Below are 161,937 nucleotides of genomic sequence, written 5' to 3'. Positions count from 1 at the left end.
TACCCCAGCGCCACCAGCGCATACATGCTCCCCAACACCAGGCCGTTGATGAGCTGTTGTACGAATATGTCCATCGAGGGCTCCAGTTTTTCTCTGTGTGCTGCCGAACAGCCGGCCGGGCGGACAACAAGTTGCAAGAATCCCGCCATCCAGCGTGCAACAGCGAACCGGCGCTCGGGCCTGAAATGCAGGCCGATGCACCGGTTTGGCGCGCAATTGTAGGGAGCGGCATTCGGCCGACGAGCGGGGACTTCCCCCTCGCCAACTCGCTGAAAAGCGCGCTGGAAACCGCGCCGGCCGAAGCTCAGGCGCCGGTTTCCGTGGGAGGCTCGCCGGCCTCTGCCTGGCGCGCCTCTTCGTTGAGCCGGCGCAGCTCGGCCAGCTTGTCGCCAATGCGCAGTTCCAGCCCACGCGGCACCGGTTCGTAGAAGACCGGCGCGTCCAGCCCGTCGGGCCAGTACGACACGCCTGCAGCAAAGGCACCCGGCTCGTCGTGCGCATAGCGGTAGTCGCGGCCATGGCCCAGGCTTTTCATCAGCTGGGTGGGCGCGTTGCGCAGGTGAGGCGGCACCGGTCGCGTGCCGTCCTGCTTGACGAAGGCCTGCACGGCCTTCCACGCGGTGTAGACCGCGTTGGACTTGGGCGCCACTGCCAGGTAGACGACTGCCTGCGCCAGCGCCAGCTCGCCTTCGGGCGTGCCCAGGCGCTCGTAGGTTTCGGCGGCGTCCAGCGTGATGCGCAAGGCCCGCGGGTCGGCATTGCCAATGTCTTCGCTGGCCATGCGCACCATGCGGCGGATGGCGTATTTCGGGTCCACGCCGCCGTCCAGCATGCGCGCCAGCCAGTACATCGCGGCATCCGGGTCGGAGCCGCGCACGGACTTGTGCAGCGCGGAAATCGTGTCGTAGAACTGGTCGCCGCTTTTGTCGTAGCGGCGCAGCTGCTCGCCCAGCGAGCGTTCCAGGATTGACTCGTCCAGCTCTGGCACGGACCCCGCCTGCTGGACCAGGTTTTCGTAGGCGTTCAGCAAGCGGCGGGCGTCGCCGTCGGCATAGCCGATCAGGCGCTGGGCGGCGGCCGGGCTGAGCGGCGGCGCCTGCAGCTCGGCCTGGGCGCGTGCGATCAGCGCCTGCATGTCCTCGCCGTCCAGTGCCTTCAGCACATGCACCGTGGCGCGCGACAGCAGGGCCGAGTTGACCTCGAAGGACGGGTTCTCGGTGGTCGCGCCTATGAAGGTGAACAGCCCCGATTCGACGTGCGGCAGGAAGGCATCCTGCTGGCCCTTGTTGAAGCGGTGCACCTCGTCGACAAAGACAATGGTGCGCTGGCCGGCGCCACGAGCGGCCTCGGCCTGGACCACGGCTTCGCGGATGTCCTTCACGCCCGCCAGCACGGCCGACAGCACGGTGAAGCGCGCCCGCACCGCGCCGGCCACCAGCCGCGCCAGCGTGGTCTTGCCGACACCCGGCGGGCCCCACAGGATCATCGAATGCAGCCGGCCCTGCTCGAAGGCCACTCGCAGCGGCTTGCCCGGGCCCAGCAGGTGGCGCTGGCCGATGACTTCGTCCAGGTGGCGCGGGCGCAGGCGCTCGGCCAGCGGGGCGTCGCTGGCAACCGTCGGGGCGCCATCCATCCCTGCGGGTTCAGCGGGATCGGAATCAAACAAGTCTTGCCGGCTCACAGTGACGGCCCCTCTTTCGACGGGTACGTCGAACGATCCCCCAAGGGGATGTGGGCCGGCTTGGGAGCGGCCCGGCGCTCGGCCCACGCATCGGAACATGACGCTTGCAATCTCATGCCGGCATTGTCGACCGATGGCCCGGAATTAAGGCCTTGACGGGGCATTTTTCAAGCTTTGGCTGCGACGCATGGGCGCCAATACTGATGCCCATTCCGAAGCACTGATTCGCCCCATCCCGTCCATCCGCAGGAGCCACGTCCGCATGAGCAGCGCCAACACTTCCACTGAAAACCGCGTCCAGAACGCGATGGGCAGCAATACGCCGAGCGGCGTGACACGTGAATACCTGTCGTTCAAGCTGGGTGACGAGGAATACGGCATCGACATCCTGAAGGTGCAGGAAATCCGGGGCTACGAGCCGCCGACCCGCATTGCCAACGTGCCGCACTTCATCAAGGGCGTCGTGAACCTGCGTGGCGTGATCGTGCCCATCGTCGACATGCGGCTGCGCTTCGAGCTGCCGGACGTGCAGTACAACAGCTTCACCGTGGTGATCATCCTGAACATCGGCAACCGCACGGTGGGCATGGTGGTCGACTCGGTCAGCGACGTGCTGGAACTGCCTGCGGGCCAGATCAAGCCGGCCCCCGACTTCAATGGCGCGATCGACGCGACCTACATCACCGGCCTGGGCACGCTGAGGAACGGCGATGTCGAGCGCATGCTGATCCTGATGGACATCGAACAGATGATGACCGCGCCCGACATGGGCCTGATGGACAGCGTCATGCATTGACGCCACGGGCCCAAGGCAACGCCGGGCCGCCCCAAGTTGCCTTGTTCCCCTCGGGGGGCGGGTTGGGCGCAGCCCAGACCTTGGGGCGTACAAAAGACAAGAAGGCCACGGTGTCATGCCGTGGCCTTCTTGTCTTTCAAAACCGCGCGCGATGCCTCACTGCTCCGCGACGTCGGCGCCAGCCGGCACAGTGAAGCGGAAGGTCTCAGGCGGCAGCGAAGCCTCGATCTGCAAGTCATTGAACTGCAGCATCGAGCGTTGGCCGAAGCTGTCGGCAATCTCCAGCGCGGCCAGTTGCTTGCCCTTGAAGCCAATGCGCAGCGACTGGATCGCACCGTCCTTCTGGCGCGGCGTGGCCAGCACCCAGGCCAGGCCGTCGGCATCGGGCTGGTTCTTCAGCTCGAAGTCCTTGTCCATGGTCTGGCCGGCCAGCAGCGCGGCCGGCGTGCTGCCCAGCGCGTCGCCCAGCTTGCGCACCGTCACCTGGTTCAGGTCCGGGTCATGGAACCAGACCTTCTGGCCGTCGCTGACGATGGTCTGTGCATAGGGCTTCTCGTAGACGAAGCGGAAGCGGTTGGGCCGCGAGAACTCGAACTTGCCGCTGGAGTTCTTGGTCTTCTTGCCGTCGGGCGATTTGACGGTTTGCGTGAAGCTGGCGCGGCCGGCCTTGGCATCGCGCACAAAGGCGCGCAGGGCTTCGGTGGCGTCGGTCGCCTGCGCGTGGGCAGAGCCGGCCACGCCGGCAGCCGCGGCGGCCAGCAGGCTGGAGAGGAATTGGCGACGAGGCCAGGCGAGAGACGGTGGGTGGAGCTTCATTCTTCCCGCTTGGGCAACAGCAGTTCGCGGTTGCCATTGGTGGACATGGACGATACGAGCCCGGATTGCTCCATTTGTTCCAGCAATCGGGCTGCCCGGTTGTAGCCGATGCGCAAATGGCGCTGCACCAGCGAGATCGAGGCCTTGCGGTGCTGCAGCACGATGGCCACGGCCTGGTCGTACATCGGGTCGGACTCGGCGTCTCCCCCGCCGCCGCCCGCGCCGCCTTCACCGCCCTCGCCTTCCAGCACGCCGCCTTCGAGGATGCCCTCGATGTAGTTCGGCTCGCCCTGGGCCTTCAGCGCGTCCACCACACGGTGCACTTCCTCGTCGGACACGAATGCGCCGTGCACCCGCACCGGCAGTCCTGTGCCTGAGGCCATGTACAGCATGTCGCCCATGCCCAGCAGGGCTTCAGCGCCCTGTTGGTCGAGGATGGTGCGGCTGTCGATCTTGCTGGAGACCTGGAAGCTGATGCGCGTGGGGATGTTGGCCTTGATCAGGCCGGTGATGACGTCCACCGACGGCCGCTGCGTGGCCAAAATGAGGTGGATGCCGGCCGCGCGCGCCTTCTGCGCGAGGCGGGCGATCAGCTCTTCGATCTTCTTGCCGACCACCATCATCAGGTCGGCCAGCTCGTCGATCACGATGACGATGTGCGGCAGGCGCTCCAGCGGCTCGGGCTGTTCGGGCGTGAGGCTGAACGGGTTGGGCACCAGTTCGCCGCGCGCGCTCGCGTCGTCGATCTTCTTGTTGTAGCCAGCCAGGTTGCGCACGCCCATCTTGCTGAGCAGCTTGTAGCGGCGCTCCATCTCGCCGACACACCAGTTCAGCGCATTGCCAGCCTGCTTCATGTCGGTGACCACCGGGCACAGCAGGTGCGGAATGCCTTCGTAGATGCTCATTTCCAGCATCTTCGGGTCGATCATGATCAGGCGCACGTCACGCGCCTCGGCCTTGTAGAGCAGGCTGAGGATCATGCCGTTGATGCCGACCGACTTGCCTGAGCCAGTGGTACCGGCCACCAGGCAGTGCGGCATCTTGGCCAGGTCGGCCACCACCGGCAGGCCAATGATGTCCTTGCCCAGCGCCATCGTGAGCATGGAAGGCGCGTCGTTGTAGACCTGCGAGCCAAGGATCTCGGCCAAGCGAATGGTCTGGCGCTTGGCGTTGGGCAGTTCCAGCGCCATCAGGTTCTTGCCGGGAATCGTCTCGACCACGCGGATGGACACCAGCGACAGCGAGCGCGCCAGGTCCTTGGCCAGGCCGAGGATCTGCGAGCCCTTCACGCCAGTGGCCGGCTCGATCTCGTAGCGGGTGATGACGGGACCCGGCTGGGCCGCGACCACGCGAACCTCGACGCCGAAGTCAGCCAGCTTCTTCTCGATCATCCGGCTGGTCATTTCCAGCGACTCTGGCGTGACCGACTCGACACGCGCCGGCGGCTTGTCCAGCAGGTCGACCTGCGGCAGCTTGTTGTTGGCCAGCTCCTTGAACAGCGGCTTCTGGCGCTCGCGCTGCACACGCTCGGACTTGGGCACTTCCAGCACCGCCGGCTCGATCACGATGGGCATGTGCACCTGCTGCTCTTCGCGGTCTTCCTCCAGCTCGATCTCTCTTGCGCGCTGGGCCTGCTCGCCCAGGCGGATGTCTTCGGCCACCTCGCGCTGCTGGGTGCGGCGCTCGCGCAGGCCGTCCACCCAACCGCCCAGGCCATCGGCCACACGCACCCAGGAAAACTCCAGCGCCAAAGGCAGCGCAATGACCAGCAAGGCGATCCACAACACGCCCGAACCGACAAAGCCCAGCAGGTTCATGGACAAGGGGCCCAGCGTGAAGCCGAGGATGCCGCCCGCATGGCCGGGCAGCCGCAACTCCCACCCGTAGACGCGTGTCCATTCGAGCGCGGTGCTGGCCAAGAGCAGCAACAGAAGACCCAGCCAGCGCACGCCAGGATGCCGGCGCGGAGGCCATTCGCTGGGGTCACTGCGCAGCGAGTCAGCCAGCGCCGCGAGCCACGCACGCGCACCGGCTACCACCAGCCACCAGGCCGAGAAGCCGAACAGCAGCAGCAGCACGTCGGCCAGCCAGGCCCCGGGCGCGCCCAGCCAGTTCAGTGGCGGCAGGCCTTCGCCGGAGGTGGAGAAACCGGCATCCCGCGGGTTGCGGCTGGACAGCGCCAGCGTGAAGGCCAGCCAGCCCAGGCCCCACAGGCCCAGGCGCAAGCGGTTCAATGGCGAGGCCGGCGCGACGCCGACAGGTTCGGGCGCGGGCAAGTTGCCCAGGGTGGTGGCGCGGCGCATCAGGCCTCCCCCCAGCAAATCGACGAGCGGATCATCCGGCTACGGTACACCAAGCCACGGCCGGGCAGCCCGTCAGGCCGCCCGCCGTTTCATTCGGGTACGCGGTTCTTCAGCACCACCGAGCCGGACTCCAGCGTCTCGATCACGCCGCGCTCTTCCAGATCCTTCATGACCCGGCTGACCATCTCGCGCGATGCGCCGACGATCTTGGCCATGTCCTGGCGCGAGACCTTGCTGCGCACGATCTTCTCGCCGTCCACGTCTTCGGCCATGTCCAGCAGCGTGCGCGCGACGCGGCCATACACGTCCAGCAGCGCCAGCGACTCGATCTGCCGGTCCGCGCTGCGCAGCCGGGTGACCAGGCCGCGCATGATGGCGTAGGACAGGCTGGAGTTTTCCGGCAGGCAGCGGGCGAACTCGGGCCGGCCGAGGATCAGCATGTCGCACTGGATCTCGCAGCGCACGGTGGCCGAATGCGGCTGGTTGTCGATCAGGCTCATTTCGCCGACATAGTCGCCGGCCTCCAGCACCGCAAGAATGACTTCGCGGCCTCGTGTATCGGCCGTCAGCACGCGGGCCCGGCCATTGAGCAGGATGAACAAGGCATTGCTCTTCTTGCCTTGCTCGACCACCAGTTCGCCGCGGCGATAGCGCCGCTTGACCACCCCGTCTGCGACCGCGCGGGCCTGATCGTTGGTCAGCAACGAAAACAGCGGCACCCGGCGAATCAGGTCCAGGTTGGACAACATCGACATTCAATGACCCCCTCGAATGAACGCGTTTGGCAGCCCGCCGCCGGCGCACCGGCAGGGGGTTCTCTAAAATACGTCCTTACCATTCTTGCGCAATATGGCGCGTTGCGAACCCGTGACGCACCCCAGTGTTGCACGGCGGCGCATGCCGCCAGGGCAAACACCCGCTTGCGCAGCGCTTCAGAAGATCACTCATGAGCACCATCACCACTCACGCCCAGGTCCTGATTCTTGGCTCCGGCCCAGCCGGCTACTCGGCTGCGATCTACGCTGCGCGCGCCAACCTCAAGCCGCTGCTGGTCACCGGCATGGCCCAGGGCGGTCAGCTGATGACCACCACCGAGGTCGACAACTGGCCAGCCGACGTGATGGGCGTGCAGGGCCCCGAGCTGATGCAGCGCTTCCTCGAACACGCCGAGCGCTTCCAGACGCAGATCGTGTTCGACCACATCCACACCGTCGACTTCAGCGAACGGCCTTTCAAGCTCAAGGGCGACTCCGGCAACTACACCTGCGACTCGCTGGTGATCGCCACCGGCGCCTCGGCCAAGTACCTGGGCCTGGATTCGGAGAAGGCCTTCATGGGCCGCGGCGTGAGCGGCTGCGCCACTTGCGACGGTTTCTTCTACCGCAATGACGAAGTGGCCGTGGTCGGCGGCGGCAACACCGCGGTCGAGGAAGCGCTGTACCTGAGCAACATCGCCAGCACGGTGCACCTGGTGCACAGGCGCGACAAGTTCCGCGCCGAGGCCATCATGATCGACAAGCTGCACGAGAAGGTCGCGCAGGGCAAGATCAAGCTGCACCTGCACCAGACGCTGGAAGAGGTGCTGGGCGACCAGAGCGGCGTGACCGGCGTGCGGCTGAAGAAGGTGGACGGCAGCGCGACGCAGGACATTGCGCTCAAGGGCTGCTTCATCGCCATCGGCCACCACCCGAACACCGACATCTTCCGCGGCCAGCTGGAGATGAAGGACGGCTACATCGTCACCAAGAGCGGCCAGAACGGCTTTGCGACGATGACCAGCGTGCCGGGCGTGTTCGCAGCCGGCGACGTGCAGGATCACGTCTACCGCCAGGCCATCACCTCGGCCGGCACCGGCTGCATGGCCGCGCTGGACGCCCAGCGTTTCCTGGAGCAGCACGACCTCTGATGTGCACAGTGCGCAGGCAAGCCTGTGCACGCACTCGAAAACAGGCTATACTCGCGGGCTTTCCTGCGCCGTGAGGCGCTGCATGAGCGTGCTTCAGCTGATGGCTGGGCGGCGGGCATGCACGGGTTACCGCCACCCTTTTGGCGAGGTGAGGCCGCTGCCTCCAGCCTGCAGTTCAGACTGCTGCGGGCCAGAGGCGGTCGCTGTATGACAAGTATCGGAGTGTCCTCATGGCACGCGTCTGCGAAGTCACGGGCAAGAAGCCCATGGTCGGGAACAATGTTTCCCATGCCAACAACAAAACCAAGCGCCGGTTCCTGCCGAACCTGCAATACCGTCGTTTCTGGGTCGAGAGCGAGAACCGCTGGGTTCGCCTGCGCATCAGCAATGCTGGTCTGCGCCTCATCGACAAGAAGGGCATCGACACCGTGCTGGCCGATCTGCGTGCCCGCGGTCAAGCCTAAACACTGAAGGAGCGACACCATGGCATCCAAAGGCGGACGCGAGAAGATCAAGCTGGAATCCACTGCCGGCACTGGTCACTTCTACACCACGAACAAGAACAAGAAGACCACGCCCCAAAAGCTGGAATTCATGAAGTTCGACCCCAAGGCACGCAAGCACGTGCTGTACAAGGAAATCAAGCTGAAGTAATTCAGCCTGGCACCTTGCTCGAAAAACCCGCCGCCGGCGGGTTTTTTTGTTGCCCGGAACAACTTGCCTCGCCCTGCCTCCAGGGAAATGGGCCAGGCAAGCGCCCATGAAAAAGCCCGCACATGGCGGGCCTCGTGGTCGCGCAGCGCCCGAAGGCGCATAGCAGATGGGCATCAGGCGCGGGCGGCGCGCAGTTGCATCGAGAAGTCGCGCAGCGCCGCAATGCCGCTGCTCTCGGCGCGGCGACACCAGTCCTGCAGGTCCGCCACCAGTTGCTCGGCCGAGACATTGGTGCGGGTCCAGAGCTGGCGCAGTTCTTCGCGCATGGCCACCAGCTGCTGCAGCACCGGGGCACTGTGCAGCGCGCTGTCGACGTGAACACGCAGGTCGGTCGGGATCTTCTCGGCGTCGCGGTGCAGCCAGCGCTCCGCAATGCGCAGGTTGGTCCAGGCAGAGCCGTTGGCGCTGCCTTCGGCCTTCAGGCGGGCAACTTCGGTCGAGCAGGCGCGGCGCAGCTGCTTGGCGTAGTTGGCCATGACCTCGTAGCGGTTGGCGATGATGGCTTCCAGCGTGTGCGCATCCGCCGCCGGCTTGATCTCGCCCAGCTGCAGCTGCGGCGCAGTCTTGCGGACCTTGGCCAGGCCCAGCATTTCCATCGCCCGGATGTAGCCCCAGCCAATGTCGAACTCGAAAGGTTTGACCGAGAACTTGGCCGAGGTCGGGTAGGTGTGGTGGTTGTTGTGCAGCTCTTCGCCGCCAATCACGATGCCCCAGGGCGAAATGTTGGTCGACGCGTCCACCGCCTCGAAGTTGCGGTAGCCCCAGTAGTGGCCCACGCCATTGACCACGCCCGCGGCCCAGATCGGGATCCAGGCCATCTGCACCGCCCAGACCGTGGCACCCAGCGCGCCGAACAGAAGCACGTCGATGATCAGCATCAACGACACGCCCAAGGCGCTGTAGCGGGTGTAAAGGTTGCGCTCGATCCAGTCGTTCGGCGTGTTGTGGCCGAACTTCTCCATGGTTTCCTTGACCTTGGATTCGGCGCGGTAGAGCTCGGCACCGCGCTTCATCACCGTCTCGATGCCCTTGACCTGCGGGCTGTGCGGGTCTTCCTCGGTCTCACACTTGGCGTGGTGCTTGCGGTGGATGGCCACCCATTGCTTGGTGACCATGCCGGTCGTCATCCACAGCCAGAAGCGGAAGAAATGCGACGGGATGGCATGCAACTCCAGCGCCCGGTGCGCCTGCGCCCGATGCAGGAAGATCGTGACCGAGGCGATGGTGATGTGCGTGAGCACCAGCGTGACCAGCACCACTTGCCAGGCGCTGAGGTCCAGCAAGCCGTTGGCAGCCCAGTCGATCAGCGCGGAAAACACGGTTTGGAAGTCAGCCATCGAAGTCTTGTCGCCCAACGAAGAATCGCGAAGAGTCGCGTGGACGCCAGACCGCATCCTGAGGACGCTGCCCAGCGAGGGTTGTGAATTGTAGGGGTCGCCCCCCTGCCGATGAACGCAAAAACTGGGCCGGTAAACAGTCGCTTACCCCAAGATGGGGGCCTGTTGCCCGGGATCAAGCGCGCTGTGCAGAGCCCGGGCAGGCGCCCAGGTTCCCGCGGTCGATTCAGCTCTTGCGCTGCCAGGCGGCGGCAAAGAAGCCGTCGGTGGCGTGGCGTTGCGGCCAGAGGCGCAGCATGCCGTCGCGGTCCAGTTCCTCGCTGCGTTCGACCTGCGCAGAGGCCAGAGCCGCAGCGGCTGGCAAGGGCTCGAAGTCCGGGTGCGCGGCCGCAAAGGCCAGCGCAATGTCCTCGTTCTCGCGCTTGAGCAGGCTGCAGGTCGCATACACCAGCCGGCCACCCGGCTTGACCAGACGCGCCGCGCTGTCCAAGATGGCCGTTTGCTTGACCGTGAGTTCCTCGATCGCCTTGGGCGACTGGCGCCACTTCAGGTCCGGGTTGCGCCGCAAGGTGCCCAGGCCCGAGCAAGGGGCATCGACCAGCACGCGGTCGATCTTGCCGGTCAGGCGCTTGATGCGGTCGTCGCGTTCATGGGCGATCTGCGCCGGATAGACGTTGGACAGGCCGCTGCGCGCCAGCCGCGGTTTCAGGCCTTCCAGCCGGTAGCCGGACACATCGAACGCATACAGCCGGCCGGTGTTGCGCATCAGCGCGCCCAGCGCCAGCGTCTTGCCGCCAGCGCCAGCGCAAAAGTCCACCACCATCTCGCCGCGCTTGGGCGCCACCAGGGCGGCCAGCAGCTGGCTGCCCTCGTCCTGCACCTCCACGTCGCCGCGGATGAACAGCGGCAGCTTCTGCAGCGCCGGCTTGCCCTGGATGCGCAGGCCCCAGGGTGAATAAGGCGTGGCCACGGCCTCGATGCCGGCTTCCTTCAACTCGGCGATCACGTCCTCGCGCTTGGCCTTTTGCGTGTTCACGCGCAGGTCCAGCGGCGCCTGTCCGCTGATGGCGGCCACCAGGGGCCAGAAGTCTTCGCCGAGTTCTGCCTTCAGCGGGTTGGCCAGCCAGTCCGGCAGGTTGTGGCGCAGCTTCTCGGGCAATGTCGCCTGGTCGATCTCGCGCACCTCGGCCAGCCATTTCTGCTCGTGCGGGCCCATGCCACCGCGCAGCTGGCCGTCGGTGCCTTGCCACGCGAGGATGGCGAGGCGGCGCTCCAGCGCGCCGCTGCCACTCTGCGCCAGATGGACCCACAACAGGCGCTGACGCAGCACCGCGTAGGCGGTCTCGGCCAGCGCATGGCGCTCGCGCTGACCCAGCTCACGGTGGTGCTTGAAGAAGTTGGAAACGACCATGTCGGCCGGCTGGTCGAGTTTCAGTGCCTGGCGCAGCAATTCGGTGGCCAGATCCAGCAGGGCATTAGGATGCATCCATGGATTATCCCAGCAGGCACACCCGCCACCGCAATACAGCCTTGTTTGCTGCCAATTGCTGCTGCTTTGCCCTTGCCTGATGCAGACCCTGAGGCACCTGAAGCACCACCTGCAGTACCGGCCGCGGTTGGCGATGGCGGCCATGCTCGGGCTGGCCGTGGCGCTGCTGACGCCCGGCGACTGGCACGTGGTGACTCGCGCACTGGCCGGCTGGAACACCAGTGTCTGGTTCTACCTGAGCGCCATGACATGGCTGATGGCCAGAGCCGACCACGGCCACCTGCTGCGTTTCGCACGCGCCCAAGCGGACAGCGCGCTGGTGGTGCTCAGCGTGGTGATTGCCGCGACCTTGGCCAGCCTGGTGGCCATTGGGATGGAGCTGAGCTGGATCAAGCAGAACGGCATGGAGTTGGCCGCGCCACATGTGCTGCTGGCGGCGGGCACGGTGCTGGGCGCCTGGCTGCTGGTGCCCATGGAGTTCACGCTGAGCTACGCCGCCTGCTACCACGCCGAGAAGCCGCCCGCCGGGCTGCGGTTCCCGGAAACCGACGCCAGCTTCAGCCCCAACTACAGCGACCTGCTGTACTTCGCCTTCACCATCGCAGTGGCCGCGCAGACGGCCGACGTGACCATCACCACCCGCGCCATGCGGCGACTGGTGCTGCTGCAGTCTGTGCTGTCGTTTGCGTTCAATACCGCCGTGCTGGCGCTCACCGTCAACATCGCCGCCAGCCTGCTCTGACGCCGGCAGAGGTTCAGCTCAGCAACTGCGACGCGCCGTCGAGCTGCCGCACCACGCCATCCTGCACCTGCAGCTTGCCTTCGACGAACCAGCGCGCCGCCAGCGGGTAGAGCCGGTGCTCCTGCTGCAGCACCCGCTCGGACAGCGTCTGCTCGTCGTCACCCGGCAGCACCGGCACCACGGCCTGCGCCACGATGGGGCCGTGGTCCAGCTCGGGCGTCACGAAATGCACCGTGGCCCCCGCCAGCTTGCAGCCCTGGGCGATGGCCCTGCGGTGCGTGTGCAGGCCGGCAAACGCCGGCAGCAGCGACGGATGCACGTTCAGCATGCGGCCGGCATAGTGGCCGACAAAGCCGCCGCTGAGGATGCGCATGAAGCCGGCCAGCAGCAAGAGGTCCGGCTGGAAACCGTCGATGACGCGCGCCAGCTCGGCGTCGAAGGCTTCGCGACCGTCGAAGCCGCGGTGGTCGACCACCGCGGTGGCAATGCCGCGCTCGGCGGCCCAGGCGATGCCACCAGCGTCCGGCCGGTTGCTGACGACGGCGGCCACCTGCGCCGGCCAGCCTTCAACAGCACAGCGCTCGACAACGGCCTGCATGTTGCTGCCTCGCCCGGACAGCAGGATGACGATTCGCTTCATGAGGCGCAGGAGTGTAAGCGCCCGCCCCGCTCTGCCAGAATCGAAGGCTTCCCGTCGCGCCTGAAAGCCCCCCATGCGAGCCCGCGTTGTTTCCGGCATGCGCCCCACCGGCGCACTGCACCTCGGCCACTACCATGGCGCGCTGAAGAACTGGGTGCAACTGCAAGATGCAAACGACTGCTTTTTTCTGGTCGCCGACTGGCATGCCTTGACCACCTCCAGCCAGCATGAAGATGCGCTGGAGCGCCGGGTCTACGACATGGTGATCGACTGGCTGGCCGCCGGCATCGACCCGGACCGCGCCACGCTGTTCATCCAGAGCCGGCTGCCCGAGCATGCCGAGCTGTTCACGCTGCTGGCGATGCACACGCCCCTGTCCTGGCTGGAACGCACGCCTGCCTACAAGGACTGGCAGGCCCGCTGCGCCGAGCCCGGCAACCAGCGCGAACCGGCCAGCTACGGCTTCCTCGGCTACCCGCTGCTGCAGGCGGCCGACATCCTGCTCTACCGCGGCACGCTGGTGCCGGTGGGCGAGGACCAGGCGCCTCACGTCGAGATCACCCGCGAGGTGGCACGCCGCTTCAACCACCGCCACGGCCGCGAAGTGCTGCCCGAGCCGGCCACACTGCTGACCGACACGCCGCGCCTGCCCGGGCTGGACGGCGACAAGATGAGCAAAAGCTCGAACCACGGCGCGCACAACGCGATTGCGATGCGCGACACGCCAGCCCAGGTCACCGACAAGCTGCGCCGCATGCCGACCGACCCTCAGCGCGTGCGCCGCGATGACCCGGGCGAGCCGGCGCGCTGCCCCGTCTGGCCGCTGCACCAGGTCTACAGCGACGACAGCACGCGCCAGGCGCTGGCCCAGGGCTGCCGCAGCGCCGGCATCGGCTGCCTGGACTGCAAGCAACCGCTGATCGACGCCATCATCCGCGAGCAGCAGCCCTGGCACGAACGCGCCGAGGCCTGGCTGTCGCAGCCCAAGCAGCTGCAATGGGTGGTGGAGCTGGGCACCGAGCGCGCCCGCACCGTTGCTCGCCAGACCTTGAAAGACGTGCGCGAAGCCATGGGCTTGGCCTACCGGTGAACCCATTCCTCTGATGAACTTCCGCCTCTCCGCACCATGGCTGATGGTGCTGTCGTCCTTCCTGTTTGCCACCATGGGCGTCTGCGTGAAGCTGGCTTCGCAGCAATACAGCGCAGGCGAAATCGTCTTCTACCGCGGCTGCATTGGTGCGCTGTTCATCGCCGGCATCGCCCGCTGGCGCGGCGGCACGCTGCGCACCAGCGTGCCGATGATGCACACCTGGCGCAGCCTGGTCGGCGTCTCGGCGCTGGTGCTGTGGTTCTACGCCATCGGCAAGCTGCCGCTGGCCACCGCCATCACGCTGAACTACATGTCCTCGGTCTGGATGGCGCTGTTCCTGATCGGCGGCGCAGTGCTGCTGGGTGCGTCCAGGGTCGACGGCCGGCTGATCGCCACGGTGCTGGTCGGCTTCGCCGGCGTGGCGCTGGTGCTCAAGCCTTCGGTGGGCAGCGACCAGTTGATCGGCGCACTCTGCGGGCTGGTCTCCGGCATGCTGTCTGCCCTCGCCTACCTGCAGGTCACCGCGCTCGGCCGCGTCGGCGAGCCGGAATACCGGGTGGTGTTCTATTTCTCGCTCGGCGGCCTGCTGGCCGGCGGCTTGCTCGCCTTGAGCGACAGCGGCTTTCACGGCCACACGCTGACTGGCGCGCTGCTGCTGGTCGCCACCGGGCTGCTGGCCACCAGCGCGCAGATCCTGATGACACGCGCCTATGCCATCGGCCGGGTGCTGACCAATGCCAGCCTGCAGTACCTGGGCATCGCCTGGTCCTTCCTGTTTGGCGTGCTGGTGTTCCATGACCCCATCACCGGCTCGGCCCTGATGGGCATGGGCCTGATCATTGCCGCCGGCCTGGCCGCCACGCTGCTGCGCCACAAGGCCGCACCGGACGCACCCGAGCCAACCGACACCTGACCAAGGAGCACCGCACCATGAGCACCGCCGCCAAGCCCTGGGCCCCGCTGATCACCGCCGAGCAGCTGCAAGCGCTGCTGCAGCAAACGCCGCCACCGCTGCTGCTGGACTGCAGCTTCGACCTGGCGGACAGCGGTGCCGGCGAGCGCGCCTTCCTGGACCGGCACATTGCCGGCGCGCGCTACGCACACCTGGAGCACGAACTCAGCGCGCCCAAGAGTCCGGAAGGCTCGATCCGCGGCGGTCGCCATCCGCTGCCCACGCGCGAGGCCTTTGCAGAAGTCGCTGCGAGCTGGGGCCTGACGCCCGAGCGCGGTGTCGTCTGCTATGACCAGCAAGGCGGCCCGTATGCCGCGCGCGCCTGGTGGATGCTGCGCTGGCTCGGCCATGGCGCCGTAGCCGTGCTGGACGGCGGCCTGGCCGCGTGGCAGGCCGCAGGTGGCCCTGTCGAAAGTGGCGAAGCAGCGCCAGCCCAACCCGCGTCAAGCTACCCGCTGGGCGACACGACGATGCCGACCGTGCAGGCCGACACGCTGCTGCGCCAGCTCGGCCGGGTCACAGTGCTGGACGCGCGGGCCGGCGAACGCTTCCGCGGCGAGACCGAACCGCTGGACGCCGTGGCGGGCCACATCCCTGGTGCACTGAACCGCTTCTTCAAGGACAACCTGGGCTCGGATGGCCGCTTCCTGCCGGCGGCGGCGCTGCGCGCCACCTTCGAAGCCATGGGCCTGAAACCCGGGCAGGTGGTGAACCAGTGCGGCTCCGGCGTCACCGCCTGCCACAACCTGCTGGCGCTGGAACATGCCGGCATGAACGGCTCGGCCCTCTACCCTGGCTCGTGGAGCGAGTGGTCAGCCGACCCGGCCCGGCCTGTCGCCAGGAGTTGAAACAGGCGGCACTCCGTTTGCCCCTGTTGGGCTTGAGGCAGATCAAGCCCTTGCCACGAGGCAGGGCCACACTGTCGGCACCCGACCCACGGGTCGCCAGCTCGCCAGAAGGAGTGCAGCATGTACCAACATATCCTGGTCCCCACAGACGGTTCCGACATCACCGCCCAGGCCGTCCTGGCCGCCACCACGCTGGCCCGCACGCTGGGCGCCAAGCTGACCACCATCAGCGTCAAGGAGCCCTTCCCCTACAGCGCCATCAGCGAAATGCAGCCGGTGCCGCCGCAGGAGTTCTATGACGCGCAGGAGCGCATTGCTGCCGCCCGCGTCAAGGTCGTGACCGACGCCGCAGCCGCCGCTGGCGTGCCCTGCACCGCCTTCACCGTCGAAGCCGTGCACGCCTGGGAAGCCATCGTCGACCTGGCCAAGGACAAGGGCTGCGACCTGATCGTGATGGCCTCCCACGGCCGCCGCGGCGTCAGCGCGCTGCTGCTGGGCAGCGAGACGCAGAAGGTCTTGACGCACTGCAAGATCCCGGTGCTCGTCGTCAAATGAATTGCACCAAGGCCGCCGTTCGCGGGTAGCAGCGTCAGCCACGTGGCTTGTTGCGCCAACAGCGCAGCGGCGCCGGGCCGCCCCAAGCGGCTGCGCCAACCCGCCCGGCGGGTGGTCTTGCGTACTCGCGAGACCGGGTGCCCCATTCAATCGTGCATGAAGCTGATGGCGAATGAGACCAAGAGCAGGCCGGCGCCGATCCAGACAATCTGCGACACCAGGTCGCGCCAGGGCAGGCGCTTTTGCATCTGCGGCAGTAGGTCGGCCACGGCCACGTAGATGAAGCTGCTGGACGCGGCCACCATCAGGTACGGCATCACGCCGATCCACGCGCCCACCACGTAGTAGCCCAGCACGCCACCGACCACGGCCGCGAGGCCGGACAGCGCGTTGTAGAACAGCGCACGCTTGCGGCTCAGCCCGGCGTTGATCAGCACGATGGTGTCGCCGACTTCCTGCGGGATCTCGTGCAGGATGATGGCGATCGAGGTGGTCAGCCCCAGGTGCGGGTCGGCCAGGAAAGCGGCGGCAATGATCACGCCATCGCAGAAGTTGTGGATGCTGTCGCCCAGCAGCACGCTGAAGCCGCCGCGGCCGGCCCGTTCGGCATCGAAATGATGGTGGTGGTGGTGCCCGTCACCTTCGTGGTGATGATCGTGCCGGTACAGCTCGGCCTTCTCCAGCAGGAAGAAGAACAGCAACCCGCCCAGCAGCACCGCGAACAGCGTGTGCGGCTCGGCCTTGCCGCCCTCGAAGGCCTCCGGCATGACGTGCAGCAGCGCGGTGCCCAACAGCACACCGGCCGACAGGCTGACCAGGTGCTTGACCAGCTTGCTCAGCACGGCAAAGGTCAGCGAAGCAGCCACGACCACCGACAGCACGCCGCCGATTAGCGTGGACATCACAATGTAGAACAGCGTCATGGGTCAGACAAAAACAAAGCCGCGCCCGGGAGGGACGCGGCTGGAAGCCGGCAAGGATGCGAAGACTGCTGCGAAAGGACTCAGGCCACGCCGTGGCTGCGGAACCAGGCGCTGCAGCGCTGCCAGCCATCGTCGGCGGCAGACTTCAGGTAGCTGGCCCGGTAGTCCGCATTGAAGGCATGGCCGGCTTCGGGGTAGACCACGAACTCGGACTGTTTCGCCGCAGGGCTGCCACTGGCCAACGCCTTTTTCATCGTATCAACCGTGTCAAGCGTGATGCCGGTGTCCTTGCCGCCGTACAGGCCCAGCACCGGCGCCTTCAGCTCGCCCACCAGGTCCACCGGGTTCTTCGGCGACAGCGCATTCGGCTCGCCCACCAGTCGGCCATACCAGGCCACGCCCGCCTTCACCGCCGGGTTGTGCGCGGCGTACAGCCAGGTGATGCGGCCGCCCCAGCAAAAGCCGGTGATGCCCAGCTTGCTGGTGTCCATGCCCTGCGCCTTGGCCCAGGCGACGGTGGCGTCCAGGTCGCCCATGACCTGCGCGTCCGGCACCTTGGCGACGACCTCGCTGATCAGCTTGGCGATCTCGCCGTAGCTGCCCGGGTCACCCTGGCGCACGAACAGCTCGGGCGCAATCGCGCAGTAGCCCAGCTTCGCAAAGCGCCGCGCAACGTCGGCAATGTGCTCATGCACGCCGAAGATCTCGCTGATCACCAGGATCACCGGGGCGTTGGTCTTGCCCTGCGGCACCGCGCGGTAGGCCGGCATCTTGAAGTCGCCGACCGGGATCGTCACCTCACCGACCAGCAGGCCGTCGCTCGAGGTCTTGATCACCGTCTGCGCCATGATGGGCATGGCTGCGGCGGCAAAGCCTGTTCCCAACGCGGCGCGCACGAACTCGCGGCGCGAAGGCGGCGCGGCCGGCGGCAGCAAGGCCTGGGCATCGTCCGCCAATTGATTCACCATGGCATCCGGCGCGGTGTCCGGCAATGACGTGTGCTTCATGAGCGGCCTCCTCTCGCTGTGATCAGGATATGAGATTCTAAAAGCCAGGCCCATCTCCCGCGTCCCGCCCGGTCATCGTCCAGACGCAGTGCCTGCTTCACCAAGCCGCCAGCCACCACGGGGCACAATGCCGCCCCATGCCTCTCGCCGCGTCTTTTGCCCAACCGCCCGCCTCGGGCCCGCTCGCGTCCATCGACATGGGCTCCAACAGCTTCCGCCTGGAGATCGGGCAATTGCGCGATGGCCGTTACCGCCGGCTGCAATACCTGAAGGAAACCGTGCGCCTGGGCGCCGGCCTGGATGCGCAGGGCCTGCTGACCGAAGAAGCCAGCGAACGTGGCCTGGCCTGCCTGCGCCGCTTCGCCGGCACCCTCTCCGGCATGCGGCCAGGCCAGGTGCGCGCGGTCGCCACGCAAACCCTGCGCGAAGCCCGCAACCGCGACGCCTTCCTGCGCCGCGCCCAGGAAGCGCTGGGCTTTCCGATCGAAGTCATCTCGGGCCGCGAAGAAGCACGGCTGATCTATGCCGGCGTGGCCAAGCTGCAGCCTTCGCATGCCGAGCGGCTGGTGATCGACATTGGTGGCCGCTCGACCGAGATGATCCTCGGCTGCGGCCGCACACCCAGCCGCGCGGAGTCGTTCCAGGTGGGCAGCGTCAGCCTGTCGATGCGCTATTTCGCCGACGGCCGCTTCAGCGCCGAGGCCTTCCGTGCCGCGCAGATCGCGGCTGGTGCCGAGTTCGAAGAGGCACTGCAGCCGTTTGCCCGTTCGCTGTGGAAAGAGGCGCTGGGCTCTTCGGGCACCGCGGGCGCGGTTTCGGAAGTGCTGCGGGACTGCGGCGTGACCGATGGCCGCATCACGCCCGACGGCCTGCGCTGGCTGATGCAGCGCTGCATCGAAGCCGGCAGCGCCGACAAGCTGAACCTGCCAGGCATGAAGGCGGACCGCAAGCCGGTGATCGGCGGTGGGCTGGCCATCCTCTACACGCTGGCCATGCATTTCCAGATTGACGCGCTGCTGCCCGCCAAGGGCGCGCTGCGCCAGGGCGTGATCGTCGACCTGCACGACCGTTTGCTGGCGCACGAACGCGCCCCGGGCGGGGACGCCCACGCCGACAGCGTGCGCGTGCTGCAAAAGCGTTTTGAAGTCGACACCGCGCAGGCCGCCCGCGTCACCGACGTGGCCACCGAGCTGTACTCGCAACTGGCGGCGCAGCCCGACGAACAGGCCCTGACCGCCTTGCGCCGTGCGGCCCAACTGCACGAGCTGGGCCGCATGGTCTCGCACCATGACCACCACCGCCACAGCGCCTACCTGCTGGCGCATGTGGACGCGCCAGGCTGGTCGCAAAGCGAGCAACGCCAGCTGGCCGAGCTGGTGCTGGGCCAGCGCGGCGGGCTGAAGAAGGTGGACGAGCTGATCCGCCGCGGCGATGCAGTGCTGCAACTGCTGAGCCTGCGGCTGGCGGTGATCCTGTGCCACGCCCGCGGCGGCGACGAACCGACGCCGCAATCGCTGCAGTTGCAACGCAAGGCCGACAAGGTCACGCTGCAGACCGGTGCCGAGTGGGCCAACCTGCATCCGCGCACGCTGCACCTGCTGCGTGAAGAGGCGCAGGCCTGGTCAGACCCGACGCTGCCGATCAGCCTGGTGATCGGCGCGGCCAAGCGATAACGCAGCGCCAGGGCTGCAGCGCTTCAGCCGAGGGCGGCTGAAGCCAGCGGTGCCCAGTCGGCCGGCACAAAACCGACCGTGATGCGGCCATTCGGCCACTCGACCACCGGGCGCTTCACGACGCTGGGCTCGGCCAGCATCAGCGCCTGCGCGCTGGCCGCATCCACCACCGCGGCCTGCACTTCGGGCGCCAGCTTGCGCCAGGTCGTGCCCTGGCGGTTCACCAGCGGCTGCCAGCCAACAGCAGCCTGCCAGGCCGGCACACGTTCGGCCAGCACGCCCTGCTTCTTGAAGTCGTGGAACTCGACCGCCACGCCCTGCTCGGCCAGCCAGGCGCGGGCGCGCTTGACCGTGTCGCAGTTCGGAATGCCATAGAGCTTGGTCATCGGGTTCAACCCGCCAATGTGGCCAGCAGGCCGATCACGCCCAGGCCCAGCGCGGCGAGTGCGTCACCGGCAATGAGGCCGCCGCCGAACAGCGACGAAGAGCTCATGTCCTCCGGCAGCTCGGTTTCGCCCGGCTTGGGCTTTGGCTTGGGCAGCGAATTCAGGAAGCTGGAGATCACGCCGCCAATGGCGAACCAGGCGGAGGTGTTCAGGTTCACGAAGCCACCGAAGGACCACGCATAGGGGGAAGGCAGCACCACCGCGTCCAACACGAAGTCAGTGCAGAAGCCTGGCTTGCCGGAAGCAACGAAGCGCTGGTAGCCAGCGTTGCGCTTGATCAGCTTGCGCGCGAGTTCGACCGCAAAGCCGATGCCCACGCCAACCCAGATCGCCGTGCGCTGGTAAGGCTTGTCGTCCGTCAGGCTGCGCAGCACGCCGACGAACTTGTAGGTCATCGCCGCGCTCCATTCGGCCGGCTGCTCGCCGGCCTTCATCACCGTCTGGTCCAGCAGCAGCACCGGGTAGGCGGCCATGAACAGCTTGGCAAAACCCACCGCGACGACCGCGCCGACGAAGATGCCCGCGACCTGGTAGCGGAACTGCAGCGTGCGGCTGGTGCCCAGGCGCGCGCCGGTGGAACGGTCCTGCTGCATGTCGCCGGCCACGCTGACCGAGACCAGCAACACCGTGCCGGCCATCAGGCCGATGGCCGGGTCCTTCAAGCCGATGGCCGCCATCATCACGATGGAGACGACGAAGGCCGACGAGATCGGGTTCGAGTCGCTGATGCCTTGCGAGATGCCGTTGACCATCGCGAACAGGAACACCAGCAGCACCGCGAACACGAGGTAGAAGACCGGCTGGTTCAGCACATAGTGGCCGACACCCACGGTGGCCACGGCCCAGAAGCCAACCCACATGAACATGCGCTTGCTGTCCACGCGCTTCCAGGATTCGACGGTCGCCGTCGGCGCCGCGGTCCTGCCGGTCAGGCGCTGCCAGGCCTGCCAGAAGATCAGGCTCAGGTCGATGATGGCCGCGCCCATGATGGTGCCCAGCGCGATCAGGAACATGATCTTGCGGAACGGGTCGCCTTCGTGCAGCCAGCCGATGGAGACGAAGTACGGCACCAGCGCCCAGCCGATGCCACCGGCGATGATGGCCGGGATGCCGATGCGCGCACCGACCAGCATGCCCGCGCCCAGCGTGGAGGTGGACAGCTCGATGGTGCCCATGAAGGCCACCTTGGCCGCGGCCACGCCGCCAGCCAGGCCGAAGCCGATGCCGCTGCCCAGCTTGGCCACCGAGCGGCGCAGCAGCACCGGGTCGGTCAGCGCACGCAGGATGTTGGCCACCGCGAAACCCGAGGGGTACGGCAGCTGCAGCTTGTCGACCAGAATGGGCGTGTAGAGCATGCCCACGCCTGCGCCCAGCATGCCGATGCACAGCATGTAGAGCATCAACTGCCAGACCGGTGGCTGCGGCATGCCCATCCACACCATGGCCTGGATCAGCACGCCCATCGCGCTCATGCCGGCGACCGAGGCGGCCGCCGTCTGGATGAAGTTGGCACCGTGCTTGCCGTCGGAGCCGTAGCCCAACGTGACCACCGAGCCCAGCAGGCCGGCCAGCACCTGGCCGCCGACGAAAAAGCCGAGCGAGAAATTCATGTAGGAGGCTGTGACGCCACCCAGCGGGCCCAGCACCAGGATGCCCAGTGTCAGCAGCAGTGCGTGATAGCCCCAGCTGCCTTGGCGCGGCAGCCAGTTCCAGCGCTGGCCGGAGGGCACGTCGGCCGGCCCGGCCATGGGAACAGAAGTAGAAGTGGTCATGTCAAGCTAGAAAAGATGGCGGTTCGCATCGATGCCGGTCGACACCTGAAACCCGCAGGGATACGCGGGGCGGCAGCAACATGGCAAACAGCGGATTCTCCCCGGAAAGCACCTACCGGCACCACTGGGAGCAACGCCATGACCACGCCAGAACCGTGCCAGCGGCAAAGGCAAACGGCCAAGAAAAAAGCACCCAGGCTTTTGACCTGGGTGCTTGTTTTCAATCTTAATTTTGGTGGGCCCTGAGTGACTCGAACACTCGACCTACGGATTAAGAGTCCGCTGCTCTACCAACTGAGCTAAGAGCCCTGGGGGTCTGCGACGACAGAAGAAAAACTTGGTGGGCCCTGAGTGACTCGAACACTCGACCTACGGATTAAGAGTCCGCTGCTCTACCAACTGAGCTAAGAGCCCCAAGCAATGCCTGGCTCCCAACAAGTTGGAAAACCAGGCACCTTCTGAAATCATCTGGTGGGTTGTGCGGGATTCGAACCCACGACCAACGGATTAAAAGTCCGCTGCTCTACCGACTGAGCTAACAACCCCCGGCAGAGCCATCTATTATGGCATGCTTTTGACGGCTTGCAACGGTTTTGCACCATCAATCGCATTTTGCGCCGGCGCAGCCAGGCACAAGGCCACCAGCTCCGCCGCCGCCGCCATGCCCACGCTGGCCGTCACCATCACCGACGAGCCATACCCGGCACAGTTCAGGCTGCCATCCACCTCGCAGGCTTCGGCCGCCTCCGGCATCAGCACCGGTTCACGCGAAAACACGCAGCGCAGGCCGATGCGGCCCTGCCGAGGCGCGCCATGCTCGCGCCGCAGCCGGTTGCGCAGCGAGGCCAGCAGCGGGTCATGCGTGACGGCGGACAAGTCCTCCACTTCCAGCCGGTGCGGCTGCCGCTTGCCACCGGCCGCGCCGCTGCAGACCATGGGCACGCGTTGCGCCAGCGCCCAGGCCGCCAGCATCGCCTTGGCCTTGACCTGGTCGCAGGCGTCGATCAGCCCGTCGATGGGGCCTGGCAACAGCGCCGGCCAGTTGCCAGGCTCGGCAAATTCCTCGACCTGGCGCACCCGGCAACCGGGATGGATGTCGGCAATGCGCTCGGCCAGGGCCTGCACCTTGGCCTGGCCCACGGTGGCGCCCACTGCCTGCACCTGCCGGTTGATGTTGGACTCGGCCACCTGGTCCAGGTCGATCAGCACCAACTCGGCCACGCCGCAGCGCGCCAGCGCCTCGGCAGCCCAGGAACCAACGCCGCCCACGCCCACGATGGCCAGCCGCAGCCCGCGCAGCCGTTGGTAGCCCGCGTCGCCATACAGCCGCCGCAGGCCGCCGAAGCGCCGCTCCAGGTCGGCTTCCAGGGGATCGGTGAGCCCGTTCATCCCATGCGCTCCACGCGCCAGCTCTGGTAGTGCAAGGCAGCCCAGGCGCCAGCCACGATGGCGGCAGTCGCCAGCACGCTGCCAACCGACAAGGTGGACAGGCCACTCAGGCCCTGCCCCACGGTGCAGCCCAGCGCCAGGATGCCGCCAGTGCCCATCAGCAGCGCGCCGACGAGGTGGTTGGCCATGTCTTCCACGCCACCGAAGCTTTCCCAGCGGAAAGTGCGCGTCGCGAGCGCGACGGCGGCCGAGCCGACGACCACGCCGATGGGCATCACCACTGCCATCGTCAGCACCTTGCTGGCGTCGCTGTACATCGTCAGCCAGTCCACCACCGCAGCCATCGGGTTCACGAAGCTGAAGGACTCCATGCCACGCGTCGACGAAGCGAGGTAGGTCGGCTCCAGCGTATCGGGGTGTTCGGCAATGAAGCCAAGGTGGCCGGAGACCCACCACATCGCTGCGACCAGCAGGCCGATGCCGGCCCCTGCCAGCACCGCGGACGGCGCGCGCCCTTCGGGCTTCAGCAGCACCCACAGCCACAGCAGCGAACCGACGGCAAGGCCCAGCACCAGACCCAGCGCCTGCCGCGTGGCACCAAAGCTGGGGCCTAGCAGCGCCGGCAGGTCCTGGCCAACCGGCAGCGTGACGGCCAGCTTGTCCAGCGTGTTGACGCGCAGCACACCGGTGATGCCACGCAGCGCGGCGAGCGCGGCGAAGGCCATCACGAAAAACACGACCAGCGACTTCAGGTTGCCGCCGCCAATGCGCACCAGCGTCTTGTTGCCGCAACCCGAAGCCAGCACCATGCCGAAGCCGAACAGCGCGCCGCCGACCAGCGTGGACAGCCACAGCAGCCGCGGCGCGGTGTAGAGCGCTCGCGCAGGGTCGATCAAGCCGAAGCCGGCCAGCAGGCCAAAGCCCATCATCGCGGTGGCAATCGCCATCACCCACATGCGGGCGCGGGTCCAGTCGCCCATGTGGAACACATCGGCCACCGCGCCCATGGTGCAGAAATGGCTGCGCTGCGCCAGCGCACCAAAGGCCACCGACAGGATGAACGTGGCCCACAGCACCTGGTGGGTCAGGGCCGGGATGTCGATTTGCTGCATGGCCGCGATTTTAGGATCCGTGCCAAACCACAACCGAAACCCAGCGACCGCCGCGGATCCGGCTCTGCCGGTCCGCCAGCGGCGCCCCCTCGAGGGGGCGCGCGTCAGCGCGTAGGGGGTGGGCTATTTCAGGGAGACGAGACGCTCCTTGGCAGCCTGAGCTGCTTCGGATTTCGGGAATTGCTTGATCAGGTCTTCCAGCGTGCGCTTGGCGGACTTGTTGTCCTTCATCTCGGCCTGGCAGTTGGCCACGGCCAGCCAGCCTTCTGGCGCGCGCACATGCTCTGGCGCACCAGCCAGGAAGGCCTTGAAGGTGACGATCGCGTCCTTGTACTGGCGCAGGCCGTATTGCGCATTGCCCAGCCAGTAGCGCGCCGAGTCGGTGTAGCCGCTGGACGGGTAGCGCTTCATCAGGCTCTGCAGACCGACAGCCGCCTTGTCGAAGTCACCGTTGCGCAGGCTGGCCATCGCGTCGTCGTAAAGCTTCTTCTCTTCCGGATCGGCGCTGAAGTCCTTGCCGTCGACCGAGACCGGCTGCGGCTCGAACTTCCTCATGCGCTCGTCCACGCCGACCTGGATGTCCTTCTGCTTGCGCTGGACTTCGGACAGGTCGCGCAGCATCTGCTCTTCCTGGCCGCGCATGCGCGCCATCTCGGCGCGCAGCTGCTCGTTCTGGCTGTTCAGGTCCAGCAGGCCTCGCTGCAGTTGCTGGACCTGGTCGGCCAGCTCCTGCAGCCGGGTGCGGAGCATTGTTTCGGTCTGGGCCTGCTTGCTGCGCAGGTCCAGGATGGCCTTGCGGGCCTCGTCGTCGTCAAACACGCCCGCATGGGCCGGCACTGCCGACAGCCACAGGCCGGACAGCGCCAGGGCGGCAGGCAGGAATTTCAGCCAGCGGGTCATGGTTTCAGCGGTCCTTCAGCTCGGCGCGGCGGTTCTTGGCCCAGGCGGCTTCGTCGCTGCCCTGCACGGCCGGACGCTCCTCACCATAGCTGACCGATTCCATCTGCCCGTCGGCCACGCCCAGCAGCGCCAGCGACTTCTGCACCGCCTCGGCGCGCTTCTGGCCCAGCGCCAGGTTGTATTCACGGCCACCGCGCTCATCGGTATGGCCTTCGATGGTCAGCTTGCGTTGCTTGCTGGCATTCAGCATCTTGGCATTGCCTTCCAGCACCGAGCGGAACTCTTCCTTGACGACAAAGCTGTCGAAGTCGAAGTACACGACCTTGCCGACGGCCGAAGCGCCCAGGTCGTTCTTGTTCAGGTCCACCGTGTTGACGCCGCTCTGCGAAGTTTGCGCGGGCGGCTGGCTGTCGACCGCTTTCGGGGTGCGGGTCTCGACCGGCGTGTCGTCCAGCTTCACGCTGGAGGCGCAACCAGCGGCCAGCAGCGTGGTTGCCAGCATGGCGCCCAGGCCGGCGCGTTGAATGGGCGAAAAGGACAGGGACTGGGACATGGAAGACTCCTTGTTGTAAGTGATGCAGCTTGTGGTGCAGCGTTGGCTCGCGAAGACTGGGCTTTGTGCTCAGCGGCCGAAGGGGCCCCAGACCGGTTCGCGAATGTCTTGCCCGCTGGTGAGCAGGCGGGTCCTGATCTTGCCATCCAATGTGGAAGTCATCAGCACTTCCTGGCCACGCGTGCGGGTGGCGTAGATCAGGAAGCGGCCGTTGGGCGAGAAGCTCGGGCTTTCGTCATCGCTGGTGTCGCTGACGGTTGTCAGGTTGCCGCTGGCCAGGTCCATGGTCATGACCTTGAAGGTGCTGCCGCCCTGGCGCTGCACAAAGGCCAGCGTCTTGCCGTCAGGGCTGATGGCCGGGCTGATGTTGTAGCTGCCGTTGAAGGTCACGCGCTCGGCATTGCCGCCATTGACCGGCTGGCGGTAGATCTGCGGCGAGCCGCCGCGGTCGCTGACGAAGTACAGCGCGCTGCCGTCCGGCGTGAAGGCCGGCTCGGTGTCGATGGCGCTGCTCTGCGTCACGCGGCGCGGCGTGCCGCCTTCGCGCGGCATCAGGAAGATCTGCGAACCGCCTTCGCGCGACAGCGTCACTGCCAGCGTCTGGCCGTCCGGCGACCAGGCCGGTGCGCTGTTCGAGCCCCGGAAGTTGGCGACTTGGCGGCGCGCCCCGGTCGAGGTGTCCTGCACATAGACCACCGGCTTGTGCGACTCGAACGAGACGTAGGCCAGTTCCTTGCCGTTGGGCGACCAGGCTGGCGAAATGATGGGCTCGCCGCTGGTGACCGCGACCTGGCCGCCTTCGCCGTCGGCATCGGCCACGCGCAGCGCGTAGCGGCCACCGCCCTTGGTCACGTAGGCGATGCGGGTCGCGAACACGCCTTTCTCGCCGGTGAGCTTCTCGTAGATCGCATCGGCAATGCGGTGAGCCGCCAGCCGCAGGTCGGGGGCAGGCACGGCCAGGCTCTGGCCACCCAGGTCGCTGCCCTTGACCACGTCCCACAGCTTGTAGCGCACGTCGAAGCGGCCGTCGGCCAGCCGGGCGACCGAGCCGGCGACCAGCGCATCCGCGCCGCGGCCACGCAGGTCGTTGAAGGACGGGCTGCCGGTTTCGTCGTGCTGGGCCGCACCGTCAACGAAGCGGAACAGGCCGCTGCGCTCCAGGTCGGCCCGGATCACCGGCGAGATGGGCTGCGAACTGTTCTCCTCGTCGCGGAAGCGCAGCAGCGCAATCGGCAGCTGGGTCGCCCCGATGCCGGCGATCTCGACTCGAAATTGGGCCAGGGCCGGCAAAGCGGCCGTGGTTCCGAGGGCGCCTAGCGCGCCCAAAGCATTACGTCTGTTCCACATGCGTAGAGGGCTCGATTCCAAAAACGCGCAACAAGTTCCATGCCGGCGTCAATTGTGGGCTGCGGCGCATTGTAGGCAGAGCAACAACGATAATCGCTGCCGGGCCCGCTCCAGGTCGCTCTCACAGAACATGACCCCTTCCTTCTTTCAGCGCCTGCGCCGCCTGGCTCCCCACTTCAAGGGTGGCCGCGGGGCCTGGGCCATCTCCATCGTGGCCTCGGTGCTCGTGGCTTCCACAGAACCAATGACCGCTGCCTTGATGAAGCCGCTGATCGACCGCGGCTTCAAGGAAGGCGCACTGCCGCTGTGGCAGGTGCCGGTGGTGGTGATCGGCCTGTTCGTGCTGCGTGGCGTGTCCGGCTTCATCTCGCAGTATTCGCTGGCCTGGGCCGCCAACCGCGGCGTGCTGTCGCTGCGCACCGCCATGTTCGACCACCTGATGAAGGCCGCGCCCGCGCTGTTTGGCAGCCGCAGCGCCAGCAGCCTGACCAACACCCTCGTTCATGAAGTGCAGGCCGGCGCGCAGCAGATGATGAACGGCATGAACACGATGGTGAAGGACTCGCTGACATTGATCGGCCTGTTCGGCTACCTGATGTATTTGAACTGGCAATTGACGCTCCTGGTCTCGGTGCTGCTGCCCGCCGTCGCCTGGGTCATGCGCAGCGTGGGCGCGCGGCTGCGCAAGCTCAGCAAGGCCAGTGCCACCGCCACCGACGAACTCGCCTACGTGGTCGAGGAAAACGTGCTGGCCTGGCGCATCGTGCGCATGCACGGTGCGGCCAGGATCGAGGCCGCGCGCTTCGAGAAGGGCAGCGAGCGCCTGCGCAGCCTGCTGCTGAAGTCGGTCGCGTCCAGCGCCAGCATCACGCCGCTGACACAGGTGCTGGCCTCGGTCGCGATGTCTGGCGTGATCGTGGTGGCGCTGTGGCATGCGCGCTCCAGCGGCGCCTCGGTCGGCAGCTTCGTCTCGTTTGTCACCGCGATGCTGATGCTGATCACGCCGATCAAGCACCTGTCGGACGTGATGGCCCCCATCACCCGTGGCCTGACCGCCCTGGAGCGCGGGCTGGACATGATCGAACACAGCCCGGCCGAGACCGGCGGCAGCTACCAGGTCGAGCGCAGCAGCGGCCACCTGCAGCTGGAAGACGTGAACCTGCGCTACCGGCCAGACCAGCCGCAGGCGCTGGACGCCGTGACGCTGGACATCCGCGCCGGCGAAACGCTGGCACTGGTCGGCCCCTCGGGCGCCGGCAAGTCCACGCTGGTGCACCTGATGCCGCGCTTCGTCGAACCCGACAGCGGCCGAGTGATGCTGGACGGCGTGCCGCTGGTCGAATGGGACGTGGGCTCGCTGCGCCGCCAGTTCGCGCTGGTCAGCCAGGACGTGGTGCTGTTCAACGACACGGTGGCCAACAACGTGGCGCTGGGCGAAGAGACCAACGTGGAGCGCGTGCGCGAAGCGCTGCGCAGCGCCAACCTGCTGGACTTCGTGATGAGCCTGCCACAGGGGCTGGACAGCCCCATCGGCCACAACGGCAGCCAGCTCTCCGGCGGCCAGCGCCAGCGCATGGCGATTGCCCGCGCGATCTACAAGGACGCGCCCATCCTGATCCTGGACGAAGCCACGTCGGCACTGGATGCCGAAAGCGAGCATCTGGTGCAGCAAGCGCTGGACCGGCTGATGCAGGGCCGCACCACGCTGGTCATCGCCCACCGGCTGGCCACCATCGAGCGTGCCGACCGCATCGTCGTGATGGACGGTGGCCGCGTCGTCGAACAAGGCAGCCACCAGCAACTGCTCGCGCAGGGCGGCCTGTACGCGCGGCTGCACGGCATGCAGTTCCGCAGCTGAAAGAACGACCCCCTTCACCGCACTCCATGAACGACCTGAAGCTCTCCCCCATCGTCGCCGGCGCCTGGCGCCTGTCCGAGTGGCAGCTCGACGTGCCGCAGCGCCTGGCCTGGATCGAGGGCTGCATCGCGCGCGGCCTGACGAGCTTCGACCATGCCGACATCTATGGCGGCTACGAGGTCGAGGCATTGTTCGGCGAGGCGCTGGCCGCAGCGCCTGGCTTGCGCGAGCGCATGCAGCTGGTCAGCAAGTGCGGCATCAAGCTGAGCACGCCGAACCGGCCCAGCCACGCGATCAAGTCCTACGACAGCTCGGCCGCGCACGTGCGCGCTTCCGTCGAAGCCTCGCTGAAGGCCTTGCACACAGACAGGCTGGACCTGCTGCTGATCCACCGCCCTGACCTGTTGCTGAACGCCGATGAACTCGCGCGCTGCTTCGAGCAGCTGCGCAGCGAGGGCAAGGTGCTGAACTTCGGTGTGTCCAATTTCACCGCCTCGCAGTTCGCGCTGCTGAACAGCCGCTTCCCACTGCTGACCAACCAGCTCGAATGCTCGCCGCTGCACCTGGACCCGCTGGACGACGGCAGCTTCGACCAGCTGCAACAGCTGCGCCTGCGCCCGATGATCTGGTCCCCGCTGGCCGGCGGCCGCCTGTTCACCGGCACCGACGAACGCTCGCTGGCCGTGCGCGCCGTGCTGGCCGACATGAGGGAACGCCTGGGCGGCGCCAGCGCCACCACGCTGGCCCTGGCCTGGCTGCTGCGCCTGCCCTGCCAACCCATCCCGGTCATCGGCTCACACCGTCTGGAAGCCGCCGACGAAGCCATGGCGGCGACCAAGCTCGAACTCAGCGCCGAAGATTGGTACCGGATCTGGATGGCCGGCGCGGGACGCGAAGTCGCCTGACATCCGACGAGGGCCGCGAGCGCGGCCCTCGTGGACAGCAAGCTACATCAGGACGATGTCGTACTGCTCCGGGTTCATCGTCGGCTCGGCGGACAGCGAGATCGGCTTCTTGATGAAGGCGGAGAGGTCGGCCAGGTGCTGGCTTTCTTCGTCCAGCAGCATCTCGACCACCGAGGCGCTGGCGAGCACGCGGAATTCCTTGGGGTCGAACTGGCGGGCTTCGCGCAGGATCTCGCGCAGGATGTCGTAGCAGACGCTGCGCGCTGTCTTGACCTGGCCGCGGCCGGCGCAGGTAGGGCATGGCTGGCACAGCATGTGGGCCAGCGATTCGCGGGTGCGTTTGCGCGTCATCTCGACCAGGCCCAGCTGCGTGAAGCCGCTGACCGTGGTCTTGGTGCGGTCGCGCCCCAGCTGCTTCCTGAATTCGCTCAGCACCGCGTTCTGGTGCTCCTCGCGCACCATGTCGATGAAGTCGACGATGATGATGCCGCCCAGGTTGCGCAGGCGCAGCTGGCGGGCAATGGCGAGTGCCGCTTCCAGGTTGGTCTTGAAGATGGTGTCGTCGAAATTGCGCGCGCCGACAAAGCCGCCGGTGTTGACGTCGACGGTGGTCAGCGCCTCGGTCTGGTCGATGATCAGGTAGCCGCCGGACTTCAGGTCCACGCGCCGCGCCAGCGCCTTGGCAATCTCTTCCTCGATGCCGAACAGGTCGAAGATCGGCCGCTCGCCGCGGTAGTGCTCCAGCTTGGCGGAAGAGGCCGGTGTGTAGGCCGTGCCAAAGGCTTTCAGCAGGTCGAACTGCTGCTGCGAATCTATGCGGATGGCCTGCGTCTGCTCGGTTGCCAGGTCGCGCAGCACGCGTTCGGCCAGGCCCAGGTCCTGGTGCAGCAGCGAGCCGGCCGGCTGGGACACCGCGCGCTGGCGGATCAGGCCCCAGGTCTTGCGCAGGTAGGCAATGTCGTCGCCCAGCTCGCTGTCGCTGGCTTCCTCGGCATTGGTGCGGAGGATGAAGCCACCGCCACCGCCTTCTTCGGGCTTGCCAACCAGCGCCTGCATGCGCGTGCGCAACTGCTCACGCGCTTCGGGCGAGCCGATCTTCTGAGAGATGCCGATGTGGTTGTCCTGCGGCAGGAAGACCAGCATGCGACCGGCCACGCTGATCTGCGTGGACAGCCGCGCGCCCTTGGTGCCGATGGGGTCCTTGATGACCTGCACCGTGAGCGTCTGGCCTTCGAAGACCTGCTTCTCGATCGGCAGCGGCGGCGCGTTGGTCCCGTCGCCGCGACCGTTGTCGCCCTTGCCGTGGTGCGGGCCGCTGCTGTGCAGGTCGGCCACGTGCAGGAAAGCGGCGCGCTCCAGGCCGATGTCGATGAAGGCGCTCTGCATGCCGGGCAGCACGCGGGCGACCTTGCCAAGGTAGACGTTGCCGACGAGGCCCCGTTCCAGCGAGCGCTCCAGGTGCAGTTCCTGCACCGCGCCGTTTTCGATGATGGCGACCCGGGTCTCTTGTGGGGACCAGTTGATCAGGATGTCGTGCATGCGTGGCGGCCGGTGGCCTGTTGGCCTGACCCTGCGGCTGCCGGCACGGCGTCGTCAGAATCGTACGCGGGCCTGGCGCAGCAGCTGGGTTGTCTCGTAAAGGGGCAAACCCATGATACCGGAGTAGCTCCCGGCGATGCGCGCGATCCAGCCGGCCAGCGAGCTCTGGATGGCATAGGCGCCGGCCTTGCCAAACGGCTCGCCACTGGCCACGTAATGGCTGAGCACTTCGACGGGGATCTCTGCAAAGCGCACGCTGGACAGGCTGAGCGCAAAGCGGCTGCGCCGGCCGTCGTGCACGCCCACGGCGGTCAACACCCGGTGGCTGCGGCCGGACAAGGCCTGCAGCGTGGCCAGCGCATGCGCCGCATCCACCGGCTTGCCGAGGATGCGCCGGCCCAGCGCGACCGTGGTGTCAGAGCACAGCACCGGCGCCGCCGGCAGCCCGCGGGCCTTCAAGCGCTCGCGCGCGGCGACCAGCTTGTTGCGTGTCACCCGCTGCACATAGTCGGCCGGCAGTTCGCCGCGCACCTCGGCCTCCAGTGCCTCGGCGTCTTCGTCCGGCGCAGGCAGCAGCAACTCGTGGCGCACGCCGAGCTGGTCCAGCAACTGGCGGCGGCGCGGGCTTTGGGAGGCGAGGTAGACAAAGGCGTGCATGACCGGCATTCTCAGGCGACGGCGCCACTCTGCCGAGAACGCGCCGCAGCACGCACTGTCCAGCGTGCGCGCAGGAACCTCAGTGCAGGTTCGCCCACCCAGCGCGACACGCCAGAGGCCAGCAACACGCTCAGCAGCAGGAAGACCGCCAGCAAGGGCAGGCGCTGGACCGGTTGCAAGGTGTCGCGCTGAAAGAACTGCAGCAGCCCGGCCAGCACCAGCACATGGAACAGGTACAGCTCGTAGCTGTGGCGGCCCAGCCAGCGCAGCGGCGTGAGCAAGCTGTCCAGCCGCCCGCGCCAACCCACGACCACCGGCTGCGGGCCTCGCGAAGCCCACAACCAGATGGCGGTGCAGCCCAGCAGCGCACTGAAGGTCCAGCCCGGATGGGCCATGAAGGACTGGCTCCACACCGCGACCATGCCTGCCACCGCCAGCCAGCGCACAGGCGCAGCCCAGCGCGCCGGCAGCCGCCAGCGCTGGCTGGCCAGCGCACACAACACGCCCGCAGCGATGGCGTCAAAGCAGGCCGGATAGGCGTAGAGGAAATCGATGTCGTTGCCTGGGTGCAGCGTGCGGTAGACCGGCCCCAGCACCAGCAAGGCAACAGCCGCCAGCGCGATCCACTGAGGCCGCTTCAGCAAGCGGCACAGCAGCGGAAACAGCAGGTAGAACGCCTCTTCGACCGACAGTGACCAGTAGACGTTCAAGCAATAGTGGAAGTAGCCCCAGCCTTCCTGCTGCATCAGCAGGTTGTGCCAGAAGCCCAGCACCGAGGCCAGCGCAATCAACCAGCGCTGCGCGGGCAGTGGCGGCCCGCGCTGGTCACTGCCGAAATACGGCAGCCCGCCGACCCAGCCCAGCAGCACGATGACTGCCAGCGCCAGCAGCAGCGGAGGCAGGATGCGGCTGGCACGCTCGACGTAGAAGCGGCGCAGGTCGATGTTCGCCAGCCCGCCATCGCGCTGCAGGACCTGGCGCGTGATCAGGAAGCCCGAGATCACGAAAAACAGCGTCACACCGTAGTTGCCGCGCAGTGTCAGCACCCCCAGCAGCGGCTTGCCGAGCAGGTCGCCCAGCGGGCTTTTCAGCAGCCCGAAGGCCAGCGTGAAGTGCAGCACCAGCACGCTGAGGATGGCCACGCCGCGCAGCGTGTCGACGCGCAGCGAACGGGAAGCATGGAACGGCAATGGCGCGGCGGCAGTGTTCAAGGCGAAGGGCAACAGCAAACGCGTCGAACACCGCGGCTCAGGCCACGCGGCTCACTCGCGGTGGTAAGGATGGCCGTTGCGCAGTGACCAGGCGCGGTACAGCGCCTCGGCCAGGAACACGCGCACAAAGGCATGCGGCAGGGTCAGGTCGGACAGGCGCAGCGTCTCGTCGGCCGTGGCCTTCAGGGCCGGGTCCAGGCCATCAGGACCGCCAACGAAAAACACCACGTCGCGCCCGTCACCCAACCAGAACTCGAAACGACGCGCGAGCTCCGCGGTGGTCAGGCGGGTGCCGCGCTCATCGAGGATGACGCGGCGGGCACCTTTGGGGCAGGCCGCTTCCAGGCGCGAGGCCTCGGCGGCCATCAGCTGCTCGGTGCTCTTGCCACCGCGCGGCTCGGCCTTGACGGCCCTCAGCTCCAGCTTCGCATCGGCCGGGAAACGCTTGGCGAAGTCCTCGTAGGCCACGTCAGCCCAGGCCGGCTGGCGCTGGCCGACGGCGGCAAGCACGAGGCGCATCAGGCGCTGCGGCTCAGCGCGCGGTCTTGCGCGGTGCGGCCTTCTTGGCCGGCGCCGCCTTCTTTGCGGCAGCCTTCACAGGTGCGGCCTTGGCAGGCGCAGCCTTGGCTGGCGCCCGCGTGGCGCTCTTGGCAGGCAACTTGCCGGCAGTCTTGATGACACCCTTCTTGGCGGCCACCGGCTTGACGACCAGGGTCTTGACCGGCGTGGCCTTGGCAATGGCCTTCTTGGTTGCGTCCTTGGCGGCCGTCTTCCTGGCTTCTGCCTTGGCGGCTGCAGCCTTGGCCACGGCCTTGGCACTGGGCATGGGCTCCGGCCGTGCTTCCGGCTTGGCCAGCTTGCCGCTGCTGGTCTTGCGGGCCGGGCGGGACGTGGGCGTCGCCAGCGCTTCGGCCTTGGCCGAGGCCTTCTTCGGCTTGGCGGTCTTCACCGGCTTCGCAACCGGTTCATCGTCCTCTTCTTCCTCTTCGGAAGCCTTGACCAGCGAGACCTGGCTGCTGCCAAGCTTGATCTTGACCGGCTTGCCGCCCCAGATCTCTTCGAGGCGGTAGTAGTCGCGAATGGCTGGCTGCATGATGTGGGCGACAGCGGCGCCGCAGTCCACGATGATCCATTCGCCGTTGTCTTCACCCTCGGTACGCAGCACCTGCAGGCCTTGGCGCTTGACCGATTCGCGCACGCTGGAAGCGAGCGCCTTGGTCTGGCGGTTGCTGGTGCCCGAGGCCACGATGACACGCTCGAACAGCGGCGACAGGTGCTCGGTGTTGAAGACCACGATGTCCTGGGCCTTCACATCTTCGAGGCCATCGACGATGGCGCGTTGCAGTTTGCGGATGTCCATTCAGCGGCCGGGGGGCGCCCGGTAGAGGAGGTGTTGATCAATATAGCGCGCCACCGCCTCACCGACCAGCGGTGAAACCGGCTGCCCGGCAGCGATGCGTTCGCGGATGCCGGTGGCGCTGATGTCGGTACGGGGCAGCGGCAGCACGTTCATGGCGTGTGCCAGGCCCGACCAGGCGGCCGGCGGACTGGGGGTTCGGCCCTCGCGAGCAGCGACGGCAAATGAGACCAGGGAGCGCAATTGTGCCGCATCCCGCCAGGTGTCGAGTCTGGCGTACTGATCCTGACCGATCACCAGCACCAGCTCGGCCTCTGGAAACTCGGCTTTCAGTTCGCGCGCCGTGTCCACCGTGTAGCTCGGCCCTTGACGCTGCAGCTCGCGCAAATCCAGTGTTTGCCGCGGCTCGTCAGCCATCAACAGCCGCACCATCGCCGCCCGGTCTTCCGCTGGCGCCAGCGCGCCAGCGGGCTTCTGCCAGGGCGCGCCGGCCGGCAGCCAGCGCAACTCATCCAGTTGCAGCGACTGCACCGCGACACGGGCCAGCGTCAGATGCGCCAAATGCGGCGGATTGAAGCTACCGCCGAACAGGCCGATCCTGAGGGCCCGTCGGCGCGTCACAGCGCCTCGTCGGCCCAGTCCCGCGGCCGCAAGAAATCGCTGTACAGCTTGGCCTCGGCGGTGCCGGCTTCAGGCGCCCAGTCGTAACGCCAATTCGCCATCGGCGGCATGGACATCAGGATGGCCTCGGTGCGGCCGCCGGACTGCAGGCCGAACAGGGTGCCGCGGTCCCACACCAGGTTGAACTCGACGTAACGCCCGCGCCGATAGGCCTGGAAATCGCGCTCGCGCTCGCCGTAGGGCATGTCGCGGCGGCGCTGCAGAATGGGCTCGTAGGCGGCGAGGAAGGCATCGCCGACGGCGCGTGTCATCGCGAAGCTCTGCTCGAAGCCCAGCTCGTGGAAGTCGTCGAAAAAGACGCCGCCAATGCCGCGTGGCTCCTGCCGGTGCTTGAGGAAGAAGTACTCGTCGCACCACTGCTTGAAGCGCGGGTACAGCGCGTCGCCGAACGGCGCCAATGCGTCGCGGCACGTGCGGTGGAAGTGTGCCGCATCCTCTTCGAAGGCGTAGTACGGCGTGAGGTCCATGCCACCACCGAACCACACCACCGGCTCGCGGCCCTCGGGCTTGGCGACGAAGCAGCGCACGTTCATGTGCACCGTCGGCACAAACGGGTTGCGCGGGTGGAAGACCAGCGACACGCCCATGGCCTCGAACGGCGCACCCGCCAGTTCGGGCCGGTGCGCGCTGGCCGAAGGCGGCAACTGCTGGCCCTGCACATGGCTGAAGTTGCAGCCACCGCGCTCCATCAGCTGGCCTCCTTCGATCAGGCGCGAAATGCCGTCGCCGGTCAAACGGGCACCAGGCTCGCGCTGCCAGGCATCCGTCAGGAAAACCTGGCCTTCGAGCTCACCGAACCGGCCCACGATACGGGCCTGGAGGTCCAGGAAGTAGCGGCGCAATGCCTGCGTGTCGACCAAACGATGGCTCCCGGTTCAACGCTTGATCGCGCGGTGGCCGATGTCGGTGCGCCACTGCGCGCCGTCGAAGGCAATGCCCTGCATCAGCTCGTAGGCGCGCTGCTGCGCGGTGCGCGCCGAGTCGCCCAGCGCGGTCACGCACAGCACGCGGCCGCCGGAGGTCAGGGTCTGGCCGTCCTTGGCCACCGTGCCGGCATGGAAGACCATGCCGTCTTCGGTGCCGGCGGCGTTGGCCGGCAGGCCGGTGATGGCGTCGCCCTTGCGCGGCTCGGCCGGGTAGTTGGCGGCAGCCATCACCACGCCCAGCGCGAAGCGGCGGTCCCATTGCAGCGTGACCTGGTCCAGCGTGCCATCCGTGGCATGCAGCATCACGTCGACCAGGTCGCTCTTGAGCCGCATCATGATGGGCTGGGTTTCCGGGTCGCCCATGCGGGTGTTGAACTCCAGCGTCTTGACCTGGCCGTCGGGCGAGATCATCAGCCCGGCGTAGAGGAAACCGGTGAACGGAATGCCGTCTTTCGCCATGCCGGCTATCGTCGGCAGGATGACCTCGTGCATCGCGCGGGCATGCACGTTGGGCGTGACGACGGGGGCCGGCGAATAGGCGCCCATGCCGCCGGTGTTCGGTCCGGTGTCGCCATCGCCAATGCGCTTGTGGTCCTGGCTGGTGGCCAGCGGCAGCACGTTCTTGCCGTCGCACAGCACGATGAAGCTGGCTTCTTCGCCCAGCAGGAATTCCTCGATCACGACCCGCGCGCCGCCCGCGTTGTGCACCACGCCCAGCCCGTTGCCTTCCAGCATGAAGTCGATCGCCTCGTGCGCCTCGGCCAGCGACATGGCCACGACCACGCCCTTGCCGGCCGCCAGGCCGTCGGCCTTGACGACGATGGGCGCGCCGATCTTGTCGACGTAGGCGTGCGCCTGGGCGGCATCGGTGAAGGTGCCGTAGGCTGCGGTGGGAATCGCGTGCCGCTGCATGAAGTCCTTGGCGAAGGCCTTGGAGCTTTCGAGCTGGGCGGCGGCCCTGGTCGGGCCGAAGATGCGCAGGCCGCGGGCGCGGAAGATGTCAACCACGCCCTGGGACAGCGGCGCTTCGGGGCCAACCACCGTCAGGCCGACCTTTTCCTTCTGCGCGAAGTCGGCCAGCGCCGTGGGGTCGGTGATGGGCACGTTGGTCAGGCGCTTGTCCAGCGCGGTACCGCCGTTGCCGGGTGCCACGAAGACATGCTGCACCTTCTGGCTTTGCGCCAGTTTCCAGGCCAAAGCGTGTTCACGGCCGCCGGAGCCGATGACGAGGATGTTCATGATGGGTGGGCCGTCTTTTCTGATTGTTTTTCTGGAATTTACTGCTCGAGTTCGGCGTTGTGATAGACCTCCTGGACATCGTCCAGGTCCTCGATCACGTCCAGCAGCTTCTGCATGCGCTCGGCATCGTCGCCGCTCAATGCAATGGTGTTTTCGGCCCGCATCGTGACCTCGGCAATCTCGGGCTTCAGGCCGGCGGCCTCCAGCGCGTTCTTGACCGCCTCGAATTCGGTCGGCGGCGTCAGCACCTCGATGGCGCCGTCGTCGTCGGTGATGACGTCATCGGCGCCGGCTTCCAGCGCCACTTCCATGACCTTGTCTTCCGACACGCCCGGCGCGAACACCAGCTGGCCGCAGTGCTTGAACTGGAAGGCCACCGAGCCTTCGGTGCCCATGTTGCCGCCGTACTTGCTGAACGCGTGGCGCACATCGGCCACGGTGCGCACGCGGTTGTCGGTCATGCAGTCGACGATGATGGCCGCGCCGCCAATGCCGTAGCCCTCGTAGCGGATTTCCTCGTAGTTCACGCCTTCGAGGTTGCCCGTGGCCTTGTCGATGTTGCGCTTGACCGTGTCGACCGGCAGGTTCACCGCCTTGGCCTTTTCGACCGCCAGCCGCAGCCGCGGGTTGGCCGAGACATCGCCGCCGCCCAGCCGGGCCGCGACCATGATCTCACGGATGACCCGCGTCCAGGCCTTGCCCCGCTTTTCGTCCTGACGACCTTTGCGGTGTTGGATATTGGCCCATTTCGAGTGCCCAGCCATGACAGAGTTCTCCTGCGCCCGGGCACGCCAAAGCCGACCCGGGGCATTTCAAGTTTCTTGGATAGACTGAGATTTTACTTGGTGGCCTGTCGGCCGCCACGAGGAGACTTCGATGGCCGACCCTCTGCTCGTCGCGCAACACGGCGACACCCGCTGCGAACTGCTGCCCGAGCTGGCCAACCGCCACGGCCTGATCACCGGCGCCACCGGCACCGGCAAGACCATCACGCTGCAAACCCTGGCCGAGGGTTTCTCCCGCATCGGCGTGCCGGTCTTCATGGCCGACGTGAAGGGCGACCTGACCGGCATCAGCCAGGCCGGCAGCCTGAGCCCCAAGCTTGCCGCCGTGCTGAAGGAACGTGGCCTGGACGCACCGGCATCTGTCGCCTGCCCCACCACGCTGTGGGACGTGTTCGGCGAGCAGGGCCACCCGGCGCGCGCCACCATCAGCGACATGGGGCCGCTGCTGCTGGCCCGCATGCTGGCACTCAACGAGACCCAGGCCGGTGTGCTGAACCTGGTCTTCAAGATCGCCGACGACCAAGGCCTCTTGCTGCTGGACCTGAAGGACCTGCGCGCGATGCTGCAGCACGTGGGCGACAACGCTTCGCAGTTCACGACCGAGTACGGCAACGTCAGCGCCGCGTCCATCGGCGCGATCCAGCGCGGCCTCCTGCAGATCGAACAGCAAGGCGGCGACCAGTTCTTCGGCGAGCCGATGCTGAACATCGCGGACTTCATGCAGACATCCGATGGCCTTGGCGTCATCAACATCCTGTCGGCCGACAAGCTGATGAACGCGCCGAGGCTCTACGCCAGCTTCCTGCTGTGGATGCTGTCCGAGCTGTTCGAGACGCTGCCCGAGGTCGGCGACCTCGAAAAACCCAAGCTGGTCTTCTTCTTCGACGAGGCCCACCTGCTGTTCAAGGACGCACCGGCGGCGCTGGTCGAGCGCATCGAGCTGGTGGTCCGCCTGGTGCGCTCCAAGGGCGTGGGCGTTTATTTCGTGACCCAGAACCCGCTGGACGTGCCCGACAGCGTGCTGGGCCAGCTCGGTAACCGGGTGCAGCACGCGCTGCGCGCCTTCACGCCGCGCGACCAGAAGGCCGTCAAGAGCGCCGCCGAAACCATGCGTGCCAACCCCGGGCTGGACATTGCAACAGCCATCACCGAGCTGGGCGTGGGCGAAGCGCTGATCAGCTTCCTGGACGCCAAAGGCCGGCCCTGCGTGACGGAACGCGTCTTCGTGCTGCCACCCGGCGGCCAGATCGGCCCGATCACGCCGGCCCAGCGCCAGGCGCTGCGCGAGGGCTCGCTGGTGGCGGGTGTCTACGAAACCGCGTTGGACCGGGAGTCGGCCTACGAGAAGCTGCGCGGCGGTGCCGAGGCGTCGCCGGCGCCGGGTGCCAGGCCCACGGCCACCAACATGCCCGCGCCGACTGCCGGCCAGCCCGCGCCTGGGCAAGCGCCCGCCGAGGCCCAGGGCCCTGGCTGGATGGACGGCATGAAGGAAGGCCTCAGCGACCTGCTGTTCGGCTCGACCGGCCCACGCGGCGGCCGGCACGACGGGCTGGCGCAGACCGTTGCCAAGTCCGCCGTGCGCACCATCGGCTCCAGCGTCGGCCGGGAGATCGTGCGCGGCGTGCTGGGCTCCATCCTGGGCGGCGCCACGGCCAGCCGGCGGCGTCGCTGAACCGCGTCAGAAATACAGCGCCACGACCTCGCTGATCAGGTCGCCGCTGGCACCCGCCTGCACCAGCGGGATGGCGACCACGGTGCGCAGCCCGGCCGCGTCCAGCTCGCCGGCCAGCGCCTGGCCTGCCGGTTCCGGGCTGGTGCAGACCTGGACCACGCCGGTGGACAGCGCCCGGCCAATGGCGCCCAGCGCCTGCAGCGGCAGGCTTTCGGTGGGCAGACTGCCGCGTGCCTCGCAAAAGCCGAAGCCGCGCTGCAGCATCAGCCCGTCGGTATCCGGCAGCCAGCCTTCGATGCGCCGCGCAATCGGCGTGGCCGGCGAAGACAGCAGGCTCAACACCCAGGTGTGCGCCGGGTCCCGGCCAGCGCAAGGCAACGCCAGGCCGCTCACCAGCCCGGCATCGGCTGCGGCCTGCGCACGCAGGAAGTGCGCAGCATCGAGCTGCTCCATGAAAACCGCCTGCTCGCGCTGCCAGGCCAGGCCGGGCAGGCCGCTGCCTCGCGGCAGGAAGGCGTCGCGGGCCAGTGCCTCCAGCGCTGTGCCCGCGGTGTCGCCACCGAAAATGCCGTCATCCAGCCTCAGGTCGGAGGTGATGCGCGGATCGTTGTGCCAGAGCTCGATCGCACCGGCCTGGGCCTGGACCTCGCCGCACAACAGCACCAGCACCGAGCTGAGCGCCCCGTTCAGGAACACCGGCAGCGCCAGCGCGCAACTCAGGCCGCCGGCCCGCGCCGCGTCGATGCGGCGGAAATAGCTGCCCTCGAACTGCCGCAGCAGCAAAGGCCGGCCTTCCTCCCAGGCCCGGCCGGGCAGGCCTTCGTCCCGGCCGAAACACATCTCCCGGCTGATCCGGCCAAACGCCGGTGCGTTGTCGAACCACCCATCGGCCAACTCAAGTACACCGCCATCGACCGAGGGCACCCAGACTTCTGCGACGCGAATGAAGGTGTTCATGCAGCTGACCCAAGCAAGCTGCGCACCCGAACAGCCGCAATCGGCACTGCCGGCGCTCCGCAGCCGCATTTCGCGCCTCGCCCGGCCGCGTTCGCGCGCCATGGCGGCCAGCCGTCGCACCGCAGTTGCCGGCCAGCGCCCCCGCTGCAGAATCGCCCCCATGCCCTTGCCCGATGCCTCCCCCGCAGCCCCCTCGCCCATCCCGCGCACCTGGTTCGCCGAGTTGCTGCAAGCCTGCCGCCACGTGCACCTGAGCACACAGCTCTTCTGCGTGCTGATTGCCGGTTTCCTGACACTGACCGGCTCGTCCTTCTGGGTGGCATTGGTGTATTCGCTGCTGATCGGCAATCTCTGCTCGATCCTGATCAACCTTGGCCGCTACGGCCTGGCACGCTGGCGGCTCTCGCTGCCCGGGCCGCATCCGCCTGCCTTGCGCGAGGGCTGGCCAGGCTGGGGCTGGATGGTGCCGCTGGTGCTGGCGGGTGGCGCAGGCGGCTACATCCTGGGCTCCCAGATCGCCGACCTGCTGACCGGCCAGCAAAGCGTGATGCCCTGGCGCGGCTCGTGGCGGGCCTGGTCGGCCGTGCTGGCGCTGTCCATGATCGCGGCCTTGGTGGGAACCTGGTTCTTCTACACCCGAGGACGGCTGGCCGCGGCCGAGGCCCAGGCGGCGCAGGTCGGCCGGCTGGCGGCCGAGACCCAGCTGCGGCTGCTGCAGAGCCAGCTGGAGCCGCACATGCTGTTCAACACGCTGGCCAACCTGCGCGCACTGATCTCGCTCGACCCGGCCCAGGCCCAGGCCATGCTGGACCGGCTGATCGACTTCCTGCGCGCCACGCTGAACGCCAGCCGCACCGATGCCCATCCGCTATCAGCCGAGTTCGACCGCCTGGCCGACTACCTCTCGCTGATGCAGATGCGCATGGGCAGCCGGCTGCGCACCGAGCTCTCGCTGCCGCCCGAGCTGGCCACCTTGCCAGTGCCGCCGCTGCTGCTGCAGCCACTGGTGGAAAACAGCATCAAGCACGGCCTGGAACCCCAGCGCCGCGGCGGCCTGCTTTCGGTGCAGGCGCGTCGCGAGGACGGCACGCTGGTCCTGACCGTGCGCGACGATGGCCGTGGCCTGGCAGCCGCCCGCGCCGCCGCCGAGACCGACCCCACTGCCACGCGCGGCACCGGCTTCGGCACGGCCCAGGTGCGCGAGCGCATGGCCACGCTGTACGGCGAGCGCGGCCAGTTCGAACTCACCGAGCATCCCGATGGCGGCACGCTGGCCACGCTGCACCTCCCGCTCCCCAGTGGCACCTGAACCCTCTCCTTTTGACAAAGCTGACCATGCCCCTCACCGCCCTGATCGCCGAAGACGAACCACTGCTGGCCCAGGCCCTGGCCGCCGAGCTGGCCCGCGCCTGGCCCGCACTGCAGTTGCTGCCACCCGCCATCGATGGCGACGACGCCGTGGAGCGTGCGCTGGCCGACACACCCACGCTGCTGTTCCTGGACATCCGCATGCCCGGCCGCACGGGGCTTGAGGCTGCGCAGGCCATCGTCGAGGACTGGCCGGCCAACAAGCCGTTGCCGCTGATCGTCTTTGTCACCGCCTATGACCAGTACGCACTGCAGGCCTTCGAAGCCAGCGCGGTGGACTATGTGCTCAAGCCCGTGCAGCCGGCGCGCCTGCTCGCCACCTGCGAGCGGCTGCAGGCCCTGCTGGCGCAGCGTGAGCCGGCCGCGGCCGATGCCGCAGCCACCTCGTCCGACGAAGCGCTGCTGGCCCGGCTGCGCGGCCTGCTGGGCGGCACCGAAACGCCAGCCGCAGCGCCACTGCAGCTGATCCAGGTGGGGGTGGGCAGCAGCATCCACATGGTGCCCATCGACGAGGTCGTCTACTTCGAGGCGGCCGACAAGTACGTGCGCGTGCTGACCGCCACGCACGAGCACCTGATCCGCATGTCGCTGCGTGAACTGCTGCCGCAGCTGGACACCCAGCGCTTCTGGCAGGTGCACCGCGGCACCGTGGTGCGCGCCAGCGCCATCAGCCAGGCGCAGCGCGACGAAGCCGGCCGGCTGCATCTGCTGCTGCGCGGCCGGCCGGAGCAATTGATCGTCAGCCGCCTGTACGCGCCGCGCTTCAAGAGCATGTGAGGCCAGTCCGGCGGCAATTCACGCCCGCTGGCGACCGGCCGTCGCATGCCGCTGGACGCAGGCCTGCGGCAGCCTGAAGATCAGCCCATCGACACCCCGCCTCACCGGAGACACTCATGCGAGACCGTGACCGCGACACCACTTCCGACAACCCCGAAGACGCACTGATGCGCCAGGCCAGGCGCCGGGTGCGGCTCAAGACCGGCTTCCTGACCCACCTGCTGGTCTACGTGCTGGTCAACCTCGGGCTGTTCCTGCTGAATGCCAGCACGGGCGGCGCGCACTGGCACCAGTTCCCGTTGTTCGGCTGGGGCATCGGGCTGGCGATCCACGGCATCGTGACCTTCTTCTCACTGACCGGCGACGACTGGCGCCAGCGCATGCTGGACAACGAAGTGCGGCGGCTACGAGAACGTCAGCGCTGAAGACCGGGCGGCGCGCAGGGCGAGCGCCGCCTACAATGGCTCGCTTCTGTGGCCGCCCTGTTGCGGCTGCGCGAACCCCTTGATAACAAAGCGCTTTTCATGAGCGATGCCAAGCACGCCCCGTCCGCCGAGCCCGTCAAGCCGGCGAATTTTTTGCGCGCCATCATTGAGCGTGATCTCGAGGCCGGCACCTATGCCCAGCGCCCCTTCGGCGGCCAGCCTGGCGATGCCGCCCTGCACGCTGCAGGCCAGCCCGACCCGGCCCGCGTGCGGCTGCGCTTCCCGCCCGAGCCCAACGGCTACCTGCACGTCGGCCATGCCAAGAGCATCTGCCTGAACTTCGGCCTGGCGCGGGACTACGGCGGCGTCTGCCACCTGCGATTCGACGACACCAATCCGGAGAAGGAAGAGCAGGAATACGTCGACGCCATCGAGGAGATGGTCAAGTGGCTGGGCTGGGACTGGGACGCCTTCGGCACCGCCCACCTTTACTACGCCAGCAACTACTTCGACTTCATGTACCGCGCCGCCGAGTACCTGATCTCGCAAGGCCTGGCCTACGTGGACGAGCAGAGCGCCGACCAGATGCGCGCGAACCGCGGCGACTTCACGACGCCCGGCACCAACAGCCCGTTCCGCGACCTGCCTGTCGAACACCACCTGGGCCGCTTCCGCGAGATGCGTGCCGGCCAGCACCCGGACGGCGCGATGGTGCTGCGGGCCAAGATCGACATGGCCTCGCCCAACATCAACCTGCGCGACCCGGCCCTCTACCGCATCCGCCGCGCCACGCACCACAACACCGGCGACCAGTGGTGCATCTACCCGATGTATGCCTATGCGCATCCGATCGAGGACGCACTGGAGCGCATCACGCACAGCATCTGCACGCTGGAGTTCGAGGACCAGCGCCCGTGGTACGACTGGCTGCTGGAGCGTTTGGCAGAAGGCGGCCTGCTGTCGCACCCGCTGCCCAAGCAGTACGAGTTCGGCCGGCTGAACCTCAGCTACGTCATCACCAGCAAGCGCAAGCTCAAGCAGCTGGTCGATGAAAAGCACGTCGAAGGCTGGGACGACCCGCGCATGCCCACGCTGGCCGGCATGCGCCGCCGTGGCTACACGCCGGCGTCCATCCGCAAGATGGCCGACGATTCCGGCGCCAGCAAGAGCAACATCTGGCTGGACTACTCGGTGTTGGACATTGCGCTTCGCGCCGATCTGGAAGAGCAGGCCCCGCGCGCGATGGCCGTGATCGACCCCGTGGCGCTGAAGCTGACAAACTACGCCGAAGTCTTCGGCAGCGACAGCTTCCACGAGCCCTGCCATGCCCCTGCCCACCCGCACAAGCCCGAGCTCGGCCAGCGCCAGTTCAGCCTGGGCCCGCAGCTGTGGATCGAGCGTGACGACTTCGCCGAAGTGCCGGCCAAGGGCTTCTTCCGCTTGTTCCCTGGCAACAAGGTGCGGCTGAAGTACGGCGTGATCATCGAGTGCACCGGCTGCGAGAAGGATGCCGACGGCAAGGTCACGGCCGTGACCGCCACCGTGGTCCCCGACACCAAGAGCGGCACGCCGGGCGCCGACAGCGTCAAGGTCAAGGGCACGATCACCTGGATTGGCGCGCACGAGGCCGTGGCCTGCGAGATGCGCCTGTTCGACCGCCTCTTCACCGAGGCCCAGCCGGACGCCGGCGGCCGGGATTTCCTCACCGTGCTGAACCCGAACAGCAAGCATGTGCTGCGCAGCTACCTGGAGCCTGGCCTGGCCGGCGCCAAGCCGGACGACAAGTTCCAGTTCGAGCGCCATGGCTACTTCGTCGCCGACCGCAAGGACCACCGCGCCGACGCGCCGGTGTTCAACCGCATTGCCGGCCTGAAGGACAGCTGGGCCCGCTGAAAGCGCGCCTGACGGCCTTGCGTGACCGGCCGATGCCGGTCGCGGCCATCTCCCTTTGATCCCAAGCCTTGCCGCGCCATCACCGGCGCGACCGGGCTTTGCATTGCGCCACGGCCCACGAGGTCGACGCGCCGTGCGCGCCTGCTTCCATTGCCGCCCATGTCCCGAGTTACCGCACTGCCGGCATGCACTGCTGCCGGCCAAGGCCTGCCGCTGATCACGCTGGGCAAGGCCATCGCCTCGCAGCTGATCGTCTGGCATCACCTGGCCATCTACAGCCCGATGCGCGCCGTGGTCGACCCGTTGGCGCCCGAGCTGTTCGCCTGGCTGGCCAACCCCGCGCGCATGGCCGTGCAGGTCTTCCTGGTGATGGCCGGCTTCCTCGCCGCGCGCTCGCTGCTGCCCTCGCCTGGCGCGCCTGCCAGCCTGGGCCTGCCCGAGCTGCCAGGCAAGCTGCTGCAGCGCTATCGCCGGCTGGTGCCGCCCTGCCTGGTCGCAATGCTGCTGGCCATCCTCAGCGCCGCGCTGGCCCGCAGCTTCAGCGACGACCCGCAACTGCCCGGCGCGCCCACCGCCATGCAACTGCTGGCCAATGTGCTGCTGCTGCAGGACATCCTCGGCGAGGAGGCGCTCAGCGCCGGGCTCTGGTATGTCGCCATCGACCTGCAGCTGTTTGCCATGCTGCTGGCCGTGCTGGGCCTGCGCTGCTGCATGCCAGCACGCTGGCGCGCAGCGCTGACGCTGCTGAGCGTCGCCGGGCTGGCCGCGCTGTCCTGGCTGCTGCTGAACCGCGACCCGCACTGGGACGCCTGGGCGCCCTACTTCTTTGGCGCCTACGGCGCGGGCCTGCTGGCTGCCTGGGTGCGCCAGGCACAGGCAGGCTGGGCACGCCGCTGCGCCTGGCTGGCACTGGCCGCGCTGGTCGCCATCAGCCTGTCACTGGCCTGGCGCGACCGGGTGCTGCTGGCAGGGCTTTGTGCGCTGGCGCTGGCCCTGCCGCCGGAAGGCCGCGGCGCCGGTTCCTGGCTGCGCGCGCTGCCGCAACGGCTCGCGCAACTGCCGGCGATCAGCTGGCTCGCCAGGGTGTCGTACAGCGTGTTCCTGGCGCACTACCCGGTCTGCCTGCTGGTCGGTGCGCTGGTCGCCTGGGCCTGGCCCGAGGCTTTGCTGCTGAACAGCCTGGGGCTGCTGGCCGCCTGGTCGCTGAGCCTGCTGATCGGCTGGCTGCTGCACCTGAAGGTGGAACTGCCGGCGTTGCGCAGCGGTGGCTCACGGACTGCGCCAGCCCACACGCAGGCCGAGCCCGCATGGGCCGGCGCCAGGGTCACGCGCTGAGCCGATGCGGCCCGCCGAGTCGCCCAGGCGACAACGCGTGACACAAAAAGTGACGGCACCAAAGCGTCACACAGGCAACACTCTAGGGGGTTGACACCACCCTAAGGTCTTTCCCGAGGTGGGAAACCTCGCGTGAGAGGCTTGCAACAAGCCTCTGTGCTGCGTTGCGCGCAACTTACACAATGAAGTCTGATCAACAGGAGACAGACCTCATGAAAAGAACCGTACTGTGCGCAGCAGCCCTTTGCGCCCTCGGCACCGGCGCCTGGGCCCAATCGACCGTGACCATCTACGGCATCGTGGACTCCGGCGTTCGTGTGCAAACCAATGACGGCCCGAAGGGCGCCAACAGCGGCGACGACAGCAAGTCCGTCACGCCAGGCGGCATGTCGCAAAGCCGGCTCGGCTTCAACATCGTCGAAGACCTGGGCGGCGGCATGCAAGGCCTGGTCAACATGGAGCACCGTTTCCTGGTCGACACCGGCGCCGTGGCCGCCACCGACTTCTGGCGCCAGGCCTGGGTCGGTCTGAAGACACCTTACGGCCGCATCACGCTGGGCCGCCAGTACAACGTGTTGTTCGACGTCTTCACGTCGACCTACGCCTCGTTCAAGTACTCGCCGTACATCGAAGCGTTCAAGCCAGAGATCGGCATGTCGCTGGGCGCACGCCACAACAACATGGTCAAGTACCTGGCCGAGTTCAGCGGCCTGCGCATCGGCCTGGCAGCCAGCGCGGCCGAGGGCAACACCAATGGCTCGAACTCGACCCGCGCAGGCTACCTGCGCTACGAGATGGGCCCCTTCGCAGTCGGTGGCGCCTACGAGCAATTGAAGGACACGGCCAACAACAAGGTCACGGCCGCGACCGTCGGTGGCGCCTATTCCTCTGGCCCGTGGTACGTCACCTTGGCCTGGGCACGCACCGACCCGGACGACAAGTTCAGCCGTGCAACGCTGAACGCGCTGCTGGGCAACGCCGGCACCAACGGCAATTTCGGCGTGTCCACCAACATGGACAAGCGCGACATGTGGTCGGCCGGCGTGACCTACCAGTTCACGCCGCAGTGGAACATCGGCGGCCACTACTGGAACGCCAAGCAACACTCCCGCGAAGGCACCACCGATGGCGCCGGCAAGGCCATCTTCGCCGCTGGCGTGCTGGACTACGCATTCTCCAAGCGCACCGACGCCTACCTCGAGGTGGACCACACCGAGCTGAGCGACAACCCGGTGTTCACCTTTGCCAACGGCGAGACCAAGCGCCTGGGCTACATGGTCGGCCTTCGCCACCGTTTCTGATCGGGCCCGGGCCGGGTGTCGTCGCACCCGGCTTCCGATCACCTTCACAGGCTTCTTTCAGGGGCCTTTTTTACGCCCGAACCGGACCGGCACTAGGCCCGGTCCAGTGCCTGACGCAGCGCGATCTTCAGCTCGCGCAGCGCCTTCAGCTCCGCTTCCGGCGCCGCCAGCGCGGACCACAGCATGCCCACCAGCGCCGCCGCGGTCGCGTCAATGTCGATGGCCCGTTCCTGCTGGCCCACGGCCTCCCACAGGATGTGCTCCATCGGCCCCAGCACCAGCGAGCGCATCAACCGCAACGGCAGGTCGCTGCGCACCTCGCCGCTGGCCTGGCCGCGCGCCAGCAGTTCCATCAGCGGCGCGGTGTAGCGGCGCTGCAGCGGCAGCAGGCTGTCGGCCAGCACCTGGCCCTTGCTGCGGCCTTCGGACAGCACCAGCGCGCACAGCCCCGTGCCCTGGATCAGGAACAGCCGCAAGTGCGTGGCGACAAAGGTTTCCAGCTGCGCGCGCACCGGCCGGTCTTTCGGCAGGCCCGCCTCCATCGCGCCAATGATCTCGTCGTACCAGTCCTCGATCACCCGCAGGCACAGCTCGCGCTTGCCACGGAAATAGGTGAAGACCGTCGCCTCGGACACGCCCAGGCGCTGCGCGATGTCGGCCGTGGTCGCGTGTTCATAGCCCTTCTCGGCGAAGACTTCGCGGCCCACGCGCAGGATGTCCCGGATGCGTTGTTCGCTTTTTGCGCTGGCCGCGTTGCGGCGCGCCAAGGGGGCTGGGTTGATCATTTGTTGAGTATCACTCAAATCCTCCTTGTGCCGCAATCCGGATGCTGCTAGATTCGAACCCGATCAAACCAAATACAGGCTGCGCCACAGGACATGATTGAGCTTAGCTCAACATGACCCGCAAAACCCGCCAGCCCACACTGCCCGCACAGGAGACAAGCCGATGTTCGAATCCACCTTCACCTTCCCGCTGGGCGATGACATTGCCGCGCTGCGCGACGCCGTGCGCCATTTCGCACAAAGCGAGATCGCGCCACGCGCCGCGAAGATCGACCAGGACAACCTGTTTCCGGCCGATCTGTGGCGCAAGCTCGGCGAGTTGGGCGTGCACGGCCTGACGGTCTCCGAAGACTTCGGCGGCACTGGCCTGGGCTACGTGGCCCACATGGTGGCGATGGAAGAGATCAGCCGCGCCAGCGCCTCGGTCGGCCTGTCCTACGGCGCGCATTCCAATCTCTGCGTGAACCAGATCAACCGCAACGGCACGGACGCGCAGAAGCGCAAGTACCTGCCCAAGCTGATCAGCGGCGAACACACCGGCGCGCTGGCGATGAGCGAGCCTGGTGCCGGCTCCGACGTGGTCAGCATGAAGCTGCGCGCCGAGAAGAAGGGCGACCGCTACCTGCTCAATGGCAGCAAGATGTGGATCACCAACGGCGGCGATGCCGACACCTTGGTCGTCTACGCAAAAACAGAGCCTGAGCTCGGCGCGCGCGGCATGACCGCCTTCCTGATCGAGAAGGGCTTCACGGGCTTCAGCCACGGCCATCACCTGGACAAGCTGGGCATGCGAGGCTCCAACACCTTCCCGCTGTTCTTCGACAACTGCGAAGTGCCGGAAGAAAACGTGCTGGGCGGTGAAGGCAACGGCACCAAGGTGCTGATGAGCGGGCTGGACTACGAACGCGTGGTGCTTTCCGGCGGCCCGCTGGGCATCATGGCCGCCTGCCTGGACGCGGTCGTGCCCTTTGTGCACGAGCGCAAGCAGTTCGGCCAGAGCATCGGCGAATTCCAGCTGATGCAGGGCAAGCTGGCCGACATGTACTCGACCTTCCAGGCCTGCCGCGCCTATGCGTACGCCGTGGCCCAAGCCTGTGACCGTGGCGACCACAGCCGAGCGCTGCGCAAGGACGCGGCCGGCGTGATCCTCTACACCGCCGAGAAGGCCACCTGGATGGCCGGCGAGGCGATCCAGGCACTGGGCGGCGTGGGCTACACCAACGAGTTCCCGGTCGGCCGCCTGTGGCGCGATGCCAAGCTGTACGAAATCGGTGCCGGCACCAGCGAAATCCGCCGCATGCTGATCGGCCGCGAACTGTTCTCGGAGACCTGCTGACAAGCCGCCAAGGAGCACCCTCATGCGACGTGATCCCTTGACCCTCAGCCAGGACGCCGGCCCGTGCACGGTGCCGCTGATCGAACAGACCCTGGGCGATTTCTTCGACGACATGGTCCGCCGGCAGCCGGCGCGGGAAGCCCTGGTCAGCCGCCACCAGGACCGCCGATTCAGTTACCTCGAACTGCAGCGCGAGGTGAACCGGCTGGCCAGCGCGCTGCTCAAGCTGGGCCTGCAGCCGGGCGACCGCGTGGGCATCTGGTCGCACAACAACGCGGAGTGGCTGCTGATGCAGCTGTCCACCGCCAAGGTGGGCCTGGTGCTGGTCAACATCAACCCAGCCTACCGCACGACCGAGCTGGCCTATGCGCTGAACAAGGTCGGCTGCCAGGCGCTGGTGACCATGGCCCGCTTCAAGACCAGCGACTACCTCGGCATGCTGCGTGAGCTGGCGCCCGAGCTGACCGACTGCGCACCCGGCCACCTGCAGGCGGCCCGCCTGCCGGCGCTGCGCACCATCGCCTGGATCGACCTGGCCGGCGAAGGCGCGGAAGAACCCGGCCTGATTCGCTTCTCGGACCTGCTCGCGCAAGGCGATGCAGCCGACGCGCGCGTGACCGAAGTGGCCGCCACGCTCAAGTCCTCCGACCCGATCAACATCCAGTTCACCAGTGGTACCACCGGCTTTCCCAAGGGCGCCACGCTGACGCACCGGAACATCCTGAACAACGGATTTTTCATCGGCGAATGCATGAAGCTGGACCCGGACGACCGGCTGTGCATCCCCGTGCCGCTGTACCACTGCTTCGGCATGGTGCTGGGCAACCTGGCCTGCCTCACGCACGGCGCCACCATCGTCTACCCCAACGACGGCTTCGACCCCCTGGCCGTGCTGGAAACCGTGCAGGCCGAGCGCTGCACCGGGCTGCACGGCGTGCCCACCATGTTCATCGCCGAGCTGGACCACCCGCGCTTTGCCGAGTTCGACCTCTCCACGCTGCGCACCGGCATCATGGCCGGCTCGCCCTGCCCGATTGAGGTGATGAAGCGCGTGGTCAGCCAGATGCACCTGGAAGAGATCACCATCGCCTACGGCATGACCGAAACCAGCCCGGTGAGCTGCCAGAGCGCCACCGACACGCCGCTGGACCGTCGAGTCAGCACCGTCGGCACGGTGCAGCCGCACCTGGAGGTGAAGATGGTGGACCCGGAGTCGGGTGCCGTGGTGCCCCCCGGGCAGACGGGTGAGCTCTGCACCCGCGGCTACTCGGTGATGCATGGCTACTGGGGCGACCCGGAGAAGACCGCCGAGGCCATCGACGCCGATGGCTGGATGCACACCGGCGACCTGGCCACCATGGATGACCAGGGCTACGTGAACATCGTCGGCCGCATCAAGGACATGGTGATCCGCGGTGGCGAAAACCTCTACCCGCGCGAAATCGAGGAGTTCCTCTACCGCCATCCGCAGGTGCTGGACGTGCAGGTGGTGGGCGTGCCGGACCTGAAGTACGGCGAGGAGTTGTGCGCCTGGGTCATTGCCAAGCCGGGCCTGCCCGGCCAGCCGCTCACCGAGCAGGCGCTGCGCGATTTCTGCAAGGGCCAGATCGCGCACCACAAGGTGCCGCGCTACATCCGCTTCGTCGACGCGTTTCCCATGACCGTGACCGGCAAGATCCAGAAGTTCAAGATCCGCGACGCGATGAAGCAGGAACTTGGGCTCAACGAAGAGAAGACCGCATGACCGTGCTGAGCACCCAACTGAACCCGCGCAGCGAAGCCTCCCGGGCCAACGCAGAGGCCATGCGCGCACTGGTGGGCGACCTCCACGCCCGGCTCGCGAAGATCGCCGAAGGCGGCGGCGAGGCGGCGCGTGCCAAGCACCTCGCACGCGGCAAGCTGCTGCCGCGCGACCGCGTCGAGATGCTGCTGGACCCGGACACCGCCTTCCTCGAGATCGCGCCGATGGCGGCGTTCGAGGTCTACAAAGAAAGGGACGGCAGCGACGCTGCGCCTTGCGCCGGCGTCATTGCCGGCATCGGCCGGGTGTCAGGCATCGAATGCGTGATCGTCTGCAACGACGCCACGGTCAAAGGCGGCACCTACTACCCGCTGACGGTGAAGAAGCATTTGCGCGCGCAGGAAATTGCCGAGCAGAACCACCTGCCCTGCATCTACCTGGTGGACTCCGGTGGTGCCAACCTGCCCAACCAGGACGAGGTCTTCCCCGACCGCGACCACTTCGGCCGCATCTTCTACAACCAGGCCAACATGAGCGCACGCGGCATTCCGCAGATCGCCGTGGTGATGGGCTCGTGCACCGCAGGCGGCGCCTACGTGCCGGCGATGAGCGACGAGACCGTCATCGTCAAGGAACAGGGCACCATCTTCCTCGGCGGGCCGCCGCTGGTGAAGGCGGCCACCGGCGAGGTCGTGACTGCCGAGGACCTCGGCGGCGGCGACGTGCACACCCGCCTCTCCGGCGTGGCCGACCACCTGGCGCAGGACGACACGCATGCCCTCGCCCTGGCCCGGCAGATCGTCTCGCACCTGAACCGGCCCAAGCAGGCCCACCTGGCGCACATGGCGCTGCGCGAACCGCGGCCGCCGGCCTTCCCGGCCGAGGAACTGCTGGCCGTCATCCCCACCGACACCCGCAAGCCTTTCGACGTGCGCGAGATCATCGCCCGCATCGTCGACGGCTCCGAGTTCGACGAATTCAAGGCCCGCTACGGTGCCACGCTGGTCTGCGGCTTTGCGCACATCGAAGGCATGCCGGTGGGCATCGTCGCCAACAACGGCATCCTGTTCGCCGAGAGCGCCAACAAGGGCGCGCACTTCATCGAGCTGTGCTGCCAGCGCAAGATCCCGCTGGTGTTCCTGCAGAACATCACCGGCTTCATGGTCGGCCGCAAGTACGAGAACGAAGGCATTGCCCGCGCCGGCGCGAAGATGGTCACCGCCGTGGCCTGCGCCAATGTGCCGAAGTTCACCGTCATCATCGGTGGCAGTTTCGGCGCTGGCAACTACGGCATGTGCGGCCGCGCCTATTCGCCACGCTTCCTGTGGATGTGGCCGAACGCGCGCATCTCGGTGATGGGCGGCGAGCAGGCCGCCAGCGTGCTGGCCACCGTCAAGCGGGACGGCATTGAGCAGAAGGGCGGCCAGTGGAGCGCCGACGAAGAAGCTGCGTTCAAGGACCCGATCCGCCGCCAGTACGAGGTGCAAGGCCACCCGTACTACGCCAGCGCCCGGCTGTGGGACGACGGTGTGATCGATCCGGTGGACACCCGCCGCGTGCTCGCGCTGGGCCTGTCGGCCAGCCTGAACGCGCCAATCCCGGACGCGAAGTTCGGCGTCTTCCGGATGTAAAGCCATGAGCACCCCGATCGAACTCAAGCGCCCCAGCCCTCATGTCGCCGAGGTCTGGCTGAACCGGCCGGATGTGCGCAATGCTTTCAACGACGAAGTCATCGCCGCCTTGACTGCCACCTTCCGAGGGTTGGCCCAGGACGGCGCCCTGCGCGTCGTCGTGCTGGCCGGCCACGGCAAGGCCTTTTGTGCCGGTGCGGACCTGAACTGGATGCGCGCGATGGCCGACTACAGCTGGACCCAGAACCGCGATGATGCGCAGGCGCTGGCTGACATGCTGTGGACGCTGAACCAGTGCCCCGTGCCCGTCGTCGGCCGCGTGCACGGCGACTGCTACGCCGGTGGCGTCGGCCTGGCGGCGCTGTGCGACGTGTTGGTGGCCGTGGACAGCGTGAACTTCTGCCTCAGCGAAGGCAGGCTGGGCCTGATGCCGGCAACCATCGCGCCCTACGTGATCGCCGCGATGGGCCAGCGCGCCGCGCAGCGCTACTTCACCACCGCCGAGCGTTTCAGCGCCGCCGAAGCGCAGCGCATCGGCCTGGTCCATGAACTCTGCAGCGCCGAACAGCTGGACGAGCGCGTGGCCGCCATCGTGCAGGCCCTGGTCGCCAACAGCCCTGCCGCCGTGCGCAGCTGCAAGCGCCTGGTGCAGGACCTGGCCGGCCAGCCCAACACGCCCGCGCTGCGCGAAGACACCGCAAGGCGCATTGCCGACATTCGCGGCAGCGACGAAGGCAAGGAGGGCGTGTCCGCCTTCCTGCAAAAACGTCCGCCGGGCTGGCTCGCGAGCTGAGCCCAGACCGCCAAGGAGACAACAAAGATGTTCAAGAAGATCCTGATCGCGAACCGAGGCGAAATTGCGTGTCGCGTGGCCAAGACGGCAAAACGCATGGGCATCCGCACGGTGGCGGTCTACTCGGACGCCGACGCCCAAGCCGCCCACGTGCTGGCCTGCGACGAAGCCGTGCACATTGGCGGCGCCGCGGCCAGGGACAGCTACCTGCAATGGCAGCGCATCCTCGAAGCCGCCAAGGCCACTGGCGCGCAGGCGGTGCACCCGGGCTACGGTTTTCTGAGCGAAAACGAAGCCTTCGCGCGCGCTTGCGCCGAGGCCGGTCTGGTCTTCATCGGCCCACCGCCGGACGCCATTGCCGCGATGGGCAGCAAGTCTGCCGCCAAGTCGCTGATGGACAAGGCCGGCGTGCCGCTGGTGCCTGGCTACCACGGTGACAACAACGAGCCCACGTTCCTGCTGCAGCAGGCCGAGCGCATCGGCTTTCCGGTACTGATCAAGGCCAGCGCCGGCGGCGGCGGGCGCGGCATGCGACGCGTGGACAAGGCCGAAGACTTCATCGCCGCGCTGGCCTCCTGCCAGCGCGAGGCGCGCAGCAGCTTCGGCAGCGACCATGTGCTGGTCGAGCGCTATGTGACGCGCCCGCGGCACATCGAGATCCAGGTCTTCGGCGATACGCAAGGCCAGTGCGTCTACCTGTTCGAGCGCGACTGCTCGGTGCAGCGCCGCCACCAGAAGGTGCTGGAAGAAGCGCCAGCACCGGGCATGAGCGCCGAGCGCCGCGCCGAGATGGGCGCCGCCGCAGTCGCCGCCGCGAAGGCGGTGGGCTACGTGGGCGCTGGCACGGTGGAATTCATTGCCGAGGAAGTGAACGACGGCGACCTGCGCTTCTATTTCATGGAGATGAACACCCGGCTGCAGGTGGAGCATCCTGTGACCGAAGCCATCACCGGCCATGACCTGGTCGAGTGGCAGTTGCGCGTGGCCAATGGCCAGCCGCTGCCGGCGCAGCAAAACGAGTTGCGCATGCACGGCCATGCCATCGAAGCCCGCATCTGTGCCGAGAGCCCGGACGCTGGCTTCCTGCCCGCCACCGGCAGTCTTGACGTGCTGCGCTGGCCGGCCCACGTGGCCTTCGAGCGCACCGCAGGCACGGATGCCACCGCACCGGTGCGCGTGGACGCCGGCGTGCGCGAGGGCGACGCGATCAGCCCGTTCTACGACTCGATGATCGCCAAGCTCATCGTCTGGGGCGAGGACCGGCAGCAGGCGCTGGCACGGCTGGACGCCGCGCTGCGCGACACCCACATCGTCGGCCTGGCCACCAACGTGGCCTTCCTGCGCCGTGTGGTGCAAAGCCGCGCGTTTGCCACGGCCGACCTGGACACCGCGCTGATCGAGCGCGAACGCCCCGCGCTGTTCGACCAGCCCGGCCTGCCGCTGCCGGTCGCCGCCGCCGGCGTGGCCGCACACCTTCTGGCCGAAGAAGCGGTGGCACCGGACGCCGACCCGTGGAGCCGCCGCGACGGCTTTCGCCTGCACGGCAGCGCCCGCCGCAGGCTGGACCTGGCGACCGGAAAAACCCACCACGCCGCCACGCTGGAACGCAGCCACGACGGCGCGCTGTGGCTGGCACTGAACGGCCAGCGCCACGCGCTGCAGACCCGCGCGCTGGGCGCGGACCGCTTCGAAGTGCGGGTCGACGGCCAGCGCCATGTGCTGAGCGTCTACGCCCGCGGTGAGCAGCGTGCGCTGTTTGGCGAACACGCCTCGCTGGAACTGCAGGAGTTCGACCCCGTTGCCCATGCCGGCCAGGAAGCCGGCGGCCACGGCGGCCGGCTCAGCGCGCCGATGCCGGGCAAGGTGATCTCATTCCTGGTGAAGGCCGGTGACAGCGTGGCCGCCGGCCAGCCGCTGGCGGTGATGGAGGCAATGAAGATGGAACACACGCTGAACGCGCCGCGCGACGGCGTCGTCGGCGAGCTGATGTTCGCGGTGGGCGACCAGGTCGGCGAAGGTGCCGAGCTGCTGACGCTGGCGGAGGCCTGAGATGAGCGCCGCCAAGCTCCCCTCTCATGTCACGCTGGTCGAGGTCGGCCCGCGCGACGGCCTGCAGAACGAAGCGCAGCCGGTCGATACCGCCACCAAGGTCGAGCTGGTGCACAGGCTGCAGGCGGCTGGCCTGAAGGAGATCGAAGCCACCAGCTTCGTCAGCCCGAAATGGGTGCCTCAAATGGCGGACGGCGCGGCGGTGATGGCCGCGCTGGAGCGGAGATCCGGCGTGCGCTATTCGGTGCTCACGCCCAACCTCAAGGGATGGGAGGCCGCAGCGCCCACCCGGCCCGACGAGATCGTCGTCTTCGGTGCGGCCAGCGAGGCTTTCAGCCAGCGCAACATCAACTGCAGCATCGCCGAGTCGATCGAACGCTTTGCGCCGGTCGTTGCCGCGGCACGTGCTGCAGGCGTAAAGGTGCGCGGGGCAATCTCCTGTGCAGTCGGCTGCCCGTATGAAGGTGATGTCGCGCCGGAGCGGGTGGAGCTGGTCGCGCGGCTGATGGCCGGCATTGGCGTGCAGCATGTGGGCGTGGCCGACACGATTGGCGTGGGCACGCCGCGCAAGGTGCAGGCGGCGCTGGAAGCCGCGCTGCGGCACTTCCCGCTGGCGGAGGTGAGCGGGCATTTCCACGACACCTACGGCATGGCGCTGGCCAATGTCTACGCCAGCCTGGAACTCGGCATCACGACTTTCGATGCCAGCGTCTCCGGCCTGGGCGGCTGCCCTTATGCCAAGGGCGCGACCGGCAATGTCGCGACCGAGGACGTGGTCTACCTGCTGCACGGCCTGGGCATCGCGACGGGCATCGACCTGGACGCGCTGATCGACGCGGGCGCCTTCATCCGCGCCAGACTGGGCCAGCCGAACGGCTCGCGCGTGGCCCGCGCGCTGCTGGCCAAACGGGTGGCTGGCTGACAAGCGGGCCCATGGCTTCCGTGGCATGCTCGCTGGATGCCGCCTGCCATCGTGCCTGACCTTGCCCTGCCTGCGGTGGCCCGCCCGCCGGTCCCCTCACCGCTCCCGGACACGCTGTCGCCGGCGGACCGTTACCAGGAGCTGTTCGTCGCGGTGCAGAGCAGCGCGGTGTTTGCCGACAGCAAGACCTTCGTCGACTGCGTGCCTCTGATGGAGCCGCAGGCCATCATGGCCGCCTATCGCGCGCAGCACCTGCGTGCCGGCTTCGACCTGAAGGCTTTTGTGGCCGAACATTTCGACTGCGTCGAGCCGCCTGCGCATGAGTACCAATCGCAGCCCGGCCGGGCCATGGCGGCCCACATCGAAGCCTTGTGGCCGGTGCTGACGCGCCATCCGTCCGGCCACGCTTCGCGCTCCTCGCTGCTGCAACTGCCACGGCCCTACCTCGTGCCCGGCGGCCGCTTCCGGGAGCTGTACTACTGGGACTCGTATTTCACGATGCTGGGGCTGGACAGCCCGGCCGAGGCCGCGCTGCTGGGCGACATGGTGGACAACTTCGCCTACCTGATCGACACCTACGGCCACGTGCCCAACGGCACCCGCAGCTACTACCTGAGCCGCTCGCAGCCGCCGGTCTTCGCGCTGATGGTGGAACTGGCGCAGGCTCGGCTGGGCCAGCGTGTACTGGACTACCTGCCGCGCCTGCAGCAGGAACACGCCTGGTGGATGGCCGACGCGCACGACGCGCCGGCCGGTGGCGCCCGCCGCCGCGTCGTGCGCCTGCTGGACGGCCGGCTGCTGAACCGCCACTGGGACGACCGTGACACGCCGCGCGAAGAGTCCTGGCTGGAGGACGTGACGACCGCGCGTGCCAGCTCGCGCGAGCCGGCGGAGGTCTACCGCGACCTGCGCGCCGCCTGCGAATCGGGCTGGGACTTCAGCACCCGCTGGCTCAGCGAGCAGACCCCGCCCGCCTCGCCTTCCGAGGGCTCACCGCGGCCGGCTTCCGGCGCCTGCCTGTCCACCATCTGCACGACAGACATCGTGCCGGTCGACCTGAACGCCTTCCTCTACAAGCTGGAAATCCGCATTGCCGAACTGGCCGCGCTGGCCGGCGCCCGCACCACCGCACGGGACTACCAGGAGCAGGCCAGGCTGCGCAAGGCCGCGATGAACGAGCTGATGTGGAACGACGCCCAAGGTGCGTTTTTCGATCACGACTGGCGCCGCGGCGAACAGCGCCGCAGCCTCACCGCCGCAACGGTCGTGCCGCTGTTCGTTGGCCTGGCCAGCGCCGCGCAGGCCAAGGCCATCGCCGGCACGGTTTCACAGCGCCTGTTGGCCCACGGCGGGCTGGCCACCACCGAGCACACCAGCGCCCAGCAATGGGACCAGCCCAACGGCTGGGCGCCGCTGCAATGGATGGCGGTGCGCGGCCTGGACGATCATGGCGAACACGCGCTGGCCGATACCATCGCACAGCGCTGGCTGGCCACGGTGCAGGCGGTCTATGAACGCGAGGGCCGGCTGGTCGAGAAATATGCGCTGGACCAGGACGCGCAGCACAACCCGCACGGCGGCGGCGGCGGCGAATACCCGCTGCAGGACGGTTTTGGCTGGACCAATGGCGTCACCGCCGCGCTGCTGGCGCGGCAGCGGATACCGCCTGCTTAGGCGTGCCAGTTCGCCATGGCTTCGCCCAGCCTCACGGCGCCCCCCGGCTGCCAGTCCGGGTTGAACAGCAGCGGGCCAGCGGGGTACAGCAGCACCACCGTCGAGCCCAGAAGGAAGCGGCCCATCTCGGCGCCCTGCGCGAGTTCGATGGCAGCATGGTCGGCGCCGTAGCGCCATTCGCGCAGCTCGCCGGTGCGCGACGGGTTGACCACGCCGTGCCACACGGTGGCCATGCTGCCAACGATGGTCGCCCCCACCAGCACCAGCACGAACGGGCCATGCGCCGTCTCGAACTCACAGACCACGCGCTCGTTGCGGGCGAACAGCCCGGGCACGCCGCGCGCGGTCGTCGGGTTGACCGAAAACAGGTCGCCGGGCACGTAGACCATGCGCACCAACCTGCCGGCGCAGGGCATGTGGATGCGGTGGTAGTCGCGCGGGCTGAGGTAGATGGTGGCGAAGTGGCCGTTGTCGAACTTGGCGGCCAGCGCGGCGTCGCCGCCGACCAGGGCGCGGGTGCTGTAGTGGTGGCCCTTGGCCTGGAAGATCTGGTCGCCCTGGATGGGGCCGAACTGGCTGATCGCACCGTCCACCGGGCAGACCTGGCCGGCCTTGGCCAGCGGGCGTGCACCCTCGCGCAACGCGCGGGTGAAGAACTCGTTGAAGCTCTTGAAGGCGGCAGGATCGGGCTGCGCGGCCTCGGCCATGTTCACGCCGTAGCGGCGGATGAAGTCGCGGATGATGGCCGTCGTGATCGAGCCGCGCTCATGGCCGGCTACCCAGCCGGCGAACGAGGTCAGGGCCTGTTTCGGGAACAGGTACTGGGGCAGCACGCGCAGGCGGTCGGACATGGGGGAAGAGCGGGAACAGTGAAAGGCGGCGGATTGTAGGAGGGCCCGAGCACGTGGCGTGCCCGGCGTTCGGGCCGGGGTTCAGCGCGGCGGGAACAGCGCCTGCCAGCCGGCAGGGCCCAGCTTCTCCAGCGTCTCGATGTTGCGCTCGTAAATGGCCTCGGCTTCGGGGAAGGCCTCCACCGCACGGTCGATGCTGTCTTCGCGCAGCAGGTGCAGCGTAGGATACGGCGAGCGGTTGCTGAAGTTGCCCATGTCGTCGGGCGCCGTGCCTTCGAACTGGAACTGCGGATGGAAGCTCGCCACCTGCAGTTCGCCCTCCAGGTCCTCGTCGACCAGCACGCCATCGGCCACGCCGAGGAAGTCGTTGAAGTCCAGGAAGTCCTGCAGCACCCGCGGATGCACGATCAGCGTGGTGTCGGTGGTTTCCGCGTCGGTCTCGGCCAGGTGGCGCAGCTCGGCGCGCAGCACCTCGACCAGCGCCTCCGGCGAGTCCACCCCGCTGACAACGATGCGCACCTGCTGCTTGGCCCACACGGCCTTGGCGAACGGGCAAAGGTTCAGGCCGATGACGGCGGTTTCCAGCCAGTGCTGGGTGGCCAGCTGGACAGCGGCCGAATCGTCGGCGGAAAGCGGCAAAGAGGTGTCGGCAGCAGGCATCGGCCGATTGTCGCGCCGAGCAGGCACGGCCGCATGCTGCGATGCACAATCGAGGCTCCGCGGCGGTCCTTCGACCGTTGCCGAAACCGGGAGGGAGCGGCAGATGCGTTACGTGGTGTTCAACCAGAAGGGCGGCGTCGGCAAGTCGACCATCACCTGCAACCTGGCGGCCATCAGCGCCGCGCAAGGCCAGCGCACGCTGGTGGTGGACCTGGACCCGCAGGGCAACTCCACCCGCTACCTGCTGGGCGACGGGGCCGACGAAGCGCCACCCGGCGTGGCCGACTTCTTCGAGCAGCAGCTGAAGTTCAGCGTGCGCACCCCGGCGCTGCAGGACTTCATCAGCGCCACGCCGTTCGACAACCTGGACGTGATGGCCTCCAGCCCGGCGCTGGACGAAATGCACGGCAAGCTGGAGTCGCGCTACAAGATCTACAAGCTGCGCGACGCACTGGCCGAGCTGGGCCAGGACTATGCTCAGATCTGGATCGACACCCCGCCGGCGCTGAACTTCTACACCCGCTCGGCGCTGATCGCCGCGCAGGCCTGCCTGATCCCGTTCGACTGCGACGACTTCTCGCGCCGCGCGCTCTACGCCCTGCTGGAGAACGTGCAGGAGATCCAGGCCGACCACAACAAGGAACTGGTCGTGGCCGGCATCATCGTCAACCAGTTCCAGGCCCGTGCCCGGCTGCCGCAGCAGCTGGTGCAGGAGCTGATCGACGAAGGCCTGCCGGTGCTGCAGCCCTACCTGGGCGCCAGCGTGAAGGTCAAGGAGTCGCACCAGCTGGCCCGGCCGCTGATCCAACTGGCACCTTCGCATGGGCTGACGCTGGACTTCGTCGCGCTGCATGCGGCCATCACCAAGCCTCCCGCCCCCACGCCCACCCGTAAAAGCGCCAAGGCTGCAGCAGGCTGATCGTTGTGACACGGTAACCGCGGCTGGCTAGCATGCAGGCATGAACATCGCGTTGATTGCCCACGACGGCCGCAAGGAACAGATCGTCGGCCTGGCCACCCGCCATGCCGCCTGGCTCGCCACCTGCACGCTGATGGCCACCGGCACCACCGGCAGCCGCCTGAAAAACGAGGCCGGACTCTCCGTCGAATGCCTGCTCAGCGGCCCGCTGGGCGGCGACCTGCAGATCGGCGCCCGCCTGGCCACCGGCGGCGTGGACGGCGTGATCTTCCTGCGCGACCCCATGACCCCGCAGCCGCACGAGCCGGACATCAATGCACTGGTGCGGGCTTGCGACGTGCACAACATTCCGTGCGCGACGAATTTGGCCAGTGCTGAACTGCTGCTCCAGGCTTGGCAGTCGGGCAAAACGGCCTCGCCGCTCGCCGCCGGCTGAATCAGCTTTCGACCGCAGGCTTCGGCTTGCCCGCCAAGGCCCGCTGCAGCAGCCACAGCCGCGTGTCGAACTCCAGCTGGTGGTAGTCCGGTGCGAGGTGCTCGCAGAGGCTGTAGAAGGCCTTGTCGTGCTCGGCTTCGCGCAGGTGGGCCAGTTCGTGCACGACGATCATGCGCAGGAAGTCGGCCGGGGCGTCCTTGAACAGGCTGGCAATGCGGATCTCGCGCTTGGCCTTGAGCTTGCCGCCCTGCACGCGCGAGATGCGGGTGTGCGTGCCCAGCGCCTGGCTCAGCACCTTGAGCTTGGTGTCGTAGACCACCATCGAGACGGGGCTGCTCTGGCGCATGCCGCGGGCCTTGATGTCCTGCACGTAAGCGTACAGCGCGGCATCGGTGCGCACCGTGTGGGCCTCGGGGTAGCGGGATTCGAGCACCGTGCCGAGCCGGCCCTGCTCGGCCAGCTTCAGGGCCTGAGCCTGCAGCGAGGCCGGGTAGCCGCCGAGGTATTGCGGGATCAGCGAGACGGGCGTGGACATGGCGGGATTGTCGCCGCGGGATACTTGCGGCTGTCACCCTCCACCCTCATTCCGCCAGCTCAGGCGAAGGAACCCGCCCCCATGATCACCAAGCATGTCCTGCAACACGAAGACGTCGTCACCATCCTGAACGCCGCCCGCGCCGAGGCGCAGGCCAACAAGTGGGCCGTCACCATCGCCGTGGTCGACGACGGCGGCCACCTGCTGGGCCACTACCGCCTGGACGGCGCGCCGGCCATGTCGGCGCACATGGCCCCGGCCAAGGCCCGCACCTCGGCGCTGGGCCGCAAGGAAAGCGCAGTCTATGAAGACGTGATCAACAAGGGCCGTTTCGCCTTCCTCAGCGCGCCCGGCCTCGAAGGCATGCTCGAAGGCGGCGTGCCGGTCATCGTGCAGGGCCAGGTCATTGGCGCGGTGGGCGTCAGCGGCGTGAAGTCCAGCGAAGACGCGCAGATCGCCAAGGCCGGCATTGCCGCGCTGACGCTGCCCTGATCACCTTGATCACGCGGGGCGGCAGTCACCGCCGAACGCGGGCCTGTCCTGCGGCGATGTAGGACTGTGCTGACAAGTGGGGCCAAAGGCGACCACTACACTCGTCGGCAGATGCGCCCTGCATGCCCGCCCCTCGTCAAAACCCGCTCCCGTATGCCGCCTGCCGCCTTTGCCGACACGGTCGGCGCCACCGTGCCAAGCGGGGCGCGAACTGAAGATGTGCTGCAGGCACTGCGCCTGCGCACGGCGATCCTGCACCGCGCGCTGGACGAACGGGTGCCGATCGCAGGCGATGCGCCAAGCCTTGGCGACTACCTGCAACACCTGCTCGCGCTGCAGCCCTGGCTGAGCGCGATGCTGGCCTGGCGCGCACGGCAAGCGGTGGGGCCGGATGCCCACGCCGAACTGCAGCCTCAGCCGCAGCTCGACTGGATCGCCGAAGACCTGCGCGTCGCCGGCCCCGCGGCCTGTGCCGCCGCGGCGGCGCGTGTGCCATCGGCTCCGACCGCGCCCTGGCCGGACGAAGCCGGCGCTGCCTATCGCTGGGGCGCGGCCTACGTGCTGGAAGGCTCATCGCTGGGCGCCAGCGTGCTGTACAGCCGGCTGGCCGGCCCGCTGGCGCCGCAGCCCCTGCGTTTCCTGCAGGCCAGCGGCAGCTCGCCCGGGCCGCGCTGGGCACGCTTCTGCCAGCTGATGCGCCAGGAAGTGCAAGGCCCGGCCGACATCGCCCAGGCCTGCGCTGGCGCCGCCGACGCCTTCGGCCGGCTGCTGGCGGCCTACCCCGGACCCCTCGCCACCGCAGCGGTCCTGGAGCCCGCTGCGTGAGCGAAGCGACCGCCATGCCACCCGCTCAGGCCCAGCCCGGACCGGCGCCGGTCACGCTGGACAACTGCGACCAGGAGCCGATCCACATTCCGGGTGCGGTGCAGCCGCATGGCGTGCTGTTCGCGTTCGACGCCACGGGCCGCCTGTGCTGGCACAGCGCCAACGCTGCGGCGCTGGCCACCGGCTTGCCGGAACTGGGCGACACACTGCACGCCGGCCATTTCAAGGAGGCGCCGGCGGTACACGAACTGGTCGCCGAGGCGATGTCCGCCCCGCCCGGCGGACCGGCCGATCCCCCCTTCACCGCTTCGGGTGACCTGACGCTGGCCGGCCAGGTCTGGGACCTGGTGGTGCACCGCGACCCGCAAGGCGTGATCGTCGAATTCGAGCAGCGCGAACAGAGCGACGACGAGATCGCACGTTTTGCGCTGCATGCCCACCGCGGGCTGGACAAGTTTCGCCGCCAGACCAGCGTGCAGGCGCTGATGGAACTGGCGGTCAAGGAAGTGCGGCAGCTGACCGGCTTCGACCGGGTGATGGCCTACCGCTTCCGCCACGACGACAGCGGAGACATCGTCGCCGAGGCCCATGCCGATGGCCTGGACAGCCTGCTGGGCCGGCGCTACCCGGCCAGCGACATCCCGGCCCAGGCGCGCCGGCTCTACCTGCTGAACACGCTGCGGCTGATCGCCGATGTGCAGAGCGAGCAGGTGCCGCTGGTCGGCCTGCCGGGCCAGGCCCCGCTGGACCTGAGCCACGCGGTGCTGCGCAGCGTCTCGCCCATCCACATTGAATACCTGCGCAACATGGGCATTGGCGCGTCGATGAGCATTTCCATCGTCGTCGAAGGACGGCTCTGGGGCATGCTGGCCTGCCACCACATGCGCCGCCGCGTGGTGCCGTATTCGCTGCGCATGGCCTGCGACGTGCTGGCGCAGATGGTCGCCGTCGCGGTGCAGAACCTGCGCACCAGCGCCCATGCCCGCAGGGCCGGCGAAGCCGCGGCGCTGCGCAGCCGCTGCACCGAGGCCGTGCTGCATGCCGACGACGTGCTGGGCGCGCTGGCCCAGGAAGCCGGCGCGCTGCGGCAGACCATGAAGGCGCATGCCGCCATCCTCGTGGCCGGTGGCAAGCTGGCGCTCAGCGGCCTGACCGACCGCGAACACGCCGCCGCGGTGATCGGCTCGCTGCCCGAGCCGGCCGAAGGCCTGCTGGTGGTGCGCCATGCGCTGGCCGACTGGCCCGAGGCGACCCAGGCCGCCGTGCAGGGCTGGTGCGGCCTGCTGGCGCTGTGTTTCGACGCGGCCAACGGCGCCTGGCTGATCCTGCTGCGCCGCGAGCAGGTCGAGACCGTGCGCTGGGGCGGCAAACCCGAGAAGAACTACGTGCCCGGCCCGTCCGGACCGCGGCTGACGCCCCGTGGCTCGTTCGCCGAATGGCGCGAAACCGTGCGCGACAGCGCTGTGCCCTGGAGCGACAGCGACCTGGCGATTGCCCGCCAGTGGCTGGACGAACTGGGCCATGCCAGCCGCACCCGCAATGCCGAGATCGAGCGCGCCAGGGCCCACCTGCTGGCCGTGCTGGGCCATGACTTGCGCGATCCACTGAACTCGATCTCGCTGGCGGCCCAGGTGCTGGAACGGGGCGAGGCGCAAGGCCATGCCAGGCTGGGCCAGCGCATCAAGGCTTCCAGCGGCCGCATGCAGCGCCTGGTCGAGCAGGTGCTGGACATGACCCGGCTGCGCGGCGGCCTGGGCCTGCAGATGACGCCGCAGCAGGTGGACCTGGTGGCGCTGCTGGACGAACTGGTCGAGGAAAAACTGGGCGCCTACCCGGACCTGCAGTTCCAGCGCCTCTACGGGCCGCCGCACTGGGTGCACGCCGACCCCGACCGCCTGGCCCAGGTGCTGGCCAACCTGCTCGGCAACGCCCGCCACCACGGCGAGCCGGGCCGGCCCATCGTGCTGGAGGTCAGCGGGCCGGATGACAAGGTCCGGCTGGAAGTGCGCAATGTCGCGCCGCCCATTCCGCAAGACATCAGCGATTCGCTGTTCGACCCCTTCAAGGTTTCTTCGATGCGCAACCCCCGCAACCGCCAAGGCCTGGGCCTGGGCCTGTACATCGCGCACGAGGTGGTGCGCAGCCACGGTGGCCTGCTGCACTACGTCCATCGCGCCCCGGAGGTGGTGTTCACGATGGAGCTGCCGCGCTGGCAGGCCGCAGCCGCTTCACCACCGAACCCGGCAGGCGGTGCGGCATGAGCACCATGAGCCAGGCTCCCCAGGGCCCCGACACCCCCGAGGCGCAGCCGGCCACCGGCGGGCCGCATGTCCTCATCGTCGACGACGGGCTGGACGCCGCCGAGCTGCTCGGCGAGCTGCTGGCCTTCGAGGGCTACCAGCCTCACCTGGCCCACCTGGCAGCCGACGGCCTGGCGCTGGCCCAGGCCATGCCGATGGCCGTGGCGCTGATCGACCTCAGCCTGCCGGACCAGCCCGGCAGCGAGCTGGCGCGCGAACTGCGCGCACGGGCCACCGCTGCCCAACCGGCCCCGCTGCTGATCGCCGTCAGCGGTCATGACCGGCTGGGCCCGTATGCTGCGCAGATCGAGGCCTGCTTCGATCACTTCTTGCAAAAGCCGGTGGACATCGATGCCTTGCTGGCGCTGTTGCCACCGCCGGGCCGGGCAGGCGAATGAGCTCGCCTGCCGGGACTTCGCAGTCCCACTGGATCGCCCAGGGCGTGCGCCACGAGCTGCTGCTGCGCCTGCTGCCTTCCATCCGGCATGACATGCTGGGGCCGGTTTCGGTCGCGCGCATGGGCGTGGCGGTGCTGATCAAGCGCCTGGGCAACGACCCGCCCAACCTGGCCGGCGCGCTGGAGCGGGCGCAGGAACTGAACCAGCACATGGCACAGGTCACGCAGCAGCTGCGCGAGTTTCGCCACTGGGACCCCAGCCAGGCCGGCCGCATCGGCCTGCCTGCCGCCTTGAGCCAATGCGCCGGCTGGCTGCAGCCCGTGCTGACCCTGCAGGGCTTCGAGCTGGACCTGGCACCTGCTTCTCAAGAAGACGCCGGAGCGCCCTCGGGCGAACCGGCAGACGAATGGCAGCGGGACGAACTGATGTTCCTGATCGCCGGGCTGATCTGCCATGTGCTGGACTGCTGGGCGCCTTGCCAGCTGCAGATCGAAGCCGGTCCGGCCAGCCTGCAGCTGCGCGCTGGCGCCAGCCGGCCGGCCCCCGCAGCCGAGCACCGACACCCGCTGCCCACCTCACGCCAGATCCTGCTGCCGGCGCTGGCCGCGCTGGCCGACGCCAGCCAGGCCGTGCTGACGAGCGGCCCGGGCCGGCTCGAATTGCAGCTGGCACGCCCCGACCCGGCTTGATTCGGCCGCGCGCCGGCCGATAAGACTGGCAGTTGTCACCTGCCAGACGTGTCGCCCATGCCTTTGATCGCGTCCCCGCTTTCTGCCCGATCCCAAGCCGTTGCACTGGAGCTGGACAAGGCCCGCGCCAGCGGCCCGCTGAAAACCATCCAGATCCCGCCCTGCCCGGCCCTGCTCAGCGAGCTGCGCCTGGCGCTGTCACAGCCCGAGCCCGACCTGCAGGCCGTGGCCCGCATCGCCAGCAGCGATGTGGCCATGGCCGCGGTGTTGCTGAAAGCCGCCAACAGCCCCGCCTTCTCGACCGGCCAGCCGGTGCACACGGTGGGCCAGGCACTCTACCGGCTGGGGCTGGACCAGTCGGCCGCGCAGATGACGGCCTTCCTGCTGCGCAGCGCGCTGCCCGTCAGGGCGCCGCAGCTGCAGCGCTTCTGGGAACGCTCCGGAAAACGCGCCAGCGCGATGGCCTTCATCGCCCGGCAGTTGCCCGGCATGTCGGAGGACCTGGCGCAAACCTATGGCCTGTTCTGCCACGTCGGCCTGCCGGTGATGCTGCAAAGCCTGCGCGGCTACGCCGGCACGATGACCGAGGCGGCAGCCCGCATCGACCGCTCCTGCATCGCCACCGAAAACGCCAACCACCGGACGGACCATGCCGTCGTCGGTGCGCTGGTGGCCCGCATCTGGCGCCTGGCGCCGGAAGTGATGGTGGCCCTGCGCCGCCACCACGACCTGGACATGCTGGGTGACCGCGAGACCGACCCCGAAGTCCACACCCTGGTCGCCGCCGGCCTGGTCGCCGAACACCTGATGCGCCGCCACGAAGCCCTGCCGCCGGACGCCGACTGGCAAGACCATCGAGGCCGGGCGATGAACTGGCTGCAGATCGACGAAGGCGACGTCGAGCACTGGGAAGACCTGCTCACAGGCGAGCTGGAAACGGCCTGAGCTTCAGCGCCGGGCGCTGCGTCGAGACGGCTGCGCCCGGCCGGCAACGGGCCGCCCCGGGGCGGCCATGCCAACCCGTTCGGCGGGTGGTGATGACACCCCAACCCGCAACCGTATGGGTCCATCCAGGGCCGCGGCAAGTTCTTCGGCCCCTAGGCTGACCTCGCGGCAAGGCCCGCAAAGGCATGGCTCTTGCGTAGGCCGCGCCGCCGGTGAAAACCACCGGTCAAGGGAGAAGACCAATGACGAACGGACTCGACGCCGCCGCGCTGCGGCGCGGCTTGCTGCTGGCCGCCACCTGGCCCGCGTTCACCTGCTCATCGGCCAACGCGGCCGCGCCGCCGCCGGATACCCCCGCGAAGGCCGCCTACGGGGTGCCCAGCACCCTCAGCCTGGCGGCGGCCATTGCGACCGCAGCGAACAACCCGCTGTGCAGCAACGGCCGGCTTGGCCCCTACTACTGGGAGATCGGCAATGCCGAGGGCGCGCTGGTGAGCGGCTCCACCGGGCCCGGCGCCGGCACGGTGATGAGCGTCGCCTCCGGCTCCAAGTGGCTGTACGTGGCCTACGTGTTCGAGAAGCTGAGCTCCACACACCCGCTGGACCCAGAAGCCGACCTGCCCTACCTGCACTTCACCAGCGGCTACACGCGGCTGGGCAACATGGTGTCTGCCGCCTTTTGTGGCCTGGGTGAGGTGATCACCGTGGATGACTGCCTGAACGCCACGCCCGTCACCGGCCAGCAGGACCCGGCCACCGTGGGCAAGTTCGACTACGACAGCGGCCACATGCAGAAGCACGCCAGCCTGCACGGTCTGGGTGCGGTGGACGGCCCCATGCTGAGCCAGACCGTGGGCCAGGCACTGGGCGTGAGCCTGAACTACGCCCAGCCGCTGGTGGCGGCCGGCGTGCACATCAGCGCCGCGCAGTACGCCGTGTTCCTGCGCAAGCTGCTCAAGGGCGAGCTGAACCTGGCGGCCAGCCTGGGCACCCATGCCGTGTGCACCAACCCAACCGACACCACGCACGGCTGCTCGCCGGATGCCTCGCTGCCCGCGCCCATTCCTGAAAGCGAGAGCTGGCACTACGCGCTGGGCCACTGGGTGGAGGACGACCCGGTGATGGGCGACGGCGCGTTCAGCAGCCCCGGCGCGCTGGGTTTCTACCCCTGGATCGACAGCGAGAAGCGCTTCTACGGCGTCATCTCCCGCCAACGCGATGGCGACGAGCAGGGCTTTGCCTCCGGCTATGAATCGGCCCAATGCGGACGACTGATCCGCCATGCCTTCGTCACGGGCCGCGAGCAGACCGGCACGCAGCCGGACTGAAGTGCCGCGGCGGGCGGATGCAGGCCCAGGGCAAGGTCGTCTCGGCGGACGCACTGCCGCCGGACGGCCGACGGGCAAGCCCACCTACTTGCGGTCAGGCAGCTCGATCTTGACTTCCAGCACTTCCAGGTTGTCCTGCCGTTCCAGCAGCACCTTGATGTCTTCCGGATTGATGGAAACGTACTTGGAAATCACCGCGACCAATTCACGCTGCAACGCTGGCAGGTAGTCGGGGGTGGCAGCGCTGCGGCCGCTGCGCTCGTGCGCGAGGATGATCTGCAGGCGCTCCTTGGCCACGCTGGCCGTGGCCTTCTTCTCGCCGAGCAGGAAAGACAGAAACGACATGCCGCTCACCTCCCGCCAAACATGCGCTTGAAGAAGCCGGGCTTGGCCGCGTCGACGAAGCGCATCGGCTTGTCTTCGCCCAGGAAGCGAGCGACCACGTCCTGGTAGGCCTCGGCCACATCGGTGCCCTTCAGGTGCACGGCAGGCAGGCCCTGGTTGGACGCGTCCAGCACGCTTTCCGACTCGGGGATCACGCCGATCAGCTCGATGCGCAGGATCTCCTGGATGTCTTCCAGCGACAGCATCTGCCCGCCGACCACGCGGCTGGGGTTGTAGCGGGTGATCAGCAGGTGTTCCTTGATCGGCTCCTTGCCTTCGATGGCCCGCTTGGTCTTGCTGGCCAGCATGCCCAGGATGCGGTCCGAGTCGCGCACCGAGGAGACTTCGGGGTTGGTCACCACCAGCGCCTCGTCGGCGAAGTGCATGGCCATCAGCGCGCCGGTCTCGATGCCGGCCGGCGAGTCGCAGACGATGTACTCGAAGTCCATGTCGGACAGTTCCTTGAGCACCCGCTCGACGCCGTCCTGCGTCAGCGCGTCCTTGTCGCGCGTCTGCGAAGCAGCCAGCACGAACAGGTTGTCGCACTGCTTGTCCTTGATCAGCGCCTGGCTGAGCTTGGCCTCGTTGTGGATCACGTTGATCAGGTCGTAGACCACGCGGCGTTCGCAGCCCATGATCAGGTCCAGGTTGCGCAGGCCGACGTCGAAGTCGATCACTGCCGTCTTGTGGCCGCGCAAGGCCAGGCCAGACGCAAAGCTGGCGCTGGTGGTGGTCTTGCCCACGCCGCCCTTGCCTGAAGTCACCACCACGATCTTGCTCATCTCAAACACATCCTTTGCAGTCAACCGGCGAGCCGCCAAGGCCGGCCGGATAAACGACAGAAATCGAAAAACTCAAGGAAACGCCGGGCCGCCCCAAGTTTCCTTGACCCCCTCGGGGGGCCTGACGCGAAGCGGCAGGTCTGGGGGCATTCATCACTCAGAACTTCAGCGGCTCGAACAATAGCTTGTCGCCGTCCAGCCGCACTTGCGAAGGCTTGCCCACCACGTCGGCCGGCAGCCCGTTTTCCAGCGTGCGCCAGGTGCCTGCAATCGACACCAGCTGCGGCTCCATCACCGCCGCGAAGATGCGCGCCGAGGTGTCGCCCTGGGCACCGGCCAGCGCACGGCCGCGCAACGGGGCGTAGACGTGGATGCTGCCGTCTGCAATCACTTCGGCACCGAAACTCACCACCGCCAGCACGATCAGGTCGCCCCCACGGGCATACACCTGCTGGCCGGATCGCAGCGGCTTGTCGATGATCAGCGTGCGGGCCGCTGCAGCAGGTGCGGCAGGCGCCGGTGCAGCAACGGTCTCGGCCGGCGTTTCAACCGCCAACTCGGCCACCGGTTCGACAACCTGCGGCAAATCTTGCGCGGGCTCGGCGCGCGCCGCCGCCTCGTCAGGCGCCTCGCTCAAGCCCGCGGCCCGGGCCGCGGCCATCTGTTCTTCGCTGCCCCCACGCGCCGCAACCGGGTTGAAGCCATGGCCACGCAACAGCGTCAGCAGCGCACCGAAGTCCAGCGGCTGGGCGGCTTCGCGCAAAGCAGAGAGGTCAATGCACAAGGGTTCCTGCTCGAACAGGCCGGGTGTCGCGCCGTAGCGCTCGGCCAGCGCCTCGCGCAAGGCTTCCAGTTCAGGCGTCTTGAGCAGCAGCGCCAGCACGCTCAGCTGCGCGCTCTTCAGGTCGAACACCGCGGTGGCGTTCGCTTTGCTCGCTTTGGATGCCTTGGAGGAAACGGCCATTGCTTGGATGGGTCGCGGGAAGGGGCGGCGGTGCCGCAGCGAAGCCCGCAGTGTACCGGCCAGCCCCCGTCGGGCCCACGAAACGCCCATCAAACGGCACGCTGGCGTGCTCGCCCAGCAGCGTGGTGGCCAGGCGTTCGGCGTTCTGCTCGGTGCGCAACGCCTGGTAGGCCAGTTCCGCCTCCGGGTAGCGCCGGCGCAGGTGCTGCAGCCACTGCTTGAGCCGGCCGGCCTGGTAGCGCGGCACGATGTGGGCACGCACGATGCCCCAGTAGGCCGCGAACAGTTGCAGCACCTCGGGCCAGCTGAGCGCGGGCGCCCGGGCGTCGTTGGCGTGATTCACGGCCTGGTCATGCAGGATGGCCAGCGCCAGCCCGGGGTCGGCCACCTGGCCACGGCCCAGCATCAGGTCGCGGCAGCCGGATTCGGCCAGGCAGCGCCTGGCATCGGCCACGCTCCAGATCTCGCCGTTGGCAATCACCGGTATGTTCACCGCTTCGCGCACCTCGCCAATGCGGGCCCAGTAGGCTGGCGGCTTGTAGCCCTGCAGTTTGGTGCGACCATGCACCACGATCTCCATCGCCCCACCGTCGGCCAGCGCGCGGGCGCAGTCCAGCGCCCGGCTGTCGTCCTGCGTGCCCAGCCGCATTTTGGCCGAGACCACGGTGCCGGCCGGCACGGTGCGTCGCACCTCGGCAAGGATGCGGTGCAGCAGTTCGGGGTCGTCCAGCAGCGAAGCGCCACCGCCGTGGCGGTTGACGATCTTGGCCGGACAGCCGAAGTTGAGGTCCACGCCATGCGGGCTCATGGCGACCATGCGGGCGGCGTTGTCCGCCAGGCAGGCCGGGTCCGAACCGAGCAGCTGGCCGCGCACCGCAATGCCGGCCGGCGTGAAGCCACCGTTGGCGAGTTCCGGCATCACGCGCTGGTAAACCCGTTCGGGCAACAGCATGTCGGTGATGCGGATGAACTCGCTCACGCAGCGCTGAATGCCACCGGCGCGCGTCAACACGTCGCGCAAGGTGAAGTCGAGCAAGCCCTCCATCGGGGCCAGCAGCAGGTTCATCGTCTCGTCCATCGCCTGGGCCGGCGGCGAGTGCCACCGGCAAGAGGCGAACGATACCTGCTCAGGCAGCGGTGGCCCGCGGCGGGGCCACTCGCACGGCGTCAGTGGTACAGCGGCACGATGGCCGGCACGGCGTATTCGCGGCCGATCACCGCACGGGCGTAGAAGTAGTTCTCGCGCGCAACCTCGCTGAGTGCGTCCAGGTCCACATGCCCGGCCGCATCACAGGGAAAGGCCATCGCGCGCCCCTGGTTGAACAGCGACTGGAAGCGCAATTGGTAGATGGAGGCGGCGGGCAGGGTTGAAGCTGAGGTCTGCACTGCCGGGGTCAAGGTGATGTCCATGGGGATCTCCTTTTTGATCCCTTTCAACGCTGCGCCTCGACACTGGGAGCACAGGCAAACGGGATCGGCTTGGATTGAACTCTAGGCTTCCTGCAAATACTGCCCATCAGCGCAATGCCGCACCGGCTGTCGGTGCGCGGCGCCGGCAGATGTAAGTGCTTGTCCGACAGGCGCGTACGACAGGCCGATGAGGCCTGTCGTGGCACGCCCCTTGCCGTCTTGCGCGCCGATGCGCCGGCAATCGTGCACGGCGCGCTTTCGTTGGGAACCACCATGTGCAAGTTTCAAGTCCGTTCCGGGGCGGGCGCAGCTGCGCTCGTCCTGTCGTTTGTGTCCCATGTCACGGCCGGCGCGGCCGCGCCGCCGCCCGGCTTTGCCGGCCCGACGGCCAACAGCCTGCTGGCCGCCAAGGCCACAGCCCAGGACAACGCGCTGTGCAGCCAGGCCCTTCTGGGACCGTTCTACTGGGAGATCGGCGATGCCTCGCAAATCCTGGCCAGCGGCCAGGTGGGCAGCGACGACAGCGTGCTGATGCGCGTGGCCTCGGCGTCGAAGTGGGTGTATGGCGCCTACGTGGTTGAAGTGCGCGGCGGCCAGGCCAGGCTGGACCCTGAAAACGACCTGCCCTTCCTGAACTTCACCAGCGGCTACAGCAACATGGGCAACATGTCTGCGGCCCAGGCCTGCGCGGCCGACCGGGTCAACACGGTGGACGACTGCATGAAGGCCGTGCCCGGCGGCAGCCAGCAGAACAGCGCCACCACGGGCAAGTTCGACTACGACAGCGGCCACCTGCAAAAACACGCCAGCCTGAACAGCATGGGCGACCTGGCCAACCCGGACCTGTCGGCAGGCGCGCTCAACACGCTGGGCGTGCCCTTCATCTACGGCGAGCCGCTGCTGGCCGGCGGCCTCTACACCAATGCCAGCACCTACCGCCAGTACCTGCAGCGGCTGCTGGCCGGCGCGCTGAAGATGAGCAATGCGCTGGGCACCCACCCGGTCTGCACCAACCCCAGCGACCTGCAGCACGGCTGCTCGCCCGCGCTGGCGCTGCCCGGCCCCATCCCGTCCAACGAGAGCTGGCATTACTCGCTGGGACACTGGGTGGAAGACGACCCCGCGGTGGGCGACGGCGCCTTCAGCAGCCCCGGCTCGTTCGGCTTCTACCCCTGGATCGAAGCCGGCAAGCGCTACTACGGCATCCTCGCGCGTGACAGCGATGGCGACCAGCAAGGCTATGTCTCGGCGCAGTGCGGCCGGCTGATCCGCCATGCCTGGCTGACCGGCCGCGAGCAGAAGAGCAGCGCGCCGGACTGAGACAGACGGTCACAGGAACGGGCTCGGCGGAAGGCTGGCCTGGGGGTGGCAGCGGGTAAGCTGCACGCTCGCTGTACAGATCACCCGGAGTTTGCCTTGCCGCCTCGTTTTGCCCTGGCCTGGATGGCCTTGTGTTCCGCCCTTGCCATGACCGCCTGCGGGGGTGGAGGGGGTGGCGACGTCAGCGCGCCCACGCCGGCCCCCGCCCCGGGGCCGACACCCCCTCCGCCCCCTCCCTCGCCGCCGCCACCGCCACCGCCACCGCCAGCACCCGCCGCGCCCACATCCACCAGCGCCGCAGCCGCCAGCGCCACGGCGCAACACAACGCGCTGTGCAGCACCGACAGGCTGGGCCCGTATTTCTGGCAGATAGGCAATGCCGACGGCGCGATGGTCTCCGGCGAGCTGGGCGCCACCTCGAGCACGCTGATGAGCATTGCCTCGGCCTCAAAGTGGATCTACGGCGCCTACGTGGTGCAGCGCCGTGGCAGCGCCAGCGCACTGAGCGCCACGGCCGACCTGCCCTACCTGCACTTCACCAGCGGCTACACCAACCTGGGCAACCTCTCGTCTGCCTTGGCCTGCGGCGCGGACAGCATCAAGACCGTGGACGAATGCCTCAACAGCACGGCCACCAGCGGCCTGCAGGACGCCAGCACCACCGGCAAGTTCGACTACGACAGCGGCCACATGGAAAAACATGCCAGCCTGGTGGGCCTGGGCAGTTACACCGCGCAGGCGCTGGGCACCGAGGTCTCATCGGCGCTGGGCGTCACCTTCGGCTACGGCCAGCCGCTGCTGGCCGGCGGGGTCTACACCACGGCCGACGGCTACGCCACCTTCCTGCGCGCCATCCTGAGCGGCCGGCTGAAGATGAACGGCGCGTTGGGCTACGCCTCGGTCTGCACCAACCCGCTGGACACGGCCCACGGCTGCAGCACGGCCAATGCCATCGTCGGCCCGGTGCCCACCAGCGAGAGCTGGCACTACGCCGTTGGCCACTGGGTCGAGGACGACAGCCTGGTCGGCGACGGCGCCTTCAGCAGCGCCGGCGCCTTCGGCTTCTATCCCTGGATCGACCAGAGCAAGACCTGGTACGGCGTGCTGGCGCGCCAGCAGGAAGGCGAGAAGCAGGGCTACGCTTCGGCGCAGTGCGGGCGCCTGATCCGCCACGCCTGGATGACAGGCGTCGAGCAGACCAGCAGCACGCCGCAATGAACCTTCCCGCCGTTCGCCACAGCCCCGCCGCCGAGCGCAATCGCGGCCCCATCGGAGAGGCCTTGCTCGGCCTGCTGCCGGCCCAGGGCCACGCGCTGGAGATCGCCTGCGGCAGCGGCCAGCACGCGGCCTGGTTCGCCGGCCTCTTGCCAGGCTGGCACTGGCAGCCCACCGATGCCGACGAAGGCAACTTCGCCTCGGTGCGCCAGTGGTGCGCAGCGCTGCCGAACGTCGCAGCGCCATTCCAGCTGGACCTGCTGACGCTGCCAGCCGACCTTGAGGACGCACCGGTGGCCGCCGCCAGCCAGGACCTGCTCTTCTGCGCCAACATGCTGCACATCTCGCCCTGGCCGGCCTGCGACGCGCTGATGCGGCTGGCCGCCGCTGTGCTGCGGCCCGAAGGCCAGCTGATCGTCTACGGCCCGTTCGTCATCGAAGGCGCGCCGCTGGCACCCAGCAACGCCGCCTTCGACGAAGACCTGCGCCAGCGCGACCCGGCCTGGGGCCTGCGCCACCTGGCAGCCGTGCAACAGGTCGCGGCCAGGCATGGCCTGCAGCTGGCCGAGCGGCGCGCCATGCCGGCCAACAACCAGTTGCTGGTGTGGCAACCAGCGCCTCGGGAGCGCTGATCCGGCAGGCCGGCACGCAAGCTGCGTGGCCCAGCGGGCCTGCCGTACCCCCATCCCGCCGATGCGCTGCCCGCCCTCCCTGTTCCTACCCGCTGCCCATGGACCGCGCTGACGAAGCCCCGTCCGCAGCCGCCGAACTGCTGCCGCTGCTGTGGCGCGTCGGCGCCATCGAATTCGACGAGAGCAGCTTCGAGCTGCGCGTGCATGGCGAGCCGGTGCGCGCCGAACGCGTGCCGCTGAAGGTGCTGCAGCGCCTCTTGCGGGCCGAGGGCCAGGTCGTCAGCGCCGACGAGTTGCTGGCCAGCATCTGGCACCGCAGCCGCGACACCATCTCGCGCAACGCCGTCTCCAACGCCGTGGCCAAGCTGCGCCGCGCACTGGGCAATGAAGCCGCACAGTTGATCGGCGTGCTGCCGCAAACCGGCTACCGCCTGCTGCAGCCGGCCAGCGCCAGCCCGGTGGCCCCGCCGCCCACGCTGGCCGATGGCCTGCTGCCCGGCCGGCCGGTGCCGCACGCGCCTGGCTGGCTGCTACAGGCGGCCTTGCGGGCCGGGCAGGCCTCGGCCGTGTGGACCGCCCTGCATGCCGACGGAAGGCAGGCCGTCTTCAAGTTCGCGCTGCATGCCGACCTGCACCTGCAAGGCCTGCGCCGCGAGCTGCACATCGCCCGCGTGCTGGCCACGGCACTGGGCGAGCGCCCAGCCTTCCTGCAGCCGCTGGACGCCAACCTGACGCGCGCGCCCTACTTTGTGTGCACCGCCTACGCCGGGCCAGACCTGCTGCGCTGGGCCGCGCGCGCAGGCGGCCTGGCCAAGCTGCCACTGGCGCAGCGGCTGGCCGCGCTGGCCGCTGCAGCCGAAGCCATGGCCGCTGCCCATTCGGTCGGCGTGCTGCACAAGGACCTGAAGCCAGACAACCTGCTGCTGGACGAAACACCCGGCGCCGCGCCACAGGTGCACATCATCGACTTCGGCAGCGGGCAGTTGCCCGAGCTGCCCCCGGCGCCCGGCGAGCGCGCCTCCACGCTGGCCGTGCTGCCCGAAGGCTCGGAGCGGCGCACGCTGATGTACCTCGCACCCGAGCGCCTGGTCGGCCGAGCCGCCACGGTCGCCTCAGACGTCTATGCCTTCGGCGTGATGCTCTACCAGCTGGTCGTGGCCGACTTCGACCGGCCGATCTCGCCCAGCTGGGAGGCCGACGTGACCGACCCGCTGCTGCGCGAGGACATCGGCCTGGCCACCCAGGGCGACCCGGCGCAGCGCATGGCCTCGCTGCAGGAACTGGCGCGGCGCCTGCAGTCGCTCCCGCAGCGGCAGGCGCAGCTGGCCGACCAACAACGGCGCGAGCAGGATGCACAGCGCAGCGAGCGGCTGCTGGCGGCCTCGCGCGCCCGGCGGCCGTGGGTCATCGCGGCGTCGGCGTTGTTCGTGGCCGGCACCGCAGCCAGCCTGTTCTTTGCGAGGGAAGCCGGGTTGCAGCGCGATGAAGCCGTCGCCCAGCACCTGAAGGCCCAGTCCGTCACCGACTTCATCGCAGTCGGCTTCCTGCAGGCCGCCAACCCCGCGCTGGGCGGCGACCACGACATCACGCTGCGCGATGCAATGCGCCGCGCTGGCCAGCGGCTGGACGTGGAACTCAAGGGCGCCCCGGCCACCGCAGCCGCGATGCACCAGGCCATTGGCAACAACTTCCTCGCGCTGCTGGAACTCGACGACGCCGTGCCGCATTTCCAGCGCGCGCTGGAGATCGGCCAGCAAACCCATGGCGATGGCTCCGACGCGGTGCTCAATGCCCGCTGCGACCTGGGCGGCGCGCTGCTGATGCGGGGCGACTTGGCGGCTGCGCAACCGCTGGCCGAGCAGGCCCGCGCCGCGCTGGCCTCGCCAGCCAGTGCGCTCAGCCTGGCCACGCGCTGCAAATGCCACCAGCTGCTGGGCAATGTCGCGAATTCGCAAAACCAACCCACCGCAGCCGCCGCGCAATTCAGGCAAATGGCCGAGCTGGCCGAGAAGAATCCTTCGGCCACCCCGCGGCAAAGGGGTTTGGCCAGGGCCGTCTACGGACAGTCATTGGTCACGCTGGGCCAATTGGTCGAGGGCAAAGCCATATTGCACGAAGTGGCCCAGGATTTCGAGCGGCAGTTTGGCGCGGACCAGTTCGATACCCTCAGCGCGCGCTACATGCTGGCCCAGGCCGAGGCGCGCATGGGCGAATTGGCATCGGCCCGCGCCGCCTATGTGCAAATCATCGCCATCTACCAGCGCCGCTTCGGATCGCAAAGCCCGCTGGTGCAGCACATCTCGAAAGAGCTGGCCGCACTGCCTCCCCCCAAAGACTAGGGAGACCGAGCGCCGGCAACGGCACCGCAGGCCAGCTCGTGCGCCATTGGTTGACCCGCCGTGGGCAGTTCGTGGGCACCGCTTTGGTGCCCGGACACCAACAATTCATCACACCGAGACCTCACGACGACCGCCTGGTCCGGCCCGTTGGTCATCTCCCCAAATTGAAACAGGAAACCCCATGTCCGCAGTTCGATTTTCCGCCATCGCCAATCTCGCCGCGCTCTCGGCGCTGAGCTTTTCGCTGGCCACGCCGCATGCCGCGCTGGCCGCCAAACCCAGCGAGCCGCTGATTTTCTCGGCCCACGACAACTCTGCCTTCGACACCCATGCCTTCGATGTCAACAAGGCCGGCATGGTGGTAGGTTTCTATTTCGACGCCAGCTACAAGGCCTATGGCTTCGTGCGCTCCGCCGACGGCAGCTACACCGACCTGAAGGACCCCGACGCGCCGACGGCCACCTTCCCGCGCAGCATCAACGACAAGGGCGTGGTGGTCGGCCAATCCACCATCGATGGCTGGGCCCAGGGCTGGTACTACAACATCGCCAAGGACAAGTTCAAGCCGGTGCGCGTGCCGGCCGCACGGGCGACCTTTGCCGAAAGCATCAACAACCACGGCGTGATCGCCGGCTATACCTATTTCTACCCCGACCCCACCAAGCCGACCTACTTCACCGTCTCTGGCTTCACGCTGAAGAACGGCACGTACACCCTCTACTCCGCCCCTGGCGCCATCTACACCTACATCCGCAGCATCAACGACAAGGGTGACTTTGCCGGCATGTACACCGAGGCCGGCACCTACGCCAACCACAGCTTCGTGCAGAAGGCCGACGGCAGCTTCACCATCGTCGACGCGAAGAACTCGATCAACCACGCCGCCACCATCTACGGCCTGAGCAAGAAGGGCGACAGCGTGGGCACCTGCTCCGATGCGAGCTTCAACAACTGGGGTTGCTACTACACGGCCGCCACGGGCGCAGTGAGCGAGTTCAGCGCCGGCACGCTGGGCAGCACCTCGCCCTGGTCCATCAAGTACAGCCAGGTCGTGGGCTTCGGCTATGACGCCAGCACCGGCAAGAACCGCGGCTTCGTGATCCGCAAGGCAGACGCAACGGGCCAGGACTGAGGTACTTCGACGCTTGGCCAGCGGTGGGCCACCCTGCCGGCAGCCTCGCGCTGCGGCGGCAGCGCGGCGGTCAACGGTAAAGTAGCCCATCGCTTGTCATTCGCGGCCGGCGTGCGATCTGCACGCCGGCCTTTTGTCCTAGTCGCCACCCGCCTCAACGCCCGCCTCACCCATGCGCCTCCTGACCTCCTGCAGCTTGCTGGCCACCGCAGCCCTGGTGGCCGCCTGCGCAACGCCAACCGGCCCTGCCGGCAACACCGGCGTGCTCGCGCCCAATGCCAACCTCGTGGTGCAAGGCATCCCGCCGGTGCCGATGGCGCTGGTCAATAGCGTGCAGCGCTACACCGAGTTCCGTGGCACCAGCTTCGTGGACTGGCACCCGAACCAGCGCGAGATGCTGGTGGCGCACCGGCTGGCCGGTGCCAGTGTGCCGCAGCTGTTCCGCCTCAGCGGGCCGATGGCCGACCTGGAGCCGTTGACCGAAGGCAACGAGCCCGTCACGCGCGGCAGCTACGACCCGCGCGACGGCCACTACCTCGTCTTCCAGCGCAGCAGCGGCGGCAGCGAGGCCGACCAGCTCTACCGGCTGGACCTGGACACCCGCCTGGTCACGCCGATTGGCGAGCCCAACGAGCGGCATGCGATCAACGTCTGGCTGCATGGCGAAGAGCGCGCGCCGGGCGCCGCCTCCAAGCCGCCGGCACGGCTGGTCTCCAGCTCGGTGCCGCTGGACCGCACCGCCGAAGGCGGCAAACGCGCCAGCGTGGACACCTCGATCTGGCTGACCGACCCGCTCAAGCCCGAGGAGCGACGCAAGCTGGCCGAGCTGCCCGGCGGCGGCTGGGAGGCGACCGCCGTCTCGCCGGACGACAGGCAGCTCGCGCTGACCCGCTACATCTCCGCCAATGAGTCGGAGATCTGGCTGCTGGACATGGCCTCCGGCCAGCGCCGCCAGTTGCTGCCTGCGGCCGGCGCCACCGCCGCCAAGGCCAGCTACACGCCGGCCGCCTTCCAGCCCGACGGCAAGGGCCTGATCTTCACCAGTGACCGCGACGGCGAGTTCCAGGAGCTGATGCGGCTGGACCTGGCCAGCGGCGCCGTGACGCGTGCCAGCCGCCACATCCACTGGGACGTGAGCGTCAGCAGCCAGACCGAAGACGGCACGCTGCTGGCCGTGCTGGCCAATGAAGACGGCATGGGCACGCTGCACCTGTTCGACGGCCGCACCGTGAGCGAAGTGCCGCAGCCCAAGCTGCCCGAAGGCACGGTCGCCCAGCTGCATTTCCATCCGGCCACGCGCGAGCTGGCCTTTGCAGTCAACAACTCGGCCGGCCCGGGCCAGCTCTACAGCCTGAACCCGGCCAGCGGCCAGGTGCAGCAGTGGACCCAGGCCTTTGCGCCAGAGGGCCTGGATGCCAGCAAGTTCGCGCGCCAGCAGATCGTGCGCTGGAAGAGCTTCGACGGGCTGGGAATTTCCGGCCTGATCACGCGCGCGCCCGCCGCCCGTTTCCCCGGCAAGCGGCCGGTGCTGATCGACATCCACGGCGGCCCCGAAGGCCAGTCCGAGTTCGGCTTCAACGGCCGGGCCAACTACTTCATCGATGAGCTGGGCGTGACGCTGATCCGCCCCAACGTGCGCGGCTCCAGCGGCTACGGCAAGACCTTCCTGGCGCTGGACAATGGCTTCAAGCGCGAGGACTCGGTCAAGGACATCGGCGCGCTGCTGGACTGGATCGCCACCCAGCCCGACCTGGACGCCAGCCGCGTGCTGGTCACCGGCGGCAGCTATGGCGGCTACATGAGCCTGGCGGTGGCAACGAACTACTCGGACCGCATTGCCGGCAACATCGACGTGGTCGGCATCTCGCACTTCGTGACCTTCCTGAACAACACCGAGAGCTACCGCCGCGACCTGCGCCGGGTGGAATACGGCGACGAGCGCGACCCCGCGATGAAGGCCCACCTGGAACAGATCTCGCCGCTGACGAATGCCGCGAAGATCCACAAGCCGATCTTTGTCATCCAGGGAAAGAACGACCCGCGCGTGCCCTACACCGAGGCCGAGCAGATCGTCGCCAAGGTGCGCGCCAACGGCACGCCCGTCTGGTACCTGCGCGCCGAGAACGAAGGCCACGGCTTCCGCCGCAAGGAAAACGCCGACTACCAGTTCTACGCGATGGTGCTGTTCATGCAGCAGACGCTGCTCAAGCCGCAGCCCTGAAGCGACGGCCGGCAAAGCCCACCACACGGCCACTCGGGGCCGTTTTTCCCCACCGCACGGCCCTTCGGGGCCGTTTTTCATGGCCAGCCCGCGGGTTGTCCCCCATCGCCACGCCACGTCACGGCCGTGTCGCAAGCCCCGTCCATGCTGCCGAATGCCGCGCAGGGCTGGGGGAAAGTCCGAGCGCGGCGGGGCGCCGGCCGCGGCGATAGTGCGCTCCGATTCTTCCGCCTTCCCATCACACCGAGGAGCTCGAAGCATGGCCGGACATGGACGCACGAAACGCTGGGCGCTGGGCGCCGCCGCCTTGTTGGCGGTGATGGGCGTGGCCCATCTGGCGGGAGCCACCAACTACGCGCTGTGGGTCAACGGCCGCACCGGCGGCGGCCAGCTCGGCAACTATGCCGACTTCACCTACTGGGGCCCGGCCAGCACCGCTGCCGGCGTCAACAAGAAGTCGGTCAACTGGGATGGCTACAACCACATCTCGGACCAGAACTACCTGGTGCGCAACGCGCTGGACTGCTATTGCACCGGCAGCAACTGGTGCTACGTGGCCGCCCACAGCGCGGGCGACCTGATGATGGGCTACACGCTGGCGATGTACGGCGGTTCGACCCGCAGCGTGAAGAACGCCACGCCCGCGGCCGACGGCACCTGCAGCAACGCGGGCAGCAGCACCCAGACCGGCTGGAACATCAAATGGATCGACATTGCCGGCGGCGCGGCCGGTGGCTCCGAGCTGGCCAATGCCGGTGACTGGGCGCTCAGCGAGCCGCTGGTGTCGGACCTGAAGACTGCCACCGCGCGGGCCATGTACGACCACAACAGCACCCGCAGCAAGTGGTTCTACATGTACGCCGGCGCCAGCGGCACACTGTATTCCGCGGTGCTGCCGGGGCAGGACGACGAGGCCATTGCCTACCACTCCAGCGGCGGCGTCTCGGGGACAGGCGGGCAGTCACTGTGCAACCCCTCGGACTGGTTCTGCAACGACCTGAACCTCGGCACCACGGCCAACGAAGGCGGCAGCACCAAGTGGAGCTACCACTCGGTGAGCTTCCGCGACAACAACGAGGCCTACAACCACTACACCAACGGCAACTGGGCCGGCATCACCTCGCTGATGCGCCAGGACATGGTGACCAACGCCCAGTAAGGCCGAGCCGAGATGAATCGACGGCGCATGATCGCGGCGCTGGCGGCCACCGGGTTGCTGGGCGCGGGCTGGTGGCTGGCCGCCGGCAGCGCCACGCCTGAGCCAGCGCCCACCACCATCGCCATGGCTGCGCCCGCCGTCGCGCCGCCAGGCTCAGCGCCTGCGCCTGCCGCCGGCCTGGGCCCGCGCCGCGTGCGCGACCCGGCCGAACTCGCGGCCCAGCGCGCGCTCTGGCAGCAGCGCCTGCAGCGCGCCCGCGAAGTGCGGGACGCGTATGCCGCGGCCACGCGCTATCCGCCCGAATCCCGCCCCGCCGCCGAACATGGCGACCAGTTGCACCCCGGCCGGCCGGTGCAGGAAACCATGCCCTTGCGCATGCCGGGCGCGCCGGCCAGGGACGGTTTCCAGCTGCGCACCTCGCAGGACCGCATCTACCTGCAGGGCGACGAAGCCGTGCGGCTCAGCGTGGCCGCGGTGGACGACGCCGGCCAGCCGCTGCCATTGGCCGTGACCCGTGCCATCGCCCACGAAGCAGCGCAAGGCCAGCAGCGCGCCAGCCGCTACGGGCAGGTCGACGTGAGCTTCCGTGACGACGGCCAGAACGGCGACACGCAGGCCGGCGACGGCGAGCTGACGCTGCGCTGGCAGCCCGCGACGCAAGGCTTTGCCGAGCTGGACGGGCTGATCCGCATCGAGCTGTCGCTGCAGTCCGGCGAGCAGGCGGGTTATGCGTATTTCGACGTGATCTACACGCCCGCCGCACCCGCCACCTGGCTGCCCGGCGCGCGCGAGGCGGTGCAGGACGGCTCGCTGAATTTGCTGCTGAAGCTGCAGGTGCAGCAGGCCGGCCGCTACGTGATCAGCGGCCGGGTGGACGACGCCAACGGCAAGCCGTTTGCGCTGGTGGGCTTCAACGACACACTGGCCGCGGGCACGCGCGAACTGGCGCTGCCGGTCTTCGGCAAGCTGCTGCGCGACGGCCAGCCGGCCTTCCCGTTGACGCTGCGCGACGTGACCGGCTTCCTGCTGCACGAAGACCGTTTCCCGGACCGCGCGCTGCTGGCCGCACGCGAAGGCAAGGTCTACACCACGCGCGCCCACGTGCTGGCCGAGTTCTCCAGTGCCGAATGGCAGAGCGAGGAACGCAGCCGTTACCTGACCGAATACGACAAGGACGTGGCCCAGGCCGAGGCTCAGCTGCGCCAGCTGAGCGAGCCGGCGACAGTGGCTGGCCCCTGAGCCAGCGACAGCGGCTCGGCCAGCACGCCATCGTCCAAACGCTGCGGGCATTCGCGCACGATCTCCACGATCAGCTCGCGCGCGACCGCCGGCGCGAAGTGCTGGCCCAGGCGCGCGGTGCGGCTGCCGCGCTGCGGGATCCACGCGGTCAGCATGTCGGCCTGCACGGCATAGAAGCCGACGTGGCTGCGACCGTCCACGTCGGCACTGGTGGAGAACACGCGCCGCTGGGCAATCGATTCGAGGGGCAGATCAGGCTTCATCGGAGGGGCCCACAGTGGCTTTGGATGCCTGCACAACTGCAATCTCCAGACCACATCGCGCAACACCCGCTGCCAGGGCCTGAAGCAGGCCGAACCGGTCTGAAACTGCAAGCTGTGCGCAATGCAGTGCGCAAGAACTTGCGCACGGTATGAAGAAACTTGCGCGCTTGGACGGGGTGCTCAGTGCGACGGGCAGGCCGCCGCCGGCTCGCTGGCCGGCAACACGGCCACCACGTCCACCCGCTTGTCCACCGCGCACAGCGACACATAGCCCACCGCTCCCGGCGTGGCCGCCACGAAGCGCAGCACCGCCTCTTCCGAGGCCAGCACCGGCGGCGGCAACACGCCGTGGAAGTACTGGTCGTTCCAGTAGGACTGCAGGTCCTGCGGCGTGCGCCTGAACAGCCACAGCGAGAAGTCGCGCCGCAGCGGATGCGAAGCCGGCAGGTTGATCGCGACGATGGGCGTGCGGTCGTCCCACAGCTCGCGCTTGCGGCCGTAGATGCCCAGCAGCTCGGCACGGCCCAGCGCCGTGGGTGCGCCCGGCAGCTTGCCGACCACGACCGCGATGCCGCCTTCGGCCGCGCGCGCCGGTGCACCGGCGAACGACAGCCAGAGCAACAGCAGCAAGGCGAGGGCAAGGCGCATGGGCACCGCGATCAAAAAGCCAGCGTCAGCGAGGACAGCAGGCCCGCAGGCTGGCCCACCGCCCGCGCCGAGAGCTGCACCCACTCGATCTTGAAGGTCCAGTGGTCGACGCCCTTGTAGACCGCACCGATCAGCGTCGAGCGGCTGGACCAGCCATCCACGTCGCGCCGGTAGTACTCCTGCCGGCCGGTCAGCCACCAGCGCCCCGCCACCGGCAACGCGCCCTGCAGGAACCAGCCGCGTTCGCCGCCTTGCCCGCCAGGGCTGCGCCGATGCATGGCCTCCATGCTCAGCTCGGCACGGCCCAGCGTCCATGCGGCATCCACGCCCGCCAGCAGGAATTCATTGCCCGGCGTCTCGCGCTCGAAGAAGCGGCTGAGCGAAACGCCCATCTTGAAGTCCGGGTTCAGCGAGGTGGACAGCCGGCCGCCAAACGCGGAGTCGAACGGATGCGTCCACGGGCTGGGCCGCCATTCGCCGCCGTTGGAGGCATAGAGCTGGTAGTCCAGCCATTGATCGGCCATGGGCAGGCTGCCAAAGGCCATCAGGCCGGTCACGCTGGTGGGGAACGCGGCCTGCGAGATCAGCGGGCGCAGCACGGTCCAGGTTTGCGGGTCGGAATGGTCCTGGTTCCAGTGGCCGATGGGCGTGAGGAACTTGCCGGCGCGCAGCGTCAGCGCGTCGGTCGCGCGGTAATCGGCATAGACGCGCTCCAGCGCCACGTAGGCCGAGGCCGCGGCACCGTACTGCGCGCCGCTGCCGGACGGCAGCTGGGCAATGTTCTGCAGGTCGATCTCACCGAGCAGCTTCCAGTCCGCCGCAGGCTCCCACCAGGCAATGGCGCTGAGGTGGCTGAGGTTGAAGCGCGCGCGCCGGCTGAACTGGGTGTTGTTCACGTCGCCCGGGTTGTCGGGCAATTCGGTGTCGCCCAAGGGGGCGAGGAACTGACCGGTGGCATAGCCGGACACGGTGAGGCCTGGCGCCAGTTGCCAGCCCACCGGCGGCGCATCGGGCAGCGTCTCGGGCTGCGGCTGCTCCTGCAGCAGGGTTTGCGCCTGCGTGGATGCGGGCGCCGCCAAGCCCAGCATCACCGCGAACAAAGGCGAAAAGAGGCCGATGCACAATCGCCGGCACCGCGCAGACAGACCACGTTGCGGTGCTTCAGGCGGCCTTGCCAGCGGTGGCGTGAAACTTGCGCCTGCAGCCCGTTCGTCTTGCGTGATCATGTGCTTGTCCATTGTCCGTGAGGCGCATGCCGCAACCTTCATGCCGCCTGATTTTTCTCTCCGCCCAGCCGCTGCGCTCCCGCTGTCTTGACGCTACGCCGAACTTTGCTGCTGGCCTTCCTGCTGCTGGCCTGGGTGCCCAGCGCCGCGCTGTCCTGGCTGAGCTTCAGCCGCACGCGCAGCGCGATGACGGCGCAAATCGAGCGCAGCCTCGCGGCCCAGGCCGGCACGCTGCAGACCGACATCGACACCATGCTGTTCGAGCGCTTCCAGAACGCGCTGGTGTGGAGCCGCTCGGAGCTGATGCAGGACCTGGCGCTGGGTGATGTGGACAAGCGCGTGAGCAACTACCTGGTGGGCCTGCAGCGCGGCTACGGCGAGGTCTACACCAGCCTGGACTGCCAGCGCGACGACGGCCAGGTGCTGGCCAGCGCAAGCGCCCAGCGCATCGGCCGGCAGGCTGCGCCCTTGTCACCCGAGCAGCTCTCGGTGCAGGCCCGCCTGCCAGGCGGCTTTGCACAGCTTTACCTGGCCGCGCCGACAAACGATGGCCGCGCCGAACTCGTCATCGACACGCCCGTGACCCAGGCCTATGCGCAGCCCGGCGCAGCGGCCATGCAGATGCGGCTGAACTTCGATCCGCGCCAGATCGACCGCTTGCTGGACACGGCCGCTGCGGGGCGTCGCGAGATCGTCGTGGTCGACGCGCAAGGCCGCTGGGTGGCCGCCTCGGCAGGCCTGCGTGGCAGCGACTGGCCCAGCGCCGCGGGCCGCCAGTGGGCGCGCCAGGCGGCCGCTTCCAGCGAGGCCCAGCTGCAGTTGCCGCAAGGCGCGATGCTGGCCGGCCGCAGCCATTCCCAGGCCCGGCCGGGCTTTGCCGGCACCGGCTGGACCACGCTGGTGCTGGAGCCGCTGGATGCGGCGCTGCAACCGGTCGTGGAGATGGCCTGGATCTTCGTCGGCCTGCTGCTGGCGGTGCTGCTGGCGGCGCTGGTGGCCTCGACCTGGATCGCCTCGGCCATCGCCCGGCCGATTGCGCTGCTGACCGCCCGGACACAGCGCCGCACCGCAGCGCCCGATGAAGCGCCGGTGCGCTCGCGCATTGCCGAGCTGGACACGCTGGGCCGCGCCTATGCGGACATGACGCGCCAGCTCGACAGCTCGCGCCAGGAGCTGGTGCGCACCTCGAAGATGGCGATGCTGGGCGAGCTGGCCGCCGTGCTGGGCCACGAGGTGCGCACGCCGCTGGGCATCCTGCGCTCGTCGGCCCAGGTGCTCAAGCGCGACCCTCAGCTGGGCGACGAGGCACGCGAGCTGATGGGCTTCATCGACTCCGAAACCCAGCGCCTGAACACCCTCGTGACGACCCTGCTGGACACCGCCCGCCCGCGCCTGCCGCACTTCGCGCGCTGCGACCTGCACGCGCTGCTGCAGCGCTGCGTGCAGATGCACGCACTGAAGCAGGCGGACAGCGCCCAGGCCAAGGTCACGCTGTCGCTGCTGGCCACGCAGGCAGAGATCGAGGCCGACGAGGAACAACTGATGCAAGCCGTGTTCAACCTGCTGAGCAACGCCGCGCAAGCCGCGGACGCAGACGGCCGGGTGCTGCTGTCCACCGCGGACGATGGCGACGGCGTGACGCTGAGCTGCGGCGACGACGGACCCGGCATTCCGCCCGCGCTGGCCGAGCGCATCTTCGATCCCTTCGTGTCCGGCCGCGAAGGCGGCATCGGGCTGGGACTGGCCGTGGTGCGACAGGTCGTGCACGCGCATCGCGGCAGCATGGTCGTGGGCACCAGCACGCTGGGCGGCGCGGCCTTCACGCTGCGGCTGCCGCGGGTGCGGGCAGCCTTGCCGGGAGACCTCGCATGAAACACCTTCGCTCGAACACCGCGCCGCGGGCCGAGCGCCGGGCCGCTCCCAAGCCGGCCCGCATCCCCTCGGGGGATCGGACGCGGTATGCCGCGGACGAGGGGCAGACATGACACCTTCAACCGTGTTGATCGTCGATGACGAGGCGCACATGCGCCGCGTGCTGGAGATCATGCTGCGCCAGCTGGGCCACCGCGCGCTGGTCGCGGTGGACGGCAGGCAGGCACTGGAGCTGCTGGAACACGAGCATGTGGACCTGATCCTGACCGACCTGCGCATGCCGGTGCTGGACGGCATCGGCCTGCTGGAGGAAATGACCGCGCGCCAGCTCAGCGTGCCGACCATCGTGATGACCGCGCAAGGCTCGATCGAGACGGCGGTCAAGGCGCTGAAGCTGGGCGCGCACGACTACCTGCTGCGGCCGGTGGACCTGGACGTGCTGGAGCTGGCGATGCAGCGCGTGCTGTCGCGCGAGAAGCTGCGCGTGCAGCACGACTTCCTGCGCGAACAGGCCGGCCGGCCGGTGAGTGGCTTCTTCGGCCGCAGCGCGGCCATGGCCAGCGTGTTCGAGCAGATCCGCCAGGTGGGGCCGACCCGCGCCTCGGTGCTGATCACCGGCGAAACCGGCACCGGCAAGGAAGTCGCCGCGCACGCGATCCACCAGGCCTCGGACCGGGCCGGCGAACTCTTCGTCGCGGTCAATTGCGCGGCGCTGCCAGCCGACATGGTCGAGGCCGAACTGTTCGGCTACGAGAAGGGCTCGTTCACCGGCGCGGCCAAGGACAGGGTGGGCAAGTTTGAGCTGTCCTCGCGCGGCACGATCTTCCTCGACGAGATTACCGAAATGCCGATTGCGCTGCAGTCCAAGCTGCTGCGCGTGCTGCAGGAAGGCCGCGTGGAGCGGCTGGGCAGCAACCACAGCATGGCGCTGGACCTGCGGGTCATCGCGGCCTGCAACCGCGACCCGCGCGAAGCCATCCGCGCCGGCAGGCTGCGCGAGGACCTGTACTACCGGCTCAATGTGTTTTCGCTGGCCCTGCCGCCGCTGCGCGAACGGACCGAGGACATCGAAGGCCTGGTCGGCCACCTCGCCGCGCGCCAGGGCCGGCGCATCCGCGTGTCGCCGGAGGCGCTGGCCTGCCTGCAGGGCTACGCCTGGCCAGGCAATGTGCGTGAGCTGGACAACGTGGTCCAGCGCGCGCTGGTGCTGGGCCGCGGCGAACAGCTCGAAGTCCAACACCTGCCGGCGGACCTGACGCGACGCACCGCGGCGGCGGCACCGCCAACGGCCGACGAGCCACTCGCCGAGACGCTGGACCTGCGCAGCGCGGTCGAAGCGCTGGAACAGCGGCTGATTGCGCGTGCGCTGCTGGCGACGCACGACAACAAGCGCCAGGCCGCTGCGAAGCTGGGCATCAGCGAACGCGCGCTCTGGTACAAGCTCGGCCGCGGCAAGTCGGCGGAAGTGGATCCAACCGACTGAACGGACTCAGCGGACTCAGCGGACTAGGGATGGGCAGGCGGCGCGGCGTGGAGATACTCGCGCGGCCCGAGGTCGCACAAGGGTCACAAAACCCTGCGGCACGACCAAGTCCACGGTGCCAGCGCATCGCCCACCCGGCGCGCGCGCATCGATTCCAACTCACGAGGTTCGCCATGCTCCGTTTCGTCTCCCCCGCCCTGCGCCTGACCCACCTGGCCGCCGCCCTCATGCTGGCCACGCCGCTGCTGGCCACCACCGCCCAGGCCGCCCCCGCCGCCGCCACGGCCCAATCCCAGACCTGGATCACGCTGGGCGAACAAGCCTTCGGCCTGCTGCGCAAGATTGACCCGGACGTGCGCAGCGAAGCGCAGCGCGAATGGGTCATGCAGACGCCCAAGCCCGGCAGCCACAGCGCCGCGCTGCAGGAAAGCCGCGAGCTGGTGCATGTGGTGCACATCGACAACGCGCTGCTGCCGGCCTTGAGCGAAGCCATCCATACCGACACGCACCGCTGTGCCGGCTTCGTGGCCCATGCCTCGCGCGCCGAGGCCTTCAGCGCGCTGAACGGGCAGCAGGAAGCGCAAAGCCTGGCCCGCAAGGTCGTGGTGCCGAGCTACACCATCGACAACCAGGATCAGGTCGCGCCGATGATCACGCAGGTGCAGGACAGCCAGATCCTGTCGACCATCCAGACCCTCTCGGACTTCCAGAACCGCTACTACACCAGCACCTACGGCGTGGCCGCCTCGGACAAGATCATGGCCATGTGGAAGGCCCTGGCCGGCACCCGCAGCGACATCACGGTCGAGCAGTTCACGCACGCCGGCTGGCCGCAGAAGTCGGTCATCCTGACGATCAAGGGCACCGCCAAGCCCAAGGAAATCGTCGTGATGGGCGCCCACCTGGACTCCATCGTCTCCGGCAAGGTGACCAACGAGACCCGCGCGCCCGGCGCCGACGACGACGCCTCCGGCATCGCCACGCTGACCGAAGTGCTGCGCGTGATGGTGGCCAACAACTACAAGCCGCGCCGCACCATCCAGTTCATGGGCTACGCCGCCGAGGAAGAAGGCCTGCTGGGTTCGGCTGAAATTGCCAAGGCCTACAAGCGCCAGCTGAAGAAAGTGGTGGGCGTGCTGCAACTGGACATGACCAACTACCAGGGCAGCGCCAAGGACATCTACATCTACACCGACTACACCAACGGCGCGCAGAACACCTTCCTGGCCAACCTGGCTTCGACCTACCTGCCGACGCTGACCGTGGGCTACGACAAGTGCGGCTATGGCTGCTCCGACCATGCCTCGTGGTACGGCAAGGGCTACGCCGCTTCGCTGCCGTTCGAGGCCGCGTTCACCGACGACAACCCTTACATCCACTCGGCAAACGACACGCTGGCCAACATGGGCAACCAGGCCAGCGATGCGGCAAAATTCGCCAAGCTGACGCTGGCCTTCGGGGTCGAGCTCGGCACCGATGGTCCGACCGTGAAGCCCTGATGGGTTGAGCGGGCGGTACCGTGCAGAGGCCCCCGCCGGGGGCCGCACGGCGGGCCATCGCATCACCTGGAGTGAGCCAATGTGGGTTCGTCGTGCATGCCTGGGCATGCTGGGCTGTGTGCTGGTGGCCTCGCTGGCCGTGGTCGGTCAGGCCAAGGCCGCGCTGGCCCCGGGCGACAAGGCTCCGGACTTCAACGCCGACGCCGCGCTTGGCGGCCAGCCCTTCAAGTTCTCGCTTTCCGGGGCACTGAAGAAGGGCCCGGTGGTGCTGTACTTCTTTCCGAAGGCCTTCACCAGCGGCTGCACGCTGGAAGCCCATCTGTTCGCCGAGGCCACGCCGAAGTTCTCCGCGCTGGGCGCCACGGTGATCGGCATGTCACGCGATTCGCTCGAAACCCTGCAGCGCTTCTCGGTCGAAGAATGCCGCAACAGCTTTGCTGTGGCAGCCGACCCGGAGTCGCGCACCATCAAGGCCTACGGCGTGGGCCTGACGCTGCTGCCCGACGTGGCCGGCCGCATCTCGTTTGCCATCAGCCCGCGCGGCCAGATCCTGGACACACTGGTCTCCGGCGACCCGGAAGAACACGTCACCGCGATGATGAAAGCCGTGCAGGCCTGGCGCGCGGCCAATCCGAACCCCTGAACCGGCTCAGGCTCTTAGACCTCGGCCGCCCGCAAGGTGATGCGGCCATCGCCCAGCTGCACCTGCTGACCGATGCGGATCTTGCAGGTCTTGCGCAGCTCGGTCGCGCCGTCGACCAGCACCTGGCCGTCAGCAATCAGCTGCTTGGCATGGCCGCCACTGGTCGCCAGGCCAGTGGCCTTGAGCAAGGCGTCCAGCGTGATGTATTCGCCGCGCAGTTCGAAGTCGATGTGGGTGTTGTCCATGGGCCGCATTGTCCCTGCTTGACATCGCGGCCGACTGGCGCGACAGTCGCGCCTCACTGTTTTCCGATCCACCGACCTGCAGGAGGCTGAGCATGACGAATACCCACCGCACCCCCGCCCTGCCGGCTGCCTGCTGAGCGCCGCGTCGGAACCCGGACTTCGCCTTCTTCGCCGGCCGCGCCTTGCGGCCCGCCTGATCCGCAGCCAAGCCTGCTGATCGTTTCCTTTCCCGTCTGATCCGTCGCGGCGCTCGCCGCACAGCCCGTTCACCGCCACACGCTGGCGGTGTTTCGCCGCGCCACGCCTGCTGCGCGCGGCTGTCGAGCCCCAACGGATTTCAGACACACCCATGATCGAGACCATCGATTTCGAGGCCCTGCGTCGCATCGGCCTGCAACAAGCGCTGCTGGCGCAAAGCCTTTCCCTTCCCCACGAAGCCGGTGACCGGCTGATGCGCATCACCGAGGTCCAGCGCGACCGCTTCACGCTGCACGACGGCCACCAGCCGCAACGCGCGCAACTCTGGCCCACGCTGCGCCTGGCCCTGCAGATGCAGGACGAGCAACTGGTGGTGGGCGACTGGGTCAGCGTGCGCGACACGGCGCCAGGCGAAAGCTGGGTTGCCGCCCGCGTGCCGCCGTTGAACCGGCTGCTGCGCCGCGACAGCAGCGGCCGCCGCCAGGCCCTGGTCAGCAATGTGGACAGCGCGCTGCTGGTGATGACCTGCGGCCATGACTTCAACCTGCGGCGGCTGGACCGCTACCTGGCGCTGGTGCGGCTGGCCGGCGTGCAGCCGGTCGTCGTGCTGACGCAGGCCGATCTGCACCCGGACCCTGCCAGCCGGCTGCGCGCCGTGCGCCAGCACCTGGGCAGCCTCGGTGCAACCGTGCCGGTGGTCGCCGTCAATGGCCTGACCCCGGAAGCCGCCGAGCCGCTCAGGCCCTGGCTGTCGGTCGGCCAGACCCTGGTGCTGCTGGGCTCCAGCGGCGCCGGCAAGAGCACGCTGACCAATACCTTGACCGGCGACAAGGGCCAGTCCACCGGCCCCGCACGCGAAGGCGACGGCCGCGGCAGGCACACGACGACCGCACGCTCGATGCACTGGTGCACCGCAGGCGCCTGCATCATCGACACGCCGGGCCTGCGCGGCCTTCAGTTGGACGCTGGCGGCGACGAACTGGACAGCGCCTTCGACGACGTGGCCCGCTTGGCGCCGAACTGCCGCTTCCGCGACTGCGAGCACCGCGACGAACCCGGCTGCGCGGTGCGCCCGATGATCGCGCCCGAGCGACTGCTCAGCTACCAGAAGCTGCAACGCGAGGCCCAGCGCCACGAGCTGACGCTGCAGGACAGGCGCGAACAGCTGGCGGTGTGGAAGGCACGAGGTCGCGAGGCGAAAGTCGCGATTCGTGCCAAGCGAGGTTGAGGCCAAGTTGCCGCCGAGCCGGGCAAAGCCCGTCCCTTGGGGCAGAAGTCAGAGCTTCAGTTCCAGACCCAGGCGCCAATTGAGGTAGCTCTGGGACTGTGTGGCCACGGTCTGGTCGCCAACGATGCTCTCGGTGTCGTTTTCGCGCGGCGCCAGGTTGCTGGCCGTCAGCCGCAGGCGGGCGGTAGCGCTGAGCTGGTACATCGCGTACAGGTCCACCACGCGCTTGGCGTTCTGTTTGGCGTACTGGTCGTCCGCCAGGCGGGTGGTGTAGCCGGGCTGCCAGTTGAAATTGCCGCCAAGGGTCAGCGGGGTGCCGGGCAGCTTGTAGTCGCCGCCGAGGTTGAACGAGCCAGCAGCCTGCTGGTCCAGCCGGTTGTTCGGGCCAGGCACGCCTTTGACCTTGGAGTTGTACAGCGCAGCATTGGCGCGCAGGTCCACCGCGGGCGCGTCGGGCCACAGCTCGGTGAGGCGCAGCTTGCCGTCGATCTCCACGCCTTGCGTCATCGCGTCGCCGATGTTCTGCGGTTGCGAGTAGTACTGTTTGCTGCCGTCCGGGTTGAGCCGCGAGAAGTAGACGGTGCGCATCAGGTCCTGGATGTCACGCCGGAACGCGCTGAAGCTGACCATGCCGCCGCCGGGCAGGTAGTACTCGTAGGCCAGGTCGATGCCGGTGGCCAGTTCGGGCTTCAGGTCCGGGTTGCCGATGCGGTCCGGGCTGGTCGGGTCGTTGTGCTTCGAATACGAGGTGCTGGCAATCAGGTTGGCCAGCGGCGGCGAGCGGTAGCTGCGCGTCAGGCTCATGCGGACCTGGTCCGCACCCTTGGGTTCGGGTTTCCACACGGCATGCAGCAGCGGCGTCCAGACGCTGGAGCTGTTGTCACCCACGACCGTGCCCAGCTTGTCGTCCGGCGCCTCGCTGTGCGTGCGGATGCCCTCCCAGCGCAGGCCGGCGTAGGCAGACCAATGCGGGTCGATGGTCCACTCGTCCTGGCTGTAGACGGCCGTGCGCATGCTGCGCGCCTGCAGGTTGTCGCCGGGGTCGCTGACCGGCTGGCCATCGGCGTCCAGCAGCGGGCCGCCATCCTGCAGCTGCGAGCGGTCCTGGCTCAGGTGCGCGCGGTCCAGCTCCAGGCCCGAGACGATGTTGTGGCCGTTTTCCAGCAGCAGCGAATACTTGGTGTTCAGGCTGGCACTGCGCTCGCGCGACAAGTTGCGGTCGTCGAAAGTGGCCACGCCACCGTTGCCTGCCGTGCCGTCCTCGCTGTCCTGCTCGACCCGGTGGGTGTTGCTGAGGCTACGCGACATGCCCAGGCCGACACGGGCTTCCAGCCGCCCATCGCCGATCTGCGCCTTGTACATGCTGTTCAGCCGGCCCAGCGTCAGGCTGCTGTCCGAATGGCTCCGGCTGGTCGAGAACGGCAGCTCCGGCACCGCCGTGCCGATCACCTGGCCCGTCTTGTCGCTGTCGCCCTCGGAGTGCACGATGAACGGCATCACCTGCAGCGAGTCGCCGCCATCGAGCTTCCATTGCAGCTTGCCGCCAAGGTTCACGCCGGTGCGCTTGCTGCGCGAGGTGTCGGTCTCGGTGTAGTCCTTGGTCGGGCTGGTGGTGGTGACCACGGACTTGTCGTCCGTGTCGCGCCGGTTGACGCCGACGTTGAGGTTGTAGTCCAGCCCCAGCGCTTCGAACTTGTCCTCGCGGGACCAGTTCAGCTGCGGCTGCACGCGGCCATTCTCATAAGCCACCGAAGCCTTCAGGTCGTTCAGCTTCCGGGTGAAACCTTCGCGGGTGATGATGTTGATGGTGCCGCCAATCGCGCGGCCGCCAGTCTCGGCCGTGGGCGCGCGGATGATCTCGATGCGCTCGATCTGGTCCGGGTCCAGCGAGTCCAGCGACAGGCCGCCCTGCACGCGCTCGCCGTCCAGCAGGATCTGGGTGTAGCCGTTGCCCAGGCCGCGCATGCGGATCTGGCCGCCGCGGCCCGGCGTGCCGCCAATGGTCACACCCGGCAGGCGCTTGAGCAGGTCGCCCACGGTGCTGTCGCCGAACTTCTCGATCTCCTCGCGCCCGACGATGATCTTCGACGCGGTGGACCGGCGGCGCTGCTCTGTGTCGCTGGTGCGCGCGCCGTTGATCTCGACTTTTTGCGTGGCACCGGCGGCGGCCGGCGGGGTTGCTTCGGCGGCAGGCAGGGTCGCTTCGGCGGCAGGCGGCGTCGGCTCGGTGGGTGCGGTCTGGGCACGCAGGCCTGCTGCGGCCAGCCAGAGGCCGCAGCTCAGCGCCAGCGGCAGGCGTTTGAGGGCGAAAGGAGCACGGCTTTGATGAAGCATGGAGGGGCAACGCTGGCAAGGCCGCCCGCGCAGACGGTCGACCGGCCGCAACAACTGCGGCCACGGCCGGGTGCCAAGGCGAACGGCGAAAAGAGGAGGCTGGCGCGGGCGGCGAAGCTGGCGGCTGCGGGCAGGCCGACGCGCTGACACGGCGCAGCAGCGGCCGAACCCGACCGGCCTGCGCCCATGGCAAGGAATGGTACCTGCGGGCCGTGAAGCTTTGTAAACGCTGCGGCGGCGCAACCTGCTGTTCAGCTTGAGGCCGGTTGCGCCAGCGCAATCTGGCACCGACCGGCGCGCTTGGCGGCATACAGCGCCGCGTCGGCCTGGCGGTAGAGGTGATCGGCATTGCAGCGGCTGTCGCTGCCAGCCACCACCAGCCCGGCCGAAAACGCGACCTCGATCGGCTGGCCGTCGGCCCCGTGCAGGCCGATCAGCCGCGTCGCCTGCAGGATGTCCTCGGCCAGGCGGCGCGCACCGGCCTCGTCAGTCGCCGGCAGGATCAGGCCGAACTCCTCGCCGCCCAGGCGGCAGAACACGTCGGACGCGCGCAGCCGCGAGCGCACGGTCTCGGCGAACAGGCGCAGCGCCTCGTCGCCGGCGCGGTGGCCGTGGTTGTCGTTGATGTGCTTGAAGTGGTCCAGGTCCATCAGCACGAAGGCGACCGGCAATTCGTCGCGCTGGCCGCGCTGCAGTTCGTGCTGCAGCAGGGCATCGGCGGTGCTGCGGTTGAAGCAGCCGGTCAGGCCGTCGTGCGTGGCCAGCACTTCCAGGCGCTGCGCGGTGCGCTCCATGCCGGCCAGCAGAAAGCCCCAGCCGGTGGTCATCAGCGTCAGGAAAGCGGCCAGGAAGGTCAGGCCCTGGCCCAGGCTGGGCTGGGTCAGGGCCTGGTAGTCGGCAGGGTGGAACCAGGCGTGCCAGGCCCGGCAGACCAGGGCCAGCACCGTCAGCGCAAAACCGGTGCCGACCATCAACAGCGAGCGCTCGGCCGCAGCCCTGTGCCGGAAGACCAGCCAGACCGCCGGCAGCAGGCAGGCGGCATAGACCAGCGAGAGCACCGAAGTGCGCTGGCTGAGCGGCCAGTCCAGCATGGCCAGGATGGGCAGCGCGGCAGCCAGCCAGCCCCAGCGCAAGGCCAGCGGCAGGGGCTGCTCTGTCACGAAGACCCAGACGGCCTGGCTGAACAGCCCGGCCCCCAGGCACAACAGCAGGTTGCCGATCAGCACGGACAGCGGCAGCGGCACCCAGGCCCGCGCGATCAGCGCAAGGAATCCACCCACCATTGCCCAGTTGCCTGCGACCCAGCAAGCCATTGCCGGTTGGTCGCGCCAGCTGGGCCTGGACAGCCCCATCTGCAGCGCGAGCAGAAGGAAGCCCAGTGTCAAGGCTGCGATCAGGGTCGGGATGTGCAGCGTCATGGCGGCTGGTGCGGACTCCGCCCCGGGGTTGCAAAAGGATGGGAACAGCCCACGGCAGGTCACAAGCGCAACACGTTGCCGGCCTGCCTCGGCACCGTGAGATTAATCACGCATTGGAGCGCAGGAAAAGGGGTGCAAAGATTCAGGGTTTACGCTAGAATCCATAGCTTCGACGACTGCAGCCGTCTGTACAAGCTCAAAAGCGCCTCAACAGCGTGGTGTGCTTGGCAGCGTGAACGCAACAAGGCAAGACCCGGCAGGCCGCCAACCACTTCACGGTGATGGGCAGCAAACGGCCGGGGCCAGGTTCGCAAGAACCGGGTATTTTCCAGCCCACCCGTTGTGTCGCGCAAAGCGATGCGCCCGTCGGATTTCGTCCATCCCCTTCGACCTCCCGGTTTTGGTGCCGCCCTTTTGGGGTGAGCGTTGCAGCAGGTCTTGCCTTTGGCCTTTGCACTTTGCGGTGCATCGGATCGTTGGCAGACGCGGTCGGTGGCGATGTTTTTATGCCCCACCGCGTGCCCAAGCTGGTTGCCAACTGTGCAACGGACGGCCGCTGAGGATCGAATCCATGACTTTTGAAACCTTGGGCCTCGACGAGGCCCTGGTGCGCGCCTTGACCGCCGCCGGCTATGAAAACCCCACCGACGTGCAATCGCGAGCCATTCCGGCCGCCCTTGCCGGCCGTGACCTGCGCGTGTGCTCCAACACCGGCAGCGGCAAGACCGCAGCCTTCGTGCTGCCGGCACTGATGAAGGTGCTGGCCGCTCGCCAGGACCCGGCCCAGAAGCCCAAGAAGGGCGAAGTGCGCGGCCCGCGCATCCTCGTGCTGGTGCCCACCCGTGAACTGTCGATGCAGGTGGCCAAGGCCGCTTCCAGCTACGGCCGTTTCGTCAATTACCTGAGCGTGACCAGCGTGGTCGGCGGCGTGCCCTACCCGGCGCAGCTGAAGGCCCTGCGCAGCCCGCTGGACATCCTGATCGCGACCCCGGGCCGCCTGATCGACCACATCGGCAGCGGCAAGGCCGTGCTGGAAAACGTCGAGATGCTGGTGCTGGACGAAGCCGACCGCATGCTGGACATGGGCTTCATCGAGGACATCGAGCACATCGCCGAACAGCTGCCCGCCGGCCGCCAGACCCTGATGGCCAGCGCCACCTTCGCCGGTGAAGTCGGCCGCCTGGCCCAGCGCCTGCAGAAGGATGACGTCGAGCGCATCGAGATCACCAACCACACCGAGAAGCACGAGAACATCTCGCAGGAAATCATGTGGGCCGATGACCTCGACCACAAGCACGCCCTGCTGGACCACATCCTGACCGACCGCGATGTCGACCAGGCCGTTGTCTTCACCAGCACCCAGATCGACGCCGACCGCCTGGCCGACCGCCTGAACGAAATGGGCCACTCGGTCGCCGCGCTGCACGGCGGCATGCCGCAAGGCCGCCGCAACCGCGTGCTGCAAGGCCTGCGTTCGCGCCATGTGCGCATCCTGGTCGCCACCGACGTGGCCGCCCGCGGCATCGACGTGCCGACCATCACGCACGTCATCAACTACGGCCTGCCGCTGAAGGCCGAGGACTATGTGCACCGCATCGGCCGCACCGGCCGTGCCGGCCGCTCTGGCCGTGCGATCACGCTGGCCGAGCGCCGGGATGTGTCGATGATCCGCCGCATCCAGCACTACACCACGCTGCCGATCCCGGTCGCCGTCGTGGCCGGCCTGGAACCCAGCCGCCCGGCGCCTGACATGTTCGGCCAGCGGCCTGACCGCGGCGGCATGGGCCCGCGCGGCAAGGGTGGCTTCGGCAACCGTGGCGGTGGCGGCTACCAGGGCAACAAGCCTTTCGGCGGCTTTGCCGGTCCGCGTGGCAACGACTTCGCACCGCGCGGTCCGCGCCCGGAGCGTGGCCCGTTCGACCGTCCGCAAGCTGACCGCCCGCAAGGCGAGCGCAGCTTCGGCGGCGACCGCCCGGCCTTCGCCGACCGCGGCGAGCAGCGTGGCGGTGGCTACTTCGAGCGCAAGGCAGCAAATGCCGGCGGCGACCGTGGTGGCTTCGCGCCGCGCGGTGACCGCGGTGGTTTCGGTGGTGATCGCCCGGCGTTCAGCAATGACCGTCCGAGCTTCAACAGCGAACGCCCGGCCTTCAATGGCGAGCGTCCGTCGTTCAAAAGCGAGCGGCCGGCCTTCAACAACGACCGCCCGGCCTTTGCCGACCGCGGCGAACGCGCGCCCTACGCCGGCAAGCCCGGCGCCAGCAAGCCGCGTTTTGCCAACAGCGGTGACAGCTTCGGCAAGCGTCCCCGAAAGGACGTGTAAGCCGTGCGGGGGTCCACCGTGTCCCCCGCTGCGTAGATGTGGCGGTGCAGCCGTGCCGCCACCTCCGCGTCAAATGGATTGCCGGCCTCGACAAACGCGTTGAACGCGTCGGCATCCAGCACCTCGGCCCACAAGTACACGTAGTAACCGGCGGCATACGCTGAACCGGAGAACAGGTGCTGGAAGTGGGCCAGCCGGTGCCGCATGCCAATCGCCTCCGGCATGCCCAGGCGCTGCAGCGCCTCGCGCTCGAAAGCGCCCACATCCACCGGTCCGTCCGGATCGGTCAGCGCATGGACCTCCAGGTCCACCCACGCGCTGCCCAAATAGCTCACCGTCTCCGCCCCCTGGCCCCAGTGCCGGGCTTTCTGCAGCCGCTCGACCAGCGAATGCGGAATCGGCTCGCCCGTCTGCCAGTGCCGCGCATGGCGCTGCAGCACCTCGGGCACGCCCAGCCAGTGCTCGAACAGCTGCGAAGGCAGCTCGACAAAGTCGCGCAGCACCTGCGTGCCCGAGAGCCGGTGGTAGGTCACGTCCGACAGCAGCCCGTGCAGCCCATGGCCGAACTCGTGGAACAGCGTGCGCGCGTCGTCGAACGACAGCAGCGTGGGCTGGCCCGGCGGCGCCTTGACGAAGTTGTTGTTGTTGACGATCAGCGGCCGGCTCACGCCGCGGTTGCGCGACTGGTAATTGAAGCCGCTCATCCACGCGCCCGAGCGCTTGGACTGGCGCGCGAAGTTGTCCTGCAGGAACAGCCCGGCGCTGCGGCCGGTGGCATCGAACATCTCGTAGACCTTGACGTCGGGGTGGTAGCCCAACACGTCAGGCCGCGGCTCGAAGCTGACGCCGAACAGCCGCTGCGCGCAGTCGAACAAGGCCTCGACCATGTGCTCCAGCGAGAAGTAGGGCTTGACCTCGGCGTCGTCGATGTCGAAGCGGGCCTGGCGCACCTTCTCCGACCAGTGACGCCAGTCCCAGCCCATCGGCTCGTGCATCACCCCATGGCTGCGCATCATCGCGACCAGCGCCTCCCGCTCGCGCTCGGCCGCCGGCAAGGCACGTTGCCAGACCTCGTCCAGCAGACCGCGCACGGCAGACTGCTCGCCCGCCATGCTGTCCACCAGCGCGTAGTCCGCATAACTCGCGTGGCCGTGCAGCTGCGCCTGTGCATGGCGCAGCTGCAGGATCTCGCGCACCAGCTGCCGGTTGTCGGTCTCGCCCGGCACTTCGCCGCGGCCGACCCACGCGCGCCACGCGGTTTCGCGCAGGTCGCGCCGTTCCGAGAAGGTGAGGAATGGCTCGATCAGCGAGCGGCTCAGCGTGATGACCCAGGTCTCGCCTTCCAGCCCGCGCTCGCTGGCCGCCTGTCGCGCCGCAGCGCGCACGAATGGCGGCAGGCCGGCCAATTCGGCCTCGCTGTGCAGCACCAGCTGGTAGCCGGCCTCGTCGGCCAGCACGTTCTGCGCAAAGCGGGTGCAGCGCTCGGCGAGCGACTGCATGATGGCCGCGTAGCGCGGCTGCGCCACGGCAGACAGCCGCGCGCCGGCATGCACGCAATCGGCGTGCAGCCGCTCCAGCAGGCGGCGCTGCTCGGGCAGCAGCGCCAGCGACTCGCGCTGCGCGTGCAGCGCGTCCAGCTTGGCGAACACGCCGGCATGCATCTTCACCACGCTGTCGTGCGCGGCCAGCGGCGCGGCCATCCTGCGCTGCACCTCGCGCAGCTCGGCCGAGGTGGCCGAGGCACTGAGGTTGGCCAGCAGCGCGCCCAGCCGGTGCAGCCAGGCGCCGGCACGGTCCAGCGCAGCGCCGGTGTTCTCGAAATCTGCTGGCGCCGTGTTCGCGGCAATCGCATCCAGTTCGGCCAGGTTTTCGCGCATCGCGAGCCGCATCGCCGGCTCGAAGTGCGCGGGCTGCACCTGCTCGAAAGGCGGCAGGCCAAACGGCCCGGTCCAGTCGGTCAACAAGGGATTGGGCGAAGCATTCATGGCGAACAGTCACTCCTTGGCAGCAAACGATGATGCCACCGGCCCCACAGGCTTCTCCGGCCATGGGCTTGTGCCGGCAGGCTTTGGCACCGAGACTCGGCGCTCTGGCCAGGAGGAACCCATGCAACAGAAACCCGCGCAGCCACCGAAGGCTCGCAAGCCATGACGGCAACCCAGACCTTGCAGGTCGGCCTGGTCAGCTTCGGCTACGCCGGCCGCACGTTCCACGCGCCCTTGCTGCAGGCGACACCTGGCCTGCAACTGGCCGCGGTGGCCAGCTCGCAAGCCGAGGCGGTCAACACCGTGCTCGGGGCAGACGTGAGCGTGGTGCCGGACGCTGCTGCGCTGCTCGCGCTGCCGCTGGACCTGATCGTCATCGCGTCACCAAACGACACGCACCATCCGCTGGCGCGCGACGCGCTGATGGCTGGCAAGGCGGTGGTGATCGACAAGCCGATGGCGCTGGACCTTACCGAAGCCACCGAACTCGTGGCACTCGCAGCCCGGCAACAACGCTTGCTCAGCGTGTTCCACAACCGCCGCTGGGACGGCGACTTCCTCAGTGCCGCCGCACTGCTGCAGAACGGCCGGCTGGGCCGCGTGGTGCAGGCGGCCTTGTATTTCGACCGTTTCCGTCCCGAGGTCCGCCAGCGCTGGCGCGAATCGGCCGCGCCCGGTGGGGGACTGTGGGCCGACCTCGGGCCGCATCTGCTGGACCAGGCGCTGCAACTGTTCGGCCCGCCGGTCACGCTGCAATGCGAGTTGGCCAGCCAGCGCGACGGCGCCGTGGCAGACGACTGGTTCCAGGCCCGCCTGGGCTACGCCAGCGGACTGCGCGTGCTGCTTCAAGCCAGCACACTGGCGGCCCTGCCCGGCCCGCGCTTCGAGCTGCACGGCACCTTGGGCAGCCTGCGCATCTGGGGGCTGGACGGCCAGGAAGACGCGCTGAAAGCCGGCCAGCGACCGGACCCGGCTCGCCTGGCCCAATGGGGCCGCCACCCCGGCCATGCAGAGCTCGCGCTGCCGCAGGCCGGCACGCCGGCCGAACTGCAGCCGCCGCAGTCGCTGGCGCTGCAGCAGGGCGACTACACACGCTACTACGCAGGGCTGCGGGACGCCCTGCTGGGCCTGGCCGCCAACCCGGTGCCGCCGGCCGAAGCGCTGGCCGTGATGCAGCTGCTGGACCTGGGCCGCGCCAGCGCCAAGGCTGGCCACGCGCTGCCGGTCACAGGCCTGGCAATCCCGGAGTCGGCAATGCCTGCTGCCACCTAAACTGCGCCGATGCCGAACACCCCATTGGCCACCCCGGTCGAACTCGCCACCCGTTTCTACGACGCCTTCACCCGGCGCGATGGCATTGCCATGCAGGCCTGCTACCACCCGCAGGCGCATTTCACCGACCCGGTCTTCGACCTGCACGGCGCCGAGATCGGCATGATGTGGCGCATGCTCAGCGCCAATGCACGCGACTTCCGGCTCGAATACAAGCTGCTGAGCAGCACCGAGACCGAGGCCACGGTGCAATGGGAAGCCTGGTACACCTTCAGCAGCACAGGCCGCCCGGTGCACAACATCATCACCGCGAAGATGCAGCTGCAGGAAGGCCTGCTGCTGCGCCATGTGGATGTGTTCGACTTCTGGCGCTGGAGCCGCCAGGCGCTGGGCCCCATTGGCCTGCTGATGGGCTGGAGCGGCTGGCTGCAGGCCAAGGTGCGCGCCAAGGCCGCGGCCGGCCTGGCGCAGTGGGAACTCAAGCAGGCCGACGAAGCAAAGAAGGGTTGAAGTTCAGGCCGCGACGCGGAAGCGCGCGGTCACGTCCGCCAGGCGCTGGGCCTGGTCCTTCAGGCTTTGCGCCGCGGCGGCGGACTCTTCGACCAGCGCTGCGTTCTGCTGGGTCATCTGGTCGAGCTGGTTGACCGAGCGGCCGATCTCGCCGATGCCGGTGCTCTGCTCGCTGGCCGCATGCGAAATCTCGCGAATGATGTGATCCACGCGCTGCACGCTGCTGACGATTTCGCCCATCGTCTCGCCCGCGTTCTGCACCAGGCGCGCACCGGATTCGACGCTTTCGACCGACGCGCCGATCAGCGACTTGATCTCGCGCGCCGCACCCGCCGAGCGCTGCGCCAGCGAACGCACCTCGCTGGCCACCACGGCAAAGCCGCGGCCCTGCTCACCGGCCCGCGCCGCCTCCACCGCGGCATTCAGCGCCAGGATGTTGGTCTGGAAGGCGATGCCGTCGATCACGCCGATGATGTCGGCGATCTTGCGCGAGCTGGCGCTGATGCTGTTCATCGTCGTCACCACCTGGCCGACCACTTCGCCACCCCTCGCGGCCACCGAAGTCGCGCTGCCCGCCAGCGCATTCGCCTGCCGGGCCGACTCGGCGCTCTGCTGCACCGTGCCGGTCAGCTGCTCCATCGCGCTGGCGGTCTGCTGCAGGTTGCTGGCGGTCTGCTCGGTGCGCTGGCTCAGGTCCAGGTTGCCGGTGGCCACCTCGCGGCTGGCGGTGCCAATCTGTTCGCTGGCCTGCTGCACTTCGCCGACCAGGCGCGCCAGCATGGCCTGCATGCCCTGCAGCTCGGTCACCAGAGCGGTGACTTCGTCCGGGCTGCGGCTGTCCCAGCGCTGCGGCGTCAGGTCGCCGTCGGCCACGCGGCGCGCCAGGGCTTGCGCCTGCTGCAGCGGCCGCAGGATGGACACGGTCAGCGCCCAGCCCAGCAGGGCTGATGCCAGCAGGCCGGCGACCACGCCCGCAAGCAGCAGCGCTTCGCCGGTGCGGGCTGAAGCCACGGCATCGGCCCGCTTCTCTTCGACCAGCGAAGCTTCGTGTTTGGCCAACTCGTCGACCGCCTTCGCATAGGCTGCCGCTGCGGGCCGCAGCTTCTGCTCAATTTCCTCGGTCGACACATGCGAGCCTTCTGCATCGCGCTTGACCAATGCGGTGCGCACGTCGCGGAACTGGTTGCCTGCGGCGTCGATCTGCTTCATCAGCGCCAGCGACTGCGCGTCGTCCAGCAGCGATTCGAGGCGCTTGCGCAGCTCGGCTGAGCGCTCCGAGGTGCGCTTGCGGTCGGCGCCCACGCGGGTGGCCAGCGCCTTGTCATCGCTCACCAGCAAGGCTTCGGCGCGGAAGGAACTGATCTCGACGATGGCGTGCAGCTCGCGCGCCAGCAGTGCGCGCTCGGCCGCCACGCCGCCGAGCTCGGCGGCCACGTCCGACAGCACGCGCAGGCGCCAGGCCCCCACCGCAGAGGCCAGCGCCATCAGCAAGGTCACGCCCGCCAGGCACAGCGACAGACGGGCACGCAGCCGGAACTTCAGCAGCAAGGAAATCATGATGCGGTCGCCTGCTCGATGCCTGGGCATCGCCTCCGGCGTCACTATTGGTAGATACCCTGGCTATCGGCTCAGGCTTTCGCAACTTGAGGCTTCGGGCGGCTTGCGCAGCCCAGCGCCTACACTTCGGACCCCGCTCACGTTGGGCGGGCTGTTCCGCTGTCGCACCCCATGGCCATCAAATCCACCGTCTTCAAGGCCCAGCTGCAGATCGCTGACATGGACCGCGCGCTTTACGCCGACCATGCGATCACGCTGGCCCGCCACCCGTCGGAAAACGACGAACGCATGATGATGCGGCTGCTGGCGTTCGCCCTTTCCGTGCCGGCCGACGACCTGCGCGGCAACCTGGAATTCACCGCCGGCCTGTCGGATCCGGACGCGCCGGACCTGTGGCAGAAGGACCTGACCGGCCAGCTGGTGCAGTGGATCGAGGTCGGCCAGCCCGACGACCGGCGCCTGGCCAAGGCCTGCGGCCGCTCGGAAGTGGTCAAGCTGTGGGCCTTCGCCAGCGCCGTGCCCATCTGGTGGCAGGCGCTGGAAGGCAAGGTCGTTCGACTGCCCAACCTGGAGGTCTGGCAGGTGCCGGCCGACCAAAGCAAGGAGCTGGCCACGCTGGCCCAGCGCACCATGCAGCTGCAGGTCACGGTGCAGGAAGGCCAGATCTGGGTCGGTGACGCGAGCCGTTCCATCACCGTCGAGCCCAAGCTGCTCAAGGGCCTGCACGCCAAGCGCTGAACAGCGCCCCCAGGCCGCCGACAAGCCTCGTCCGCCCCGCGCCGAACCAGGAAGCGGCATCGTCCTATCATGACGGTTCCGTGCCAGCGCCGATCCGGCGGCTGGTGTTGTACCGCCACAAGCGTCCCGACGATGTCCCACTTCAACCGCCGCCAGGCCCTCGCCCTGTTGGGTGCGGCCGGCACCCCACTGGCCATGGCACAAAATCCCATCTCCGCGGCCGCAGCCGCCGTCGCTCCCACCGCTGTCGCTACCGAGGACCCCTACCTCTGGCTGGAAGACGTGCTGGGCGACAAGGCGCTGAACTGGGTCCGCGAACACAACGCCGCGTCGCGCAGCGTGCTGGAAGCCCAGCCGGACTTCGAAGCCACGCGCACCCGGCTGAAGGACATCCTCGACTCGCGCGACCGCATTCCGCTGGTCAGCCGCGAGGGCGAGTACCTCTACAACCTGTGGAAGGACCACGCCCACCCGCGTGGCCTGTGGCGCCGCACCACGCTGGACAGCTACCGCCAGGCCGAGCCGCAGTGGGACGTGATCCTGGACCTGGACGCGCTGGCCAAGGCCGAGAACGAGAACTGGGTCTGGAGCCGGGCCACGCGGCTGGGCGGCAAGTCCACGCGGGCGCTGGTCGCGCTGTCGCGCGGCGGGGCGGACGCCACCGTGGTCCGCGAATTCGACCTGGCCACGCGGCGCTTCGTCGACGGAGGCTTCACGCTGCCCGAGGCCAAGTCGGACGTGGCATGGCTGGACGAGAACACCCTTTTCGTCGGCACCGATTTCGGCCCCGGCTCCTTGACCGACTCCGGCTACCCGCGCGTGGTCAAGCTTTGGAAGCGCGGCGAGCCGCTGTCGGCCGCGCGCACGGTCTACGAGGCGCAGAAGACCGACGTCGCGGCCTCGATCTCGGTCGACCACACGCCTGGCTTCGAGCGCGTGGTCTTCGGCCGCGCGCCCGACTTCTTCACCGACGAACTGGTGCTCTGGCACGACGGCAAGAGCACGCCGGTCGCCAAGCCGGCCGACGCCCAGATCTCGTTCTGGCGCGATGCGCTGCTGATCAAGCTGCGCAGCGACTGGGCCGTGGGTGGCAGCACCTGGGCCAGCGGCTCGCTGCTGATGGCCCCGGCCGAGGCCTACCTGCGCGGCGAACGCCAGTTCACCGCACTGTTCACGCCCACCGCCACCCGCTCGCTGGAAGGCTGGTCGACCACCCGCAGCCAGGTGCTGCTGGACGTGCTGGACAACGTGGCCAACCGTGTCGTCGCCTGGCGCAAGGTGGCGAATGAAAAAGGTGGGGAATGGCAGCAGCGCGAGCTGAAGACACCCTTCCCCGGCGCACTGCAGGTCCAGCCGCTGCACGACCCGCAGGTGGCAGACGACCCGCTGGCCGAGCACTTCTTCGTCTCGTACGTCGACTTCCTGACGCCCGACTCACTATACCTCGGCCGTGCCGACCAGGACCAGCTGGAGCGCATCAAGGCGCGCCCTGCGTTTTTCGACACCGCCGGCATGCGCGTCGAGCAGCGCTTTGCCAAGTCCAAGGACGGCACCAGGGTGCCCTACTTCGTGGTCTGGCCACAGGGCGCGATTGCCAACGGCAAGAACCCCACGCTGCTCTACGGCTATGGCGGCTTCGAGGTCTCGATGCAGCCCTGGTACTCGGCCAGCTGGGGCCATGGCTGGCTGCGCAAGGGCGGCGTGCTGGTGGTGGCCAACATCCGCGGCGGCGGCGAGTTCGGCCCGGCCTGGCACCAGGCGGCCATCAAGTCGCACAAGCAGAAGAGCTACGACGACTTCATCGCCGTCGCCGAAGACCTGCTGGCCAACAACATCACGACCCGCCAGCAACTGGGCATCCAGGGCGGCAGCAACGGCGGCCTGCTGGTCGGCGCGGTGATGATGCAGCGGCCGGACCTGTTCAACGCCATGGTCTGCCAGGTGCCGCTGCTGGACATGAAGCGCTTCAACAAGCTGCTGGCCGGCGCCAGCTGGATGGGCGAATACGGCAACCCTGACGACCCGGCCGAATGGAGTTTCATCTCCAAGTACAGCCCATACCAGAACGTGCACCAGAAGACCCACTACCCGCGGGTCTTCTTCGTCACCTCCACGCGCGACGACCGGGTCCACCCCGGGCATGCGCGCAAGATGGCGGCCCGCATGATGGCGCAGGGCCACCCGGTGCTGTACTACGAGAACATCGAAGGCGGCCACGGCGGTGCGGCCGACAACGCCCAGCTGGCCGACCGCCAGGCGCTGGAATTTGCGTATTTGTGGGCCCAGCTGGGAAGCCCGGCCAAGGCAGGCACGGGAAGCTGAACTGCCGGTGACAACCGGCGTCGGCGCCCGAACCAGGCGCCGACCCCTGGCTCAAGTCAGGCAGCTGCGGGGCCGATAGACGGACAACATGTCCGTGCCCGCCTGCCTGTCCACGCTGTTCGCCTCGCTGAAGTTCCGCCTCACGGCCATCGGCGTGCTGGTGCTGGCGCTGGGCATTGGCCTGATCACGGTGCAGCTGACCCAGCACGCCGAGCGCGACCTGCTGCAGATGCAGCGCCAGCGCGAGCTGGACGGCGTGGTGCGCAGCGCCGCGGTGCTGTCGCGCCGTTGCGTGGAACTGCAGCGTGCACTGCGCGCCAGCGCCAGCCTGCTGGACGAGGCCACGCTGGCCGATCCGCAGCGGCTGGCCAGCGCCCTCCAGGCCACGCCCGCACTGCGCGAGCTGTTCAGCTATGTGTTCGTGGCCGATGCCAATGGCAAGGTGCTGCTGGTTGCCGACAGCCAGGGCCTGCGCCATCCGCAGGTGTGGATCGGCGACCGCGACTACTTCCAGACCGCCATCACCCAGGCCAGGCCCGCCATCTCCGAGCCGCTGCCCGACCGCGTGCTGGGCCAGCCCGTCGTGGCGCTGGTGCATCCGTTGACCGACATCGGCAGCGGCCGCGTGCATGGCGTGATCGGCGGCGCGATGAAGCTGGCCAGCCGCGAGCTGCTGTCGGACCTGGTCGAAAGCACCAACGGCAACGCAGGCGACACCGGTGCCACCGTGATCGTCACCGATGCCAACGGCCGCATCCTCGCCCACCCCGAGCCGCGCCGCCTGCTCGGCCAGTTGCGGGAGGAGCCCGGGCTGCGCGAGGCGACCGAAGCCTGGTGGGCCAGCGGCGCACCGGTCGAGCCCAGCGGGCTCAGCCTGCCGCAAGCCGGCCAAATGGTCAGCAATGCCGGCGTGCCCGGGCCGGACTGGGTGGTCTGGCGCCTGTTGCCGGAAGAAGCCTTGCTCGCGCCGCTGCACCAGGCGCGCAGGGAAGCGCTGCAATGGGCTGGCGCCTTGGTGCTGCTGCTGGGCGCCTGCCTGCTGCTGGTGGTGGCCTGGCTGCTGCGGCCGCTGACGCTGCTGCGCCGCCGCGCGCTGCGCTTGTTCGAACCCGGCGACCATGCGGCCGGCGACTGGCCGGCGCTGAACGGCGAGATCGGCCAGCTGAGCCAGGTGCTGCGCCAGGTCAGCACGGCGCGCGAGCAGGTCGAGCACCTGAACCGCGAGGTGCTGGTCAAGCTGCGCTCGGTGATGAACGCCTCGCCGCTGGGGATCGCGGTGAGCCGGGACGGCAAGGCCGAGATGGTGAGCGACGAGTTCTGCCGGCTGTTCGGCCGCCCGCGCGAGGCGCTGCTGGGCAGCACGCCGGAAATCGTCTTCGGCGCAGAACCGGACTGGCAGCGCGCCAGGGCCGAGTCCGAGGCGGCCTTCCGCAACGGCCAGCGCTACCAGGGCGACTGGCAGCTGCGCCGGGCCGATGGCAGCCTGTTCTGGGCCCGGTTGCACGGCCGGCTGGTCGACGAGCACCAGCTGCGCGCCGGCACCGTCTGGACGGTGTCCGACATTTCCAGCGAAGTGGCCGAGCGTGAGCAACTCGCCTGGTCCGCCAGCCACGATCTGCTGACTGGCCTGGCCAACCGCCGCGCCTTCCTGCAGCGCGCCAACCGGCTGCTGGCCGAGCGCCCGGCCAGCCTGGCCGCGGCGCTGCTGGTGATCGACCTGGACCGCTTCAAGCCGATCAACGACACGGCCGGACATGCCGCTGGCGATGCAATGCTGAAGGCGGTGGCCGCGGCCATCGGCCAGCAGGTGCGCGGCAGCGACCTGGTGGTGCGCCTGGGCGGCGACGAATTCGGCGTGCTGCTGCCCAGCTGCCCGCCCGAGGCCGCGCAACGCGTGGCCGGCCACATCCGCGAGGCGGTCGACAGCATCGTGTTGCCCTGGGGCGTGCAAAAGCTGCGCGTGGGCGCCAGCCTCGGCCTGGCGATGCTGGACAGCGACACGCTGGACACCGCCGACTGGCTGCACCAGGCCGACATCGCCTGCTACGCCGACAAGGCCGAGCGCAAGCGTGAGGACCGCCAGGACCGTGAAGTCGCCGAGTTGCCGCCACCGCCGACGCTGCGCATCGTCGGCCAGGGCTGAAGCCGCTCAGCGCTTGGTCGCCTCGCCCTCGCGCTCCTGCAACAGCCGCCACATCACCTTGCCCGAACCGCTCTTGGGCAGCGTGTCGACAAACTCGACCACGCGCGGCGCCTTGTAGGCCGCCATGTGCTCGTGCGCCCAGTCGATGATGGCCTGCTCGCTGGTCACGCCCCTGGCCTCGGCCCGCAGCACGATGATGGCCTTGACCGTCTCGCCACGGTAGGCGTCCTTGGCCGAGATCACGCAGGCCTCGGCCACCGCCGGGTGGCGGTACAGCAGCAGCTCCACCTCAGAGGGCCAGACCTTGAAGCCGCTGGCGTTGATCATGCGCTTGAGCCGGTCGGTGATGAAGAAGTAGCCGTCCTCGTCGACCCGGCCCAGGTCGCCGGTGCGGAAGAAGCGCTTGCCGCCCAGCTCGATGAAGGCCGCGCGCGTCGCCTCCGGATGTTTCCAGTAGCCCTTGAAGACCATGGGCCCGTGCGTCACGATCTCGCCGACCTCGCCCTGTGGCAGCAGCGCCAGCGTGTCCGGGTCGATGACCCGCGAATCCACGCCGAAGATCGGCATGCCCAGGCATTGCAGCTTGGAGCGCTCGGGCGGGTTGCCGTGCGAAGGCGCGGCGGTTTCGGTCAGGCCGTAGCCTTCGGAGAACGTGAGCCCGTATTCCTTCAGCAGCCGCTCGGCCACCGCCTGCGGCATGGCCGCGCCGCCGCCGGAGAGGTACACGAGGCTGGACAGGTCGAACTGGTGATGGTTCGGGCTGTTGAACAGGTCGATGATCATCGTCGGGATGCAGGTCCAGTGCGTGATCCTGTATTGCGAGATCAGCCTGCCGGCCAGCTCGCGGTCCCAGCGCGGCAGCAGGACCACCGTGGTGCCGCCATACACCGGTGCCAGCACGTTGTAGAGCATGCCGGTGATGTGGAACATCGGCACCACGCCCAGACTGACCGACTCGGCACCGGCGTAGCCCCAGATGCCGCCGCCGCAGGTGTTGGACATCAGCGTGCGGTGCGTGTGCATGCAGCCCTTGGGCAGGCCGGTGGTGCCCGAGGTGTAGGGCAGCAGCGCCAGGTCGTCTGGCAAGGCGGTGGCTGGCCCGGCCGGGTGCAGGCCGGCACCCAGCGCCTCTTCCCAGCGGTAGGCACCGGCCGGCAGCGGCGGGTCGGCACGCAGCCAGGCTTCGATGGCCGGCAGCGGTGCCAGCGCAGCCGGGATCTGCGCAGGCAGCATGTCCGAATAACGCGTCACCAGCAGGGTCTGCAATTGCTGCTGCGGCGGCAGCGCGGCGTTGGCCTCGGCGACGATGGCCGCGCCGTCGGCACCGCAGATCACCGCCTTGGTGTCCGGGTCGCTGATGTAGTGGCCGAACTCCTCCACCCGGTTCATCGGGTTCACCGGCACCACCACCGCGTCGCAGCGCATCACCGCGTAGAAGGCGATCACGAACTGCGGGCAGTTCTGCAGGAACAGCGCCACGCGGTCGCCCTTGCCAATGCCCTGGGCCTGCAGCCAGCCGGCCAGCGCCTCGGCCTGCTGCTTGAGCTGCCCGTAGCTCAGCGCGTGGCCGAAGAACAGGTTGGCCGCCCGGTTCGGGAAGCGTGCGGCGGTCACTGCCAGGTTGAACCACAGGTTGACCTCGGGCACCACCAGCGACTTGGGCAGGCGCCGCGGCCAGTGCTTCAGGTGCGGCAGCTCGGGCAGGGCCGTGGCCTGCGCCTCGGGGGTGGCGATGGAATCGGCAGTCTTCATGGCGTGTCCATGCGGGAAGTCGAAGAAGCGGAAGATGCGGAAGAAGCGGTGGCGCGGTGCTGAGCCCGCGCGCAGCACACGGGCTGCCGCGATCGGCCCAGCGTAGCGGCGCTGCCGCGGTGCCGCCACCGGGGTCGGCCCGTAGGACTTGTCTCAAGGGCGACAAAGCCCCGCAGCGGGTACGCTTGTTGCACACTGATTTGGCGCACGCACCGCCGGTCCCGTCGCCACCTGGCTTGCCAGGCGTCCTGTGTTGTTGGAGACAAGCATGCCCAGAGCCGGCCCCATCCTCGCCCCGGCGGCCACCGCCGGCCCGGCCGTGAACGCCGTGCCGCTGCCTTGCGTGATCGACGTCGAGGCCTCCGGATTCGGCCGCGGCAGTTACCCGATCGAGGTCGGCTTCGTGCTGCCGGATGGCGAGTCCGTCTGCACCCTGGTGCAGCCCGCGCCGCACTGGCAACACTGGGACGGCGCAGCCGAGCACCTGCACGGCATCACCCGCGACGTGCTGGCGCGGCACGGCAAGCCGCCGCGCGAGGTCGCCGAGCTGCTCAACAGCCGGCTGCGTGGCGCCACCATCTACTGCGACAGCTGGGCCCACGACTACGCCTGGCTGGCCATCCTGTTCGACGAAGCCGGCCTCACGCCCAGCTTCAAGCTGCGCCACCTGCACGAGCTGCTGGACGACCAGGCCGCCGCGCACTGGGACGGCGCATGCGCCGAGGTGCGCAACAGCCTGCAACTGCAGCGCCACCGAGCCTCCACCGACGCCCGCGTGCTGCAGCTGGCGCTGGCCCGGGTGCGGGAGGGGCAGGCCGCGCCCATCGTGCCACCCTCGCCAGAGGCCGCCTGACCCCAACGCTGAACCATGGCTGAGCGCCTGCCCGCTTCGGTGCGCCGCCATGCGCTGATGCTGATCGGCGTCGGCTTGATCGCCGTGCTGGCCGCGGTGGCCTGGGTGCAGTCGCGCCAGTTCGTGCTGTTCAGCGCCAGCATGCAGCGCAACGAGGACAACCGCGTCTGGCACCTGGTCGAGCTGGAAACCGAAACCCTGCTGCTGCGCGACGCACTGGAGGCCGCGGCCGCCCACCCGGACGCCGCCAGCCAGGTCTCCCTGCGCCAGCGGCACGAGCGCTTTGCCAACCAGGTGCAGCTGCTGCTCAAGCCGGGCCGCGACGGCAACGAGCCCAACGACGGTGCGCTGCCCGAGCTGCTGGGCGCCAAGCCCCAGGCCTTGCAGCGCCTGCTGAACTCGCTGGTGCGCCAGGTGGACCTGGTGCTGCAGCGCAGCGGCCCGGCCGAGCCAGCGCTGCTGCACAGCCTGGCCGACGAGATGGCGCTGCTGCAAACCCCTGTGCATGCACTGGCCGACGAGGCCAATGCCCGCAGCCATGCCCAGACGCTGTGGCGCAACAGCAGCATCCGCAGCCAGATCCACCTCGGCGTGGGCCTGACGGCGCTGCTCAGCCTGATGACGCTGGCCTTCGCCGCGGTGCTGCTGCGCCAGTGGCACGCCAGCCAGCAGCGCGGCGCCGAGCTGGAGCACCTGGCCGACAGGCTGAAAAGCGCCCGCGAGGCGGCCGACAGCGCCAACCAGGCCAAGAGCGTGTTCCTGGCCAACATGAGCCACGAGCTGCGCACGCCATTCAACGGCCTGCTGGGCATGCTCAGCCTGCTCGAAGACACCCGGCTGGACGTGGAGCAGACCCACTTCGTGCACACCGCGCGCGACTCGGCCGAGCACCTGCTGGCCATCCTGAACGACATCCTGGACCTCTCGCGCCTGGAGTCCGGCCGCATGACGCTGGACCTGCGGCCGCTGCGCCTGGGCGCGCTGCTGCGCGAGGTCGAATCCACCATGGGCCCGGCCGCACACGCCAAGGGCCTGGCGCTGGAATGCCTGGTCGACCCGCAGCTGCCGGAATGGCTGCTGGGCGACGGCACGCGCATCCGCCAGGTGCTGTTCAACCTGCTGTCGAACGCGGTCAAGTTCACCGAGCACGGTCGCATCCGGCTGATCGCCCAGCCCGCCGGCGCGCTGGACGCGCAGCAGCGCTTGCCCGTGCAACTGCAGGTGATCGACACCGGGGTGGGCATTGCGCCGGTCGTGCAGGGCCGGCTGTTCCAGCGCTTCAGCCAAGGCGACGACCGCATCTCGCGCCAGTACGGCGGCGCCGGCCTGGGGTTGGAGATCACCCGCAACCTGGCGCGGCTGATGGACGGCGAAATCCGCATGCGCAGCCAGCTCGGCCAGGGCAGCGAATTCAGCGTGGTGCTGCCGCTGCGGCCTTGCAAGCCGCCACAGGCCGAAGGCATTGCAAGCGGCGCGCCGCCGGCCCGCGCGCTGGATGTGCTGGTCGCCGAGGACCATGCGACCAACCGCATGGTGGTCGGCACGCTGCTGTCGCGCCTGGGCCACCAGGTGCGTTTTGCGCGCAATGGCGAAGAAGCGCTGCGCGAGGCCGAGCGCCATTGCCCGGACCTGATCCTGATGGACCTGCACATGCCCGGCATGGACGGCCTGGAAGCCACCCGCCAGCTGCGCCGCCGCGCGCCGCCGCTGGGCCGGGTGCGGGTCATCGCCGTCAGTGCGGACGCCTTCGAGAACACCCGTGCCCAGGCCCTGGCCGCCGGCATGAACGGCTTCCTGAGCAAGCCCTTCCACTGGGACGCGCTGGAGCAGCTGCTGGGCCGCGTGCCCGCCTCGCGCGACGCAGCCATGGCCGAGGCTGCGCTGGCCCGCGGCGCGGCGCAGGACGGCACAAAAACCGTCGACATTGCGCCCGTGACACCTCTAGAGACAGCAACACAAGCCCCGCCAAACACGCCAACCAGCGTAGCGGCCGAGGCTCCGCAGCCACACCCTGCTGTGCCTGTCCGCCCCCGACCCGGCGACATGGCCCGCCACCTGAACCTGTCCACGCTGGGCGAGCTGTGCGTGCTGCTGACGGCCGACGGCCTGCGCCCGCTGCTGCGCGACTTCTTCGCCGACAGCGGCGGCACCCTGCCCGCGCTGTGCGAAGCACTGGGCGAGCAAGCGCCGGCCCGCATCCGCCAGCATGCCCACGCGATCAAGGGTGCTGCCGAACTGGTCGGCCAGGCCGGCATCGCCGAACTGGCCCGTGAGATCGAACACCAGGCCGACGCGCTGGCCGAGCAGCCGGACCAGGCCGAGCGCATGGCCGAACGCTTGAGCGAGCGCTGGGCGCGCTGCCAGGCGCTTTGCGAGTGCCTGGGCTTCCTGTGAGTTAGACCACCACCGGCTCAATCTCCAGCCGGATGCCGAAGCGGCCGTATACGCTCTCTTGAATCGCCCGCGCCAGCGTCTGCACCTCGGAGCCGATGGCGCCGCCGCGGTTCACCAGCACCAGCGCCTGCTTCTCGTAGACCCCCGCATGGCCCACCGTCTTGCCCTTCCAGCCGCAGGCGTCGATCAGCCAGCCGGCCGCCAGCTTGAAGCCGCCGCCGTCCATCGGGTAGTGCACCACATGCGGGTCGCGGGCGATGATGTCGCGACACTGCTCGGCCGTGACCAGCGGGTTCTTGAAGAAGCTGCCGACGTTGCCGATCACCGCCGGGTCCGGCAGCTTGGCGCGGCGGATCGCGCAGACCCAGTCGAAGAGGGTGCGGGCATCGGGCGCGTGGTTGCCGGTCTCGGCCATCTTGCGCTCCAGGTCCAGGTAGCCCAGCACCGGCTGCCAGTGCCTGGGCAGGCGAAAGCGCACCCGGGTGATCAGGCTCTTGCCGGCCAGGGCCTGCTTGAAGATGCTGTCGCGGTAGCCGAACTTGCATTGCGAAGCGTCCAGCCGCACGCTGCGGCCGGTCACCAGGTCCACCGCGTCCAGCGAGTCGAAGCGGTCCTGCAGCTCCAGCCCGTAGGCGCCAATGTTCTGCACCGGCGCCGCGCCCACGGTGCCGGGGATCAGCGCCATGTTCTCCAGCCCGGGCAGGCCGTGGTCCAGCGTCCACGCGACCAGGTCGTGCCAGGACTCGCCGCCGCCGGCTTCGACGATGAAGGCGTCCGCCGTTTCGCTCGCCACGCGCATGCCCTTGACCTCGACCTTCAGCACCAGCTCAGGCATGTCCCGGGTCAGGATCACGTTGCTGCCGCCGCCCAGCACGAACTTGGGCGCGCCGCCCAGGCCCGGCAGCTCCAGCAGCCGGCGCACGTCGGCGTCTGCGGTGATGCGCACCAGCCGGCCGGCCACCGCGGGCAGGCCAAAGGTGTTATAGGACTTCAGGCTCACGCCCGCTTCGATTTGCATGGCAGAATTTTCTGCTATTCCCCGTTCTCCTTTGCCCTTGCAGGCCAAACAGCGCCTGCTATTTCCGAAAGTTTCCTGCCATGCCCAGCTTTGACGTCGCCCTCGAACCCGACATGGTCAAGATCAACAACGGCGTCAGCACCGCCATCAAGGAAATCGGCACCCGCTTCGATTTCAAGGGCACCAGTGCCAGCGTCGAGCTCAAGGAGAAGGAAAAGGAGATCCACCTGGTCGGCGACAGCGACTTCCAGATCGACCAGATCAACGAGGTGCTCGTCAGCAAGCTGACCAAGCAGGGCGTGACGATCAACTTCATCGACAAGGGCGAGAAGCTGGAAAAGCTTGGCGGCGACAAGCTGCGCCGCGTCGACAAGATCAAGGACGGCATCGAGTCCGAGCTGGCCAAGAAGATCACCGGCGCGATCAAGAACAGCAAGCTCAAGGTCCAGGCCAGCATCCAGGGCAACGAAGTGCGCGTCACCGGCAAGAACCGCGACGACCTGCAACAGGCCATCGCGCTGCTCAAGAAAGAGTTTCCCGAGCAGCCGCTGACGCACAAGAACTTCCGCGACTGACGCTCGCGCGCTGGCCTGCAGCACCGCCGGGAGGCGGCTAGCCGCAGTCTCACGCATTCATCCACGACGCCCCGCCCTCGCGGGGCGTCGTGCCATCTGCGTGGCACCGGGCCCCCTGCGGGTCTGACCGCGCATCATTCCCAGGGAGCCACCACCATGCAAGAGACGGACACACACCCCGCGCTGCACACGCTCGTCGAGTTGCACCTGCTCAACGCCACCGAACGCCAGCAGGCCCTCGCCCACCCTGAGCTGGCATCGCTGCCGTCTGACCTGGTGCCAGCGGAGTTGCTGCGCTGGCTGATCTACCGAAAGATCACTTCGGAAGAGACGCTCTCCCCCACGCGGGCACTGCTTGCCGCGGAGCTGACCGACGCGCAGCGAACACTGCGCCGCCAGATCGCCGCCGACACCGCTGAGGCATTGCGACAGTGGGAGCGCCAGCGTACGCAGCAGTCCCTGCTCACGCTGCGCGACCTGCAGATCCTCAGCTTGGACCAACATGCCAAGGCTCAGGCTGCCGCTGAAGGCCAGCCCCCTCTGGCCTCGCCAGCCCTCGCGCTGCTGTGGATCTCGGCCGAAGCCTTGCTTTCACCCGAGGAAATAGCCGCCGTGAAGGCGCGCGTGGCGACCCTACCGGGTGGACCAGCGGGCGATGAAGCGCGCGCCGTGCTGGCCGAGCACGACGCATTGGCGGGCGAAGTCAACCGGGTGATGCGCAAGGCAGCGCTGCGCCAAATCTTCCCGGGTGGACCCTGGCTGTGGCTGGCCGGCTTCGTGCTGGTGACAGGCGCTGCAGCCTGGAGCATCTTTGCGCCGACCCCTGTGCCGGGCTGCGCGGACAAGAACACGCTGGCATCCCTGAACAGCATGTTCTTCCGCACCACCATCGACGCCCGCAGCAGCAACCCGATGGCGGCCTTGCGCGGCGAATCCCCCGGGCTGCCGCAGCTGAAAAATCCGCAGGAGGTGGGTTTCGCCAAGGCCCACCAGATCCGTGGCTGCGTGGCACAGCTGGCCATCCAGGGCGAGGAGATTCCCTATGCGTACACCATTGCCCGCGGGCAGCCGCAGGGCGCGAACACGGATGACAGCGACAAGGAGAAGACCGAGGGCTTCCACATCGTCGGCGCCGAGCCGCGCATCGTGCAGGCCCGTTTTTCGCACCTGACCTCGGACGGTGACTTCGCCCAGCAAGCCGCGCCCATTGGCCGCACGGCGTTGGAAGCTGCCTTCCGCGACGGCGTAGCCACCCTGCATCGGCCCTCATCGGCCCTGACTGCAACACTCGCACGGCAGCTTGCGCTCAAGTCCGGCGGCACCCAGTTGTCCACACTCTCGGCCGACCGTCAGCGCGAGATTGCGGAAATCGAACCCCTTGCCCCCTGCCGGCCCGAAGCCGATGGCCAGCGCCAGCGCTGCCGCCTGCTGATCGAGCGCAACGACGAATTGATGGGCATGCTGGGCATGGGCAGCGGCACGGTGTTGGAGGGCGAGTTCAGCTTCGAGCGCGTCCGACCGGACGCCCCCTGGACGGTCACTGAACAGCTCGCCGAAGAATTCAGTCAGGCCCTGGTCCAGGGACGCATGGATTCGCTGAGAAGTGATGCCAGCGGTGCGCCACCCCCTCCGCAGGCCTCCCAGGCTGGCGTGCCTTGATCCTGGCAACCAGGAATTCCTGGCGCCTGCTGCTCCCTGCGGACAAATTCCCCCGAAAATCCAGGGCAACGAGTTGCGTCACCGGCAAAAACCGCGATGACCTGCAGGCTGCCATTGCCCAGCTGAAGCAGGACTTGAACGACCAGCCGCTACGGCAAGAGAACCTCTTGGATCGAGCATTGGCAGGCAAATGCCGGCCCGGCTCACTGGCCGCCCGAAGGCTTTCGGCTTGTTCCCAATCCCTTGGCCGCGAAGGCCAGGGCAGCCAGTTCACGCTTGCTGGCTCTGAGCAATTCGATCTCGGATGAGGTCAAACGACGCGGTGCGGGCGAGGTACCGAGCTTCTGATTCAGTAAGCGCGTCGAAGCCGTGAGCGAATCGTTCGATCCACCACTCTTCCAGCTGTCGTCCATGTTTGGCTCTCAGTTCCTGTAAGCGTGACTGTGTCGGGCTGAGTTTGGCGGAATGGGGCTTGCCGGTCAAACAGACAGCCGCCAAGACCCGACCGCCCTGGGTTTCGATGTGTCCGCGCAGATTGGCCAGCGTGCCGCCCATGCCGACGAAGTCGTCCACCATCACGTAGTCACAGCCGGCCTGCACAGTGCCGGCGAACTCCGCCTGTCGGGCCAGGCGAGAAAAGCCGTCCGCGCCGGTGTGAGCCACCACGTTGACCTGCAGCACCGAGGGATCTACCGGCCAACCCAGGGTCTTGCTGAGTTCATCGGCAAAGATCTCGGGGATGGCATTCACGCCTTCCTGCTCATAGGCGTGGGCGCTCACCAAAATAGGCTTGCGAGCCCCCATCAAAGCTTGCAGGGCCGCGTTCTGGCCGAGGTTCATCGTGTCCGCCACGAGCGCCATCGCAGCATCGCCATGGCCCGATTTGGCAGCCTTGTAGGCAGGGTGCTGCTTGACCGCCGATTCATTTGCATGAATCAACACGTCGGGGAAATCACCCCATGGCACCCTGGGTGGTTGGGCAGCAAGGCTGGACACCAGGGCATTGTGTCATTCGGCATGTTGGCAATACCAGTTGAGACGGTGCTCAAGCGCTCAGCTCGGCCCGGTCCCGCCCGCTTTTCTGGTGGGTTAGGGCGCAGCATCCGGGCGGCCACCAGGAGCGCGAAGAGGAATTTGAAGACGCTGGAGGGGACGGAACCCCGCCAAACATGAGCCCCGCCAACACGTGAAAACCCCATGGCCCGCTTGTCGCTGGGGGGACAGGATGAAGGCGAACGATCGTGCTAAAAATCGGAGAGATCGGAGACAAGCCTCATGGACCTCAATTTCACGCCGGACGAACTGGCTTTCCGCCAGCAGATCCACGACTGGGTGGCCGAGCACCTGCCCAAGGAGATCAGCAGCAAGGTGCACCAGGCCCAGCGCCTGAGTCGCGATGACCTGCAACGCTGGGCCAAGATCCTGGGCGCGCAGGGCTGGCTGGGCTACGGCTGGCCCAAGCAGTTTGGCGGGCCGGGCTGGAACGCGGTGCAGAAGCACCTGTTCGAGGAAGAGTGCGCGCTGGCCGGCGCGCCGCGCATCATCCCGTTTGGGCCGGTGATGGTGGCGCCGGTCATCATGGCCTTCGGCAGTGCCGAGCAGCAGCAGCGCTTCCTGCCGGGCATTGCCTCCGGCGAGGTCTGGTGGAGCCAGGGTTACAGCGAGCCGGGCTCGGGCTCGGACCTGGCCTCGGTGAAGACACGCGCCGAACGGCAAGGCGACAAGTACATCGTCAACGGCCAGAAGACCTGGACCACGCTGGGCCAGTTCGGCGACTGGATCTTCTGCCTCGTGCGCACCGACACTTCCGGCAAGCCGCAGACCGGCATCAGCTTCCTGCTGATCGACATGAAGAGCCCCGGCGTGACCGTGCGGCCCATCATCATGCTGGACGGCGAACACGAGGTGAACGAGGTCTTCTTCGACAACGTCGAGGTGCCGGCCGAGAACCTGATCGGCGAAGAGAACAAGGGCTGGACCTACGCCAAGCACCTGCTGGCCCACGAGCGCACCAACATCGCGGACGTGAACCGCGCCAAGCGCGAGCTGGAGCGCTTGAAGCGCATCGCCAAGTCGCAGGGCGTGTACGACGACACCCGCTTCCGCGACCAGATCGCGCTGCTGGAGGTGGACATCGTGGCGCTGGAGATGATGGTGCTGCGCGTGCTGTCCGCAGAGAAGAGCGGCAAGCAGAGCCTGGACGTAGCGGGTCTCTTGAAGATCCGCGGCAGCGAGATTCAGCAACGTTATGCCGAGCTGATGATGCTGGCAGGCGGCCCGCTGAGCGTGCCGTTCATCCACGAGGCCATGGAAGCCGGCTGGCAGGGCGACCAGGCGCTGGGCGGGCTGTGGCCTGGCAACGCCGGCGAGTGCGCGCCGCTTTCAAGTACCTATTTCAACCTGCGCAAGACCACCATCTACGGCGGCAGCAACGAAGTGCAACGCAACATCGTCAGCCAGACCGTGCTGGGCGCCTGAGGAAACAACATGGACTTCGATTTCTCCGACGACCAAGTCTCGCTGCGCGACGCGGTGGCCCGCTGGGTCGACAAGGGTTTCGCCTTCGAGCGCCGGCACCAGCTGGCCAAGGCTGGTGGCGCCACCCGCGCGGTCTATGCCGAGCTGGCCGAGCTGGGCCTGGCCGGCCTCACCATTCCTGAGGCTCATGGCGGCCTGGGCTTCGGCGCTGTCGAGGCCATGGTGGTGATGGAAGAACTCGGCCGCGGCCTGGTCAACGCCCCGGTCGCCCAGGGCGCGCTGATCGCCCCTGCCCTGCTGGCCGACGCGCCCGAGCCGCTGCAGGCCGAGTGGCTGCCGAAGATGGCCAGCGCCGAAGCGCTGGTCGTGCTGGCGCACCAGGAGGCCGGCGCGCGCTACAAGCTGCGCCACGTCACGACGCGCGCCCACCAAGCCGGCGAGGGCTGGACCCTGGAAGGCGTGAAAAGCGTGGTGCCGGCCGGCGACGAGGCCGATGCCTTCATTGTCCCGGCCCGCATCTCGGGCGACGTGGACAGCGAAGCCGGCATTGCGCTGTTCCTGGTCGAGCGCGGCGCGGCAGGTGTCACCGTCAAGGGCTACCCCACGCAGGACGGCGCCCGCGCCGCCGAGCTGACGCTGGTCCAAGCTCCTGCCGCGCTGGTCGCTGAAGAAGGCTTTGCAGCGCTGCAGCAAGGCGTGGACATCGGCATTGCCGCGCTGTGCGCCGAAGGCGTCGGCCTGATGGACAAGCTGACCGCGATCACGGTGGAGTACATGAACACGCGCAAGCAGTTCGGCGTGACGCTGACGCACTTCCAGGCGCTGCGCCACCGCATCGCCGATGTGAAGATGCAGCTCGAACTGGCCCGCTCGATGAGCTACTACGCCACGCTGAAGCTGGGCGAAGCGGCCCCGGCCCGCCGCCGCGCGCTCAGCCAGGCCAAGGTACAGCTGAACCAGTCGGCCCGCTTTGTCGGCCAGCAGTGCATCCAGCTGCACGGCGGCATTGGCGTGACCGACGAATACCTGGCCAGCCACTACTTCAAGCGGCTGACGATGATGGAGATGCAGTTTGGCGACACGCTGCATCACCTCGGCGAAGTCTCGGATCGCATGCAGGACACCGCTGGCGTCTTCGCCTAGAGGCACACCGGCCACGGGGAGGCGCGCCACGCGGTCGCGCGACCCGCTCGGCGAGTGGACTCACGTATCCGCGTGGCCGGGTGCCCCATTGTCCCGGCTGGGGGACAATCGCGCCCCATGAAACTCAGCCAGATCCTGTTTTCCCAAGGCTTCGGCACCCGGCGCGTCTGCGCTGGCATGGTCTACGCCGGGCTGGTGCAGCTGGACGGGCGAGAGCTGGACGACCCGGATGAAGACCTGCCAACCGAAGGCCTGGTGCTGACGGTCGAAGGCCAGCGCTGGCCCTACCACGCCAAGGCGCTGGTGCTGCTGCACAAGCCCGCCGGCTACGAGTGCTCGCGCAAGCCCAAGCACCATCCCAGCGTGATGACGCTGCTGCCGGCGCCACTGCGCCAGCGCGAGGTCCAGCCCATCGGCCGGCTAGACGAAGACACCACCGGCCTGCTGCTGCTGACCGACGACGGCACGCTGATCCACCGCCTCACCTCGCCCAAACACCACGTGCCCAAGGTCTACGAGGTGGGTTGCAAGCATCCCGTCGACGCCAGCCAGGTCGAACGCCTGCTGGCTGGCGTGGTGCTGGATGACGACCCTGCCCCCGTGCGCGCCGCCGCCTGCGAGGCCGTCAGCGAAACCCACCTGCGGCTCACGTTGACCGAAGGCAAGTACCACCAGGTCAAGCGCATGCTGGCTGCGGTGGGCAACCGGGTCGAGACGCTGCACCGCAGTTCGTTTGGCCCGCTGCACATCCCCGGGACCCTGGCGGCCGGCCAATGGTGCTGGATCGACGGCTGGTCGCTGACCGAACTGGGCCGGCCGCACCAGGACCTGCCGGCACAGGCCGGATAATCGTTTTCCTCATGAGAGTCTTCCGCGGCCACATTCCTCCGTCTGCCCAGGGCCCGCAAGGCTGCGCGCTGACCATCGGCAACTTCGACGGCGTGCACCGGGGCCACCAGGCCATGCTGGCGCTGCTCAACAACGAAGCGAAGCACCGGGGCTTGCGCAGCTGCGTGATGACCTTCGAACCCCACCCGCGCGACTGGTTTGCCCAACAGGCCGGCAAGCCCGAACTGGCCCCGCTGCGCATTGCCACGCTGCGCGACAAGCTGCAGGAACTGGAGCGCTGCGGCGTGGACGACGTGGTGCTGATGCGCTTCGACCGCCGCCTTGCCAGCCAGACGCCTCAGGACTTCATCGAGCAGGTGCTGGTCCAGCAGCTGAACGCCCGCTACGTGCTGGTGGGCGACGATTTCCGCTTCGGCGCCAAGCGCGCCGGCGACTACGCGATGCTGGACAACGCCGGTAACGCGCTGGGCTTCGACGTGGCCCGCATGCTCAGCTACGAAGTGCACGGCATGCGGGTGTCCAGCTCGGCCGTGCGCGAGGCCTTGTCCGAAGGCGCGATGGAGCGCGCCGCCGCGCTGCTGGGCCGGCCCTACAGCATCAGCGGCCATGTGGTGCACGGCCGCAAGCTCGGCCGCGACCTGGGCTTTCGCACCCTGAACCTGCGCTTCCCGTCGCACCGCCCCGCAGCCCAAGGCATCTTCGTCGTGCGCGTGCACGGCCTGGGCGCCCAGCCGCTGCCCGGCGTGGCCAGCCTGGGCGTGCGCCCCACCATTGAAGACGCCGGCCGCGTGCTGCTCGAAGTCCACTGCCTGGACTGGCCCGCCGACGTCGCCATCGAAGGCGGCTACGCCCGCATCCTGCAGGTCGACCTGATGCACAAGCTGCACGACGAACGCAAGTACGAGTCGCTGGACGCGCTGCGGGCGGGCATTGAGCAGGACGTCGTCGACGCGAAGGCCTACTGGAAGATCTGAAAAAGCGCCAGGCCCTGGCTGGGGCCGGCGCCTGACGCGGCTACTTCACGCCGGCGTTGATGGCCTGGGCGTACTTCGCGGTTTTCCCGGTGCCGACGAGGTCGTCATACAGCCAGAGGCCGCCGCCCACGATGCCGCATTCGGTGTGCCAGCTTTGCATCTGGCGGCCCACTTGCCGCGGGCTGTCGTCGGCGTCCCACAGGAACGGGAAGACGGGCACGTCGCCGAAGTCCCAGCCCTCGCAGGGGCTGTTGCCGGTGCCGCCTGCATACGCTTGCAGGTGCACGCCGTCCACGGTGCCGGGCAGTTGCTTGTTGATCTTCGCGGCGACCTGCGTCCAGTACGAGGCGTTGAAGTAAGGGTCGGGCACCACATGGAAGCCCAGCTTGCCCAGCATGACGCCGAACTTCACCGTGCTGGCCAGATCGAAGCTGTTTTCGTCGTCGAAATCGATGGCGTCGATCGCCGGGATCGCGGTCTTGAGGGCTGCGAAGGTCTTGTAGAGGATGCTGTCGGGGCCGGTGCCCTGGCTCTGCACGAGCGCGGCGATGTCCTGCCAGTCCCCGAAGTTGGACGAGCCGATGCTGAAGGTCACGCGCTTGACCTTGCCCTGCTTGAGCCGGGCCATGTCGGACGCAAAGTCAGGGTAGGTCTGGTCGCCGATATAGACACCCTCGGAAGTCAGCGGGAACTCGCCGTTCAGGTTGAGGTCGCCATTGGGTTTGACCTCCACACTCCAGACGATGATCTCGGTGAAGCCGGAGTTCGCCAGCTCGGTGATGTTCTGGGAGGCGCCCTTGGAGGTGATGTACAGCGGGCCGCCGCCGAAGATGCCCGAGTAGCCCTGAGGCGCGGATGCCGCAGAGGCGACGCCCGGCAACCAGCTTGACAAGAACGCCGATGCCAACAATGGGGCAAGCGCACGGGAGAATTTCATCAAAGACTCCTGATCGGACAATGGTCAAGGCGCCGATGCTATCTGCATGCTTGCAGGCCGACCAGCTACCCAAATGGGTATGCGCGTGTAGACAGTTCAGGCAAGGCGAGGGCCAGCCTCAGACGCCCCTCGCCCCCGGCAACTGGATGCTGACCCGCAGGCCACCGCCTTCGCGGTTGGCCAGCGTGATGCGGCCGCCGCGGGCTTCGGCGATTTCGCGGGCCAGCGCTAGGCCCAGGCCGGTGCCGGCGCGCTTGGAGTAGGACGGCAAGGCGTGGGAGAGGACGGTATCGCTTCGGTTGCACTTGTGGACATCTTCCCTTCCCATCATCCTCACATCTTACCGGTCGGCAAGGGGCACTTCCTGAAACCCCGCGCGCAGACCTGAAGGCCACGCGAATCGAGGCCCGCCGTGTCCGAGGGGGCATATTTCGGTCCGCGGGTGACTGTTTGACCCATCGCCGCGTTCCGCGACGGGTCATTTGCCGCTCACGCGGTCAACGCGGACGCACAACTGCTCTTGACCAGCCACACCAGCCTGCGCGCGTTGTAAGCCGCGCACTGCAGCGTGATGGCCAGCGCGTTGCGCGCCAGGGTCATCGCCCGCACGCACTTGCCGCCTTGCTGCGCCAGGCTGGCGAAGACGTGCTCCACCCGTGCCCGGGTCTTGTTGATGGTCCGGTTGCGCTGGTTCAGCCGCGTCTTGGCTGTCTGGCCCGGCTTGGCTCGCCGCGCGATGCCGTCCTGCAGTCCTCGTGCCTTCAGCACCTGCCGGTTCGCTTGGCTGTCGTAGCCCCGGTCGGCCAGCAACTTGTCTCGCGTATTGGCCGGCTGGAGCACGTTGGGCAGTTGCTGGCCGTCGTCGGCGTTGGCCGCCGTGACCTTCAGCTCGCGGATGAGCTTGTAGCGTGCGTCTACGTTGCCATGCAGCTTGTAGCCGTAGAAGGCCTTGCCGTGCTTGATCGTCCAGCGCGCGTCGCGGTCCGTGTGGGCCAGTCGCTTGGCGCTCCAGCCTTCGGGGGCATCGCCCCGATTGAGCGTCTCGCGCTCCTTGGCGTTGGCTTGCGTGACGGGCGCCTGCACGATGCTGGCGTCCACCATCTGCCCGCCCCGCGGGATGAAGCCGTGCTGCTGCAGTTGCTGGCTCAGGGTCTCGGAGATGACCTTGCCGCCAAGCCCGCCCTGCGCCAGTCGCTGGCGGAACGTCCACAGTGTGCGCGCGTCCGGGATGTGCAACGCGCCGTCGAGCCGGCAAAAGCGCTGGAAGCTCAGCCGGTCGAGCACCTGATGCTCGCATTGCTCGTCCGAGAGGTTGTACAGCCCCTGCAGGAACACCATCCGCACCAGCACCTCGGTGGCATAGGGCGGGCGGCCGCCCTTGGCACGATCAGCTCGGGGGCAGGCCGTGTCCACCGCCGCCGCCATCGAGGAGAAGTCGATCAGCGCGTCCATCGCCGCCAGCGTCTGCACATAGCCTTCGAGCTTGGCCTTGCGATGGCGCAACAGGAACATGTCGTTGGGGGCTTCCTCAGGCAAGAAGCCCGAGGGCTTGATGCGCGGCGTGATCATGTCGGCATCTTGCCGCAGCCTCAGCTGGTCAGAGCCATCGGTGGACGGTTTCTAGAACCGCCCCAAGGTGTCGGATTTAAGAACTAAACCGCCTTACTTATTGGCATCAACCTTTGTCTTACTAGTCCCGGCATTGCCCGAAGCGTCAAAAGCCTTATAATATAAAGTGTACACTCGATCTTTTGCCTGCTTCAGATATATTACACTGGCTTCAGATCCAATGACAGCATCATAATCTTTCGCAGAAATACCCTGATTAGACTCAATTTTATTAAGTTGAACCTCCGGATAAGGATCGATGTTATCAGCAAGAGCATGACTCACAGAAACCTTCAACCAACCTGGGCGGTCCGCAGCTGGCGCATAACTCGCCGTAGTTGAAATTGTGGGCGCGGTCACATCCGAAGTCTTCACCTCAACCACAGGATTACTTGTATATTTGTAGGAGTCAAATCCTACCACCATAGCAGTACTCACAAGTGGCGCAAAAACTTTCGGCGTGTACACGACAAAAGTTTGACTCTGTCCTTTGGCAATTCCCAAAGAGCGATCAGTAGAAGATGAAACCTGCCATGAAACTGCTTTTTTTGCATTTCCCTCTTCCACCCTCAACACGGCACCATCCCAGCTTTGAGGAGTGACGATATTTTCCGTGGCGATCAACATCTCCTTATCAACGAGCAACTGCTGAGAGGATATAGCATCAGAATCCGATCCCAGCTCCAGAGTTCGGACGAGCGGAGCGTTAACATTAGTTATTGTATAGGAATATTTCGCTCTCTTCACGCCGTCCGTCCCGATCTCGTGGCGCGCGTCTACAGTTAACTTTATGCCGTATTGTGACGGCGCATCATAAGCAGTTGCAACTTGCATGGCGGAGGCTGAAGCCAACAACGCGATGGATTTAAGCATCTCTAGACCTGGAGTAATGAGTGTGAAATGAACGCGGTCGGTTGTAGGCCACGGCCGAACAAGGCCGCAGCTTTGTGCAAGTTGGTCGATATTGGAAATATCCCCCCAACCGGCATCAAATGCCGTCCCGCTAGAATGATTAGACTTTTTGCCCACAATAAAATTTAGGCCATGATGCATCTTTTCCGGATGCACAGAATCGTAGTAGGGCACCGGCCTGCATTCCTCGACGTGCTCCTGCAAAACTAGCTTAGTTAGAAGCTTATCTTTTGAATATACTTCTTACAAATGATCTTGATACGCTTGGGGTCTGTATGCCGACGTAACCACAAGTTGACCGCCTGCGGCGCTAGCGGCAGCTCGCAGGCATGCGAGAGCTGCCTTAGTGGCATCGGTAAGGTTGTCTTCCTGAACGGTCGCACCGTTTTCAAACGCTATTGCATCGGCATCACTGATCGGTTTTAGCGGATCGACTTCGCATTTGGCTTTGCAATAACTATCGATTACGTCTGGTGAGCCGGTGCAGATCGCCGTACTAAGATCTACGGGCGATTGAGCAGCTTTAGACACACAATCGGGCTCCTTTGGAACCGCTTTTCCCCGGCGAAAAACTGGATAGCAAGTCTCCTCAACATCGCCCGAATATGCTGACGAAAAATATCCAGCTAATACAGCGAAAGCGATAGTGGACGAAATGACGCTTCTTTTCAAGATGACTCCCTGAGGTCGTGTAGGCAGCAATTACGCTACCAATGAGGAGATGCATGCCCCAATCCCCCTCATGCGGGACTTACTACACAACTGCAACCCAGGCGTTTCCACATTCGCGGCACGCTCAGCCGGCCCTCGCCCCCGGCAACTGGATGCTGACCCGCAGGCCACCGCCTTCGCGGTTGGCCAGCGTGATGCGGCCGCCGTGGGCTTCGGCGATTTCGCGGGCCAGCGCCAGGCCCAGGCCGGTGCCGGCGCGCTTGGTGGAATAGAACGGCAGCAAGGCTTGCGACAGCACGGTGTCGCTCATGCCTGGGCCACGGTCTGCCACGTCGATGCGCCAGCCTGGCTGCGCAACCGCCGGCTCCGCGCCTTCGGCGGGCAGCAGCAGCGGCACTTCCTGGATGCTCAGCGTCACGGCCTCGGGCGGGCCGCCGGCTTCGTGGGCGTTTTTCAGCAGGTTGATCAGCGCCTGTTCCATCTGGCCGGCATCGAACACGCCGGGCGCGGTGGGCAGCTCGCCGAGCAGCGCGAAGCTGCAGTGCGCGGCCAGGCTTTCGGCCCACAGCGACCAGACGACCGGCGCCGGCCGCGGTGCCGGCAGGCGCGCAAAACGCGCATATCCCTCCAGGAATTCGTGCAGGTGGCGCGCTCGCTCCCCGAGGCTGGCGAACACGGCCGGCAGGCGGGCCAGCTCGCCGCGCCGGGCCAGTTCGGCACCCGAATGGGCCAGCGACGAGATCGGTGCCAGCGAGTTGTTCAGCTCGTGGCTCAGCACGCGGATCACGCGTTTCCAGGTCGCCACTTCCTGGCGCGAAAGTTCGCGCGTCATGCGGCGGAACAGCCGCAGCCGGTGCGGCCGGCCCTGCAGTTGCACATGGCGCTGCGACAGGTGGAAGGTCTCGTCGCCACCTTCCTGCACCAGCGTGAACAAGGCGTCTTCACCCGCGGCCACGGCCTCTTGCAGTGCAACGGGTGCAGCGGCCAGCAGCACCTGGAAGTCCTGGTCCTGCAGGCTGCGGCCTTCGCCCAGCAGCTGGCGCGCCGCCAGGTTGGCCAGCACCACCCTTTCATGAGCCACCGGATGCACGCTCGTCAGCACCAGCGCCAGCGGACTGTGCTGCAACACCGTGTCCAGAAGCAGCTCGCGCTGCACCAGGTGCTGGCGCTGTTCGCGCAGGGCCTGGCCCAGCACCTGGTGCTGCTTGACCAGTTCGGCCAGCTCGCCATAGCCCTGGAACGGGCCGCGCTTGCCCTCGCCTTCGCGCAGCGAGTTGGCGAACACGTCGTCGGCCGCCAGCGCGCGGCTGAAGTCGCCATCTCGGTAGCTTTGCACCAGGTTGTCCAGCGCGCGGTTGAGCGTGCGCAGCGGTGCCAGCGCCCAGGCGGCCAGCCAGGCGATCAAGGGCAGCAGCAGCACCGCGCTGGCGACCAGTGCCAGCAGGCTGCCCGGCGCAGGGCCAACGATGCGGTCGGCCTCCTCCAGCTCCAGCAAATCCTGGCCTTCTTCCAGCAACAGCGGCAAGGGCCAGTCGGTCAGGCCGTGGTAGATCAAGGCACCGCCGACGGCGCAGACCATGCCGGCGGCAATCAGCCGGTGTTGCAGCCGCGGCGGCGCGGGCCGTGTTGAAGCGTTGTCCTGCTCGGCCATCACGGCGCCGCCAATCCATAGCGCTCCATGCGCCGGTACAAGGCCTGGCGCGACAGGCCCAGCGACTGCGCGGCGCGGCTGACCACACCGTCGGCCCGCTCCAGCGCTGCGACCACCGCTTCACGGCTGGGTTCGTCCAGGTTGCGGTGCGCGGCGGCGAGCGCGGCACCGACCTGGGCAGGCCCCAGGCCAAGCTGCGCCGGCTGGATGGCGGCACCACTGTCGGTCGCCATCAGCACCGCACGCTCGATGGCGTTTTTCAGCTCGCGCACATTGCCCGGCCAGGCATGGGCCAGCAGCGCTTCCCGCGCGGGCTCGCTGAGGCGGGCGCGGCGCTGCAGGAAGAAGTCGGCCAGCGGCAGGATGTCGTCACGCCGCTCGGCCAGCGGCGGCAGGCGCAGTTCGATCACGTTGAGCCGGTAGTACAAGTCTTCTCGAAAGCTGCCGGCACGCACCATCGCCGCGAGGTCCGAATTGGTGGCGCTCAGCACGCGCACCGAGACCTGCCGCGTGCGACCGCCGCCCAGGCGCTCGAAGCGGCCGGTCTCCAGCACCCGCAGCAGCTTGACCTGGCCGGCCAGCGGCAGGTTGCCGATCTCGTCGAGGAACAGCGTGCCGCCGTCGGCCTGTTCGAAGCGGCCTTCGCGGGCCTTGGTGGCCCCGGTGTAGGCGCCGCTGTCGGCCCCAAACAGCTCGGCCTCGATCAGATCGCCCGGCAGTGCGCCGCAGTTGACCGCGATCATCGGGCCGTCGCGCACGGCCGAGTTGGCATGGATGATCTCGGCCACGCGTTCCTTGCCGGCACCGTTCGGGCCCGTGATCAGCACCGGCACCACAGAGCGCGCGACCTGGCCAGCCATTTCCAGGACCTGGGCCATCGCGTCCGACGCGAACACCGCGCCGCGCAGGTCCACCTTCTCGGCCAGCGCCGCGCGGCGCCGGGCCCGCGCCTGGCGCGCCTCGCCCAGCTCGCGCTGCGACTCGGCCAGCTCCAGCAGGTTCTCCACCGTGGCCAGCAGCTTGGCATCGTCCCAGGGCTTGGCGAGGTAGTCGGCGGCGCCGGCCTTCACCAGTTCGACCGCGCTCTCCAGCCGGGTCCATGCGGTGAGCAGGATCACCGGCAGGTCGGGCTGGGCCTCGCGCAGCGCGCGGAACAGCGCCTGGCCCTCCTGGCCGGAGGTGGTGTCGGCGCTGAAGTTCATGTCCTGGATCACCAGGTCCACCGGTTCGCGCGCCAGCCAGGCCAGGCCTTCGGCCGGGCCGTGGGCCACGCGTGGGGCTATGTCGTGCAGCGACAGCAGCAGCGACAAGGCTTCGCCAACGGCGGGGTGGTCGTCAATGATCAGGACGCGGCGCATGGCGGGTGGTTTCAGCGGGGGCTCATGCTAGCCCACGGGTGGCCACGACAGGCGGTACCGCGGCTGCGCGCATGGCCGGCCCGAGCACCGCCAGCTGGCCCAGCGCCCACAGCCCCAGCGTGCCGACGGGCAGGTACCACAGCGGCATCGGCGCCAGCTCGTGCTGCTTCATCAGCACGTAGTTGATCGCATAGGCCGCCAGCATGCCCAGCGCAATGCCGGCGCTGGACAGCAGCAGGTTCTCCAGCTGGAAGTAGCGCAGGATCTGGCGCCGCGTGGCACCCAGCGCACGCCGCACGCCGATCATCTGCGTGCGCTGCTGCACCCAGAAACTGGCCAGGCCGACGATGCCCAGCGCCGTGATCAGCAGCATCGCCAGGCTGACGATGCCCAGCAGCCAGGCCAGCGCGCGGTCCTCGCGGAAGTACTTGCTGCGCATCTCGTCCATGCGCTCCAGCCGGAAGATGATGCGCTCGTGCATGGCCTTGTCCAGCAGCACGCCAGCTTCCTTCAGCACGCGGTCCCGGTCCTCGGGTGCCACGCGCAGCAGGTAGCTTCCGCCGTTGGCATAGTTGAAGCGGACGGGCTGAAGCACGGCAGCCTTGTTGCCTTGGCGCAGGTTGGGCGGCAGGATGTCGTCGACGATGCCAATCACGCGGCTGGCGACATTGCCGTTCCAGACCTCCTTGCCCAGCGCCGAATCGCCCGGGAACAGCTTCTCTGCAGCGGCGTGGTTGATCAGCACCGAAGGCATCGGCGCGTCGCCCTCGATCTTGTCCAGCACGGCCATCGACTGGTATTCCTCCGGCAGGAAGTCCCGCCCTTCGAGCAGGCGCAGCCCGGTGGTGTCCAGGAAGCGCTCGCCGACCATGTAGAGCGACAGGTGCGCAGTGGGCTTTTCCTGGTCCTTGCGCAGCGAATAGCCGGTGTTCCACGCCGAGTTGCCGAACGGCACCTGGCTGGAAATGGTCACATCGCGCACGCCGGCAATGCTGCGCAGCAGGACCATGTCCTCGCGGGTGCGCACGTCCGGGTTCTCGTCCTTGCGCAGGCCGATGGTCTGCACCCGCACCAGCTCGTTTTCTGCCACCGCGGTCGACACGTTCATCAGCTCGCGCCGCTGGCCGATCACGAACACGGCGTTGCAGATCAGCGCGCAACTCAGCGCAATCTCCAGCACGATCAGGAAGGCCGCGGTCTTGTGCCGGCTCAGCGACGACAGCACCGGGCGCAGATCCATCCAGAAGTTCGACATGGTGTGTCCTTTCAAGACGACTTGAGTTGCAAGGCGGGCGTGATCTGGCAGGCACGCCAGGCGGGCAGCAGCCCGGCCAGCACGCTGGCGGCCAGGCCCAGGCCGAAGTTCAGCGCCAGCATCGTCATGTCCAGCTCGGCCAGCTTGGCAACACCGCTGGGACTTTGCCGCACCAGCGCCAGCCCACCGATGGACAGCAAAAGCCCGAGCGCGCCGCCCAAGAGGCCGATGACACCGGCCTCGACCAGGAACTGCAGGAAGATGGACCGCCGCGAAGCCCCCAGCGCACGCCGCACGCCGATTTCCGGCGCACGCCGCAGGCACTTGGCCAGCAGCAGGCCGATGGTGTTGACCAGGCACAGCAGAAGGAACGCAAAGGCCACGCCGACCTGCAACTCGGCATCGCTGGGCACCACTTTCTTGAGCGTCATCCAGCCCATCACGTCGTGCAGCGCAGTGCGCGCCGGGCGCTCGAAGCGGCCCGCCGCATGCTGGCGCTCGGCATAGCCCTGCAGGTACTGGCGGTAGTCGCTGACCTGCTGGGCGGTGTCCAGCTGAACCCAGTACTGCACCCAGGTGCACATGGAGGCCAGCGCGGTCGGGTCGGCCGACTTCTCGGAATGGCAGGTCATCGAGCCATTGCGGCTGAGCTTGAGTTCACGCGAGGTCGAAAACGGCACATAGACCTGCTCGGTGTTGCCGAAGCGGCTGGTGTTGAGGTCGTAGAAATGCGGCGTGAGCTGCCAGGGCTTGAGCACGCCCACCACGCGGTAGACCTGCTCGTCGATGCGGATGTCTCGCCCCACGGCGGGCTGCTTGCCGAACACCTTCTCGGCCAGCTCAGTCGTGATCACGGCCACGCGAGCACGTGCCTCGTCGTCGGCCGCGGTCCAGCCCTGGCCGGCTTCGAACGGCGCATCGAACATGCTGAAGAAATCAGCCGAGGTGTAGCGCGAGTCGACAAAAAACGGCAGCAGGTCGGGCTGGTCCGGCACGATGGAAAAGCCACCGCCCGTCATCACCGCCTGCTGCACGCCGTGGTGCTCGCGCAGCAGGGCCTCGGCGTCGAAGCGGGTCATCTGTTCGGGCAGCTCATCGTCGGGCGTGTAGCCCTTCATCGGGTCGCTGTCGAGCTGGGGCGTGAACAGGCGGTGACTCTTGCTGGGAATCGGGTCGCCGGACATCACGCGGTAGACCGTCAGCGTGGTCATGCAGGCACCGATGCCCAGCCCGAGGGCCAGCACCATCAAGCCGGTCAGCACCCGGCTGCGGCGCATGCCGCGCAGCGCCAGGGCGAGGTAGTAGGCAAACATCGTGGGTCTCCTGAAAAGGGGAGGAACAGTCAGCGCGCGCTGGCCACCGCGAGCGGGGCCAGCAAGGTGTTCAGCGCGCCCAGGTCGGCTTCGCTCAATGCCCCACCGGCCTGCTTGAGCAGCAGGTGCTCCAGCACGAACTGGTGGCGCAGCTGCGAGTAGCTGCCCTGGGTGGAGGTCTGCGTCTGGATGGCCAGCAGCAGGTCGGTCATCGTGCGGGTGCCCAGCTCCTGGCCGACGCGGGTGGCCGCCAGCGCACGCTCGGCTGCGTCACGCGCCAGTTCGGCGGCACGCACTTGCGCAGCCCCAGCGACCACGCCGCGGTAGTGAGCCAGCGTGTCGCGGGCCAGCTGGCGGCGCAAAGCTTCGAGGCCGTCGCGCGCCTCGTCGCGCTGGTAGGCCGCCTGGCGCACCTGGGACTGGGTGATGCCGCCGCTGAACAGCGGCACCTTCAGCGTCAACGCCCAGGTGTGTTCGGTCGCGGCGTCGGAACCGGGCTCGCGGGTGCGCGCCAGGTCCACGCCGGCCGACAGCGTGGGCCAGTGCTGGCGGCGGGCGCTGGTGATGGCCTGCTCGGCCGCTTCCAGCGAGCCAGCCTGCGCGGCCAGCAGCGGGTTGCGCGCCAGCGCGGCCTGCACCCAGGCCTGCGCGTCGGCCGGCTCGGGCAGCGCCAGCGGCAGCGGCGTTACCAGCGGCTGCAGCGCAGGCACCGGCTGGCCGGTGAGCTGGCGCAGCGCTTCGCGAGCGTCTTCCAGCGCGCTTTCGGCGGCCAGCGTCTGCGTGACGGCGGCGCCGGCGTAGGCGCGCGCCTGGTCCAGGTCCAGCTGGGCGATCAGGCCCTGGCGCACGCGGTGCTCGGACTGGCTGACCTGCAGCTCGAAAGCCTGCTGGTTGGCCCGCGCATTGGCCAGCGCGTCCACCGCGCCCAGCACGCCGAAATAGGCCTGCGCCACGCGCACGCACAGCGCCTGCTGCGCGGCCTGCAGCCGAGCGGCTTCGGCGCCGGCCTCGGCCTGGGCTTTCTGCAGCGTGGCGAACTGGCTGCCGTCGAACAGCACCTGGTTCAGGCTGGCGCCCCAGCTCTGCACGCGGCCCCGCGACTGGCCGGCGGCGTCGTCATGCGTGAGGCTGCCGGTGGCGGCCAGCTGCGGCAGCAGCGGCGCCTGGGCCTGGGCCACGCCCTCCTGCACCGCGCCGAGGTGGGCCTTCGCGGCAGACAGCGTCGGGTCTGCCGCCAGTGCCTGCTGGTAGATCGCCAGCAGGTCGGCGGCCGAGGCCGGCAGCGCTGCGGTGGTCAGCGCCCAGGCGGCCAGGCAGACGGCAGCGAGGCGAAACGAACGAGGCATTGTGGTGTCCGTTCAAGCCAATGCCGCGGCGGCGCGGCCGGGCTCCAGGCCTGCCTCGCGCGCCAGCGTCAGGTCCAGCACCTGGCCGTCCATCACGTGCACATGGCGCTGGGCGCGGGCGGCGAGCTGCGGGTCGTGCGTGACCATCACGATGGTGGCGCCTTCGCGGTGCAGCTCTTCGAGCAGCTCCATCACGCCGCGGGCCATCTGGCTGTCGAGGTTGCCGGTGGGCTCGTCGGCCAGCAACAGGCGCGGGCTGCCGGCCAGCGCCCGGGCAATCGCCACACGCTGCTGCTGGCCGCCAGAGAGTTCGGCCGGGTAGTGGCGGGCGCGAGAGGCCAGGCCCACGCGCTCCAGTGCCTGCATCACGCGCTGCTTGCGCTCGGCCGCGGGCAGGCCGCGGTAGCGCAGCGGCACTTCCACGTTGTCGGCCACGCGCAGGTCCGGGATCAGGTTGAAGGCCTGGAAGATGAAGCCGATCTTCTGGTTGCGGATCTGCGAGCGGGCGTCGTCGCCCATCTTGCTGACGTCCACGCCGTCCAGCTCGTAGCGGCCGCCGCTGAAGGCTTCCAGCAGGCCGGCAATGGTCAGGAAGGTGGTCTTGCCCGAGCCGGACGGACCGGTGACGGCGACAAATTCGCCGGCCTTGACCTCGAGGTTGAAGTCTCGCAGGGCATAGGTCTCGACCATGTCGGTGCGGTAGACCTTGGACAAACCAGTCATCTTCAGCATGCGGGCTCCTGATGGGATTGAAGGAAAAGGGTGAAAGGAATCAGGGAGAAAGTGGCACGCGCTCGGCGCCTTGCAGCGCGTCGGTGCCGGAGACGATCACGCGGTCGCCCACGTTCAGGCCCTGCGTGATCTCGATCTGGTCGATGCCGCGTGCGCCCAGGCGCACCGGCTGCTTGATGGCCATGCCGTCGCGCACCACGTAGGCGAACTGGCCGCCGAGCTGTTCGACGAAATTGCCGCGGCGAACTGTGAGCACGCTGTCGCGCTTGTCCAGCAGCACGCGCACCGACAGGCGCTGGTTCTGGCGCAGCGCGCTGGGCGGCTCGCCGACGAAACGCAGCCGCGCGGCGACCTCGTTGTTGACGACTTCGGGCGACACCGCGCTGACCTCGGCGCGCCAGGTCTTGCCGTTGCCGGCGACCTCGCCCGGCATGCCAACCGAGAGTTCACGGGCATAGCTCTCGGCCACCTGCATCTGCACTTCCAGCGCAGAGAGGTCGATCACCGACAGCAGCTGCGCGTCCTGCGCCACGGTGGCGCGTTCGGCCACGAAGAGCTGGCCGACCTGGCCGTCCACCGGCGAGCGCACCTGCAGCTCGCTCTGCTGGCGCAACAGCTCAGTCACGGCAAGGCGCTGACGCTCGTAGGCCAGTTGCTTGGCCTTGAGGTCGAACTGCAGGCTGTCGTCGTTCAGGCCCATGCCTTCCTTGGCATGCGACAGCGTGATCCTGGCCTTGTCCAGCGTGTCCTTGGCATGTTCGACCTGCATGCCCGAGGCGGCGCCGGCCTCGAAGGCCTTTTGCTGGCGCACCAGGTCGTTCTCGGCCGTCTGCGCGTCAATGCGGGCGTTTTCCCAGGCGCTTTGCAGCACCGAGCGCTGCTGGCGCAGCTGCACCTCGGCGCGCTTGGCGTCGGCCTGCAATGCGTCGGCCTGGGACTGTTCCTGCGCCACGCGGCTGGCCAGCGCCGGGCTGTCGATGCTGGCCAGCACCTGGCCCTTCTGCACCGCGTCGCCGGCATGCACCTTCAGCGTGACGGTGCCGGTGCCCGGCGCATACAGCGTGGGGCTTTGCGCGGCGACGACCTTGCCTTCCGCGGCCAGGTCGCGCACCAGCGGGCCGCGCTGCACGTCAGCCAGCGTCAGCCGGCTCATGCTGACGGACGCCACGCCGCCGCTGCCTTCGCGCCACATGCCGGCCAGCTTGCCGCCAAACAGCCAGAGGCCGGCGCCGACCAGCAGCAGCCCTGCGGCGGCCCACCACAGCGGGCGACGGCGGGCGGGCAACTCGGTGGCGAGCATGCGGTCTTGGGCGGCGGTGTCTCGGATCATCGGCTTGGCTTTCGGGAGCAATGCCTTGATGTTCGCAACCGCCGTGCCATCTATCGGAATTGGATAAATCCATTTCAGATCAATGACTTGCCTCCAAATATCACATAGCCTCCGGTGTCCGCGGACAGCCGTGTGGACAGCCTGCCGGACACCCGGACAGCGCGGCGGACAGCGGCAGCCGGCGTGCGTGACCCTGCCGCAGCCTCGCACTGGGGCAGACCGGTAGAATCGACAGGATGCGGCTGCCCACTCTCCCCACCGGCGCAGCGCGCGGCGACCTCGTCGCCACGCGCCGCCAGACCACGCGCGATCGAATTCAGCTCGGCGCTGCCTGAAACACGGCACGCCTGCCAGCCGCCGCGGCGCCTCGCCTCTTCCTGCGCGCGCCGCCACCCCTCTGCCTGAACTTTCGGACGCGCCCTGCCGATGCGGCGCCCAACGCCATGACCGATTCGACTGCCCCGACCTCCAAGACGCCGGCGCCCAGCGCCTACCGCGACACGCTGAACATGCCCGACACGCCGTTCGCGATGCGCGGCGACCTGCCCAAGCGCGAGCCGGCCTGGATCAAGGACTGGAACGACACCTCGCGCGCCGACGGCGGCCTGTACAAGCGCCTGCGCGACGCCCGCCACGGCGCGCCGCTGTTCGTGCTGCACGACGGCCCGCCGTATGCCAACGGCAAGCTGCACATCGGCCACGCGCTGAACAAGGTGCTCAAGGACATGATCGTCAAGTCCAAGCAGCTGGGCGGGTTTGATGCGCAGTACATCCCCGGCTGGGACTGCCACGGCCTGCCGATCGAAAACGCGATCGAGAAGCTGTTTGGCCGCAACCTGAGCCGTGACGAGATGCAGGCCAAGAGCCGCGCCTACGCCACCGAGCAGATCGGCCAGCAGCGCGAGGACTTCAAGCGCCTGGGCGTGCTGGGCGACTGGGAGCGCCCGTACCGCACCATGGACCCGGCCAACGAGGCGGGAGAGATCCGCGCTTTCAAGCGCGTGATCGAGCGTGGCTTCGTCTACCGTGGCCTGAAACCGGTCTACTGGTGCTTCGACTGCGCCTCCTCGCTGGCCGAGTTCGAGATCGAATACGCCGACAAGAAGAGCGACACGCTGGACGTGGCCTTCGAGACCAACGACGCAGGCGCGCTCGCCGCGGCCTTCGGCCTGCCCGCCTTGCCCGCTGGCAAGACCGGCTTCGCCGTCATCTGGACCACCACCGCCTGGACCATCCCGGCCAACCAGGCGCTGAACGCCAACCCCGAGCTGAGCTACGCGCTGGTCGACACGCCCAAGGGCTGCCTGGTGCTGGCCGAAGACCTGGTGGCCAGCTGCCTGCAGCGTTTCGGCCTGGAAGGCACCGTCATCGCCACCGCACCGGGCAAGCAGCTCGGCGGGCTTGAGTTCCGCCACCCGCTGTACGACGTGGACGCCGGCTACCGCCGCCTGTCCCCCGTCTACCTGGCCGACTACGTGAGCGCGACTGACGGCACCGGCCTCGTGCATTCGTCTCCCGCCTACGGCCTGGACGACTTCAACTCCTGCGTGGCCCACGGCCTGCCGCTGAAAGACATCCTGAATCCGGTCACCGGCAATGGCACCTACGCGGCGGACTTCCCGCTGTTCGGCGGCCTGCACATCTGGAAGGCCGTGCCGGTCATCCTCGAAGCGCTGCAGAACGCCGGCCGGCTGATGGCTACCAAGACCATCACCCACAGCTACCCGCACTGCTGGCGCCACAAGACGCCGGTGATCTACCGCGCCGCGGCGCAATGGTTCGTGCGCATGGATGAAGGCGAAGGTGTCTTCACGAAGGACAAGGCAGGCAAGACGCTGCGCCAGCTCGCGCTGGACGCGATCGACCACACCCAGTTCTATCCCGAGAACGGCAAGGCCCGGCTGCGCGACATGATCGCCAACCGGCCCGACTGGTGCATCTCGCGCCAGCGCAGCTGGGGCGTGCCCATCCCGTTTTTCCTGCACGTGGATTCGGGCGAGCTGCACCCGCGCACGATGGAAATCCTGGACCAGGCGGCCGACATCGTCGAGAAAGGTGGCATCGAGGCCTGGAGCCGCGTGACGACCGAGGAAATCCTCGGCGCCGAGGACTCAGCCGCCTACACCAAGAGCACCGACATCCTGGAGGTCTGGTTCGACTCCGGCTCCACCTTCCAGCACGTGCTTCGCGGCAGCCATGCACACGCCTATGCCAATGGCGACTTCCACTCGGAAGGCCCGGAGGCCGACCTGTACCTGGAAGGCCATGACCAGCACCGCGGCTGGTTCCACAGCTCGCTGCTGCTGGGCTGCGCGCTGTATGACCGCGCGCCTTACCGCGGCCTGCTGACCCACGGCTTCGCCACCGACGGCCAGGGCCGCAAGATGAGCAAGAGCCTGGGCAACACGGTCGAGCCGCAGTCGGTCACCAACAAGCTGGGTGCCGAGATCGTGCGCCTGTGGGTCGCGTCCACCGACTATTCGGGCGACCTGAACATCGACGACAAGATCCTGGCCCGCGTGGTGGATGCCTACCGCCGCATCCGCAACACGCTGCGCTTCCTGATGGCCAACACCTCGGACTTCGACCCGGCCACGCAGGCCGTGCCGTTCGAGCAGATGCTGGAAGTGGACCGCTACGCGCTGGCCCGCGCCGCCGAGCTGCAGGCCGACATCCTGAAGCACTTCACGGCCTACGAGTTCCATCCGGTCGTCGCCAAGCTGCAGGTGTACTGCTCGGAAGACCTGGGCGCGTTCTACCTGGACGTGCTGAAGGACCGGCTCTACACCACCGCCGCCGGCAGCCTCGCCCGCCGCTCCGCGCAGACCGCGCTGTGGCACATCACGAACGCGATGCTGCGCTGGATGGCGCCTTTCCTCAGCTTCACCGCCGAGGAAGCCTGGGCCGTGTTCGCCGCGAAGACCACCAGCGGCACGCTGTTCACCGAACATTACTGGACCTTCCCCGAGGTCTCGGCCGTGCCGGACGAGGCACTGCTGGCCAAGTGGACCCGCGTGCGGGCGATCCGCGACCTGGTCAACAAGGAGATCGAGGCGGTGCGCACGGCCGGCCAGGTCGGCGCCTCGCTGCAGGCCACCGTGCTGATTACCGCAGGGCTGGACGACGCCGCGCTGCTGCGCTCGCTGGGCGATGACCTGAAGTTCGTCACCATCACTTCGGCAGCGGCCGTGGTGGACGGCGCCGAGCTGGCCGTCGCCGTCACGCCCAGCAGCGCGACCAAGTGCGAGCGCTGCTGGCACTACCGCGACGACGTGGGCATCAACCCGGAACACGCCGGCCTGTGCGGCCGCTGCGAGAGCAACCTTTACGGCGCGGGCGAAACCCGGCTGATTGCCTGAGACCCCCCACAACATGGCCCGTGCAAACCAACGCCGTTTCGGCGCGCTCAGCTCCTCGTCCCCCGGTGCCGGCCTGGCCGTCTGGCTGGGCCTGGCCGTCGTGGTCATCCTGCTGGACCAGTTCACCAAGGTGCTGATCCTGGGCAACTTCCAGCTCGGTGACAGCAAGTTCGTGACCTCGTTTTTCAACGTGGTCCGCGTTCACAACACCGGCGCGGCGTTCTCGTTCCTGGCCGGCGCCTCGGGCTGGCAGCGCTGGTTCTTCGTGGTGCTGGGCATCGTGGCGTCCGGCTTCATCGTCTGGATGCTGCGCCGCTACCCGAAGCAAACGCTGTTCTGCTTCTCGGTCTCGATGATCCTGGGCGGTGCGCTGGGCAACGTGATTGACCGGTTGATGCACGGCTACGTGGTCGACTTCATCCAGGTGCACTACGACGGCCGGGCCTTCCCGTCCTTCAACCTGGCCGACAGCGCCATCACGCTGGGCGCCATCTGCCTGGTGCTGGACGAGATCCGCCGCGTGGCACGCGGGAACGGCTGAAACCATGCACGCCGCCGCGCCCTGCCCTTGCGGCCGGACCGCTGCGGCGCCGGCCCGCAAACCGCCAGCGGTGCTGGCCTACGCCGACTGCTGCGGCCGCTGGCACGCCGGCCCGCTGCACCTGCAGGCGCCGGATGCAGAAAGCCTGATGCGCTCGCGCTACAGCGCCTTTGTGCTGGGCCTGCACGACTACCTGCTGCAGACCTGGCACCCCGACACCCGGCCGACCGAACTTGCGCCAGACGAGCCTGGCCTGCAATGGCTGGGGCTGGACGTGCGCCAGCACAAGCCGCTGGACGCGACCCACGCGATGGTCGAGTTCGTCGCCCGCTGCAAACTGAACGGGCGTGCCCAGCGCCTGCATGAAAGGAGCCGCTTCGAACGCGGCGCGGCGGGACGCTGGTTCTACATGGACGCCTTGGCGGACTGAGCCGCGGCCGGGGTCAATTCGCGAATTCCTGGCGCACCACGGGTGAGCGCAACCGCTTGATCATCCAGCCCAGTCCGGCGCAGATCAGCAGCGTGACCAGGCCCGCCATCACTTGCGCCACGGTGGCCAGCCCGGTCAGCTCAGCCGGCAGCGGCTGGCGCGGCGCAGCCTGGGCCATGGACTGCAGCAGCGACTGCAGCACCAGGTGCTGCAACCACAGCCCCGCCACGCAGGCCAGCATCACCAGGCCCAGCAGGCCGATGAAGACCCGGCGCGCCCATTCCTGGCGCAGCAGCAGGCCCACAGCGCCGGTCAATGCGCACACGGCCAGCAGCAGCATGCCGCCCAAAACCCGCGAGCCGACCACGCCTGGCAACGGGCCGGCCAGCCACGAAGGGGCGGACTGCGCGTCCAGCTCCTCGGGCACCAGGCCCAGGCTGCAGAGGCAGGCCGCGACGACGATGCACAGCCACGAGGTGAGCGTGACGAAGCGGGAACGCGAATGACTTCCCGGATAATGGATTTGCTGCACGGCGTGCTTTCGGAGGCTTTCGGGGGGTCTGAAGACGCCCGATGCGTACGGCGCCAAGAGGTGGCGCGAGCAGGGCGGCAAGAAGTCACATTGTTGGGCGCAGCCCGCTCGTCGTCATCCCTCTTTGGGGGGCGAAACCCTCATCCCTTCCTCACAGCTGACGATGCGGCCAAGGCCGTGCTCGCCGTCCCCCTCATGACCGACACCCTCGCCGCGCCGCCACCCCCGCCGCCGCTCGCGCTGCTGCACCTGGACGCAGCGCTGCTCGTCGTCGACAAGCCGCCCGGCCTGCTGGTGCACCGCACCGCGCTGGACGCGCACGAGTTCGACACCGTCGTCGAGCGCCTGCGCCAGCAACTGCCAGCGCAACTCGGCGACGCCGCGCCGGCGATGCTGGCGCCTGCGCACCGGCTGGACAAAGGCACCTCTGGTCTGCTGGTCTTCGCCTGCCTGCCCGAGGCGGCGCAAGCGCTGGCCGCGGCCTTCGAGCAAGGCCAGGTGCACAAGCGCTACCTCGCGCTGGTGCGCGGCTGGCCCGCGCCCGAGCAACGCTGCGAGCACCCGCTGGCACGCGACCCCGAGCTGCCCAGCACCGGCCAGCCGCAGCTGCCGGCCTGCACCGAATTCCGCCGGCTGGCGCGCATCGAGTGGCCGTTCCAGGTCGACAGCCGGCATGCCAGCAGCCGCTACGCGCTGGTCGAGGCCGTGCCGCAGCAAGGCCGGCGCCACCAGATCCGCCGCCACCTGAAGCACCTGGGCCACCCCATCGTCGGCGACGCGACGCACGGCAAGGGCCCGCACAACCGCGCGGTCGCCGCCTGGCTGGGCCACAGCCGGCTGTGGCTGCATGCGCTGGACCTGACACTGCCGCACCCGGCAACCGGCCAGCCGCCGGCCTTGCACGCGCCGCCCGATGCGGCCTGGCAGGCGCTGTTCGCACAAGGCGAGTGGCAGTGGGACGAAGGCTCGGAGGCAGTGCGTGCCATGGGGGCCATGGGGGCCATGAGGGGATTGCAGGCTGGGGACAATCGCCAACCCGGCGACCTGCCCAACCCGAGCGCTCCATGAATCCTGGTGTCTACGCCGCCGGCCTGGCCTACGTCTGCTGGGGCCTGTTCCCGCTGTACTTCCACCGCCTGTCACAGATCAGCGCCGTCGAGCTGATCTTCCACCGTTCGGTCTGGGCCTTGCTGTGCCTGGTGCTGGTGCTCAGCGCGCGGCGCCAGTGGGGCTGGCTGAGGCCGGCCATGCGCTCCCCGCGCACGGTCGCAACCTACGCGGCCAGCGCCTTCCTGCTGTCCATCAACTGGGTGCTGTACGTCTGGTCGGTGCACAACGGCCATGTGGTCGAGGCAGCGCTGGGCTATTTCATCAACCCGCTGTTCAACGTGCTGCTGGGCGTGCTGGTGCTGCACGAACGGCCGCGACGCCTGCAATGGGCCGCGTTGGCGGTGGCCGCTGCAGGCGTCCTCTGGCTAGGCGCGGTAGCCGGCTCACCGCCGTGGATCGCGCTGGGCTTGGCCGCCAGCTTCGGCGCCTACGGCCTGCTGAAAAAGACCGCGTCGCTCGGTGCGCTCGAAGGGCTGACGACCGAGACCCTGCTGATGGCCCCGGTCGCCATCCCTGCCCTGCTGTGGCTGGGCACGCACGGCGGCGACACCGCGCAGGCCGACGCCGCCACCTGGGTCTGGCTGCTGCTGGCGGGCCCCATCACCGCCGCGCCGCTGCTGCTCTTCGCCTACGGCGCGCAGCGCGTCTCAATGGCCACGCTTGGCCTGCTGCAATACATCAGCCCCAGCCTGCAGTTCCTGCTCGGCGTGCTGATCTTCCGCGAACCCATGCAACCGGCCCGCCTGATCGGCTTTGCGCTGATCTGGGTCGCGTTGATGCTGTACAGCGCCGAGACGCTTTGGCAGCGGCGGCAGTTGCGGCTGCAAACGGTCTGAGACGGGATGTCGGTTTTCAATCAAGGCTGGACTCTTTCACTCAAGCCTGAACTCGACACCCTAGCCTCAGCACAAAGCGCAGCGCCCAAGTTTGCCCGCGCCCTCACTGACGGAACGCGTTGCAGCGATGCTTGCCGCCGACTTCTCGCGCTTCGGTACGCTACCGGCCACCGTACCCGGCCGTCAGAAAACGGCTGCTGTCCGGTTGCTCGTGAGTCGGCTGCAATTCAACCGCTCATCGTGCAGCGAGCGAGCCCATGGTGCCGAGTACGCCGACCCGATCCTAATTTCACGGGTGTAGATCACGGTGGTAAAGACCTCGATATGGCTGAAAGGGGCATCTCGGTGCAGGATGCGCTGACCCGCCAGGGCGTGTCCACACTTCCATGGATGGAATCACCGGCAGTTAGCGGTGAAGATGCATCCCTGGCGCCGCAGCAACGAACTGACCATCGAAGCCGCAAAGAGAGAGGAGTGTCATGCCCAGTTCGCCGCCGACAACGATGAAAATGCCAGGGGTGCTCATATTCGAGCGAGCCATCCAGCTCAGCGCCGTTCTGTTCGAGAACCTTTGGGACGAATTACTCGGCACGGGATCGCTCGGCATGTGGCTCGCAGAACAACCGAAGCCATGAGTGGCGACGGACAAAAGTGGCTGGCTGCGCGAACCGGACACCTTCTTGGAGGGCTTCGAGCATTCAACGGCTTTGAGCCAACGGTACACGTCTATCCGGCGGTCCCTGGTCAACAGGAGCTGAAATTCCTTTCGCGAGCCTATGGCACGCTGTACCAAGACCTCAAAGCCAGGGACCTACTGCCGATCGGCTTTGAGTTCCTGACGAACTCGCTGGAGGTCAAAGGCCTGGTACCTACAAATTGGCGGAGCTATCACCCGTGGGGACCAAAGAACATCTGGCCGTGCGAAGTCCAGATTGAAGATTGGTCACAGATCGGCTGGGTAGCCAGCAAGGAAGGCAAGGCCGAGTTGTGGGACCTTGCTCGACGGATATCTCACCAGCTTAGAGTCTGCGCGTGGCGCATGTATCAGCTGTCTGATGCGTACTATGCGCAGTTGAAGGCACGGACTGCCGAGCAGGATATCTCCGCGGGCCTCCGGTTCGAGGACGGATTCACCTGGCTCGGCTACCTGGCCGCTCAAGCGTATCTGGTCGACGCATGCATCCTGCGCGACTACCTCGCTGAGTTCTTTGTCGCGTTCGTATGCCCCGCGCCCGACCGCCCGAAAGTTCACATCGCAACCATGGCCGGAGCGAAGAAGCATGTGCTGGACAAAGTCAAGTCATCCAGTCCGTTGTTCGCCGAGTTGACCTCCGCTACATCTAAAGGAGGGTGGCTCTTCGAGCTAGGAGCCTACCGAGACCTTTGTGTACATTGCGTCCCATTAGCGAGATCCGAATCGAGGCTGTTCGCCGTAGGTATCGCTGTCCCAATCAGGGGCGCTGCCCCGCTTCTCGGCGTCTCGCTGCCTCTTCCTGCCGATCCTTCGGCAATCGCCGCCGAGAGAGCTTCTCCAAAGCGTGGCGACCGGCTGGCGGAAGAGCTCAAGCTCATGACCAGCGCGAATCGCGGTGAGGTCTCCAGCGCTGACGCGCTTCTGTATTGCTACTCCGCGCTGGACCGCTTGACTCAGCTGGCAACCAAATTGCGACAGTATTCTCCTGTGGAGCCTCAGATGCCCACCATCACGGATGCTGACCTGACCGGTGGCATCAAAGTTCGCTATGTCTAGCTATGGGTGCTGAGCGTATGGACGTTCCTGGGCTGCGCGACCTACTACGGCCGGTTGTCGGCGCCATGAAGGACGACGTGACTGACAGCCTGATTCCGCGCCTTTGCGACCGCATTGGCCTGCCTGCCCCCGGCGCGGCAATCTCCAAGCGAGAACGGCTATACGCCGCGTTCGACGCCCTGCCGGATGATCGCGTGCCAGGTTTTGCGCAGCGCTTGATCAATCTCGGGATGCTGACCTCGCAGGTGCGCAATTCGGTCCAGGACGTGCTCTGGGCGAACTTGCCGTGTGTCGAGGTCAGCAAGCGGCACCGCCGAGAACTCGCGCGGGCGCTGAACAAGCTGGATCGGATCTTCCGGAACTGGGAGCACACCGAAGCGCTGCTGCGTGCTGTCTTCGTGTTCGACACGAGCCTGACGGACTTCCTAGGCAGCAAGGTGGGCGAGTTGGAATGGGTACACCGGCACTTCTTCGCCTTCTCCGATGAGGCCGACGCCGACGCCGAGCAGATGTTTGAGATCTTGGGCGTCTTCGATCTTTCCAGCAATCGGTTCCAGGTGTTCATCGAGGGCATGGTGGCCGCAGACGTGCAAGTCGATGCGGACGCGCAGGTGGAGGTGGTCGAGGCCTGCAATGAGGTTCTGAGCACCTGCGGTGCTGAACTGCGTCAGGCGCGCGAAGAACACGGCTACCCTGTCTTTGAATTGGTCCCCCTGCGAAGCGCCCAAGGCCGACCGAAGACCCTGATCTTCGCGTCACGGGACAAACCTGACCTACGGTTCCAGGACGTCCTCAACAACGAGGTCGAGATCCTGTCCGATCCCTCCAATGTGTTGGTGTACGACCGGCCAATTATTGACGGCCTACGCTGGCGAGACCTACAGGCTTGGTGGGCTGAGCGCGAGCGCATCGCTGAAGCAAATAATGCAAAGGTCGACCTTTACCGTCGATTGAAGAGCAGCCTGCCGCTCAACTCACCGCCCCAGCTTCTGTTCTTCGAAACTTTCTTCAAGACATTTGGCGCTGACGTGCCAAGCCTCCCGGCGCTTCTGCCCGAGGTCTGGTTGCACTGGGATCCGAAGACTATCCATCAGCGTGGAGAACTAGCCTTCCTGAACCATCGGATGGACTTTCTCATGTTGCTGCCAGGCGGTCGGCGCTTCGTCTTCGAGGTCGACGGCAAGCAGCACTACGCTGTTGGCGATCTGGCCGAACCGAGGGAGTATGCGAGGCTCGCTGCCGGCACGCGTGATCTGCAACTCGCCGGGTACGAGGTATACCGATTCGGCGGCAGCGAGCTCGTCGGCAGGCACGGCCAAGAGTTGGTGTCGACCTTCTTCCGGATGCTATTCGAGGTCCATCGCGTTACTTCAAAGTTCTCAATGAACGTTGAGCGGTAGGTCTGCGGCAGTGAGATCGACAGCGCGGGCATCTGCAGTGCGATAGGCGATGCCGCGGCTCAGCCGCCACCGAGTGATCGCTCCCAGCCTGAGGTCACCAAACTGAAGCAATTTCCCACGGAAAAAGTTCAGTCTTGAATGAAAAGCAGGTTCAGCGTCGGCTCGCCGATGGCCGCTAAGTTGCTGACTCACAGCCGGCGACGTACAGCCTCCAGATAGGTCCGAAACGGAAACCTGTCCTGGGCCCTCAAAAGCCGGCTTCGCGCCAAAAAACGCTGAGCACGTGCCGTGCGATGCGCTTGACCATTGGCTCGGCGCGCGCGTGGATGCTGACCAGGCCGCGCCAGCTTTGCTCGGGCTCGTCATTGCCGCCGGCCACGTCCAGCGTCACGCGGTAGAGCGCCGTTTCGGGATAGAAGACCTCGCCTTGCTGGCGCACCGGCAGCTGGCCGCCGAGCGGGCTGGCGAGCAGTTTTTCGTTCAGCGTGCGGGCGGCGTCGCGCTCGATGCTGCGCACCTTCAGCTGCAGCGCGGGGCCGCGCAGCGCGTCGACGATGAACAGGCCTTCGTCGCCCACTGAGAGACGCCGTACTTCCTGCTCGTCTGCATAGGTGATGACTTGGCGTGGGCCGGTGGCGACCAGCCGGCCGAGCACTTCGTTCTGCGCCACCCAGTCGCCCACGTGCAGGTCCGGGTCCAGGTCGTAGAAGCGGCCGGCGAACGGCGCGGTGGGTGCGTAGCGTTGTGCGTCCGCCGAGACGGTGCGGGCTTCGGCCTGCGTGGCCTGCATCTGCTCGGCGGCGAGCTGCCAGTCGCGGCGCTGCTGCGCATCAAAAGCGGAAGCCGCGGCCAGGCCTTGCACGCTGGCGGCGCGGGCCTGGGCCTGCAGCGCGCGCAGTTGCAAGGCGGGCGACTCGATGGCGAACAGCGGCTCGCCCTGGCGCACTTCGTCGCCGTGCCGATGCGGCAAGGCGGTGACCCTTGCGCCGGCCGGCGCGTACAGCGTCAGCTGCTCGGCGGGCTGCAGCAGGCCCATGCCTGTCACGCGGCCCGGCAAGGGCAGCACGAACAGCAACACCAGCGCCAGCAGCGGCAAGGCCAGCAGCAGGCCGCGCCGGGGGTGGATGCGATCGCGCCGCGCCCACCAGGCCTTCAGCTCGCTGGCCACCGGCGCGGCAATGAACCACACCAGCTCGATGCCGAACAAGGCGATGCCGACCGCCTTGATGAAGAAGTGATAGACCAGCAGCGCCACGCCCAGGAACAGGCCCAGGCGGTACAGCCAGGTGCCCCAGGCAAAGGCGACCAGCGCCAGCGTCTTGCGGCGCGAGAAGGCTTCGGGCGCTGGCTCGCCGAGGCTGAACAGCATCTCGCGCAGTTGCCAGCGCGCCAGCGCAAAGGCGCGTGCGTGCAGGTTGGGCATGTTGACGGCGTCGGACAGCAGGAAGTAGCCGTCGAAGCGCATGAAGGGGCTGGCGTTGACCAGCAGCGTCGAGATCCAGGTGGTGCTGGAGAGCAGGAAGGCGGCAGTTTTCAAACCGCCCTCGGGCAGCCACAGCCAGGCCGCAGTGGCCCAGGCGGCGATCACCAGCTCGGCGCCAATGCCGGCCCCGGCGACGGCCAGCCGCTGGCGAGCGCGTGGCAGTTTCCAGACCTCCGTCGTGTCGGTGTAGGCCACCGGCCACAGCACCATCAGCGCCACGCCCATGGTCGGCACGCGGCAGCCGAAGCGCTTGGCCATCAGGCCGTGCGAGAGTTCGTGCGCCAGTTTCACGGCCGCCAGCGTCATGCCGTAAGCCGCCAGGCCTTGCCAGCTGAACAGGTCGACCAGCGTGCCGGCATAGGCCTCGGCATTGCGCAGCACCCCCGCCAGGCCCAGCAGGCCAACGATGAGCGTGAGCCCCAGGAAGCGGCGCGAGAACAGCGCCGAGAGCCGCGGCGCGAGCCAGCCCAGCAGGCGGTCTGCACGCAGCAGTGGCACGCGGAAAAACAGGTAGTGATGCAGCAGCCAGGTCCACACGCTGCCACGCTGGCGCTGCAGCCGGGCGGCCAGTTCGCGCGCCTGGCCTGCGGAGGGCTGCAGCAGCTGGTTCTGCTTCAGGAAGTCCTGCAGTCGCAGCACGTCAGCCTCGGCCAGCGTGAGCGTGGTGTCTTGCGACACGGCCGCGGCAATCTCGGCCGGCTGGCGCAGGTGCCAGCGGCTGAGGATTTCGAAGCTGGGCCAGTCGAGCTGGAAGAACTGGTTCTTCACCGGGTCGTGCAGCGTCCACGCTGGCTGGCCATCGGCCAGCCGGGGCGCCGGGTACAGGCCCAGCTCTTCGCGCAGGACAGCCAGGCTGGTCATAGCGCCATGTACTGCCTGGCCATGGCCAGTGGGCGGCGCAGCACCCAGTAGCCCAGCGGCACCCAGCCGGCCTGCAGCCGCGCGGTGCCTTTGAGGCCGATGCGGTGTTCGGTCGCCTCGCTGAGCTGGGCGCGCAAGCGGTAGGCGTAGTTGCCGTCGGGGCGCTGCACCGGATCGTGCGCGAGGTAGCGCAGCGTGGCGGGCACCGGGTCCAGCGGCGTGGCGGCGAGGTAGAGGCGCAGCTCGGCGCCCGCGGGCAGCGGCAAGGCATCACCCACCGGCAGCCAGGCCTCGACCTCGACCTGCTTCGGGTCCACCACGCGCAGGATGCGCTCGCCGGTGCGCACCGGGCGGCCTTCCCATTCGGAAGGGTCGTCGAAGATGGCGATGCCGGCGCGGGGCGACAGCACGCGCGAGCGGGCGAACTGGTCTTGGAGGAAGGCGGCCTCGGCGCGCTTTTCCTCGATCTTGCCCATGGCCGCAGCGAGCTGGCCTTTGGCGTGCGGGTCGGCCAGCGCGAGCTGCGCGGCCTGGCGGTATTCGGTTTCGGCGGTGGCCAGCGCCTGGCGCGCCACGTCCAGCCGGCTGGCAATCGGCGCCTGGTCGAAGCTGAACAAGGGCTGGCCTTGGGTCACGGCCTGGTTGGGCTGGACCTGGAAACGTTCGACCACGCCGTCCAGCGGCGCGCGCACGACCAAAGCGTCTGCCGCGACCAGTTCGGCCGGTGCCAGCACCGAGAGCCGCACGGGGATCAACAAGAGCAACAGCAACGCTGCAGCGACCTGCACAGGGCGGCGGCGCCACCAGGCACGCGGCGCGGCCTCGGGCGAGCTCGCAGAGCGCCACCAGCGGCGCGCCGGATGCAGCGCCTGCCAGGCGTGTGCCCACACGTGCAGCCATTCCTGCAACAGCGGCAGAGCGGCTTCTGGCACAGGCTCGTCAGACGCCAGCAGCAGGCCACCGGCCGCAGTGCCAGGCAAAGGCAGCCACAGCGCCTGCGCCGGCAGCCACTCGGACCATTCGGCGGCGAGTTCGGCCGGCAACGCGGCGCGGTCCACCACGCCCTGCCCGGCCTGGCTCGCGAGGTGCGCGCACAGGCGCTGCACCCACAGCGCATACGGCGCGTTGCGGTCCGGCTCGACGACGCCGGACAGGCCGCGCACGCCCGTGCCGGCCAGCCACAGCGCGGCCTGCCGGTAGTGCAGCAGCGAGCGGCTGTCGTTGACCAGCAGGAACACCAGCTCCTCGCTGCTGCGTGCCTCGCGCGCCTGGTGGGCAAGCGACAGCAGCGGAATCAGCGGGCTGGCCGTGTCGTTCAACTGCGGGCTCCTGGCGAGCGGGTGTCATGCGCTGCCAGCGTGTGACGCTGGCCGGCAGATTTGAGTTGCTCGCTGAGCGCCGGGCGCGCGGCCAGGCGCGGTGCGGCATCGCCTTGCGGGGCTTCGGATGAAGGACCGGCCGGCGCGGACTCGGCAGCGGGCTCGGCTGCATCGATGTCGACGGTCGTCTGCACCAGGTTGCCATTCGCATCGCGCGTGGTCAGCACGACGTGCAGGCCTTTGAAGCCGGGCGGCGCCTGACCGCTCAGCGTGCCTTTGACCGGGTCGAACTTCAACCACGCAGGCAGCGGCCGGCCATCGACCAGACGGGCGGCCTGCACCGCGCTGGCATCGCTGGCGGCAGGCGGCATGGCGAACTGAACCAGGCCGTCTCGGCCGACCTCGACCGTGGTGGCAAGGAGCGTGGGCGAAGCGGGTTCGGCAACGGCCGCGACTTCGAATGCGGTGCCGGCGCGCGAAGCGAGCGCGGACAGACCCGTCGCCGAATCGCGTGGCGGCGCGGTGACCGCCGGCAGAGGCATCAACGCGGCCGCATCGTGCACGGGGACCGGCGGCGGTGCAGGTGAGGTCACTGGCGTGGCCGGCGCTGCATCGGGGTTCACCAGCTGTGGCGGCCGCGCAATGGGAACGGGTGCGGGTGCGGGTGCGGGTGCAGGCGATGGTGCCGGCGTGGGCACAGGTGCCGGCGCGGGTGGCGGGGGCGGGGGCGGTGGCTCCGGCGTGGGTGCGGGCGTGGGTGCGGGCGTTGGTGCCGGTGCAGGCGCCGGATCGGGTGCGGGCGCCGGCGGCTCGGGTGCCGGCGCCGGTGCAGGGGGCTCGGGCGCAGGCGCTGGTTCCGGTGCGGGTGCGGGCGCTGGCTCAGGTGCTGGCGCCGGCTCGGGTGCGGGTGCGGTTGGCGGGGGTGGCGGAGCGACGACGGTGGCGGACGCATCCGAGGCCACGTCGACCACCGCGCCGTGGGTGTCAGTGACGGTGGCGACCGCACGCAGTGCGAGGCCGGCCATCGCGTCGCTGAGCAGCAGCGTGCTGCCGCTTGTGCCTGCCACGTCGACCCACTGGCCGTTGCCATCCCGAACCTGCCAGCGCAGCGTGGTGCCGGCCACGCCTTCGGCATCGGTCAGCGCGGGTGCAGCGGTCAGCACCTGGCCGACGACCACGTTGCCGCTGACGGCGACGCCGCCTTGCGGCGCGTCGTCCACACCAGCGATGTGCACCACCAGGTTGCTGTGCGCGGCCAGGCTGCCGTCGGAGACGGTGAGTGCGAAGCTTTCCTGCGCAGTGCCGGCCGTGGCGTTGACCGCAGCAGCATCGGGCACGTAGACGTACAAGCCGCTGCCGCTGTTCAGCCACAGCGTGCCGAAGCTGCCGGCTTTGTAGCTGTCGTAGCTGTGGCCGCCCACGGTGGCCGAGCCGGCACTGCCGCCGTCAATGCTGAACTGCAGTGTGAGGCCGAGGTCGCCGCTGGCCGAGAGTTGGCCAGTGACGTTGGCAAAACTGTCGCTGGCCGCAGTGTCGGTGAGCTGGATGCTGGCCGGTGTGCCGAGCAAAGGTGCGTGGTGCAGCCCGGCGACGGCCAGGCTGAAGTCGCTGCTGACGCTGGCGCCGCTGCCGTCGGTGGCCGTCACGCGCACGCTGATGGCGCCCACATCGGCCTGCCCCGGCGTGCCGCTGAACTGGCCGGTGCCGGCATTGAAGCTGAGCCAGCTCGGAAGCGGAGAACCGCTGGCCAGCGTGGCGCTGAGCGTGAGGGTGTCGCCCACGTCCACGTCGGCAAAGCTGTTGCCTGGCAGCGTGAAGCTGAAGGCGCTGCCTTCGGTGGCGTTTTGCGCGGCAATGCCGGTGGCGGTGGGCGCCGCGTTCAGCGCAGCCAGCGCCAGGTCGTTGCCGTCGCCGCCGGCCTGCGCCAGCTGCAGCGGGTGGCCGTCATTGGTCGTGAAAGTGGCACCGTCGGCCAGGTTGGCGAAGCTGCCGTTGATGGCGTCTGCGGCGTCGTTGGCGATCAGCACGAGGTTGTCACCCGCCGACACGGCCCCGTTGACCACTGCCAGGCTGAGCGAGCCGCCATTGAGCGTGACGCTGCCGTGCACGACGATCTGGTCGTGCCCGCTGCCGGGCGTGGCACCGGCCACGTCGGCCGCGTAAGTGCTGCCGTCCTGCATCACCAGGCCGCTGTTCAGCGTCAGCGTGCCGGCGCCGTTGCCAGCGCTGGTGCCGGGGGCGATGGTGCCGCCGGAATTCACGACGACCACGCCGGCGACGCTGCCGGTGCCGGCCAGGGTGCCGCCGCTGGCGACCGCCAGCACGCTGGTGTTGGCAAGGCTGCCGGTGAGGTTCAGCGTGCCGCCAGCCACTGTCGTGCTGCCTGTGTAGGTGTTGGTGTTGCTCAGCGTGAGCTTGCCGCTGCCTTGAGTGCTCAAGGCGCCGCCACCGCTGATCACGCCGCTGAGTGTGGCTGCCGCGCTGCTGCTGATGGCGGAGTCAATGGCCAGCGAGATTGCGTTGTCTATCGTCGTCGCGCCGGTGATGCTGAGGCTGCCGCCGTTGAGCGTGACGGTGCCACTGCCCAGGTTGCTGTCACTGGCCACGCTGAGGGTGCCTTCGTAGAGGCGCGTCTGGCCGCTGTGCGTGCCGGAGTTGCCGCTGTTGGCCAGCACCAGCGTGCCGCTGCCGAACTTGCTCAGCGTGGCGCTGCCGGAGAGTGCGCCGCTGAGCGTCACGCTGCCGGTGCTGACGGTCAGGTTGCCACTGGTGTTGAGCGCGATGGCGTTGTCTATCGTGGTGCTGCCGGTGACGCTCAGCGCGCCGCCGTTCAGCGTCAGCGTGCCGGCGCCCAGGTTGGCGTCGCCCGCCACGCTGAGCGTGCCGACGTAGACCCGGATGCCACCGCTGAAGCTGCCCGAATTGCTGCCCGAGAGCGTGAAGCTGCCGCTGCCGCGTTTGTACAGCTGGCCACTGCCGCTGAGCGTGCCGGCGAAGTTGGTGCTGGCGTTGTCGCCGCCGGTGGTCAGCGAGAGGCTGCCCATGGCCACGCTGCCGCTGCCGGCCAGCGAGCCGATGGCTTCGCTGGCAGCCAGGCTGAGGGTGGCGCCAGACGACACGGTGACGGCGCTGGTGTCGGCCAGCGCCAGGCCGCCGACAAGCGCCAGCGTGCCGGCCGAAACCGTGGTGCTGCCGGTGTAGGTGTTGGCGCCGCTGAGCGTGAACGTGCCGCTGCCGGCCTTGGTGATGCCGTTGCTGCCGCTGGACGAGATCACGCCGGAGAAAGTGGTGCTTGTGTTGTCGCCGCCAGTGGTCAGCCGGTAGCCAAGCACAACGTTGCCGGCGCCGGCCAGCGAGCCGATGGTTTCGTTGCCGCCAGCCAGCGTGAGGGTGGCGCCGCTGGCCACGATCACAGCGCCAGTGTTGGCAATCGAGCTGCCGCCACTGAGGCTGAGGCCGCCGGCCGAGATCGTGGTCGCCCCCGTGTACGTATTGGCGCCAGAGAGCGACAGCGTGCCGCTGCCGGCCTTGACCAGGCCGCCGCTGCCGTAGATCACGCCGCTGAAGGTGGTGGAGGCGTTGTTGCCGCCGGTGGTCAGCGTGTAGGAGTCCAGTGCCACGTTGGCGCTGCCGGCCAGCGAGCCGATGGTTTCGTCCGCAATCAGGCTTAGCGTGCCGTCGTTGATCGTGACCGCGACGCTGTCGGCAAGCGCCGCGCCGCCGGACAGCGCCAGCGTGCCGTCGGTGACGGTGACAGCGCCGGTGAAGCTGTTGCTGCCGCTGAGCGTGACCTGACCAGCACCGGTCTTGACCAGGTCGCCGCTGCCGGAAATCGCGCCGGACAGCGTGACGGCACCGCTGTTGTCGACCGTGCCGCCAAGGCCGCCCAGGCTGATGTCGTGGCCGATGGTGCTGGTGCCGGTGAGGGACAGCGTGCCGCCGTTGAGCGACAGCGCGCCGCTGCCCAGGTCGTCGTTCTGGTCGATGGCGATCGTGCCTTCGCGCACCAGCGTGTCGCCACTGAAGCTACCGGCATTGCCAACGTTGGCCAGCACCAGCGTGCCGTCGCCGAATTTCAGCAGCATGTCGGCGCCACTCAGCTGGCCGGTCAGCGCGATGGTCACGCCGTTGGCCACCGAGACTTCGCCGTACTGCGCGACGATGTCGAGGTTGTTGGCAATGTCCGCACCGCCGGCGGTGACGCTCAGCGTGCCGCCGTTCAGCGACAGCGTGCCGCCGCCAAGCTGGCTGCCGTCGTACACCGTCAGCAGGGCGTTGCGCACCATCGTGCCCGCGGCGTAGGTGTTGGCGCCCGAGAGCGTCAACGTGACGTTGTCCACCGTGAGGCTGCCGCTGGCGCCGCTGATGTTGGATGAGATGGCCAGGCTGTCACCGCCGCCGGCCACGTTCAGCGCGCCGTTGAGTTCAAGGTCAGCGCCGGTGATGGTCAGCGTATCGGTCGGGTCGATGTCGAAAACGATGCCGTCGAGCACCGTGAGGTTGCTGCTCAGCGCAATCGTCTGCCCCCCGATCAGGTTGGGCGTGCCGACGCTGCCGAACTGCAGCGTGTCGCCGTCCTGAGCCCAGTGCATGGCCTCGCGCAGCGACAGGCCGGTGCCGTCGTTTTCGTCGTCGGCCAGGTTGGCGCCAAAGCTGGTGTCGGCGCCGCCGCTGGTGTCGTCGCTGGTGGTGACGATCAGCGTGGCCAGGTGGCCGGAGAAGGCTTGCTGGGCGGCGCTGCTCAGCGCCAGGCGGCTTTCGATGGCGCCGGTCGAGACCTCCAGCGTCCAGTCGCTGCCGCCTTGGGCCGAGCCTGTGTTGTCGTTGGACGCGGCGACGTCCGCACCGGTCGCGGCGGCCAGCGCATGGATGAAGTTTTCGCCGGTGCCGCTGGCGACGCGGCAGCCGTAGAGCAGCAGGTCGCCGCCGGGGCTCAGTGCAGCACCCAGTGTCGCGAGGTCGGCGGATCGGCTGGCAACGGTGTTCGCGTCCAGCGTGAGCGAACCCAGGTACACCTGGCCTTCGGCGCCGTGGCTCAGCACCTGGATAGAGTCCAGTCCGCTGCGGCCTTGCAGCGCAGTGAGCATCTGCGTCAGGCCGTCCTGCGCCGGGTCCAGCAGCACCACATCAGCGCCTGGCAGCACGCCGTCGCGCAGCGCCTGCCAGCCCTGGATACTGGTGTCGATGAAGACAATGTCCTGCGGGCTCGGCTTGTCCTGTTCGTGCACGGCGACGGCGGCGGGAACGGCGTCTGCAAGCCGCGCAACGGCGTCGGCCAATGCGGCCCCGTGGCTGGCCTCTGGCATGGCGGCAGGCGCCTCATGGTGCAGCGCTTCGGCAGCGGCGGTGACCGCGGCGGCGTCGAACATCAGCCGAGGCTCCAGCACCATCGGGCGCACGACGGTGCGGAGCTGCGCCGGTGCGCGCGGCTCGGCAGGACTGCCGGTCAAGGCGCCCAGGCGGCGGACGACGTCATGCCAGATGCTGCGGGGAAGGCGATTCATAGGGCGTGATGTCGGTTCGGCGGGCGGCGGCCCGGAGGCAGCGCAGGCGCTGCCGAAGGAGGAAGAACTGAAGCTGCGCTCAGCGGGCCGGCACGTCGACGATGACGCGCCCGCTCATGCCGGCGACCAGCTCGGGAAAACGCCCGCGGATCTGCGCGGTGAACTTGACCGACTGGCTGACCGGGTCGACCTTGGCCGCCGTGCGCACAACGCCCGCCGGGTAGGTCTTGCCGGTCTCGTCGATGCGGATCTCGAAAGGCGAATTGACCTTCAGGAAGGACATCCAGTGCGAGGGCGCGATGAACTCCAGCTCCAGCGTGGAGTCGTCCATGATCTCCAGCAGCGTCTGGCCGGGCTGCACGTACTGCTGCTCGCGCACCTTCTGCTCCGAGACGCGGCCGGCAAACGGCGCGGCGATGTGGCACTTGCCGAGCAGGATGTTGTTGTACGAGAGGTCGGCCCGGGCCTTGGCGGCTTCGGTCCCCGCGATCTCCAGCTCCAGCTTGCCGGCCGAGTTCAGCTCGGAGAGCCGCGTGGTGGACTGCAGCGTCGCGTCGGCCGCAGCCAGCACGGCCTTGGACTTCTGCAGCTGCGCCTGCTGCAGCGAGCAGTCGAACTGCACCAGCGTCTGCCCGGCCTTGAAGGCGCCGCCTTCGGGCACCGGCAAGCTCTGGACCTTGGCGCCGACTTCGGCGGCCAGCGTGGTGAAGCGCTTGGGCGTGAGCTGCGCGCGGATCTCGCGCAGTTCGGGCCGCGCGGGCTCGGCGGCTTCGGTGCCGAAGCTGACCAGCGCGGCAAACGACAGCGTGGCAACGGTGGTGCAGAAAACAATCGCGCGCATCACGGCACCGCCTTGGTGGTGTCAGCCGACACGGCCGGTTCTGCGGGCAGCGTGCCGGCATCCCAGGCTTTCAGCACGCCCGCGACGGCCAGCGTCAGGTCGGCCAGCGGCATGGCCTCCGGCGCGGTGAGGCGCGGCTCCAGGCCCAGCGTGGCCTGCAGCTTGGATGCGGCGGCCTGCACGTTGGACAGGGCCTGGTAGCGGCGCAGCTGCGACAGGATGGCCGCCGTCTGCTGGGCCACGCGTTCCTGCTGGGTCTGGCGCGCGGCGGCTTCCTGGTTCGCCACATGCTTGGCAATGCGGCTGTCGACCTGGGCGATGGCGTCGGCCCGCTCGTACTGGCGCACCGCGTTGCCGTATTGCAGGCGCGCCAGGTGCAGCTGCGAGATCACCGCCATCTGCGTGCTCATGCGCTTCTGGTCGGCCAGCTGCACGCCGGCCTGGGCCATCTTCGTTTGCGAAATCGCCGAGAGCACGCCCAGCAGGTTGAACGACAGCTGCAGGCCGGTCTCGTTCCAGGACTGGTTGATCAGGTACTGGTCATTGCTGGAGCGCAGCGCGTAGTTGAACGACAGGCCGGGGAACATCTTCAGCATGGCCTTGCGGGTTTCGGCCTGGGCGATGCGGCTGCTGTAGATGCTCTCGCGCAGCTCGGCGTTCTGCGACAGCGCGTAGGTTTCCAGTTGCTCCACCGGCTGGTTCAACCAGGCAGTGGCGGGTGCTGCAGCCGGCTCGATCACGGTGATGGCCTGGCCGCCGGGCGCGCCGATCAGCTGCGCGAGTTCGATGCGCGCGCTGTTCAGTTCCTGGTCCACCAGTTCCAGCAGGCGCAGGTTCTCCAGCAACTGGCGCTGGTAGCGCAGCGGCTCCAGCGGCGAGCGCAGGCCTTCCTGCTCGATCTTGCGGGCGTCTGCCAGCGCCTGCTCGGCCACCTGGGTGGTGGCCTGCAGTTCGCCGCTGAGCTTCTGCGCCGCGGCGACGCGCCAGAACGCGGTGCGCACGTCCTGCACCAGCAGGTGCTGGGCGCGGCGGCTGCGTTCGGTGGCGATCAGGAAACGGTCCGCGCTCTGGCGGGCCGCGTAGTAGCTCTGGCCGAAGTCCAGCAAGCTCCACGAGAAGGAGAGGTCCACGCCGGTGGCTTCGCGGCTGGAGGAAATCGTCTGGCCGCCAATCACGGTGCCGGTGGCCAGGTCCTTGCTGAGCACCAGCAGGTCGTTGTCGCGGTTGCGGTAGCCGGCCGAAGCCACCAGGCGCGGCAGCATGTCCAGGTTGGCCGCGTCCAGCCCGCCAAAAGCCACCACCTCTTCCATGCGGCGCACGCGGCGCTCGGCGTTGTACTTGAGGGCCCGGGCAATGGCGGCTTCGAGGCTCAACGGGCCGTCCAACGGCGCGGCGTTCTGCTGCAGCGCGAGCTTGTCGGCCTGGGTGATGTCGCTGATCTCGGCGCCGGCCAGCGGCTGCGGCTGCAGCGAGGCGCAGGCACTCAGGGCGAGCGCCGCGGCAGCCACGAGCAAGGTCTTGGCAAATGCAAGCATGGTGATTCTTGTAGGAAGTTCGAAGCGCCGCAGGGCCGTGCGCAAAGCGTGTGAGACCGAGCTCGCAGCATAGGAAGGCTGGGCGCAAGCAAGGGTGCACAGAAGCGGGGCGAAACACCTCTGTCTCTGGCGACCGCCCATCGGCCCGGCGGCGCGGATGCGTTGCAGAATCGACTGTGTGAAGCCATGCCTGCCCCAGGAAATCGTGCCCGTGGACGCCGCCCAGGTGGCGCTGACCGCCCAATGCCTGGGACCGTTGACCGACCAGTTGATGCCTTACTTCCTGGCCCTGCGTGCCGAAACAGACGCGGTGCTGGCCAAGCGCCTCCCGCTGGCCGGCGGCAAGGCCTACCCATACGGCCGCTGCGAGGAGATCACGCAGGACCTGTACGCCCGGCTGGCGCAACGCCTGACAAAGCCGGCCGATCCGGTCACGCAGGCATTGCACGACTTCGTCGCCCAAGGGGGCGTGGTGCGCAGCATCTGGGGCGTGCTGCGCGAGCAGTATTTCCAGAACGCGATCCAGTTCGGCGCGCTGTACGTGGACGTGTCCAACGACACGGTGTTCGTCACCAAACCGCAGATCGAGATCCTGCCCATCGAACAGTCCGGTTTGGTGCCGGTGCGCGACCTGGCGCACTTCCGCCAGACGGCCGAGCGCTACTGGCACGCGACGGTCTACGCCAACCACCTAGTGCCGACGCTCGCCCCCTTGCTGCCCATCATCACGGTCAGCGCCGGCAAGCTGCGGCCAGGGCTGCAGTCGGCCTGCGACTACATGATCGACCTGATGCGCCGCGACGCTTTCCAGCAGGCCGAAGCCTGGCTGCGCGATGGCCCGGCGCCACCACCGGAACTGCAGTTGCCAGACCTGCCGGCCGACCTGCGCCCCTGGACCACGGACACGCGGCAAGAGGCTGTGCAAGCCTGCCGGCGCGCCCGTGCAGCGGGCTGTCAGCTTGACGCCGAATGGCGCACCGCCAGGGTGCTGGACTACCTGCGCTCGATTCGCGCCTAACCCGGTGAAAGTGCTGAGATTCACGCCTCTGCGGCCCAATTTCGCGCTGCTATACTGAATTGCAGTGGGGGTGTAGCTCAGCTGGGAGAGCGTCGCGTTCGCAATGCGAAGGTCAGGAGTTCGATCCTCCTCATCTCCACCACTGCTCCGCCAGGATTCAGCGTGAATCCGGCGAGCTCCCTGGAACCACTGAGGCGTCGTCATGGCCGGCCCGTGTGTCCCGTCAGGGCCCAACCACCAGGGTCCACCTCCCTGTCGAAACCAAGACCGACGCATCCGCCATTCGGGCGGCTCGCGCGTCTGCGCGCAGCCAGCTGGCTGGTTTGCGTTGGATCAAGCGACCGCCGGTGCGGCGGTGTTGAACTCGGGGCGACACAGCACTGGTTGCCTGCCGATCCGTCTGCCAGCCAGGGCTGCTTCCTCACCACATTGCCCAATACAAGCCCTTGCGGCGCATGCCCCCGCTCGATGAGCAGGACAGTGCCGCATCAGACAGGATGCCCGCATGAAAATTCTCGTCGCCACCGATGGCTCGAAGCCCGCCTTGCATGCCGTCAAGTACGCCATCAAGTTGCTGCAGTCGCTCTCGTCCACCAGCAACACCGTCACCCTGATCAGCGTGCACGACGATGTCGGGCTGCGGCATGCCAAGGCCTTCGTGGGCAAGGAGGCCGTGGCCGACTACTTGCGTGAACTCAGCGAGAAGGAACTCAAGCCCGCCAGGAAGCTGCTCGATTCGGCCGGCATCAAGCACGACATGGAAGTGCGCACAGGCCACGTCGCACAGGAAATCGTGCATTGCGCGAAGGCGGGCAAGTTCGACCTGATTGCGCTTGGCGCAAAAGGCCGCGGCGCCGTCGCCGACCTGCTGCTCGGCTCGGCCGCGCAGCGCGTGCTGGCGACCGCCGAAATGCCTGTCGTGCTTGTGAAGTGAACCGCCGCGTCTTCGCCGCCGATCCCGAAAGCCGGCGGCAACTGGCCCGTCGGTGACGACCGGCTGAGCGAGGCCAAGGCTCGCCTGCGCCTGGCCCGCGACGGGCCGAACGAATCAGCGGTGCGCAAGCTGCGCAGCGTGTTGAAGCCGGCACGCAAGGTGGCATCCGAACCGATGTGGCTGCCCTTGCTCGCGGTGCATGCGGGCGCCAGGGTCTGGGTGCGCGTGCCATGCTCGGCAACGCCGCTTCCAAGCGCCAGTTCGGCCGTGGTGGCGGGCACGCTGGCCGTACTGGGCACCGTATGCCCATTACCTCCTACAGCGGACCATTCTCGTTCTCGGCGCCCGCTACTGTGGCGCTGCTGGCGGCAGACTGCATGGCCAGGCCGGGCCTGCTGTGGTTCGAGGCTGTCAAACTCTTCCGGCGCCGTTGGCGACGATCAGGCAATTTAGCGCGCAGCCGCGTCTGGTCACGCCTCCTTGCACCTGCAGGGGGAATTCCCTTTCTGCGCCACGCGCCGCGGCACGCGGTTTGCCTCTTGTCCCGAGTCAAAGCGGCAAATGCGCCAAGTTGGTGCCCGGTTGGGAAGGAGCACTGGCACAAAAATCGCTTCCAGGATCCGCTTTGTCCAAGTGCTGCGGCTGACCGCGACTGAAGCACTGCAACACTCGGCAAACAGCCCTTTCAACCGGCTGGTTACAAGGGCTGAAGCCGGTTTTGCCGTGAATCATTAGGGTCAAGCCTGTAATGGCAGGCAGAAATTGCCCGCTATAGTGGCGTTTTTCGCGGCCCAAAAGGCCGTTGCCGATGAGAAAGACAGCGTCCTTCGAGGGCGACTGGAGGAATGAGTGGATTTCGCTGAATCGCAGCGCAGCCCCCGCAAGCACCCTGTGGGGCTGATGGTGGTGATCGTGCTGCACGTTTTGCTGGGCTACGCCCTGGTGAGTGGCTTGGCACGTCGGGTCGTGGAGGTCGCCATCAAGCCGGTGGAGACCAAGCTGATCGAAGAGATCAAGCCGCCGCCACCGCCGCCGCCGGAGAACCTGCCGCCGCCGCCCAAGAACCTGCCGCCGCCGCCAGCCTTCGTGCCACCGCCGGAAGTGCAGGTGGCACCGCAGCCGGTCGCGCCGACCATCACGACGACGACGGTGGCACCGCCGCCTGCGCCGGTCACCATCACCCCAGCGGCACCGGCGCCACCCGCACCGCCAGCACCGCCGCGTGCAGCCGCCCGGCCCGCCATTGGCAACATTTCCGCGTGCGCCCCCACGGGCGCTGACTACCCTGCCGCTGCGACCCGGGCTGAAGCCACTGGCACGACCCGCATTCGCTTCACAGTGGATGCCCAAGGCAAGCTGGCCAAGGCTGAAGTGGTGAAGGCCGCTGGCCCCAGCCGCGAGCACAAGCTGCTGGACCGCATCGCACTCGACAAGCTCAGCGGTTGCGTCTTCAAGGCTGGTGCTGACGAAAACGGCCAGCCCACGGGCGGCACTTTCGAAGTCGAGTACGTCTGGAAGCTGGAGTGAATTTCCAGCAACTGAAAGTCCGCTAGTCGTTGGGTGGCGGTCCTGGCAAGAGGCTGTCGCCAATCAAGCTTTCACTGCCGCGAGAAAGACATCAGATCTGCCGCGCGACAGTCATCCTCAGTCGCCCTGCCCCTTTCGTGGCCGCAACGGCCCGCCGGGCAAGGCATTTGTCCCTGTTTTGTTCCCTGGAGTGAGTCCATGTCCTTTCTGAAACAACTGCGCGCGCCGCTGCTGGCGGTCACCCTCGCCACGGCCGGCCTG

137 protein-coding genes and 4 tRNA genes are annotated in these 161,937 nt (G+C 68.0%); 74 read left to right on the top strand and 67 right to left on the bottom strand.

Annotated elements, in window-relative coordinates:
• Positions 1 to 304 precede the first annotated feature (304 nt).
• Entirely contained in the window at positions 305 to 1,633 is a 1,329-nt protein-coding gene (locus tag LRH25_RS25245; RefSeq protein WP_231012778.1) for a replication-associated recombination protein A, read from the bottom strand.
• A gap of 355 nt (positions 1,634 to 1,988) precedes the next feature.
• On the opposite strand from LRH25_RS25245, the gene LRH25_RS25240 reads away from it, so the two are divergent.
• A complete protein-coding gene (locus LRH25_RS25240; RefSeq protein ID WP_141286820.1) occupies positions 1,989 to 2,477 on the top strand; it encodes a chemotaxis protein CheW in 489 nt (162 codons plus the stop codon).
• Positions 2,478 to 2,633: 156 nt separating this feature from the next.
• On the opposite strand, the gene lolA is transcribed toward LRH25_RS25240, so the two are convergent.
• From lolA to LRH25_RS25225, 3 genes are all read right to left on the bottom strand, one after another.
• Positions 2,634 to 3,293, bottom strand: coding sequence for an outer membrane lipoprotein periplasmic chaperone LolA (gene lolA / locus LRH25_RS25235; protein WP_141286818.1), 660 nt, complete (start codon positions 3,291 to 3,293; stop codon positions 2,634 to 2,636).
• The gene (locus tag LRH25_RS25230) at positions 3,290 to 5,596 is read right to left on the bottom strand and encodes a DNA translocase FtsK (RefSeq protein WP_141286817.1); all 2,307 of its coding nucleotides are present in this window, start codon (positions 5,594 to 5,596) and stop codon (positions 3,290 to 3,292) included. Before LRH25_RS25230 ends, lolA begins: the two co-directional genes overlap by 4 nt.
• A gap of 89 nt (positions 5,597 to 5,685) precedes the next feature.
• Positions 5,686 to 6,351 (bottom strand): Crp/Fnr family transcriptional regulator, encoded by a 666-nt coding sequence (locus tag LRH25_RS25225; RefSeq protein WP_141286816.1) that lies wholly within the window; start codon positions 6,349 to 6,351, stop codon positions 5,686 to 5,688.
• A gap of 191 nt (positions 6,352 to 6,542) precedes the next feature.
• On the opposite strand from LRH25_RS25225, the gene trxB reads away from it, so the two are divergent.
• The 3 genes from trxB (at position 6,543) to rpmG (ending at position 8,156) form a co-directional block, all read left to right on the top strand.
• Positions 6,543 to 7,502: a thioredoxin-disulfide reductase gene (trxB, locus tag LRH25_RS25220; RefSeq protein ID WP_141286815.1), complete on the top strand. Its 960-nt coding sequence runs from the start codon at positions 6,543 to 6,545 to the stop codon at positions 7,500 to 7,502.
• 230 nt (positions 7,503 to 7,732) lie between these two features.
• Positions 7,733 to 7,966, top strand: coding sequence for a 50S ribosomal protein L28 (rpmB, locus tag LRH25_RS25215; protein WP_141286814.1), 234 nt, complete (start codon positions 7,733 to 7,735; stop codon positions 7,964 to 7,966).
• Between the two features lie 19 nt (positions 7,967 to 7,985).
• Positions 7,986 to 8,156 (top strand): 50S ribosomal protein L33, encoded by a 171-nt coding sequence (gene rpmG / locus LRH25_RS25210; RefSeq protein ID WP_141286813.1) that lies wholly within the window; start codon positions 7,986 to 7,988, stop codon positions 8,154 to 8,156.
• Between the two features lie 173 nt (positions 8,157 to 8,329).
• Here the strand turns inward: rpmG and LRH25_RS25205 are convergent, their stop codons facing one another.
• A complete protein-coding gene (locus tag LRH25_RS25205) occupies positions 8,330 to 9,553 on the bottom strand; it encodes a DesA family fatty acid desaturase (protein WP_141286812.1) in 1,224 nt (407 codons plus the stop codon).
• 226 nt (positions 9,554 to 9,779) lie between these two features.
• Complete coding sequence (locus LRH25_RS25200; protein WP_141286811.1) at positions 9,780 to 11,039, bottom strand: RsmB/NOP family class I SAM-dependent RNA methyltransferase; 1,260 nt, start codon at positions 11,037 to 11,039, stop codon at positions 9,780 to 9,782.
• Positions 11,040 to 11,121: 82 nt separating this feature from the next.
• On the opposite strand from LRH25_RS25200, the gene LRH25_RS25195 reads away from it, so the two are divergent.
• The gene (locus tag LRH25_RS25195) at positions 11,122 to 11,784 is read left to right on the top strand and encodes a DUF1345 domain-containing protein (RefSeq protein ID WP_141286810.1); all 663 of its coding nucleotides are present in this window, start codon (positions 11,122 to 11,124) and stop codon (positions 11,782 to 11,784) included.
• A 13-nt stretch (positions 11,785 to 11,797) separates the two neighbouring features.
• On the opposite strand, the gene purN is transcribed toward LRH25_RS25195, so the two are convergent.
• The gene (gene purN / locus LRH25_RS25190; RefSeq protein WP_141286809.1) at positions 11,798 to 12,424 is read right to left on the bottom strand and encodes a phosphoribosylglycinamide formyltransferase; all 627 of its coding nucleotides are present in this window, start codon (positions 12,422 to 12,424) and stop codon (positions 11,798 to 11,800) included.
• Between the two features lie 73 nt (positions 12,425 to 12,497).
• On the opposite strand from purN, the gene trpS reads away from it, so the two are divergent.
• From trpS to LRH25_RS25170, 4 genes are all read left to right on the top strand, one after another.
• Positions 12,498 to 13,514, top strand: a complete 1,017-nt coding sequence (trpS, locus tag LRH25_RS25185; RefSeq protein WP_141286808.1) for a tryptophan--tRNA ligase — start codon at positions 12,498 to 12,500, stop codon at positions 13,512 to 13,514.
• Between the two features lie 13 nt (positions 13,515 to 13,527).
• Positions 13,528 to 14,427, top strand: a complete 900-nt coding sequence (locus tag LRH25_RS25180; protein WP_231012777.1) for a DMT family transporter — start codon at positions 13,528 to 13,530, stop codon at positions 14,425 to 14,427.
• Positions 14,428 to 14,444: 17 nt separating this feature from the next.
• Entirely contained in the window at positions 14,445 to 15,314 is an 870-nt protein-coding gene (locus LRH25_RS25175) for a sulfurtransferase (protein ID WP_231012776.1), read from the top strand.
• Between the two features lie 120 nt (positions 15,315 to 15,434).
• Entirely contained in the window at positions 15,435 to 15,869 is a 435-nt protein-coding gene (locus tag LRH25_RS25170; protein ID WP_141285971.1) for a universal stress protein, read from the top strand.
• Positions 15,870 to 16,015: 146 nt separating this feature from the next.
• Here the strand turns inward: LRH25_RS25170 and LRH25_RS25165 are convergent, their stop codons facing one another.
• Both LRH25_RS25165 and LRH25_RS25160 read right to left on the bottom strand, forming a co-directional pair.
• Entirely contained in the window at positions 16,016 to 16,792 is a 777-nt protein-coding gene (locus LRH25_RS25165) for a ZIP family metal transporter (protein ID WP_141285973.1), read from the bottom strand.
• Positions 16,793 to 16,872: 80 nt separating this feature from the next.
• Complete coding sequence (locus LRH25_RS25160) at positions 16,873 to 17,760, bottom strand: dienelactone hydrolase family protein (RefSeq protein WP_141285993.1); 888 nt, start codon at positions 17,758 to 17,760, stop codon at positions 16,873 to 16,875.
• Positions 17,761 to 17,936: 176 nt separating this feature from the next.
• On the opposite strand from LRH25_RS25160, the gene LRH25_RS25155 reads away from it, so the two are divergent.
• Positions 17,937 to 19,472: a Ppx/GppA phosphatase family protein gene (locus LRH25_RS25155; protein ID WP_141285975.1), complete on the top strand. Its 1,536-nt coding sequence runs from the start codon at positions 17,937 to 17,939 to the stop codon at positions 19,470 to 19,472.
• 23 nt (positions 19,473 to 19,495) lie between these two features.
• Here LRH25_RS25155 and LRH25_RS25150 read toward each other — a convergent pair whose 3' ends face one another.
• From LRH25_RS25150 to tolB, 10 genes are all read right to left on the bottom strand, one after another.
• On the bottom strand, positions 19,496 to 19,858 hold the full coding sequence (locus tag LRH25_RS25150; protein ID WP_141285977.1) for an arsenate reductase: 363 nt from the start codon (positions 19,856 to 19,858) through the stop codon (positions 19,496 to 19,498).
• Positions 19,859 to 19,863: 5 nt separating this feature from the next.
• The gene (locus tag LRH25_RS25145) at positions 19,864 to 21,690 is read right to left on the bottom strand and encodes an OPT/YSL family transporter (protein ID WP_141285979.1); all 1,827 of its coding nucleotides are present in this window, start codon (positions 21,688 to 21,690) and stop codon (positions 19,864 to 19,866) included.
• Between the two features lie 233 nt (positions 21,691 to 21,923).
• A tRNA-Lys gene (locus tag LRH25_RS25140) sits at positions 21,924 to 21,999 on the bottom strand.
• 29 nt (positions 22,000 to 22,028) lie between these two features.
• Positions 22,029 to 22,104, bottom strand: a tRNA-Lys gene (locus LRH25_RS25135).
• A 55-nt stretch (positions 22,105 to 22,159) separates the two neighbouring features.
• A tRNA-Lys gene (locus LRH25_RS25130) sits at positions 22,160 to 22,235 on the bottom strand.
• Positions 22,236 to 22,251: 16 nt separating this feature from the next.
• A complete protein-coding gene (locus LRH25_RS25125) occupies positions 22,252 to 23,079 on the bottom strand; it encodes a tRNA threonylcarbamoyladenosine dehydratase (protein ID WP_141285981.1) in 828 nt (275 codons plus the stop codon).
• Entirely contained in the window at positions 23,076 to 24,191 is a 1,116-nt protein-coding gene (locus LRH25_RS25120; protein ID WP_141285983.1) for a YeeE/YedE family protein, read from the bottom strand. The genes LRH25_RS25125 and LRH25_RS25120 overlap by 4 nt, the downstream gene beginning before the upstream one ends.
• 123 nt (positions 24,192 to 24,314) lie before the next feature.
• Positions 24,315 to 25,091 carry a tol-pal system protein YbgF gene (gene ybgF / locus LRH25_RS25115; RefSeq protein ID WP_211361310.1) on the bottom strand — a complete coding sequence of 259 codons (777 nt, stop codon included), beginning with the start codon at positions 25,089 to 25,091 and terminating at the stop codon, positions 24,315 to 24,317.
• Positions 25,092 to 25,095: 4 nt separating this feature from the next.
• Positions 25,096 to 25,644 carry a peptidoglycan-associated lipoprotein Pal gene (pal, locus tag LRH25_RS25110; protein ID WP_375140561.1) on the bottom strand — a complete coding sequence of 183 codons (549 nt, stop codon included), beginning with the start codon at positions 25,642 to 25,644 and terminating at the stop codon, positions 25,096 to 25,098.
• 69 nt (positions 25,645 to 25,713) lie between these two features.
• Complete coding sequence (tolB, locus tag LRH25_RS25105) at positions 25,714 to 26,991, bottom strand: Tol-Pal system beta propeller repeat protein TolB (protein WP_141285985.1); 1,278 nt, start codon at positions 26,989 to 26,991, stop codon at positions 25,714 to 25,716.
• Between the two features lie 130 nt (positions 26,992 to 27,121).
• Here tolB and msbA point away from each other — a divergent pair, with 130 nt between their 5' ends.
• Positions 27,122 to 28,849 (top strand): lipid A export permease/ATP-binding protein MsbA, encoded by a 1,728-nt coding sequence (gene msbA / locus LRH25_RS25100; RefSeq protein ID WP_141285988.1) that lies wholly within the window; start codon positions 27,122 to 27,124, stop codon positions 28,847 to 28,849.
• A gap of 26 nt (positions 28,850 to 28,875) precedes the next feature.
• Positions 28,876 to 29,754 carry an aldo/keto reductase gene (locus LRH25_RS25095; RefSeq protein WP_141285989.1) on the top strand — a complete coding sequence of 293 codons (879 nt, stop codon included), beginning with the start codon at positions 28,876 to 28,878 and terminating at the stop codon, positions 29,752 to 29,754.
• Positions 29,755 to 29,796: 42 nt separating this feature from the next.
• Here the strand turns inward: LRH25_RS25095 and rng are convergent, their stop codons facing one another.
• Genes rng through LRH25_RS25050 form a run of 9 tightly spaced genes read right to left on the bottom strand, consistent with a single transcriptional unit; the run spans position 29,797 to position 38,128 of the window.
• Positions 29,797 to 31,293: a ribonuclease G gene (gene rng / locus LRH25_RS25090; protein ID WP_141285991.1), complete on the bottom strand. Its 1,497-nt coding sequence runs from the start codon at positions 31,291 to 31,293 to the stop codon at positions 29,797 to 29,799.
• 54 nt (positions 31,294 to 31,347) lie between these two features.
• Positions 31,348 to 31,950 (bottom strand): Maf family protein, encoded by a 603-nt coding sequence (locus LRH25_RS25085; RefSeq protein WP_231012775.1) that lies wholly within the window; start codon positions 31,948 to 31,950, stop codon positions 31,348 to 31,350.
• Between the two features lie 11 nt (positions 31,951 to 31,961).
• Positions 31,962 to 33,161, bottom strand: a complete 1,200-nt coding sequence (locus tag LRH25_RS25080) for an acyltransferase family protein (RefSeq protein WP_231012774.1) — start codon at positions 33,159 to 33,161, stop codon at positions 31,962 to 31,964.
• 51 nt (positions 33,162 to 33,212) lie between these two features.
• Entirely contained in the window at positions 33,213 to 33,680 is a 468-nt protein-coding gene (gene rlmH / locus LRH25_RS25075; protein WP_141288292.1) for a 23S rRNA (pseudouridine(1915)-N(3))-methyltransferase RlmH, read from the bottom strand.
• 13 nt (positions 33,681 to 33,693) lie between these two features.
• Positions 33,694 to 34,521, bottom strand: a complete 828-nt coding sequence (gene rsfS, locus LRH25_RS25070) for a ribosome silencing factor (RefSeq protein WP_141288293.1) — start codon at positions 34,519 to 34,521, stop codon at positions 33,694 to 33,696.
• A complete protein-coding gene (gene nadD, locus LRH25_RS25065) occupies positions 34,522 to 35,139 on the bottom strand; it encodes a nicotinate-nucleotide adenylyltransferase (protein WP_141288294.1) in 618 nt (205 codons plus the stop codon). It abuts the gene before it with no gap.
• Positions 35,136 to 36,059 carry an oxygen-dependent coproporphyrinogen oxidase gene (gene hemF / locus LRH25_RS25060; RefSeq protein ID WP_141288295.1) on the bottom strand — a complete coding sequence of 308 codons (924 nt, stop codon included), beginning with the start codon at positions 36,057 to 36,059 and terminating at the stop codon, positions 35,136 to 35,138. The genes nadD and hemF overlap by 4 nt, the downstream gene beginning before the upstream one ends.
• A gap of 15 nt (positions 36,060 to 36,074) precedes the next feature.
• Positions 36,075 to 37,364, bottom strand: coding sequence for a phosphoribosylamine--glycine ligase (gene purD, locus LRH25_RS25055; protein WP_141288296.1), 1,290 nt, complete (start codon positions 37,362 to 37,364; stop codon positions 36,075 to 36,077).
• Between the two features lie 38 nt (positions 37,365 to 37,402).
• A complete protein-coding gene (locus LRH25_RS25050; protein ID WP_141288297.1) occupies positions 37,403 to 38,128 on the bottom strand; it encodes a YebC/PmpR family DNA-binding transcriptional regulator in 726 nt (241 codons plus the stop codon).
• A gap of 112 nt (positions 38,129 to 38,240) precedes the next feature.
• Between LRH25_RS25050 and LRH25_RS25045 the strand changes: the two genes are divergently transcribed.
• The gene (locus LRH25_RS25045) at positions 38,241 to 39,821 is read left to right on the top strand and encodes a helicase HerA-like domain-containing protein (RefSeq protein WP_231012773.1); all 1,581 of its coding nucleotides are present in this window, start codon (positions 38,241 to 38,243) and stop codon (positions 39,819 to 39,821) included.
• A 6-nt stretch (positions 39,822 to 39,827) separates the two neighbouring features.
• On the opposite strand, the gene LRH25_RS25040 is transcribed toward LRH25_RS25045, so the two are convergent.
• The gene (locus tag LRH25_RS25040; RefSeq protein WP_231012772.1) at positions 39,828 to 40,778 is read right to left on the bottom strand and encodes a GAF domain-containing protein; all 951 of its coding nucleotides are present in this window, start codon (positions 40,776 to 40,778) and stop codon (positions 39,828 to 39,830) included.
• 160 nt (positions 40,779 to 40,938) lie between these two features.
• Between LRH25_RS25040 and LRH25_RS25035 the strand changes: the two genes are divergently transcribed.
• The 6 genes from LRH25_RS25035 (at position 40,939) to LRH25_RS25010 (ending at position 47,877) form a co-directional block, all read left to right on the top strand.
• Positions 40,939 to 42,087: a sensor histidine kinase gene (locus LRH25_RS25035; RefSeq protein ID WP_231012771.1), complete on the top strand. Its 1,149-nt coding sequence runs from the start codon at positions 40,939 to 40,941 to the stop codon at positions 42,085 to 42,087.
• Positions 42,088 to 42,113: 26 nt separating this feature from the next.
• Positions 42,114 to 42,923: a LytR/AlgR family response regulator transcription factor gene (locus LRH25_RS25030; protein WP_231012770.1), complete on the top strand. Its 810-nt coding sequence runs from the start codon at positions 42,114 to 42,116 to the stop codon at positions 42,921 to 42,923.
• Positions 42,924 to 43,039: 116 nt separating this feature from the next.
• A complete protein-coding gene (locus tag LRH25_RS25025) occupies positions 43,040 to 43,348 on the top strand; it encodes a 2TM domain-containing protein (protein ID WP_141290341.1) in 309 nt (102 codons plus the stop codon).
• 99 nt (positions 43,349 to 43,447) lie between these two features.
• Entirely contained in the window at positions 43,448 to 45,241 is a 1,794-nt protein-coding gene (locus LRH25_RS25020; RefSeq protein ID WP_141290340.1) for a glutamine--tRNA ligase/YqeY domain fusion protein, read from the top strand.
• A 159-nt stretch (positions 45,242 to 45,400) separates the two neighbouring features.
• On the top strand, positions 45,401 to 46,576 hold the full coding sequence (locus LRH25_RS25015) for an acyltransferase family protein (RefSeq protein WP_231012769.1): 1,176 nt from the start codon (positions 45,401 to 45,403) through the stop codon (positions 46,574 to 46,576).
• Between the two features lie 212 nt (positions 46,577 to 46,788).
• The gene (locus LRH25_RS25010) at positions 46,789 to 47,877 is read left to right on the top strand and encodes a porin (RefSeq protein ID WP_141287829.1); all 1,089 of its coding nucleotides are present in this window, start codon (positions 46,789 to 46,791) and stop codon (positions 47,875 to 47,877) included.
• 92 nt (positions 47,878 to 47,969) lie between these two features.
• Here LRH25_RS25010 and LRH25_RS25005 read toward each other — a convergent pair whose 3' ends face one another.
• Positions 47,970 to 48,662 carry a TetR/AcrR family transcriptional regulator gene (locus tag LRH25_RS25005; RefSeq protein WP_141287828.1) on the bottom strand — a complete coding sequence of 231 codons (693 nt, stop codon included), beginning with the start codon at positions 48,660 to 48,662 and terminating at the stop codon, positions 47,970 to 47,972.
• Positions 48,663 to 48,825: 163 nt separating this feature from the next.
• Here LRH25_RS25005 and LRH25_RS25000 point away from each other — a divergent pair, with 163 nt between their 5' ends.
• The 7 genes from LRH25_RS25000 to treF are packed head-to-tail and all read left to right on the top strand — an operon-like array spanning position 48,826 to position 58,808.
• On the top strand, positions 48,826 to 49,998 hold the full coding sequence (locus LRH25_RS25000; RefSeq protein WP_141287827.1) for an isovaleryl-CoA dehydrogenase: 1,173 nt from the start codon (positions 48,826 to 48,828) through the stop codon (positions 49,996 to 49,998).
• 22 nt (positions 49,999 to 50,020) lie between these two features.
• Positions 50,021 to 51,742: an AMP-binding protein gene (locus LRH25_RS24995; RefSeq protein ID WP_141287826.1), complete on the top strand. Its 1,722-nt coding sequence runs from the start codon at positions 50,021 to 50,023 to the stop codon at positions 51,740 to 51,742.
• Entirely contained in the window at positions 51,739 to 53,370 is a 1,632-nt protein-coding gene (locus LRH25_RS24990; RefSeq protein WP_141287825.1) for a carboxyl transferase domain-containing protein, read from the top strand. The genes LRH25_RS24995 and LRH25_RS24990 overlap by 4 nt, the downstream gene beginning before the upstream one ends.
• Before the next feature lie 4 nt (positions 53,371 to 53,374).
• Positions 53,375 to 54,163: an enoyl-CoA hydratase/isomerase family protein gene (locus LRH25_RS24985; RefSeq protein ID WP_141287824.1), complete on the top strand. Its 789-nt coding sequence runs from the start codon at positions 53,375 to 53,377 to the stop codon at positions 54,161 to 54,163.
• A 27-nt stretch (positions 54,164 to 54,190) separates the two neighbouring features.
• Entirely contained in the window at positions 54,191 to 56,212 is a 2,022-nt protein-coding gene (locus LRH25_RS24980; RefSeq protein ID WP_231012768.1) for an acetyl/propionyl/methylcrotonyl-CoA carboxylase subunit alpha, read from the top strand.
• Position 56,213: 1 nt separating this feature from the next.
• Positions 56,214 to 57,134, top strand: a complete 921-nt coding sequence (locus LRH25_RS24975; RefSeq protein WP_141291513.1) for a hydroxymethylglutaryl-CoA lyase — start codon at positions 56,214 to 56,216, stop codon at positions 57,132 to 57,134.
• A 51-nt stretch (positions 57,135 to 57,185) separates the two neighbouring features.
• On the top strand, positions 57,186 to 58,808 hold the full coding sequence (gene treF, locus LRH25_RS24970; protein ID WP_231012767.1) for an alpha,alpha-trehalase TreF: 1,623 nt from the start codon (positions 57,186 to 57,188) through the stop codon (positions 58,806 to 58,808).
• On the opposite strand, the gene asd is transcribed toward treF, so the two are convergent.
• Both asd and LRH25_RS24960 read right to left on the bottom strand, forming a co-directional pair.
• Positions 58,805 to 59,659, bottom strand: coding sequence for an archaetidylserine decarboxylase (gene asd, locus LRH25_RS24965; protein ID WP_141289600.1), 855 nt, complete (start codon positions 59,657 to 59,659; stop codon positions 58,805 to 58,807). The genes treF and asd overlap by 4 nt on opposite strands.
• An 81-nt stretch (positions 59,660 to 59,740) precedes the next feature.
• Positions 59,741 to 60,319, bottom strand: coding sequence for a DUF1415 domain-containing protein (locus tag LRH25_RS24960; protein WP_141289599.1), 579 nt, complete (start codon positions 60,317 to 60,319; stop codon positions 59,741 to 59,743).
• Positions 60,320 to 60,422: 103 nt separating this feature from the next.
• Here LRH25_RS24960 and LRH25_RS24955 point away from each other — a divergent pair, with 103 nt between their 5' ends.
• Together LRH25_RS24955 and LRH25_RS24950 are read left to right on the top strand one after the other, a co-directional pair.
• Positions 60,423 to 61,238: a ParA family protein gene (locus LRH25_RS24955; protein ID WP_141289598.1), complete on the top strand. Its 816-nt coding sequence runs from the start codon at positions 60,423 to 60,425 to the stop codon at positions 61,236 to 61,238.
• 40 nt (positions 61,239 to 61,278) lie between these two features.
• Entirely contained in the window at positions 61,279 to 61,674 is a 396-nt protein-coding gene (locus tag LRH25_RS24950) for a methylglyoxal synthase (RefSeq protein ID WP_141289597.1), read from the top strand.
• Between the two features lies 1 nt (position 61,675).
• On the opposite strand, the gene LRH25_RS24945 is transcribed toward LRH25_RS24950, so the two are convergent.
• A complete protein-coding gene (locus LRH25_RS24945; protein WP_141289596.1) occupies positions 61,676 to 62,209 on the bottom strand; it encodes a YgjP-like metallopeptidase domain-containing protein in 534 nt (177 codons plus the stop codon).
• Positions 62,210 to 62,290: 81 nt separating this feature from the next.
• On the opposite strand from LRH25_RS24945, the gene LRH25_RS24940 reads away from it, so the two are divergent.
• The 7 genes from LRH25_RS24940 to LRH25_RS24900 all read left to right on the top strand — a co-directional run bounded on the left by LRH25_RS24940 (position 62,291) and on the right by LRH25_RS24900 (position 69,186).
• Positions 62,291 to 62,701 (top strand): GlcG/HbpS family heme-binding protein, encoded by a 411-nt coding sequence (locus LRH25_RS24940; protein WP_141289595.1) that lies wholly within the window; start codon positions 62,291 to 62,293, stop codon positions 62,699 to 62,701.
• Between the two features lie 153 nt (positions 62,702 to 62,854).
• Positions 62,855 to 63,526 (top strand): biliverdin-producing heme oxygenase, encoded by a 672-nt coding sequence (locus LRH25_RS24935; RefSeq protein WP_231012766.1) that lies wholly within the window; start codon positions 62,855 to 62,857, stop codon positions 63,524 to 63,526.
• Positions 63,523 to 65,787, top strand: a complete 2,265-nt coding sequence (locus tag LRH25_RS24930) for an ATP-binding protein (protein ID WP_310742442.1) — start codon at positions 63,523 to 63,525, stop codon at positions 65,785 to 65,787. Before LRH25_RS24935 ends, LRH25_RS24930 begins: the two co-directional genes overlap by 4 nt.
• Positions 65,784 to 66,224: a response regulator gene (locus LRH25_RS24915; RefSeq protein WP_231012765.1), complete on the top strand. Its 441-nt coding sequence runs from the start codon at positions 65,784 to 65,786 to the stop codon at positions 66,222 to 66,224. The genes LRH25_RS24930 and LRH25_RS24915 overlap by 4 nt, the downstream gene beginning before the upstream one ends.
• Positions 66,221 to 66,913 (top strand): hypothetical protein, encoded by a 693-nt coding sequence (locus tag LRH25_RS24910; protein ID WP_231012764.1) that lies wholly within the window; start codon positions 66,221 to 66,223, stop codon positions 66,911 to 66,913. The genes LRH25_RS24915 and LRH25_RS24910 overlap by 4 nt, the downstream gene beginning before the upstream one ends.
• Before the next feature lie 57 nt (positions 66,914 to 66,970).
• Positions 66,971 to 67,858 (top strand): HDOD domain-containing protein, encoded by an 888-nt coding sequence (locus LRH25_RS24905; RefSeq protein WP_141290051.1) that lies wholly within the window; start codon positions 66,971 to 66,973, stop codon positions 67,856 to 67,858.
• A gap of 242 nt (positions 67,859 to 68,100) precedes the next feature.
• On the top strand, positions 68,101 to 69,186 hold the full coding sequence (locus tag LRH25_RS24900; RefSeq protein ID WP_141290050.1) for a hypothetical protein: 1,086 nt from the start codon (positions 68,101 to 68,103) through the stop codon (positions 69,184 to 69,186).
• Between the two features lie 84 nt (positions 69,187 to 69,270).
• On the opposite strand, the gene minE is transcribed toward LRH25_RS24900, so the two are convergent.
• From minE to LRH25_RS24875, 5 genes are all read right to left on the bottom strand, one after another.
• Positions 69,271 to 69,531, bottom strand: a complete 261-nt coding sequence (gene minE / locus LRH25_RS24895; RefSeq protein ID WP_141290049.1) for a cell division topological specificity factor MinE — start codon at positions 69,529 to 69,531, stop codon at positions 69,271 to 69,273.
• A 5-nt stretch (positions 69,532 to 69,536) separates the two neighbouring features.
• Positions 69,537 to 70,352 carry a septum site-determining protein MinD gene (gene minD / locus LRH25_RS24890; protein ID WP_141290048.1) on the bottom strand — a complete coding sequence of 272 codons (816 nt, stop codon included), beginning with the start codon at positions 70,350 to 70,352 and terminating at the stop codon, positions 69,537 to 69,539.
• A gap of 157 nt (positions 70,353 to 70,509) precedes the next feature.
• Positions 70,510 to 71,316: a septum site-determining protein MinC gene (gene minC, locus LRH25_RS24885; RefSeq protein WP_231012763.1), complete on the bottom strand. Its 807-nt coding sequence runs from the start codon at positions 71,314 to 71,316 to the stop codon at positions 70,510 to 70,512.
• A complete protein-coding gene (locus LRH25_RS24880; RefSeq protein WP_170201086.1) occupies positions 71,207 to 72,382 on the bottom strand; it encodes a tRNA-dihydrouridine synthase in 1,176 nt (391 codons plus the stop codon). Before LRH25_RS24880 ends, minC begins: the two co-directional genes overlap by 110 nt.
• 101 nt (positions 72,383 to 72,483) lie before the next feature.
• Complete coding sequence (locus tag LRH25_RS24875; RefSeq protein WP_141290545.1) at positions 72,484 to 72,726, bottom strand: hypothetical protein; 243 nt, start codon at positions 72,724 to 72,726, stop codon at positions 72,484 to 72,486.
• Between the two features lie 273 nt (positions 72,727 to 72,999).
• Here LRH25_RS24875 and LRH25_RS24870 point away from each other — a divergent pair, with 273 nt between their 5' ends.
• The 8 genes from LRH25_RS24870 (at position 73,000) to LRH25_RS24835 (ending at position 83,983) form a co-directional block, all read left to right on the top strand.
• Entirely contained in the window at positions 73,000 to 74,046 is a 1,047-nt protein-coding gene (locus LRH25_RS24870) for a hypothetical protein (protein ID WP_141290543.1), read from the top strand.
• 147 nt (positions 74,047 to 74,193) lie between these two features.
• A complete protein-coding gene (locus LRH25_RS24865; protein WP_231012780.1) occupies positions 74,194 to 75,264 on the top strand; it encodes a hypothetical protein in 1,071 nt (356 codons plus the stop codon).
• Entirely contained in the window at positions 75,261 to 75,893 is a 633-nt protein-coding gene (locus LRH25_RS24860) for a DUF938 domain-containing protein (protein WP_231012762.1), read from the top strand. Before LRH25_RS24865 ends, LRH25_RS24860 begins: the two co-directional genes overlap by 4 nt.
• Positions 75,894 to 75,991: 98 nt before the next feature.
• A complete protein-coding gene (locus LRH25_RS24855; protein WP_231012761.1) occupies positions 75,992 to 78,232 on the top strand; it encodes a protein kinase domain-containing protein in 2,241 nt (746 codons plus the stop codon).
• 181 nt (positions 78,233 to 78,413) lie between these two features.
• A complete protein-coding gene (locus LRH25_RS24850) occupies positions 78,414 to 79,364 on the top strand; it encodes a hypothetical protein (RefSeq protein WP_141289408.1) in 951 nt (316 codons plus the stop codon).
• Between the two features lie 172 nt (positions 79,365 to 79,536).
• Positions 79,537 to 81,585, top strand: a complete 2,049-nt coding sequence (locus LRH25_RS24845) for a S9 family peptidase (protein WP_141289409.1) — start codon at positions 79,537 to 79,539, stop codon at positions 81,583 to 81,585.
• A 259-nt stretch (positions 81,586 to 81,844) separates the two neighbouring features.
• Entirely contained in the window at positions 81,845 to 82,744 is a 900-nt protein-coding gene (locus LRH25_RS24840; RefSeq protein WP_231012760.1) for a hypothetical protein, read from the top strand.
• Positions 82,745 to 82,756: 12 nt separating this feature from the next.
• The gene (locus LRH25_RS24835) at positions 82,757 to 83,983 is read left to right on the top strand and encodes a choice-of-anchor X domain-containing protein (protein ID WP_231012759.1); all 1,227 of its coding nucleotides are present in this window, start codon (positions 82,757 to 82,759) and stop codon (positions 83,981 to 83,983) included.
• Here LRH25_RS24835 and LRH25_RS24830 read toward each other — a convergent pair.
• From LRH25_RS24830 to LRH25_RS24820, 3 genes are all read right to left on the bottom strand, one after another.
• The gene (locus LRH25_RS24830; RefSeq protein WP_141290242.1) at positions 83,938 to 84,246 is read right to left on the bottom strand and encodes a hypothetical protein; all 309 of its coding nucleotides are present in this window, start codon (positions 84,244 to 84,246) and stop codon (positions 83,938 to 83,940) included. The genes LRH25_RS24835 and LRH25_RS24830 overlap by 46 nt on opposite strands.
• A gap of 180 nt (positions 84,247 to 84,426) precedes the next feature.
• Positions 84,427 to 84,894 (bottom strand): type 2 periplasmic-binding domain-containing protein, encoded by a 468-nt coding sequence (locus LRH25_RS24825; RefSeq protein WP_141290243.1) that lies wholly within the window; start codon positions 84,892 to 84,894, stop codon positions 84,427 to 84,429.
• 11 nt (positions 84,895 to 84,905) lie between these two features.
• Complete coding sequence (locus LRH25_RS24820) at positions 84,906 to 86,018, bottom strand: porin family protein (protein ID WP_231012758.1); 1,113 nt, start codon at positions 86,016 to 86,018, stop codon at positions 84,906 to 84,908.
• 189 nt (positions 86,019 to 86,207) lie between these two features.
• Between LRH25_RS24820 and LRH25_RS24815 the strand changes: the two genes are divergently transcribed.
• From LRH25_RS24815 to LRH25_RS24800, 4 genes are all read left to right on the top strand, one after another.
• Complete coding sequence (locus tag LRH25_RS24815; protein WP_231012757.1) at positions 86,208 to 87,992, top strand: sensor histidine kinase; 1,785 nt, start codon at positions 86,208 to 86,210, stop codon at positions 87,990 to 87,992.
• A 109-nt stretch (positions 87,993 to 88,101) separates the two neighbouring features.
• Positions 88,102 to 89,475, top strand: coding sequence for a sigma-54-dependent transcriptional regulator (locus tag LRH25_RS24810; RefSeq protein ID WP_141289490.1), 1,374 nt, complete (start codon positions 88,102 to 88,104; stop codon positions 89,473 to 89,475).
• 173 nt (positions 89,476 to 89,648) lie between these two features.
• Complete coding sequence (locus tag LRH25_RS24805; RefSeq protein ID WP_141289489.1) at positions 89,649 to 90,974, top strand: M20/M25/M40 family metallo-hydrolase; 1,326 nt, start codon at positions 89,649 to 89,651, stop codon at positions 90,972 to 90,974.
• 79 nt (positions 90,975 to 91,053) lie between these two features.
• Positions 91,054 to 91,617, top strand: a complete 564-nt coding sequence (locus tag LRH25_RS24800; RefSeq protein WP_231012756.1) for a peroxiredoxin — start codon at positions 91,054 to 91,056, stop codon at positions 91,615 to 91,617.
• A gap of 14 nt (positions 91,618 to 91,631) precedes the next feature.
• On the opposite strand, the gene LRH25_RS24795 is transcribed toward LRH25_RS24800, so the two are convergent.
• Entirely contained in the window at positions 91,632 to 91,862 is a 231-nt protein-coding gene (locus tag LRH25_RS24795; RefSeq protein WP_141289488.1) for an RNA-binding S4 domain-containing protein, read from the bottom strand.
• Positions 91,863 to 92,211: 349 nt separating this feature from the next.
• On the opposite strand from LRH25_RS24795, the gene rsgA reads away from it, so the two are divergent.
• On the top strand, positions 92,212 to 93,288 hold the full coding sequence (rsgA, locus tag LRH25_RS24790) for a ribosome small subunit-dependent GTPase A (protein WP_231012755.1): 1,077 nt from the start codon (positions 92,212 to 92,214) through the stop codon (positions 93,286 to 93,288).
• A 48-nt stretch (positions 93,289 to 93,336) separates the two neighbouring features.
• Here rsgA and LRH25_RS24785 read toward each other — a convergent pair whose 3' ends face one another.
• Positions 93,337 to 95,622, bottom strand: a complete 2,286-nt coding sequence (locus LRH25_RS24785) for a TonB-dependent receptor plug domain-containing protein (protein WP_231012754.1) — start codon at positions 95,620 to 95,622, stop codon at positions 93,337 to 93,339.
• 251 nt (positions 95,623 to 95,873) lie between these two features.
• Positions 95,874 to 97,040, bottom strand: coding sequence for a GGDEF domain-containing protein (locus LRH25_RS24780; RefSeq protein ID WP_231012753.1), 1,167 nt, complete (start codon positions 97,038 to 97,040; stop codon positions 95,874 to 95,876).
• A gap of 571 nt (positions 97,041 to 97,611) precedes the next feature.
• On the opposite strand from LRH25_RS24780, the gene LRH25_RS24775 reads away from it, so the two are divergent.
• On the top strand, positions 97,612 to 99,360 hold the full coding sequence (locus LRH25_RS24775; RefSeq protein WP_231012752.1) for a DEAD/DEAH box helicase: 1,749 nt from the start codon (positions 97,612 to 97,614) through the stop codon (positions 99,358 to 99,360).
• On the opposite strand, the gene LRH25_RS24770 is transcribed toward LRH25_RS24775, so the two are convergent.
• Positions 99,276 to 101,345: a M3 family metallopeptidase gene (locus LRH25_RS24770; protein ID WP_231012751.1), complete on the bottom strand. Its 2,070-nt coding sequence runs from the start codon at positions 101,343 to 101,345 to the stop codon at positions 99,276 to 99,278. The two genes, LRH25_RS24775 and LRH25_RS24770, sit on opposite strands and share 85 nt — an antisense overlap.
• A gap of 162 nt (positions 101,346 to 101,507) precedes the next feature.
• Here LRH25_RS24770 and LRH25_RS24765 point away from each other — a divergent pair, with 162 nt between their 5' ends.
• Entirely contained in the window at positions 101,508 to 102,617 is a 1,110-nt protein-coding gene (locus tag LRH25_RS24765) for an oxidoreductase (protein WP_231012750.1), read from the top strand.
• A gap of 9 nt (positions 102,618 to 102,626) precedes the next feature.
• The gene (locus tag LRH25_RS24760; RefSeq protein ID WP_211361460.1) at positions 102,627 to 103,127 is read left to right on the top strand and encodes a nuclear transport factor 2 family protein; all 501 of its coding nucleotides are present in this window, start codon (positions 102,627 to 102,629) and stop codon (positions 103,125 to 103,127) included.
• A gap of 3 nt (positions 103,128 to 103,130) precedes the next feature.
• Here LRH25_RS24760 and LRH25_RS24755 read toward each other — a convergent pair whose 3' ends face one another.
• A complete protein-coding gene (locus LRH25_RS24755; RefSeq protein ID WP_170200948.1) occupies positions 103,131 to 104,684 on the bottom strand; it encodes a methyl-accepting chemotaxis protein in 1,554 nt (517 codons plus the stop codon).
• A 171-nt stretch (positions 104,685 to 104,855) separates the two neighbouring features.
• On the opposite strand from LRH25_RS24755, the gene LRH25_RS24750 reads away from it, so the two are divergent.
• The 3 genes from LRH25_RS24750 to LRH25_RS24740 all read left to right on the top strand — a co-directional run bounded on the left by LRH25_RS24750 (position 104,856) and on the right by LRH25_RS24740 (position 109,887).
• On the top strand, positions 104,856 to 105,422 hold the full coding sequence (locus tag LRH25_RS24750) for a YaeQ family protein (protein WP_141289077.1): 567 nt from the start codon (positions 104,856 to 104,858) through the stop codon (positions 105,420 to 105,422).
• A 132-nt stretch (positions 105,423 to 105,554) separates the two neighbouring features.
• Positions 105,555 to 107,744 carry a prolyl oligopeptidase family serine peptidase gene (locus tag LRH25_RS24745; RefSeq protein WP_231012749.1) on the top strand — a complete coding sequence of 730 codons (2,190 nt, stop codon included), beginning with the start codon at positions 105,555 to 105,557 and terminating at the stop codon, positions 107,742 to 107,744.
• A gap of 88 nt (positions 107,745 to 107,832) precedes the next feature.
• On the top strand, positions 107,833 to 109,887 hold the full coding sequence (locus LRH25_RS24740; protein WP_231012748.1) for a sensor domain-containing diguanylate cyclase: 2,055 nt from the start codon (positions 107,833 to 107,835) through the stop codon (positions 109,885 to 109,887).
• 6 nt (positions 109,888 to 109,893) lie between these two features.
• Here the strand turns inward: LRH25_RS24740 and LRH25_RS24735 are convergent, their stop codons facing one another.
• Positions 109,894 to 111,639 carry a long-chain fatty acid--CoA ligase gene (locus tag LRH25_RS24735; RefSeq protein WP_141290922.1) on the bottom strand — a complete coding sequence of 582 codons (1,746 nt, stop codon included), beginning with the start codon at positions 111,637 to 111,639 and terminating at the stop codon, positions 109,894 to 109,896.
• 268 nt (positions 111,640 to 111,907) lie between these two features.
• Between LRH25_RS24735 and LRH25_RS24730 the strand changes: the two genes are divergently transcribed.
• Positions 111,908 to 112,492, top strand: a complete 585-nt coding sequence (locus tag LRH25_RS24730) for a 3'-5' exonuclease (protein ID WP_231012747.1) — start codon at positions 111,908 to 111,910, stop codon at positions 112,490 to 112,492.
• 15 nt (positions 112,493 to 112,507) lie between these two features.
• A complete protein-coding gene (locus LRH25_RS24725; protein ID WP_231012746.1) occupies positions 112,508 to 114,886 on the top strand; it encodes a response regulator in 2,379 nt (792 codons plus the stop codon).
• Position 114,887: 1 nt separating this feature from the next.
• On the opposite strand, the gene murB is transcribed toward LRH25_RS24725, so the two are convergent.
• Positions 114,888 to 115,904 (bottom strand): UDP-N-acetylmuramate dehydrogenase, encoded by a 1,017-nt coding sequence (gene murB / locus LRH25_RS24720; RefSeq protein WP_141286743.1) that lies wholly within the window; start codon positions 115,902 to 115,904, stop codon positions 114,888 to 114,890.
• An 80-nt stretch (positions 115,905 to 115,984) separates the two neighbouring features.
• Here murB and LRH25_RS24715 point away from each other — a divergent pair, with 80 nt between their 5' ends.
• The 3 genes from LRH25_RS24715 (at position 115,985) to LRH25_RS24705 (ending at position 118,446) form a co-directional block, all read left to right on the top strand.
• Positions 115,985 to 116,479, top strand: a complete 495-nt coding sequence (locus LRH25_RS24715) for a YajQ family cyclic di-GMP-binding protein (protein WP_141286745.1) — start codon at positions 115,985 to 115,987, stop codon at positions 116,477 to 116,479.
• 156 nt (positions 116,480 to 116,635) lie between these two features.
• Positions 116,636 to 118,138 (top strand): hypothetical protein, encoded by a 1,503-nt coding sequence (locus tag LRH25_RS24710; protein WP_141286747.1) that lies wholly within the window; start codon positions 116,636 to 116,638, stop codon positions 118,136 to 118,138.
• Positions 118,135 to 118,446, top strand: coding sequence for a DUF520 family protein (locus LRH25_RS24705; RefSeq protein ID WP_141286749.1), 312 nt, complete (start codon positions 118,135 to 118,137; stop codon positions 118,444 to 118,446). Before LRH25_RS24710 ends, LRH25_RS24705 begins: the two co-directional genes overlap by 4 nt.
• Here the strand turns inward: LRH25_RS24705 and LRH25_RS24700 are convergent.
• Positions 118,409 to 119,134 carry a phosphoribosyltransferase gene (locus tag LRH25_RS24700; protein ID WP_141286751.1) on the bottom strand — a complete coding sequence of 242 codons (726 nt, stop codon included), beginning with the start codon at positions 119,132 to 119,134 and terminating at the stop codon, positions 118,409 to 118,411. The genes LRH25_RS24705 and LRH25_RS24700 overlap by 38 nt on opposite strands.
• 279 nt (positions 119,135 to 119,413) lie before the next feature.
• Between LRH25_RS24700 and LRH25_RS24695 the strand changes: the two genes are divergently transcribed.
• From LRH25_RS24695 to LRH25_RS24680, 4 genes are all read left to right on the top strand, one after another.
• Complete coding sequence (locus LRH25_RS24695; protein ID WP_141286753.1) at positions 119,414 to 120,616, top strand: acyl-CoA dehydrogenase family protein; 1,203 nt, start codon at positions 119,414 to 119,416, stop codon at positions 120,614 to 120,616.
• Between the two features lie 9 nt (positions 120,617 to 120,625).
• Complete coding sequence (locus LRH25_RS24690; protein ID WP_141286754.1) at positions 120,626 to 121,759, top strand: acyl-CoA dehydrogenase family protein; 1,134 nt, start codon at positions 120,626 to 120,628, stop codon at positions 121,757 to 121,759.
• A gap of 117 nt (positions 121,760 to 121,876) precedes the next feature.
• The gene (locus LRH25_RS24685) at positions 121,877 to 122,608 is read left to right on the top strand and encodes a pseudouridine synthase (RefSeq protein ID WP_141286756.1); all 732 of its coding nucleotides are present in this window, start codon (positions 121,877 to 121,879) and stop codon (positions 122,606 to 122,608) included.
• An 11-nt stretch (positions 122,609 to 122,619) separates the two neighbouring features.
• A complete protein-coding gene (locus LRH25_RS24680) occupies positions 122,620 to 123,582 on the top strand; it encodes a bifunctional riboflavin kinase/FAD synthetase (protein ID WP_141286758.1) in 963 nt (320 codons plus the stop codon).
• A 40-nt stretch (positions 123,583 to 123,622) separates the two neighbouring features.
• Here the strand turns inward: LRH25_RS24680 and LRH25_RS24675 are convergent, their stop codons facing one another.
• The 12 genes from LRH25_RS24675 to LRH25_RS24620 all read right to left on the bottom strand — a co-directional run bounded on the left by LRH25_RS24675 (position 123,623) and on the right by LRH25_RS24620 (position 136,696).
• Positions 123,623 to 124,519 carry a lysyl endopeptidase gene (locus LRH25_RS24675; protein WP_141286759.1) on the bottom strand — a complete coding sequence of 299 codons (897 nt, stop codon included), beginning with the start codon at positions 124,517 to 124,519 and terminating at the stop codon, positions 123,623 to 123,625.
• A gap of 118 nt (positions 124,520 to 124,637) precedes the next feature.
• Positions 124,638 to 124,790, bottom strand: coding sequence for an ATP-binding protein (locus LRH25_RS24670; protein WP_231012745.1), 153 nt, complete (start codon positions 124,788 to 124,790; stop codon positions 124,638 to 124,640).
• Positions 124,791 to 125,008: 218 nt separating this feature from the next.
• Complete coding sequence (locus LRH25_RS24665) at positions 125,009 to 126,088, bottom strand: IS5 family transposase (protein WP_141286760.1); 1,080 nt, start codon at positions 126,086 to 126,088, stop codon at positions 125,009 to 125,011.
• 93 nt (positions 126,089 to 126,181) lie between these two features.
• Positions 126,182 to 127,213: a hypothetical protein gene (locus LRH25_RS24660; RefSeq protein WP_141286761.1), complete on the bottom strand. Its 1,032-nt coding sequence runs from the start codon at positions 127,211 to 127,213 to the stop codon at positions 126,182 to 126,184.
• Between the two features lie 69 nt (positions 127,214 to 127,282).
• On the bottom strand, positions 127,283 to 127,711 hold the full coding sequence (locus tag LRH25_RS24655) for a hypothetical protein (RefSeq protein ID WP_231012744.1): 429 nt from the start codon (positions 127,709 to 127,711) through the stop codon (positions 127,283 to 127,285).
• A gap of 124 nt (positions 127,712 to 127,835) precedes the next feature.
• Entirely contained in the window at positions 127,836 to 129,362 is a 1,527-nt protein-coding gene (locus LRH25_RS24650) for a sensor histidine kinase (protein WP_231012743.1), read from the bottom strand.
• Positions 129,362 to 130,720, bottom strand: a complete 1,359-nt coding sequence (locus tag LRH25_RS24645) for a sigma-54-dependent transcriptional regulator (protein ID WP_231012733.1) — start codon at positions 130,718 to 130,720, stop codon at positions 129,362 to 129,364. Before LRH25_RS24645 ends, LRH25_RS24650 begins: the two co-directional genes overlap by 1 nt.
• A 22-nt stretch (positions 130,721 to 130,742) precedes the next feature.
• Positions 130,743 to 131,975, bottom strand: coding sequence for an ABC transporter permease (locus tag LRH25_RS24640; protein WP_211361580.1), 1,233 nt, complete (start codon positions 131,973 to 131,975; stop codon positions 130,743 to 130,745).
• Positions 131,976 to 131,986: 11 nt separating this feature from the next.
• Positions 131,987 to 133,288, bottom strand: coding sequence for an ABC transporter permease (locus tag LRH25_RS24635; protein WP_141290520.1), 1,302 nt, complete (start codon positions 133,286 to 133,288; stop codon positions 131,987 to 131,989).
• A 29-nt stretch (positions 133,289 to 133,317) separates the two neighbouring features.
• Positions 133,318 to 134,634 carry a TolC family outer membrane protein gene (locus LRH25_RS24630; protein ID WP_231012731.1) on the bottom strand — a complete coding sequence of 439 codons (1,317 nt, stop codon included), beginning with the start codon at positions 134,632 to 134,634 and terminating at the stop codon, positions 133,318 to 133,320.
• 12 nt (positions 134,635 to 134,646) lie between these two features.
• Entirely contained in the window at positions 134,647 to 135,366 is a 720-nt protein-coding gene (locus LRH25_RS24625) for an ABC transporter ATP-binding protein (protein ID WP_141291598.1), read from the bottom strand.
• Positions 135,367 to 135,406: 40 nt separating this feature from the next.
• Entirely contained in the window at positions 135,407 to 136,696 is a 1,290-nt protein-coding gene (locus LRH25_RS24620) for an efflux RND transporter periplasmic adaptor subunit (protein ID WP_231012728.1), read from the bottom strand.
• A 443-nt stretch (positions 136,697 to 137,139) separates the two neighbouring features.
• Between LRH25_RS24620 and ileS the strand changes: the two genes are divergently transcribed.
• Genes ileS through LRH25_RS24605 form a run of 3 tightly spaced genes read left to right on the top strand, consistent with a single transcriptional unit; the run spans position 137,140 to position 141,026 of the window.
• Complete coding sequence (gene ileS / locus LRH25_RS24615) at positions 137,140 to 140,055, top strand: isoleucine--tRNA ligase (RefSeq protein ID WP_141289714.1); 2,916 nt, start codon at positions 137,140 to 137,142, stop codon at positions 140,053 to 140,055.
• 13 nt (positions 140,056 to 140,068) lie between these two features.
• Positions 140,069 to 140,596, top strand: coding sequence for a signal peptidase II (gene lspA / locus LRH25_RS24610; protein WP_141289715.1), 528 nt, complete (start codon positions 140,069 to 140,071; stop codon positions 140,594 to 140,596).
• Between the two features lie 4 nt (positions 140,597 to 140,600).
• Complete coding sequence (locus tag LRH25_RS24605; protein WP_170201002.1) at positions 140,601 to 141,026, top strand: YchJ family protein; 426 nt, start codon at positions 140,601 to 140,603, stop codon at positions 141,024 to 141,026.
• Positions 141,027 to 141,039: 13 nt separating this feature from the next.
• On the opposite strand, the gene LRH25_RS24600 is transcribed toward LRH25_RS24605, so the two are convergent.
• Positions 141,040 to 141,558: a hypothetical protein gene (locus LRH25_RS24600; protein ID WP_141289716.1), complete on the bottom strand. Its 519-nt coding sequence runs from the start codon at positions 141,556 to 141,558 to the stop codon at positions 141,040 to 141,042.
• Positions 141,559 to 141,753: 195 nt separating this feature from the next.
• Between LRH25_RS24600 and LRH25_RS24595 the strand changes: the two genes are divergently transcribed.
• The 4 genes from LRH25_RS24595 (at position 141,754) to LRH25_RS24580 (ending at position 146,654) form a co-directional block, all read left to right on the top strand.
• Positions 141,754 to 142,626 carry a pseudouridine synthase gene (locus LRH25_RS24595; protein ID WP_231012726.1) on the top strand — a complete coding sequence of 291 codons (873 nt, stop codon included), beginning with the start codon at positions 141,754 to 141,756 and terminating at the stop codon, positions 142,624 to 142,626.
• Positions 142,623 to 143,504 (top strand): EamA family transporter RarD, encoded by an 882-nt coding sequence (gene rarD, locus LRH25_RS24590; RefSeq protein WP_141291927.1) that lies wholly within the window; start codon positions 142,623 to 142,625, stop codon positions 143,502 to 143,504. The genes LRH25_RS24595 and rarD overlap by 4 nt, the downstream gene beginning before the upstream one ends.
• 412 nt (positions 143,505 to 143,916) lie before the next feature.
• The gene (locus tag LRH25_RS24585; protein ID WP_141290223.1) at positions 143,917 to 145,254 is read left to right on the top strand and encodes a hypothetical protein; all 1,338 of its coding nucleotides are present in this window, start codon (positions 143,917 to 143,919) and stop codon (positions 145,252 to 145,254) included.
• A gap of 65 nt (positions 145,255 to 145,319) precedes the next feature.
• Entirely contained in the window at positions 145,320 to 146,654 is a 1,335-nt protein-coding gene (locus LRH25_RS24580; RefSeq protein ID WP_231012724.1) for an AbiJ-related protein, read from the top strand.
• Positions 146,655 to 146,901: 247 nt separating this feature from the next.
• Here LRH25_RS24580 and LRH25_RS24575 read toward each other — a convergent pair whose 3' ends face one another.
• The 5 genes from LRH25_RS24575 to LRH25_RS24555 form a co-directional block, all read right to left on the bottom strand.
• Positions 146,902 to 148,998 (bottom strand): site-2 protease family protein, encoded by a 2,097-nt coding sequence (locus tag LRH25_RS24575; protein WP_231012722.1) that lies wholly within the window; start codon positions 148,996 to 148,998, stop codon positions 146,902 to 146,904.
• Positions 148,995 to 150,317, bottom strand: coding sequence for an efflux RND transporter periplasmic adaptor subunit (locus LRH25_RS24570; RefSeq protein ID WP_231012719.1), 1,323 nt, complete (start codon positions 150,315 to 150,317; stop codon positions 148,995 to 148,997). The genes LRH25_RS24575 and LRH25_RS24570 overlap by 4 nt, the downstream gene beginning before the upstream one ends.
• The gene (locus LRH25_RS24565; RefSeq protein ID WP_310742441.1) at positions 150,314 to 155,821 is read right to left on the bottom strand and encodes a DUF4347 domain-containing protein; all 5,508 of its coding nucleotides are present in this window, start codon (positions 155,819 to 155,821) and stop codon (positions 150,314 to 150,316) included. The genes LRH25_RS24570 and LRH25_RS24565 overlap by 4 nt, the downstream gene beginning before the upstream one ends.
• A 79-nt stretch (positions 155,822 to 155,900) precedes the next feature.
• Entirely contained in the window at positions 155,901 to 156,662 is a 762-nt protein-coding gene (locus LRH25_RS24560) for an efflux RND transporter periplasmic adaptor subunit (protein WP_141287708.1), read from the bottom strand.
• A complete protein-coding gene (locus tag LRH25_RS24555) occupies positions 156,662 to 158,197 on the bottom strand; it encodes a TolC family protein (protein WP_231012717.1) in 1,536 nt (511 codons plus the stop codon). The genes LRH25_RS24560 and LRH25_RS24555 overlap by 1 nt, the downstream gene beginning before the upstream one ends.
• A 211-nt stretch (positions 158,198 to 158,408) precedes the next feature.
• On the opposite strand from LRH25_RS24555, the gene LRH25_RS24550 reads away from it, so the two are divergent.
• From LRH25_RS24550 to LRH25_RS24535, 4 genes are all read left to right on the top strand, one after another.
• Positions 158,409 to 159,215 (top strand): hypothetical protein, encoded by an 807-nt coding sequence (locus tag LRH25_RS24550; protein WP_211361384.1) that lies wholly within the window; start codon positions 158,409 to 158,411, stop codon positions 159,213 to 159,215.
• A gap of 66 nt (positions 159,216 to 159,281) precedes the next feature.
• A tRNA-Ala gene (locus LRH25_RS24545) sits at positions 159,282 to 159,357 on the top strand.
• A gap of 363 nt (positions 159,358 to 159,720) precedes the next feature.
• Positions 159,721 to 160,149: a universal stress protein gene (locus tag LRH25_RS24540; RefSeq protein WP_141287710.1), complete on the top strand. Its 429-nt coding sequence runs from the start codon at positions 159,721 to 159,723 to the stop codon at positions 160,147 to 160,149.
• A gap of 849 nt (positions 160,150 to 160,998) precedes the next feature.
• Positions 160,999 to 161,676 carry a TonB family protein gene (locus LRH25_RS24535; protein WP_231012716.1) on the top strand — a complete coding sequence of 226 codons (678 nt, stop codon included), beginning with the start codon at positions 160,999 to 161,001 and terminating at the stop codon, positions 161,674 to 161,676.
• Positions 161,677 to 161,937: the final 261 nt, after the last annotated feature.

Origin of the sequence: Ideonella azotifigens (genome assembly GCF_021043325.1) — a bacterium.
GTDB classification, from domain to species: domain Bacteria; phylum Pseudomonadota; class Gammaproteobacteria; order Burkholderiales; family Burkholderiaceae_C; genus Ideonella; species Ideonella azotifigens.
Note: the sequence above shows the minus strand (reverse complement) of the source record. Positions and strands in the feature narration are given on the sequence as shown.

Excerpts from the sequence above, each read along its gene's own strand:
- murB (WP_141286743.1), bottom strand. The coding sequence starts at position 115,904 with ATGCAAATCGAAGCGGGCGTGAGCCTGAAGTCCTATAACACCTTTGGC.
- rsgA (WP_231012755.1), top strand. The coding sequence starts at position 92,212 with ATGATCGAGACCATCGATTTCGAGGCCCTGCGTCGCATCGGCCTGCAA.
- rpmG (WP_141286813.1), top strand. The coding sequence starts at position 7,986 with ATGGCATCCAAAGGCGGACGCGAGAAGATCAAGCTGGAATCCACTGCC.
- LRH25_RS24980 (WP_231012768.1), top strand. The coding sequence starts at position 54,191 with ATGTTCAAGAAGATCCTGATCGCGAACCGAGGCGAAATTGCGTGTCGC.
- lspA (WP_141289715.1), top strand. The coding sequence starts at position 140,069 with ATGGCCCGTGCAAACCAACGCCGTTTCGGCGCGCTCAGCTCCTCGTCC.
- LRH25_RS24935 (WP_231012766.1), top strand. The coding sequence starts at position 62,855 with ATGCCGCCTGCCGCCTTTGCCGACACGGTCGGCGCCACCGTGCCAAGC.
- LRH25_RS24755 (WP_170200948.1), bottom strand. The coding sequence starts at position 104,684 with ATGATTTCCTTGCTGCTGAAGTTCCGGCTGCGTGCCCGTCTGTCGCTG.
- LRH25_RS25010 (WP_141287829.1), top strand. The coding sequence starts at position 46,789 with ATGAAAAGAACCGTACTGTGCGCAGCAGCCCTTTGCGCCCTCGGCACC.
- LRH25_RS24750 (WP_141289077.1), top strand. The coding sequence starts at position 104,856 with ATGGCCATCAAATCCACCGTCTTCAAGGCCCAGCTGCAGATCGCTGAC.
- LRH25_RS24635 (WP_141290520.1), bottom strand. The coding sequence starts at position 133,288 with ATGTTTGCCTACTACCTCGCCCTGGCGCTGCGCGGCATGCGCCGCAGC.
- LRH25_RS24870 (WP_141290543.1), top strand. The coding sequence starts at position 73,000 with ATGTGCAAGTTTCAAGTCCGTTCCGGGGCGGGCGCAGCTGCGCTCGTC.
- LRH25_RS24805 (WP_141289489.1), top strand. The coding sequence starts at position 89,649 with ATGCTCCGTTTCGTCTCCCCCGCCCTGCGCCTGACCCACCTGGCCGCC.
- asd (WP_141289600.1), bottom strand. The coding sequence starts at position 59,659 with ATGTCCGACCGCCTGCGCGTGCTGCCCCAGTACCTGTTCCCGAAACAG.
- rpmB (WP_141286814.1), top strand. The coding sequence starts at position 7,733 with ATGGCACGCGTCTGCGAAGTCACGGGCAAGAAGCCCATGGTCGGGAAC.
- LRH25_RS25205 (WP_141286812.1), bottom strand. The coding sequence starts at position 9,553 with ATGGCTGACTTCCAAACCGTGTTTTCCGCGCTGATCGACTGGGCTGCC.
- LRH25_RS24685 (WP_141286756.1), top strand. The coding sequence starts at position 121,877 with ATGAAACTCAGCCAGATCCTGTTTTCCCAAGGCTTCGGCACCCGGCGC.
- LRH25_RS25160 (WP_141285993.1), bottom strand. The coding sequence starts at position 17,760 with ATGGTGAATCAATTGGCGGACGATGCCCAGGCCTTGCTGCCGCCGGCC.
- minC (WP_231012763.1), bottom strand. The coding sequence starts at position 71,316 with ATGGCCGTTTCCTCCAAGGCATCCAAAGCGAGCAAAGCGAACGCCACC.
- LRH25_RS24540 (WP_141287710.1), top strand. The coding sequence starts at position 159,721 with ATGAAAATTCTCGTCGCCACCGATGGCTCGAAGCCCGCCTTGCATGCC.
- LRH25_RS24910 (WP_231012764.1), top strand. The coding sequence starts at position 66,221 with ATGAGCTCGCCTGCCGGGACTTCGCAGTCCCACTGGATCGCCCAGGGC.
- LRH25_RS24730 (WP_231012747.1), top strand. The coding sequence starts at position 111,908 with ATGCCCAGAGCCGGCCCCATCCTCGCCCCGGCGGCCACCGCCGGCCCG.
- LRH25_RS25200 (WP_141286811.1), bottom strand. The coding sequence starts at position 11,039 with ATGCATCCTAATGCCCTGCTGGATCTGGCCACCGAATTGCTGCGCCAG.
- LRH25_RS25240 (WP_141286820.1), top strand. The coding sequence starts at position 1,989 with ATGGGCAGCAATACGCCGAGCGGCGTGACACGTGAATACCTGTCGTTC.
- LRH25_RS25015 (WP_231012769.1), top strand. The coding sequence starts at position 45,401 with ATGTCCCGAGTTACCGCACTGCCGGCATGCACTGCTGCCGGCCAAGGC.
- LRH25_RS24905 (WP_141290051.1), top strand. The coding sequence starts at position 66,971 with ATGCCTTTGATCGCGTCCCCGCTTTCTGCCCGATCCCAAGCCGTTGCA.
- LRH25_RS24845 (WP_141289409.1), top strand. The coding sequence starts at position 79,537 with ATGCGCCTCCTGACCTCCTGCAGCTTGCTGGCCACCGCAGCCCTGGTG.
- LRH25_RS24645 (WP_231012733.1), bottom strand. The coding sequence starts at position 130,720 with ATGCGCCGCGTCCTGATCATTGACGACCACCCCGCCGTTGGCGAAGCC.
- LRH25_RS24995 (WP_141287826.1), top strand. The coding sequence starts at position 50,021 with ATGCGACGTGATCCCTTGACCCTCAGCCAGGACGCCGGCCCGTGCACG.
- LRH25_RS24675 (WP_141286759.1), bottom strand. The coding sequence starts at position 124,519 with ATGAAATTCTCCCGTGCGCTTGCCCCATTGTTGGCATCGGCGTTCTTG.
- LRH25_RS24810 (WP_141289490.1), top strand. The coding sequence starts at position 88,102 with ATGACACCTTCAACCGTGTTGATCGTCGATGACGAGGCGCACATGCGC.
- LRH25_RS24945 (WP_141289596.1), bottom strand. The coding sequence starts at position 62,209 with ATGTCCACGCCCGTCTCGCTGATCCCGCAATACCTCGGCGGCTACCCG.
- LRH25_RS25020 (WP_141290340.1), top strand. The coding sequence starts at position 43,448 with ATGAGCGATGCCAAGCACGCCCCGTCCGCCGAGCCCGTCAAGCCGGCG.
- LRH25_RS24950 (WP_141289597.1), top strand. The coding sequence starts at position 61,279 with ATGAACATCGCGTTGATTGCCCACGACGGCCGCAAGGAACAGATCGTC.
- LRH25_RS24865 (WP_231012780.1), top strand. The coding sequence starts at position 74,194 with ATGACCGCCTGCGGGGGTGGAGGGGGTGGCGACGTCAGCGCGCCCACG.
- LRH25_RS24850 (WP_141289408.1), top strand. The coding sequence starts at position 78,414 with ATGTCCGCAGTTCGATTTTCCGCCATCGCCAATCTCGCCGCGCTCTCG.
- msbA (WP_141285988.1), top strand. The coding sequence starts at position 27,122 with ATGACCCCTTCCTTCTTTCAGCGCCTGCGCCGCCTGGCTCCCCACTTC.
- LRH25_RS24555 (WP_231012717.1), bottom strand. The coding sequence starts at position 158,197 with ATGCTTGCATTTGCCAAGACCTTGCTCGTGGCTGCCGCGGCGCTCGCC.
- LRH25_RS24900 (WP_141290050.1), top strand. The coding sequence starts at position 68,101 with ATGACGAACGGACTCGACGCCGCCGCGCTGCGGCGCGGCTTGCTGCTG.
- LRH25_RS24775 (WP_231012752.1), top strand. The coding sequence starts at position 97,612 with ATGACTTTTGAAACCTTGGGCCTCGACGAGGCCCTGGTGCGCGCCTTG.
- pal (WP_375140561.1), bottom strand. The coding sequence starts at position 25,644 with ATGTCCCAGTCCCTGTCCTTTTCGCCCATTCAACGCGCCGGCCTGGGC.
- LRH25_RS25150 (WP_141285977.1), bottom strand. The coding sequence starts at position 19,858 with ATGACCAAGCTCTATGGCATTCCGAACTGCGACACGGTCAAGCGCGCC.
- LRH25_RS24605 (WP_170201002.1), top strand. The coding sequence starts at position 140,601 with ATGCACGCCGCCGCGCCCTGCCCTTGCGGCCGGACCGCTGCGGCGCCG.
- LRH25_RS24875 (WP_141290545.1), bottom strand. The coding sequence starts at position 72,726 with ATGGACATCACCTTGACCCCGGCAGTGCAGACCTCAGCTTCAACCCTG.
- LRH25_RS24630 (WP_231012731.1), bottom strand. The coding sequence starts at position 134,634 with ATGCCTCGTTCGTTTCGCCTCGCTGCCGTCTGCCTGGCCGCCTGGGCG.
- LRH25_RS25175 (WP_231012776.1), top strand. The coding sequence starts at position 14,445 with ATGAGCACCGCCGCCAAGCCCTGGGCCCCGCTGATCACCGCCGAGCAG.
- trxB (WP_141286815.1), top strand. The coding sequence starts at position 6,543 with ATGAGCACCATCACCACTCACGCCCAGGTCCTGATTCTTGGCTCCGGC.
- LRH25_RS24800 (WP_231012756.1), top strand. The coding sequence starts at position 91,054 with ATGTGGGTTCGTCGTGCATGCCTGGGCATGCTGGGCTGTGTGCTGGTG.
- LRH25_RS24975 (WP_141291513.1), top strand. The coding sequence starts at position 56,214 with ATGAGCGCCGCCAAGCTCCCCTCTCATGTCACGCTGGTCGAGGTCGGC.
- LRH25_RS24690 (WP_141286754.1), top strand. The coding sequence starts at position 120,626 with ATGGACTTCGATTTCTCCGACGACCAAGTCTCGCTGCGCGACGCGGTG.
- LRH25_RS24765 (WP_231012750.1), top strand. The coding sequence starts at position 101,508 with ATGACGGCAACCCAGACCTTGCAGGTCGGCCTGGTCAGCTTCGGCTAC.
- LRH25_RS25040 (WP_231012772.1), bottom strand. The coding sequence starts at position 40,778 with ATGAACACCTTCATTCGCGTCGCAGAAGTCTGGGTGCCCTCGGTCGAT.
- rsfS (WP_141288293.1), bottom strand. The coding sequence starts at position 34,521 with ATGGACATCCGCAAACTGCAACGCGCCATCGTCGATGGCCTCGAAGAT.
- LRH25_RS25000 (WP_141287827.1), top strand. The coding sequence starts at position 48,826 with ATGTTCGAATCCACCTTCACCTTCCCGCTGGGCGATGACATTGCCGCG.
- LRH25_RS24735 (WP_141290922.1), bottom strand. The coding sequence starts at position 111,639 with ATGAAGACTGCCGATTCCATCGCCACCCCCGAGGCGCAGGCCACGGCC.
- purD (WP_141288296.1), bottom strand. The coding sequence starts at position 37,364 with ATGAACATCCTCGTCATCGGCTCCGGCGGCCGTGAACACGCTTTGGCC.
- LRH25_RS24560 (WP_141287708.1), bottom strand. The coding sequence starts at position 156,662 with ATGCGCGCGATTGTTTTCTGCACCACCGTTGCCACGCTGTCGTTTGCC.
- LRH25_RS25180 (WP_231012777.1), top strand. The coding sequence starts at position 13,528 with ATGAACTTCCGCCTCTCCGCACCATGGCTGATGGTGCTGTCGTCCTTC.
- LRH25_RS25030 (WP_231012770.1), top strand. The coding sequence starts at position 42,114 with ATGCCCCTCACCGCCCTGATCGCCGAAGACGAACCACTGCTGGCCCAG.
- LRH25_RS24580 (WP_231012724.1), top strand. The coding sequence starts at position 145,320 with ATGAAGGACGACGTGACTGACAGCCTGATTCCGCGCCTTTGCGACCGC.
- lolA (WP_141286818.1), bottom strand. The coding sequence starts at position 3,293 with ATGAAGCTCCACCCACCGTCTCTCGCCTGGCCTCGTCGCCAATTCCTC.
- LRH25_RS24960 (WP_141289599.1), bottom strand. The coding sequence starts at position 60,319 with ATGCCTGCTGCCGACACCTCTTTGCCGCTTTCCGCCGACGATTCGGCC.
- rarD (WP_141291927.1), top strand. The coding sequence starts at position 142,623 with ATGAATCCTGGTGTCTACGCCGCCGGCCTGGCCTACGTCTGCTGGGGC.
- LRH25_RS24575 (WP_231012722.1), bottom strand. The coding sequence starts at position 148,998 with ATGACCAGCCTGGCTGTCCTGCGCGAAGAGCTGGGCCTGTACCCGGCG.
- ileS (WP_141289714.1), top strand. The coding sequence starts at position 137,140 with ATGACCGATTCGACTGCCCCGACCTCCAAGACGCCGGCGCCCAGCGCC.
- LRH25_RS24880 (WP_170201086.1), bottom strand. The coding sequence starts at position 72,382 with ATGAACCTGCTGCTGGCCCCGATGGAGGGCTTGCTCGACTTCACCTTG.
- LRH25_RS25035 (WP_231012771.1), top strand. The coding sequence starts at position 40,939 with ATGCCCTTGCCCGATGCCTCCCCCGCAGCCCCCTCGCCCATCCCGCGC.
- LRH25_RS24715 (WP_141286745.1), top strand. The coding sequence starts at position 115,985 with ATGCCCAGCTTTGACGTCGCCCTCGAACCCGACATGGTCAAGATCAAC.
- rng (WP_141285991.1), bottom strand. The coding sequence starts at position 31,293 with ATGCACGACATCCTGATCAACTGGTCCCCACAAGAGACCCGGGTCGCC.
- LRH25_RS24745 (WP_231012749.1), top strand. The coding sequence starts at position 105,555 with ATGTCCCACTTCAACCGCCGCCAGGCCCTCGCCCTGTTGGGTGCGGCC.
- LRH25_RS24985 (WP_141287824.1), top strand. The coding sequence starts at position 53,375 with ATGAGCACCCCGATCGAACTCAAGCGCCCCAGCCCTCATGTCGCCGAG.
- LRH25_RS24695 (WP_141286753.1), top strand. The coding sequence starts at position 119,414 with ATGGACCTCAATTTCACGCCGGACGAACTGGCTTTCCGCCAGCAGATC.
- LRH25_RS25170 (WP_141285971.1), top strand. The coding sequence starts at position 15,435 with ATGTACCAACATATCCTGGTCCCCACAGACGGTTCCGACATCACCGCC.
- LRH25_RS24830 (WP_141290242.1), bottom strand. The coding sequence starts at position 84,246 with ATGAAGCCTGATCTGCCCCTCGAATCGATTGCCCAGCGGCGCGTGTTC.
- rlmH (WP_141288292.1), bottom strand. The coding sequence starts at position 33,680 with ATGCGCCTCGTGCTTGCCGCCGTCGGCCAGCGCCAGCCGGCCTGGGCT.
- purN (WP_141286809.1), bottom strand. The coding sequence starts at position 12,424 with ATGAAGCGAATCGTCATCCTGCTGTCCGGGCGAGGCAGCAACATGCAG.
- LRH25_RS25045 (WP_231012773.1), top strand. The coding sequence starts at position 38,241 with ATGGCCGACCCTCTGCTCGTCGCGCAACACGGCGACACCCGCTGCGAA.
- LRH25_RS25120 (WP_141285983.1), bottom strand. The coding sequence starts at position 24,191 with ATGCAGCAAATCGACATCCCGGCCCTGACCCACCAGGTGCTGTGGGCC.
- LRH25_RS25225 (WP_141286816.1), bottom strand. The coding sequence starts at position 6,351 with ATGTCGATGTTGTCCAACCTGGACCTGATTCGCCGGGTGCCGCTGTTT.
- minE (WP_141290049.1), bottom strand. The coding sequence starts at position 69,531 with ATGTCGTTTCTGTCTTTCCTGCTCGGCGAGAAGAAGGCCACGGCCAGC.
- ybgF (WP_211361310.1), bottom strand. The coding sequence starts at position 25,091 with ATGACCCGCTGGCTGAAATTCCTGCCTGCCGCCCTGGCGCTGTCCGGC.
- LRH25_RS24625 (WP_141291598.1), bottom strand. The coding sequence starts at position 135,366 with ATGCTGAAGATGACTGGTTTGTCCAAGGTCTACCGCACCGACATGGTC.
- LRH25_RS24640 (WP_211361580.1), bottom strand. The coding sequence starts at position 131,975 with ATGTCGAACTTCTGGATGGATCTGCGCCCGGTGCTGTCGTCGCTGAGC.
- LRH25_RS25005 (WP_141287828.1), bottom strand. The coding sequence starts at position 48,662 with ATGATCAACCCAGCCCCCTTGGCGCGCCGCAACGCGGCCAGCGCAAAA.
- LRH25_RS24835 (WP_231012759.1), top strand. The coding sequence starts at position 82,757 with ATGAATCGACGGCGCATGATCGCGGCGCTGGCGGCCACCGGGTTGCTG.
- LRH25_RS25050 (WP_141288297.1), bottom strand. The coding sequence starts at position 38,128 with ATGGCTGGGCACTCGAAATGGGCCAATATCCAACACCGCAAAGGTCGT.
- LRH25_RS24710 (WP_141286747.1), top strand. The coding sequence starts at position 116,636 with ATGCAAGAGACGGACACACACCCCGCGCTGCACACGCTCGTCGAGTTG.
- LRH25_RS24770 (WP_231012751.1), bottom strand. The coding sequence starts at position 101,345 with ATGAATGCTTCGCCCAATCCCTTGTTGACCGACTGGACCGGGCCGTTT.
- LRH25_RS24860 (WP_231012762.1), top strand. The coding sequence starts at position 75,261 with ATGAACCTTCCCGCCGTTCGCCACAGCCCCGCCGCCGAGCGCAATCGC.
- LRH25_RS24855 (WP_231012761.1), top strand. The coding sequence starts at position 75,992 with ATGGACCGCGCTGACGAAGCCCCGTCCGCAGCCGCCGAACTGCTGCCG.
- LRH25_RS25125 (WP_141285981.1), bottom strand. The coding sequence starts at position 23,079 with ATGAACGGGCTCACCGATCCCCTGGAAGCCGACCTGGAGCGGCGCTTC.
- LRH25_RS25195 (WP_141286810.1), top strand. The coding sequence starts at position 11,122 with ATGCAGACCCTGAGGCACCTGAAGCACCACCTGCAGTACCGGCCGCGG.
- LRH25_RS25095 (WP_141285989.1), top strand. The coding sequence starts at position 28,876 with ATGAACGACCTGAAGCTCTCCCCCATCGTCGCCGGCGCCTGGCGCCTG.
- LRH25_RS25230 (WP_141286817.1), bottom strand. The coding sequence starts at position 5,596 with ATGCGCCGCGCCACCACCCTGGGCAACTTGCCCGCGCCCGAACCTGTC.
- LRH25_RS25165 (WP_141285973.1), bottom strand. The coding sequence starts at position 16,792 with ATGACGCTGTTCTACATTGTGATGTCCACGCTAATCGGCGGCGTGCTG.
- LRH25_RS25145 (WP_141285979.1), bottom strand. The coding sequence starts at position 21,690 with ATGACCACTTCTACTTCTGTTCCCATGGCCGGGCCGGCCGACGTGCCC.
- LRH25_RS24565 (WP_310742441.1), bottom strand. The coding sequence starts at position 155,821 with ATGAATCGCCTTCCCCGCAGCATCTGGCATGACGTCGTCCGCCGCCTG.
- LRH25_RS25025 (WP_141290341.1), top strand. The coding sequence starts at position 43,040 with ATGCGAGACCGTGACCGCGACACCACTTCCGACAACCCCGAAGACGCA.
- LRH25_RS24680 (WP_141286758.1), top strand. The coding sequence starts at position 122,620 with ATGAGAGTCTTCCGCGGCCACATTCCTCCGTCTGCCCAGGGCCCGCAA.
- LRH25_RS24595 (WP_231012726.1), top strand. The coding sequence starts at position 141,754 with ATGACCGACACCCTCGCCGCGCCGCCACCCCCGCCGCCGCTCGCGCTG.
- LRH25_RS24915 (WP_231012765.1), top strand. The coding sequence starts at position 65,784 with ATGAGCACCATGAGCCAGGCTCCCCAGGGCCCCGACACCCCCGAGGCG.
- LRH25_RS24955 (WP_141289598.1), top strand. The coding sequence starts at position 60,423 with ATGCGTTACGTGGTGTTCAACCAGAAGGGCGGCGTCGGCAAGTCGACC.
- LRH25_RS24840 (WP_231012760.1), top strand. The coding sequence starts at position 81,845 with ATGGCCGGACATGGACGCACGAAACGCTGGGCGCTGGGCGCCGCCGCC.
- LRH25_RS24760 (WP_211361460.1), top strand. The coding sequence starts at position 102,627 with ATGCCGAACACCCCATTGGCCACCCCGGTCGAACTCGCCACCCGTTTC.
- LRH25_RS25155 (WP_141285975.1), top strand. The coding sequence starts at position 17,937 with ATGCCTCTCGCCGCGTCTTTTGCCCAACCGCCCGCCTCGGGCCCGCTC.
- LRH25_RS24650 (WP_231012743.1), bottom strand. The coding sequence starts at position 129,362 with ATGGCCGAGCAGGACAACGCTTCAACACGGCCCGCGCCGCCGCGGCTG.
- LRH25_RS24990 (WP_141287825.1), top strand. The coding sequence starts at position 51,739 with ATGACCGTGCTGAGCACCCAACTGAACCCGCGCAGCGAAGCCTCCCGG.
- LRH25_RS24740 (WP_231012748.1), top strand. The coding sequence starts at position 107,833 with ATGTCCGTGCCCGCCTGCCTGTCCACGCTGTTCGCCTCGCTGAAGTTC.
- LRH25_RS24795 (WP_141289488.1), bottom strand. The coding sequence starts at position 91,862 with ATGGACAACACCCACATCGACTTCGAACTGCGCGGCGAATACATCACG.
- LRH25_RS24620 (WP_231012728.1), bottom strand. The coding sequence starts at position 136,696 with ATGATCCGAGACACCGCCGCCCAAGACCGCATGCTCGCCACCGAGTTG.
- tolB (WP_141285985.1), bottom strand. The coding sequence starts at position 26,991 with ATGTGGAACAGACGTAATGCTTTGGGCGCGCTAGGCGCCCTCGGAACC.
- LRH25_RS24785 (WP_231012754.1), bottom strand. The coding sequence starts at position 95,622 with ATGCTTCATCAAAGCCGTGCTCCTTTCGCCCTCAAACGCCTGCCGCTG.
- LRH25_RS24725 (WP_231012746.1), top strand. The coding sequence starts at position 112,508 with ATGGCTGAGCGCCTGCCCGCTTCGGTGCGCCGCCATGCGCTGATGCTG.
- minD (WP_141290048.1), bottom strand. The coding sequence starts at position 70,352 with ATGAGCAAGATCGTGGTGGTGACTTCAGGCAAGGGCGGCGTGGGCAAG.
- LRH25_RS25085 (WP_231012775.1), bottom strand. The coding sequence starts at position 31,950 with ATGCACGCCTTTGTCTACCTCGCCTCCCAAAGCCCGCGCCGCCGCCAG.
- LRH25_RS24780 (WP_231012753.1), bottom strand. The coding sequence starts at position 97,040 with ATGACGCTGCACATCCCGACCCTGATCGCAGCCTTGACACTGGGCTTC.
- LRH25_RS24825 (WP_141290243.1), bottom strand. The coding sequence starts at position 84,894 with ATGCGCCTTGCCCTCGCCTTGCTGCTGTTGCTCTGGCTGTCGTTCGCC.
- LRH25_RS24940 (WP_141289595.1), top strand. The coding sequence starts at position 62,291 with ATGATCACCAAGCATGTCCTGCAACACGAAGACGTCGTCACCATCCTG.
- LRH25_RS25245 (WP_231012778.1), bottom strand. The coding sequence starts at position 1,633 with ATGGATGGCGCCCCGACGGTTGCCAGCGACGCCCCGCTGGCCGAGCGC.
- trpS (WP_141286808.1), top strand. The coding sequence starts at position 12,498 with ATGCGAGCCCGCGTTGTTTCCGGCATGCGCCCCACCGGCGCACTGCAC.
- LRH25_RS24665 (WP_141286760.1), bottom strand. The coding sequence starts at position 126,088 with ATGATCACGCCGCGCATCAAGCCCTCGGGCTTCTTGCCTGAGGAAGCC.